The organism is Achromobacter sp. HZ01, from assembly GCF_003267925.1.
Lineage (GTDB): Bacteria > Pseudomonadota > Gammaproteobacteria > Burkholderiales > Burkholderiaceae_B > Achromobacter > Achromobacter pulmonis_A.
Genome location: NZ_LWKV01000002.1, coordinates 668,204 through 895,895, shown reverse-complemented (window position 1 = coordinate 895,895; position 227,692 = coordinate 668,204). Strand labels below are relative to the sequence as shown.

At 66.6% G+C, this 227,692-nt stretch carries 201 protein-coding genes, 2 tRNA genes and 1 pseudogene (2 of these 204 cut by a window edge); 100 read left to right on the top strand and 104 right to left on the bottom strand.

Features of this window, described 5'->3' with window-relative positions; genetic code table 11:
- Positions 1–17 carry the beginning of a cupin domain-containing protein gene (locus tag A6B37_RS13155; RefSeq protein ID WP_102773377.1) on the bottom strand. The gene continues 364 nt to the left of window position 1, outside the view, so 17 of the gene's 381 nt are visible here — the first part of the coding sequence; the start codon lies at positions 15–17; its stop codon lies beyond the left edge, outside the window.
- Positions 18–91: 74 nt separating this feature from the next.
- On the opposite strand from A6B37_RS13155, the gene A6B37_RS13150 reads away from it, so the two are divergent.
- The 4 genes from A6B37_RS13150 (at position 92) to A6B37_RS13135 (ending at position 3,354) form a co-directional block, all read left to right on the top strand.
- A complete protein-coding gene (locus tag A6B37_RS13150; RefSeq protein ID WP_102773378.1) occupies positions 92–346 on the top strand; it encodes a DUF3596 domain-containing protein in 255 nt (84 codons plus the stop codon).
- A complete protein-coding gene (locus A6B37_RS13145; RefSeq protein ID WP_111826006.1) occupies positions 343–891 on the top strand; it encodes an ureidoglycolate lyase in 549 nt (182 codons plus the stop codon). Before A6B37_RS13150 ends, A6B37_RS13145 begins: the two co-directional genes overlap by 4 nt.
- 62 nt (positions 892–953) lie before the next feature.
- Entirely contained in the window at positions 954–2,420 is a 1,467-nt protein-coding gene (locus A6B37_RS13140; RefSeq protein WP_111826005.1) for a DUF1254 domain-containing protein, read from the top strand.
- 4 nt (positions 2,421–2,424) lie between these two features.
- On the top strand, positions 2,425–3,354 hold the full coding sequence (locus tag A6B37_RS13135; protein WP_111826004.1) for a LysR family transcriptional regulator: 930 nt from the start codon (positions 2,425–2,427) through the stop codon (positions 3,352–3,354).
- A gap of 10 nt (positions 3,355–3,364) precedes the next feature.
- On the opposite strand, the gene A6B37_RS13130 is transcribed toward A6B37_RS13135, so the two are convergent.
- The 7 genes and pseudogenes from A6B37_RS13130 to A6B37_RS13100 all read right to left on the bottom strand — a co-directional run bounded on the left by A6B37_RS13130 (position 3,365) and on the right by A6B37_RS13100 (position 9,385).
- Entirely contained in the window at positions 3,365–4,180 is an 816-nt protein-coding gene (locus A6B37_RS13130; RefSeq protein WP_111826003.1) for an SDR family oxidoreductase, read from the bottom strand.
- Positions 4,181–4,200: 20 nt separating this feature from the next.
- Positions 4,201–5,400, bottom strand: coding sequence for an ABC transporter substrate-binding protein (locus A6B37_RS13125; protein WP_111826002.1), 1,200 nt, complete (start codon positions 5,398–5,400; stop codon positions 4,201–4,203).
- A gap of 25 nt (positions 5,401–5,425) precedes the next feature.
- Positions 5,426–6,361, bottom strand: coding sequence for a 3-keto-5-aminohexanoate cleavage protein (locus tag A6B37_RS13120; protein WP_102773384.1), 936 nt, complete (start codon positions 6,359–6,361; stop codon positions 5,426–5,428).
- Positions 6,362–6,568: 207 nt separating this feature from the next.
- The gene (locus A6B37_RS13115; RefSeq protein WP_111826001.1) at positions 6,569–7,735 is read right to left on the bottom strand and encodes a PDDEXK nuclease domain-containing protein; all 1,167 of its coding nucleotides are present in this window, start codon (positions 7,733–7,735) and stop codon (positions 6,569–6,571) included.
- Positions 7,732–7,869, bottom strand: a pseudogene (locus tag A6B37_RS13110) (integrase); the annotation flags it as partial. The gene A6B37_RS13115 and the pseudogene A6B37_RS13110, both read right to left, overlap by 4 nt.
- An 83-nt stretch (positions 7,870–7,952) precedes the next feature.
- On the bottom strand, positions 7,953–8,234 hold the full coding sequence (locus tag A6B37_RS13105) for a peptidylprolyl isomerase (protein ID WP_102773385.1): 282 nt from the start codon (positions 8,232–8,234) through the stop codon (positions 7,953–7,955).
- Between the two features lie 134 nt (positions 8,235–8,368).
- Positions 8,369–9,385 (bottom strand): amino acid ABC transporter substrate-binding protein, encoded by a 1,017-nt coding sequence (locus A6B37_RS13100; protein ID WP_102773386.1) that lies wholly within the window; start codon positions 9,383–9,385, stop codon positions 8,369–8,371.
- 184 nt (positions 9,386–9,569) lie between these two features.
- On the opposite strand from A6B37_RS13100, the gene A6B37_RS13095 reads away from it, so the two are divergent.
- Both A6B37_RS13095 and A6B37_RS13090 read left to right on the top strand, forming a co-directional pair.
- Positions 9,570–10,358 (top strand): AraC family transcriptional regulator, encoded by a 789-nt coding sequence (locus tag A6B37_RS13095; RefSeq protein ID WP_246842492.1) that lies wholly within the window; start codon positions 9,570–9,572, stop codon positions 10,356–10,358.
- Between the two features lie 75 nt (positions 10,359–10,433).
- On the top strand, positions 10,434–10,820 hold the full coding sequence (locus tag A6B37_RS13090) for a cupin domain-containing protein (protein WP_111825999.1): 387 nt from the start codon (positions 10,434–10,436) through the stop codon (positions 10,818–10,820).
- A 28-nt stretch (positions 10,821–10,848) separates the two neighbouring features.
- Here A6B37_RS13090 and A6B37_RS13085 read toward each other — a convergent pair whose 3' ends face one another.
- Positions 10,849–11,466: an ATP-binding cassette domain-containing protein gene (locus A6B37_RS13085; protein ID WP_111825998.1), complete on the bottom strand. Its 618-nt coding sequence runs from the start codon at positions 11,464–11,466 to the stop codon at positions 10,849–10,851.
- Between the two features lie 69 nt (positions 11,467–11,535).
- On the opposite strand from A6B37_RS13085, the gene A6B37_RS13080 reads away from it, so the two are divergent.
- The 11 genes from A6B37_RS13080 (at position 11,536) to A6B37_RS13030 (ending at position 23,396) form a co-directional block, all read left to right on the top strand.
- Positions 11,536–12,309, top strand: a complete 774-nt coding sequence (locus A6B37_RS13080) for an aminoglycoside adenylyltransferase family protein (RefSeq protein WP_111825997.1) — start codon at positions 11,536–11,538, stop codon at positions 12,307–12,309.
- A 116-nt stretch (positions 12,310–12,425) separates the two neighbouring features.
- Positions 12,426–13,361 carry a LysR substrate-binding domain-containing protein gene (locus A6B37_RS13075; RefSeq protein ID WP_111825996.1) on the top strand — a complete coding sequence of 312 codons (936 nt, stop codon included), beginning with the start codon at positions 12,426–12,428 and terminating at the stop codon, positions 13,359–13,361.
- 94 nt (positions 13,362–13,455) lie between these two features.
- The gene (locus tag A6B37_RS13070; RefSeq protein WP_102773394.1) at positions 13,456–14,622 is read left to right on the top strand and encodes an acyl-CoA dehydrogenase family protein; all 1,167 of its coding nucleotides are present in this window, start codon (positions 13,456–13,458) and stop codon (positions 14,620–14,622) included.
- 32 nt (positions 14,623–14,654) lie between these two features.
- Positions 14,655–16,088 (top strand): aldehyde dehydrogenase family protein, encoded by a 1,434-nt coding sequence (locus A6B37_RS13065; protein ID WP_111825995.1) that lies wholly within the window; start codon positions 14,655–14,657, stop codon positions 16,086–16,088.
- 15 nt (positions 16,089–16,103) lie between these two features.
- Positions 16,104–17,276, top strand: coding sequence for an ATP-grasp domain-containing protein (locus tag A6B37_RS13060; protein ID WP_111825994.1), 1,173 nt, complete (start codon positions 16,104–16,106; stop codon positions 17,274–17,276).
- On the top strand, positions 17,266–18,153 hold the full coding sequence (locus A6B37_RS13055) for a succinate--CoA ligase subunit alpha (protein WP_102773397.1): 888 nt from the start codon (positions 17,266–17,268) through the stop codon (positions 18,151–18,153). The genes A6B37_RS13060 and A6B37_RS13055 overlap by 11 nt, the downstream gene beginning before the upstream one ends.
- Positions 18,154–18,174: 21 nt before the next feature.
- Positions 18,175–19,962, top strand: a complete 1,788-nt coding sequence (locus A6B37_RS13050; protein WP_102773398.1) for a thiamine pyrophosphate-binding protein — start codon at positions 18,175–18,177, stop codon at positions 19,960–19,962.
- Between the two features lie 112 nt (positions 19,963–20,074).
- Positions 20,075–21,043: a tripartite tricarboxylate transporter substrate binding protein gene (locus A6B37_RS13045; RefSeq protein ID WP_168202191.1), complete on the top strand. Its 969-nt coding sequence runs from the start codon at positions 20,075–20,077 to the stop codon at positions 21,041–21,043.
- Positions 21,044–21,047: 4 nt separating this feature from the next.
- Complete coding sequence (locus A6B37_RS13040) at positions 21,048–22,121, top strand: NAD-dependent epimerase/dehydratase family protein (protein ID WP_111825993.1); 1,074 nt, start codon at positions 21,048–21,050, stop codon at positions 22,119–22,121.
- On the top strand, positions 22,118–22,960 hold the full coding sequence (locus A6B37_RS13035; protein WP_168202190.1) for a sugar phosphate isomerase/epimerase family protein: 843 nt from the start codon (positions 22,118–22,120) through the stop codon (positions 22,958–22,960). Before A6B37_RS13040 ends, A6B37_RS13035 begins: the two co-directional genes overlap by 4 nt.
- Complete coding sequence (locus A6B37_RS13030) at positions 22,944–23,396, top strand: carboxymuconolactone decarboxylase family protein (protein WP_102773400.1); 453 nt, start codon at positions 22,944–22,946, stop codon at positions 23,394–23,396. The genes A6B37_RS13035 and A6B37_RS13030 overlap by 17 nt, the downstream gene beginning before the upstream one ends.
- A gap of 16 nt (positions 23,397–23,412) precedes the next feature.
- Here the strand turns inward: A6B37_RS13030 and A6B37_RS13025 are convergent, their stop codons facing one another.
- A complete protein-coding gene (locus A6B37_RS13025; RefSeq protein WP_111825991.1) occupies positions 23,413–24,312 on the bottom strand; it encodes a LysR family transcriptional regulator in 900 nt (299 codons plus the stop codon).
- 110 nt (positions 24,313–24,422) lie between these two features.
- Here A6B37_RS13025 and A6B37_RS13020 point away from each other — a divergent pair, with 110 nt between their 5' ends.
- The 7 genes from A6B37_RS13020 (at position 24,423) to A6B37_RS12990 (ending at position 30,254) form a co-directional block, all read left to right on the top strand.
- Positions 24,423–25,196 (top strand): SDR family oxidoreductase, encoded by a 774-nt coding sequence (locus A6B37_RS13020; RefSeq protein ID WP_102773402.1) that lies wholly within the window; start codon positions 24,423–24,425, stop codon positions 25,194–25,196.
- Between the two features lie 11 nt (positions 25,197–25,207).
- The gene (locus tag A6B37_RS13015) at positions 25,208–25,477 is read left to right on the top strand and encodes a hypothetical protein (RefSeq protein WP_102773403.1); all 270 of its coding nucleotides are present in this window, start codon (positions 25,208–25,210) and stop codon (positions 25,475–25,477) included.
- 3 nt (positions 25,478–25,480) lie between these two features.
- Complete coding sequence (locus A6B37_RS13010; protein WP_111825990.1) at positions 25,481–26,035, top strand: DUF924 family protein; 555 nt, start codon at positions 25,481–25,483, stop codon at positions 26,033–26,035.
- Positions 26,036–26,078: 43 nt separating this feature from the next.
- On the top strand, positions 26,079–26,978 hold the full coding sequence (locus A6B37_RS13005; RefSeq protein WP_111825989.1) for a LysR substrate-binding domain-containing protein: 900 nt from the start codon (positions 26,079–26,081) through the stop codon (positions 26,976–26,978).
- Between the two features lie 114 nt (positions 26,979–27,092).
- Positions 27,093–28,286: a CoA transferase gene (locus A6B37_RS13000; RefSeq protein ID WP_168202189.1), complete on the top strand. Its 1,194-nt coding sequence runs from the start codon at positions 27,093–27,095 to the stop codon at positions 28,284–28,286.
- On the top strand, positions 28,283–29,230 hold the full coding sequence (locus tag A6B37_RS12995) for a hydroxymethylglutaryl-CoA lyase (protein ID WP_111825987.1): 948 nt from the start codon (positions 28,283–28,285) through the stop codon (positions 29,228–29,230). Before A6B37_RS13000 ends, A6B37_RS12995 begins: the two co-directional genes overlap by 4 nt.
- A 43-nt stretch (positions 29,231–29,273) precedes the next feature.
- Positions 29,274–30,254, top strand: a complete 981-nt coding sequence (locus tag A6B37_RS12990) for a tripartite tricarboxylate transporter substrate binding protein (RefSeq protein WP_111825986.1) — start codon at positions 29,274–29,276, stop codon at positions 30,252–30,254.
- Between the two features lie 555 nt (positions 30,255–30,809).
- Here A6B37_RS12990 and A6B37_RS12985 read toward each other — a convergent pair.
- The gene (locus A6B37_RS12985; RefSeq protein ID WP_246842467.1) at positions 30,810–31,406 is read right to left on the bottom strand and encodes a hypothetical protein; all 597 of its coding nucleotides are present in this window, start codon (positions 31,404–31,406) and stop codon (positions 30,810–30,812) included.
- 188 nt (positions 31,407–31,594) lie between these two features.
- On the bottom strand, positions 31,595–32,494 hold the full coding sequence (locus A6B37_RS12980) for an MBL fold metallo-hydrolase (protein WP_111825984.1): 900 nt from the start codon (positions 32,492–32,494) through the stop codon (positions 31,595–31,597).
- A 219-nt stretch (positions 32,495–32,713) separates the two neighbouring features.
- On the opposite strand from A6B37_RS12980, the gene A6B37_RS12975 reads away from it, so the two are divergent.
- The 3 genes from A6B37_RS12975 (at position 32,714) to A6B37_RS12965 (ending at position 35,293) form a co-directional block, all read left to right on the top strand.
- On the top strand, positions 32,714–33,592 hold the full coding sequence (locus A6B37_RS12975; RefSeq protein ID WP_111826337.1) for an RNA polymerase sigma-70 factor: 879 nt from the start codon (positions 32,714–32,716) through the stop codon (positions 33,590–33,592).
- Positions 33,593–33,712: 120 nt separating this feature from the next.
- Positions 33,713–34,147 carry a cupin domain-containing protein gene (locus A6B37_RS12970; RefSeq protein WP_111825983.1) on the top strand — a complete coding sequence of 145 codons (435 nt, stop codon included), beginning with the start codon at positions 33,713–33,715 and terminating at the stop codon, positions 34,145–34,147.
- Between the two features lie 141 nt (positions 34,148–34,288).
- Positions 34,289–35,293: a LysR family transcriptional regulator gene (locus A6B37_RS12965; protein WP_102773411.1), complete on the top strand. Its 1,005-nt coding sequence runs from the start codon at positions 34,289–34,291 to the stop codon at positions 35,291–35,293.
- A gap of 3 nt (positions 35,294–35,296) precedes the next feature.
- Here A6B37_RS12965 and A6B37_RS12960 read toward each other — a convergent pair whose 3' ends face one another.
- From A6B37_RS12960 to A6B37_RS12945, 4 genes are all read right to left on the bottom strand, one after another.
- Positions 35,297–35,791, bottom strand: coding sequence for an Ohr family peroxiredoxin (locus A6B37_RS12960; RefSeq protein ID WP_102773412.1), 495 nt, complete (start codon positions 35,789–35,791; stop codon positions 35,297–35,299).
- A gap of 20 nt (positions 35,792–35,811) precedes the next feature.
- Positions 35,812–36,567, bottom strand: coding sequence for an SDR family oxidoreductase (locus A6B37_RS12955; protein WP_111825982.1), 756 nt, complete (start codon positions 36,565–36,567; stop codon positions 35,812–35,814).
- A gap of 9 nt (positions 36,568–36,576) precedes the next feature.
- Positions 36,577–37,056 (bottom strand): carboxymuconolactone decarboxylase family protein, encoded by a 480-nt coding sequence (locus A6B37_RS12950; RefSeq protein ID WP_111825981.1) that lies wholly within the window; start codon positions 37,054–37,056, stop codon positions 36,577–36,579.
- Positions 37,057–37,253: 197 nt separating this feature from the next.
- Positions 37,254–37,700 (bottom strand): DoxX family protein, encoded by a 447-nt coding sequence (locus tag A6B37_RS12945; RefSeq protein WP_111825980.1) that lies wholly within the window; start codon positions 37,698–37,700, stop codon positions 37,254–37,256.
- 85 nt (positions 37,701–37,785) lie between these two features.
- Here A6B37_RS12945 and soxR point away from each other — a divergent pair, with 85 nt between their 5' ends.
- The gene (gene soxR, locus A6B37_RS12940) at positions 37,786–38,247 is read left to right on the top strand and encodes a redox-sensitive transcriptional activator SoxR (protein ID WP_111825979.1); all 462 of its coding nucleotides are present in this window, start codon (positions 37,786–37,788) and stop codon (positions 38,245–38,247) included.
- Between the two features lie 399 nt (positions 38,248–38,646).
- On the opposite strand, the gene A6B37_RS25975 is transcribed toward soxR, so the two are convergent.
- From A6B37_RS25975 to A6B37_RS12880, 13 genes are all read right to left on the bottom strand, one after another.
- The gene (locus A6B37_RS25975) at positions 38,647–39,183 is read right to left on the bottom strand and encodes a hypothetical protein (protein ID WP_146748009.1); all 537 of its coding nucleotides are present in this window, start codon (positions 39,181–39,183) and stop codon (positions 38,647–38,649) included.
- Positions 39,184–39,233: 50 nt separating this feature from the next.
- Positions 39,234–41,186 carry a UvrD-helicase domain-containing protein gene (locus A6B37_RS12935; RefSeq protein ID WP_111825978.1) on the bottom strand — a complete coding sequence of 651 codons (1,953 nt, stop codon included), beginning with the start codon at positions 41,184–41,186 and terminating at the stop codon, positions 39,234–39,236.
- Positions 41,183–43,468: an AAA family ATPase gene (locus A6B37_RS12930; RefSeq protein ID WP_111825977.1), complete on the bottom strand. Its 2,286-nt coding sequence runs from the start codon at positions 43,466–43,468 to the stop codon at positions 41,183–41,185. The genes A6B37_RS12935 and A6B37_RS12930 overlap by 4 nt, the downstream gene beginning before the upstream one ends.
- Positions 43,469–43,634: 166 nt before the next feature.
- The gene (locus tag A6B37_RS12925; RefSeq protein WP_111825976.1) at positions 43,635–43,868 is read right to left on the bottom strand and encodes an antitoxin VbhA family protein; all 234 of its coding nucleotides are present in this window, start codon (positions 43,866–43,868) and stop codon (positions 43,635–43,637) included.
- Between the two features lie 652 nt (positions 43,869–44,520).
- Entirely contained in the window at positions 44,521–45,597 is a 1,077-nt protein-coding gene (locus A6B37_RS12920; RefSeq protein WP_246842466.1) for a type IV secretion system protein, read from the bottom strand.
- Positions 45,597–45,857, bottom strand: coding sequence for an EexN family lipoprotein (locus A6B37_RS12915; RefSeq protein ID WP_111825974.1), 261 nt, complete (start codon positions 45,855–45,857; stop codon positions 45,597–45,599). Before A6B37_RS12915 ends, A6B37_RS12920 begins: the two co-directional genes overlap by 1 nt.
- Complete coding sequence (locus A6B37_RS12910; RefSeq protein WP_111825973.1) at positions 45,854–46,333, bottom strand: hypothetical protein; 480 nt, start codon at positions 46,331–46,333, stop codon at positions 45,854–45,856. The genes A6B37_RS12915 and A6B37_RS12910 overlap by 4 nt, the downstream gene beginning before the upstream one ends.
- 14 nt (positions 46,334–46,347) lie before the next feature.
- Positions 46,348–47,073 (bottom strand): P-type DNA transfer protein VirB5, encoded by a 726-nt coding sequence (virB5, locus tag A6B37_RS12905; RefSeq protein WP_111825972.1) that lies wholly within the window; start codon positions 47,071–47,073, stop codon positions 46,348–46,350.
- 257 nt (positions 47,074–47,330) lie between these two features.
- Entirely contained in the window at positions 47,331–47,588 is a 258-nt protein-coding gene (locus tag A6B37_RS12900; RefSeq protein ID WP_232067205.1) for a hypothetical protein, read from the bottom strand.
- A 25-nt stretch (positions 47,589–47,613) separates the two neighbouring features.
- Positions 47,614–48,609 carry a relaxase/mobilization nuclease domain-containing protein gene (locus A6B37_RS12895; protein WP_111825970.1) on the bottom strand — a complete coding sequence of 332 codons (996 nt, stop codon included), beginning with the start codon at positions 48,607–48,609 and terminating at the stop codon, positions 47,614–47,616.
- A gap of 8 nt (positions 48,610–48,617) precedes the next feature.
- Entirely contained in the window at positions 48,618–49,145 is a 528-nt protein-coding gene (mobC, locus tag A6B37_RS12890) for a plasmid mobilization relaxosome protein MobC (RefSeq protein ID WP_111825969.1), read from the bottom strand.
- On the bottom strand, positions 49,142–50,152 hold the full coding sequence (locus tag A6B37_RS12885; RefSeq protein WP_111825968.1) for a hypothetical protein: 1,011 nt from the start codon (positions 50,150–50,152) through the stop codon (positions 49,142–49,144). Before A6B37_RS12885 ends, mobC begins: the two co-directional genes overlap by 4 nt.
- The gene (locus tag A6B37_RS12880) at positions 50,149–50,376 is read right to left on the bottom strand and encodes a hypothetical protein (RefSeq protein WP_246842465.1); all 228 of its coding nucleotides are present in this window, start codon (positions 50,374–50,376) and stop codon (positions 50,149–50,151) included. The genes A6B37_RS12885 and A6B37_RS12880 overlap by 4 nt, the downstream gene beginning before the upstream one ends.
- A gap of 465 nt (positions 50,377–50,841) precedes the next feature.
- Here A6B37_RS12880 and A6B37_RS12875 point away from each other — a divergent pair, with 465 nt between their 5' ends.
- Complete coding sequence (locus A6B37_RS12875) at positions 50,842–51,531, top strand: metallophosphoesterase (protein WP_111825966.1); 690 nt, start codon at positions 50,842–50,844, stop codon at positions 51,529–51,531.
- Between the two features lie 222 nt (positions 51,532–51,753).
- Here A6B37_RS12875 and A6B37_RS12870 read toward each other — a convergent pair whose 3' ends face one another.
- The 5 genes from A6B37_RS12870 to A6B37_RS12850 all read right to left on the bottom strand — a co-directional run bounded on the left by A6B37_RS12870 (position 51,754) and on the right by A6B37_RS12850 (position 63,571).
- Positions 51,754–53,004, bottom strand: a complete 1,251-nt coding sequence (locus tag A6B37_RS12870) for an IS256 family transposase (RefSeq protein ID WP_111825965.1) — start codon at positions 53,002–53,004, stop codon at positions 51,754–51,756.
- 555 nt (positions 53,005–53,559) lie between these two features.
- Complete coding sequence (locus tag A6B37_RS12865) at positions 53,560–56,910, bottom strand: DEAD/DEAH box helicase family protein (protein WP_111825964.1); 3,351 nt, start codon at positions 56,908–56,910, stop codon at positions 53,560–53,562.
- The gene (locus A6B37_RS12860) at positions 56,910–60,029 is read right to left on the bottom strand and encodes a DNA methyltransferase (RefSeq protein WP_111825963.1); all 3,120 of its coding nucleotides are present in this window, start codon (positions 60,027–60,029) and stop codon (positions 56,910–56,912) included. The genes A6B37_RS12865 and A6B37_RS12860 overlap by 1 nt, the downstream gene beginning before the upstream one ends.
- 33 nt (positions 60,030–60,062) lie before the next feature.
- Positions 60,063–62,990 carry an SNF2-related protein gene (locus tag A6B37_RS12855; protein WP_111825962.1) on the bottom strand — a complete coding sequence of 976 codons (2,928 nt, stop codon included), beginning with the start codon at positions 62,988–62,990 and terminating at the stop codon, positions 60,063–60,065.
- Between the two features lie 2 nt (positions 62,991–62,992).
- Entirely contained in the window at positions 62,993–63,571 is a 579-nt protein-coding gene (locus A6B37_RS12850; protein ID WP_111825961.1) for a recombinase family protein, read from the bottom strand.
- Between the two features lie 679 nt (positions 63,572–64,250).
- Between A6B37_RS12850 and A6B37_RS12845 the strand changes: the two genes are divergently transcribed.
- Both A6B37_RS12845 and A6B37_RS12840 read left to right on the top strand, forming a co-directional pair.
- Positions 64,251–64,829: a hypothetical protein gene (locus A6B37_RS12845; protein WP_146748008.1), complete on the top strand. Its 579-nt coding sequence runs from the start codon at positions 64,251–64,253 to the stop codon at positions 64,827–64,829.
- Entirely contained in the window at positions 64,813–65,754 is a 942-nt protein-coding gene (locus tag A6B37_RS12840) for a hypothetical protein (RefSeq protein WP_146748007.1), read from the top strand. Before A6B37_RS12845 ends, A6B37_RS12840 begins: the two co-directional genes overlap by 17 nt.
- A gap of 408 nt (positions 65,755–66,162) precedes the next feature.
- Here the strand turns inward: A6B37_RS12840 and A6B37_RS26080 are convergent, their stop codons facing one another.
- The 4 genes from A6B37_RS26080 to A6B37_RS12820 form a co-directional block, all read right to left on the bottom strand.
- Entirely contained in the window at positions 66,163–66,789 is a 627-nt protein-coding gene (locus tag A6B37_RS26080; protein ID WP_020926180.1) for a hypothetical protein, read from the bottom strand.
- A 61-nt stretch (positions 66,790–66,850) separates the two neighbouring features.
- On the bottom strand, positions 66,851–67,978 hold the full coding sequence (locus A6B37_RS12830; RefSeq protein ID WP_111825959.1) for a site-specific integrase: 1,128 nt from the start codon (positions 67,976–67,978) through the stop codon (positions 66,851–66,853).
- Positions 67,979–68,112: 134 nt separating this feature from the next.
- Positions 68,113–68,197 (bottom strand) — tRNA-Leu (locus tag A6B37_RS12825).
- Between the two features lie 115 nt (positions 68,198–68,312).
- Positions 68,313–69,710, bottom strand: coding sequence for a uracil-xanthine permease family protein (locus A6B37_RS12820; protein ID WP_111825958.1), 1,398 nt, complete (start codon positions 69,708–69,710; stop codon positions 68,313–68,315).
- 206 nt (positions 69,711–69,916) lie between these two features.
- Here A6B37_RS12820 and htpG point away from each other — a divergent pair, with 206 nt between their 5' ends.
- Positions 69,917–71,815, top strand: coding sequence for a molecular chaperone HtpG (gene htpG / locus A6B37_RS12815; RefSeq protein ID WP_102773420.1), 1,899 nt, complete (start codon positions 69,917–69,919; stop codon positions 71,813–71,815).
- 64 nt (positions 71,816–71,879) lie between these two features.
- On the opposite strand, the gene A6B37_RS12810 is transcribed toward htpG, so the two are convergent.
- The gene (locus A6B37_RS12810; protein ID WP_168202188.1) at positions 71,880–72,872 is read right to left on the bottom strand and encodes a LacI family DNA-binding transcriptional regulator; all 993 of its coding nucleotides are present in this window, start codon (positions 72,870–72,872) and stop codon (positions 71,880–71,882) included.
- A 155-nt stretch (positions 72,873–73,027) separates the two neighbouring features.
- Between A6B37_RS12810 and A6B37_RS12805 the strand changes: the two genes are divergently transcribed.
- The 8 genes from A6B37_RS12805 to A6B37_RS12770 all read left to right on the top strand — a co-directional run bounded on the left by A6B37_RS12805 (position 73,028) and on the right by A6B37_RS12770 (position 80,929).
- Complete coding sequence (locus A6B37_RS12805) at positions 73,028–74,731, top strand: thiamine pyrophosphate-binding protein (RefSeq protein ID WP_111825956.1); 1,704 nt, start codon at positions 73,028–73,030, stop codon at positions 74,729–74,731.
- Positions 74,732–74,739: 8 nt separating this feature from the next.
- Positions 74,740–75,456: an SDR family NAD(P)-dependent oxidoreductase gene (locus A6B37_RS12800; RefSeq protein ID WP_111825955.1), complete on the top strand. Its 717-nt coding sequence runs from the start codon at positions 74,740–74,742 to the stop codon at positions 75,454–75,456.
- A 76-nt stretch (positions 75,457–75,532) separates the two neighbouring features.
- Positions 75,533–76,549, top strand: a complete 1,017-nt coding sequence (locus A6B37_RS12795; protein WP_111825954.1) for an ABC transporter substrate-binding protein — start codon at positions 75,533–75,535, stop codon at positions 76,547–76,549.
- Positions 76,550–76,558: 9 nt separating this feature from the next.
- Positions 76,559–77,488 carry an MBL fold metallo-hydrolase gene (locus A6B37_RS12790; RefSeq protein ID WP_111825953.1) on the top strand — a complete coding sequence of 310 codons (930 nt, stop codon included), beginning with the start codon at positions 76,559–76,561 and terminating at the stop codon, positions 77,486–77,488.
- Positions 77,485–78,261: an ABC transporter ATP-binding protein gene (locus A6B37_RS12785; RefSeq protein WP_111825952.1), complete on the top strand. Its 777-nt coding sequence runs from the start codon at positions 77,485–77,487 to the stop codon at positions 78,259–78,261. The genes A6B37_RS12790 and A6B37_RS12785 overlap by 4 nt, the downstream gene beginning before the upstream one ends.
- Positions 78,254–79,141, top strand: coding sequence for an ABC transporter permease (locus A6B37_RS12780; RefSeq protein WP_111825951.1), 888 nt, complete (start codon positions 78,254–78,256; stop codon positions 79,139–79,141). Before A6B37_RS12785 ends, A6B37_RS12780 begins: the two co-directional genes overlap by 8 nt.
- 37 nt (positions 79,142–79,178) lie before the next feature.
- Positions 79,179–80,156 (top strand): tripartite tricarboxylate transporter substrate binding protein, encoded by a 978-nt coding sequence (locus A6B37_RS12775; RefSeq protein WP_111825950.1) that lies wholly within the window; start codon positions 79,179–79,181, stop codon positions 80,154–80,156.
- On the top strand, positions 80,156–80,929 hold the full coding sequence (locus A6B37_RS12770) for an SDR family NAD(P)-dependent oxidoreductase (RefSeq protein ID WP_246842464.1): 774 nt from the start codon (positions 80,156–80,158) through the stop codon (positions 80,927–80,929). The genes A6B37_RS12775 and A6B37_RS12770 overlap by 1 nt, the downstream gene beginning before the upstream one ends.
- A 10-nt stretch (positions 80,930–80,939) precedes the next feature.
- Here A6B37_RS12770 and A6B37_RS12765 read toward each other — a convergent pair whose 3' ends face one another.
- The 5 genes from A6B37_RS12765 to A6B37_RS12745 form a co-directional block, all read right to left on the bottom strand.
- A complete protein-coding gene (locus tag A6B37_RS12765) occupies positions 80,940–83,045 on the bottom strand; it encodes an acetate--CoA ligase family protein (RefSeq protein ID WP_111825948.1) in 2,106 nt (701 codons plus the stop codon).
- 16 nt (positions 83,046–83,061) lie between these two features.
- The gene (locus A6B37_RS12760) at positions 83,062–84,057 is read right to left on the bottom strand and encodes an acryloyl-CoA reductase (RefSeq protein ID WP_111825947.1); all 996 of its coding nucleotides are present in this window, start codon (positions 84,055–84,057) and stop codon (positions 83,062–83,064) included.
- A gap of 21 nt (positions 84,058–84,078) precedes the next feature.
- Entirely contained in the window at positions 84,079–85,248 is a 1,170-nt protein-coding gene (locus A6B37_RS12755; RefSeq protein ID WP_111825946.1) for an acyl-CoA dehydrogenase family protein, read from the bottom strand.
- Positions 85,249–85,266: 18 nt separating this feature from the next.
- A complete protein-coding gene (locus tag A6B37_RS12750) occupies positions 85,267–86,250 on the bottom strand; it encodes a tripartite tricarboxylate transporter substrate binding protein (RefSeq protein ID WP_111825945.1) in 984 nt (327 codons plus the stop codon).
- 64 nt (positions 86,251–86,314) lie between these two features.
- A complete protein-coding gene (locus tag A6B37_RS12745) occupies positions 86,315–87,481 on the bottom strand; it encodes an acyl-CoA dehydrogenase family protein (protein WP_111825944.1) in 1,167 nt (388 codons plus the stop codon).
- Between the two features lie 169 nt (positions 87,482–87,650).
- Between A6B37_RS12745 and A6B37_RS12740 the strand changes: the two genes are divergently transcribed.
- The 3 genes from A6B37_RS12740 to A6B37_RS12730 all read left to right on the top strand — a co-directional run bounded on the left by A6B37_RS12740 (position 87,651) and on the right by A6B37_RS12730 (position 90,570).
- The gene (locus A6B37_RS12740) at positions 87,651–88,448 is read left to right on the top strand and encodes an IclR family transcriptional regulator (protein WP_111825943.1); all 798 of its coding nucleotides are present in this window, start codon (positions 87,651–87,653) and stop codon (positions 88,446–88,448) included.
- Positions 88,438–89,211, top strand: a complete 774-nt coding sequence (locus A6B37_RS12735; RefSeq protein WP_102773429.1) for an IclR family transcriptional regulator — start codon at positions 88,438–88,440, stop codon at positions 89,209–89,211. Before A6B37_RS12740 ends, A6B37_RS12735 begins: the two co-directional genes overlap by 11 nt.
- Positions 89,212–89,373: 162 nt before the next feature.
- Positions 89,374–90,570: an MFS transporter gene (locus A6B37_RS12730; protein ID WP_111825942.1), complete on the top strand. Its 1,197-nt coding sequence runs from the start codon at positions 89,374–89,376 to the stop codon at positions 90,568–90,570.
- A gap of 4 nt (positions 90,571–90,574) precedes the next feature.
- On the opposite strand, the gene A6B37_RS12725 is transcribed toward A6B37_RS12730, so the two are convergent.
- The 4 genes from A6B37_RS12725 to A6B37_RS12710 all read right to left on the bottom strand — a co-directional run bounded on the left by A6B37_RS12725 (position 90,575) and on the right by A6B37_RS12710 (position 94,716).
- Positions 90,575–91,819: an MFS transporter gene (locus A6B37_RS12725; RefSeq protein ID WP_246842490.1), complete on the bottom strand. Its 1,245-nt coding sequence runs from the start codon at positions 91,817–91,819 to the stop codon at positions 90,575–90,577.
- Positions 91,820–91,903: 84 nt separating this feature from the next.
- Positions 91,904–93,052 (bottom strand): galactonate dehydratase, encoded by a 1,149-nt coding sequence (gene dgoD, locus A6B37_RS12720; RefSeq protein WP_102773432.1) that lies wholly within the window; start codon positions 93,050–93,052, stop codon positions 91,904–91,906.
- Positions 93,049–93,702, bottom strand: coding sequence for a 2-dehydro-3-deoxy-6-phosphogalactonate aldolase (locus A6B37_RS12715; RefSeq protein WP_111825940.1), 654 nt, complete (start codon positions 93,700–93,702; stop codon positions 93,049–93,051). The genes dgoD and A6B37_RS12715 overlap by 4 nt, the downstream gene beginning before the upstream one ends.
- A gap of 9 nt (positions 93,703–93,711) precedes the next feature.
- Positions 93,712–94,716: a 2-dehydro-3-deoxygalactonokinase gene (locus A6B37_RS12710; protein ID WP_111825939.1), complete on the bottom strand. Its 1,005-nt coding sequence runs from the start codon at positions 94,714–94,716 to the stop codon at positions 93,712–93,714.
- Between the two features lie 257 nt (positions 94,717–94,973).
- Here A6B37_RS12710 and A6B37_RS12705 point away from each other — a divergent pair, with 257 nt between their 5' ends.
- Positions 94,974–95,792 (top strand): IclR family transcriptional regulator, encoded by an 819-nt coding sequence (locus tag A6B37_RS12705; RefSeq protein ID WP_102773435.1) that lies wholly within the window; start codon positions 94,974–94,976, stop codon positions 95,790–95,792.
- 12 nt (positions 95,793–95,804) lie between these two features.
- Here A6B37_RS12705 and A6B37_RS12700 read toward each other — a convergent pair whose 3' ends face one another.
- Positions 95,805–96,743: a LysR family transcriptional regulator gene (locus tag A6B37_RS12700; protein ID WP_102773436.1), complete on the bottom strand. Its 939-nt coding sequence runs from the start codon at positions 96,741–96,743 to the stop codon at positions 95,805–95,807.
- A 92-nt stretch (positions 96,744–96,835) separates the two neighbouring features.
- Here A6B37_RS12700 and A6B37_RS12695 point away from each other — a divergent pair, with 92 nt between their 5' ends.
- The 7 genes from A6B37_RS12695 (at position 96,836) to A6B37_RS12665 (ending at position 104,478) form a co-directional block, all read left to right on the top strand.
- On the top strand, positions 96,836–98,311 hold the full coding sequence (locus A6B37_RS12695) for an aldehyde dehydrogenase (protein ID WP_111825938.1): 1,476 nt from the start codon (positions 96,836–96,838) through the stop codon (positions 98,309–98,311).
- 5 nt (positions 98,312–98,316) lie between these two features.
- Complete coding sequence (locus A6B37_RS12690; RefSeq protein ID WP_111826336.1) at positions 98,317–99,357, top strand: NAD-dependent epimerase/dehydratase family protein; 1,041 nt, start codon at positions 98,317–98,319, stop codon at positions 99,355–99,357.
- An 83-nt stretch (positions 99,358–99,440) separates the two neighbouring features.
- The gene (locus A6B37_RS12685) at positions 99,441–100,415 is read left to right on the top strand and encodes a tripartite tricarboxylate transporter substrate binding protein (RefSeq protein WP_111825937.1); all 975 of its coding nucleotides are present in this window, start codon (positions 99,441–99,443) and stop codon (positions 100,413–100,415) included.
- Positions 100,416–100,443: 28 nt separating this feature from the next.
- Positions 100,444–101,121, top strand: a complete 678-nt coding sequence (locus A6B37_RS12680) for an RraA family protein (protein ID WP_111825936.1) — start codon at positions 100,444–100,446, stop codon at positions 101,119–101,121.
- Positions 101,118–102,083 (top strand): 2-hydroxyacid dehydrogenase, encoded by a 966-nt coding sequence (locus A6B37_RS12675; protein WP_102773441.1) that lies wholly within the window; start codon positions 101,118–101,120, stop codon positions 102,081–102,083. The genes A6B37_RS12680 and A6B37_RS12675 overlap by 4 nt, the downstream gene beginning before the upstream one ends.
- Positions 102,080–103,486, top strand: coding sequence for an FAD-binding oxidoreductase (locus tag A6B37_RS12670; protein WP_111825935.1), 1,407 nt, complete (start codon positions 102,080–102,082; stop codon positions 103,484–103,486). Before A6B37_RS12675 ends, A6B37_RS12670 begins: the two co-directional genes overlap by 4 nt.
- A 32-nt stretch (positions 103,487–103,518) precedes the next feature.
- The gene (locus A6B37_RS12665; protein ID WP_111825934.1) at positions 103,519–104,478 is read left to right on the top strand and encodes a tripartite tricarboxylate transporter substrate binding protein; all 960 of its coding nucleotides are present in this window, start codon (positions 103,519–103,521) and stop codon (positions 104,476–104,478) included.
- A 22-nt stretch (positions 104,479–104,500) separates the two neighbouring features.
- Here A6B37_RS12665 and A6B37_RS12660 read toward each other — a convergent pair whose 3' ends face one another.
- From A6B37_RS12660 to ccsA, 4 genes are read right to left on the bottom strand one after another with little or no spacing between them, the layout of a single operon-like run.
- Positions 104,501–105,121, bottom strand: a complete 621-nt coding sequence (locus A6B37_RS12660) for a glutathione S-transferase family protein (protein WP_111825933.1) — start codon at positions 105,119–105,121, stop codon at positions 104,501–104,503.
- Between the two features lie 17 nt (positions 105,122–105,138).
- Positions 105,139–105,717, bottom strand: a complete 579-nt coding sequence (ampD, locus tag A6B37_RS12655) for a 1,6-anhydro-N-acetylmuramyl-L-alanine amidase AmpD (RefSeq protein ID WP_111825932.1) — start codon at positions 105,715–105,717, stop codon at positions 105,139–105,141.
- 44 nt (positions 105,718–105,761) lie between these two features.
- Complete coding sequence (locus A6B37_RS12650) at positions 105,762–106,019, bottom strand: PP0621 family protein (RefSeq protein WP_111825931.1); 258 nt, start codon at positions 106,017–106,019, stop codon at positions 105,762–105,764.
- Between the two features lies 1 nt (position 106,020).
- On the bottom strand, positions 106,021–106,863 hold the full coding sequence (gene ccsA, locus A6B37_RS12645) for a cytochrome c biogenesis protein CcsA (RefSeq protein WP_102773445.1): 843 nt from the start codon (positions 106,861–106,863) through the stop codon (positions 106,021–106,023).
- A 131-nt stretch (positions 106,864–106,994) separates the two neighbouring features.
- Between ccsA and ffh the strand changes: the two genes are divergently transcribed.
- Positions 106,995–108,401 (top strand): signal recognition particle protein, encoded by a 1,407-nt coding sequence (gene ffh / locus A6B37_RS12640; RefSeq protein WP_102773446.1) that lies wholly within the window; start codon positions 106,995–106,997, stop codon positions 108,399–108,401.
- Positions 108,402–108,762: 361 nt separating this feature from the next.
- On the opposite strand, the gene lysM is transcribed toward ffh, so the two are convergent.
- The 4 genes from lysM to trmB form a co-directional block, all read right to left on the bottom strand.
- Complete coding sequence (lysM, locus tag A6B37_RS12635) at positions 108,763–109,209, bottom strand: peptidoglycan-binding protein LysM (protein WP_102773447.1); 447 nt, start codon at positions 109,207–109,209, stop codon at positions 108,763–108,765.
- A gap of 260 nt (positions 109,210–109,469) precedes the next feature.
- A complete protein-coding gene (gene thiS, locus A6B37_RS12630; RefSeq protein ID WP_102773448.1) occupies positions 109,470–109,670 on the bottom strand; it encodes a sulfur carrier protein ThiS in 201 nt (66 codons plus the stop codon).
- 19 nt (positions 109,671–109,689) lie between these two features.
- Entirely contained in the window at positions 109,690–110,628 is a 939-nt protein-coding gene (pip, locus tag A6B37_RS12625; RefSeq protein ID WP_111825930.1) for a prolyl aminopeptidase, read from the bottom strand.
- The gene (gene trmB / locus A6B37_RS12620) at positions 110,628–111,419 is read right to left on the bottom strand and encodes a tRNA (guanosine(46)-N7)-methyltransferase TrmB (RefSeq protein WP_111825929.1); all 792 of its coding nucleotides are present in this window, start codon (positions 111,417–111,419) and stop codon (positions 110,628–110,630) included. The genes pip and trmB overlap by 1 nt, the downstream gene beginning before the upstream one ends.
- A 172-nt stretch (positions 111,420–111,591) precedes the next feature.
- Between trmB and A6B37_RS12615 the strand changes: the two genes are divergently transcribed.
- Positions 111,592–111,662: transfer RNA gene (locus tag A6B37_RS12615), tRNA-Gly, on the top strand.
- Between the two features lie 219 nt (positions 111,663–111,881).
- Here the strand turns inward: A6B37_RS12615 and A6B37_RS12610 are convergent.
- Both A6B37_RS12610 and A6B37_RS12605 read right to left on the bottom strand, forming a co-directional pair.
- A complete protein-coding gene (locus A6B37_RS12610) occupies positions 111,882–112,349 on the bottom strand; it encodes a type II toxin-antitoxin system YhaV family toxin (protein WP_111825928.1) in 468 nt (155 codons plus the stop codon).
- Complete coding sequence (locus A6B37_RS12605) at positions 112,346–112,675, bottom strand: type II toxin-antitoxin system PrlF family antitoxin (protein WP_111825927.1); 330 nt, start codon at positions 112,673–112,675, stop codon at positions 112,346–112,348. The genes A6B37_RS12610 and A6B37_RS12605 overlap by 4 nt, the downstream gene beginning before the upstream one ends.
- Positions 112,676–113,277: 602 nt before the next feature.
- Here A6B37_RS12605 and A6B37_RS12600 point away from each other — a divergent pair.
- Together A6B37_RS12600 and A6B37_RS12595 are read left to right on the top strand one after the other, a co-directional pair.
- Positions 113,278–114,405, top strand: a complete 1,128-nt coding sequence (locus A6B37_RS12600) for a glycosyltransferase family 4 protein (RefSeq protein WP_111825926.1) — start codon at positions 113,278–113,280, stop codon at positions 114,403–114,405.
- Between the two features lie 30 nt (positions 114,406–114,435).
- Entirely contained in the window at positions 114,436–115,155 is a 720-nt protein-coding gene (locus A6B37_RS12595; RefSeq protein ID WP_246842463.1) for a YrbL family protein, read from the top strand.
- A gap of 34 nt (positions 115,156–115,189) precedes the next feature.
- Here the strand turns inward: A6B37_RS12595 and A6B37_RS12590 are convergent, their stop codons facing one another.
- Positions 115,190–116,386: an MFS transporter gene (locus A6B37_RS12590; RefSeq protein WP_111825924.1), complete on the bottom strand. Its 1,197-nt coding sequence runs from the start codon at positions 116,384–116,386 to the stop codon at positions 115,190–115,192.
- Between the two features lie 106 nt (positions 116,387–116,492).
- Here A6B37_RS12590 and A6B37_RS12585 point away from each other — a divergent pair, with 106 nt between their 5' ends.
- Positions 116,493–117,269, top strand: a complete 777-nt coding sequence (locus A6B37_RS12585; protein WP_246842462.1) for a helix-turn-helix transcriptional regulator — start codon at positions 116,493–116,495, stop codon at positions 117,267–117,269.
- Between the two features lie 13 nt (positions 117,270–117,282).
- Here the strand turns inward: A6B37_RS12585 and A6B37_RS12580 are convergent, their stop codons facing one another.
- From A6B37_RS12580 to A6B37_RS12555, 6 genes are all read right to left on the bottom strand, one after another.
- The gene (locus A6B37_RS12580) at positions 117,283–117,930 is read right to left on the bottom strand and encodes a nucleotidyltransferase family protein (protein WP_111825922.1); all 648 of its coding nucleotides are present in this window, start codon (positions 117,928–117,930) and stop codon (positions 117,283–117,285) included.
- A 46-nt stretch (positions 117,931–117,976) separates the two neighbouring features.
- Positions 117,977–120,370: a TonB-dependent receptor gene (locus A6B37_RS12575; protein WP_111825921.1), complete on the bottom strand. Its 2,394-nt coding sequence runs from the start codon at positions 120,368–120,370 to the stop codon at positions 117,977–117,979.
- A gap of 157 nt (positions 120,371–120,527) precedes the next feature.
- Entirely contained in the window at positions 120,528–121,511 is a 984-nt protein-coding gene (locus tag A6B37_RS12570) for a FecR domain-containing protein (protein WP_111825920.1), read from the bottom strand.
- A complete protein-coding gene (locus A6B37_RS12565) occupies positions 121,498–122,001 on the bottom strand; it encodes a sigma-70 family RNA polymerase sigma factor (RefSeq protein ID WP_102773485.1) in 504 nt (167 codons plus the stop codon). The genes A6B37_RS12570 and A6B37_RS12565 overlap by 14 nt, the downstream gene beginning before the upstream one ends.
- 84 nt (positions 122,002–122,085) lie before the next feature.
- Entirely contained in the window at positions 122,086–123,039 is a 954-nt protein-coding gene (locus A6B37_RS12560; RefSeq protein ID WP_111825919.1) for a tripartite tricarboxylate transporter substrate binding protein, read from the bottom strand.
- 110 nt (positions 123,040–123,149) lie between these two features.
- Positions 123,150–124,052 carry a dihydrodipicolinate synthase family protein gene (locus A6B37_RS12555; RefSeq protein WP_111825918.1) on the bottom strand — a complete coding sequence of 301 codons (903 nt, stop codon included), beginning with the start codon at positions 124,050–124,052 and terminating at the stop codon, positions 123,150–123,152.
- Positions 124,053–124,290: 238 nt separating this feature from the next.
- Between A6B37_RS12555 and A6B37_RS12550 the strand changes: the two genes are divergently transcribed.
- From A6B37_RS12550 to ptsJ, 6 genes are all read left to right on the top strand, one after another.
- Entirely contained in the window at positions 124,291–124,974 is a 684-nt protein-coding gene (locus A6B37_RS12550) for a GntR family transcriptional regulator (RefSeq protein ID WP_111825917.1), read from the top strand.
- Positions 124,975–125,173: 199 nt separating this feature from the next.
- Positions 125,174–126,856, top strand: a complete 1,683-nt coding sequence (gene hutU, locus A6B37_RS12545; protein WP_102773489.1) for a urocanate hydratase — start codon at positions 125,174–125,176, stop codon at positions 126,854–126,856.
- A gap of 29 nt (positions 126,857–126,885) precedes the next feature.
- Positions 126,886–127,866 (top strand): tripartite tricarboxylate transporter substrate binding protein, encoded by a 981-nt coding sequence (locus A6B37_RS12540; protein WP_246842461.1) that lies wholly within the window; start codon positions 126,886–126,888, stop codon positions 127,864–127,866.
- Between the two features lie 13 nt (positions 127,867–127,879).
- Positions 127,880–128,884 (top strand): ornithine cyclodeaminase family protein, encoded by a 1,005-nt coding sequence (locus tag A6B37_RS12535; protein ID WP_102773490.1) that lies wholly within the window; start codon positions 127,880–127,882, stop codon positions 128,882–128,884.
- A 10-nt stretch (positions 128,885–128,894) separates the two neighbouring features.
- Positions 128,895–129,716, top strand: a complete 822-nt coding sequence (locus A6B37_RS12530; protein WP_111825916.1) for a PhnD/SsuA/transferrin family substrate-binding protein — start codon at positions 128,895–128,897, stop codon at positions 129,714–129,716.
- Between the two features lie 121 nt (positions 129,717–129,837).
- On the top strand, positions 129,838–131,139 hold the full coding sequence (gene ptsJ / locus A6B37_RS12525; RefSeq protein WP_111825915.1) for a transcriptional regulator PtsJ: 1,302 nt from the start codon (positions 129,838–129,840) through the stop codon (positions 131,137–131,139).
- A gap of 3 nt (positions 131,140–131,142) precedes the next feature.
- Here the strand turns inward: ptsJ and A6B37_RS12520 are convergent, their stop codons facing one another.
- Positions 131,143–131,688 carry a carboxymuconolactone decarboxylase family protein gene (locus A6B37_RS12520; protein WP_111825914.1) on the bottom strand — a complete coding sequence of 182 codons (546 nt, stop codon included), beginning with the start codon at positions 131,686–131,688 and terminating at the stop codon, positions 131,143–131,145.
- Positions 131,689–131,807: 119 nt separating this feature from the next.
- On the opposite strand from A6B37_RS12520, the gene A6B37_RS12515 reads away from it, so the two are divergent.
- From A6B37_RS12515 to A6B37_RS12500, 4 genes are all read left to right on the top strand, one after another.
- Positions 131,808–132,695 (top strand): AraC family transcriptional regulator, encoded by an 888-nt coding sequence (locus A6B37_RS12515; protein WP_111825913.1) that lies wholly within the window; start codon positions 131,808–131,810, stop codon positions 132,693–132,695.
- Between the two features lie 86 nt (positions 132,696–132,781).
- Positions 132,782–133,609: a YggS family pyridoxal phosphate-dependent enzyme gene (locus tag A6B37_RS12510; protein ID WP_111826334.1), complete on the top strand. Its 828-nt coding sequence runs from the start codon at positions 132,782–132,784 to the stop codon at positions 133,607–133,609.
- Between the two features lie 24 nt (positions 133,610–133,633).
- Positions 133,634–134,329, top strand: a complete 696-nt coding sequence (locus A6B37_RS12505) for a glutamine amidotransferase (RefSeq protein ID WP_111825912.1) — start codon at positions 133,634–133,636, stop codon at positions 134,327–134,329.
- Positions 134,330–134,395: 66 nt separating this feature from the next.
- Positions 134,396–135,922: a PLP-dependent aminotransferase family protein gene (locus A6B37_RS12500; RefSeq protein ID WP_111825911.1), complete on the top strand. Its 1,527-nt coding sequence runs from the start codon at positions 134,396–134,398 to the stop codon at positions 135,920–135,922.
- Here A6B37_RS12500 and A6B37_RS12495 read toward each other — a convergent pair.
- The 7 genes from A6B37_RS12495 to A6B37_RS12465 all read right to left on the bottom strand — a co-directional run bounded on the left by A6B37_RS12495 (position 135,916) and on the right by A6B37_RS12465 (position 144,374).
- A complete protein-coding gene (locus A6B37_RS12495) occupies positions 135,916–137,214 on the bottom strand; it encodes a serine hydroxymethyltransferase (RefSeq protein ID WP_168202187.1) in 1,299 nt (432 codons plus the stop codon). The genes A6B37_RS12500 and A6B37_RS12495 overlap by 7 nt on opposite strands.
- A 22-nt stretch (positions 137,215–137,236) precedes the next feature.
- On the bottom strand, positions 137,237–138,445 hold the full coding sequence (locus A6B37_RS12490; protein WP_102774126.1) for a benzoate/H(+) symporter BenE family transporter: 1,209 nt from the start codon (positions 138,443–138,445) through the stop codon (positions 137,237–137,239).
- Between the two features lie 128 nt (positions 138,446–138,573).
- Entirely contained in the window at positions 138,574–139,455 is an 882-nt protein-coding gene (locus tag A6B37_RS12485; protein ID WP_111825910.1) for a patatin-like phospholipase family protein, read from the bottom strand.
- Positions 139,456–141,438, bottom strand: coding sequence for an NAD(P)/FAD-dependent oxidoreductase (locus tag A6B37_RS12480; RefSeq protein ID WP_111825909.1), 1,983 nt, complete (start codon positions 141,436–141,438; stop codon positions 139,456–139,458).
- 140 nt (positions 141,439–141,578) lie between these two features.
- A complete protein-coding gene (locus A6B37_RS12475) occupies positions 141,579–142,544 on the bottom strand; it encodes a tripartite tricarboxylate transporter substrate binding protein (RefSeq protein ID WP_102774123.1) in 966 nt (321 codons plus the stop codon).
- 32 nt (positions 142,545–142,576) lie between these two features.
- Positions 142,577–143,569, bottom strand: a complete 993-nt coding sequence (locus tag A6B37_RS12470) for a 2-dehydropantoate 2-reductase (protein ID WP_111825908.1) — start codon at positions 143,567–143,569, stop codon at positions 142,577–142,579.
- Positions 143,570–143,615: 46 nt separating this feature from the next.
- The gene (locus tag A6B37_RS12465) at positions 143,616–144,374 is read right to left on the bottom strand and encodes a class II aldolase/adducin family protein (protein WP_246842460.1); all 759 of its coding nucleotides are present in this window, start codon (positions 144,372–144,374) and stop codon (positions 143,616–143,618) included.
- Positions 144,375–144,678: 304 nt separating this feature from the next.
- Here A6B37_RS12465 and A6B37_RS12460 point away from each other — a divergent pair, with 304 nt between their 5' ends.
- The gene (locus tag A6B37_RS12460; protein ID WP_168202186.1) at positions 144,679–146,190 is read left to right on the top strand and encodes an AMP-binding protein; all 1,512 of its coding nucleotides are present in this window, start codon (positions 144,679–144,681) and stop codon (positions 146,188–146,190) included.
- Here A6B37_RS12460 and A6B37_RS12455 read toward each other — a convergent pair.
- The gene (locus A6B37_RS12455) at positions 146,165–147,115 is read right to left on the bottom strand and encodes a LysR family transcriptional regulator (protein WP_111825905.1); all 951 of its coding nucleotides are present in this window, start codon (positions 147,113–147,115) and stop codon (positions 146,165–146,167) included. The two genes, A6B37_RS12460 and A6B37_RS12455, sit on opposite strands and share 26 nt — an antisense overlap.
- A gap of 140 nt (positions 147,116–147,255) precedes the next feature.
- Here A6B37_RS12455 and A6B37_RS12450 point away from each other — a divergent pair, with 140 nt between their 5' ends.
- Positions 147,256–148,776: an argininosuccinate lyase gene (locus A6B37_RS12450; RefSeq protein ID WP_102774118.1), complete on the top strand. Its 1,521-nt coding sequence runs from the start codon at positions 147,256–147,258 to the stop codon at positions 148,774–148,776.
- Position 148,777: 1 nt separating this feature from the next.
- Here A6B37_RS12450 and A6B37_RS12445 read toward each other — a convergent pair whose 3' ends face one another.
- The 3 genes from A6B37_RS12445 to A6B37_RS12440 form a co-directional block, all read right to left on the bottom strand.
- The gene (locus A6B37_RS12445; protein WP_102774117.1) at positions 148,778–151,255 is read right to left on the bottom strand and encodes a heavy metal translocating P-type ATPase; all 2,478 of its coding nucleotides are present in this window, start codon (positions 151,253–151,255) and stop codon (positions 148,778–148,780) included.
- A gap of 114 nt (positions 151,256–151,369) precedes the next feature.
- A complete protein-coding gene (locus A6B37_RS26165; protein WP_209164568.1) occupies positions 151,370–151,492 on the bottom strand; it encodes a putative transporter small subunit in 123 nt (40 codons plus the stop codon).
- A gap of 26 nt (positions 151,493–151,518) precedes the next feature.
- On the bottom strand, positions 151,519–153,210 hold the full coding sequence (locus tag A6B37_RS12440) for a sodium:solute symporter family protein (protein ID WP_111825904.1): 1,692 nt from the start codon (positions 153,208–153,210) through the stop codon (positions 151,519–151,521).
- 573 nt (positions 153,211–153,783) lie between these two features.
- Between A6B37_RS12440 and A6B37_RS12435 the strand changes: the two genes are divergently transcribed.
- Positions 153,784–154,980, top strand: coding sequence for an amidohydrolase family protein (locus A6B37_RS12435; protein WP_111825903.1), 1,197 nt, complete (start codon positions 153,784–153,786; stop codon positions 154,978–154,980).
- Here A6B37_RS12435 and A6B37_RS12430 read toward each other — a convergent pair.
- The gene (locus A6B37_RS12430; protein WP_111825902.1) at positions 154,961–155,836 is read right to left on the bottom strand and encodes a LysR family transcriptional regulator; all 876 of its coding nucleotides are present in this window, start codon (positions 155,834–155,836) and stop codon (positions 154,961–154,963) included. The genes A6B37_RS12435 and A6B37_RS12430 overlap by 20 nt on opposite strands.
- A gap of 149 nt (positions 155,837–155,985) precedes the next feature.
- Here A6B37_RS12430 and A6B37_RS12425 point away from each other — a divergent pair, with 149 nt between their 5' ends.
- Positions 155,986–156,615, top strand: a complete 630-nt coding sequence (locus A6B37_RS12425; RefSeq protein WP_246842488.1) for an ankyrin repeat domain-containing protein — start codon at positions 155,986–155,988, stop codon at positions 156,613–156,615.
- Between the two features lie 6 nt (positions 156,616–156,621).
- Here the strand turns inward: A6B37_RS12425 and prpF are convergent, their stop codons facing one another.
- The 8 genes from prpF to A6B37_RS12385 all read right to left on the bottom strand — a co-directional run bounded on the left by prpF (position 156,622) and on the right by A6B37_RS12385 (position 167,719).
- A complete protein-coding gene (gene prpF / locus A6B37_RS12420; protein ID WP_111825900.1) occupies positions 156,622–157,806 on the bottom strand; it encodes a 2-methylaconitate cis-trans isomerase PrpF in 1,185 nt (394 codons plus the stop codon).
- Positions 157,807–157,874: 68 nt separating this feature from the next.
- Positions 157,875–160,493 (bottom strand): Fe/S-dependent 2-methylisocitrate dehydratase AcnD, encoded by a 2,619-nt coding sequence (acnD, locus tag A6B37_RS12415; protein ID WP_102774111.1) that lies wholly within the window; start codon positions 160,491–160,493, stop codon positions 157,875–157,877.
- Positions 160,490–161,200 (bottom strand): GntR family transcriptional regulator, encoded by a 711-nt coding sequence (locus A6B37_RS12410; protein WP_102774110.1) that lies wholly within the window; start codon positions 161,198–161,200, stop codon positions 160,490–160,492. The genes acnD and A6B37_RS12410 overlap by 4 nt, the downstream gene beginning before the upstream one ends.
- 115 nt (positions 161,201–161,315) lie before the next feature.
- Positions 161,316–163,118 carry an NAD(P)/FAD-dependent oxidoreductase gene (locus A6B37_RS12405; protein WP_111825899.1) on the bottom strand — a complete coding sequence of 601 codons (1,803 nt, stop codon included), beginning with the start codon at positions 163,116–163,118 and terminating at the stop codon, positions 161,316–161,318.
- A 219-nt stretch (positions 163,119–163,337) separates the two neighbouring features.
- The gene (locus A6B37_RS12400; protein WP_111825898.1) at positions 163,338–165,224 is read right to left on the bottom strand and encodes a sigma-54-dependent Fis family transcriptional regulator; all 1,887 of its coding nucleotides are present in this window, start codon (positions 165,222–165,224) and stop codon (positions 163,338–163,340) included.
- Positions 165,225–165,330: 106 nt separating this feature from the next.
- Positions 165,331–166,302 carry a tripartite tricarboxylate transporter substrate binding protein gene (locus A6B37_RS12395; RefSeq protein ID WP_111825897.1) on the bottom strand — a complete coding sequence of 324 codons (972 nt, stop codon included), beginning with the start codon at positions 166,300–166,302 and terminating at the stop codon, positions 165,331–165,333.
- A 38-nt stretch (positions 166,303–166,340) separates the two neighbouring features.
- Positions 166,341–167,129, bottom strand: coding sequence for an alpha/beta fold hydrolase (locus tag A6B37_RS12390; protein ID WP_111825896.1), 789 nt, complete (start codon positions 167,127–167,129; stop codon positions 166,341–166,343).
- The gene (locus A6B37_RS12385; protein WP_102774105.1) at positions 167,126–167,719 is read right to left on the bottom strand and encodes an amino acid synthesis family protein; all 594 of its coding nucleotides are present in this window, start codon (positions 167,717–167,719) and stop codon (positions 167,126–167,128) included. The genes A6B37_RS12390 and A6B37_RS12385 overlap by 4 nt, the downstream gene beginning before the upstream one ends.
- 118 nt (positions 167,720–167,837) lie before the next feature.
- Between A6B37_RS12385 and A6B37_RS12380 the strand changes: the two genes are divergently transcribed.
- From A6B37_RS12380 to A6B37_RS25965, 3 genes are all read left to right on the top strand, one after another.
- Positions 167,838–168,746: a LysR substrate-binding domain-containing protein gene (locus tag A6B37_RS12380; RefSeq protein ID WP_102774104.1), complete on the top strand. Its 909-nt coding sequence runs from the start codon at positions 167,838–167,840 to the stop codon at positions 168,744–168,746.
- 381 nt (positions 168,747–169,127) lie between these two features.
- Positions 169,128–169,805 carry a hypothetical protein gene (locus A6B37_RS25970; protein ID WP_146748006.1) on the top strand — a complete coding sequence of 226 codons (678 nt, stop codon included), beginning with the start codon at positions 169,128–169,130 and terminating at the stop codon, positions 169,803–169,805.
- 767 nt (positions 169,806–170,572) lie between these two features.
- Entirely contained in the window at positions 170,573–171,250 is a 678-nt protein-coding gene (locus tag A6B37_RS25965) for a hypothetical protein (protein WP_146748005.1), read from the top strand.
- Between the two features lie 283 nt (positions 171,251–171,533).
- Here the strand turns inward: A6B37_RS25965 and A6B37_RS12375 are convergent, their stop codons facing one another.
- The gene (locus A6B37_RS12375; protein WP_111825895.1) at positions 171,534–173,297 is read right to left on the bottom strand and encodes a GGDEF domain-containing protein; all 1,764 of its coding nucleotides are present in this window, start codon (positions 173,295–173,297) and stop codon (positions 171,534–171,536) included.
- A gap of 203 nt (positions 173,298–173,500) precedes the next feature.
- Between A6B37_RS12375 and A6B37_RS12370 the strand changes: the two genes are divergently transcribed.
- Positions 173,501–174,259: a 5'-methylthioadenosine/adenosylhomocysteine nucleosidase gene (locus tag A6B37_RS12370; RefSeq protein ID WP_111825894.1), complete on the top strand. Its 759-nt coding sequence runs from the start codon at positions 173,501–173,503 to the stop codon at positions 174,257–174,259.
- Between the two features lie 12 nt (positions 174,260–174,271).
- Here the strand turns inward: A6B37_RS12370 and A6B37_RS26075 are convergent, their stop codons facing one another.
- From A6B37_RS26075 to A6B37_RS12360, 3 genes are read right to left on the bottom strand one after another with little or no spacing between them, the layout of a single operon-like run.
- A complete protein-coding gene (locus A6B37_RS26075) occupies positions 174,272–174,436 on the bottom strand; it encodes a hypothetical protein (RefSeq protein ID WP_168202185.1) in 165 nt (54 codons plus the stop codon).
- Positions 174,437–174,487: 51 nt separating this feature from the next.
- Positions 174,488–174,757 (bottom strand): PAAR domain-containing protein, encoded by a 270-nt coding sequence (locus A6B37_RS12365; RefSeq protein WP_102774088.1) that lies wholly within the window; start codon positions 174,755–174,757, stop codon positions 174,488–174,490.
- 36 nt (positions 174,758–174,793) lie between these two features.
- Positions 174,794–175,045 (bottom strand): hypothetical protein, encoded by a 252-nt coding sequence (locus A6B37_RS12360; protein WP_102774087.1) that lies wholly within the window; start codon positions 175,043–175,045, stop codon positions 174,794–174,796.
- 137 nt (positions 175,046–175,182) lie between these two features.
- On the opposite strand from A6B37_RS12360, the gene tssA reads away from it, so the two are divergent.
- Complete coding sequence (tssA, locus tag A6B37_RS12355) at positions 175,183–176,289, top strand: type VI secretion system protein TssA (RefSeq protein ID WP_111825893.1); 1,107 nt, start codon at positions 175,183–175,185, stop codon at positions 176,287–176,289.
- Here tssA and A6B37_RS12350 read toward each other — a convergent pair.
- The 5 genes from A6B37_RS12350 to A6B37_RS12330 all read right to left on the bottom strand — a co-directional run bounded on the left by A6B37_RS12350 (position 176,286) and on the right by A6B37_RS12330 (position 184,168).
- Entirely contained in the window at positions 176,286–177,080 is a 795-nt protein-coding gene (locus tag A6B37_RS12350; protein ID WP_102774085.1) for an OmpA family protein, read from the bottom strand. The genes tssA and A6B37_RS12350 overlap by 4 nt on opposite strands.
- 2 nt (positions 177,081–177,082) lie before the next feature.
- On the bottom strand, positions 177,083–178,066 hold the full coding sequence (gene tagF, locus A6B37_RS12345) for a type VI secretion system-associated protein TagF (protein WP_102774084.1): 984 nt from the start codon (positions 178,064–178,066) through the stop codon (positions 177,083–177,085).
- Positions 178,063–181,821 carry a type VI secretion system membrane subunit TssM gene (gene tssM, locus A6B37_RS12340; RefSeq protein WP_246842459.1) on the bottom strand — a complete coding sequence of 1,253 codons (3,759 nt, stop codon included), beginning with the start codon at positions 181,819–181,821 and terminating at the stop codon, positions 178,063–178,065. The genes tagF and tssM overlap by 4 nt, the downstream gene beginning before the upstream one ends.
- A 66-nt stretch (positions 181,822–181,887) precedes the next feature.
- Positions 181,888–183,279: a hypothetical protein gene (locus A6B37_RS12335; RefSeq protein WP_111825892.1), complete on the bottom strand. Its 1,392-nt coding sequence runs from the start codon at positions 183,277–183,279 to the stop codon at positions 181,888–181,890.
- Positions 183,280–183,316: 37 nt separating this feature from the next.
- Positions 183,317–184,168 (bottom strand): M15 family metallopeptidase, encoded by an 852-nt coding sequence (locus A6B37_RS12330; RefSeq protein WP_102774082.1) that lies wholly within the window; start codon positions 184,166–184,168, stop codon positions 183,317–183,319.
- Between the two features lie 311 nt (positions 184,169–184,479).
- Here A6B37_RS12330 and A6B37_RS12325 point away from each other — a divergent pair, with 311 nt between their 5' ends.
- The 8 genes from A6B37_RS12325 to A6B37_RS12290 all read left to right on the top strand — a co-directional run bounded on the left by A6B37_RS12325 (position 184,480) and on the right by A6B37_RS12290 (position 194,033).
- A complete protein-coding gene (locus tag A6B37_RS12325; protein ID WP_111825891.1) occupies positions 184,480–185,205 on the top strand; it encodes a hypothetical protein in 726 nt (241 codons plus the stop codon).
- A gap of 27 nt (positions 185,206–185,232) precedes the next feature.
- Positions 185,233–188,109, top strand: coding sequence for a type VI secretion system Vgr family protein (locus A6B37_RS12320; protein WP_111825890.1), 2,877 nt, complete (start codon positions 185,233–185,235; stop codon positions 188,107–188,109).
- 13 nt (positions 188,110–188,122) lie between these two features.
- A complete protein-coding gene (locus A6B37_RS12315) occupies positions 188,123–189,088 on the top strand; it encodes a DUF4123 domain-containing protein (RefSeq protein WP_111825889.1) in 966 nt (321 codons plus the stop codon).
- On the top strand, positions 189,081–189,860 hold the full coding sequence (locus A6B37_RS12310) for a DUF3304 domain-containing protein (protein ID WP_111825888.1): 780 nt from the start codon (positions 189,081–189,083) through the stop codon (positions 189,858–189,860). Before A6B37_RS12315 ends, A6B37_RS12310 begins: the two co-directional genes overlap by 8 nt.
- Entirely contained in the window at positions 189,853–192,147 is a 2,295-nt protein-coding gene (locus tag A6B37_RS12305) for a DUF2235 domain-containing protein (RefSeq protein ID WP_111825887.1), read from the top strand. The genes A6B37_RS12310 and A6B37_RS12305 overlap by 8 nt, the downstream gene beginning before the upstream one ends.
- A gap of 107 nt (positions 192,148–192,254) precedes the next feature.
- Positions 192,255–192,743: a hypothetical protein gene (locus A6B37_RS12300; RefSeq protein WP_111825886.1), complete on the top strand. Its 489-nt coding sequence runs from the start codon at positions 192,255–192,257 to the stop codon at positions 192,741–192,743.
- A gap of 27 nt (positions 192,744–192,770) precedes the next feature.
- Positions 192,771–193,550, top strand: coding sequence for a DUF3304 domain-containing protein (locus A6B37_RS12295; protein ID WP_111826331.1), 780 nt, complete (start codon positions 192,771–192,773; stop codon positions 193,548–193,550).
- A gap of 111 nt (positions 193,551–193,661) precedes the next feature.
- A complete protein-coding gene (locus tag A6B37_RS12290; protein WP_111825885.1) occupies positions 193,662–194,033 on the top strand; it encodes a hypothetical protein in 372 nt (123 codons plus the stop codon).
- A 6-nt stretch (positions 194,034–194,039) separates the two neighbouring features.
- On the opposite strand, the gene A6B37_RS12285 is transcribed toward A6B37_RS12290, so the two are convergent.
- From A6B37_RS12285 to tssJ, 5 genes are all read right to left on the bottom strand, one after another.
- On the bottom strand, positions 194,040–194,537 hold the full coding sequence (locus tag A6B37_RS12285) for a hypothetical protein (RefSeq protein WP_102774185.1): 498 nt from the start codon (positions 194,535–194,537) through the stop codon (positions 194,040–194,042).
- 100 nt (positions 194,538–194,637) lie between these two features.
- Complete coding sequence (locus tag A6B37_RS12280) at positions 194,638–199,515, bottom strand: type VI secretion system Vgr family protein (RefSeq protein ID WP_111825884.1); 4,878 nt, start codon at positions 199,513–199,515, stop codon at positions 194,638–194,640.
- 9 nt (positions 199,516–199,524) lie between these two features.
- Positions 199,525–200,280, bottom strand: a complete 756-nt coding sequence (gene icmH, locus A6B37_RS12275; protein ID WP_246842487.1) for a type IVB secretion system protein IcmH/DotU — start codon at positions 200,278–200,280, stop codon at positions 199,525–199,527.
- A gap of 49 nt (positions 200,281–200,329) precedes the next feature.
- Positions 200,330–201,676, bottom strand: a complete 1,347-nt coding sequence (gene tssK / locus A6B37_RS12270) for a type VI secretion system baseplate subunit TssK (RefSeq protein WP_102774073.1) — start codon at positions 201,674–201,676, stop codon at positions 200,330–200,332.
- 51 nt (positions 201,677–201,727) lie between these two features.
- Positions 201,728–202,345, bottom strand: a complete 618-nt coding sequence (gene tssJ, locus A6B37_RS12265) for a type VI secretion system lipoprotein TssJ (RefSeq protein ID WP_246842458.1) — start codon at positions 202,343–202,345, stop codon at positions 201,728–201,730.
- Between the two features lie 189 nt (positions 202,346–202,534).
- On the opposite strand from tssJ, the gene A6B37_RS12260 reads away from it, so the two are divergent.
- The 17 genes from A6B37_RS12260 to A6B37_RS12180 all read left to right on the top strand — a co-directional run bounded on the left by A6B37_RS12260 (position 202,535) and on the right by A6B37_RS12180 (position 224,936).
- Positions 202,535–203,188, top strand: coding sequence for a hypothetical protein (locus A6B37_RS12260; protein WP_111825882.1), 654 nt, complete (start codon positions 202,535–202,537; stop codon positions 203,186–203,188).
- Positions 203,189–203,232: 44 nt separating this feature from the next.
- Positions 203,233–203,757 carry a type VI secretion system contractile sheath small subunit gene (gene tssB, locus A6B37_RS12255; RefSeq protein ID WP_006384072.1) on the top strand — a complete coding sequence of 175 codons (525 nt, stop codon included), beginning with the start codon at positions 203,233–203,235 and terminating at the stop codon, positions 203,755–203,757.
- Positions 203,750–205,243, top strand: a complete 1,494-nt coding sequence (tssC, locus tag A6B37_RS12250) for a type VI secretion system contractile sheath large subunit (RefSeq protein ID WP_102774071.1) — start codon at positions 203,750–203,752, stop codon at positions 205,241–205,243. The genes tssB and tssC overlap by 8 nt, the downstream gene beginning before the upstream one ends.
- A 44-nt stretch (positions 205,244–205,287) precedes the next feature.
- Positions 205,288–205,791: a type VI secretion system tube protein Hcp gene (locus A6B37_RS12245; RefSeq protein WP_006384074.1), complete on the top strand. Its 504-nt coding sequence runs from the start codon at positions 205,288–205,290 to the stop codon at positions 205,789–205,791.
- 69 nt (positions 205,792–205,860) lie between these two features.
- The gene (gene tssE, locus A6B37_RS12240) at positions 205,861–206,346 is read left to right on the top strand and encodes a type VI secretion system baseplate subunit TssE (RefSeq protein WP_102774070.1); all 486 of its coding nucleotides are present in this window, start codon (positions 205,861–205,863) and stop codon (positions 206,344–206,346) included.
- Between the two features lie 55 nt (positions 206,347–206,401).
- On the top strand, positions 206,402–208,240 hold the full coding sequence (gene tssF, locus A6B37_RS12235) for a type VI secretion system baseplate subunit TssF (protein ID WP_111825881.1): 1,839 nt from the start codon (positions 206,402–206,404) through the stop codon (positions 208,238–208,240).
- The gene (gene tssG / locus A6B37_RS12230; protein WP_210405795.1) at positions 208,204–209,301 is read left to right on the top strand and encodes a type VI secretion system baseplate subunit TssG; all 1,098 of its coding nucleotides are present in this window, start codon (positions 208,204–208,206) and stop codon (positions 209,299–209,301) included. The genes tssF and tssG overlap by 37 nt, the downstream gene beginning before the upstream one ends.
- 10 nt (positions 209,302–209,311) lie before the next feature.
- Positions 209,312–211,990 (top strand): type VI secretion system ATPase TssH, encoded by a 2,679-nt coding sequence (tssH, locus tag A6B37_RS12225; RefSeq protein WP_111825879.1) that lies wholly within the window; start codon positions 209,312–209,314, stop codon positions 211,988–211,990.
- 16 nt (positions 211,991–212,006) lie between these two features.
- Entirely contained in the window at positions 212,007–214,709 is a 2,703-nt protein-coding gene (locus tag A6B37_RS12220; RefSeq protein ID WP_102774066.1) for a type VI secretion system Vgr family protein, read from the top strand.
- 25 nt (positions 214,710–214,734) lie between these two features.
- Positions 214,735–215,580: a DUF4123 domain-containing protein gene (locus tag A6B37_RS12215; RefSeq protein ID WP_111825878.1), complete on the top strand. Its 846-nt coding sequence runs from the start codon at positions 214,735–214,737 to the stop codon at positions 215,578–215,580.
- The gene (locus A6B37_RS12210) at positions 215,570–218,209 is read left to right on the top strand and encodes a T6SS effector BTH_I2691 family protein (protein ID WP_111825877.1); all 2,640 of its coding nucleotides are present in this window, start codon (positions 215,570–215,572) and stop codon (positions 218,207–218,209) included. Before A6B37_RS12215 ends, A6B37_RS12210 begins: the two co-directional genes overlap by 11 nt.
- Positions 218,209–219,138, top strand: coding sequence for a DUF6708 domain-containing protein (locus A6B37_RS12205; protein ID WP_111825876.1), 930 nt, complete (start codon positions 218,209–218,211; stop codon positions 219,136–219,138). Before A6B37_RS12210 ends, A6B37_RS12205 begins: the two co-directional genes overlap by 1 nt.
- A gap of 401 nt (positions 219,139–219,539) precedes the next feature.
- Positions 219,540–220,238, top strand: a complete 699-nt coding sequence (locus A6B37_RS12200) for a glutathione binding-like protein (protein WP_111825875.1) — start codon at positions 219,540–219,542, stop codon at positions 220,236–220,238.
- Between the two features lie 7 nt (positions 220,239–220,245).
- Positions 220,246–221,172: a LysR family transcriptional regulator gene (locus tag A6B37_RS12195; protein WP_102774061.1), complete on the top strand. Its 927-nt coding sequence runs from the start codon at positions 220,246–220,248 to the stop codon at positions 221,170–221,172.
- A gap of 77 nt (positions 221,173–221,249) precedes the next feature.
- Entirely contained in the window at positions 221,250–222,659 is a 1,410-nt protein-coding gene (gene tcuA / locus A6B37_RS12190; protein ID WP_111825874.1) for an FAD-dependent tricarballylate dehydrogenase TcuA, read from the top strand.
- Positions 222,656–223,870, top strand: coding sequence for a tricarballylate utilization 4Fe-4S protein TcuB (gene tcuB / locus A6B37_RS12185; protein WP_111825873.1), 1,215 nt, complete (start codon positions 222,656–222,658; stop codon positions 223,868–223,870). The genes tcuA and tcuB overlap by 4 nt, the downstream gene beginning before the upstream one ends.
- A gap of 43 nt (positions 223,871–223,913) precedes the next feature.
- Complete coding sequence (locus A6B37_RS12180) at positions 223,914–224,936, top strand: tripartite tricarboxylate transporter substrate binding protein (RefSeq protein ID WP_111825872.1); 1,023 nt, start codon at positions 223,914–223,916, stop codon at positions 224,934–224,936.
- A gap of 264 nt (positions 224,937–225,200) precedes the next feature.
- On the opposite strand, the gene A6B37_RS12175 is transcribed toward A6B37_RS12180, so the two are convergent.
- The 3 genes in view from A6B37_RS12175 to cydB are tightly spaced (at most 15 nt apart) and all read right to left on the bottom strand, a layout consistent with a single transcriptional unit that may run on beyond the window.
- Complete coding sequence (locus A6B37_RS12175; RefSeq protein WP_111825871.1) at positions 225,201–226,607, bottom strand: PLP-dependent aminotransferase family protein; 1,407 nt, start codon at positions 226,605–226,607, stop codon at positions 225,201–225,203.
- 15 nt (positions 226,608–226,622) lie between these two features.
- On the bottom strand, positions 226,623–226,766 hold the full coding sequence (locus tag A6B37_RS12170) for a DUF2474 family protein (protein WP_111825870.1): 144 nt from the start codon (positions 226,764–226,766) through the stop codon (positions 226,623–226,625).
- On the bottom strand, positions 226,766–227,692 hold the 3' portion of the coding sequence (cydB, locus tag A6B37_RS12165; protein ID WP_111825869.1) for a cytochrome d ubiquinol oxidase subunit II. The gene runs 81 nt beyond the window's last position; only the last 927 of its 1,008 coding nucleotides appear in the window; its start codon lies off the right edge, out of view; the stop codon is at positions 226,766–226,768. The genes A6B37_RS12170 and cydB overlap by 1 nt, the downstream gene beginning before the upstream one ends.

Below are 227,692 nucleotides of genomic sequence, written 5' to 3'. Positions count from 1 at the left end.
GACAGATCCGTGGTCATAATGCGCTTCCTGAGAGGGGCGTCGGAACAGTGTAAAGCGATATCATGTCGCTCATCGGCAATGGGAGAGGACGATGCGGGAGACGGCGGCGCGCCAGGGATTCGACGGGGTCAGGCCCGCCTCGGAGTCTTCCATCGAGATCGGTTTCTTCCACCAGGGCCGGCATTGCGTCGAGCGCATCCGCGCCAAGCCCACCGCCGCCAATCTCAAGCGCGCCGCCGAACGGCGCGCGGCCATACTCGAGGCCATCGCGCGCGGCGAATTCGACTACGATGCCGAATTCCCGAAGCGCGCCCGCGCGGCCAAGCCAACACAGGGTTCCGCATGACGAGCAACGAGCAACTGGAAATCAATGTTCTGACGCCCGAGGCCTTCCGCCCCTATGGCTGGATGCTGGGCAAGCCCATCCCGGACGGCAACGGCGTGCCGCTGTACTCCAACGCGGCCACCGATTTCTGGCAGGAGCACCTGTTCAACACCGGCGCGGGCGGCGACGCCGAACTGCTGTGGGTCAACTACCGCAGCCGCTCGCTTGAAATCGACAGCCTCGAAAAACACCTGCTGACCCAGCAGGCCATCGTCCCGCTGACCGGCGAGATCATCCAGGTCGTGGCGCCCAGCGCCGCCGACGGCGGCCCGGACCTGTCCCAGGTCGCGGCTTTCCGGGTGCCGCAGGGGCAGGGCGTGTGCATGCGGCCCGGCTGCTGGCACGCCACGCGCGTGGCCGAGGCCGAAGTCACCTGCCTGATGTTGACCCGCCGTTCCACCACGCTGGACCTGATCCAGCACCTGACCACGGACGCCAGCGCCAGCGAAAGCGCGATCCAGGCCATTCCGGTCTTGCGGCTGGAAAGCCAGGTCCAGGAGGCCTGAGCAGCCGCGCGCGGCGATACGCGGGCCGGCCCGGCCCATCCCTCGAAATGTTGGAGCACTGAATGCGCAACCGTCAGATATGCACCGGCTTTTTCCTGGCAACCCGCCGCGGCCTGCGCCTGGCGGCCGCGGCTCTCCTGGCGGGCGCGCTGGCCGGCTGCAGTTTCCATTCGCCCGACGCCGCCAGCGGTTCGCATTCGGTCGGGATAGACGGCGTCACGGCGCAGCAGGCGCGCAGCATCGCGCGCGAGGCCTATCTGTACGGCACGCCCATGGTCGCCAGCTACCAGACCATGTACGCCTTCAGCATCGACAGGAACGGCCCGCAGTACAAGGGCCCGTTCAACACCATCAGCAGCATGGCGCGCGTCTATGCGCCCGAGGACAAGGCCTATGCGCCCAGCTCCGACACCGGCTACTCGTACGCGGCGCTGGACCTGCGCGCCGAGCCCGTGGTCGTCACCGTGCCGCCGATTGGCGGCGGGCGCTATTACGCGCTGCAGCTGATGGACCTGTACACGCACAATTTCGGCTATATCGGCAGCCGCAGCACCGGCAACGGCGGCGGGCGCTTCCTGGTGGCCGGTCCCGGCTGGAACGGCAAGACGCCGGCCGGCATCACCAAGGTGTTCCGGTCGGAAACCGAACTGGCCAACCTGGTGGGACGCACGCGGATCTACAGCGCCGCCGACGTGCCCAACGTCAAGCGCATCCAGTCCCGCTACAAGGTGCAGACGTTGTCTGCGTACCGCCGCCAGCGCGCGCCCGCCCCGGCGCCGGCGGTGGACTGGATCGCCGCCGAATCGCCGGCACAGCTGCGCAGCTCGCTGGAGTTCTACAACCAGTTCGCCTTCCTGCTGCAGTTCGCGCCCGAGCATGCCTCGGAGCGCTCGCTGCGCGCGCGTTTCGCCAGCATCGGCCTCGCGGCCGGCGAGCCGTTCGACGTCGGCAGGCTCAACCCGGCGCTGCGCCGCGCCCTGCAGGAAGGCATGCACGACGGCCAGAACGACATCGACAAAAAGCGCGAGGCCCTGCAGGGCAGGACCGACGGGCTTTACGGCGACCGCAAGTCGCTGGGCAATGACTACCTGGCGCGCGCCACCGGCGCGCAGGTCGGCCTGGGCGGCAGCGGACGCGAGGAGGCCATGTCCCCGGCGCTGGAAAAAGACAGCTACGGCCAGCAGCTCGACGGCCGCAACAAATACACGCTGCGCTTTCCGCCTCGCGGCCTGCCGCCGGTGCGCGCCTTCTGGTCCATGACCCTGTACCGGCTGCCCGACCAGCAGCTGGTGGCCAACCCCATCGGCCGCTACCAGATCAACGCGTCCATGTTGAGCCGACTCAAGCGCGACGCCGACGGCGGCATCACCCTCTACATCCAGCCGGAATCGCCGGGCAAGTCCCGGGAATCCAACTGGCTGCCGGCGCCGCAGGGGCCGTTCATGCTGGCCTTCCGGTACTACTGGCCCAGGCCGGCGATGCTGGACGGCAAGTGGACCCAGCCGGAGATCCAGCGGGCGCCGGGATAGCGGCATGAAGCGCAACTTCAACATCCACGATCTGCGCATCTTCTATACGGTGGTCATGGCCGGCTCGACCCGGCAGGCCGCGCAGATCATGCACCTGACGCAGCCGGCCGTCAGCCACGCCATCTCGCGCCTGGAGAGCGCCACCGGCGTGCAGCTCTTCGACCGTTCGTACAAGACCTTGCGGCCCACGGAGGCCGGGCAATACCTGTACAGCGAAGCCAAGTTCGTGCTGGACGAGCTGGTGCGCATCGACGAGGCCCTGCACAGCATCGAGCAGTTCGGCGGGCGCGGGCTGCGGATCGCGGCGTCGCCGGCGCTGGCATTGGGCTACGCGCCCGATGCGGTGCGGCGCTATCTGGACGCCAACGGCACGCGGCCGTTTTCCATCGACATCGAATCCTCGGTGCAGGCGATCAGCGCGGTCGAGACCATGCGCGCCGATTTCGGCCTGGGCGCCGTCCACCGCGACAGCGCGCGGCTGCGCTTCACGCCGTTTCTGCGCGCTGACGTCGTCGCCATCGCGCACCGCGACCATGCGCTGGCGCAGCGCGAAACCATCGCGGTGGCGGACATTCCGGCCGAGACCTACGTCAAGCCGCTGTGGTCCGACTACGTGGTGGCGCAGGGCGATATCGCGGATTCGCTGATCCTGCGCTCGGGCATGCGCGCGCACATGTCGCTGCTGCCGGGCACGGTGCGGGCCATGAAGGGCATCAGCCTGGTGAACGCGCTGTCGGCCTGGGACATCGCGGCCGCCTATCCCGACCTGGTGGTGCGCCCGCTGGCGTCGCGGCAGTGGTTCGAGTTCCTGCTCATCACGCGCAAGGAAGCGCAGAACCAGGAACTGGCCGAGCGGCTGCTGGACGCCCTGCGCGCCGCCGCCCAGGAGCGCCGCGCCGGCGTCTACGCGCAGGCCATCGAACTGGCGAGCTGAGCCGCCGGCCTTATTGCGGCGGCTGCCACGGCAGCGATTGCAGGTCGCCGTCGATGCTGATGGCCTGGCCGCTGATCATCGCGCCATAGGGGCTGGCCAGAAACAGCGCCATGTTGGCGATGTCGGCGGCGCGCACGAACTGGCCCAGGCTGACGCCGGCCAGCTCGAGCCGGGTTTCCTCCTCGACCGTCAGGCCCATGTTCCTGGCGCGCGCCTCGATCACCCGCTCGATGCGCGGGCCGGCCACCAGGCCCGGCAGCAGCGCATTGACGCGGATGCCGTAGCCGCCCAGTTCCATGGCGAGCGAACGGGTCAGCCCCACCACGCCCCATTTGGTCGCCGCGTAGGGCGTGCGCATCGGCACGCCCATGCGGCCGGCCACCGAGCTGACGTTGATGATGCTGCCGCCGCCGGCCGAACGCAGCGCCGGCAGCGCATGGCGCACGGTGTGGAACTGCGAGGCCAGGTTGATGCCCAGCGTCGCGTCCAGTTCCTGCGGCGCGATGTCGGCGATGCCGGCCGTGGGGCCGGCGATTCCGGCATTGTTGACCAGCACGTCCAGGCCGCCGAGCTGCGCCAGCGCGTCCTGCATGTAGCGGTCGATTTCCTCGCGCCGGCCGACGTCGGCGCGCGCGTTGGGGTGAGGGCAGGCGGCCAGCGCCTGCGCGTCCACGTCGCACACGTGCACGCGGGCGCCGCGTTCGGCGAACGCGGCGGCGATGGCCGCGCCGATGCCCGCGGCGCCCGCGGTCACGATGACGCGCCGGCCGGCAAGGTCGACCGGCAGCGCGGAAATATCGCCGGGAACGGAGTTCTTCATGCTCATGCCGCTTTCCTCGTACGGGTTCAGGGTTTCATCAGGCGGCAGGTGGATTCCTGCGGCGACGTGTAGACCTGGTCGCCCGGCACGCGCGCCACCAGCTTGTAATAGTCCCACGGCCCCTTGGATTCCGACGGCTTCTTCACCTGCATCAGGAACATGTCGTGCACCATCAGCCCGTCGGCGCGGATCTTGCCGTCCTTGGCGAAGAAATCGTTAACCGGATTGGCCCTGAGCCACTTCATGACGGTGTCGCCGTCGGTGCTGTCGGTGGCCGCGACCGCCTTCAGGTAGGTCGTGGCCGCGGAATAGTCGCCTGCCTGCAGCATCGTGGGCTTTTTCTTCATGCGCTCCTCGAAGCGCGCCGCCCACTGCCGCGAAGGTTCGTCCTGGTCCCAGTACCAGGCGGTGGTCAGGTACATGTCCTGGGCGGCCTGCAGGCCCAGCGCATGGACGTCGGAAATCAGCACCAGCAGCCCGGCCAGCTTCATCGCCGGCGTCAGGCCGAATTCGGCGGCGGCCTTGACCGCGTTGCTGGTGTCGCTGGCCGAATTCGCCAGCCCCAGCACCGTCGCGCCGGACGCCTGCGCCTGCAGGATGAAGGACGAGAAATCGGCCGCGTTCAGCGGATGGCGCACGCGGCCCTTGACCGAGCCGCCGTCGGCCTGCACCACCGCCGAGGCGTCGCGCTCCAGCGCATGGCCGAAAGCATGGTCCACCGTCAGGAAGTACCAGTCCTTGTTGCCTTCCTTCATCATGGCGCGGGCGGTGCCGCGCGCCAGCGACACCGTGTCGTAGGCGTAGTGCACGGTATAGGGCGTGCACTGCGCGTTGGTCAGCTCCGAGGCGCCCGCGCTCACCACGAAGAACGGCGTCTTCTTTTCCTCGGCCACTTTCGCCATGGCCAGCGCCGCCGCCGAATTGGCGCCGGCGACCAGCATGTTCACGCCCTTCTGGTCCAGCCATTCGCGGGCGCGCGACGACGCGATGTCGGCGCGGTTCTGGTGGTCGGCCACCAGCACTTCCACCTTCTTGCCGGCCACCGTGCCGCCCATGTCCGCCACCGCCATCTTGATGGCCTCGGCGCCGCCCGGACCGTCGGCGTCCGCCGACAGCCCCGACATGTCGGTGATGAATCCGATGCGGATCACGCCGTCGTCGGCCTGGGCCGCGCCGGCCGTCGCAAACAGCGCCGCCAGGGCGGCCGCGCACAGGTTTTTTTTCATGGTTGTCTCCTCGGGGTGTCGTTATTCAGAACGCGACGTTGTCGCGTCCTTTGAGCTGCAGCGTCTCACGCGCTTCGTCGGGCGTCGCCACTTGCAGCGACAGGTCCTCCAGAATCCGACGGATTCTTCGCACCTGGTCCGCGTTCGAACGCGCCAGCTCGCCCGGGCCGTCCCACAGGGAGTCCTCCAGCCCCACGCGCACGTTGCCGCCCATCGTTGCGGCCATGGTCGCCAGCGGCGTCTGCTTGCGGCCGGCGGCCAGCACCGACCAGATGTAGTCGCCGCCGAACAGGCGGTCGGCGGTGCGCTTCATCATCATCACGTCTTCGGGATGCGTGCCGATGCCGCCGCGTATGCCGAACACCGACTGGATCAGGAACGGCGGCTTGAGCAGCTTGCGGTCCACGAAATGCGCCGCCGTGTACAGATGGCCGATGTCGTAGCACTCGATCTCGAAGCGCGTGCCGTTGTCGCCGCAGGAGGTCAGGATGTGCTCGATGTCCTTGAACGTGTTCTTGAAGATCAGGTCGCTGCTGCCTTCGAGATAGGGGCGTTCCCAGGCGTGCTTGAATTCGCGGAACCGCTCCAGCAGCTCGTACATGCCGAAGTTCATGGAGCCCATGTTCAGCGACGCGACCTCGGGCTTGAACTGCAGCGCCGGTGCCATGCGGTCGGCCAGCGGCAGCACCGGCGAGCCGCCCGTGGTGATGTTGATCACCACGTCCGAGGCCTGCTTGATCCGCGGCAGGAACTGTGCGTAGAGCGCGGGGTCCTGGGTGGGCTGCCCGGTGTCGGGCCGGCGCGCATGCAGGTGCACGATGGCCGCGCCCGCGGCCGCGGCGTCCAGTGCGGAATGGGCGATCTCGTCGGGCGTGACGGGCAGGTGCGGCGACATCGACGGCGTATGGACCGAGCCGGTGATGGCGCAGGTGATGATGACCTTGTTCGGGGATTTTTTCATGGGTCCGGAGCGGTTCGGGGTTGTGGCTTTCCGGCGGTCTCCTTGCCGGGCTGATCCATTCTGTCGCGGGCCCGGGCCCCTGTCACCTGAACAGAAATAATCATTTGATAGGTTTTCCGGTGCTGCGCCGCGCCATCCCCCAGACGAAAAAGCCCCACGCCGCGCGATAGTCGTCGGTACCGCGAGCGCAAGTGACGTGACACCCGGTTATTTCGTGCGTCTTTTGGGGATCAGCGTTTCACGAGATTCGAGCAGACGCCGCGTGTTCTCCAGCTCTTTTTGCAGCAATTCAGCATCTGGCAGCACCGTCCGGTAGTTCGCCGCCATCACCTTGGTCGGCAAGCCATCCAACGCATATCGCGCCAGGGCATGGCCCTTGTCGGCGCACAGGATCAGGCCCACCGGCGGATTTTCATCCGGGTAGGCCCAATGCTCCTTGGCATAGTTGCAGTACATATGCATCTGCCCCACGTCGGCATGGGTCAGGCTGCCCAGCTTCAGGTCAATGATAATCAGGCAGCGCAGCTTGCGATGGAAGAACAGCAGATCTACGCGATACCAGGTCTGGTCGATACGCAGTCGGCGTTGCCGCCCAACGAAGGTGAAGCCTTCGCCCAGTTCCAGCAGAAAGTCTTCCAGCCGCTGGATCAAGGCTGCTTCCAGGTCAGATTCCGAATACTCGTCCTTGAGGTCGAGGAACTCCAGCACATAGGGGTCTTTGATCGCATCATTGGGCGTGATGGCATCCTCGGGCTTGGCCACTGCCCCCTTGACCAGCATCGCAGCCTTGTCTTTGGACAAGGCTGTCCGTTCGTAGAACTGGCTTCCAATCTGCCGGTCGAGTTGGCGCACGCTCCAGCCGCCGCGCAGTGCCTCTGCCTCGTAGAACTGGCGGGCATGGTCATCCTTGACCGACAACAGGCGGACATAGGCCGACCACGGCAGGGTGAAGACCTGGGCCAGTTCGGAGAGGTCGAATTTCAGAGACACTGTCTCGGAATTCTCTATGGGCAATCCGTCTCCAGATTTCCGAGACAGTGTCTCGGAAATTGTCTCAAGGGGGTAAGCGAAGAAGAAGCGCCGCATGTTCTCCAGGTTGTCCGGGCTGAAACCGCGCCCGAATCGGGCCGTCAGGTCGGCGGACAACCGCGCGATCAACTGCTCGCCGTAACCGGCCCGCCGCCTGCCTTTCTGCTCGGCCTCGACGATCCGACGGCCAATCTCCCAATAGCTGGCTGTCATCAGTGCGTTGACACTGCGCGCCGCCGCCTGGCGCGCCGCGTCCAGCAGCTTCACGATGCCACCTTGGATACCGGCATAGCCAGCCGGTAAGGCGGCGGGTTTCCGCGTTGCCGCAGGCGTCTTCCTTGTCATGCTCTTGCCTCCATAGAACGGGACGCCCCGGTACTCGCCAGCCGCCGACTCGCCGTCAGTTCGGCCGCATCCCGCACCGGCTTGTCCTCGGTATGAACATAGTGCATAAACATCGCCACGGTCTTGTGACCTGTGTGCTACTGGAGTCATCGTGAAAAAAAAACCGCCGCCGGAAACCCGGCGGCGGCTTGCGTATCTACTGCGGACCGGCTGCGGCTCAGTCGTTGCGGCTGGTCACTTCCACGAGGTGGTAGCCGAACTGGGTCTTGACCGGACCCTGGACCACGCCGACCGGGGCGCTGAACACCACGGTGTCGAATTCCTTGACCATCTGGCCCGGGCCGAAGGTGCCCAGGTTGCCGCCGTCGCGGCTGGACGGGCAGCTGGAGTTTTCCTTGGCCAGCTGGGCGAAGTCGGCGCCGTTCTCGATGGCGGTCTTGAGTTCGTTGGCCTTGGCCTCGGTGGAGACCAGGATGTGACGGGCGGAGGCTTGTGCCATGTTGAGCTCCTTGCTGACTCGTTTTTTGGGAGGGGGAGAGTAACGCATTCAGCGGACGGGCGCTGTAACCCTAGGGTAACTCGCCAGGGCCCGCGCGCCCGCCACGAATACGTATCCCTTCAATACAGCCCCCGTCAGCGCACCGGCCAGCCGTACATCAGCCCGCCGTCCCGGTACGAGGCGTTCAGGCCGCGCGGCAGCTTCAGCGGGCTGCTCGGTCCCAGGTTCTTCTCGAAGCTCTCGCCATAGTTGCCGATGGTCTTGATGACGTTGTAGGCCCACTTGTCGTCCACGCCCAGGTGCTTGCCCATGCCCGGCGTCACGCCCAGCAGGCGCTGCACGTTGGGATTGGTGCTCTTGAGCATGTCGTCCACGTTCTTGGAGGTGATGCCGTATTCTTCCGCTTCCAGCATGGCGTTCAGGGTCCAGCGCACCACGTTGAACCACTGCTCGTCGCCCTGGCGCACCATGGGGCCGAGCGGCTCCTTGGAGAAGTTCTCCGGCAGGATGTCGTACTTTTCCGGGTTCTCCAGATTGCTGCGCGCGGCCGCCAGCTGCGACTTGTCGCCGGTGAATGCGTCGCAGCGGCCCACTGCGAAGGCGCGGATGATCTCGTCCAGGCGTTCGACCACCACCGGCTTGAACACGATGTTCTGGGAGCGGAACCAGTCGGCCAGGTTCAGCTCCGTGGTGGTGCCGGGCTGCACGCAGACCGTGGCGCCGTCGAGCTCCTTGGCGCTTTTCACGTTCAGCGACTTGTTCACCATGATGCCCTGGCTGTCGTAGTAGTTCACGCCCACGCCGATCAGGCCCAGCGTGGTGTCGCGCGTCAGCGAGAGCGTGGTGTTGCGCGGCAGCACGTCGACTTCGCCCGACTGCAGCGCGGTGAATCGCTGCAGCGCGCTGACGGCCATGATCTTGGCCTTGGAGGCGTCGCCGAACATGGTGACGGCCAGCGCGCGGCACAGGTCCACGTCCAGGCCGATCCAGCCGCCCTTGCTGTCGTTCACCGAAAAGCCCGCCACGCCGGTGGACACGCCGCACTGGACGAAGCCCTTGCTCTTGACGCTGTCGAAGGTCGCGCCGGCATGGGCGGCCCACGACGAGAGGAACAGGGCGGAGCCCGCCGCGATCAGTTTCAGTGCTTTCATGATGTCTCCGCGCAAAGAAATACCGCCGGGCGGCGGCTTAGCGTGCGCGCAATGGTAGCCAGCGGCCCGGGGTGGGAATATCAGGGAATTCCCGTTAAATTCGCAGATCGGAATTTTCCCGTCGCCGAACATGAAAAAGCCAGAGGATCGCGCAGGCGGCCCGGCGGCGTCCGGGCGCGACTGGATGCAGCGCGCCCCGGGCGCGCGCAAGGTCGAGCGCATCGAAGCCTATTTCGGCGGGCATGGCTACGACATGCACCGCCATGACACCTATGCCATCGGCCGCACCCTGGCCGGGGTGCAGAGCTTTCACTACCGCAGCGGCATGGCGCACAGCCTGCCCGGCGGCACCATCGTCCTGCACCCCGACGAGCCGCACGACGGGCAGGCCGGCACCGAAGAGGGCTTTCGCTACCGCATGGCCTATATCGAGCCGGCGCTGATCCAGGAAGTTTTGGGCGGCAGGCCGCTGCCCTTCATCGCCGGCGGCCTGTCGTCCGACCCGCGCCTGTACGCGGCTTCCGACGCGCTGCTGCGCTCGCTGGACTGCCCCGACCCGTTGGAAGAGGACGACGCGATCTACGAACTGGCCAGCGCGCTGGACGCCGCGGCCGGCGCGCGGCGCGGACGGCGGGCGGTGGACTATCGCGCCGCCGAATTGGCGCGGACCTATCTGCTGGACCGGCTGGCGCATCCCGTCACGCTGGACGAACTGGAACAGGCCAGCGGGCGGGACCGCTGGAGCCTGTCGCGCGACTTCCGGGCGCTATACGGCACCAGCCCCTACCGCTACCTGACGATGCGGCGGCTGGAGCTGGCGCGCCGCCTGGCCGCCGCCGGCCAGCCGCTGGCCCAGGCCGCCGTCTGGGCCGGTTTCACCGACCAGAGCCACATGACCCGGCATTTCCGCCAGGCCTATGGTATGGCGCCGGGCCGCTGGTTGCGCGGGCTGCGCGGCCGGCGGCCCGCCTGAGCCTGCACGATCGTACAAGACCGCAGCCGCGCCGGCCGGCACACTGCCGTATCCCGCAAACACCAGGAGCCGATCATGCAAGCATCCCAGGCGCAGCGTCCCGCGCAATCCATCAACTTCGAGCAGAAACTCGCGCTCATCGCCGACCGCTGGCAGCCGCGCGTCGTCGCGGAGATGAACGACTACCAGTTCAAGCTGGTCAGGATCGAAGGCGAATTCATCATGCACGCGCATCCCGACACCGACGAAACCTTCATCGTGCTGCACGGCCAGCTGCGCATCGACTTCCGCGATGGCCACGTGCTGGTCAATCCGGGCGAAATGTACGTCGTGCCCAAGGGCGTGGAACACAAACCCTATGCGCGCGAAGAAGTGCGGATGCTGCTGATCGAGCCGCGCGGCGTGGCCAACACCGGCGACCAGGGCGGCGAACGGACCGCGCCGAACGACGTCTGGATCTGAGCGGCGCCGGCCGCCGAAACGCAACGAGCTACGCGCGCAGCGCCGCGATCTCCAGCGGGCGTGCCCCGCAGGCCTGCACCAGTTCCTCATCGTGGCTGGCGAACAGCACCACGCGGTCGCGCGACCAGATCCTGAACTGCTCGGCCAGCGCCGACCGGGCCTGGGCGTCCAGCCCGTTGCTGGGTCCGTCGGCGACGACCACGGCGGGATCGCCCAGCGCGGCCGCGGCCAGGTAGACCTTGCGGCGCGAGCCGGTCGACATCTGCTCGAAACGCTTGTCCAGATGCGGCTCCAGCCCCAGCCGGCAGGCCAGGTCCAGCGCCCCGGCATCGACCGCCACCCGCTTGCCGGCGGCGACCCGTTCGAGCAGCTCGCGCCCGGTCATCTCGGGAAACGCGAGGCAATTGTCGGGCGCGAAGGCCAGCCGGGCGCGGGCCGCTTCGGGCGAACCCGACAGCGAATGCCCGTCGATCCAGACCTCTCCGCCGTCGGGCGCGATGACGCCGGCGATGATGTTCAGCAAGCTGGACTTGCCGGTGTTGTCTTCTTCGCACAGCGCGTAGCAGCCAGGCCCGAACGTATAAGTCAGGCCCTGGAACACGGAATAGTCGCCGTAGCGTTTGCTGAGATTGTCGATGCGTAGCATGCCGCAAGTGTACGCACGAACGCGGCGCGCAGCCACAACCGGCCTGCGCGCCCGCGCTAACATCGGCCCATGAGCGCGACTCCCGACATTCCCCGCCAGGCCGGTCAGGCCCTGGCCGTCCTGCAACGCCGTCTCGGCCCCGCGCTGCTGGCCGTATACCTGCACGGCTCCGCGCGCGGCGGCGGCCTGCGGCCGCAAAGCGACGTAGACCTGCTGGCCGTGACCGACGGGCCGCTGGCCACCGACGCGCGCGGCCCGCTCACGCGCGACCTGATGGCGCTGTCGGCCTATCCGGCGCGCTCCGAATCGATGAGGCCGCTGGAAATCCTGGTATTCGACCGGCACGATCTCGACCCGCTGCCGTATCCGGCGCGCAGCGAATTCGTGTACGGCGAATGGCTGCGGCCCGGGTTCGAGGCCGGCGGCGTGCCGCTGCCGCTCGCGGACCCCGAACTCACCATCGTCCTGGCCCAGGCGCGCCAGACCGCGCTGCCGCTTTTCGGTCCCGCGCCGCGGCAGCTGCTTCCCGAGGTGCCGCAACACGACCTGCGGCGCGCCATGGCCGACGCGCTGCCGGCGCTCATGGCCGGGCTCGAAGGCGACGAGCGCAACGTGCTGCTGACCCTGGCCCGCATGTGGCGCACGGCGGTCAGCGGCGACATCGTCGCCAAGGACGCGGCCGCCGCCTGGGCCGCCGACCGCCTGCCGACGCAAACCGCGCAGGTGCTGGCGCTGGCGCGCGCCGCTTATCTGGATGGCGCGGAAACGGACTGGACCGCGCGCCGCCGGCAGGTCGGCGAAGCCGCGCGCGTGTTGCGCGCGCGGGTGGAATCAGCCTTGTGAGGCGGGGCGGCGGCGTCGGTACAGACCTTGATTGACAATCGCAGGGGGGCCATTGAAACTGTGCGCTTCCCGGGCCTCGCGGGCCTCAATGCTCTGGCTTGCAGCAGATCGACGCAATGGCGCGCAGCATTCCCCCCTTGAATCCCTTGCTTGCCTTCGAGGCCGCCGCCCGGCATGGCAGCTTCGCGCGCGCCGCGGCCGAACTCTCCGTCACGCCCACCGCCATCAGCCGCCAGGTGAAGATGCTGGAGAACTATTTCGGCACCGAATTCTTCGACCGCGAGCCGGGCGGCGTGCAGTTGACGCCGGAAGCGCGCGAGTATGCCGCGCACCTGTCGCGGGCGTTTCGCCAGATCGCGACGGCGACCGACGATTTCCGCGCCAATCACGCTTCCAGCATCCTGACGATCAGCGGCTACACCACGTTCCTGGTCAAGTGGCTCGTCCCCAAGCTGCCGGCCTTCCAGAAGCGCTTTCCGCACATCAAGGTGCGGCTGGTCACCAGTTCGGCCGCCGGCGCGGCGCGCACCGACGCCGATATCGCCATCCTGTATGGCGAGAACGACTGGCCGGGCCTGCAGGCGATGCTGTTGTTCAACGATGAGCTGGTGCCCGTGGGCAGCCCGGCCCTGCTGGCCGAGCAGCCTGCCGGCCGCGCGCAGGGCGGAGCATCGCCGGCCGACATCGCGCAGCGGGTCGCCGCCATGCCCTTGCTGCAGCTCGAAGCGCGCCGCAACGACTGGCTGGACTGGTTCGAACTGGCCAAAGTGGCGCCGCCCAAGAACGGTTTCCAGTCTTTCGAGGACCTGGGCGTGGTGCTGGAATCGGCGCGCAGCGGCCTGGGCGTGGCGCTGGTGCAGCGCGCATACGTGGAAGAGAACCTGGCGCACGGAGACCTGGCGATCGCGGCGCCCATCACGCTGCGGCGCAGCCGTGGCTACTATGCGCTGGCGGGCCAGGGCAGCGCCGCCAAATCCAAAGTGAAGTCTTTCTTCGACTGGCTCGCCGCGTACCAGGCAAGGCCGGCGGACGAACCGGACGGCGCGCCCTAACCAAAAGTCAGCCTGCGGCCGAGATATTGTCGTTTGAGGCGCCTGTGGCGCGCAGATAGACTTTCCTCACACTTTCACCGATGAGGAAGGCAGCGTGGATCTCCAATTGAACGAACAACGCAGGCTGATGCTCGCCTCGGTGCGCGAGCTGGCGCAGCAGGAATTCAAGCCTCGCGGGCTGGAGTACCTGGACGGGACTTTTCCCTGGGAGAACATCCGTCAGCTGGCCGATATCGGCGTATTGGGCATGGCGGTGCCCGAGGAATACGGCGGGCTGGGCCTGCCGGTGTTCGACACCGCGCTGATCCTGGAAGAGATTTCCAAGGTCTGCTATGTGACGGCGATGGCCGCGCTGGGCGAGGCCGGCGTTCAGACCCGCGTGATTTCCACCTATGCCCCGCGCGAGATCCGCGAGCGGATACTGCCCAAGGTCTGCAGCGGGGAATGCATCCTGGCCATCTGCATGACCGAGCCCCATGCCGGCACGGACGTGGCCAACTATCGGACCAACGTCGTCGTCAAGGATGACCGCCTGATCTTGAACGGAACCAAGACGCTCATCAGCCGGGCGCCGGAAGCCGGCATGTTCGTGGTGTTCACCCGCGTCAACGGCCAGCCAGGCCGCGAAGGCATAGGCTGTGTGCTGGTCGAGCCCAGCACCCCCGGCTTTGCGGTGACCGGCACCTATCACACCATGGGCGGCGAGAACCTGCACGAGGTCCAGTTCAACGATTGCGAGCTGCCGCTGGAAAACCTGGTGATCCGGGAAGACGGCTTTCGCAAGCTGCTGACGGCCTTCAACACGCAGCGCTGCCTGAACCCCAGCATTTCGCTGGGGCTGGCCGAAGGCGCGTTCGACGAGGCGGTGAAATACACGAAGGGCCGCACGATCTTCGGCAAGCCCATCGCCGATTCCCAAGGCGTGCGCTGGAAGCTGGCGGACATGTACCGCAATATCGAGGCGGCGCGCGGCATGCTGTACAAGGCCTGTCTTTCGGCCAATCCGTTTCCCGATCCCTTCCTCAGCGCCACGGCCAAGATCACCTGCAACGAGACCGCGATCAACGTCACCAGCGACGCGGTGCAGCTGCACGGCGGCTACGGCTTTACCGACGAATACCTGGTTTCGCGGCTGTTTCGCGGCGCCAGATACGGCACGCTGGGCGGCGGCGCGAGCGAGACCCTCAAGGACCTCATCGCCAAGCGCATTCTCAAGGACGGGGATTCGCCCGATGGCATCCTGTCCTTGATAGGCGTGTAGCCCCATCCGAAACCAAGCAGCCCAGGCGTCCCATGCTCAATCCGACTCTGCCGCAGGTGGCTTCTCTCTTCATCGACAATCAATGGATTTCATCCGATGTGTCGAAGCCGGCGTTCAATCCGTTCAACGGCGAATCGATCGGCCGCGTGTTCGAGTGCTCGCCCGAGCTGCTCGACCTGGCCCTGGCCGCGGCCAGGCGGGGCGCGGAACTGGCGGCCGCCATGCCGGCGCGCGAAAGAGCCGGCAAACTGCACCGGGCGGCGGACAACGTGCGCGCCCATGCGCAGGAGCTGGCGCTGGTGATGGCCGTGGAGACCGGCAAGCCGGTGCGCGACGGCCGCACCGAGGTGCTGCGCAGCGCCGACACCCTGGACCTGGCCGCGCAGGAAGGCCTGCGCATCGAAGGCCGGCACATACCGATGGACAGCAGCGCGATCGGGGCCGGCAAGCTGGGCGTGAGCCTGCGGTTTCCGGTGGGCGTGGTGGCCGCCATCACGCCGTTCAACGCGCCGGTGAACCTGACCGCCCACAAGCTGGGCCCGGCCTGGGCGGCGGGCAATTCGGTCATCCTCAAGCCTTCGGCGCAGGCCGCGCTGACGCTGCAGAAGTACGTCGAAATCCTGCTCGAAGGCGGCATTCCGCCCGAATGGCTGCAACTGGTGCAGGGCGACCAGGCCGCGGCGGCGTTGGTGCGCGCGCCGCAGGTCGACTTCATCTCCTTTACCGGATCGAGCGGCGTGGGCGAGCTCATCAAGGCAGGCAGCGGCCTGAAGCGGGTCGCGCTGGAGCTCGGCGGCGTCGGCCATACCATCGTCGCGCAGGACGCCGTGCTGGAAGAGTGCGCGCCGGTGTGCGCGATCAACGGCATGCGCCTGGCCGGGCAAAGCTGCATATCGGTACAGAACGTATGCGTGCACCGCTCCCTCTATGACGGCTTCCTGGAACGGATCGCCGCCTCGGTCGGCGCGCTGAAGACGGGTAATCCGCTGGACGAAGCCACCGATGTCGGTCCCGTGATTTCCGAGCATTCCGCCGCGCGCATCCTGACGCTGGTGGACGAAGCCCGCCGCGACGGCGCGCAGCGGGTTTGCGGCGGCGCGCGGGCCGGAGCGCTGGTGCAGCCCACGCTGCTGGCCGGCGTGCCGGCCGATGCGCGCGTCGTGCGGCAGGAAGTGTTCGGGCCGGTGGTCAACGTGATGCCTTACGACGATATCGAGGCGGTGTTCCGCCAGATAAACGCCGGTCCGTTCGGCCTGCAGGCCGGTATTTTCACGCAGTCCATCGGGCTTGCGATGACGGCGGTGCGCAGGCTGCGCATGGGCGGGGTCATCGTCAACGGCTCGTCGACCTGGCGTTCGGACCAGGCGCCCTATGGCGGCGTCAAGGACAGCGGCATGGGCCGCGAAGGCCCGAAGTTCGCCATCCGCGAGATGACCGAAGAGCGGTTCGTCGTATTCAACGCATGAAAACCGGAGACACCTATGTTGTTGCTTGAGGTCGATGGCAAGGCGCTGCTGGCGCGGGCAGGCATTGCCGTGCCGGCCGGCGTGCTGGACGAAGGCGGCCTCGCGCCGGACCTGCCCGGCGCGGGGCCGTGGATCGCCAAGGCCCAGGTCCCTGTGGGCGGGCGCGGCAAGGCCGGCGGCGTCTTGCCGGTGGCGTCGGCCGGCGATCTGCCGCCGGTGCGCGCCGCCTTGCTCGGCAAGCGGATCAAGGGCTTCGAGACTCCCGAGATCCTGATCGAGCAGGCGTGCGCGGGCGAGGAACATTATCTTGCGCTCATGCTGGACGCGGCGGCCGGCGGCGCCCGCTTGATCTATTCGCCGTTCGGCGGAATCGACATCGAATCGCGGCAGGCCGGCGCCGACGGCTACAACGCCGTGACGCCGCTGGAGGCGCCGGCCTTGGCGCGCGCCGTGCACGAGATGGCCGCGACGGCTCCGGCCAGCCACCGCGCCGCGATTCTGGCGGCCGGCCTGGCGCTGGCCGAGCTGTTCCTGGCCAGGCAGCTGCTGCTCGCCGAGATCAACCCGCTGTTCGCGCTGCCCGACGGCAGCGTGCTGGCCGGCGACGCCAAGGTCGTCATCGACATGAACACCCTGGCGCAGCAGCCCGAGATCGTGGCGCTGCTGCGCGCCCGGCAACACCGTTATCCGGACGGCTGGCGCAAGCACTCGGAGGACTTCGATTTCGTCGAGATCGATCCCGCCGGGCAGATCGGCCTGGTGACCACCGGGGCCGGGCTTTCCATGATGTTGATAGATGAAATGGTGCGGCGCGGACTGGCGCCCTACAACTTCTGCGACGTCCGCACGGGGCAGATGCGCGGCAGCCCCGAACGCCTGCTGCGCATTTTCGACTGGCTGCGGGCGGCGGGCAGCGTGCGCGTGCTGCTGGTCAACGTATTCGCGGGCATCACCGACCTGGCCGAGTTCACGCAATTGCTCGTGACTGCGCTGAGGGCGCGCCCGGACTGGCGCGTGCCGATAGTCGCCCGGCTGGTGGGCAACGGCGAAGCGGCCGCGCGGCGCATCATCGACGCCAACCCGGATCTCGCGCTGTGCTTCGAGCCCGACCTCGAACGCGCGCTGGACCAGGTGCAGGTCCTGTTGGCCCGGCAGGCCGCCGCCAAGGAGAGCGCTCATGCTGTTTGACATGGATCGCAGGACGCCGGTCATCGTGCAGGGCATCACGGGCCGCATGGGCCGGATGCATGCCGACCTGATGCGCCGATACGGCACGAACATCGTTGGCGGCACGGGTTCCGTCGAGAAGGGCGAGGAAGACGCCCTGCCGGTCTCGCAGCGCTGCGCCGAGATCGTCGAAAGAACCGGGGCCCAGGCAAGCATCGCCATCGTGCCGCCCGCCGCGGTGCCGGCCGCGGTGCAGGAGGCGGTGGCGGCCGGCATCAAACTGATCGTGACGGTCGCCGAAGGCATCCCCGTGCACGAAGCCGTCAGGCTGAGGGCGCTGACGCGCGATGCCGGCGTGACGTGGATCGGCCCTTCGACGCCGGGCCTGTGCGTGCCGGGCGAGATAAAGCTGGGATTCCTGCCGGACGCCGCGCTGGCGCCGGGATGCTTCGGCGTCATGTCCAAGAGCGGCACGCTGTCGTACGAGGTGGGACGGCGCATGCGGGAAAAGGGGCTGGGCCAGAGCCTGTGGATAGGCGTCGGCGGCGATCCCGTGAAGGGCACGCGTTTCGGCGATCTGGCCCAGGGGCTGCTGCATCACGGCAAGACGCAAGCCATCGTGCTCATCGGCGAAATCGGCGGCAACGAGGAAGAGGAGTTCGCCGGCGTCTGGCAGGCGCTGGGCGGCGGCAAGCCGGTGTACGCGCTGATTGCCGGCGCCCAGGCCAAGGAAGGCATTCCCATGGGACACGCCGGCGCCCTGGTGATGGGCCAGAGCGGGTCCCTGGAGTCCAAGCGGGCCAGCCTGCAGCAGGCCGGCGCCCAGGTGTTCGACACCATACAGGCGATGCTGGACGCGATGGCGCGGGATTTCGCGCCGGCCGCCAGCCGCCTCTAGAAAACCAGAGGGGAGGATGGAATGAGTCAGTTGAAAGGGTCGGAGATCATCGTCGAGCACCTGATCGCCGAGCGGGTTCCTTATCTGTTCGGCCTGTGCGGCCACGGCATCATCGGGCTGATGGACGCCGCGTACGATCGCCGCGACCGCATCGGGACCGTTTCGGTCCACAACGAGCAGATCGCCGGCTTCGCGGCCGACGCGTTCTATCGGGTCAGCGGCCAGCCCGCCGCGACGTTCACTTCCTGCGGACCGGGCTCCATCAACATCCAGATGGCGATCGCCAATGCGATGTTCGATTCCTCGGCCGTGTACGCCATCACCGGCAATATTCCCACGCAGCAGTTCAACAAGGCGCCGTTCCAGGAACTGGGCCATCACTACCAGGCCGACTTCGTCACGGCCATGCGCCCATACGTCAAGCGCAGCTACCAGGCGACGCGCGCCGACATGCTGCCCGCCCTGATGCAGCAGTCCTACACCGAGATGATGTCGGGCCGCCGCGGGCCGGTGCATCTGGACGTTCCGTTCAACGTCTTCGACGAAACCGCGATCGCCCAGCCGGGCCGCGCCTCCTGGCGCGCGGGCGTGGACTGCCGCAGCGCGGCGCCGGCCGATGGCGTGGCGCGCGCGCTGAGCCTGCTGCGCGGCGCGCGCCGCCCGCTGATACTCGCGGGCCACGGCGCGCTGATTGGCGGCGCGGCTGCCGTGCTGGCCGAAGTGGCCCGGACCCTGCAGATCCCGGTGGCCACGACGCCGCAGGGCAAGGGAATCCTGGACGAGAACGAACCCTTGTACCTGGGGCCCACGGGCCGCGATGGCGGCTACCCCGGAAACCGCGCGGCGCGCGGCTGCGACGTGCTGCTGGCGCTGGGGACCCGCTTCGGCGACCGCGGCACGAGCAGCTGGATAGAAGGCGTGACCCACAGCGCGTCGACCCGCATCATCCACGTGGATCTCGACCCCGCCGCGCTGGCGCGCAATTTCGATACGGAGCTGGGGCTGGTCGCCGACGCCGCGACGTTCCTTGCGCAACTGCTGGAAGCGGCGCGCGCCGATGCGCAGGGCGGCAAAGCGCGCTACGGCGAATGGATAGCCGCCACCGGCCAATGGAAGGCCTCGTGGCGCGAGGCGCTGGAAGAAGGGCGCAGCAGCGGCCAGGTGCCGATCCATCCCGGCCGGGTGGTGCGCGAGCTGGCGCGCGCCGTGCCCGAAGACGCGATCGTGCTTTCGGACATAGGCCAGCATCACAGCTGGATGGTGCAGCAGTGGCCGGTGCACGGGCAGGGCCGGTTCCTGCAGTCGGGCGGCTCGGCCACCATGGGGTTCGGCGTGGGCGGGGCCATCGGCGCGCAGTTCGCCGCGCCGCAGCGGCCGGTCGTCGCGGTGGTCGGCGACGGCGGCATGCTGATGCACGCCAGCGCGGTGGCGACCGCGGTGGAGTATCGCCTGCCCATCGTATGGCTGGTGTGGAACAACTGCGGCTATGTCTCCATCCGCGACTTGCAGCGGGGCTTCTACAACGGGCGCGAGTTCGGCACGCGGTTTCGCGATGCCGGCATGGAAGGCGAACTCAAGAGCACCGACTTCGCCATGCTGGCGCGCAGCATGGGCGCGCAGGGGTTCCTGGTCGAACGGCCCGGCGACCTGGCGGCGCAGCTGCAGGCGGCCCTGGCCTGCGGAGGGCCGGCGGTGCTGGACGTGCGCGTCGACGCGGATTCCAGGCGCCATACGGCCGGCGCGTGGCACATGCCGCCGCTGGGCGGCGTCGCGCCCAGCTTCGACCCCGATCCCATGAATCCCGGCTGAGGCGGCGTATCCCGTATCCACCCACATCCGGGCGCAGACCCGGCGGGCAGTTCACCAACGATGCCGTCGCCACCGGCGCGCGCGTCGTTCGCACACCAGAAAGGAGACAGCCGTGGGTATCACCAGAAGACAATTCGTGCAGGGACTGGCGCTGACCGCCTGCGCATCCAGAGTGTCCTTTGCCGCGTTTCCGGAGCGGCCCGTCACCATCGTGGTGCCGCTGGCCGCCGGAGGCGTGACCGACATCGTCGCCCGCTACGTGGCGAACCAGCTGGGGCAGGTCTGGAAAGCGCCCATCGTCGTGGAGAACCGTCCCGGCGCGGGCGGCAGCGTGGGCGCGGAATACGTGGCCAAGGCCAGGCCCGATGGCTACACCCTGGTCATGGGCACGGTCAGTTCGCACGCCATCAACGCATCGCTCTATCAGGGCTTGCGCTACGACAACATCCGCGACTTCGACCCGGTTTCGCTGGTCGCGTCCGGGCCCAACCTGCTGGTGGTCCATCCCAGCGTGCCGGTCTCCACGCTGGCCGAATTGATCGCCTACCTGAAGGCGAATCCCGGCCGGCTCAGCTATGGCTCGGCGGGCGTGGGGACCTCCACGCACGTGCTGGCCGAGCTGTTCAAGATGAAGACCGGAACCGAAATGACCCACGTGCCCTACAAGGGCAGCAGCGCCATGATGACCGACCTGGTCGCCGGCCGCGTGCAACTGGCCTTCGACAACATGCCTACCGCGCTGGCGCAGGTGCGTTCCGGCACCCTGAAGCCCATCGCCGTCAGTTCGGCCGACCGCTGGGCCGAAGAGCCCGGCATACCCACCATGTCCGAAACCGTGCCGGGCCTGGTGGCGACGTCGTGGCAAGGCCTGTTCGCGCCCGCCGGAACGCCGCCGCAGACGCTCGACGCCTACGCCGCCGCGCTCCAGAAGATACTCAGCGCGCAGGCCACGACCGCGCGGTTTCGCGACCTGGGCACCAACGCGGCCAGCCTGTCCCGCGGCGAGTTCGCCAAGTACGTGCAAAGCGAGACGCTGCGATGGGCCGAGGTGGTGAAGGCTTCCGGCGCCAGGGCGGGCTGACGCCATGAAGACGGCTTTGATCGTGGGCGGTTCGGGGCTGGTGGGCGGGCATCTGCGGCAACGCCTGTTGCGCGACGGGGACTGGCGCGTGATCTCGACCCAGCGCCGCCTGCCGGCATCGCCGCAGCCCGGCGTCACGCCGCTGGCGCTGGACGTCTGCGACGCGGCTTCGGTCGCGGCGCTGGCGGACCTGCGCGAGGTGACCCACGTGTTCTTCCTGGCCAGGGTGTGGCAGGACGGCTATGTGATCGGGCGCGAGCAGAACGTGGCGGCGCTGGCGCGCGTGCTGGACGCCATCCAGGACTGGCCTTCGCTGCGGCACGTGCAGCTGGTGCACGGCCTGAAGTGGTACGGCTCGGTGGACGGGCCTTTTCCGACCCCGGCCCGCGAGAGCGATCCGCGGCCGGACAAGCCGCATTTCTATTACGAACAGCGCGATCTGCTGGCGCAGCGCCAGCGCGGGCGGGCCTGGGGTTGGGCGACCCTGCGGCCGCATTGCGTGACGGGCCTGGCGGTGGGCAGCCCCAGCAACCTCATGCTGGGCATCGGCGTCTACGCCGCCGCGATGCAGGCTTCGGGGCGGCGCGCGCTGCCCTTTCCGGCCAGCCGCGAGGCCAGCATGGCGCGCATCGATTGCACCGATGCCGGCCTGCTGAGCGACGCGATGGTCTGGGCCGCGACCACGCCGGCGGCCCAGGGCTGCGACTTCAACGTCGCCAACGGCGATACGTTTTCCTGGGAGAGCGTCTGGCCCGCCATCGCCGCATGCTTCGGCATGACGGCCGGGCCGCCCGAACCGCTCAGGCTGGCGCAGCGGATGCCGGAATTCCAGCCGGCCTGGGCCCGGCTCGCGCAATCGCAGCAGCTTGCGCAGCCGGACATCGTCAAGCTGGTGGACTGGAACTTCATGGACGCCACCCTGGCGCTGCAGTGGGACCAGACCATGTCCCTGGAAAAACTGCGCGGCCACGGTTTCGTCGAGCGGGTCGATACCCGTGCGAAGATGCTGGAAATACTGCGGGACTACCGCCGGCTGCGCGTGCTGCCGGCCGGACCCGGGGAGGGCGCAACGGCATGAACCGGCTCGCATTCACCACGGCCACGCTGGCGGGCAGTTTTGCTGACAAGGCCGTGGCCATCCGGCAGGCGGGCTTCGAGGCCACCGAGCTGTGGGCCAGGGATTTGTTCGACCACCTGGAAGGTCCGGAGGTGGCCTTGCGCGTGCTGCGCGACCAGGGCCTGGCCGTGTCGGCCTTTCAAGCCATCCGCAATCTCGAAGGCTACCGCGGGCCGGTCCGCCAGCTGAAGTTCGACATCGCCTGCCGCATGATGGACCTCGCTTGCCTGGCGGGCAGCCCCATCGTGACGCTGGCCGCCAATGTCGACGCGCAAGCCTCCGGCGATCGCGGCAGGCTGGCGGACGACCTGGGGCAGGCGGCGGAATTGGCGGCGCAGCGCGGGCTGCGCCTGGCCTACGAGCCCATCTGCTGGGCGCCGCACGTGTCGTCCTGGCGGCAGGCGCTGGCGCTGATCGCGGCCGTGGACCACGGCGCGCTGGGATTGCAGCTGGACGTTTTCCATCCGCTTATCCAGGGCGAGATCCCCGACGTGTTCGAGATTCCGTTGGACAAGCTGTTTCTGGTCGAGATCAGCGACTTCGTCGCCGGCGGCATGACGCCGCGCGAAGTCAGCCGGGGCCATCGCCTGTTTCCGGGCGAAGGAAGCGCGCCGTTGGAACCGGTGCTGCGGGGACTGGCGGCGCGCGGATATGCCGGCGACATCGCCGTCGAAGTTTTCAATGCCGAATACGGCGCGCAGCCGCCGGCGGCAGTCGCCGCGCGCGGCTGGCGCTGCGTGAACCAACTATTGGACAGGACGGCGCAACGCCGGAGGAACCGCAATGAAATCCGATTTTGACCCGACCGGCTGCGCGGCGCGCCGCGCCGTCCTGGGCGACGAGCACGTGGAAACGCTGGCCACCCGGATGAGCGAACTCGACCGCGCGTGGAATATGTACGTGACCAACGCCAGCTGGGCGGGGACCTGGTCGCGCGGCGTTATCGACCGCCCCACGCTCAGCCTGATCAGCCTGGGCATGCTTGCGGGCGCCGGCCAGATGGAGGAATTCGAGCGCCACGTGCGCAACGCGCTGCTGCGCACCGGCGTACCGCTGGCGCAACTGCGCGAAGTGCTGCTGCATATCGGCCATTACTGCGGCATTCCCACGGGCGCGGCGTGCTTCGCCATCGTGCGCCGGGTGCTGCGGGAAGAGGGTATTTCCGTCGACGAGGCGGATCTTTGCGACGTGACGGAGGTCTACCGCACGGCCGGCGCCAGCGCCGAGCGCTTCTGAAACGCGGCGCGCCCGGCTACGCCAGGCAAGGCGCCAGCACCTGCGCCAGCCATCCGTTGAACGCGCGCACGCGGCGCGACAGATGGCGCCGGTGCGGGTAGACGATCTGCACCGGCATGGCCGGCGCCGCCCAGCCGGGCAGGACTTCCACCAGCTCGCCGGCTTCGAGATGCTCGCGCACGTCGAAGGCGGGGATCTGGATCAGGCCCAGGCCGGCCAGGCAGCAGGCGATATAGGTTTCGGCGTTGTTGGCCGAGACCTGGGCGCGCATGGTCAGCGTCTGCAGCCTGCCATGCTCCTCCCATTCCCAGGCGGCGGCGCGGCCGTAGTTCGGCGTGGCGTAATTGACCGCCAGGTGCCGCGGCAGGTCGGCGGGGGTGCGCGGCACGCCGTGGCGCGCCAGGTAGGCGGGGCTGGCGCAATTGATCAGCCGGAACGTGCCCAGCGGCTGCGCCACCAGGCTGCTGGAGGGCAGCTCGCCCACGCGCAGCGCGCAGTCTATGCCTTCATGCACCAGATCGATGGCCCGGTCGCTGGAACCCAGGTCCAGCTCGATGCCCGGGTGCTGCTCGAAAAACGTCGGCAGCGCCGGCGCCACCTGGCGGCGCGCGATGCGGCTGGGCAGGTCCACCCGCAGGCGGCCGCTCAGGGCCTGGGCCTGCGGCCGGAAGCGCTGTTCCAGTTCCTCGGTGTCGGCCACCAGCGCGACGGCGCGCTCCAGCAGGGCCTCGCCGTCCTGCGTCAGGCCGACTCGGCGCGTGGTGCGGTTGAACAGCCGCGTGCCCAGCCTGGCCTCCAGCTGCTGGATCGCCAGCGATACCGTGGGCCGGGGCAGGCCGAGCTGGTCGGCGGCCAGGGTGAACCCGCCGCTGTCGGCGACCCGGATGAAGATGCGGAGCTGGTCGATGCGGTCCATGGGCGTGATTGGTAATGAATCCTGGATAGTGTAGACATAACTACCGTATTTATTGGGATAAATCCAGCGAATAAAGTGGCTGCACTCCCTCACCACGACAAGGAAATCCCATGTCCAAGCACAGCATCCAAGGCAAAGTGGTCCTGATCGCCGGCGGCGCCAAGAACCTGGGCGGCCTGATCGCCCGCGACCTGGCCGCGCAGGGCGCCAAGGCCATCGCCATCCACTACAACAGCGCCGCGAGCAAGGCCGAGGCCGACGCCACCGTGGCGGCGGTGGAACAGGCCGGCGCCAAGGCCGTGGCGCTGCAGGGCGACCTGACCTCGGCCGGCGCGATGGAAAAGCTGTTCGCCGACGCCGTGGCCGCGGTGGGCCGTCCGGACATCGCCATCAACACGGTCGGCAAGGTGCTCAAGAAGCCGTTCTCGGAGATCTCCGAGGCCGAGTACGACGAGATGGCGGCGGTCAACGGCAAGTCGGCCTTTTTCTTCCTGAAAGAGGCGGGCAAGCACGTCAACGACGGCGGCAAGATCTGCACGCTGGTGACTTCGCTGCTGGGCGCGTTCACGCCGTTCTATTCGGCCTACGCGGGCACCAAGGCCCCGGTCGAACACTTCACGCGCGCGGCGGCCAAGGAATTCGGCGCGCGCGGCATTTCGGTCACCGCGGTCGGCCCCGGCCCGATGGACACGCCGTTCTTCTACGGCCAGGAAGGCGCCGACGCGGTGGCCTATCACCAGTCGGCCGCGGCGCTGTCGCCCTTCAGCAAGACCGGCCTGACCGACATCGAGGACGTGGTGCCCTTCATCCGCCACCTGGTCAGCGACGGCTGGTGGATCACCGGCCAGACCATCCTGATCAACGGCGGCTACACGACCAAGTAAGGAGAGCGTCCATGCACATGGCAGCGGTCATCCTGGGCGGCGTAGCGCTGCTTGCCGTCTTCGTGCTGTTCGGCTGGCTCTGGGGCGCCAGCGCCGCCGGGATGGCGCTGGCCGCCAAGGCCTTCGTGCCGGCCTGGCTGGCGGTGGCGCTGGTCAACATGTGGGTGGGCGTGGCGCACGCCGGCTATAGCGTGCGCCAGGAGCTGCCCATCCTGCTGATCGTGTTCGCGGTGCCCGCCGCGCTGGCCGTCGCCGCGGCGTGGCAGTTGTCGCGGGGCTGAACCATGACAGACGCCGACAGCCGGCGAATCCGCGATGTGGTGGATTTCTGGCGCGAAGCAGGGCGCGCGGGCCACTGGTTCGACAAGAATCCCGAATTCGACCGGACCTTCCGCGCGCGTTTCCTGGACCTGCACCTGGCCGCCGCGCGCGGCCAATGCGAACACTGGAGCCGCGACGCCCACGGCTCGCTGGCGCTGCTGATCCTGCTGGACCAGTTCCCGCGCAATGCGTTTCGCGGCACCGCCCACATGTACGCCACCGACGGCCTGGCGCTGCGCGTCGCGCGCCAGGCCATCGCCCGCGGGCACATGGAACAGGCCGAGCCGGCCCTGCAGCTGTTCTTCTGCCTGCCGTTCGCGCATTCGGAAAACCTGGCCGACCAGGAACTGTCGGTCGATCTCAACGCCCGGCTGGGCGCGGCCGCCCGGTCCCATGCGGAAGGACACCGCGAGATCATCCGGCGCTTCGGCAAGTTTCCCCACCGCAACCCGCTGCTGCTGCGCGAAACCACCGCGCCCGAGCGCGCCTTTCTGGCCGCCGGAGGCTTTGCCGGCTAGTTTTCTATAAAATCGGGCCGCCTGACTCTCAACGGCCCACACCATGAATCCAGCCCGCTTCGACCTGGTCACGCTGGCCCTGTTCGTCGCCGTGGCGCGCCAGGGCAGCATCTCGGCCGGCGCGCGCCAGTCGCACCTGGCGGTGGGCGCGGCCAGCAAGCGCATTTCCGACCTGGAAAACGCCCTTGGCACGCCGCTGCTGTACCGCACCGCGGCCGGCGTCGAACTGACCGACGCCGGCCAGACCTGCCTGGCGCACGCGCAGCGCGTGCTGCAGGAAGTCGAGCAGATGGCCGGCGTGCTGTCCGACTTCGCCCAGGGCGTGCGCGGCCAGGTACGAATCGCCGCCAACACCTCCTCGCTGACCCAGTTCCTGCCCGAAGACCTGGCCGCCTTCATGCAGCGCCATCCGGCCGTGCGCATCCAGCTCGAAGAGCAGAACAGCAGCGACATCGTCACCGCCGTGGCCGAGAACCGCGCCGACGTCGGCATCTTCGCCGACCGCACGCCCGCCGCCGGCCTGACCACCGTGCCGTACCGGCTGGACGAACTCGTCCTCATCACGCCGCCGCGCCACCCGCTGGCCGCGCACGCCCAGGTGGCGTTCGCCGACACCCTGGACTACGACTACGTCGGGCTGCCGCCGGCCACCTCGCTGGCCACCCGCCTGGCCGACGAAAGCGCGCGCCTCGAAAAAACCATCCGCCTGCGCATCCAGGTGCGCAGCTTCGACGCCATCTGCCGCATGGTGGCGGCCACTGGCGGCATCGGTATCCTGCCGCGCATCGCCGCCGAACCGCATGCGCGCTCCATGCAGCTGCAACTCATCGCGCTGACCGACGAATGGTCGCGCCGCCGCCTGCTGCTGGGCGTGCGCGACCCGGACAGCCTGCCCGTGGCCGCGCGCCTGCTGGTCGCCAGCCTGGCCCGGCAGACGGGCTGAGGCCGCGGCCCTTTCTCCATCCGCGAAAACCCCCTTGCCCATTCGCCCATACCCGCCTGGCGGCGATTGCCCGCAAACTGCCTCTCCACATCAAGCCACAGACACGGAGACGACATGGCGGGGCAGATACTGGCCGGCATACGGGTGCTGGAACTCGGGCAACTGATCGCGGGGCCTTTCGCCGCCAAGACCCTGGCCGACTTCGGCGCGCAGGTCATCAAGATCGAGCCGCCGGGGCAGGGCGATCCGCTGCGCAAATGGCGCCTGCTGCATGAGGGCACCTCGGTCTGGTGGGAAGCGCAGTCGCGCAACAAGCAATCGGTCTGCGTCGACCTGCGTCAGCCCGAAGGCCAGGACCTGGTGCGCCAGCTGGCCGCCCAGGCCGACGTGCTGATCGAGAACTTCCGCCCCGGCACCATGGAGAAATGGGGCCTGTCGTGGGAGACGCTGCACGCGCTCAATCCGCGCCTCATCATGCTGCGCATCTCCGGCTACGGCCAGACCGGCCCCAAGGCCCAGGAGCCGGGCTTCGCCGCCATCGGCGAGGCCATGGCCGGACTGCGCTACCTCAACGGCGAGCCGGGCCGCGCCCCGGTGCGCGCCGGCCTCTCGCTGGGCGACACCATCGCCGGCCTGCACGGCGCCATGGGCGTGCTGCTGGCGCTGTACCAGCGCGACGCGCGCGGCGGCCAGGGCCAGGTCATCGACGCGGCCCTCTACGAGAGCATCTTCAACCTCAGCGAAAGCCTGCTGCCGGAGTACTCCGTCTTCGGCGCGGTGCGCGAACCCGCCGGCGCCGCGCTGCCCGGCATCGCGCCGTCCAACGCCTATCCCTGCCGCGACGGCTACGTGCTCATCGCCGGCAACGGCGACGCCATCTTCCAGCGCCTCATGCAGCGCATCGGGCGCGCCGACCTCGGCGCCGACCCGGACCTCGCCCACAACGACGGACGCGCGCGCCGCGCCCACGAACTGGACGCCGCCATCGGCGCCTGGACCGCCCAGCGCGACATCGACGGCGTGCTCGACGCCATGCGCGAGGCCGGCGTGCCGGCGGGGCGCATCTACAGCGTCGCCGACATCGCGCAAGACCCGCACTACCGCGCCCGCGGCGCCATCGCCAGCCTGCGCGCCGCCAGCGGCATCGACGTCGAAATGCCCGCCGTCTTCCCGTGCCTGTCGGACAACCCCGGCGCCATCCGCGAACGCGCCCCGCAACTGGGCGAACACACCGACGCCGTGCTGCAGGCCGCCGGCCTCGACGACCAGCAGCGCGCCGGCCTGCGCGCCCGGGGAGTGATTGCATGAACGGCCCGCAACGCATCGAAATCAACGAAGTCGGCCCGCGCGACGGCCTGCAGATCGAACGCGCCCTGGTCGCCACCGACGACAAGGTCGCCTTCGTCGACGCCCTGTCCGCCTGCGGCTTCGCCCGCATCGAAGTCACCAGCTTCACCTCGCCCAAGGCCATCCCGGCTCTGGCCGACGCCCAGGACGTCATGCGCCGCATCGCGCGCCGGCCCGGCGTCGTCTACACCGCGCTCATCCCCAACATCCGCGGCCTGGAACGCGCGCTGGAATGCGGCACCGACGAAATGAACCTCGTCATGTCCTGCAGCGAAACCCACAACCGCGCCAACCTGCGCATGACGCGCGCCCAGTCCTTCGACGAACTGGCCGCCATTCTGCGCCGCGCCGGCGACGCCGGCGTGCCCTGCAACGTATCGCTGTCCACCGCCTTCGGCTGCCCCTTCGACGGCGACGTGCCCGCCGCCGACGTCATGCGGCTTGCGCGGCAATTGGCCGACGCCGGCGCCCAGGGCCTCACCCTGTGCGACACCACCGGCATGGCCTACCCGACCCAGGTCGCGCAGCTGTGCGAGACCTTCCAGCGCGAACTGCCGCGCACCGCGCTCACCGTCCACCTGCACAACACCCGCGGCATGGCCCTGGCCAACGCCATCGCCGCCTGGCAGACCGGCGTCACCCGCTACGACGCCGCCGCCGGCGGCCTGGGCGGCTGTCCCTACGCGCCCGGCGCCAGCGGCAACGTCAACACCGAAGAGCTCGTGCACATGTTCGACTGCATGGGCGTGGCCACCGGCGTCGAGCTGGCCCCGCTGCTCGACATCGTGCGCGGCCTGCCCGGCCTGGTGCAGCGCGCCCTGACCAACCCCTTGCTCACGGCCGGCCCGCGCCTGGCCACCCATCAGCCGCCGGCCTGGCTGGCCGAACGCTTCCCCGCCGCCTGAGCCTGCGGCCATCCACACATCCATAACAAACAGGAGACTCACCATGCACCTTGCCAAGCACCGTCTGCTAAGCGCAGCGCTAGCCACCGCCGCCGTCCTCGGCGCTTCCGCCGCTTACGCCGCCGGCTATCCCGAGCGCCCCATCTCGCTCATCGTCTCCGCCGCGCCCGGCGGCACCACCGACATCGCCGCCCGCCTCATCGCCCAGCCGCTGGGCCAGGCCCTGGGCCAGACCGTCGTCGTCGACAACAAGCCCGGCGCCTCCGGCGGCATCGCCGGCCAGATGGTCGCCCGCGCCCAGCCCGACGGCTACACCCTGCTGCTGCAATACTCGGGCTTCCAGGCCATCACCCCGCACGTCTCGCCCAACGTGGGCTGGGACCCCATCAAGGACTTCGCGCCTGTCGCCAACGTGCTCTCGGCCCCGCAGGTCATCGTCGTGCGCCCCGACCTGCCCATCAAGACCCTGAAGGACCTGGTCGACTACGCCAAGGCCAACCCCGGCAAACTCAACTACGCCTCCTCGGGCAACGGCTCGCTGCAGCAGGTCGCGACCGAACTGCTCAACCAGATGGCCGGCATCCAGATCACCCACATCCCCTACAAGGGAACCGGCCCGGCCCTGAACGACCTGCTCGGCGGCGCCGTCGACCTCACCATCACCACGCCGCCGCCGCTGCTGGGCCACATCGCCGCCGGCAAGCTGCGCGCCCTGGCCGTCACCGGCGACAAGCGCCTGCCCAGCCTGCCCGACGTGCCCACCGCCGCCGAAGCCGGCTACCCCGACCTCATCGTCTCCTCCTGGTTCGCCATGTACGCGCCGGCCGGCACCCCGCCCGCCGTCGTCGACAAACTGTCCGGCGAAATCAAGAAAATCATGGCCACCGAGGCCTTCCGCCAAAAGGCAGCCGAGCAGGGCGCCGAAGCCCGCTACATGGACCCGAAGGAACTGGGCGCCTACACCAAGGAAGAACTGGACCGCTGGGGCAAGGTGGTGAAGGCGGCGAATATCAGCGCTAATTAATCTCTGCGCAGAAACGATAGAGCCACCTGGAGGTGGCTCTGTTCGAGGGCAAGCGCGTCGTCAGTGCGATGGCGTGCAGCGCCGGCCTAGATGCCGAAGGCCTCTCCGACTCCGTCCGGGGCATCCATGGCGATCGCCTATCCTCGGCGGCGCACATAAGCGCAGCCGCTTATGTCTGACTCTCCGGCAATACTCGCGACGCTTTCTTCTGCACACAAACCGGCAACCGCCGCAGGCTGGGCGGCGCCCGGGCGAACGAATATCGGACACTTGAACTGCTCCTGTCGCTGACCGCCATAGCGGTTCAGGCCGCACCCGATATGAGTGTTCGCGCCTGCCATTCGCGGTACGTGGGGTTAGATTGGTCAACCGCCACCTGATGGCCGGCAACTCTGCAAAGTTCGTTGCCGGCCAGGTGGGCGTGGCGCCAATGTATGTCCCCCGCGAACGGGCAATGGGCCTGGCCGGTTTTTTTCAGACCGGTTCCAGGCCGGAGACGGCGTGCAAAAGGATGGGCCTCATCGAAAGAGATGCGGCGCACGCCGATTCAACGCTTCAACCCTTGAACAACCGCTCGTGCATCCAACCGTCATTGGTCAGGACGAGAGCGGCCTTGCCCTCGATATCGCCTTGCGTTTGATCCGCAATATTCTTGTAGGCCGCGCGCACGCTTTCCGTCTTGGTCCAGTCGGCCGCGTCCTTCACCTTGTAGCGGAAATTCACGCGCGACACCTTCATGCCCATCATGTCGCTCGGCTCGGTGAAGTTCTGGATCTCCACGTCCGAGTACTTGCCGGTGCAGAACGCATCGTGCCGCCCCATGGTGTTGGCGCCTTCGGTCACCAGGTACTTCTTGCCCATGTCGGTGATCTGATATTCCGTGGCCGGCTCCATCTTGTTGCCGAACATCGCCTTGACCTCGGTGTCGCGCTTGGTCAGCAACCCGGCATCGACCAGCGCGTCGGCGCGCACCAGGTTCTGCTGGCCGAACAGTTCCTGCTTGCTCACGGTGAACGGCATGCCCTTGCCGGGGATGGCGGCGCACAGGCCCTTCTGCGTATCCAGATAGGCCTGAACGGCCTTGCCAAAGTTGCTCTTGTTGGCGTCCTTGGCGCTACCGCACGCCGCGAGGGCAAGTGCAAGACCGCTCATGGCAACGATTTTCATGGCGCTAGGCAAAGTGAGGTTCCTCCGTAAATGAGTGAATAAGCGTTTGCAGCCCCGCCTCGGTAATGTGGCGGGGTGCGTATTATCCCCTCATCGCGGAGTATGGGCGGCGAACCCTGGTCCCTCGGGCCTGCACGATGCCGGCCGCGTCGCGCGCGCCTGAATAAACGCGGTCAGAAATCCCAGATGACCGGCACCCAGCGAAACGCATCGCCGTCGACCGCGACCCGGCCCACGGAGGGGAACGGCAGATGCGCGGCGACCAGCAGCCCGCGGTTCTGCGCCAGCTCCTGGAACAGGCCGATGCGCACGCGCGCCGATTCCTCGGGGTCGTGTTCGAAGCCGTTGTGCCATTCGGGATGGTCGAACCCGACGGGGAAGATGGCGTCGCCGGCAAAGGTCAGCCGTTCGCCGCCGGAGATCAGGTCGACCACGCTGTGCCCCGGCGTGTGTCCGCCGGTGAGGCGGACGATGACGCCCGGCGCGACCTCATGCCGGTCTTCGAAAAGGCGCAGTCGATCGCGGTATTCGTTGTAGAAGCTGGTGGCGGTGGACTTGAGCACCGCGGGCACTGGCTTGGGCATGACGGTGTGTGAGAAGTCCGGCGAGGTCCAGAATGCCACTTCGGTGGCGGACACGTGGATGCGCACGTCCGGACGCAGCCGTTCCTTGACGCCGGGCACCAGCAGTCCGCCCACGTGGTCCATATGCATGTGCGTGACGATCACGTCGGTCACGGATTCCAGCGCGATGCCGGCGGATTCCAGCCGCTGCGGAAACTGCCCGGCGCGCGGAAAGCCTGCAAATTGTCCGCCCAGCCCCGCATCGATAAGAATGGTTTGATCGCCGCTGCGGGCCACCATCACGTTCAGCGGCCAGTCGAAGGCATCGGGAGGCATGAACATATGCTCCAGCCAGGCCGCCAGGTCGGAAGGGGCGGCATTGGTGGCCATCGTCGCGGTCGGCAGCGGCAGCACGCCGTCGCTGACGACCAGCGCGTCGATGTCGCCGATCTGCAGCGCGTAGCGCGAAGGAACCAGGTCGATGGATTCGGTGTTTTCTATGGCGAACATGGCGATATCTCCAGGAAGATGTGTTGCGTGAGGAAGCGGTGAGGGCATGGTAGGTGCGGGGTTTCCCGCGCGGTAGGCACGCAGCCGGAAGCACGCTGTTGTGCGACGCGCACCAATGCGCGTCAAAGCGCCAACTGGGAAATGATCTTGTCGCGCCCGGACCGCTGCGGCAAAATAGCCTGCCTCCTGCTCCCTAGCCTGCTGGCGTTGGCCTATTCCATGACCGGCTCCGTGACCCTGTTCGACCGCCATCGTCCTCGCCTGTATGCGATCGCCTATCGCATGCTGGGCTCGGTGGCCGAAGCCGAAGACGTGGTGCAGGACGCATGGCTGCGCTGGCATGGCGCCGACCACGCCGCGTTGGACAACCCCGAGGCCTGGCTCGTCACCGTCACGACGCGCTTGTCCATCGACCGCCTGCGCGCCGCCAAGGCCGAACGCGAGAACTACGTCGGCGTCTGGCTGCCGGAGCCGATGCTGATGGCGGCTCCGTCCACGCCCGAACAGATCCACGAACTTGCCGACGACGTGTCCGTGGCCTTTCTGTTCATGCTGGAGCGCCTGACGCCCGACGCCCGCGCGGCTTTCCTGATGCGCGAGGTGTTCGACGCGGAATACGAGGACATCGCCGAAACCCTGGGCAAATCCCAGGCCGCGGTCCGCCAGCTGGTGAGGCGGGCCAGGCTGCAATTGCGCCAGGGCGCCCCGCGCGAGGCCGTGCCGCGCGCCACGCTGCAACGGCTGCTGCTGGCCTTCGCCGATGCGATGCAGCGCAGCGATTTCCACGGCCTGCACGCGCTATTGAGCGACGACGCCGAACTCATCGGCGACGGCGGCGGCAAGGCCACGAGTTTCGCCAGCCTGGTGGGCGGCAAGCGGCTGGCCCAGCTGTTCTACGCCGGCAAACGCCGCTACCGCGACGCGCTCAGCACCGAGGTGATCCAGGTCAACGGGCAATGGACGCTGCTGCGTTTCATCGACGGCGAACTCGAATCCGTGCAGTCCTACGAAACAGACGGCAGGCGCCTGACCCGGGTACTGGTGCAGCGCAATCCGGACAAGCTCGCGCGCATCGCGGCGGCCCTGGCGCAGCGCTGACGCGTTCCCCGTATCGGTTTTGGTGCGCGGCAGGCAACATGGTGATCCCTCGCGCGCGCCTACCGCGCCGCCGCGGCCGCTCCTAACATGGACCAGTCTCCATTCCGACCAGGACAGGCCATGTCGACACTCACCAAACTCGCTTTGCCCTTGATCGCCGCCGGCGCGCTGCTGGGCCGGCCCGCTTATGCGGCTTCGCACCATGCCACGCCCGCCGGCAAGCCGGCCGATCCCGTCGTCACCGAACTGATGAGCAAGGACCTGCCGGACATTCCCGGCAAGAATGCCCTGATGCTCCTCGTCGACTACCCGCCCGGCGCGGCCGACCCCTTGCATCGCCACGACGTCTCGGCCTTCGTATACGTGCTCGAAGGCAGCGTCGTCATGCAGGTCAAGGGCGGCAAGGAAGTGACCCTGACCCCGGGGCAGACCTTCTACGAAGGACCTGACGACATCCACACCGTGGGCCGCAACGCCAGCCAGACCGAGCCCGCCAGGTTCGTGGTCGTGCTGATCAAGAACAAGGGCGCGCCCGCCCTGATCCCCATCGAATAAGGGACGGCGATAACACCCATCCCGGCCAGTCCCCGGCGTCATGTGCCGGGAGCTGGCCGGTTTTTTTTCGGGCCCGCGTCACAAAATCCGGGAGTCCAACGTCTTAGGAGCTAGGAACAACCCACTCGCGGCGCCGCCACCATGCCCACTCCCATTCCCGCTCCCCCGGTTTCCCCTCGCGCAAACGGTCCCGACTCCCTGGCCGATAGTTTCGCGACCAGTTACGCAGGCGTCGTGGCCTTCATGGCCGTCGCCGCCGAAGGCAATTTCGCCAAGGCCGGCGACAGGCTCGGCATCGGCCGCTCGGCGGTCAGCCGCAGCGTGCAGAAGCTCGAAGACCAGCTCGGCACCCGGCTCTTCGTGCGCACCACGCGCAGCACCTCGCTGACCGTGGAAGGCAAGCGCTTCTATGACCAGTGCCATCCTGGCGTCGCACGCATCATCCAGGCCCTGGACGACATGCGCGACCTGCGTGTAGGCCCGCCCACCGGCCAGTTGCGTGTCTGCTCCACCGTGGGCTTCGGCCGCAAGGTCGTCGCCCCGCTGCTGAGAGACTTCCGCCAGGCCAACCCCAACATATCCGTGGAGCTGCTGCTGGATGACGGCCCGACCGACTTCACCACGGACCGTGTCGATGTGTCGTTCCGCAACGGCCGCATGGAAGACAGCCAGGTGATCGCCAAGAAAGTGATTCCGATGCAGATGATGCTGTGCGCCTCGCCCGCCTATGCCGCCAGATACGGGCTGCCGGACAGCGTGGAAGCGCTCCCGGACCACGGCTGCGTCAATTTCCTGCTGGCGTCGGGCCGCGTATACGAATGGGAATTCAAGGTCGGCGGCCAGCTGCGCAAGTTCGCGCCGCCCGCCATGCTCACCTTCAACGATGCCGATCTCGTCCTGCAGGCAGTGCTCGACGGCCACGGCCTGGCCCAGATGGCCGGCTACCAGGTATGCGAACATCTGCGCGCCGGCACCCTGGTCCAGTGCCTGCCGCAATACGCGCCCGACGACCGGGGGCACTACCTGTGCTTTCTCAGCCGCCAGCATCTGCCGGCGCGCATGCGGGTGTTCATCGACTTCATGACCGAACGCATACGCGCGCTCGACCTGCAAACCATCGACAGCCTGCTGTTGAAACAGGCCTGACCGCTATTGGCTCAGCGCCACGACGCTGGCGATTCCGCCCTGCGCCATCTTGGCATAAGGACACAGGCGCTCCGTATTGCGCACCAACTCCTGCGCCACCGGCGTAGGCACGCCCGGCAGGTGGATGTTGATATCCGCGGACAGCGCGAACAAGCCGTCCACCGGGTCGCGGCCGAACGAGACCGTGGCCGTCACCGACGCGTCCGGGATGGCCACGCCGGCGCGCTCCGCCAGCATGCTGAGCGCGCCGTGGAAGCACGCGGCATAGCCGGCGGCGAACAACTGCTCCGGATTCGTGCCCCCGCCCGTGCCGCCCAGCTCCACCGGCAGGCGCAGCTCCACGATCAGCTCGCCGTCGTCCGAAATCGCCATGCCCGAGGCCCGGCCGTGCGCCGCCTCCCCGCCGCGCACCGTCACGCTGGTCGTGTACAGAGGCTGGAAATCCGCGCCCCGGTACTTCACGAGGAGACTTGGGGGAGGCGGCCGCAGCTTGCCCATAAAGGTCCTTGCGCCCGCCGCTACCTGCCTGCGCCCGCACGGCTGAACCAGGTTTCGAAATCGATCCTGCCCAGCCGCGGTCCGGGTCCCGGCACCAGCGTATCGTCATCCAGCAGCGCGCCAAAATACCGCGCGTCGGCGTCCGCCCGCACGCTGCGCGTGTCGCCCGTTCTGGCCATGTAGCGCTGCGCCAGCTCGGCCAGGCGCACCCGCTCCGGTCCGGCGATCTCCACGATGCCGTTCACCGGCGGCGCCAGCGTGGCGTCGGCCATGGCCAGCGCCACGTCATCGGACGCGATGGGTTGCACGAAGGCCGGCGACAGCCGCACCGTCGAGCCCTCCGTGCCCGACTGCACAATGCCGCCCAGGAACTCGAAGAACTGGGTGCTGTGCACGATGGTGTAGGGAATACCGGCCGCCGCGATCAGCGCTTCCTGCGCGATCTTGCCGCGGAAGTAACCGCTTTCCGCCAGGCGCTGCGTGCCCACCACCGACAGCGCGACGTGATGCCGCACGCCGGCGCGGGCCTCCGCCGCCATCAGGTTGCGCCCCGAGGCCTGGAAGAACTCCAGCACGGCGCGGTCTTCGAACGACGGCGAATTCGCAACGTCGACCACCGTATCCACGCCCGCCAGCGCCGCGTCCAGGCCTTCGCCCGTAACCGTGTTGACGCCGGTCGCGGGCGACGCGGCAATCGCCTCGTGCCCGCGCTCGTCGAGCAGTTTCACGAGCTTGGAACCGATCAGGCCCGTCCCGCCAATAACCAGGATCTTCATGATGGCTCCTCAGTTGAACTTGGCCTTGTCCAGGCCGTATGCCTTGTCCGCCGAACCGGGCACCGTCCGGAAACCCACATTCAGGCGGTTCCAGCCATTGATCGCCATGACCGCGAAGCTCAGGTCGGAGATCTCCTTTTCAGACAACTGCGTGCGCACACGCTCGTAAACCTCGTCGGGCACTCCATGGGCGCCCAGCGTCGTCAGCGCCTCGGTCCAGGCCAGGCAGGCACGCTCGCGCGGCGAAAACTCGGTGGATTCCCGCCAGATCGCCACATGGTGCAGCCGCAACTCGCGCTCGCCGCGAATCTTGGCCTCTTTCACGTGCATATCCAGGCAGAACGCGCAGCCGTTGATCTGCGAGGCGCGGATCTCCACCAGGGACAGGATCGACTGCTCGATCGCACCGGATTTCAAGAGCAGGCCGAACTCGACGAACTTCTTGAACAACTCGGGCGATTGCGCATAGGCATTCAGACGTTGACTCATGGTGATTCCCTCGATTGGTTGACTACGGACGCATCGTAGGGCGGGGAGGGAAGTGGCAGAAGGCCTGGGTGGGGGATCATCGTGTTGCCTTGATGGCAACAATCCTGGTGGGGGCGGACATGACCCGCGCCCAGCCGACCGTGGCGGTCAATGCTGTAGTTGCAATCAGAATTGCCCGCCTTCTGGCTGCCTCTGCTTCAACGCGACCTCGCGCCGTAATAGAGTTCCAGCGCCGTATGCAGGCGCCTGCGGGAGCGGCTGGCAATCGCAGCCGCCAGCAACCCTCCGGCAAGCGATATGTGCTCAAAGGCCCAGTACATGGCTTGCGTCGCCGCGGGCTCATCGAGGGCCCAAAAGCGATGCACGACCAAAATGGTGAGCAGGAGAAACACGATCAGCGCCCCGGCTCCCAGCCATAGCGCACGGTCGATCAACAGTAGTACCGAGCCGCCCAGCAATACCGAGATGGTTGCTATGTTGAACAGCCAATCCGGCTGCAACCCGGCCGCGCGCATCTCAGCTTGCCCCCCTTGGAAATCAAGCAACTTGCTTAACCCGGATGAAATGAATACTGCCGCCAGCAGAATGCGCGCGAAGATCCACAGCCAACGGCTGTCCAATATTTTGAAAATAAAGAGTTGCATGCGTGTTCACTGCAGAAGAATCGGATGAGCTTGCCAGGATGGGCGACGCGGACTATAAAACCTCAAGCAAACTTGAGGTCAAGCCGTGAACGTAAAGAAACCGATCGATTTTTCTCGCTTACTCACGGTCGGGGAGGTGGCTCATCGTGCCGGCGTGCCGGTTTCCACGATTCATTTCTATGAGACGAAAGGGCTGATCACAAGCACGCGCAACGCCGGCAACCAGCGTCGCTTCGCTTCAGTCGTATTGCGCCATATCGCAGTGATCAAGGTGGCTCAACGCACGGGCATTCCACTGGAGGAAATCAAGGAGGCCCTTGGTCGCTTCCCGGCGGGAAGCAAGCTCACGGCTGACCAATGGCGGGAGTTGTCCTCGCACTGGCACGCGAGTCTGGACGAACGCATCAAGAAGCTGACGCGGCTTCGTGACGAACTGGATAGCTGTATCGGCTGCGGTTGCCTGTCGCTGGAAGAATGTCCCTTGCGTAATCCTCAGGATGCACTGGGGGCGGAAGGTCCGGGACCTCGCATTCTGGAACGGCCGTGACCGTCTTGCCTCTCATTGGTCGTCGATGAATCGGCGAGGCATGTTGTCAGGGCTTTCACCGTTTGGCATTGCGCCAGGGACGAAAAAAAACCGCAGAGTGTTGACTTCTGCGGGGATTGGAGTCTACTTCAGACTGTATTTTGGTGGTGGGGCCGGAATGGAGCCGGCACGCCTTGCGGCGGGGGATTTTGAGTCGGTGATTTACAGTGTTTCTACAGGGAAATGGGGCGAATTCTAGCGTAGGTTGAAATAGGTAAAACCAGTTTCAAATCAGTAGGTTAGCGTATTTTAACTGAATTGGTGAAAGCTGGTCACTGTACCTGTACTGTACCGAAATTTCGGTACAGTTGCTGAAGTGCTGTTGAGTGCTCTATTAGTACCTTTTACTCCCTAAAGGCATCAGTGAGCACGTACCCATCTAGATGGAAGTGACTCAAGAATGGCAGCTAAACATTTGGCGGCCATGTTTAGGTTATCAACTTGTTCATTCAGCATATCAATAGACTTCAAGCCATGGAACAGATTGTTTCGAAGTCGATATACGATGATCATAAGAGCTAGCAGTTGCTCGGTTGGCGCATCTAGCTGACCGTTCAGAACTCTCTCAACATGCTGACGTCGATCAGATGCACGGAAATGTAGTCCGTCGAACCTTTCTCCAAAACCATGCGGAGTCATGTATCTGGTCCGCCAGAAATATAAGCACTCATTGATTGAATTTTTAACTTCATCCGCTGCTTCATATACATCGAAATTCCCTAGTGCTCGATCAAAGGCTGCCAGAGAAGCTCTATTCTCGCAAAGCGTACTTTCGAAGAAATTCCACATCATTGTGAATGCGGATACGGCCTCTTGAGCTTCACGGGATAGGCGGGTGCCTCTGAATGTGTTCCGGGCTATCCAGTCGGCAGTATCAAAAGTTTGAATGGCGGTCATTTTTGGAGGCCCCGACGATACAAAATTGCTTCTTGATAACGTGCTGGTTGTTATGAGATTAGTTCAATCTCATTTTCAGAAAACCATTTGCTTCCCTTGATGCTTGCAATCGCTCCTATTGGATCAACAGCCCATAGTACTAATGCGAGAGATTCTTGCGCACGGCTACATGTCACGTAGAGCAAACGTAGGCTGCGATCTACAGTCGTTTCTTTGCCAGACTCCACGTTTGACTTGTCTGCTGGGCTAAGCTCTTTTGCACCAAAAAGCTTATCGTAGGAGATTAAAAAACCACCTGCATCACTATCATCCATCACGACCATTACATGCTTAAATTCTGAACCCTTCACCACCTGATGGGTAGCCAATTCCGACTCACCATTGAGGTAGCGTTTATAACGTTTTAACTCACCCCAAGGTGAAGAAAACAATCTGCACCAACCACGGCGCATTCTCGCCTCGATCGTCTCTTTCTCCTTTCTCGGAACTGGCGGTGGGGGTGGGGGAGATTTGTCATCGAAAGCGTCTGATAGCCTACTATCGACTTCAAATAAATTAAGTTCAAGGATTGGAGCCAATACTTCAGCGACGGTAGCATCTCTGTTTTTGGTGGCCGCTATACACTTACTTATAGCATCCAGAGTCTCGGCTGAACGCACCCTTCTCATTTCGATATTATCGGGGAGCCTTTCTATTGCCCCTGTTTGTCTCAGAACTTCTGTCGCTAGAAATTCATTAATCTTCCCGTCGCTGTCTGCACATTCCGTCAAAAGCAGTAGCCCCTCCAATAAGAACCTCACTGCTGCCGGTCCTTTGTTTTCTCCGCTACCAACAGGAGCAGCAGCATTGGGATCAATTAAATCCATTGCTGTATAAACACTCAAGAATGAGCCTCGTGTGGCGACAAGCTTGTGTTCTAGTGCCAACAATTGGTAGCCATTGGTACTCCAGGCGCTATCACTAGTATGACTCACCATTTGCCCCGCACACCACTGCTCTTTGATAACCTTATCCTCTGAGCTAAGTGATGCATTTCCTACGAAAATGCGAACGGTGCCGCCTGTTTTCTCCGATCTGTGGTGCTGTTTAACCCCAGTTGGCTTTTGCGTGCGACCTTGGAGTTTTGCTTCCCATATCTTATTGATGAGGGTGACGATACGCTGTTGGCTGCGATGATTCATTTGCAGCTCTGGTTTAGCCCAGTCTTCTGGCACTTGGCTTGGCAAATCCGCATGCCCGTCCATGTAAATACGTTGCCTATGATCACCTAATAGACCTAAAGTTAAGCCACGTTCGCTCGGCTTTGACAGCTCGATGAGCGAATCTAAGATCCCTTTCATAGTATCTTGAGATTCGTCAATCAGGATGATGGGGTGGCGATCACGTAAGATTTTTTGGAGAGCTGGACGAGATAGGAGAAGCCAAGCCGTAACGTCGAGCACCTGCGTATGCTGAAGCGCTCCAGATCCGTACGTATTACGATCAGGGTGATATCGAAATATCGTTGTTGAGCGATATGATTCGATGTCCGTCATCATTTCCTCGTGACGAGCCAAGTCAGTCTTGCTCGTGCCTTTAGCTTTTGCTGCACTCTCTAATTTGTCCTCTTCGAGCTTCTTGCTTTTTAAGCTGATGAGAGCGTCGCGGATATCGTCGTTGTATCCAGCTATTAATTCCCAGCAAAAGGCGTGAATGGTAGAGACATTCACCAGGTCATTGTTTCCTAAACGTCCATTGATAACCGCGACAGCATTCTTGGTGTAAGTTATAACGCGGATTGAGCGACCGAACAGTCGGAGGGCGCGTGCTAATTCTTGGCCGGACTCATGTTCAACTATTCCGGTCAAAATGCGTAGCACTTCAACTAGTGTGCGAGTTTTTCCAGATCCTGCTCCTGCAAATAGGAAGAAACTTTGCGGCGAGGGTTTGGTAAGAAGTTGGCAAATCTCTTCAACGACACCTGCGTCGCGATCGTTGGCATCCCTTGTCGCTTGAACATTCATAATGTTTCGCCAGCTTTAGGTTCAAGTTCGTTTTGGAGCCAATCCAGAGCGTTGGCAATGTATTCTGGACAGCCGATGGGTTCGCCCGCTGCGAGATACTCGAAAATGGTGGCTGCAAAATCTCCTTTGCTGAACGATCCATGCATCAAAGTGTGAAGCTGTTGCCCAAGCTCTTCGTCTGATTGTGAGGCTACGACCTTTCTAACGACTGAGCCCAATGCTCCGGTAGGATGTTTGAGCTTTTTACCGGTTTGGTCTTCACGGTTCGGGAGACTCTTGAACCATGGGATATTGCTCAATATAAGCGAGTCTTCAAAAGAGCTAGGCCAAAAATTTGCGGCTGATACAGGCAACTGCCATGCAAAACGAACTTTGCAGCCCGAACCGGTCCAAATCAGATTTTCAATACTCGGGCTCTTGAAATCAGCAAGGTCGTTTTTGAGTGGATGCCATTTTGTAAGTGTCGCATTGCCTGTTTTTAGCCCAGGCTGGCCGCAGTTGGCAACGGCAACTGAGCTGCTTTCGCCATTCTCGTTCGTTTTAACCTCAACCGGATCTATGTCGGTGATGATAATTGTGGGCAAGCGGAGTCGTTCTATTAGCGGCTTTAATCTGTGTGCATGGCTTCCCCCAATGTCTAAAAATGAGACGTATCTCGTGGCAAGGGTCTTGTACATACGCTCTATGAAAAGAGGTACGAGCATGCGCTCAGCTGTGCCTTCTACGAAGATTGCCGCATCCGCAAAAAGGAGGTCTGTGTGTTGCACGCGAAAATAACGTTCGGCGAATAGTCGAGTTTCATTGTCCGAGCCAAAAGCATCCCCAAGATTGACTATCTCTGTGGATGCCATGTTGAGATCGGACGACTTGGGAACACGCCGAACGTAGCGCAATCGCGCGAAGCTTTCAGCATGTGCCAAATGACTGGAGTGCGTACTAATGAGCAACTGGCTTTTCAGGGACGGCGCTTCTGTCTCTGAGGGATTAATAAGCTTGTAGGCTTTATCAGGAAAAATTCGTTGAACCTGAACATGGAGGTGTGCCTCAGGCTCTTCTATCATCACAATGTGAACGGGGACTGGAGAGCCCTGACTTGGGTTTAAGCGACTAGCTTTAAAGGATACCAATTGATAGCTTAATGACTGAAGATTTTGGTAGCCGAGGCCTATTGAATGTTCTGGGAGTAAGTCATCTACGGTATCTGCCGACATCTTATATTGGACGGCAGTAGCATGGTCTAGAAGGTCAGCAGTTTGGATGCGAGTACGAAAAAGGATCTCCTGGGGATCATGCAGCCCCGGATAACCTAACACCTTCACGTCGGCAACTGACGGAGCTAGAGCGTCATGAATTTTCTTGTCAAGATCCGATTGAGCACTTGCGACGGCTTCAATGAGATCAGCTCGGTGACCATGTCCGGTAGATGCGATATTCAGGTGCTGCCGTGCATACTTTAAGAGTTGATTCGAGAATAGCCCCACACGTTGGATAGAACTGCTTGCTCGAATTTCTGATTCCTCTCCTCCTAGCCCCCGTTGCGCAGGAACAAAATCTACGCGAATCAATTGAGTAAGATGAGTCCGCTCAACGGGTAGTGTGTCTGTGTCTAGGACCGGAGCTTTATATGTTTTCGTGGTGGTAACGGGATTGTTGTCTGAGTCCAGCTTGTATACTTGAACGCGCCCTAAATCTGCAGGAAAGCGGTGCCAATAATCGAGCAAGTCAATCGGCCAAGCTTGTGAGGAGCTGCCAAGGTCTTTTACTGGGAATCGCGCCTCACGATATCGCCACGCCAGTTTTTGAATGTCTTCGATAGATGAGGCTGGCTCGAGCCGGAGGCGTACACCTACCAAGCCACCGGTCCAGCTAAACTTGGTGAGAAAAGGGGCCACGCGGTGATACATGCCTTCTTCAGCGTAAAACCAAAGATCTAACACTGGCATCGCATTTCGAAGTATCTTAAGTTGCTCCTGCCAAGTCTCCAGCGTTGGTGCTGCGGTAGCCGGATCTTCAGCGAGAGCCTCCCATTGCTTTCCTAAATCACGAAGACACCGCCATTGGGACAAACTGATGTCGTACGCGTTAAATGAAGGCGAATCAGACAAGAACTGACGCAATGCGCTTAAGACTGATGTCTTTCCGCTGTTATTTGCCCCTACAAGAATGGTTGTCTTCTCATCCACATCCAAGCCGACGCAAGCAATGCGTCTGAACTGGCTTAGCTCGACATAACGAAGTGTTACGCTGCCTGCCGAGGATGTCAGTTGCGCTTGTCCATCCATCTTTGTTCCGCCTTTAATGTCAACCGCATTGTGTGTCCGGCAACTGTAATTTTTCAGCTACCAATTGTCTGAATCGGGGAATCTAAGTTGTAAATACGAAGCAATAGTGCGACATTTACCGGCGACAGCCTATCCTGCACTAGTCCCCAAACCCTAAATTCCTTCGTCATGACGAAGACTTTGGGAGCGTTAACGCGTCAGCGCGCGGCTGCACAAACTCTTGCAGGCTGATCTGACCATCGATGAAACGCTGGGCGTGGGCCTCATCTGCTTCACTGAGCGAGAAACCTTCTAGACCGACGGAGGCCCGCGCATAGTTAACTGCCGATTGTCGGCGGCTGCGTTCGGTATCCGATATGGTTTTGTGGGGCTGTTGCCTGCATTTACCCTTGCCAGCCATGGTGTCTCCTTGCCGTAGGTAACTCGATCTTACAAGAAGTATGGGTAATTTGGTTTAGATACGCGCAGCCATAGAGGTGGTGCGCTGAAATTGTCTTGTTTTACTTGCTATGGATTGCCGGTATTGGTCGCGTACTAGCCGTAGTTTCCAAAGAGGCGTTGCCTCTCTGGACTCTCCACCCTCGCCGGCGGGAGCCTCGGGGGCAGGGGTTACGGGCCGTTGGCCCGGAACTCCTGTCCCCGGGGCATAGCGTGGCGCGCTCCTGCCGCGTCAAGGGGCCGTGTCCTCGCCCTGCGGGGCTGCGGGCCGCACCAACCCCTTGACCCGCCATCCGCTTGAGAGCACCGCTCCTGACGTTGTTTGGCTGGAAGAGGGGGCAAGGGCGGGACCGGAAGCCGCAGCCCGAAGCGGAGCGTAGGGAACGGGTGAGGATACCGGGCGTAGCCTTTACCCTTGACCCGTCTGGAGGCCGTGCAGCCTGTGGCAAGGGGTAGGAACAAGGCGAAGCCGCCGGGCCTGCCCCCGCAGCCAGTCCGGCAAGATCGGACGCGGGATGCAACCGAAGAGGTTGCCCAAGCGAAGCGCGGAGTTTTGCCGCTAGAAATGAAAGGGCCTCGCCGAAAGCGAGGCCAATGCAGGGGCAGATGGCAGGCTATTCGCCTTTGACTGAGCCGCCTGTAGCCGGCCCCCAGTTTTTGCCCATGTTCTGCATTACGTGTTGCCGGTACGCTGGGTTCCACATTGTGTTGCCTGCTGCGAGATGATTGAGCCGGCCCCCGGTGACCATCATGCCGCTTTGCATGTCGCGGCGAGTTGTTTGACGGTTGAGAACTTGAGTAACGGGGGATGCGGCGGCCTGGCTGACTTGCCTAAGCGTGATACCCGCTGAGGACACGCCTCCGGCCAGGTGCGATGCTGCCTCATATGCACGTTGCAGCAAGAACAGGGTGACGCCCGTGACGATCAGGATTTCAAACATTGTGGCAATAGGATGGTCAGTGGTGACGGCCAAAACTTTGGCCGTAAGTGCACTGAAAAACTTCATGCCCATGCCGAGAACCGTTGTCACCAAGGCGATTTGCATGATGTAGGTCATCACTTGGCCAAACCAGCTATCAAACCATTTCGCGGTGACGGGGAACATCAGCATGGCGATGAAGAACGGCCCGATGCCAAGCATGAGGGTGAGCATAATTTTGGCAACGATCACCATTGCCCCCGCCGGAATGGCAATGATGAGCGTGGCGGCGTAGATGATTAGGGCGTTAAGCAGGTCCCAAAACACCATGCCAATTTCATACCAACGCCGTTTTCCCATCTTGTCGAGCATATCGCCGCCGATCTGGAAGCCATCGGACACCGCCTTATCGAGCACCTGATAAACCGAGGTTGCGGACGTACTGCTGCCGGATGCCGAAAAGGCGTCAGCGACGCCCGTTTCCAGCCCACGCAATGCCTCGACAACCCATGATAGGTATGTCGGGGCGCTCATTGCCAAGCCGCCTATGACAATGAACTTCCCGCAAGTCTTCATGAAGTTTGAGGCCGGCGCTTCTACGTATCCGAAGATGATGGCGAAGCCCATCATCACGAACGTCAGCGTGCCACCGTAGATGAAAATGTCGGTGAACATGGAAATGACATTGCCCGATGTCACCTGAACAAACGCGTTCAGCGTCATGTCGATGCTTTCGCCCATCCATTCAAAGATATTAGATTCAATAGCCACTATTTGCCCCCTTCGAGCACATTGATTGGCTCATGCTTTGTGTATCCGCGCTTCTCAACCGTCAGATGGTTCTGGGCGGTGATGGCATTTATGCAGTTCGGTGATGAGTCCGACTCGCCAGGGTTATTCCGGCACTTGAAAACCATTGCAGTGCGCTCGGCATCGTGCGCTTTGTACCAATCCACGGTTTGGACCGTCGTGGCCTGATCGCAGCCGGCGAGCGCTGTCGCGACAAAAAGAGAGAGAACGGTCCTTTTCATTTCCGCATCTCCTGTGCGTTGACTTCGATGGTTCGGCCGCCGGTGTCTCGGCCCTCATGCTGTTGCAATACGCCTAGCGCGTGGGCGAGCTCGGCCGCGTCGATGATGCGTAGCGCCGCAACTGTCCGCAGCGCGCTTTCACGCGTGCCCGTCCAGTTACCTGCGAATCGCCCGTCCGAGTTGCGCAGAACGAACACGCAGCCACCGAGGCAGGACAGTGAGAGTACGACGGCCATCCATGACGGCGTCGGCACTGATTGGCCGGGCAGGACAACTGCCGACCAGTCCACCGCCGCGATCAGGAAGGGGAGGATGGCGAACGTTGCTGCCAGAATGTCACCTTGAACAAGCGAAGGTGCGCGACGGCCGACTTCATGCGTGAGCCCAAGGCGGTCAATGCATTGCCACCACCGTCGCATGAACAGGAGCGTGAAAAAGCAAATTGCCAAAACAGGGATCTGAATATAGGAAATCATGGGCTTGTCTCCTCTTATTTATCCAGCAGATTGAAAGGCTGATGCTTCGTGTATTCACGATTCGCCAGCACCTTCGCGTTGATTTCACGCTGGCGCTGTTCCTGCAACCGGTCTTCCGCTGCCGCAACCATCTGGTACATCTGTAGCTTGGTCTGCTCGTTCTGAATCATGGCCTGCTCGGCCGCGATGCGGCCTTGCAGCTCAGCAATGGCTTTCGGGTCCTGGGTCTGATTGATCTGCCTCATCAACTGGTCGATTTGGCTGAGGCGGTTTTTCGCCGCGTCGTAGGCGTCGAGCGCAAAGGCTTTGTCTTGCGCGCCCTTGACGGCCTGCGCTTCGCAGTTGGTGCGCTGCTCGTTCGAGGCAAAGCCGGTGCAGGCGTCATACACCTTGGTGTTGTCGTAGATAGATTCAGCGCGCCCGCTCAGTCCGGCATAGCCGCCTGATTTCACGCTGTCATAGACGCCTTGCCAGTCTTGCGGCAGGTAGTCCCGCAGTTGCGGGTTGTTGAACAGTTCGCCCATGCCACGCGCGCCAGTGACCGCAGCGTATTGCTGCTTCATCTGGTCGATCTGGCTGATCATCTGGTCGTATTGCATCTTCCACTTCGCCATCGTTTCTATCTGGTTTTCCACGCTCTTGGCGATGGAGGCGCCATCTGTCACGGGGATTTGTGCGAAGGCGGCCGACGACGCGGCAATGCCGACGGCCAGAATGCAAGAGGCTGATAGTTTCTTCATGTTCGCCACTCCTGAGAGGTTGAGGGCGAACGTAGGACCGTGCTGTCCGGTCTGTCGGTCTGTTCAGGGACCGCGCCCAGTACGACAAAGCGTTCTTGGGGCGACTAAGCGGCCGATCTGCTCTCGGCGGTCGGAACCCTTCTTTTCGGGTCGGCACCCGGTACGCTAGGCGTCCTTGGGGCGGTGCAACGTTCGTTGTGGTTAAAGGTACAACCGAAGTTGATTGTACTTACGGTTAATGCAAAGTAGTTTCCCGATTACGGCCACCACATGCGACGGTCAATGATGATGCGGTCCGACAGGTACGAGATGTTCGCCAGTTCTGCCAAGGCCATTTCTACGGTTCGGAACCGGTACGGTCGGCCCTTGTCGTCCGTGACCGGGTGTTCTGTAGTGCCGTCCTGCACGGCCAAGGCAAAGCCCTTCCAGTAGTGCGCATACAGAATGACCTGCACGTCACCAGTGCGCGCTGGATCATCGCAGTAGTCTTGCAGGGCGTCGTAGCGTAAAGCCATCTTATGGTCCTTCTTGCGCAATCAATCAACGGCCCAGGTCGCCAGTGTCTGGATGGTTTGTCCCATCCAGTCGATGGGCGTCCTTGGTCACTTCTTTGCTGCGCTGACTACGCTGTGGGACCTGTAGCGTTCTATCCTGCGAGGGATCAAGGAACCGGACAATTTCCAGGGCGAGCGATTTGTCCTCTATGTCACCAGCGGCCAAGGCTTTCGCAATGTGCCCGTAGCCATTCCTGATGGCACGTGAAACGCCGGAAAGCCCGCGTTGTTCCCGCTCGGCCGCTTTGGTGCTCTTGCCACGCTTGGCGGCATGTCGCGTCGCCTGCTTGACCGTAGTCTGTGTGTTAGACCGTGCCCTACGCGGTGTGGCATTGGCCTCGATGCCTTGTTCACGCAGTGCCTCGGCGAAGCGCTCCCTCCAGCGTTGCAGGTCCGCTTTTCGTGGATTGAGCCGGCTGCCGTCGAGACCCAGCGCCTTAACGCAAAGGTGGCCGTGGGGATGGGCTTCATCGTCATGGACAGCGAAGACATACGCGTGGTTGGCGCCAAACTCCGTTTTCGCGAATGCACGGATAGCGTCATTCACTGCGCGTCGGTCGGTGCCGGGTGGCATGGACAGCACGATGTTGAATGTTTCGCGGCGCGAGCCGTTATAGGGCAACCCGTACTGGCCGCTTTTCCATTCGTCGCGCACGTCCTGCACTGCCGCACGGCCAAGGATGATTTCACCGTCTTCGTTCTCCAACGCTACCAGGCCGTTGCGCGATATGTAGTCGAGGTGTGCTTTCACCTGCGCGATGCCTTTGCCGCCGCCGGAGATCTTCACCATGACTTCGGGCGCTTTGCGAGTGGTCAGCATCAACTTGTCACGGACCCGAGCGCTGCCGGTCAGCAGCAGAGGCTTGGAGGGTGGTGAAGTGCGTGATCGCGTCACCGTGCGCTTTACGCCTTGGCTGGTGACGGGCTTGGTATAGATGCGTTCGCCCCAGTCCTTCAAAATTCCATCAATGACCAGACTCATTCCAGCCTTCAGCGGTCAATGTTGGCGCGTATGATGTCTGCCACCCGCGCGGTGTGGATTTTGATATGACGGGTCAGTGTGTCGATACGCTCGGCGGTCACCACCGTCTCCAGCGCGCGTCCCGCGTTCATCTGCCGGGCGATCTGGTTCAAGTTGCGGCCGATGGCAAGCAGCCTCGAATTCGATTCGCCCAGCGTTCGTAGCTCCGTCATACCGAACTGCGGTTCGCCGCTGAGATTGGCCCGTATCAGGTGGATGACCCAGCGATTGGCTGACATGCCCTGCTGCAGGGCCAGTGCTTCGATACGGGCATATTCCGTCTCAGTCAGGCGGAGTTCCAAGCGGCGACGCGAAGTATCGGGCTGCTCATGTGTTGACGGAGTGGGCGACGTGTCCGCTGCCGAACTGTTGAGAAGGCGGACAATGACCTGCCGCAGGCCGTCGCTGGGCGTGCTGCCTTGTCGACGACAAAGTGCCTGCCAGCGCCGCTTCAGATCACCATCCAGGCGGATGCTGAGTATGGTCTTGCGCGTCATTTCGGCATCCTCGTATGCCGCTCCAGTTGGGCTTTGATTTCTTGAAGCCGGGCTTGAGATTCAGCTTTGCTGAGTGGTGCTGATTCCGAAGCACGCGACATATCTTGAGTCGCTGCCAGGCGTTCCCTTCTGGTTGCTATTGGGATGCCAGCAGACGGCACGAATCCCCCTGCGCGGTGGCGTTCAAGGATTCCTTTGAAATAGGCGACCTTCGTCTTTCTGATGGTTCCAGGTGTTTTGATGGCCCCGTCCAGTTCGTCAAGCAATGCTTGCGCATCAACTGATTGGACGTCGGTAAGCAAGTTTTGGATCGACAGTTTCTCAGCGGGGACCAGCGCGGTAGGGTACTGAAGACCGTCGTCGGTTCTCGTTGTAGTAGTAGGGTTATAGATAGGGTTAGTGTTAGTAGTAGTGTTACCCGGCCCCCTGCCCATACCCTCCAGATAGGCTGTAGCTGGGGTATGCTCGTTGCTAATTGATTGATTTATATGGATGTCTTTTGGTTCGGCCGGAATGGACGTCCGGCCGTCGTCGGGTCCCGCATAGGGTGTCGATAGCCTATATGGACCGTATCCAAGGGCTTTGGCTACCGTATTGCGCAGCGGATCCTCGGTAGGGAGTCGATCGATAAAGTCATTCACGTAAGCGTCACGCCAGCCTCGGGGCAGTGCCGCTATTTGCTCGAGTGTCTTTTTCCTAAGGGTCGTTGCCACTGCCATCTTGGCGGAGTTGTGGTCCCACCAATCTTTGATCCAGATGTAATTCGCCTGCGGGTCAAAATCCAAGATGCCAGCATCGATGAGACGACGCATCACTGGCAGCAGTTGTGAATCGGGGTCCCAGCCCATTTCAGAGGCCGCAACGCGAACGACGATTTCATAGGCGCCGATGACATTGCTGAATGGCGAGGTCAGGAAGTAGAACAGCGCATAGCGGTCTTCGACCGTGCAGCCTGACAGGCGATTTGAGCGCCATATCTGGTCGTTGATGGTTCTTTGTCGACTCATGCGCGAGGCCCTCGCGTAGCGGCCTCTGCGGGCGTGATTTCATCGTCTGCCGGCTGTTCCAGATTCAGGGCTTCCGTGACCTGCAACGTCCGAAAATAAACGCGGCGGCCGACCCGCAGCATGGCTGGTTTCAGCTTGCGCGAAAAGTCGGTATCGGTATAAAGCGCAACGCGGACACCATCGGGAGACCGGCCTAGCAAGGTGGCGACGTCAATGATGCTCATCAACGGTCCAAACCGTCCCAACAAGTATTCTCCAGTAGTCATTCATACGCCTCACAAGTTCACCGTAGGTAATGCCAGTCTTTACCGTGAAGGCATAGTTGTCAAACTTAAGTCATTGATTTTAAAGACCAAAATAGGGTGTTCATGAAAACCAAGATTAGGCATCGCCAAATGCCAAGATATGGCACATTGGTTTTCTTGCGATGAAGCGATCAAGCAAAATGAATCTGGAAATCAAGGGCTTGGGCGCGTTCAGAGAGGTGCCCTGATTTCGGCGTTTGACACGGCGGTAGATAAGGAAAAATTTTGTGGGGAATTACCAACGATGTGAGCATGCTCACGCTGTTGGCTCGCGTTCGAAGTGATGGCACTAGGATCAGCGGATTACGTGTCACGCTGTAGGGAGGAGCCAAGTATCATGGGGCATGCATGACAAGTCGTTAGGGAGCTATATGGAATCTTGGAATGACGCCCGGTAATGTCCGAGTCCGGCGCTTTCAATTGAATGCCAACGGCCGTGATTTTGCGGTGGGTGACATCCATGGTCATTTTGGTCGGCTTGAGATCGCGCTGGCCGCCGTAAAGTTCTCGCCAGAAAAGGACCGATTGTTTTCCGTAGGGGACCTTGTAGACCGAGGCCCTGAATCGGCCGATGTTCTGAAATGGTTGGAGCGCCCGTGGTTTCACGCGATCTGTGGGAATCACGACCTGATGGCATGGCGACGGGCGATGGGCGATCCGATTCCGAACGTCGATCATCGCGTCCACGGCGGTGGATGGTTGGATGCCTGCGTTGGTGGTGTTCGTGAACGCGTTGCGGCGTGCTTGAGCGCCTTGCCGCTGGCCATCGAGGTGGAAACGCTGAGTGGCGTGGTCGGTATGGTTCACGCCGACTTCCCCTATGACGATTGGCAGGCTATTCACGGTGCTACCTTCAGTCCAGAGGACGAAGATGCCTGCCTATGGTCCATAGATCGTTATCGAATGCAGTATTCCCAGCCTGTCCGCAATGTACGTGCGGTGGTCCATGGACATATGACGCTACGCACGGCTGCGCAGCTTGGCAACGTTTACTACATCGATACAGGTGGATGGCAGGATGCGGGGATGTTCACGTTGCTGGACTTGCATACGCTTAAGTCGTGGCCACGCTAACTCCATTCTGCCACCTCTGAAATACATGGTGCAGCCTTCAACGGCCCGACAACCGGGCAGATCACTGAAGTGATCTGACAGGGCAAAAGAAAAGGTTCATCTCCGATTGCCGGGGAAGGCTTCTCGCCTGACGTTTTCGAGATTGCGCGGGAGTGTCAGTATTTTTGTGTTTGAGGCAGTAAAAGCCTGATCGTTGTTTCAATCAGGTCTCTTGATGCTATCTCAGCGATACGGGTCAGTGAAGCGTTCGGCGTAAATGATGGCGAACTGGTTCATGGCAGCCTTCCAGTCATGGGTGGCGCTGCCCCAAGCCTCTGTGATGTTTCTGAGCACCAGCCATAGCAACTTGGTGGTAGCCTCGTCGCTCGGGAAGTGCCCCCGAGTTTTCACCGCCCGACGCAGCTGCGCGTTGATGCTCTCGATGGCATTGGTGGCGTAAATCACCTTGCGGATCGCCGGCGGGAACGTAAAGAACGGGATCACGCGATCCCAGACACGGCGCCACGCCTCTGCGATCGGCGCGTAGCGCTGGCCCCAAGGGCCTTGTTCGAACGTCGCGAGCGCAGCCAGCGCAGCTTCGACCGTCGCCGCCGTATAGATCGGCTTCAAGGCCGCAGCCACCGTCCGGCGTTCCTTCCAGCTGGCGTAGTCCAGGCTGGAGCGGATCAGGTGCACGATGCAGGTCTGCAGCGTCGCGGCCGGGAACACCGCGTTCAGCGACTGCTCCATGCCCTTCAGGCCATCGGTAACGGCGATCAGGATGTCCTGCGTGCCGCGGGTCTTAGGCTCGTTGAACACCTTCATCCAGAACTTGGCGCCTTCGGTCTGCTCGATCCACAGGCCCAGGATGTCGCGCGTGCCGTCGGGCAGCACCGCTAGCGCCACGTACACCGCCTTGTTGCGCACCACACCGTCTTCGCGGATCTTGACGCGCAGCGCGTCGAAGAACACCACCGGATACATCGTCTCCGAGGGACGGGTCTGCCAGGCCGTGACCTCGTCCATGACCGCGTCGGTCACCGAGCTGATGAGCTCCGGCGAGACTTCTGTCCCGTACTGCTCGGACAGGAACCCTTGGATCTCACGCACCGTCATCCCACGGGCGTACATCGCGATGATCTTGTCATCGAACCCAGTAAAGCGGCGCTCGTGCTTGGGGATCAGGATCGGCGCGAAGCTGCCGTCGCGGTCGCGCGGGATCTCCACTAGTAGCGGTCCGTCGTCGGTCAGTACCGTCTTGCGACTCCTGCCGTTGCGCTGGTTGGTGGCGTTTTCGGGGCGCTCACCGCCTGCAGGATAGCCCAGATGGTGGCCCAGCTCCGCGCCCAGCGCTCGTTCGATCAACGCCGTCTTGAACGCCATCGACAGGTCCTGCACCGCCTCGGCGGTCATCGGACCCTTAACGAATTGATCCACCAGATCGGCCGGTATCGCCGGCAGTTCTCGTAAGGGTGTCTTTTTCTTGGTAGCCATACATGCTCCTTGAGCGACATGTTATGCCCCAAACACAAAATTTATGACACTCCCGATTGCGCAGTAGCGGCCAGCGCGAGGACCTAATGATCTTGCGCGCCACTCGGTCGCCGCGTAGGTGGGGATGATTCGCTCAGGAAGACATACGGCCGAGTTCGGCCAAATGGAGACAGGTTTCCTGCTCGTCACTGGGCCGGCCAAATGACCGCTATTATCAGACAGCGGCCGTTTCCGCGCGGTAGACGGGGATCCTGCCTTGCCCTAGTCGGCGAGATAGGTTAGGAAACGTGTGAACCGGTCCGAGGCAGTCCAAAATAGCCGCGAGCGGCCACAGACGCAAAGCGCGCCGTAGTGCGGCGCGCTTTGTCAAGTTGGTGGGAGGCCGCGTGCCACGGGTGCCCCCAACGTCCGAAAATGGTCCGGTGATCGCGCAGGGATCGGACTTGCGCCAACGAACTGCATCATCCCCGCTCTATTATCAATAGAAATTATTTTATAAATAAAAACATGATCTTGAAGATGGATGAATGAAAAACTCCATGAAGAATGCCATTCTCAAATTAAAGTTGAGAAGAGCTTTTTCAGATAGGTGCAGGCACCATCCTCCATGAACAACACGTTGCGACTTTCGAGATCGGCTTTCTTTGCCGGGTCGCCCACGTTAAGCAGGTCAGAGAATTTCGTCGGCGACAACACGAAGGCATTCAAGACCAGCGGCGCTTCGCCAGCCTTAGCTTGCGCTGCCAACGTTGCTTCCAGCGTCTTCACTTCTTTGTAGAGGCCCAGCTTGGGGTGAGACAAATCGAGATTGCGCAAACCCTTCGGATCGACGAAGGTCAGCCATTGTTTGCCGCTGGTATCGTCCACCAGCCAAAGCAGGAAGTCCGGGTAGAAGTTGCCCGCCAACGCGAAGCCCAGACCTTTATCTTCCCGGTCTGCATTGCGCAATAGGTAGAGGCTGCGCTGGCCAACCGCTTCCTTGCCTTCTGCCGAGTTATAGAACGTTTCCAAGTCACGAACAAACTCCCACTCGCTGGGCGCGTCAAAGGCCAGTGGACGTAGTTTCAGCGGCACGGCATCTTTGTCTTCCAATGCCAGCAACGGGTAGTACAGGTGGCGGTCGAAGCTGATAGCCACCATGTGCGGCGCGTTCCATTTGCTGGCCTCGCCGATCTTGCCGTCCGCCACCAGCTTCTTCAGTACCTCCAGCTTCTCCTGATACTCCAGTCCGTCGTCGCTGTTGTCGATCTCGAATTGGTACAGCTTGAGCATCGACCCATGTTCTTCATCGATGTGGGTAATGTCGTAGAACTGGCCTTCATAGCCTTTTTTCAAGGCGTTATAAAAGCGGTCGGTGTAGTCGGTCAGTAGGCGTAGCAGGATATCTTCCTGCTTGCGGATATCGACGAAAGTCGTGACGGCCAATTCCGCTGCCGGTATGAACAACGTGTACCAATCCTGCGCGCCTGAGCAGAAGTCGATCAGCCGCTGTCGTTCCAGCCGCAGATTGCTCCAGCTTCGTTGAATTTTGTACTCCTGCAACGCCAGATAGATGTGATCCCAGTTGAAAGTGGCAAACAGCGCCTGATTTAGCTTGGCTTTGTTGCGAGCTTCCGTTGTAGAGACGGCGACCCCGCCCTTACTGGATAGCGCTTCCACACGTGGGTACAGGTCAAGCGCCACGTGGGGTGGCTTGATCTTCCCTTGAAACTCGGCGGGAATCTCGTACAGCCAAGGGAAGTGCGTGCGCTTAAAGCCTTGCTTCTGGTTGTCTTTGTAGCCGTCCTTTAGCGACAAGGTCTTGAGCTTGCCCTTGGGCAGGTTGGCCCGTGTCGGGAAGTCCAGCTCCAGCACTTCGTCACTGGGCGTAATGCCTTCCTCGCGCAGGTAATCCTTGAACGCCGCCATGTAGCTGGCACGCACGCCGAAGATGTTCAACGCTTCCAGTTTGTCTAGGTGTACGCCTTTAGGCCTGTCCTGCGGCAAAGTGCGCTGGAGCGAAAAACCCTTGCCCTTGAGGCGTACTCCGCGCCCAAACAACTGGATAATCTGCGAGCCTTCGCCCTGGCCCATGTTCAGTAAGCCCATGGTAGACACGCGCCAACTGCTCCAGCCTTCGGTGAATTTGCGTGAGCCGATGAGCACGTTGAGGCGGCTGTCCTTGTTGTTCAACGTGCCGAAGAGCGCGCCGCCGAAGTCATCGCGTTCACTGTCAAAAGTATCGGCGCTCTCCGCCATGCTGAAGAAGCCCGCGTCATCGCCAATGTTGATCAGGCCGAAGGGCTCCGCATCGCCCACGCGCAGGGCAAGCTCACCCTTACTGCTGCGGATGTTGACCAGTTTCAAACGTTGGCGGGCCGAAGCATTAAACACACGCTGCAGAATGTCGGCGTACAGTGCGTCCACGCGACCATTGAATCCCATCAAGGGCGTGAAGCGCCCGGCGAAGATGTTGTTGCCCTTGGCGTCCAATATTTGAGCCTTGTCGGCAATCAGGTCGGCCAGCCAGGTTTTGATCTGAGCATCGCTGTTCAGGAAGTCGGCAAGAAAATTCACCACTTCCAGAATGTCCGACTCCTCCCCGGACACTGTGTTGCCCACGAACACCCATAGTGGCTTCTCGATGTTGAAATCGGCCAACTTGTCGCGGTGCGTGCTCCACAACCAAAGCTGCTGGTAGTAGGCCAGCAGGCAGGCGGTGAAATACTTGCGCGCATTGTCCGCCTGCTCATAGGCTTCGCCATTCATGTTGAGGATCAGCGACTCTTTGCCGTAGCCGTCCTCATAGAAGAACTTGTACGAGTAGTCGAAGAGAATGCACTTGGCGTAAATCTCGCGGGTGGCGATGATCCGCGCGCGACGCTTGTCCTCTGCGCTCAAGGCAAGGGCTGTGTCCGCTTTTGCTGACGCAAGGCTGAAGCGCTGCCCAGGGTAAGCCAGCTTCCATTTGGACTTGAGCTGTTCCTCTTCCGCTTTTTCAACTATCAGCCCCTTGGCTACCGCCTGCCCGAACGTGGCCGAGTACTCAAAGGCAAAACCGCCGCGCACCAGCGCATCGCGCCGCGCCATCCACGCGCCCGCTGCCGTTCCCGTACCACGATGGCCTTCGTCCACTAGCACCAGGTTGTTGCCCTCGAAGGCCCCCACGGCGACGGTTTTCTCGCCCATTTCATCGCCCAGCTTGTTGATGTCGATGATTTCAATAGTGCCGCGCGGCGGCGTCTGAGCCTTGTTGAAGAACTGCGAGAAGCCGAAGCCCGATAGCTCCAGCTCCTCCAGGTGCTGACGGCTCAAGCCTTCATTGGGTGTCAGCAGGATGATCTTGTCGGGATAGCTGCCGCTGCGCCCTGCCTGGAAATAGTGCAGATACTGGTGAATATTGACGTGCAACAGTAGGGTCTTGCCGCTGCCAGTGGCATTCCAGAAGGCGATCTTATTCAGGTCATCCGCCTCAAAATCGCGGAACGGTTCCGCGCCCGTCTCAGCGCGGTAGAGAGCCATTTCTTCGTTCAGACCATCGAGCAAGTCCTGGCGATGGTTGAAATACCAATCCAAATACAGCTCGGTGAACAGCAGCGAGAGGTACTGGAAGTACTTCATCTGTAGTTCATGCCCTTCCAGCTTGTTGCGCCGCTCGGTGATGGCTTGCCAGTGGGCGACAATATTCAAGTCATATCGCCGCAGGTCGGCCTCGGGCACCTTGTTGGGGTCGAACAAACCCCGGACAAGTTCGTGAAAGAACTTGGTCTGGCCGTCCTCGTCGATGCCCTCGAAGCGGTCATCGCCCAGGCGCATTTTGAGCGCCGCCAGCGTGCCGCCCTGAAAGAAGCCCAGCACCCATCTATTGAGCACCAGTTCCTGATGGAAACTGCGCTTTTTAGGTTTCGGTTTTACTACCCGCGCCATTAGATGTCCTCCACCGAGAACATGCGCTCCAGAAACTCCGGCTCGATCTGACGAATCTTACGTGTCCAAGCCTGACCGTCCTCTCCCTCAGTTGGGGAATAGATGGCTGGCATGTTGTGATCACCGTTGATGTAAATAACATCAAACGGATTATTCTCACCTTCAAGGTCAAATCGATTGCCGTAGCGCTTCAGTGTTTCGTAATCTATCCTCTCGCAGTCGCGCCAAATCACCAAGGTCGATTCACCAGATGGAAGGGCACCTTCAACACGAGCGTAACCTTCTTCCATGTTGTAATCGATGTGCTTCACACGCAGGCCAATCAGGTAGTTGAAGGTTTCAACCAGATCTATCTTGCGAGGCTCAAAGGCACCTGCCGAATCAACGGCTACGTTGAGGGTGTAGTCGAAGGGCTTCTTGAAGTCTCCCACCGACAACAGCGAGCCACGGCTTTCCACGTCCAGCAGGTAGTTGAGCAGGTAGTCATCCTTGGCCTGCTGCGGCAGCGTGTTCAGCAGATCGCCCTGCGCGGACGTACGGCGCAGTTGCAGGTTGTTCAGGGTGTCTTCGTAGCTTTCGAGTTTGATTGCTTTGAAGCAGTGTGAGATGCCTGTTTCTGACGAAGTCGGTTTGCCGCCAACCCAATCAGCTGAAAAGACGACCTTCTGAATTCTTGGCTTGAGGACGGTCTCGAAATACTCACCTTGCTCGACTAGAATGTACTTGCGCGATGCATTGTCCTGGCGATTTAGGGAAATTGTTGCATGTGCAGTTGTTCCTGAGCCTGCGAAGTAATCGAGAACAGTAAAATTAGCCTTTCCGAATGACTGCATCCAAAAGGATTGCTCAAGGGTTTTGACTGACTTCGGGTAATCAAAAATTCCACCGAGCCCGAGATTATCCAAGACGTTAGTGCCATTAGTGCCCGCATTGAAGTCTGCACCGATCCAATTGCTGAATAGTGTCTCCCGCTTGTCCTGATGATCGATGAGCTGTTTCACAGCGCCACGGTCAGTAACGATCAACTCGCCGTTTGCTGCACGTACTTTGCCGGTTTCGTAGGATGACCGCCAAACGCGCTCCTCACCCGTGGTATTGATTGGATAGATCCTTTGTAATCCTTCCGCCGTTGGCCCAGTTGGATAATCGGTTCCAAGTGGCGGCGGGGGCTCTGCTCCTACAACCTTCTTAGTAGCTGGGTCAACGAGGAGAGCGTAAAAGCTACGCCAACGACCAACTCCCCCGCCACGCGGCGCGCGGTAGTTGTTGTCAGCCGTTCCACTCCGCATGAACTGCCTATCCTCGATCTCGTCCTCTTTCGGAAACCCAAGGTATTGCGGAGCATCTTTTGGAGAGGCGACGATGTAGTATTCGTGCGTCCGTGATAGCCTTCCACCCGATCCTTGTGGATGGTGATTGATCACGATGGTCGACACATCGGATTCAGTGAAATGCCCCTTCAAACAATGAAAGGCATTGTTATATTCGTAATCGTCAATGGCGAATCCAAACGAATAAACTTCTCCGAAAAGATCGCGCGTGAATGGCAGTGTATTGGAAATCAAAGCCAACCAGCTTGAGTGCTCGAACTGGTTCTTGTACGCGATCTTCGAATGAACAGTGTTGTAAGGTGGATCAATATAGGTGAAATCTATGCTCGCCCGGTAACGATACTTCGTTAAATTGAGCGCCTGGAAGTTATCCCCATTTATGACGACGCCGCCGAGGCCTGTTTCGAGATCGTCTATATTTGCCAAAAGGCGATGCTTAAAGTCGTCATTGAATAGTGCCGTATCCACCATCCTATACTGCGCAGTCTTCAAGTCCTCCAATGTCCCCGGCGCATCTCCATCCCACACGCCCAGCTGCTTCCACCGCGCCCACTGCTGCCCGTTCGCTACCACTTCCGGCCACAGCGCTTCCGGTACCCGATCCAGCGTGATGCAGTAGTGGCTGGAAACAACGAACTTCTTTTTCAGCCACAGCTTCTTCTGGAAATCTTCCAGCTGGGCCAAGAAAGCGATTAGCTCCAACGCAATGTTGCGTAGGCACTGGATCATGCGCAGGTTGTTCTCGATGTCGGCGAACGCGCCAGCGTTCTGCACGTCGTCGAGATGCATGACTTCGTTCTTGACGTAGAAGTCCAGCTCGCGCCGGAGGAAACCACCCAGATCCTTGTGGATAAAGTAGTCCGCCGTGTTTTTGGTGGTGTAGTCGCTCAGGTGCTTTTCAAGGAGGGTGCGCTGCGGGCTCTTCTCGGTGGGCGCGCGGTTGCCCAGGTCCAGCCAGCGGGCCTTGACGGTTGCGTCCGCCAGCACGGCCTCGACGGCCTTGGTGACCAGCGCCTCCTGCTTGGTGCCTTTGGGCTGGGCGGCATACTCGAAGCGGATGATCAGCTCCTGGTTGCCGTCACTACCCGGAACTTCCTCCACTGGCACCAGCTCTTCTTCGTATTCGTCGCCGTTTTCATCCACACGGGTAACGATTTTCGCCGCCACCAGAGAAAAGCGGCGTTCCTTGTCGTTGTCCTTACGGTTGTCCTTGGCGGTGTCGGCGGCGGTGAGGCGGAAATGCACCGTGCGGCCGTCTTCCAGCTTGAAGCTGTAGTTGCTGAAATTCTCGCCGCTCTTTGTGTAGTACTGGTCTTTGTTCGCCCAATGCAGCATCACTTCTTCGCCCGCGTAGGGGATGGCGTAGGTGTCACCCTTATAGCGGCGCTGGCTGATGAAGTCGCCTTGCTCGTAGTAGCGCGAGAAAAAGGCCAGCAGGTGGGAGAACACGGCGTTTTCGTGTTCGCTGCTGCCTCCGGTGGCTTCCTTCAGCCGGGCGCGCAAATCCTTGACCTTCGGCAGGTCATCGGGATTCGCGCCCAGCGCCTGTGCCTGCTTGATCGCTTCGTCCAGATCGGTCTGCAATTGCTGGGCGCTGGTGGCGCTGCCTGCGGACAGGGCGGCCTGCACCTTTTCGGCCAACCGGTTCTCCAGATAGTCGTTGATCTCGCCCGCGCGGGCGTTGAGGATGCGGTAGATGCCGAAGTCGAGTTCCGGGCGGTCGATTTGGAAGATCTCGCGCAGCTTGGCGACGAGCTCCTGGAACTTGGGGTTCTGTTTATTGGTCATGGCTTGCCCTGGTTTCGGGATACTTGAATCGGGTTAGAGCACCTGCCAGCGCACGCTGAACAGGCTCTCGTTGCTTGTTTTTTCTTGCAGGCGCTGCTGGAGCGAGGCAATCAATTCGTCGCGTTTGGCAATGATCTCGTCCTCGACGGCGAAAATTTCCTGCCGCAGACGTCGTTGCTTGCGCTCCAGCTCAGACAGTTCGCGCTGGATGCCGTCTTGCTCCTGCAAGGTGACAGCCTTGCGGGCCTCGCGCTTCAACTGCGCGATGCGTGCCTTGGTGTTCTTCAGGGCTTCCTCTGCGGCCAGCAGCTTGTCGTCAGCCCAGCGTTCCAGCTTGTCGCGTTCTTCATTGAACAGGCGTTGGTTGGCTTCCAGCACCTGGGCAATGGTGGCGGCGACTGCACGCTGGCTGTTAGCCAGCAGGCTCTCGGGCACGGTGGCGCTCAAAGGCGTGGGTTTGCCTGCGGCTGGAATGGCCATCAGCTTTTCGCAGGTCTCCTGATCCAGTACCTGGCCATCGTCAATAAGGCCGGAGAACAACAGCGCCTCTGTGGTCTCGAAGGCAGTCACTTCCAGTCGAGCCAGCGTCAGCCAGCCTGACTTGCCGCGCAGTTTCTCGATCACGGAGACGCGCGCGCCGTGTTTGTCGTAGTCGAGCTTCAATGTGGCGACGGGCGTAGCCGCATTAAGGCTGGCTTCAATACTCCATTCCCCAAGCGGGTGGCTGAGGCGGTAGGCGTGCGCCAGCATGTCCGGCTGCGCCGCCCCACGGATGAGCTGATAGCGACCTGTAGCAATTCCAGTTGGCGGCGTGCTCAGAGAGAAGGCGTAGGACTGCTCGTCGAAACGTGCCCGCTCGCTCAATGCATAGCGGGTAACACCCCAAAACCAGCGGCCCAGCTTGTCGAGTCGGGCTTCGGCTTCGTCCAATCGCAGCTTGAGGCGGTCGTGAACATCTTCGTCGAAGTGCTCCAGCAGCTCGGACTGGGTGTCTTTGATGCGGTTGGCGATAACTTCTTCCAGTTCGGCTTGCAGGGAGTTGAAGGCGGCCTCGATTTCTTCAGGCTGGCGACAGGTATCGTAGATCTGGAGGATGCGCTTCTCGAAGTCGAGGCCGCCTTCAATGCGGCCTAGCACTTCATCGCTCGCACCAAACACGCCGGAGAACAAGTTGAACTTTTCGGTGAGCAGTTCCAGCACGCGCTGGTCGGCCTGGTTTCGGGTGTTGAGGAAGTTGATGACGACTACGTCGAAACGCTGGCCGTAGCGGTGGCAGCGGCCAATGCGCTGCTCGACGCGCTGCGGGTTCCACGGCAGGTCATAGTTGATGATAAGCGCGCAGAACTGCAGGTTGACACCTTCGGCAGCCGCTTCGGTAGCGATCATGATTTCCGCGCCGGTGCCATCGTCCTTGCGGAAATGGTCGATCAGCGCGGTGCGGCGATCTACTTGCGGCGAGCCGGTGACACTATCCGTGCCTTTGTGCTCTTCCAGCCAGCGCTGGTAGATGGCCGTGGAATCTTCATGGTTGTTGGTGCCGCTGAACAGCACCAGCTTGCCTGCGTGACCGTTGGCACAAAGAAAGCGGTGCAGGTACTCCTGCGTGCGTCTGGACTCCGTGAAGATGATGGCTTTGCGTGGCGCACCCAGCTCGGCCATTTTGTTGAAGCCCAGAGTGAGCGCTTTCAGCAGTGCCTGCGCCTTGGTGTCAATTTGCAGCGCTTGTGCAGCATCGATGAGCGCGGTCAGTTCCGCGATCTCGGCGGTGATGACGGCGCGGACGGCATGGGCATCTTTTGCAGTGCCCGGCGTGCCGTCTTCGGATGGCTCAGCCGTGGGTGTTTCGGTGTCTTCGTCGGCCTCGATGGCTTCCTCTTCCAGATAGTCCGGCTCCAAGTCGTCCTCGGCGATAAGCCGTTCGACCAGTTGGCTGCCGTCGTCTTCCGTTTTGTCTGCCGTGAGCAAGCCGTGCAGGCGCTCGCGGATGGCGACTAACGTGGCAGCGACGGCGGGCGCACTGGACGCCAGCAGCTTGCGCAAGATCAGCCCCGTGAGGTGGCGCTGCTGTCTGGGTAGAGCGTAGGAGTTTTCCTTTTGCAGAAAGGCCGAGATGCGCTCGTACAGCGCCTGCTCATCGTCAGTGGGATTGAACGGCTGGGTTAGGGCCTTGCGCTCGGTGTATTTGATGTACTCCAGTACGTCACGGCGCAGCGTGCGCTTGGCGAAGCTGGCAAGTCGCTCACGCAGTTCATCCAGGCCCGTTCCGCTGTTCATGAATTGCTTACGGAAGGCGGTTTCGTCGCCGAACAGGTGCTCGTCAATCAGCGTGGATAGGCCGTACAGTTCTATCAATGAATTCTGCAGCGGCGTGGCGGTGAGCAGCAGTTTCTTGCGACCTTGCAGTGCACGCTTGAGCGCCTGCCCGGTACGGTTGCTGGCGCGGTGCGCATTGCGCAGCTTGTGCGCTTCATCGATGACCACCACATCCCAAGGCACGGCGCGCAGCTCAGCTTCCAGCTTGGCGGCAAACTGGTAGGACATGATCACGACCGCTTTCCCAACCTGCCGTTGCAAGGTGGCGAGCATGTCACCAACGGACTGCTTGCGCAGCGAAACGGCATCGACCACGGTGGTGGGCACGGCGAACTTGTCGTGCAGCTCTTGCCCCCATTGTTTGCGCAGGCTGGCAGGGCAGATGACCAGAAGCCGGCGACGGCGTTCAGCCCAGTATTGGCAAATTACCAGCGCAGCTTCGATGGTCTTGCCCAGCCCCACCTCGTCAGCCAGCAGTACACCTTCCTGCAATGGGTTCCGAAGGGCGAACAGCGCCGCCTCGATCTGATGCGGGTTCAAATCGACGCTGGCATCGAACAGCGATTGGGAAAGGCGATCTATGCCATCGGCGGCGTGTCGCCGTGTCAGCTCGTGGGCGTAGTACTTGGCGTGGTAGGCTGAATACATCGTCAGCTGTCTCGCTTATTCGGCGTGACTACACCTACGTACTTATAGAGCGTTGTCCGAGAAACGCCATAACGGCGCGCCACATCAGCCACTTTGATGTCAGGTGAATTCAGGAGTGCTTTGATTTCTCGCACATCCTTTTCCCCCAGCTTTGGCTTGCGTCCACCCGACCGGCCACGGGCACGAGCAGCAGCCAAACCGGCTTGTGTCCGCTCACGGATCAAGCCACGCTCAAATTCGGCCAGCGCTGCGAACACATGAAAAATCAGCTTGCCTGCCGCGCTGCCGGTTTCGATCTTTTCTGTCAAACTCTCAAACCCGACGCCACGCTGCTCAAGATCGGTCACGATCTGCACTAGGTCGGGCAAGCTCCGGCCAAGGCGATCCAGCCGCCAGACGACTAGGGTGTCCCCAGCCCGGAGCGCCTTTCGGCATTGCCCGAGCTCGGGGCGAGCCGCATTCTTTCCGCTGGCCGCTTCCTCGTAGATCGCGCCGCACCCCGCCTGTTGGAGCGCATCACGCTGCAGGTCAAGGTGCTGATCATCGGTCGATACGCGGGCGTAGCCTATGCGTTGATTCATGGACGCATCCAGGACATTGAAAACTTGACGCCGATATTAACACTCATAGGCGGCTTTCACGGACACAAGTGCGCCACTTTGATCTGTTCAGAAAACCACCGTTTGATGGACACATTCCGAGCTGCACGGAAGCCTGCAAGCGAATAACAAGAAGTTGACCATGAGTGGAAAGAAAGCCGAGCACTCGTTTTTAAACAGCGCGCCTGCCGTGCCTCCGCACCGCTCGGTTCCCCTGATGGGTAGTGGGCCTTGAACTTGGGGCATAACCACGTGTGGTCGTGGCCTCCGTATGCCTACTTCCGACTCCTGAGCGGTCATAGCAAACCGTTTCACCCCATTGACCGCAATGGGTCGTTATCGGCCGGTCGCTCAGTTTTGGTAGGTGGTTATCAGCATTGACCGAAAGCCAATTTCTATGCGGCTACATCTCCCGAGCTACTCAAGGTAACATACTGTTTCTTGTCGTAGGCTGGCATGGTTTTGAAAGCGGCTTTTGGAAGGACAACAGTCAGGCGCCAGGAGTCGAGACCTGTGGAAGTGGGCATTGCAAGCTTTGCATACATAGGATCCTATAAGGGATGGTTCTCATTGGAATCCAGATATGGGCCGAGAATCGACCAGCCTGGCAACATATACGGTTGTTGTGCTCCACGCATACATGGTTTAAGGGGAGACATTCGTGCTGCCAGAATTCAATGCTTCCGGCGTGCTGCCACCATTTGTTGGTGAAAACCCGGGCATGGAGCGAAATCTCGCGTCGCCATACGAGACGACGATGCGTGGTTTCGTCAACCAATTCGGTCAGTCGCCGCCAAGGCGAAACATCCTGCGACGGCTGCTGGCATATCGCCAGGCCCTGCGGAACATTGGCATCACTACGGGATTCCAAATGTTCGATGGCAGTTTCGTGGAAGACTGCGAGCGCCTGCGCGCCCGCCCGCCATCTGACCTTGACGTCGTCACCTTTTCGCACCTGCCTGTGCTCCCGCACCAAGTCATGGAGTTTGTCCAGCAGAATGCAGCGCTGTTTGATCGGGACACCGTGAAGGAAGAGTATTGCTGTGACTCCTTCTTCATTGACCTTACCAAGGACGCAAGATACGTGGTTGCAGACACCATGTATTGGTATGGTCTCTTCTCGCACCAGCGTGACACTTTCATGTGGAAAGGGCTTGTCACCGTACCCCTGATGAGCGACGACGCTGACGCGCTTGTCTTGCTTGACACAGTCGAGGCGGGCCATGCTCAAGAAACTTGAACTTCAGTCACTGCGAGCGGACATCAGTTCCTTGGATCGACTCTTGCAAGGCCGCACTGCGGAGAACGACCCCATCGGCTTTCTGCAGTTAAACAAGAGACGAGCCGCCCTGGCGGCAAAGTTGGCTGAGGTCGAAATGGCAGCCCAACACAAAGCGGCGGTGGCACTGTTCTTTGCCGGTGGGCCTGTAGTTGGCTCTAGGGGTATCGACGCGACGTTCGCAGGCAAGACGGTTGCCCTCTTCCAGGACTTAGTGTCCAAGCAGTTCGCGATGGAGGAGGTTGGGGAGGTTGGCCGTCGGGGGCCGGTGGCGCTGCAGGCGAACTCCGACTTGCTCGTTACCAATGTTGTTCGTGGCTCTGTAGGCCTGTTGCTCGAGGAAGCGGATCAGAACGCCGCCTTCGCAGACACGCAATTGAAAGTCGTCGTTGATCATGTCATTGATACCTTGGCCGCCGCCACTGCGCCAGCAATGGATGCTTTCGAGCAGGCGCTCGATGGCATGGCGCCGCGCTTTCTCACTGCGCTGGGAGACTTCTTTGAAGTCATGGACGAGAGGCGTGCATTGCTCAGGGTAGTTGAAAGTGACCGTGAGATTGAATTCAATAGCGAAGCTATCCAGCGAGGTCGAGAACGCGCTCGCGCCGCTGATATTGACGAGCAAGAGCACGAGGAATTCGTCGGTAAGGTCTTTATCCTGCCGGATTCGCGACGATTCGAGTTGCGCATCATCGACGGTGAGCCGCCGATAACCGGCATGGTTGCGCGGGAGTTTGCTCGCCGTGACTTGGAGGCTCTGCTTGCTGCCGGCAATGCCATCGGTGAACGTTGGCGCGTGCGGATCAGGACCCGCACCCTCACCCGCCCTGCGAGACCAATGAAGATTACCTATACCCTTCTCGGGATGATCGAGCGCGTGGATTGAGCTAAAAAGGCCGCCGTTGATTGAATTTTGAGCTTGGGCAGTCACTTTGCAATCTTCATTGTCTCTAATCTGACAGCGACGACGGGCAGGGATAGCTCCAACAGATGGTTTGGATTGCTCATAGTCTCAACCACCCAGTCATTGATGTCATTGACGACACGTTGGCAATACGGCCCGTACCGACCGCTCTTTGTTGCAAACTTGTTGACCGCTATGACACCGGGGGGTGTTCATTGGGTACTCGGGGTGAGTGGCCAGAATCCGCAGCAAAGCAATCGGGCATTTAGTTGTCGAACTTCCGATTCGGGTCGTTCTGCGACCCTTCAACCCTCAAGATGGCGTAGAACCAAAGAAAAGGCCCTTCACTCAAGGAGAAAGGCCTTTCGTTTTACAGCTGCCTCAGGGTCGTTATCCGCGCTTGAACAGGCGCTCGTGCATCCATCCATCATTGGTCAGGATGACTGCCGCTTTACCCTGTATATCTCCCTGAGTCTGTTCCGCAAAATTCTTGTAATTGGCACGCATGCCTTCCGATTTGGCCCAGTCATCTGCACCTTCTACCTTGTAGCGGTAGTTCACCTGCGACAGCTTTACGCCCATCATGTCGCTGGGTTCAGTAAAGTTGCTCACTTCCACAACGGTGTACTTGCCGGTGCAGAAGGCATCTTGTCCAGCCATCGTATTGGCACCATTGGCGACGAGGAATTTCTTGCCGGTGTCAGTGACTTGGTACTCGGTGGCCGGCTCCATCTTGTTGCCAAACATGGCTTTGACTTCGGTGTCTCGCTTCGTCAGCAGCCCGGCATCGACCAGCGCGTCGGCGCGCTTCTTGCTCTGGCCGCCCAGCATGTCTTGATTCGCCAGGGTGAACGGCAAGCCCTTTGCAGGAATCGCAGCGCACAGACCCTTCTGAGTGTCCAGGTATGCCTGTATGGCCTTGCTGAAGTTGCTCTTGTTAGCGTCCTTGGCGCTGCCGCATGCGGCAAGGGTAAGGGCAAGGCTGCTGATGGCGACGATCTTGATAGCGGTATGCAAAACTAGCTTCTTCCGTAGGTTAAGACAATCGGTTATTCATTATGGCAACGCGATGGAGCGATTATGCGTTGTTCTCTGTTTGGGAGTCGGCCTCACTCCGTTGTTTAGAAGTGGGCGGCGCGCGACGCGCGAGGCGGTCCAGCTTCTGCACCAGGTCTTCGGCCCGCAGGTGCGTATAGCGCTTGAGCATCTGCATCGACTTGTGGCCGCTGATGGCCGACACCTCCTGATCGCTCAAGCCGGCTTCCACGAACCGGCTGACAGCCTCGTGTCGCAGGTCGTGAAAGCGGAAGTCTTCAAGGCCCGCTGCTCGCTTGGCATCGGTCCATGCTTTGTCGAACAGGTAGGGGCGTCGTATGCCATCCCGGCCGGGTTCACCGAAGAACACCAGTTCGGTTTCGGCCGGGCGCAAGGGGTTGGCAAGTGCCTCGGTGAACACGCGCGTTGCCTCGGCAGTCAGCGGGACGGTGCGGGGCGAAGAGTTCTTGGTGTGCTCTAGCCGCACGACGCGCCGCTCGATGTCCACTTGCCGCATACGCAGCGTCGCAATCTCGGACAGCCGCATACCGGTCTGGACGGCAATGCGGACGATCCAGCCGAACATCGGGTTCGAATGCCTATCGACGGCTCGCAGCAGACGGTTCTGCTCTTCGGGAGTCAATCGCCGGTTGCGGCCCGAGCCGGGGGCAGGGCGGCGAATGTTGGACACGGGATTGAAGGGCAGGCCGATGCCCCATTCTTTGATCGCGACGGTGAACAGGTGGCCCAGCAGTGCCAGTTCCAAGCGTACCGTGTTGTTACTGCGAGGCCGTGGCTTGCCATTTTTGTCCGGGTCACCAGCCAGTCGCATGTCACGGAACTGCGCCACGATCTCGGCGTTCAGGGCGGCCAGTGAATACTTGCCAAGATGCCGGATGATGACCTGCGCCTTCTTCTGTTCGCCGGCTTGGGTCGAGGCCCGCTTGGTGGGCGTGACTTCCTTGAGATAGCGGGTCAGCGCCGCTTCGACGGTCATGCGCTCGGCGGGTGCGCGCTGGATATATACGCCGCGCACCATTTCGTCTTCGGTACGGCGCGCCCAGTCTTCGGCATCCCGCTTGGTGCGGAACGTCTTGGCCGTGGCCGGCCAGCCTGTCTTGCGGATGAGGGCTTTCCAAGTGCCCGACGAAGTCTTAACGATCGTAGCCATGAGTACTCCGTATGGGGCTAGCGCCGCATCACTGTACCGAAACTGTACCTGACCACAATTTTAGGAAAATCCCCCGGTGCGGGGCTTGTACTGCGAAATCTTCTAATGGCTTGAATTAGCAGAAGATTTGGGGATGGTGCCCGGGGCCGGAATCGAACCGGCACGCCTTGCGGCGGGGGATTTTGAGTCCCCTGCGTCTACCAATTTCACCACCCGGGCTAGGAGGTCGCGCACGCGTACTGATGACGGTCGCGGGAGATGCGAAGACGGCGATTATATGCGGTCTGGGGGAAATTGTCAGGCAAGGGGCCGCGCCCCTTGCCTGGCGGGGCGCTTACGCCGGCTTCTTTTCGGGCAGGAACCAGTTCATCACCAGGGCGCAGATGCCGCCGGTGGCGACGCCGGATTCGAGGATGTTTTTCACGGCGTGGGGCAGGTGCGAGAGGATCTCGGGCACTTGCGAGACGCCCAGGCCCAGCGCCAGGGAGACGGCGATGATGAGCAGAGCGCGGCGGTCGAGCTGGATGCCGGCCAGGATGTTGATGCCGGAGGCGGCGACCGCGCCGAACATGACCATGGCGGCGCCGCCGAGCACGGGTTCGGGCACGGCTTGCAGGATGCCGGCGACGGCGGGGAAGAGGCCCAGCAGGATCAGCATGCCGGCGATCCAGACGCCGACGTGGCGGCTGGCGATGCCGGTGAGCTGGATGACGCCGTTGTTCTGCGCGAAGACGGAGCTGGGGAAGGTGTTGAATATGCCGGCCAGCAGGGAGTTGGCGCCGTTGACCAGCACGCCGCCCTTGATGCGCTGCATCCACAGCGGGCCTTCGACGGGCTGCTTGGAGACCTTGCTGGTGGCGGTGACGTCGCCGATGGCTTCCAGCGAGGTGACCAGGTAGATGATGAGCATGGGCACGAACAGCGGCCACGAGAAGCCCAGGCCGAAGTGCAGCGGGGTGGGTATCTGGAACAGGGCGGCTTCGCGCGCGCCGGTGAAGTCCAGGCGGCCCATGTAGGCGGCGGCGAGGTAGCCGACGGCCAGGGCCAGCACCAGGGCGGTGCTGCGGACCCAGACGACGGGCACGCGGTTGAGCAGGACGATGGTGCCCAGGACCAGGCCGGACAGGGTGAGGTTTTCGGCGCTGGCGAAGGTGCCGTTGGACATGGCGCTGTAGCCGCCGCCCATGCTGATGAGGCCGACCTTGATGAGGGTCAGGCCGATGAGCAGCACGACGATGCCGGTGACCAGCGGGGTGATGAGGCGCTTGACGAAGGGCAGGATGCGGCTGATGCCCATTTCGACGAAGGAGCCGGCGATGACGACGCCGAAGATGGCGGCCATGACGGCTTCGACCGGGGTGCCTTGCTTGACCATGACCGAGCCGCCGGCGATCAGCGGGCCGACGAAGTTGAAGCTGGTGCCCTGCACGATGAGCAGGCCGGCGCCCAGCGGGCCGAACCGGCGGCACTGGACGTAGGTGGCGATGCCGGAGATCACCAGCGACATGGACACGATCAGGGTGGTGTCGCGGCTGGGGACGTCCAGGGCCTGGCAGATCAGCAGGCCGGGGGTGACGATGGGGACCAGGATGGCGAGCAGGTGCTGCAGGGCCGCGAGAAAGGCGATGGGCGGCGCGGGGCGGTCGTCGGGGCCGTAGACCAGGTCGTGGCTGGGTTCGTCGGCGTCGGAGGCGCCGTGGGATGCGGGCTGGGCAAGGGAGGCGGATTGCATGGCGGAGGGCCGGCCGGGGCGGGATGCGGGAAGAAAGTGCGGGATTTTAGCGGGTAAGGGCCTGCGATGCCCCTGGGGCGGGGTCCCGGGGTCTTGAAAAAGCGACATAGACCTTCATATAGGCAGGGTTTCCCGGCGACCGCGCGGGCGCGAGCCCCGGTGACGGGATTATTTGTCCCTAATATTTTTGACCTTTACGTAAAACCATGAGCCAAACCGCCACGTCTTCCGCGTCCGAAACCCTGGGGTTCCAGGCCGAGGTGAAGCAGCTGCTGCACCTGATGATTCATTCGCTGTACAGCAACAAGGAAATTTTCCTGCGCGAGCTGGTGTCGAACGCATCGGACGCCTGCGACAAGCTGCGCTTCGAGGCCATCGACCGTCCCGAGCTGCTCGAAGGAGACGGCGAGCTGGCGATCACGGTGGCCTACGATAAGGCGGCCCGCACGATCACGATTTCGGACAACGGCATCGGCCTGTCGCGTGAAGAGGCGGTGGCCAATCTGGGCACGATCGCGCGCTCTGGCACGCGCGAGTTCTTCTCGCAGCTGACGGGCGACAAGCAGAAGGATGCGCAGCTGATCGGCCAGTTCGGCGTGGGCTTTTATTCTTCGTTCATCGTGGCCGACAAGGTGACGGTGCTGAGCCGCCGCGCCGGCGGCACGGAAGCGATCCAGTGGGAATCGGACGGCCAGGGCGAGTTCACGATCGCCGCGGCCGAGAAGGCCACGCGCGGCACCGACGTGACGCTGCACCTGCGCGCCGACGAGGACGAGCTGCTCAACGGCTGGAAGCTGCGCGAGATCCTGCGCCGCTATTCCGATCACATCTCGCTGCCCATCCGCATGGCCAAGGAAGAGTGGGATCAGGAGAAGGGCGAGCAGGTCAAGACGGAAGCGCTGGAGACGGTGAACCAGGCCAATGCGCTGTGGGCCCGCAGCAAGTCCGAGGTGACGGACGAGCAGTACCGCGAGTTCTACAAGACGGTGTCGCACGACTACGACGATCCGCTGGCCTGGACGCACAACCGCGTGGAAGGCCGCAGCGAATACACGCAGTTGCTGTACGTGCCCAAGCACGCGCCGATGGACCTGTGGGACCGCGACGGCCGCCGCGGCGTGAAGCTGTACGTCAAGCGCGTGTTCATCATGGACGACGCCGACCAGCTGCTGCCGTCCTATCTGCGCTTCGTGCGCGGGGTGATCGATTCGGCGGACTTGCCGCTGAACGTGTCGCGCGAGATCCTGCAGGAAAGCCGCGACGTGCGCGCGATCCGCGAGGGCTCGGCCAAGCGCGTGCTGTCTCTGCTGGAGGATATGGCCGAGAACAAGAAGGAAGACTACGCGACGTTCTGGTCGGAGTTCGGCCAGGTGCTGAAGGAAGGCGCGGGCGAGGACCACGCCAACCTGGAGCGCATCGCCAAGCTGATGCGCTTCGCGTCCACGCACACCGGCGACCAGGCGCAGACCGTGTCCTTCGCCGACTACGTGTCGCGCATGAAGGAAGGCCAGGACAAGATCTACTACGTGACGGCCGATACGTTCGCCGCCGCCAGCAACAGCCCGCACCTGGAGATCTTCCGCAAGAAGGGCATCGAGGTGCTGCTGCTGTCCGACCGCGTGGACGAGTGGATGCTGTCCTACCTGCGCGAGTTCGACGGCAAGTCGCTGGTGTCGGTGGCCAAGGGCGGCCTGGACCTGGCCGAGCTGGCCGACGAGGAAGAAAAGAAGCACCAGGCCGAAGTGGCCGAGGACTTCAAGCCGCTGGTCGAACGCCTGCAGAAGACGCTGGAAGACCAGGTCAAGGAAGTGCGCGTGACGCTGCGCCTGGTGGATTCGCCGGCTTGCGTGGTGGTGGGCCAGAACGAACTGAGCCCGCACCTGCTGCGCATGCTGAAGGCGGCCGGCCAGGAAGCGCCCAACGTCAAGCCGGTGCTGGAGATCAACCCCGAGCATCCGCTGCTGGCGCGCATCCGCGCGGCCGAAGATGGCGAGTTCGACCAGTGGGCCCGGCTGCTGCTGGACCAGGCCCTGCTGGCCGAAGGCGCGCAGATCGCCGACCCGGCGGCTTTCGTGAAGCGTTTGAACGCGCTGCTGCTGAAGTAAGCGGCTGGCGGGTTTGATGGAAGAGGGCGTCCTTGGGACGCCCTTTTTTTGCATCCAGCCCCGGCTACGGCATCTTGGCGGGGCCGGTCGAGCTTCGCTTTATCAGCGCGGTGGGCAGCATTTGCGGCGGCGGCATGGCATTGTCCGAATCTATCGCGGCCAGCAGCGTTTCCGCTGCGGTGGCCCCGATCTCTACCGACGGGAAATGGACGGTGGTGAGTGGGGGATCCACGAACGCCGCGAATTCGCTGTTGTTGAAACCAATGACCGAGACATCGCGCGGAATATCCAGGCCGGCCTCGCGCAAGCCGGCCATGGCGCCGAGGGCCAGGTAGTCGTTGCCGCATATCAGGGCGGAAAAGGGCTGTTTTTCGTCCAACAGCCGGCGCGCGGCCCGATAGCCGTCGGCAAACTCATAGTCGGCTTCGGTGATCAAGTTGCGCGACAGGCGGCCGCCTCCCGCCGCAATGGTTTCAAGCACGCCCTGGTAGCGCTGCCGGGCCCGCTGATTGGACGCGAGATGGCCGCTGATGAACGCGAACTCGCGGTGGCCCAGGCCGAGCAAGTGCTCGGCGGCTTGCCGGCCGGCGACATAGTTGTCGAAGCCGATGGCGCCGGGCGGGGCGTTGCTTGCATCGGCCCAGATCGTGGCGACGGGCAAGCCGTTCTTGGTAATCAGGTCCAGCCACTGCGGCGGGTAGTCGTTGCCCAGCAGGACGATGGCGTCCACCCCGCGTTCGATCAGCGTGCGCAAGGGGCGCAGGTCGGCCTGTTCCTCGACCGGCGGTTGCGCCAGCAGCAAGGTGTAGTTGTGCTTGCCCAGCCCATGCCGCAGCGCCTCTATGGTCTGCGCGAAAGCCGATGCGCCGATGCGCGGCACGACCGCGCCGATGCTGTGCGTGCGCCGGGATACCAGTGCGCGGCCCACGCCCTGCGGCACATATCCCAGCGCGGTCACCGCGGCGTTGATGCGATGCCGGGTTTCCGCGTCGACCATTTCCGGGCGGTGCAGCGCGCGCGATACGGTGCTGATGGAGACCCCGACCATGCGGGCCACGTCCTGCAAGCTGGCTGCCATGCTGTTCCAATCTGTTCGTGCAAACGTTGGTCAAAAATATACCACCACTAAGGGAATTCACCCATGTGAAGTGCCATTGACATGAAAATGCAAACGTTTGTATTGTGAAAAAAAGGCCTTTTCAAGGAAATGACATGGATGGACTTGCCAGCGCAGCCCCCGTGACGACCAAGCAGGCGATCGTCAGGACGCTTGTGGAACTGAAAGTGGACTACGCCTTCACTTTGCCGGGCCTGGGGGTGACGTGGATGCTGGACGAGTTCCACCAGGCCAGAGACGCATTGCGCGTGATCCTGACCAGGGGCGAGCAGGTCGCCTCCATCATGGCGCAGGTCGTGGGTCGGTTGACCGGCAAGCCCGGGCTGTACATGGGCCAGGGACCCTTCGCGAGCACGACGGGCGCGTTCGGGATACTGGAGGCCTATTTCGCTGGCTCGCCCATGCTGGTGCTGACCGATACCTCCTGCTATGACGGCTTCGGCATGTACGGCGTCTACCAGACCATGACGGGCGACTATGGCGCGGCCGACGTCCGCGCCGTCATGAAAACCATGACCAAGTCCACCTTCTACGCCACCGAGCCGCACGAGGCGGTGTACGCCATCCAGCAAGCCTACAAGCAGGCAAGCCTGCCTCGCCAGGGGCCGACCGCCGTGGTGCTGAAGTCGCCCATCATTCGCCGGGAGATGCCGCAGCAGTCGCGCGTGCAGCTCTATCCGTCGCACGGTTACCAGGAAGTCGCGATGCCCCTGCCCGATCCGCAGGCCATCGAGGCGGCGGCGGACATGGCGGCGGCCGCCCAGCGTCCCGTGCTGATCGTGGGCAACGGCATGCAGAATCCCCGGGGCCGGAAGTTGGTCGCCGATCTGGCGGACAGGTTCGGCCTGGCGGTGGCGACCAGCTACAACGCCAAGGGCCTGGTGGACGAAACCTCCGCGATTTCGGTGGGCATGCTCGGCACCTGGGGCATGAAGTCGGCGAACGCCGCCGTGGAGGGCGCCGACATGCTGATCGTCGTGGGGGCCAGCCTGGGGGCCGACTACATCAAATTCCGCAACCCTGGCTTCATCAAGCCCGGGGTCCAGCGCATCGTTCAAATCGACGTCGATCCGCGCAATGCCGGCTGGGTCTATCCGGTAGACCTCGCCATATGCGCAGACGGCGGCGATGCAATCGAAGCCTTGCTCGGGCACGATCTGGGCGCGCACCGCAGGGGCGATCGCCTGAACTGGATCGCGGGGTTGCAGGCGGCCCATGCCGTGCGCGATACGCCTGCCCGCGCGGCGCCGAACATGCTGCATAACGCGGATGTCATCGAGGCGCTGGATGCCTTTCTCACCCCCGACGATATGTTGACGCTGGATGCCGGCACCAATCGAATCTGGGCGACGACGACGCTAAAGATACGCACGCCGGGGCAACTGGTGGTGCCGGGCGGCATCGGCGGGATGGGGTGGGGGGCGCCGGCGGCGGCGGCGGTCAAGCTGGTTTATCCGGAGAAGAACGTCGTCTGCCTGACGGGCGACGGCGGATTCGCCATGACCATGAACGTCATGGCTACCTGCGTGCAGGAGAAGCTGCCGATCACGGTCGTGGTGGCGAACAACAGCGGCCTGGGCATGGTGCGCGACAACCTGAAAGACCGCCGCATCGCGGTGGATTTTTCGCCGACCGACTTTGCCCAGATCGCGCGCGGCATGGGTTGCCGCGGCGTGAGCGTGACGACGCCGGCGCAGCTGGCGGCGGCGCTGGCGCAAGCGCGCGGGTCGGATGTCCCCACGGTCATAGACGTGGCGGTCGATCCGGCATCCAGCCACGTGGACGTATCGGACTATTGAGGCCGCCCATGAAACCCGTAGCCATTGTTACCGGCGGCGCGCGCAACATCGGCTGGGCCATTGCGCAGCGCCTGGCAGTCGACTATCGCGTCCTGATCGCCGACTTGTCCGAGCCGCAGCAGCCGTTGCCCGAGGGCTGCGACTACATCCGCGCGGACGTGTGCGATCCGCAGCAGGTAGGCGCGCTGTTCGTCCGCGCCGAAAAGAGCGGCCCTTTGCAGGCGCTGGTGCATTCCGCGGCGATTACGGCGCCCGCCCGGCCCATCGCCGACATTCCGCTGGAGGAGTGGCGGCGGCTCATGGACGTAAACCTGACCGGAACTTTTGTGGTGGCCCAGGCCGCCATCGGCCCGTTGTCGCGCGCCAAGGGAAGCATGACGCTGTTGACGTCCCGCGCTGGGAAAACGGGGTTCGCCGCGCTGAACGCCGGTAAAAGCGGCACCAAGGCCCACTACTGCGCGTCGAAGGCGGGGGTGATCTCCTTGATGAAGTCGCTGGCGACCGAGCTGGCGCCCGACGTACGCGTCAACGCCGTCGCGCCGGGGCCGATCGAGGGGGAAATGATTCCGCGCGACCGCTGGCCCGACATCGCCGCGAAAGTTCCGCTGGGCCGGCTTGGCACGGCCGCCGAGATCGCCGAGGCCGTGTATTTCCTGGCCAGCCCCGCGGCGAGTTTCATCACCGGTCATGTGCTGGACGTCAACGGGGGAACGTTGATGGATTAGCGGTATGGAACGCGCGGCGTGCAAGCGGGCATCAAGAGCCGTATGGCGCAGCGCTCAATTCGTGAAGGGGACAAAAATGAAGGTTCAAAACTTCAAAAGTATCCTGGGCCTGGCGTGTCTGGCGCTGTGCCTGGGCGCGGCGCCCGCTCGCGCGGAGGTCCAGGAAGTGCGTCTCGCCAGGCAGTACGGCATCGCCTACCTGCCCCTGATGGTGATGCAGGAACAGAAGCTGATAGAGAAGCACGCGCGCGAGCTTGGGCTGGCGGACGTCAAGGTGAGCTGGAATCAGTTCACCGGCGGATCGGTCATGAACGATGCGCTCATCGCGGGGGCCCTGGATTTCGCGGTGGCCGGGCCGCCGCCCTTTCTCACGATGTGGGCGCGTACCCGCAACACGCCGGCCAGCGTAATGGGGCTGGCTTCCCTCAACGCGATGCCCATGTACCTGGTAAGCCGGAATCCGGCGGTGAAGTCGGTCAAGGACTTCACGGACAAGGACAGGATCGTGGTGTCCGGAATCAAGGTTTCCACCCAGGCCGTCGTCTTGCAGATGGCCGCCGCCCAGGCTTTCGGGAAAGAAAAATACGATGTTCTGGACCGCTTGACGATCGCCATGCCTTTATCGGACAGCATGGCGATCATGTTGTCCGGAAAGGGGCAGGTGACCGCCGACTTCACGGTGCCTCCGTTTTCGTATCGGGAACTGAAGCAGCCGGGGTTCCATTCGGTCATCGATACCTATCAGGTGGTTGGAGGACCGAGCTCGACCAACGTGCTCTATACGACGACGCGGTTCCAGAAGGCCAATCCGAAGCTGACGCAGGCGGTGCTGAACGCGCTGGATGAAGCGCAGAAGTACATCACCGAAAACAAGCAGAAGGCGGCGCAGACTTATCTGGCCATCACCAAGGACACCGATCCTGTCGCGGATGTGGTCCAGATGCTGTCCGATCCCAAGGTCGAATACAACCTTACGCCGCAAGGGTTGATGGCCTTCGCGGAATTCATGCACCAGATAGGAACCATCAAGGCCAAGCCGGCAACCTGGAAGGAGCTGTTCGTAGACCAGGTTCATGGCCTGCCCGGGAACTAGGGCGCGAGCATGAAAATACGGATAGGCGACATCGTGGTGGAGCGCATCGAGGAAAGGCTGGGCTTGGGATTTCAGCCCCGCGAACTCTTTCCCGCGTTCGATGCGCACATGCTGGCGCCGTTGCGGCACTGGATGGAACCGACGTTCTATGACGCCGGGGAGAACCGTTTCCGGACCAGCAGCCACAGCTGGCTTGTGCGTACGCCGAATCATTGGGTGCTGGTGGACACCTGCGTCGGCAACCACAAGAACCGGCCGCAGGTGCCGCGCTTCCATATGTGCGAAACCCCGTGGCTGTCGCGCCTGGCGCGGGCGGGGGTGCGACCGGAAGACATCGGGTATGTCATGTGCACGCATCTGCATTGCGATCATGTGGGCTGGAATACCCGGCTGGTCGACGGCCGATGGGTGCCCACCTTTCCCAATGCCCGCTATCTGTTCTCGCGCAAGGAGTTTGCGCGCTGGGATGCGCGCCGGCCGGATTATGCGCATCGGCATATCAACGACCACGTATTTGAAGACAGCATCCTGCCCGTGGTCGCGTCAGGGCAGATGACACTGGTGGACGACGGCGACGAACTGGACGGCGTGCTGACCGTCGAGCCGGCGCCGGGCCATACCGCGGGCCACGTGCGCATACGTCTTTCGTCGCGGGGCGAGCGAGCCTATTGCAGCGGCGACATCTTCCACCATCCCTTGCAGATCTATCACCCGGAGCTCTATACGGGCTTCGACGACGACCAGGCGCTCGGAATCGAAACCCGCCGCCGCCTGTTGGGCCTCTGCGCAGACGAGGATGCCCTGTTGCTGCCGGCGCATTTCGCCGAGCCGCATGCCTGCTTTGTTCAGGCGCGCGGCGACGGCTATGCGGCGGACTTTGAAAGCGTCAGATTCCGGCTGGATCGAACGCCGCCTGCCGGACGAGGGGAGGCCTTATGACGACGCCGTTGCTGGAAGTCAGGGGAGTGACCCTGCAATACAAGACGCGAGAGCATCTGGTGACCGCGACGTACCGGGTGGATTTCACGGTGCGGCAGGGGGACCGCTACATACTGCTGGGGCCGTCCGGCTGCGGCAAATCGACGATCCTGAAGGCCGTGGGGGGCTACCTTCGGCCAACCGAAGGGGAGATATTGCTTCAAGGGAAACCCGTGTTACGGCCGGGCGCCGACCGCATGATGGTGTTCCAGGAATTCGACCAGCTATTGCCCTGGAAGACGGTCAAGCAGAACGTCATGTTCGCGCTGCAGGCATCGGGACGGCTGCGAGGAAAAGAGGCCGAAGACCGGGCTGTGCACTATATCCAAAAGGTCAATCTCGGGAAGTTCGTCGACAGCTATCCGCACATGCTGTCGGGCGGCATGAAGCAGCGCGTCGCAATCGCGCGCGGCATGGCCATGGAGCCCGACATCATCCTCATGGACGAACCGTTTGCGGCGCTGGACGACCTGACGCGCCGCAAGATGCAGGAGGAACTGATGCAGCTCTGGGAGGACACGCGCTTCACCGTGCTGTTCGTCACGCACTCCATACCCGAGGCGGTCCGATTGGGAAACCGCATCCTGCTCCTGTCGCCGCATCCGGGCCAGGTCAGGGCCGAACTGGGCGGCCTGGATGACGGCCCGGCGCTGGCCGGCGCGCAGTCCGCGCTTGAAGACGAGATCAAGCATCTTCTCTTTGCGCAGCATATCGAGGGGAACAGCCATGCTTGACGAGGCGATGCGCAAGCCGGGCCCCGGCGTGCGGGCGAACATCTACAAGACGCCTACGGCGGTGGAAAACCTGGGCGTGGTCGAAAATCCCCTGCCATTCATGGCGCGCCTGTGGGACCAGGGCTGGCTGCGCAAGCTGCTGGTGCTGGTTGTCCTGGCATGCCTGTGGGAAGCCTATGCGCGATACCTGGACAACGATCTTCTGCTTCCCACCTTCATCGATACGTGCCGCGCCCTGATCGACGGCGTAGCCACCGGCCAGTTGCCGCGGCGCGTCGCCACCTCGCTCGACGTGCTGATGACCGGCTATGCCGCGGGCATCGCTCTGGCGGCGCTGCTTACCCTGCTGGCCATCACGACCAGGCTGGGCACCGATTTCCTGGAGGTCATGACGGCCATGTTCAACCCGCTTCCGGCCATTGCCCTGCTGCCGCTGGCGTTGATCTGGTTCGGCCTGGGCAAGATGACCCTGGTCTTCGTGCTGGTTCATTCCGTGCTGTGGGCGGTCACCTTGAATACCTACTCCGGATTCCAGGCCGTCTCTTCGACACTGAAGATGGTGGGGCGCAACTACGGCCTGTCCCATGTCGCCTTCATCGCGCAAATCCTGATTCCGGCGGCGTTTCCCAGCATTCTGTCCGGCCTGAAAATCGGCTGGGCGTTTGCCTGGCGCACGCTCATCGCGGCGGAGCTGGTATTTGGCGTGAGCGCCAGCAGCGGCGGCCTGGGATGGTTCATCTACGAAAGCAAGAACCAGTTGAATATCGCGGCCGTGTTCGCGGGGCTGTTGACGATCATCATCATCGGCCTCGTGGTCGAGAACCTGATCTTCCGAGTGATAGAGCGAAGAACCATCCAGCGCTGGGGCATGCAGGTTTGAGGCGCTGGTTCATCAGCATGAGCCAGGAGACTTATCGATGAAACTCCTTAGATCCATTCCGCTCGCGCTTTGCCTGCTGGCCATGGCGGGCGCGTCCCAGGCGCAGGGCGCCGCTTCTTATCCGGATCGTCCCGTCAAGGTGGTCGTACCGTTTCCGCCGGGCGGGGCCACCGATATCGTGGGACGGGAGATTTCCGAAAGGCTGGCGCGCGCCATGGGACAACCGTTCGTCGTGGAAAACCGCAGCGGGGCCAGCGGCAACATCGGCATGGAAGCGGTAGCCCGTTCGGCGCCTGACGGATACACGCTGGTCGTGGGCGCCCCGCAGACCCTGACGATCAATCCTCAACTATTCAAATCCAACCCGTTCAATCCGCAGAAGGAACTTGACCCCATCGTGGTCGTCGCGACCGTGCCCAATGTGCTGATCATCAATCCGAAGCTGCCGGTATCCTCGGTGCAGGAACTGATCGCCTACGCCAAGGCGCGTCCCGGCAAGGTCAATTACGGGTCATCGAGCATAGGCGGCACACCGCATCTTTCGTCGGAACTGTTCAAGTCGATGACCAAGACGCAGATCACGCATATCCCGTACCGCGGAAGTTCTCCCGCCCTGACCGACCTGATGGGCGGGCAGATCGACATGATGTTCGACAACCTGCCCGCCGCGCTGCCGAACATCAAGTCCGGACGCGTCAAGGCATTGGCCGTCACCACCAGACAGCGCAGCGATGCGGCGCCGGAGCTCCCCACCATGGAACAGGCCGGGGTGCCCGGATTCGAGTCGCAAGGGTGGTTCTCGTTGTTGGCGCCGGCAGGCACGCCGCCGGCCATACTTGAGAAAATCAACGCCGAGGTGAACAAGATCCTCGCCACCGACAGTTTCAAGGAGCGCCTGGCGAACGTGGGGGCGCAACCCAAAGGCGGATCGATCTCGGACTTCCGTGAACTGCTGAACACGGAAACGCAGCGTTGGTCCGAGGTGATCCGGTTTGCGAACATCAAGGTGGAGTGATGATGCGAGGCCTGAAGGGAAAAACGGCATTTCTGACCGGGGCCGGCGCGGGCATAGGGCAGGCCGCGGCCTTGCGCCTGGCGCAGGAAGGGATGCGAGTGTGGATATCCGATAGAGATCCGGACGCCCTGGACGCGACGTGTCGCGAAGCGGAGCATATGCAGCTGCGGGTGGAAGCGGTGCAGGCCGATTCCTGCAGCGAGGCGGCCATGGCGCAGGCCATTCAAAGCGCATTCGACGCGAGCGGGCGGCTGGACGTATTGGTCAATAACGCCGGAGGCTCTTTGCACACGCCCTATGGGTTCGCGCAGCAAAGCGATGACGACTGGTTCCGGGTAGTGAACCTGAACCTGATGGGGGCGGTGTGGGCCTGCCGCGCCGCGTTGCCGTTGATGCAGCGCAGCGGCGGCGGGCGCGTCATCAACTATGGCTCCAAGGCCGGACGCTACGGCAGTTTGATAGCGGGGCCGAACTACGCGGCCGCCAAGGGCGCCATCGCGTCGCTCACGCGTCAGCTGGCGATGGAATATGGCCCCGACGGCATTACCGTGAACAGCATTTGTCCCGGCGTCGTGCTGACGCCGCGCACCAGTGGTTTATGGGCCGAGCGACGCAGCGCCGAGGAACGCGAGCGCATCGTCTCCGAGATCCCGTTGCGCCGGCACGCCACGGTCGACGACATTGCCGGCGTGGTTGCGTTCCTGGCGTCCGACGATGCGGCGTTCATCACGGGGGTATCGCTGGACGTGAACGGCGGGCAGGCAATGGCGTGACGCAGGGCGCTCAGGCGCCTGCCCGCATCACCACGGCATCCAGCGCCAGCGCGCCCTGGCCCGCCGGCAGCGCAAGCAGCGGATTGATCTCCACCGAACTGAAGTCGTCCCGCCGCGCGTGGGCGAAGCGCGACAGGGCCGCCAGTGCGTCGGCCAGCGCGTCGACGTCGCAGGGCGGGGTGCCGCGCGCGCCTTGCAGCAGGGCGTAGCCCTTGATTTCGCGGATCATGGCCAGGGCTTCGTCGCGGCCGAAGGGGGCCAGGCGGAAGCTGACGTCCTTGAGGACTTCGACGAAGACGCCGCCCAGGCCGAACATGACCACCGGGCCGAACACCGGATCGCAGTGCACGCCGGCGATGCATTCCACGCCCTTGGGCGCCATGGGCGCGACCAGCACGCCGTCGATGCGCGCCTCGGGCGCGTGGCGGCGCACCGCGTCCAGGATGTCGGCGTGGGCGCGGCGCAGGGCGTCTTCGCCGGCGACGTTGAGCTTTACGCCGCCCACGTCGCTTTTGTGCACGATGTCGGGCGATACGATTTTCAGGGCCACGGGGCCGTCCAGTTCGGCCGCGGCGCGCACGGCCGCGTCGGCGTCGGCGGCCAGCACGCAGGGCGTGGCGGGCAGGCCGGCCCGGCGCAGCAGGTCCATGGCCTGGACTTCGTTGTAGGCGTCGAGCAGCGGGAGCGGGTCGTCCGAGGATGCGGCGGGTTCGGCGGCCGCGTCGGCGTGATCGGCCAGTTGGGCCATCGTGCCCAGAGTGCGGATGGCGGCGCTGGGGTCGGGGAACACCAGGCAGCCCAGGCGTTCGAGCTGGCGGCGGCGCTCGGGCGTGAAGAGCGCGCTGATGGCCAGCGGCACGCCGGGATGGCGGGCCTGCATTTCGCGGGCGAAATTTTCGAAAGTGGGCCAGAGGGCTTCGGAGGAGCCGGCGGCGGCCAGGAATACGGCCAGCGCGTCGTAGCGGCCGTCGGCCAGAATGTCGTCGGCGGTGGCCAGCAGCAGGCCCGGTTCGGAGATCGCCTGGCCGGTGACGTCGACGGGGTTGCGGGCGCTGGCGAAGGGCACTTGCGCGAGCAGCCGGGCCTGGGCCGCGGCGGCGGGCTCGGGCAGCGCGAGGCCGGCGTCCTGGGCTTCGTCGGCCATCAGCGCGCCCACGCCGCCGGAGATGGTGAAGATGCCCAGGCGCCTGCCGGCGGGCGGGCGCGGCCAGGTGTCGAGGGCGTAGCCCAGGTTGAAGAATTCTTCGATGGTGCGCGCGCGCAGGGCGCCGTATTGGCGGAACAGCGCGTCGTAGACGGCGTCGTCGCCGGCCAGCGCGGCGGTGTGCGAGGCGGCGGCCTGCGCGCCGGCCTGGGTGCGGCCGATCTTGGTGACCACCACGGGCTTGCCGGCCGCGCGCGCCGCGGCCAGGGCGCGGCGCAGCTTGGCGCCGTCGCGGCAGCCTTCCATGTAGGCCATGATGACGCGGGTGTCGGCGTCGTGGGCCAGCCATTCGATGCAGTCGGCGACGTCGATGTCGGCTTCGTTGCCGGTGCTTATCCAGTGCGACAGGCCCAGGCCGCGTTCGCGCGCCATGCTGTAGGCATAGGCGCCGAAGGCGCCGCTCTGCGACACCATGGCGATGCCGCCGGCGGGCACCGCGCCGTTGGCGGGCGCGGGCGAGAAGGTGGCGTAGACCTTGCGCCGCACGTTCATGAAGCCCAGGCAGTTGGGGCCCAGCAGCCGGATGCCGCGTTCGCGCGCGATGCCGCAAAGGCGTTGCTGCTGTTCGGCGCCGGCCGCGCCGGTTTCGGAGTAGCCGGAGGTGAAGATCACGGCGGCGCCGAGCTGGCCGGGGCGGGCGCTTTGCAGCGCCTGCGCCGCGTGGGCCGCGGGCACGGCCAGGATGGCCAGGTCGACGTCCTGGTCCAGCGCGTCCAGCGAGGGCGCCGCGGCCAGGCCCTGGATGGTGTCGGCGCGCGGGTTGACGGGGATGATGCGGCCTTCGTAGCCGTGCTGGCGCAGCAGCGTGACCGGCATGGCGCCGATCTTGCCCGGCGTGGCCGAGGCGCCCACGATGGCGATGCTGCGCGGGTCGAAGAGGCGGGACAGGGTGGGGTCGGGAAGCTGGATCATGATGCGGGCAGTGGGTTCAGGAAAAGCGCGCCACGCTGCGGCCGATGCTGCCGCGTTCGAGCATGGCGGCCAGCGCCTGCGGCAGTTCGCGCGGTTCGATGACGCGGGCGATCAGGTCCAGGCGCGCCGGGCGGTACTCGGCGGCGAGCTTGTTCCAGACCTGGCTGCGCAGCGGCATGGGGCTGTTGGCGTTGATGCCCAGCAGCTTGACGCCGCGCAGAATGAAGGGGATGACGGAGGTCGGCAGCTCCGCGCCGCCGGCGTTGCCGAAGGCGGCGGCCACGCCGTCCGGCCGGGTGCTGGCCAGCGCGTGGGCCAGCACGCTGCCGCCGACGGAATCGACGACGCCGGCCCAGCGCGCGCTCATCAGGGGCTTGATGGCGGCCGCCGGGTCGGGCGGCGCGATCACTTCCTGCGCGCCGAGCGAGCGCAGGTAGGCGGAGGCGTCGGGCTTGCCGGACATGGCGCACACGCGGTAGCCGCGCTGGCTGAGGATGTCGATGGCCACGCCGGCGACGCCGCCGGTGGCGCCGGTCACCAGCACTTCGCCCTGGTCGGGCGTCAGCCCGCAATGTTCCATCCAGTGCAGCGAGAGCGCGGCGGTATAGCCGGCCGCGCCCAGCACCGCCGCGTCGCGCAGGCTGATGCCGGCGGGCAGGGGCAGCACCCACTCGCGGGGCACGCGCGCGTATTCGGCGTAGCCGCCGTCGCAGTCCACGCCGATGCCGAAGCCGTGCACCACGACTTCCTGGCCGGGCGCCAGCGCCGGGTCGGCCGAATGCACCACGGTGCCCGAGAGGTCGATGCCGCCGATGCGCGGATACTGGCGGATGATGTTGCCGCGCCCGGCCTGGGCCAGCGCGTCCTTGTAGTTCAGGCCCGCGTAGGCCACTTTGATGAGCGTGTCGCCGGCGGAAAGCGCGTCCGCCGACAGCGTCTCGAAGCGGCCCTCGGGCGGCGCGCCGTCCGTGCCGGCATGCAGTCGGTAGGCCTGGAAACTCGGGTTATCCATCGTGCTCTCCTTGGTTCGGGTTCAGGCGCGCGCCAGCAGCCGGCGCGCCAGGGTGGCGCGGTGCAGCTCGTTGGCGCCGTCGTAGATGCGGAAAGGGCGCATTTCCTGCCAGACCATGGCCACCGGCGTGTCCTCGGACAGCCCCGAGGCCCCCATCATCTGCACGGCGCGGTCGGCCACGCGGTTGACGGCCTCGGATACGAAGACCTTGGTCATGGCGCTATGCTGCTTGACCGACAGGCCGGCGTCCATGCGGGCGGCGCAATCCCCGGTCATGAGGCGGCTAGCGTGCAGGTCGATGTGCGAATCGGCGACCATGGCCTGGATCTGGTGCAGGTCGGCCAGGCGCGAGCCGAAGGAGTCGCGCCGCGCCACGTACGCCTGCGCGGTTTCCAGCGCGCGCCGGGCGCGGCCGATGTAGCGCATGCAGTGCGACAGCCGGGCGGGTTCGAGGCGCAGCTGCGCGTATTCCAGGCCGCGGCCGGGCTCGCCCAGCACCGCGTCGTCGCCGACTTCGCAGCCGGTCAGCGCGATCTCGGCGTGGCCGCCGATCTGGTAGCCGGTGACCATGCCGATGTCGCGCACGACGCGGTAGCCCGGCGTGTCCGCCGGCACCAGGAACAGGGTCGCGCCTTCTTCGGCGCGCGCCAGCACCAGCGCGAAGTCCGCGCCCACGCCGCCGCTGATGAATTGCTTGTGGCCGTTCAGTACCCAGCGGCCGGCGCGCCGCTCGGCGCGCGTCTGCAGCATGGAAGGGTCGGAGCCGGCGCCGGGCGCGGGCTCGGTCATGGCGAAGCAGGCGCGCTGTTCGCCGCGCACCAGCGGCGCCAGGAAGCGTTCCTGCTGGGTCGGGTCGCCCAGGCGCAGCAGCGTCAGCATGTTGGGCTGGTCGGGCGCGGCGCAGTTGAGCGCGGCCGGTCCCAGGAAGCTGCGTCCGGCCTCCTCCAGCAGGCGGGCCAGGGCGCGCCAGCCCAGGCCCAGCCCGCCCCATTCGGCGGGCAGCTGCGGCGCATAGAGGCCGGCCTCGCGGGCGCGCACGCGCAGTTCCGCGACGCGGCGGTCCAGCGCCGTCACGTCGCGCGCGATGGCGGGCGATTCGGCGGGTATCGCGATGTCGTCCACGAAGCGGCGCATGCGGTCGCAGAGGTCCTGCACGGCCTGTTCGTCATGGTTCTCCTGCTGGGCATGCATGGCGGTCTTCCTTGCGGCTTACTGGATGCGGGTGCCGGTGGACTGCACCAGCTTGCCCCACCAGGCGGTTTCATCGGCGATCTGCTTGGCGAACTCGGCAGGGGTGCTGCCCAGCGGTTCGGCGCCCAGTTCCTGGAAGCGCGCGCGCAGCGTGGGGTCCTGCAGCGCCTTGACGACGGCGGCGTGCAGGTGTTCGATCACGGCCGGGTCGGTGCCGGCCGGCGCCATCAGGCCCTTCCAGGCCATCACCACGAAACCCTTCTGGCCGGCTTCGTCGAAGGTGGGGATGTCGGGCGCGGCGGTGGCGCGCTGGTCGCTGGGCACGGCCAGCGCGCGCAGGCTGCCGGCCTTGACCTGTGGCAGCAGCGCCGGCATGTTGTCGATCATGAAGTCGATGTGTCCGGCCACCAGGTCGGTGATGGCGGGGCCGGTGCCCTTGTAGGGCACGTGCACCGCCTGCAGGCCGGCCTGCTGCTTGAGCAGTTCGCCGGCAAGCTGCGCCGGCGAGCCGTTGCCGGGCGAGCCGAAGGACAGCTTGCCGGGGTTGCTGCGCGCGTACTGCAGGAACTCCTGCAGGTTCTTGGCCGGCAGCGATTTGTTCACCACCATCAGGTTGTGTTCGCGCTCCAGGCAGCTGATGGGCGCCAGGTCCTTGGCCGGGTTGAACGGCATGTTGGCGTACAGGCTGGGGTTGATGACAGTGGGGCCGGCGGCGGCCAGCAGCAGCGTGTAGCCGTCGGGGGCGGCCCGGGCGACGTAGTCGCCGCCGATGTTGCCGCCGGCGCCCGGCTTGTTCTCGACGATGACGGGCTGGCCCAGGATGGGGTGCAGCGTCTCGGCCAGCAGGCGGCCGAGGATGTCGGTCGAGCCGCCGGGGGCGAACGGGACGATCAGCCTGACGGGCTTGTCGGGATAGGCGGCGGCCGCCTGGGGCGGCAGCGCCGCGCAGGCGAACGTGGCGGCCGCGGCCGCGATCCACTTGGGCAGGTGCTTGTGCAGCATGGAAGTCTCCTTCGGTTGGGGCGGGCCGGCGGCTTCTTGCGGCCGCGGTCCCTTGGGGGCTGCGTTAGCGGCCCGGCGTGTAACCCGCCTGGGTCAGGGTGTGGCGGGCGATGGTCAACTGGTGGATCTGGCTGGTGCCTTCGTACAGGCGGAACAGGCGCACGTCGCGGTAGAAGCGTTCGATGCCGTGGTCGGCGATATAGCCGTAGCCGCCGTGCATCTGCACGCAGCGGTCGGCCACGCGGCCGCACATTTCCGATGAGAAGTATTTGCAGATCGAGGCGTTCAGCGTGACGTCGCGGCCTTCGTCGCGTTCGCGCGCGGTCTGCAGCACCAGCGCGCGGGCCGCCTGGATCTCGGTCTGGCAGTCGGCGATCATGGCCTGGATCAGCTGGAAGTCCATCAGCGGCTTGCCGAACTGCTGGCGCTCGGCCACGAAGCGCAGCGTGTCGTCCAGCATGCGGATGGCCGGGCCGATGCACAGCGCGGCCAGGTGGATGCGCTGCTTGTTCAGCACCTTCATGGCGGTCTTGAAGCCCATGCCGAGCTGGCCGCCGATGAGGTTGGCGGCCGGCACGCGGCAATCCTGGAAGTGCACGCCGGAGACGGGCGAACCGGCCTGGCCCATCTTGTCGTAGGGCTGCCCGGTGGACAGGCCCGGCGCGCCGCGCTCGACGATGAAGGCGCTGATTCCCCTGGCGCCCGGTTCGTCGGGGTCGGTGCGCGCCATGACGGTGAACAGGCCCGCCAGCGGCGCGTTGGTGATGAAGCACTTTTCGCCGTTGAGCACGTAGTGGTCGCCGTCGCGCACGGCGGTGGTGGTCAGCGCGGTGGCGTCGGAGCCGGCCTGCGGCTCGGTCAGCGCAAAGCAGCCGGTCAGTTCGCCCGAGGCCAGGCGCGGCAGGTAGCGGGCCTTCTGTTCATCGGTGCCGTCGGCCACCAGCGCCTCGGAGCCGATGCCGGTATTGGTGCCCACCCGGGCGCGGAACGCCACCGAGCACTGCGACAGTTCCATGGCGGCCAGGACCAGTTCTTCGGTGGTCATGCCCGCGCCGCCGTACTGCGTGGGAATCGAGTAGCCGAACAGGCCCTGGGCGGCCATGTCGGCGACCAGGTCGGGCGGGACTTCGTCCAGGCGGGCGACTTCGGCCTCGCGCGGCGCCAGCCGTTCGCGCACGTAGCGGCGCAGCGATTCGAGGAACTGGGGGAAGCCGTCGCGGTCCCGGATCATGGTGAGTCTCCGTCTGGTCTGGTGGTTCGATTCAGGCTAGCAAAAGGCCGCCGGATTTGAGACAAGTGTTTCGATATCTTGAACGCAACTTGCGTGGGCGCCGGCCCGCCTGCTCTATCATCGGCGGGACGGGCCGCGCCTGCCGCCCGCGTTTTCAGGAATCCCGACCATGTCCAGCAGCCCCGGCCAGCGCCACGCCGATCCGGCCTTCGCCACCACGCTGGCGCACGGGCTGTCGGTGCTGCAGGCCTTCCGCCACGGGGAGCCGGCGCTGAGCAACCGGGAGCTGGCCGACCGCACCGGCCTGTCCAAGGCCACTATTTCGCGGCTGACCACCACGCTGATGCAGCGCGGCCTGCTGCGCTACGACGGCGGCCTGCGGCGCTACCGCCTGGGGCCGGCGGTGCTGTCGCTGAGCTATCCGCTGCTGGCCAGCATCAAGGTCCGCCAGCTGGCGCGGCCGCTGATGAAGCGCCTGGCCGACACGGCCGGCGGCTCGGCTTCGCTGGGCATGCACCACGGCCTGAACATGGTGTATCTGGAGACCTGCCGCGGCCACGACGCGGTGTCGTTCAGGCCCGATATCGGCGCCTTGCTGCCGCTGTTGCCGTCGGCCATGGGCCGCGCCTGGCTGGCCCAGGGCGCCGGCGGCGAGGCCCAGGCCGTGCTGGAGGCGCTGCGGCGCCAGGACCCGGCGGCCTGGCGCCGCTACGCGCCGGACTGGGAGCAGGCGCAGCGCGATTACGCCGAGCATGGATACTGCGTGGGGCAGGGCGACTGGCATTCGGACGTGCATGCCGTGGCGGTGCCGATGCGCACGCGGGTCGACGGCCAGGCGCTGGTGTTCAACTGCGGCGTGCCGGTGGCGCGGCTGCGTCCCGGCGACCTGCGCGCACGCATCGCGCCGCGCCTGCTGGCGCTGGCCGAACGCGTGGAGAAAATCCTGGAGCGTGAACATGGCGCATGAGCCGGACCGCGAATTCACCACCACGCTGGCGCGCGGCATCGACATCCTGGCGTGTTTCCGCGCCGACCGCCCGGTGCTGGCCAACAAGGATTTCGCGGCGCAGACGGGCCTGTCGCGCAGCGCCGTCGCGCGCCTGACGCATACGCTGGTCGAACTGGGCTTTCTGCAGCGCGAGGGCGAGCCGCCGCGCTACCGCCTGGGCGCCTCGGTGCTGGCGCTGAGTTATCCGCTGCTGGCCAGCATGCAGATCCGCCAGCTGGCGCGCCCGCTCATGAAGCAGCTCGCCGACCATGCGCGCGGGGCGGTGTCGCTGGTGGTGCGCGACCGCCTGCAGATGGTGTATGTGGAGACGGCCCGCTCCAACGAAGCGCTGCAGACCCGCCCCGACATCGGCGCATCGCTGCCGCTGCTGTCCAGCGCCGCCGGCCGCGCCTGGCTGGCGCGCGTGTCCGACGAGGAGCGCGCGGCGGTGCTGAACCAGCTGCGCGTGGCCGACCCGGCGCACTACGAGGCGCATTTCCCCACGCTGGCCGCGGCCCGCCGCGACCTGGAGCGCAAGGGCTATTGCGGCAACAACCTGCAGTGGCGTCCCGACGCCTATGGTTTCGCCGCGCCGCTGAGCCGGCCGCACCAGTCGCTGCTGTACGTGTTCAATTGCGGCGTGCCGGCGGGCGACGGTCCTTACCGCGAACGCGCGGCCGACATCGGCCCGCGCCTGGTCGCGCTGGCGCGCGAGACGGAGCGCCTGCTCGGCTATTCGTGACTTCCAGTCAAAAGTGTTTCGCCTGTCCCCCACTGTTTCCGCCAGGATGCAGCCGGCATACTGGGCGCCTGTCTTTCGACCGGGCCCAGGCGACGCGCCAGCCGGCCTGTCCGCCAGGCGGCTCCCTGCCCCGGTCGACGCTATCGAACCGAGGAAATCCGCATGAACTCAACAGACACCCGGCCGGTCAAGCCCGGCCTGCCGCTGCTCGCGCTTGCCGTGGGCGCTTTCGGGATCGGCGTGACCGAGTTTTCGCCCATGGGCCTGCTGCCCGTCATCGCCGAAGGCGTGGACGTATCCATCCCCAGCGCGGGGATGCTGATCAGCGCCTACGCCATCGGCGTGATGGTCGGCGCGCCCCTGATGACCCTGGCTTTTTCGCGCTGGTCCCGGCGCCGCGCGCTGATCCTGCTGATGGCGATCTTCACCATCGGCAATCTGTTGTCGGCGCTGTCGCCCAATTACACGACGCTGCTGCTGGCGCGCCTGGTCACCAGCCTGAACCACGGCGCCTTCTTCGGGCTGGGATCGCTGGTGGCGGCCAGCGTGGTGCCGCGCCACAGGCAGGCCAGCGCCGTGGCCACCATGTTCATGGGGCTGACCATCGCCAACGTGGGCGGGGTGCCGGCGGCCACCTGGCTGGGCCAGGCCATCGGCTGGCGCATGTCGTTCGCGGCCACCGCCGTGCTGGGCCTGCTCGCCATGCTGGCGCTGTGGCGCGCGCTGCCGGCGGGCGCGTCCGGCAGCCGCCCCGACGTGCGGCACGAACTGTCGGTGCTCAAGCGCCCGGTGGTGCTGATGGCCCTGCTGACCACGGTGATGGGCGCGGGCGCGATGTTCACGCTGTACACCTACATCGCGCCGACCCTGGCCGAGATCACGGGCGCGTCGCCGGCCTTCATCACCGGCATGCTGGTGCTGGTGGGCCTGGGCTTCACGCTGGGCAACGGCCTGGGCGGGCGCATGGCCGACCGTTCGCTGGACGGCACGCTGATCACTTTCCTGGTGCTGGTCATCGTGGACCTGCTGGCCTTTCCGTGGGTCGCGTCCACGCCGGTGGGCGCGGCGGTGTCGCTGCTGATCTTCGGCGTGGCGACGTTCGCGGTGGTGCCGCCTTTGCAGATGGGCGTGATGCGCGCCGCCACCGAAGCGCCGGGGCTGGCCTCGTCGGTGAACGTGGGGGCTTTCAACCTGGGCAACGCGGTGGGCGCGGCCGCGGGCGGCGCGGTGATTTCGGCCGGCCTGGGCTATGCCGCCGTGCCGGTGGCCGGCGCCGTCATCGCGGCGGCCGGCCTGGCCCTGGTGCTGCTGCAGCGCGCCGGCAATGCGCGCCGCAGACTGGCGATGCAGGGCTGCTGAAGGCTCAGGCCTCGATCCGCTCGACCTTGCCCACCAGCAGGATGTAGGACAGCGCGCCCAGCAGCGCCAGCGACGACACGTAGACGATGGCGGGCGCGAAGCTGTCCTTGGACACCAGCAGGCCGATCACGATGGGCGTGCAGATGGACGACAGGTTGCCGACGAAGTTGAACACGCCGCTGGTCAGGCCCAGCAGCCGCACCGGCGCCAGGGTCGAGACCAGCGACCAGGTGATCGAGGCCAGCCCGTTGCCGAAGAAGGCCACGGCCAGGAAGAAGATCACCCAGGGCGTGGAGTCGGTGAAGTTGGCGCCGATCATGGCGGTGGAGATCAGCAGGCCCAGGATGATGGGCAGCTTGCGCGCCAGTCCCACGCTGGCGCCGCGGCGCACCAGGAAATCGGACAGCACGCCCGAACACAGGACGCCGACGAAGGCCGCCAGAAACGGCACCGAGGCCAGAAAGCCCGACTTGATGAAGTCCATGCCGCGGTACTTCACCAGATAGGTGGGGAACCAGGTCAGGAAGAACCACAGCGTGGAGGTCAGGCAGAACTGGCCCAGGTAGACGCCCCACAGCTTGCGCTTGCTCATCACCAGGCCCAGGTCGTTCCAGCGGAACGGGGCCTTTTTTTCCGTGACGCGCTTTTCCAGGTCGACCACGCCGCCGCCTTGCTGGATGAGTTCGATCTCGGCCGCGTTGGCGCCCTTGAACTGGCGCGGTTCGCGGTAGACCAGGAACCACAGTACGCCCCAGACGATGCCCACCAGGCCGGTGCTGACGAACACCATGTGCCAGCCGAAGTGATGCTGCAGCCAGGCCAGCACCGGCGTCAGGAACGCCAGGCCGACGAACTGGCCGGAGGTGTAGAAGGCGATGGCGGTGGCGCGTTCCTTTTCCGGAAACCAGGTGGTGACGACGCGGTTGTTGATGGGATAGGCGGGCGCTTCCAGCGCGCCCACGGCCAGGCGCAGCACGAACAGAATCACGAAGCTGCCGGCGAAGCCCATGAAGAAGGTGGCGGCCGACCACAGGATCAGCGCGGCCGCGTACAGCACCCGCGGCGACACGCGGTCGACCAGCCAGCCGCCGGGGATCTGCATGGCGGCGTAGGTCCAGCCGAAGGCCGACAGGATCAGGCCTTCGTGCACGGTGTCCAGGCCGAACTCGTCCTTGAGGGCGGGCGCGGCGATGGACAGGTTGCTGCGGTCCAGGTAGTTGATGACGACGGTGATGAACAGCATCACCATGATGAGGTAGCGGCTGCGCGTGGTGCGCAGGCCCGCTTGGATGGCGGCGGCGGACAAGGGCGTCTCCTCGTTTTCGTTATCGGCTTACCATTCGGCGAAGCTGCCGTCGGCGTGGCGCCAGATGGGGTTGCGCCAGCGGTGGCCGACGGCGGCGCGTTCTTTGACGTATTCCTCGTTGACCTCGATGCCCAGGCCCGGACCCTGCGGAATCGAGACCATGCCGTCCTGGTAGGCGAACGCTTCGCGGTTGCTGACGTAGTCCAGCAGGTCGTTGGCGGCGTTGTAGTGGATGCCCAGGCTTTGTTCCTGGATGAAGGCGTTGTAGCAGCCGGCGTCGATCTGCAGGCAGGTCGCCAGCGCGATGGGCCCGAGCGGGCAGTGCAGCGCCAGCGCCACGTCGTAGGCCTCGGCCATGGCGGCGATCTTGCGCGTTTCGGTGATGCCGCCGGCATGGGAGGGATCGGGCTGGATGATGTCCACGTAGCCCTCGGCCAGAATCCGCTTGAAGTCCCAGCGCGAGAACAGCCGCTCGCCCAGCGCGATCGGGGTGGAGCTGAGCGGAGCCAGTTCCTTGAGCGCTTCGTAGTGTTCGCTCAGCACCGGCTCTTCGATGAACATGAGCTTGAACGGTTCGAGTTCCTTCATCAGCACCTTGGCCATGGGCTTGTGCACGCGGCCGTGGAAGTCCACGCCGATGCCGACGTTGGGGCCGACCGCGTCGCGCACGGCGGCCACGTTCTCCAGGCACTTCTCGACCTTGTCGAAGGAATCGATGTACTGCAGTTCTTCGGTGCCGTTCATCTTGACGGCGGTGAAGCCGCGCTCGACCGCGCCCTTGGCGGCGGCCGCGGTGTCGGCCGGGCGGTCGCCGCCGATCCACGAATACACGCGGATGCGGTCGCGCACGTTGCCGCCCAGCAGCTGCGACACCGGCACGCCCAGATGCTTGCCCTTGATGTCCCACAGCGCCTGGTCGATGCCGGCCAGCGCGCTCATGTGGATGGCGCCGCCGCGGTAGAAGCCGCCGCGGTACAGCACGGTCCAGTGGTCTTCGATGTTGCAGGGGTCCTTGCCGATCAGGTAGTCGGACAGTTCCTCGACGGCCGCGGCCACCGACTGCGCGCGGCCCTCGACCACGGGTTCGCCCCAGCCGACGATGCCGGCGTCGGTTTCGATTTTCAGGAAGCACCACCGCGGCGGCACGATGTAGGTGGTGAGCTTGGTGATCTTCATGCTTGAGTCTCCTTGGCGGATTGGGCGCGCTGCCAGGCGGCGATGAAAGCGCGCGCGTTGTGTTCGACTGCGGCGGCCGACAGGCCGGGTTTGTACAGGGCCGAGCCCAGGCCGAAACCGCTGGCGCCGGCCTGGACGTAGGGGTCGAGGTTGTCCGGCGTGATGCCGCCCACCGGCACCAGGGCCAGGGGCTGGCGCAGCACGGCGCGCCAGGCCCTGAGCACGGCCGGGCCGAGCTGTTCGGCGGGGAACAGTTTCAACACGTCGGCGCCGGCGGCCAGCGCGGCGTAGGCCTCGGTGGGCGTGGCCACGCCGGGGCAGGCCGCCATGCCCAGTTGTCTGGCGGCGCGGATCACGGCGCCGTCGCTGTGCGGCATGACGATGAGTTCGCCGCCGGCCTGCTGCACGCGGGCGCAGTCCTCGGGAGCGATCACCGTGCCGGCGCCGATCAGGCAGTCGGTGGGCAGCGCCGCGCGCATGGCGCGGATGCTGTCCAGCGGGTCGGGGGAGTTCAGCGGCACTTCGATCAGGCGAAAGCCGGCGGCGTAGAGCGCCTGTCCGACGGGTTCGGCCTCGGCGGGCGTGATGCCGCGCAGGATGGCGATCAGGCCGCATTCGGCCATGGCGGTTTGCAGTCCGGGATGGTGCATGTTCGTTTCCTAGGAATGGGCCGTTGCACAGGAGTCGATCAGGCCGGCGCTGACGGCCAGGTGCCACAGGCCGCGTTCGGTGGCGTCCTGCGCCACCTCGGGCGTGCCCAGACCGTAGTGCTGCAGGGCCTGTATGTAGCGGCCGCAAAGCGCCGGCTCGCCGCAAAGCACGATGCGGGGCAGTTCGCCCTGCTGGCGCAGCAGCTGCGCCAGCGCGGCGACTTCGTGGCCGATGAGCAGGCCCGACAGGTAATCGGCCTGCGAGGTAGGCGCCAGCTGGCCGGTCAGGCCCAGCGCGCGGGTACTGAACACGGTGGACAGCACGCCGGCGCGGCCGGCGGGCGAGCCGGCGACCTGCAGGCCGCGTTCGAACGCGGCCATGTCGGCGCCGGCGGAGTCGGCCATGGTGCGGCCCAGGATGGTGTGGCCGCGCAGCGCGGCGTAGATCTCGCCGGTCATGAAGGTGTGGAAGTGCGTGACGCGGCCGCGCTGCGCGCCGACCCACTTGGAATGGGTGCCGGGCAGGCCGATCAGCATGTTGTCGTGGGCGCGCGCCGGCTCGAACAGCACGCCGAACACCTGGGTCTCTTCGCCGCGCATCACGTTGGGCAGGCCCTGGCGCTGGATCAGGCCCGGCACGATGTGCACGGGCGTGGCGCCGCCGCGTTCGACCACGGTGAGCTGTGTGCCGATGCGCGCGAGGTCGAGCGGCACGTCCAGGTAGGCGGCTTCGCGCCAGCCCTGGGCGCTGCCGACCATGCCGCAGGCGATCACCGGCAGCGCGGGCTCGGCCCGCAGCCAGTCGCCGCAGGCCTGTTCGAAGGCCAGCTCGAAACCGGAAAGCGTGGCGGTGGCCGCGCCGTCCTGCAGCGGCTGCGGCAGGCGCATGATGCCCCAGGGCAGGTGGCGGGTATCGAGCGTGCGGCCGGCGGCGTCCAGCCGGTAGGCGCGCAGCGAGGAGGTGCCCCAGTCCAGCGCGATGAGCGCCGCGCGGGCGGGCAATCCGGTAGTCATCAGAAATCGGTCTCGGCTCTGGCCGCGGCCCTGGCCGTCGTGGCGGCAGGCGTGCGCGGACCTGGTTGTGCGGGCCCGCCGCAGGCGCGCGGGCGATGGGAAAAATTCTAGATCAGTGCTTGAAAAATCTCAAAATATAGAATGAAATCCCATATATAGGGAATTTGAGGCTATTCCCCGCTTCCCGGCATGGATGCGCCGGGTATGCTTGTCACCGTGTTTTCCGGCTGTTTCCGGCCGCCCTGTTCCGAGTTGTCATGACCGCCACGTTCTCGCCCGACCCCGCTCCCGCCCTGGACCCCGATGCCGTCGCGCCCGCCGGCACGCAGACACTGATGCGCGGCCTGGCCGTGGTGCAGGCGGTGGCGGCCGGCGCGCGCGATTTGAAAGACATCTGCGCCCGCATCGGGGTGGCGCGCAGCACCACGCACCGGCTGGCCAGCTGCCTGGTGCAGGAACGCTATCTGCGGTCCCTGCCCGGCGTGGGCTACGTGCTGGGCCCCAAGCTGATCGAGCTGGGCTTCCAGGCGCGCGAGGCCTTTCCGATGGCGACGCTGGCGCGGCCCTACCTGGACGAGTTGGCGGCCCTGACGGGCGACACCATCCACCTGGCCGTGCGCGACAACGACGAGGTGCTGTACCTGGAGAAGATCCCCGGCAAGAAGGGGCTGGAAATGCGTTCGCGCGTGGGGCATCGCATGCCGCTGGCGGCCACCGGCGTGGGCAAGGCGCTGCTGCTGGACGCGGAGGAGCCGCAATGGAAGGCGCTGTACCGGGTGGGCGCGCCGGTGTCCTCGCGCGCGCCCGGCGGGCGCCAGACCTGGGAGGCTTTCCGCGACCGCATGCGCGAGTACGCGGCCCACGGCTACGCGTTCGACCTCGAGGACAACGAGCCGTCGATCCGCTGCGTGGCCGCGCCGGTGCGTGACGCGTCCAGCGGCATCGTGGCCGCCATCAGCGTGTCCAGCACGGTGCCGTACATGTCGCTGGAACGCATGCGGGAAATGGTCGCCGTGGTGCAGGGCGCGGCGGCGGAGATTTCCGCCGAACTGGGATGGAAGGTGGAGCGCGCCTGATCCCCGGCGCCTTCAGGCGGCGGGCACGGAAAGCAGCCGCGGCTGGATCTCGGCCATGGCTTTCTTCAGCTGGGCGGCCAGGGCCTGCGCGGCTGGCGACAGCGTGCGATCGCGCCGGTGCAGCAGCCCGATGTCGCGCCGCGCCGACGCGTCGCCCAGCGGCGTGCAGCCCAGGCCGGCCAGGTTCAGTTCCGGCAGCGCCAGGCGCGGCAGCACGCTCACGCCCAGGCCCTGGCGCACCATGCCGGCGGCGGTGCCCATATGGGTGACGTCGTAGCGCAGCGCGGTGGCGGGCGCGCCGGTTTCGTCGCGCACCGCGCGGTCGAACTGCTGGCGCGCATGCGAACCCTGCGACAGCAGGATCAGGTCATAGCGCAGCACGTCGCGCCAGTGCAGCACTTTCCTGTCCGCGCCCAGCGGATGCCCGGCGGGATAGACCGCGCAGAAGCAATCCTGCCCCAGCGGCGTGAAGGCCAGGTCCGGCGCCGATTCGGTCTGCGCGGCCACCGCGAATTCGATCTGGTTGGTGCGCAGCATGGCGAGCAGCTCGTCGTTGTGCGCCTCCACCACCCGCACCTTCAGCGCGGGATGCGCGCGCCGCAGCTCGCCCACGGCCGCCGGCAGCAGGCTCAGCGCCGCCGACGGCAGGGCGCCCAGGGCCACGTTGCCGCGGCGCACCGCGGCCAGGTCGGCAAGACTGCGGTAGGCCTCTTCCAGGTCGGCGATGGGGCGCTGCACCCGCGAATGGAAATCCCGCCCGGCCGAGGTCAGGCTGATGGCGCGCGTGGTGCGCTCGAACAGCCGCAGCCCCAGCACGTCTTCCAGGTCCTGGATCAGGGCCGTGAACGACGGCTGGGTGACGCCCAGCTGGTTGGCCGCATGGGTGAACGAACCGCTGTCGACGGCCAGCAGAAAGGCCTTTAGCGGCCGGTACTTGATATTGATAGCCATGAGCTAAGAATATTAGATAAATATCTATTTGTGTCTAATAATCTTGCGGCCGATCATGACGTCTACCGCAGTCATCCCGACCCAGAGACGTTATGGACGCATCGAGCCACAAGCCATTCCGGCTGGGCGCCAACTGGCGCCACAGCCAAGACGGCGACGCCGTCATCACCTCCATCAACCCGGCCGACGGCAGCATCGCCGGCACGGTCGCCCGCGCCTTGCCGCAGGACGTGGACGTCGCCGTGGCGATCGCGTGGGAGGCCTTTCACCGCCAGCCGTGGCGCAAGCTGCGCCCGGACCAGCGCGCCGCCACGCTGTACGAGATCGGACGCCGTCTCGCGGCCGAGCGCGAGCCGCTGGCGCGGCTGCAGATGCAGGACAGCGGCAAGCCGTGGAAGGAATGCCTGAACATGGTCGACAGCGCGGCCGGGCATTTCCGCTATTACGCGGCGGTGTGCGAGACCTGGCAGAACGAAATGACCTCGCCGCGCGGCGAATACTTTTCGATGGCGCTGGCCGAGCCGTTCGGCGTGATCGCGGCCATCACGCCGTGGAACTCGCCCATCATGAACGAGGCCCAGAAGGCCGCGCCGGCGCTGGCCGCCGGCAACGCCGTCTTGCTCAAGCCCTCCGAGGAAACGCCGCAGCTGGCGCTGGAACTGGCCCGGATCTGCGGCGAGGCCGGCCTGCCCGAAGGCCTGCTGACGGTGCTGCCCGGCCATGGCGAGGACGTGGGCGCGGCGCTGGTCAGGCACCCGGGCGTGCGCATGGTGTCCTTCACCGGCGGCACCGAGACCGGACGCGCCATCGGCGGCATCGCCGGGCAGCGCCTGATTCCGGTGGGGCTGGAGCTGGGCGGCAAGTCCCCGCATATCGTGTTCGAGGACGCCGACCTGGACCGCGCCGTGGCCGGCGTGATCTCCGGCATCTTCGGCTCGGCCGGCCAGAGCTGCGTGGCGGGTTCGCGCCTGTTCGTGCAGAAGTCCATCTACAAGCGCTTCATGGACGCGCTGGTGGAGCGCGCCGCGCAGGTGCGCGTGGGCCTGCCTGACGATCCCGCCACGCAGATGGGACCGCTGGTGTCGCGCGCCCATCGCGACAAGGTCGCCTCGTATGTGGACATCGGCCGCGCCGAGGGCGGCCGAGTGCTGGTCGGCGGCGCCGCGCCCACGCAGCCCGAGCTGGCCAAGGGCTGGTTCTACCTGCCCACCGTGATCGATGGCCTGGGCAACCAGGCCCGCGTGTGCCAGGAAGAGATCTTCGGCCCGGTGCTGGTGGCGCTTGCCTTCGACGACGAGGAAGACGTGATCCGCCAGGCCAACGACACCGCCTTCGGCCTGGCCGCCGGCATGTGGACCGGCGACTACGCCCGCGCATGGCGCGTGGCGCGCGAGATCGAGGCCGGCTCCATCTGGATCAACACCTACAAGCAATCGCATATCGCCACGCCGTTCGGCGGCTTCAAGGCCAGCGGCATCGGACGCGAGAAAGGCCTGCACGGCCTGCGGCTCTACAGCCAGGTCAAGAGCCTGTATTGGGGCATGCACGAAAAACCCTTGGGACTGTGAACAATATGACGACTGAAAAGAAAAGCGCGGCGCTGTCGCTGGCCGACTCCCGCATCCTGATCGCCGGCGCCGCCAGCCTGGTGGGCTCGCACACCGCCGATGCGCTGCTGGCCGCCGGCGTGCGCGAAGTGATCCTGCTGGACAACTTCGCCTTCGGCACGCCCGAGGCCATCGCCCATCTGCGGGACGACCCGCGCGTGAAAGTGGTGCGCGGCGACCTGATGCGACTGCCCGACCTGCTGGCGGCGACCGAGGGCGTGGACGGCGTGCTGCACCTGGCGGCCTACATGACGCTGGGCTTCGCGCAGACGCCGTGGCAGGCGGTGGACGTGAACGTGCGCGGCGCGCAGAACATGCTGGAAGCCTGCCGGGTCAACAAGGTGAAGAAGATCGTGTTCGCCTCGTCCAACGCCGTCTACGGCTACGGCAGCGGCATCGCCGGCGCGCTGGCGGAGAACGGGCCGTTCCATTCGGTGGGCGCGCCGCCGGCGGCGATCCTGTACGGCGCCTCCAAGATCATGGGCGAGCAGCTGTGCCGCCAGTACTACCAGAAGTCCGGCCTGGACTATGTGGTGCTGCGCTACTCCACCGTGTACGGCGAGCGCCAGCACTATCGCGCGGCCAATTCGCTGTACATCATGGAAACCTATGACCGGGTGCGCAAGGGCGAGCGCCCGGTGCTGCCGGGCGACGGCACCGAGACCAAGCACTTCGTGCACGTGTCGGACGTGGCGCGCGCCAACGTCGCGGCGTTTTGCAGCGAGGCGACCGACGTGGCGGTGAACGTGTCCGGCCCCGCGCCCATCACGACCGGGGAACTGGTGCGGCTGGTGCTCGACTACTGCAAGAGCGACCTGCAGCCCGAGATCAAGCCGGACCCGCCGGGCACCGTGCGCCTGACATCGGGCGGCGCGTTCCACATTCCCCACGATCTCGCGGGCCGGCACATCGGCTGGCAGCCGGAGGTCGGCATGGCCGAAGGCGTGGCGCGGCTGCTGGCCTGGCGCGAAGCGCAGGAGGCAGGCCAGGCGCGCAGCACAGACTGAAGCAGGCCGCCGACGGCGCCGCAGAGCGCCGGGGCGGCTGGTTGCAGAGCAGGCAGTAAGACCCGACCCACAGGAGACAAGACATGAGCAAGCGCAACTGCATCGCCAGGGCATTTCTTGCCCTCGGCATGGTTCTGGCCGCGAGCGCGGCGCAGGCGGCCGGCTATCCCGACAAGCCGGTGACACTGGTCGTGCCGTATCCGCCGGGGGGCGCGACCGACGTCATCGCGCGCCTGATCGCGGAAAAACTGCCTGCCGCCTGGGGCCAGCAGGTCATCGTCAACAACCGTCCCGGCGCGGGCACGACCGTGGCGGCCGAGGCCGTGGCGCGTTCGCCCGGCGACGGCTACACCCTGTACATGACCACGGCCGCGCACACCATCAGCGCCAGCCTGTACAAGAAGCTCAACTACGACCCGCTGAAGGACTTCGCGCCGCTGACGCTCACCTCCACCATACCGCTGGTGCTGGTGACCGCGCCGTCCTTGCTCGTCAATAGCCTGGCCGAACTTATCGCCTACGCCAAAGCCTCGCCGCAGGGCCTGAGCATGGCCTCCACCGGCAACGGCACGCCGCAGCACCTGACCGGCGAACTGTTCAAGGCCAAGGCCGGCCTGAAGCTGGTCCACGTGCCGTACCGCGGCGACGCGCCCATGCTGACCGACCTGATCGGCGGCCAGGTGCAGATGGCGTTCGTCACCCTGTCGGCCGCCTTGCCGCACATCCAGTCGGGCAAGCTCAAGGCGATCGCGCTGGCCCATCCGCGCCGGGTCGAGGCCATCGGACAGGTGCCCACCATGGCCGAGGCCGGCATGAAGAACTTCGAGGCCGCGACGTGGTTCGGGCTGTTCGCGCCGTCCAGCATGCCCGCCGACCTGCGCGAGAAAATCTACCGGGACGTCTCCAGGATCGTGGCCACGCCCGAAATGACCCGCAAGCTGCAGGACATGGGCGGCGACGTCAACAACAGTTCTCCGCAGCAGTTCCAGGCCTTCATCAACGACGAGGCGCAGCGCTGGGCCGAAGGCGTGAAGCTCTCGGGCGCGCGCATCGACTGACCGGCCACACCGACGGAGAACGCAAGACATGAGCAATCAAGAGCAAGCATTGCTGGCGCGCTGCGCCGCCATCGCAACCAGCACCTGGTCCGACGCCATGGACACGCTGGGCATCGCCGGCGTGGTGCAGGGCATCCCGCGCCGCGGCGGACAGGGCCGCATGGCCGGCTTTGCCGTCACCGCGCGCCACGTCTGGGGCGGGCTGGGCGATTTCGACCGCGCCGACTTCGCGGTGGGGCGCCTGGTCGCCGCCACCGGCCCGGGACGGGTATTGATGGTGGATGCGGGCGGAACCTGCATTTCCACCTTCGGCGGCATCGCCTCGATGGCGGCGTCGCGGCGCGCGGCCACTGCCGTCGTCATCGACGGGGCCTGCCGCAATGTCGATGAAATCGCCGCCACCGGCCTGTGGCTGGCCAGCCGCCACGTCACGCCGCTGACCGGCAAGACGCGGCTGAAGCTGCAGGCCATGGGCGAGCCGGTGACCATAGGCGGCGTGCCCGTGGCCGAGGGCGATCTGGTGGTCGGCGACGACACCGGCCTGGTGGTGGTGCCGCGCGCGCGCCTGCAGGAGGTGCTGGCCGCGGCCGAAGAGGCGCTGGCCGTCGACGGGCGCGTGGAGCAGGGCATACGCGACGGCCTGTCGTTCGCCGAGGCCGCCGCGGCCGCCAACTACATTCCGGCCAGCGCGGGAGGCCCGGCGTGACTGCCCGCTACGACGTGGTGCAGGTGGCCTCGCTGGGCGAGGATTTCGACCGGCGGCTGGCGGCCCGCCACCGGGTCCTGCCGGCCTGGCGCGAGCCGCGGGGCCTGGCCGCGTTCGGCGCCGAACTGCAGGACCTGCCGGTGGCGGTGACCTCGGTGCGCCACGGTTTCACCCAGGCCATGTTCGACGCCTTGCCCGCGCTGCGGGCCGTGTGCAGCTGGGGCGTGGGCCACGACACGCTGGACCTGCGCGCCGCCGCCGCGCGCGGCATCGGCGTGAGCGTCACGCCCGACGTGCTGGACGACTGCGTGGCGGACCTGGCGTGGGCGCTGCTGCTGTCGGCGGCGCGCCGCACGGCCGCGGGCGATCGCTACGTCAAGAGCGGCCAGTGGCGGGCGCTGGGCCGGTTTCCGGAAACCACCAGGGTCTCGGGCAAGCGCCTGGGCATCCTGGGGCTGGGCCGCATCGGCTTGGCCGTCGCCCGGCGCGCGGCGGGATTCGACATGGAGGTGCGCTACCACAACCGCAGCCCGCGGCCGCAGGCGCCGTACGGCTATGAGCCGTCGCTGGCGGAACTGGCGGCGTGGGCCGATTTCCTGGTGGTGGCTTGCGTGGGCGGGGCGCACACGCGGCACCTGGTCGACGCCAAGGTCATCCGCGCGCTGGGGCCGCAGGGCATCCTGGTCAACATCGCGCGCGGCAGCGTCGTGGACCAGGCCGCGCTGCTGGCCGCGCTGCGCGCGGGCGAACTGGGCGGGGCCGGCCTGGACGTGCTGGAACAGGAGCCCACCCCGGCGGCCGAGTTCGCCGGCATGGACCAGGTTGCGCTGATGCCGCACGTCGGCAGCGCGACGCGCGAGACCCGCGCCGCCATGGCCCAGCTGGTCCTGGACAACGTCACGGCCTTTATCGAGACCGGCAAGCTGCTCACGCCGGTGGCCGCCGCGGAGTTGCGGGCATGACGCCGTCCGCGCTGCTGGCGGCGCTGGCCGCCTGCCTGGGCGAGGCCCACGTGCTGACGGGCGCCGATGCCGGGCCCTATCTGACCGACTGGCGCAGGAACGTCACCGGCCGCGCCCTGGCCGTGCTGCGCCCGGCCAGCCGGGATGAAGTGGCGCAGTGCGTGCGCCTGTGCGCCGCCGCCGGCGTGGCGCTGGTGCCGCAAGGCGGCAACACCGGGCAGGTGGCGGCCGCCACGCCGGATGCGAGCGGAACGGCCGTGGTCCTGTCGCTGCTGCGCATGAACCGCGTGCGCGCGCTGGACCTGGACAACGACACCATCACCGTCGAAGCGGGCTGCGTGCTGCAGGCGGTGCAGGAGGCGGCCCGCCGCGCCGGCCGGCTGTTTCCGCTGTCGCTGGGGGCGCAAGGCAGCTGTACCATCGGCGGCAACCTCGCCACCAACGCCGGCGGCACGCAGGTGCTGCGCTACGGCAACGCGCGCGAGCTCGCGCTGGGCCTGGAGGTCGTGACGCCGCAAGGCGAGATCTGGGACGGCCTGCGCGGCCTGCGCAAGGACAACACCGGCTACGACCTGCGCGATCTCTACATCGGCAGCGAAGGCACGCTGGGCGTCATCACCGCCGCGGTGCTCAAGCTCTATCCGCTGCCGCGCGCGCAGGGCACGGCGCTGGTCGCGCTGGACGGCCTGCCCCAGGCGCTGCAGCTGCTGCAGCGTGCGCGCGCCAGCCTGGGCGCGGGGCTGACCGCCTTCGAGGTGATGTCGGCCGCCTGCCTGCGCGACGTGACGCGCGCCTTTCCGCAACAGCGCATGCCGTTCGCGGACCTGGCCGACGGCCGCTGGTGCGCGCTGCTGGAGCTTTCCGACAACCTGGAGCCGGCGCAGGCGCAGGAGCGGCTGGAAGCCGTGCTGTCGGCCGCGCTGGAGGCCGGCGAGGCCGTGGACGCGGCGGTCGCGGTGTCCGGCGCGCAAAGCGCCGCCTTCTGGCATCTGCGCGAAAGCATCACGCTGGCGCTGGCCCGGGCCGACGCCTGCGTAAAGCACGATATTTCGCTGCCGGCCTCGCGCATTCGGGCCTTCGTGCAGTCCACCGACCGGGCCCTGGCCCAGGCGTTTCCCGGCGTGGCCATGCGCGTATTCGGCCATCTGGGCGACGGCAATCTTCACTACAACCTGCTGCCGCCCGCGGGCGCGCGGCACGCGGACATCCAGGCGCTGGTGCATGACCGGGTGCATGCTGCGGGCGGCTCCATCAGCGCCGAACAGGGCATAGGCCAGCTGCGCGTGCACGACCTGCAACGCTACAAGAGCGAGGTCGAGCTGGCCCTGATGCGCCGGATCAAGTCCGCGCTGGACCCGCAGGGGCTGATGAACCCGGGAAAGATCCTGGCCGCCCGGCCCTGACCACCGACTACCGATAACAACCAGGAGACAGCATGTTCTTTTCACGCAAGATCGTCGCGCGCGCAGCGCTTTCCATCGCCGGCCTGTGCGCCGCCGTGCCCGCCTGGGCCTGGCCCGACCGGCCGATCGAACTCGTCGTCGGGTTCGCGCCCGGCGGCGGCACGGATCTGACGGCCCGCGCGCTGGCCGTCTTCCTCGAAAAGGAGCTGGGCGCCACCGTGGTGGTGCAGAACAAGCCGGGTGCCTCCAGCGCCATCGCGCTGGCCTACGTGGCGCGGGCCAAGCCCGACGGGTACACGCTGGCCATGACCAACATGCCCGGGCTGGTGTCGCTGCCGATCGAGCGCAAGCCGGGCTTTGGCGGCGGCGACTTCACCTATCTGGCCAATCTGGTGCGCGACCCCAGCGCCTTCAGCGTGGCCAGCGACAGCCCGTACCAGACGCTGGACGCGCTGATCGCGGCGGCCCGGGAAAAGCCGGGCTCCATCAGCTATGGCTCCACCGGCGTGGGCACGGACGACCATCTGGCCCTGGTGCTGTTCCAGGCGGCCACGGGAACCCGGCTGAACCACGTGCCCTACAACGGCGCCGGACCGCTGCGCAGCGCCGTGCTGGGCGGCCATACCGTCATCGGCGGACTGAACCTGGGCGAAGTCATGCCCTACCACGGCAAGAACATGCGGGTGCTGGCGCAGGCCAGCGAAAAGCGCTCGGCGCTGGGGCCGGACGTGCCCACCTTCAAGGAGCAGGGCGTGGATCTGGTGTTCGCCTCGGAGCGCGGCATCGTCGCGCCCAAGGGGCTGCCGGCAGAGGTGTCCGACAAACTGCGCAAGGCGCTGGGCAAGGTCGCCGCCGATCCGGCGTTCCAGGCCCAGATGAAGCAGCAGTTCACCGAAATGGACTACCTGGACGGGCCGCAATGGCAGGAGCGGCTCAAGGGCGACGACGCGCGCCTGCGGCAGATCTGGGCGCAGACGCCCTGGGTCGAATAGCGGGCGCCTGGCCTGTTGCGGCCTATTCCAGCGGCAGCGTCAGCACGCCCTGGGGGGCCGGGCGCATCATGACGCGGCGGTACCAGGCCGACAGCGCCGGCGTGTCCGGGCGCTCGGCCGGCAGCGCCAGCCAGCGGTGCGCGGAGCACACCAGCGCGACGTCGCCCATCGTCAGGTGGCGGCCGACGATGAATTCGCGGCCGCGCAGCGCGCGGTCCAGGATCAGCGCGCGCTCGTTCGAGCACTGCATCGATTTGTCGATGGCGGCGCGGTCGCGCTGCGCCTCGGGCGTGCGGATCAGGCCCAGGAAGGCCGGGCCGATCGCGGCCTGCCATTCGGTGGTCTGCCAGTCCATCCAGCGGTCGGCGTCGGCGCGCAGGCACGCGTCTTCCGGCCACAGCGAGCCCACGCCGTAGCGCGAAGCCAGATAGCGCACGATGGCGTTGGACTCCCACAGCACGAAGCCGCCGTCGTCGATCACCGGCACGGTGCGGTTGGGATTGAGCTCGGCGAATTCCGGCGTGCCGACCACGCCGAACTTGCCGCCGGCCTGCGTGAACGTATGCGGCAGCGCCAGCTCGCGCACCGCCAGCATGACTTTCTGAACGTTGACGGAACTCAGGCGTCCCCAGATCTTCAACATAACCAGTCCTTTGGGTGTCAGACGGGCGGCAACTGCCGCCGCGCAAAACCGCTGTCGCGCCCGAAGCGCGTCCAGTTGAAAGCAGGCCCCGGGTCCGTCTTGCGCCCGGGGGCGATGTGTTCGTGGCCCCGCACCGCGGCCAGCGGATGGCGCGCGCGCAGCGCGGGCATGAGCTTGCGCAGGGCCAGGTACTGCTCGTCGGCATAGGGCAGGGTGTCGGTGCCTTCCAGCTCGATGCCGATGGAAAAATCGTTGCAGCGCTCGCGTCCGGCGTGGCGCGACACGCCGGCGTGCCAGGCGCGTTCGTCGGTGGAGACGAACTGCACGATGCGGCCGTCGCGGCGGATGAAGAAGTGCGCCGACACGCGCAGCCCGCGCAGGCGTTCCAGCCAGGGATGCGAACCGTAGTCCAGCGTATTCAGGAACAGCCCCGCGACTTCAGGTCCGCCGAAGCGCCCGGGAGGCAGGCTGATGTTGTGCAGCACCAGCAGCGAAACCTGGACGCCCGCCGGCCGCGCGTCGCGGTTGGGCGAGGGCGAAAGCGAAACACCGGGGGCCGGCGCCAGCCAGCCATGACGATCCAGAAGCAAGGCCATGGGAACAAAGCATGTCGATGGAATCAACATGCATTATGCCTTCCTCAATGCCGGCGCGCGCCCAGCCTCGCATGTTCGGCGTTGCACCAGGTCTGCCCGTTCTGCAGCAGGGCCTCGGAACGCGGCAGATGGATGCCGCAATGGGCGCAGCGCACCATGGACTCCACAGACTTGGGTTGCGGCCTTGCGCCGGCCGCGCGGCCCTGCGCGCCTGACTGCCTGGCCGCCGCCATGCGGCCGGCGATGCGGGCGACGAACAGCACCACGATGACCAGAAAAATCCAGAACAGCAGCTTGCCCACGTCAACCTCGGTGCAAAATCATTTCCAGCACGAACCGGCTGCCGGTGTAGGCCAGAATCAGGAAACCAAAACCCGTCAGCGTCCAGCGCAGCGCGACGCGGCCGCGCCAGCCCCAGACGTGGCGGCCCGCCAGCAGCACGCCGAAGGTCACCCACGACAGCAGCGTGAAGACGGTCTTGTGGTCGAACGGCAGGATCTGTCCGGTCAGCTTCATGGAGGCCACCGAACCCGTGCCCACGGCCAGGGTCAGCACCACGAAACCGATCCAGATGATGCGGAAAAGAAGCTGCTCCTGCACCAGCAGCGGCGGCTGGGAGTCCAGCACCCGGCCCACGATGCTGCGCTCGGCCGGCGCGTCCAGCGGACGGTGCAGGTGGCGGTCCAGCAGCGCCATCATCATGGCGTGCAGGGCGGCGATGGTGATCAGGCCGTAGGCCGCCAGCGCAATCAGCAGATGCACGCGTAGCCAGGCGTCGTCGGCATGGGGCACGAACTGCCCCTGGGGGAAGGCGGCGGCCAGGCCGCTGGCCAGCGTCGCGGCCGGCAGCAGCAGCAATTGCAGCCCGTCTATGCGCACCAGCAGGCTTTCCAGCCAGAACACCACCATGCCCAGCCAGATGGCGGCCGACAGCGCCAGCGCCCAGCCGATGAACAGGTGCTGGGCGCCCAGCATCGATTGTTGCAGCCCGATTCCGTGGAGGACCAGGGCTCCCAGCAGGCACAGACGGGCGACCTTGCCCGTCTGCTCGACGCCGCCGGCGCCGGCCAGGCGGGCCCAGAGCGACACCCCGAGCACCGCGTACGCCAGGGCAGCCGCCGTGTGAAATACAATGCCTAGTGACATAGAAACCGTTGTCTGGATGGGGCTACGGAATTCGGGAGCCTAAGCATGCTACCTTGCATGCCGCCCGAAGGCGCGCAATTGGCGCCCGCAAGCCACCGTTCAATCGACTAGTTTAAGCGGAAACGCCTCTCATGCTCGATAACCTAACTCAACGCCTGTCGCGCGTCGTCAAGACGCTGCGCGGCGAAGCCCGCCTGACAGAGGCCAACACCCAGGAAATGCTGCGCGAAGTGCGCATGGCGCTGCTGGAGGCCGACGTGGCGCTGCCCGTCGTGCGCGAGTTCGTCGCGCGGGTCAAGGAAAAGGCGCTGGGCGAAGAAGTCGCCGGCAGCCTCAGCCCCGGCCAGGCCCTGGTGGGCGTGGTCCACAAGGAGCTGACCGCCCTGATGGGCGGCGACCTGGGCGCGGACTCCGGCGAGCTGTCCCTGGCGGTCCAGCCGCCCGCGGTCATCCTGATGGCCGGCCTGCAGGGCGCGGGCAAGACCACCACCACCGGCAAGCTGGCGCGCTGGCTCACCGAAGGCCAGCACACCCAGCATGGCCGCAAGACCGGCAAGAAGAAAGTGCTGGTGGTGTCCGCCGACGTCTACCGTCCGGCGGCTATCGACCAGTTGAAGAGCGTGGCGGCGCAGGTGGGCGTGGACTTCCTGCCGTCCGATCCCAGCCAGAAGCCCGAGGACATCGCCCGCAACGCGGTCGACCACGCGCGCCGTCATCACTACGACGTGCTGATCCTGGACACGGCCGGCCGCCTGGGCATCGACGAGGCCATGATGCGCGAAATCCGCGCGCTGCATGACCTGGTCAAGCCGGTGGAAACACTGTTCGTGGTGGACGCCATGCAGGGCCAGGACGCGGTCAACACCGCGCGCGCCTTCGCCGAGGCGCTGCCGCTGACCGGCGTGGTGCTGACCAAGCTCGACGGCGACGCCCGCGGCGGCGCCGCCCTGTCGGTGCGCCACGTTACCGGCAAGCCGCTGAAGTTCGTCGGCGTCTCGGAAAAGCTGGACGGCCTGGAGCCGTTCCACCCCGAGCGCATGGCGCAGCGCGTGCTGGGCATGGGCGACATCGTGTCGCTAGTCGAGCAGGCCCAGAAGAACATCGACATCGCCGAAGCGCAGAAGCTGGCCGCCAAGATCAAGTCGGGCAACAAGTTCGACCTGAACGACTTCCGCGATCAGCTCGGCCAGGTCAAGAAACTGGGCGACATGGGTTCGCTTCTGGAAAAACTACCGGCGCAGTTCCAGCAGGCCGCCGGCCAGCTGCAGGGCGGCCAGGCTGAAAAGCAGCTGCGCCGCACCGAAGGCATCCTCAATGCCATGACCCCGGCCGAACGCGCCAAGCCCGAGCTCATCAAGGCCTCGCGCAAGCGCCGCATCGCCGCCGGCTCCGGCGTGCCGGTGCAGGAAGTCAACCGCCTGCTGGCGCAGTTCGACCAGATGCAGGGCATGATGAAGCAGATGAAGAAGGGCGGCATGGCCAAGATGATGCGCGCCATGGGCGGCATGAAGGGGCTGGGCCGCTTCGGCATGAAGTAGGATGGGTGCAGCGCGAGAAATTCTTGGCAAAAAGAACGTTGGCGAACGCGCGTAACCCATCAGGCGGCGCCAGCCGCCGCTTTTCGTCGCATGCTGTTGTTGGCCTCTTGCCAAGAAACCCGGCGGCTGGCGCCGCCTGATGGGTTACGCGCGCTGGATACTTGAGTTCTTGCTCAAGAACGCTCGCGCTGCACCCATCCTACGATCCCCGACTGTTCCAGTAATCCCCGCCAGGCCGCCCAACCAAAAAAATGGCCAGACATTGCATCTGGCCAAGTAATCGCGGCCAGCAGGGGGCGCTGCCGCGATGCAAGCCGGAAAGCGCATGGGTGCCTTCCGGCTTGTTCCTTTTCCGTTTACCTCAAGCCAGCGGCGGGATGCGCAGCACCTGGCCCGGATAGATCTTGTCGGGGCTGGTCAGCATCGGCTTGTTGGCCTCGAAGATCAGCGTGTTCTTGGCGCCCTGGCCCTTGCCGTATTGCGCTTCCGCGATCTTCCACAGGTTGTCGCCCTTCTGCACCGTGTACATCTTGGCTTCGGGCGTGGCCTGCTGCACCTTCAACTGGTTGTCCACCTGCGCGACGCCTACGGTGTTGCCCAGGGCCAGCGCGATTTTCTCGGCCTCTTCCGTGCTCAGGGCCTCGCCCGCCACGGTGACCTTGTCGCCGTCGACCGAGATCTGCAGGCCATCGGCGTTCAGCCCGTGTTTATCGAGCTCTTTCTTCAATTCGTCCGCCGTTGCGGCCTTGGCCTCGCTGGCGCCGAAAAGCTTTTCCCCGACGTCCTTGATGAAATTGAGCAGACCCATAGTGTTTCCTTTATGTGTGTTGCGTTGAGAAAACAAAATGCCAGGGACGATTATCACTCGCAGATCCGGGATGGGAGAGGGGTTAACGTGTAACAGGTTGCTAGCCTCTTGCCAGACTACGCAAGAATGCCCGCCACTTTGCACGGAATGCGTCGGCGCGGACCTAAACCGGGTCCGGCGGCAGGCGTAGACATGACAAGGGCCGCAGTTGCGCGGCCCTTGTCATTGCCTTGTCACAGGCGGGAGGGGACGGCGGCGCTTCAGCCGCCGCCCACGGCCACCACGATCTCGATCTGGTCGCCGTCGGACAGCGCGGTCTGCGCGTGCTGGCTCTTGGGCACGATCTCGCCGTTGCGCTCCACCGCCACGCGCTTGCCGGCGTAGCCCAGGGTCTCGAGCAATTCGATCACGGTGGTGTCCAGCGGGAACTCGCGGGCGTCTCCGTTCAGGGTGATGTGCATGCAGGTCTCCTTCAGTTGGCTATCGCGCGTAGGCGTCGGTGGCGGCGAGTAGGCGCGCCAGCGTGCCGGGTTCATCGAAGGCGTGGCCCGCGTCCGGGACCAGGTGGAATTCCGCCTCGGGCCAGGCGCGGTGCAGGTCCCAGGCGGTGCGGGCGGGCGTGCAGACGTCGTAGCGGCCCTGGACGATGGTGCCGGGAATGCCGCGCAGCTTGTGGGCGTCGCGGATCAGCTGGCCTTCTTCCATGAAGCCGCCGTTCACGAAATAGTGGTTCTCGATGCGCGCGAAGGCCAGCGCCGCGCGGTCGGCGGCATGGCTTTGCTGGTGGCGCGGGCTGGGCAGCAGCGTGATGGTGCTGTCCTCCCACTTGCTCCAGGCCTTCGCGGCGCGCAGCTGCTCGGCCGGATCTTCGCCCGTCAGGCGCTTGTGATAGGCCGCCACCAGGTCGCCGCGCTCGCTCTCCGGAATCGGCGCCAGGTATTCCTCCCAGCGGTCGGGAAACAGCCACGACGCGCCTTCCTGGTAGAACCATTGGATCTCGGCGCGGCGCAGCCCGAAGATCCCGCGCAGCACCAGCTCGCTGACGTGCGGTACGTGCGTCTCGGCATAGGCCAGCGCCAGCGTCGAACCCCAGGACCCGCCGAACACCAGCCACTTGTCCGCGCCCATCACCTCGGTGCGCAGGCGCTCGATGTCCGAGACCAGATGCCAGGTCGTGTTGTTCTCCAGGCTGGCGTGCGGCTGCGAACGGCCGCAGCCGCGCTGGTCGAACAGCAGCACGTTGTAGCGCTGCGGGTCGAACAGCTGGCGGTGCACGGGCGAGCAGCCGCTGCCGGGGCCGCCGTGCAGGAACACGGCGGGCTTGCCCTGCGGATTGCCGCAAAGCTCCCAATAGATCTGGTGGCCGTCGCCGGTGTCCAGCGTGCCTTGGCGGTAGGGTTCGATCGGCGGATAAAGCATCAGGCGACTCGCTTGAAGATCAGGTCCCAGACGCCATGGCCCAGCCGCAGGCCGCGCGTCTCGAATTTGGTCAGGGGGCGGTAATCGGGGCGCGGCGCGTAGCCGTCCACGGTATTGGCAAGCAGCGGCTCGTTGCTCAGCACTTCCAGCATCTGCACCGCGTAGTCTTCCCAGTCCGTCGCGCAGTGAATGTAGCCGCCCGGCGCGATGCGGCTGGCCAGCAGCGACACGAACGGCGGCTGCAGCAGCCGGCGCTTGTGGTGCCGCTTCTTCGGCCACGGATCGGGGAAGTACACGTGCACGCCAGCCAGCGAATCGGGCGCGATCATGTCGCGCACCACTTCCACCGCGTCGTGCTGGATGATGCGCAGGTTCTGGATGTTGGAGTCTTCGATACGGCGCAGCAGCGAGCCGACGCCGGCGTTGAAAACCTCCACGCCCAGGAAATTGTCGTCCGGGCGGGCCAGAGCGATCTTCTCGGTGGTCTCGCCCATCCCGAAGCCGATCTCCAGCACCGTCGGCGCCTCGCGGCCGAACGCGGCCGCCGGGTCCAGCCGGCGCGGCGCATAGGGGATGGACCACTGGCCCATCAGGCGCTCCAGCGCCGCCTGCTGGCCCTGCGTGATATGGCCGCGGCGATGCACGAAACTGCGGATGTGGGTGGCGCCCGGGCTGTTGGGCGCGCGCGCGGCGCTGGCCAGCGCGGCCTGTGTTTCGGGCGACATGGAAGAGGACGCCTCCGGCGGCGCGGGAGGGTTTTCGGGGGTGTTCGCGGGGGTGTTCATGTTCATAGCCCGAATTGTAGTGGCAGGCCCGCCGCCCCGGCGTCGTCCGGATGCACTAAATTAGGGACATGCTTTAAGCGGGATTCCCGGCCCCGGCCAGACGGCCCGCCGAAAGGGCATCAACCCGCGCTATAATCGCGCCTCTGCCCAGGTGTTGCGCCGGGGCACGACACCCAAGGCGGGTGTAGTTCAATGGTAGAACGGCGGCTTCCCAAGCCTCAAGCGTGGGTTCGATTCCCATCACCCGCTCATTCCACTGACGTCCATGGAGTTCCAGGGGCGTCCAGTCAGAGATCAAGTTCTTGATCTGCCTATGCGTTCAATTAAATGAGAAATGGGAGTCTGCTGCCAGACGCTTGCCACCCCTTCCCAAACAAGTCCGTAATCGAGTCCATCTCTGCATCACCAGTCAGGAATCAGATTCTTGATATTTCAAGGAGGGATTACAGCTTTTCTGTTTGGCGATCATCAGCTATGTTTTGCTGCAAGCACAAGCGCATCCCAGTCGTCCGGCGGATTCCCTGTATCCAGCATCTTTCTGAATACACGGTAAGCATCATCGTCGCTTTCATAAGCGCGCTTCGTGTCCTCATCATTGACCCATGCGAACACGATGATCTTGCTGGCGGCATGGTATCGAAAGAACAGACGGTACTGCTGGAAGAACTTGGCCCGGAACCAATGTTTGTGCTGATCTCCCAGCGTTCCGCCTTGCCGATATTCCGCTCGCGTTGGATCTTGAGGGATAACCTCGAACGCCAATTTCGCGATAGCAGCCAAGCGCTTCGTGGCATTGCGTCGGTGGTATCCGTCCGGATCCTTGCGTTTCTGTGCTTCAACCTGCTGCTGAAGGCGCTTCAGTTGCGCATGAAAAAGCGGATGCAGATAAATGGTCCAGCCGTTGACCGTGACGGGGCCATTCGATTCAGCCGTCATTCGTCATCCGCGGACAACGGTGCATCGAAGTCGATATCTCCAGCCTCGTGAATGGCCTTTTTCATGGAGGCAAGCAAGTCGTCCGACAAGGCGGCAAGGCGTTCCGGATGCGACGCGATGTCGTGGGCGAGGAAGGCCAGGAATGCCCCGAGCGCGGGGTCTTCCTCATCATCTTCGGCACGCGAGAGCACCACTTCGCCATTGGCGCGAATGCTGTAGTGGATCTTGTCGCGTTTTTTCAGGCCGAGGGCACGCCTTACCGTTTCGGGAACGGTGGTCTGGTAGCGTTCGGTGAGGGTGGATTCGACGTCCAGGGTCGTGGGCATGGAGATCTCCCGGGGGTAGGTAAAGCATGGTAATGCAATTGCATTACCATGTCCAGGCGGAGATCGCGACCGAGGCCTGCGTTATATGGCGTCGCCGGCGCGCCAGGGAGAGGTCGTTGCCTTTCGGCGTGCCAAATCCTGCCGCTTGCGCCCGATCCGATCATCTGCAGCCAGGGGATGGAGATCGCCTTCCTAGCCCTGCACGGCCAGCACCCGAACATAGGCGCCCAACGCCTGGTCCGCGTCGGGCCGCCAAACTGTTGTCTTTGCGCCGCTTGCACCACCGTTTATCCCCCAGTTGGCGGGAAACTGAGTTCCAAATTTGATAATGATCTCTCGCCCGGCGGCCGTCCGGCGCGACCCCTGACCGGCCGTTCGCAGCGACTCCGGCAGACTGTTTTTCAGAGGGAAAAACGGCTCGCGGTAGCGGTTTCGCGCCGGCCTGAATGCCGCGATTTGGCATCTATTTCCCCGGCAACGGCATCCATTTCGGCGCGGTTTTGCGATTTGCGCCACATCCGGCTTGCACATAGACTGCATTACAAGAACAAGTCACCACGATGACGCCTGCGTCGATTCTTGACGGGCGTCGCGCATTTTTCATGCCTTCCACGACAGACCGTCCCCTACGCATCATCCATTCCGAGGCGGCCCTCGGCTTTGCCGGCCAGGAGCGCCGCATCCTCAAGGAGATGCGGGCCATGCGCGAGCGGGGCCACCGGGTGGAACTGATATGCCGGCCGGAAGCGAAGCTGGCCGCCGCGGCGAGCGAAGCGGGCATCAAGGTGCACAAGCTGCCCATGGGCGGCTTCATGAACCTGGTGCGCGGCGCGCCCAAGGTGCGCCGCATCCTGCGCGAAGGCCGCTTCGACATACTCAACACCCATAGCCGCATCGACACGCTGCTGGCCGGGCTGGGCGCGCGCCTGGCGGGCACGCCGCTGATCGTGCGCACCCGCCACCTGACCAACCGGGTCAATTCCATGCTGGCGTACACATGGGTGCCCCATCGCGTCAGCGCGGTGAGCAATTACGTGCGCGATTACCTGATCGAGCGCGGCGTGCCGGCCGGCAAGGTCGAGACGATTTATTCGCCCATCACGCTGCCGCCGGCCGGCATCCGTTCGACGCTGCGCGAAGAGCTGAACCTGCCGCCGGAGGCGATCGTGGTCTGTTGCGTGGCGATATTGCGCGCGACCAAGGGGCATCGCGAGCTGATCGAGGCGCTGCGCCCCTTGATGCAGGACAGGCCGCAGGTGCATCTGGTGCTGGTGGGCAACGGCTCGCCGCTGTTCGAGCAGTTGCAGGCGCTGATCGCGGAGATCGGGCTGGCGGACCGCATCCACATGCTGGGGTTCCGCCACGACGTACCCAATATCCTGGCCGGCAGCGACATCTTCGCGCTGGCGACGCAGAAGGAAGCTTCGGGCACCGTGTACGTCGAAGCCGCGGCGGCGGGGCTGCCCGTCATCGGGGTGGACGTGGGCGGCGTCAGCGAGATGGTGCGCGACGGCGAGACCGGCATACTGGTGCCTTCCGGGAACATCCCTGAATTGCGGGCGGCGCTGGAAACGCTGATCGACGACAGCCATCTGCGCGCCTGTATGGGCGCGGCCGGCACCCGCATGGCGCGGGTCGAAGGCAAGTTCTCGCTGGCCGGGCTGGCCGAGCGCACCGAGCAGGTGTACCGGACCTGGCTGGCCCAGGTGGACGTCGGAGCCACGGGGTGATCCATGCTGCCGGAACCTGGTCCATCCGCCATGCTTGAAACCCCGGCCACGCCGCGCGTGGATCTGCAGGCGGCGCTCATGCCGGCGCCGGCCGCGCTGCCGGCCGTGCCCGCGCCCGCATGGTCCTGTCCGGCGTTCGAGGTGCTGGACCTGACGCAGGTGACGCTGGTGGCGTCCGGCAGCGAGCGCGACGTCTATCTGCACCCTGGCGACAAGTCGCTGCTCATCAAGATCGTCAACCGCGCGCGCATCAACGAGCCCGGCCGCAAGCGCCCCTGGCACAAACGGCTGCACCGCGAAGACGCGCATCGCGTGTTCATCACCGAACTGGTCGAGTACATCGCCACCACCGTGCAGCAGCGGCTCAGGCAGGGCAATACGCTGATGGCGCGCATCGCCGGGCTGGTGCTGACGTCGCACGGGCTGGGCCTGGCGGTGGAGCGCATCGTCGATGCGCGCGGCGAGTCCGCGCCCACGCTCAAGCAGTTGGTGGCGGCGCAGGGGTTCGGCCCCGAACTGCAGGCCAGCCTGCGGATATTCTTCATGGACCTGATCGACGCGCACGTGATCTTCAACGACGTCAGCGCGCGCAATATCGTCGTGGGTTTCAACGCCAACGGGCGCGAGGGGCTGTACCTGGTCGACGGGTTCGGGCCCAAGCAGCTGCTGCCGCTGTATGCGTGGAGCAAGACGCTCAACAAGCGGCGCCTGCTGCGCAAGTATGCCGAGCTGAAAGCCAAGCTTTCGTGACGCCGGCCCGGCGCGGCGACGCCGGAAAGTTGCTCTAGATCTCTTGTGCGTCCGCGCCGATGCGCCGCGCGCGTCCGGCGCGGGCGCCGATCAGCGCGGCCAGCAGCGCCAGCGCCGTGCACAAGGCCAGCGGCACGCGCCAGCCGCCGAGCGCGTCGTGCAGCGCGCCCATGGCCATGGGGCCGGCGGCGGCCAGCAGATAGCCGATGCATTGCGCCATGCCGGACAGCGCGGCGGCCTGGTGCGCGTTCGCCGTGCGCAGGCCGATGAAGGCCAGGCCCAGTATCATCCCCGCGCCAGTCCCCACGCCGAACAGGATCGACCACAGCAGCGCCAGCTGCGGCGCCCACGCCAGCCCGGCCAGGGCGATGGCCGAGCACAGCGCCACCGTCGCCGCGGCTGCGCGCTGGTCCTGCATGCGGCGCACGATGGGACCGAGCAGCAGGCCCGGCACGGCGGTCGCCAGTTGCAGCACCCCATGCAGAAAGCCGGCCCGGGTCGCGGACATGCCGCTGTCGGTGAGCATCGTCGGCAGCCAGCCGATCGCCACGTAATAGATGGTCGAGTTCAGACCCAGGAAACCGGTGACCTGCCAGGCGAGCGCGCTGCGCCAGACCGGCTCGCCCTTGGGGGCCGCCGCGGCGCCGGCCGCCGGCCGCGTCTGGCTGCCCAGCTGCGGCGCCCATGCGGCCAGTGCGGCCGCTGGCAGCACCAGAAAGCCCAGCAGGGCGGCATGCCAGCCCCAGGCCTGCGCCAGCGGCGCCATGGCGGCCGAGCCCAGCGTCGCCGCCACGCCCATCGCCAGGGCGTAGGCGCCGGTGACGGCGGTGACGTTGTGGGGGAAGTCGCGTTTCACCAGGCTGGGCAGCAGCACATTGCCCACGGCGATGCCCATGCCGATGATCCAGGTGCCCAGATACAGGCACCAGTACGACCCCGTGGAACGGATCGCGATGCCGGCGGCGATTGCCGCCATGGCGCCGAACAGCGCGCGCTCCAGGCCCCAGGCGCGCGCGAACCAGGCGCTGAATGGCGACAGCAGAGCGAAGGCCAGCAAGGGCAGCGTGGTGAGCGCGCCGGCGGCCGTGGTGCCCAGCGCCAGGTCGCTGCGGATCGCGCCCAGCAGCGGCGGCAGGCCGGTGATGGGCGCGCGGAGATTGGCGGCGATCAGAAGAATGCCGACGAGCAGCAGGGTGCAGGTGCCTGCCCGCCGTTGCGTCAAAGTGGTCATGGGTCTCTCGGTAATCCTAGGGGATTCCCTAATCTACGCGCGCTTCGTGTGCTGTAATACAGAAGCAATGACAATGAATCTCTAAATCATGACAAGCTGCGCGCCCTTGAACCAGACGTTGTTCCAGTACGACCCGGACGCCAGCGACCGGCCGGCCACCGCGCTGCGCGTCGAGGTCGAGCAGAGCGATGCCGAGCAGCCCGTGCACACGCACCGCAAGGGGCAGCTCGTGATGGCGCTGCACGGCGGGGTGACCTGCGAAGTGCCGCGCGCCTTGTGGATGGTGCCGCCACACCACGCGGTGTGGATCCCTGGCGGCATGCCGCACAGCAATCGCGCTACCGGCAACGCGCGCATCTATTTCCTCTTCATCGAACCGCAGGCCGCGCCGATGCCGGACCAGTGCTGCACCGTGGAGATTTCTCCGCTGGTCCGGGAGATGATCAAGTATCTGTCCGAACAGGGCCCGGGCTATTCCAAGGACGGGTCCACCGCGCGGCTGGTCTCTGTGCTGCTCGAACAACTGTGCGCCGCGCCCCTGGCGCAGCTGCACCTGCCTATCTCGCCGCATCCGAAGATCCGGCGCATCGCGGACGCGCTGGCCGCCGACCCGTCGGACCGCAGCACGCTGGCCGCATGGGGCGACCGGCTGGCCATGAGCGACCGCACGCTGGCGCGCCTGGTGCGGCGCGAGACCGGGCTGACCTTCGGGCGCTGGCGCCAGCAGCTGCACCTGATCGTCGCGCTGCGGCAGCTGGCCGCCGGCGCGAGCGTACAGCGCGTGGCCGGCAACCTGGGCTATGACTCGGTGACGGCGTTCATCACGATGTTCAAGAAGGCGCTGGGCCAGCCTCCGGCGCAGTACTTCTCGGCGCTGCGCTGAATGCGAGGGCGGCTCACGCCGCGTTCAGGTCCTGCGGCACGTCCACGTCGCGCAGCGCGCCGGGGTCTTCGAGCGGCACGGCGTGCACCCCATGCCGGCGCAGTATCTCGCGTCCGCCCACGTCGGCGCGCAGCGCGGCCAGCTCGGGCCATAGCGCGCGCGCAAACCGCACCGGGTGCCCGCGCCTCCCCTGCACCAGCGGCGCCGCCACGGCATGCGCTGACGGCTGCGCGGCAACGGCGCGCAGCGTCTCGGGCGCCACCCACGGCATATCGCCCAGCGCCACCAATGCATGCGTATGGCCGTCGCCATGCGCCAGCAGCCACTGCATGGCCGCGGCCAGCGTGGAACCCATGCCGCCGTCCGGGCCGCCCGCGGCCGGCGCCGGCAGGACCACGCAGCCCAGGTCGGCGAGGCGCCGCGTCAGGAACGCATCGTCCGGCGCGACCAGAGCGACGACACGCGCAACCGCGGCGCACAGCCTGGCGGCGGCGTGCGCCGCTATCGGCATGCCGTCGGCCAGCGTGGCGTGCAGCTTGTTTCCGGCGCCGCCGGCCTGGCGGTAGCGCGAGCCCGCGCCGGCGGCCAGCAGCACGCCGATGCAGGAGGGCGGATCGCGGTCCGGCGTCACGGCCGGGCGGGGCAGGGGTGTGGAAGGCATGGCGCTATTGTGGCCAATAGGCGTGCGGCCTGTCCACGGCGGGGGCTTACCACCTGTGCTGGTAAGTCAGCGTCAGTACGGTCCCGGCGGCGGGAAGCCGGCTGGTGTTCGTGTTGCTGCGCATGAGCTGGCTGTAGAGCGGGTAGTAGTCGCGATTGAACAGGTTCTCGATGCCGAGAATGAATGTGTCGTTCTGGTTCGGCTGATACCGGCTCATGAGATCCACCGTGAAATAGCTGCTCACGTCCCGCCGGCCGAAGCTCTCCACGCCATTCAGGCGGTAGTCCTTGCCGCCGAAGTAATTGGCCTGGATGCGGTTGCTCCAGCGTTCGTTGGGGCGGTACTGCAGATACGCGGTGAGCTTGAGCGGCGGGATCCGGTAGCCCGTCATGTCCTGCCAGCTGCGGCCGGCGGGACGCTCGCGGCCTTTCATCCACGTGAAGGTGCCGCCGGTGGCCCATGTTTCGTCGTCGGTGGCGTAGTCGACCGTGCCCTCGATGCCGTGGATGCGTTCTTCCGTGCGCGTCAGGATCAGCCCGTTGTTGAAGCTCTGCACGTCGCCCAGTTTGGACGTGGTGTAGAACAGCGCCAGCGAGGCCGAGGTGTTGCCGACTCCGCCGCGCCAGCCCAGCTCGTAGTTGTTGGTCTTGACCGGCTGCAGGTCGGACGAGCCGATGTCGAAGCCCGGGCGCGCGTTGCGCATCTGGACGCCGATGTCGGGCAGCTGGAAGCCCTGGCTGAAGTTCGCGTACAGCTCCTGTCCGAGCACCGGCGCGTAGGCCACGCCGAAATTGAACAGGAAGGCGTCGTAGTTGACCGTGCCGCCCTGCACCGTGGCGGGCGCGGGCACGCGCAGCTGGGACAGGGGCACGAAGTCGCCGAAGCGGGCCGACGCGTACTCATAGCGCGCGCCGCCCTGCACGGACCACTGCTCATTGAAGCGATGTTCGAGCTGGGCGAAGAGGCCGGTGCTGCGCGTGGTGAGTTCGGGCATGTAGGTGAGCCCGCCCATCCTGTTGAACACGCGCCCGCCGCTGCGGTCATAGGCGGCTGGATCGAAGATGTCGAGCGGCATGTCGCTGCGTTCGTGGTTGAAGTCCGCGCCCCACATCAGCCTGGACTGTTCGCCCAGCGGCGTGTCCACCGTGAGGCGGCTGCCGAAGACCTTGGTGTTCTGGGTGATCTGGTCGATGTTGTTCCCGCGGGTCACGACGGCGCGCGCATCGAAGGGCGTGAAGCGCGTGAAATAGTCGCGGTAGTACATCTGCGCCGTCATCTTGCTGCCCAGCAGGTCCAGGTGCTGGTACTCCAGGTTCACCAGCGTGTTGCGGATCTGGTTCTGGTCCGCCAGCTGCAGGCCGCTCATGGGCAGGGCGCGCGCCGACCCGGCAGGCAGCCGGCCGACCGAAGGGTCGGAGGTGTAGTCGGAATCCTGGTCGGCGTTGTAGTAGTTGGCAGAGAGCTGCAGGCGCTGCTTGTCGTCGATGCGCAGGCCCAGCTTGCCGCCCAGGCTGTAGATATTGGAGTCGAACAGGTCGCCCTGGCTGGGCTCGGGCGCGATGCGCCGGCCATGCGCGTCATAGGACGCGCCGTTGTGGCGCGCGCCCAGGTCCAGCGCATAGTCCACCATGCCCTTGCTGCCCGCGAAATGCTGCTGGAGCTGCCCGCCCAGGCCGTCGGCCCGCAGCCGCGTCAGCGGACTGACGGCGGTGATGGTGGTCTCGGCCACCGGCTCGCCGCCGGCCGGCCGCGTGGTGATCGAGACGATGCCGCCCGTGGCGCCTGCGCCGTAGATCGAGCTGCTGCCGCGCAGCACTTCGACCCGCTCGATGGTGGCCGGGTCGATGTTGGCCAGGTTGCGCGACGAATCGCGGTTGGTGTTGAGCGGAATGCCGTCCACCAGCACCAGCACGCCGCGCCCGCGCAGCGTCTGGCCGTAGTCGGTGATGGTGCGGCTGGAATCGGCCATGCCCGGCACCGTCTTGGAAAGAATCGTGGCGAGGGTGCCCGAGCCCGTGCGCAATTCCTGCAGGGCGTCGCGCTCCAGCACGATGGTCTGCTGCACCGGGTTCACCAGATTGCTGGCGGTGCGCGAGCCGGCCACTTCGATCGGGGCCATGACCTGGGTCTGGCCGGCGCCTTGCGGCTCGATGATGGTCACGGCACCTTCCTGGCGGACCTGCAGCGCCTTGCCGTCCAGCAAGGCCAGGAGCGCCTGCTGCGGCGTCATGGCGCCCGCGACGGCCGGCGCCTGCATGCCGGCCACGGTTTGCGGCGCGTAGAAGATCTGCAGGCCATGGGCCTGGGCCAGGTTGCGCAGCGCCTGGTCCAGCGGCTGCGCCGGCATGTCTATCGCGACCGGCGCCGATTGCGCCCGTGCGCCCGGCGATCCCGCCACGAATGCCGCGGCGACCAGCGCCGCGCCCAGGCACGCGCGCATTCCCGCGTGCTTTCCCCATTTCTTGCGATCCACTTCCTGTGCTCCCGAATCATGCCCGCGGGCACCATGCCCGCCCGCCAATCAGGAAGAAGACGCAATACGCAAAAAATACCTGAATGCTCCGCCCGCTTTTTTTGTAACAGCGCCGGCCGGCGGGTCAGCGCGCGACGATCTCGGCCCGCCCATCAGGCAGGCGCCGCACCGCGACCGGCAGGATGTGCGGCAGCGCGGTCAGGAAGGCGTCGGTGTCGGCGGTCTGGAACACGCTGGTCAGGCGCAGGTCTTCCAGGCCCTGCCCGGTCGCCAGCACGACGGGCTGCTCCCGGTAGCGCGACACCTCGCGCACGGCGCTGCGCAGGTCGGCATCGGCGAACACGATCTGGCCGTTGCGCCAGGCCAGCTCGGCCGCCACGGCGACAGGCCGCGCGCGGCCGGCGTGGCCGCTGGCGTCCACCAGCACCGAATTTCCGGCCGCGACCGCCACGGCGGCAGCGTCCTGCGCGCCGGCCACTTCCACCGAACCCGATTCGACCACCACCTGCATCCGGTCCGTATCGCGGCGCACGTCGAAGCGCGTGCCGGTCACCCGGGCGCTGCCGAATCCGGCGTCGACGATGAAAGGGCGGGCCATGTCTTCCCGCACCGTGAACAGGGCCTGGCCCGCTTGCAGCACGACGCGGCGGCGGGCGTCGTCGAAACCGACCTGAAGGCGGCTGCGGCTGTTGAGTTCGACGATGGACCCGTCGGGCAGCGTGACGCTGCGGCGCTCGCCGGCCGCAGTGCGGTATTCGGCCATGCCGTCGCCGGGGCGCCAGATCGCCACCGCGACGCCGGCCGCCAGCGCGCACAGCCCCAAGCCCAGCGCCTGCCTGCGCACACGGCTGGCAGGGCGCGGCGGCGGTTCCGCCAGTTCGCGCAGGCGGTCCGCGGGAATGCTGCCGGCCGCCAGCCAGATCTCCTCCAGCATCCGGTACTCCGAGGCATGGCGCGGGTCCCGCGCGAGCCAGGCGTCGAGCTCGGCCTGCGCGGCGTCGGTCCATGTGCCGGAGCGGGCGCGCGCGAACCAGCGCGCCGCCTGGGCGCGGACCGGATCGGCGGGGGCCTCGGAGGCCGCAAGAGGCGAACAGTCAGTTCGGGGCATAGGCTCCAAGCCGTTCCCGCAGATGCAGTGCGGTGCGGATCATGTATTTTTCGACCATATTCTTGCTCAGCCCCATGCGCTGCGCGATCTCGGCCTGGGTCATGCCTTCGAGGCGCTGCCAGACGAAGACCTGGCGGCATTTGAGCGGCAGTTCGGCCAGCGCGGCTTCCAGCGCCTGGCTCAACTGCTCGGTGCGGACCTGGGCCAGGGGATCGCCCAGGGAGCTGGGATGGGCGGCTATGGTATCAAGCGCCACCCACTCCTGCCCGTCGGTCTTGCGGAACTGATCGACGGCCGCGTTGCGGGCCGCCTGATGCAGATAGGCGCGAGGCTGGGCCACGCGCGCGGCGTCGGTTTCCAGGCATTTCACCAGCGCTTCGTGCGCAAGATCCCGCGCGGCGTCACGGCAACCCAGCTTCCGGGTCCAGACCGCAAGCAGTTCTTCGTAATAGGCCAGAAAGCCTTGCGAGCGGGGAGGACGTGGTGGCATGGCGGCAAATAAGCAAGCCACGCATGATAATGGTTTTTATTTGCATTGCAAAGCTGGGTTGCCGGTCCGCCCGCAAGACCCCGCCTACGGCTTGAGATTGAGCTTTTTCATCAGCGTCTTGAACGCCTCGTTCTGCCGGGCGATATCCGCGGTGAACTCGGGCGTGTCCGCCCAGGCCAGCGTCAGGTTCTGCGAGACCAGCGATTTCTGGAATGCCGGCGTTTCGTAGACCTTGCGCGCGACTTCCCGCCACGCCGCCAGCGCTTCTTCGGGTGCGCCCTTGGGCAGGCCGATGCCGCGCCAGACGCTGAATTGCAGATCGTGTCCGCGCTCCTTGAATGTCGGAACCTGCGGGATCGCGGGCAGGCGTTGCGCGGACATGACGGCAAGCGTTTTCAGCTTGCCGGTTTCCACGTGCTGCCTGAGTTCGGCGTAGGCCACTGTCGTCGCCTTCACGTCGCCGGCCATCAATCCCATGATGGCGGGCGATGAGCCTTGATAGGGGACGTGGGTGAACGTGGCGCCGGTGCTGTCGGCCAGCGCCGCCGCGGCCAGGTGGGGAATCGTTCCGTTGCCGGCATTGCTGATCGTGACGGCTTCGGGATTCGCCTTGGCATAGGCGATGAACTCTTCGATCGTGTTCCATGGCGCGTCCGCGCGCACGGTGATGGAGGAGGGATCGTCCGTGAAGCGGGCCACGGGCTGGAAGTCGTCGATGGTGGCCTTGCCGATGCCCATCAATGGCACGAACAGCATCTCGGGATTCATCAGCAGGACCTTATAGCCATCCGGCTTGCCCGACAGTACGTAGGACCAGCCTATGGACCCGCTGGCGCCCGGCTTGTTCATCACGAAGACGGTCTGCGGGAAATGATTGCGGGCTTCGTCGGCCACGGCGCGGGCGGTGTTGTCGCTGCCTCCGCCCGGCTGGTAGGCGACCACGAGCTCGATCTGCTTGCTGGGGTAGGAAGCGGCGGCGGCCACGCTTGCGGTGAGACATGCCAGGGCGCCCAATACGATTCTAGGTAAGAAGTTCATGGTGGAAAGTTCATCCGCACAAGGCACCAAAAGTGTCGACCGTACCGGGGTGCCGTTCCGAGTGCGATAGCGCGGCCCGCCGTCGGGCCGCAGGTTGTATTGCGGCAGGCTTAGCGGCGCAGCGTTTCCAGGTCGGCCAGGGTCTTGCGGACGATGGCGATGGTGCGCTCGCGCTCCTCGCCCACCAGGCCCAGGCGCGGCGGCTTCACGGTTTCGGCCGAGCCCGTGATGATGTTCTCGGCCAGCTTGATGTGCTGCACGAGCTTCACCACCGTGTCCAGATGGAATAGCGGAGTCAGGACGCGATACAGGGCGCGGGCCTGCGGCAGCTTGCCCGCGATGGCCAAGTCCAGCAGATCGACCGATTCCCGGGGCAGGGCGTTGGCCATGCCGGACACCCAGGCGGTGACGCCCAGCGCGGCGCTTTCCAGGATCAGGTCGTCCACGCCGCACACCACGTTCAGGCGGTCGCCGAAGCGCGCGATCAGATCCGTGACGCGGGTGGTGTCGTAGGACTCCTCTTTGATCGCGACGATGGTGGGTTCGGCCAGCAGCTGCTCCACCGTGTCCGGCGTGAGATCCACGCCGTAGCCGCGCGGGTTGTTGTAGAGCAGGATCTCGAGCCTGGAGGCGCGCGCCACGGCCTTGTTGAATTCGATGGTTTCGCGGACGTCGGATTTATAGGTCAGGCCGGGAAACAGCATCAGGCCGTCCACGCCCAGCCGTTCCGCCTGTTGCGCGAAGGCGACCGCCTTTTGCGTACTCGTTTCGGCCACCCCGGAAACGATGGGCACGCGTCCGTTCACGGTCTCCTTGGCGATGCGCAATACCGTCAGCTTTTCTTCGGGAGACAGCTGGGCGTTCTCGCCGACCATGCCCATCATCACCACGCCGCTGACGCCATTGGCGATCAGACGCTCCAGGCCCGCGCGCAGCGCATCTTCGTCCAGCGTGTAGTCGGGCTTGAACTTGGTAGTGACGGCGGGGAAAACGCCTTTCCATTGAATCGTCATGATCTTCCTTGTGGCAGTCGCGGGCCTGCGGGTAAATATTCGGATAAAGAGTACTTTATATTGGATCCAATTTAGCCGGAGAAAAAAATGGCGCGGATAGCCGTGCCTTTGTTTCATGCTCGCTTGACGCGCGATCGCCGCGGTCAGCGGATCATGGATCCAATATAATCACGTTACGCGAAGCCGGTGCTTCGTGTCTCCCCGGGGTTTCCCTAGCGTATCGCGGACCTTCTCATCTATGCAGCCCAGCCCTCCCACCCGAATCGTCAGGAAGACCACCACCGAACTGGTGCTGGACGCGATGCGCGGCCGCATCCTGTCCGGCGAGTTTGCGCCGGGCTCGGCATTGCGGCAGGAATTGCTGGCCGAAGAGCTGGGCGTGAGCCGCATTCCCGTGCGCGAGGCGCTGCGCCTGCTGAGCGCCGAAGGCCTGGTCGACACGATCGCGCACAAGGGCGCTTTCGTGTCGATGCTTTCCAAGGCGGAAGTCCAGGAATTCTTCGACATACGCAAGCGCCTGGAGCCCTGGATCATCCGCGAGGCCATCCCGAACATTTCCGAGGCCGATCTGCAGCGCGCCGAGCAATTGGTGCGCGAGATGGATTCGACCGATCCCGGGCGCTGGGGCGCGCTGAACTGGGAGCTGCACGAAAGCCTGTACCGGGCCGCGCAGCGGCCGGCGGCGCTGGGCATGGTGCGGGCGCTGCACGAGAAGTCCGAGCGCTATTTCCGTTTCCAGGTCGTGAACGTCCCGATCCGGCAGCAGGCGCATCGCGAACACATGGAACTCATCGCCCTGTGCCGCGCCGGCCAGGCCGACAAGGCCGAGGCCATGCTGGAGCAGCACATCGGCGACGCCGCCGAGCAGATCCTGGCGATCGTGGACCGGCTGCTGGGCGGCGCCGCCGTGGCGGCGGACTGACTCCGCATTTCCGCAATTCCCCGCGGGCCGTATCGCGCTGCGCGCCCGCGCGGTCTTCTCCCCCAACTTTTGGCATAAGGGTCTTCCCCGGGTATATCGTTCCGACCAGAATGTAGTTGAATATACTTGTATATACGAGTTAAATCGACTGCCGGGAGCGGGCTGTCAGCCGCTCCCGAACGAACGACGGAGGCCCGCCATGAGTACCGAAACGTCCGCCCGCCACGACGCCTCGCGCAAGATCCGCGCGCCGCGCGGCGCCACGCTGAGCTGCAAGAACTGGCTGATCGAAGCCGCCTACCGCATGATCCAGAACAACCTGGACGCGGAAGTCGCCGAGCATCCGCAGGACCTGGTGGTGTACGGCGGCATCGGCCGCGCCGCGCGCGACTGGGCGTCTTTCGACAAGATCCTGGAGGTCTTGCGCCGGCTGGAGGCCGACGAAACCCTGTTGATCCAGTCGGGCAAGCCGGTGGGCGTGTTCAAGACCCATGCCGACGCGCCGCGGGTGCTGCTGGCGAATTCCAACCTGGTGCCGCACTGGGCCACCTGGGACCACTTCCATGAGCTCGACCGCAAGGGGCTCATGATGTACGGCCAGATGACGGCCGGCAGCTGGATCTACATCGGTTCGCAAGGCATCGTGCAGGGCACGTACGAGACCTTCTACGCGGTGGCCAACCAGCATTTCGACGGCCGGCCGCAGGGGCGCTGGATACTGACGGCGGGGCTGGGCGGCATGGGCGGCGCGCAGCCGCTGGCCGCGACCATGGCGGGATTCAGCATGATCGCGGTGGAGTGCGACGAATCGCGCATCGACTTCCGCCTGCGCACCCGCTATATCGACGTGAAGGCGACCTCGCTGGACCAGGCGCTGGAGCTGCTGCGCCAGGCCAGGGCCGAAGGCCGCGCCGTATCGGTGGGTCTGCTGGGCAACGCGGCCGACGTGGTCCAGGAAATGGTGCGCCGTGGCATCACGCCCGATTGCCTGACCGACCAGACCTCGGCCCACGATCCCTTGAACGGCTATCTGCCGCAGGGCTGGACCATGCAGCAGTGGCGCGACGGGCGCGCCAACGATCCGGCGGCGGTGGTGGCCGCCGCGCGCAAGTCCATGGCCGCGCACGTGCGCGCCATGCTGGAGCTGAAGCAGCGCGGCGCGGCCACGCTGGACTACGGCAACAACATCCGCCAGGTCGCACTGGAAGAGGGCGTGGAGAACGCCTTCGACTTCCCCGGTTTCGTGCCCGCGTACATCCGGCCGCTGTTCTGCGAAGGCATCGGGCCGTTCCGCTGGGCCGCGCTGTCGGGCGATCCGGAAGACATCTACAAGACCGACGCCAAGGTCAAGGAGCTGATCCCCGACGACCCGCATCTGCACAACTGGCTGGACATGGCGCGCGAGCGCATCGCGTTCCAGGGGCTGCCGGCGCGCATCTGCTGGGTGGGCGTGCGCGACCGCGCGCGGCTGGCGCTGGCTTTCAACGAGATGGTGCGCACGGGCGAGCTGAGCGCGCCCATCGTGATCGGCCGCGACCACCTGGATTCAGGCTCGGTGGCCAGTCCCAACCGCGAGACCGAGGCGATGCGCGACGGCTCGGACGCGGTGTCCGACTGGCCGCTGCTCAATGCGCTGCTCAATACGGCCGGGGGCGCGACCTGGGTGTCGCTGCACCACGGCGGCGGCGTGGGCATGGGGTTCTCGCAGCATGCGGGCGTGGTGATCGTGTGCGACGGCACGGCCGAAGCCGACCGGCGCCTGGCGCGCGTGCTGCGCAACGATCCGGGCACCGGCGTCATGCGTCACGCCGACGCGGGCTACGAGGCCGCCATCGAATGCGCCCGCTCGGTGGGCCTGGACCTGCCGATGCTCAAGGACTAATTCGACTTCATCCGTACAGGGGAATTCCCGTGAACACGTATCTTGCGATGTGCCTGGGCGGCGCGCTCGCGGCCGGCATGCTGGCCGCGCCGGCGGCGGCACAGGAGAAGTACCCCGCCCGGCCGGTCACCATCGTCGTGCCTTTCGGGGCGGGCGGCGTGGCCGATGCGCTGCCGCGCATCGTGGGCCAGGAACTCAACGCCAAATGGGGCGTGCCGGTCATCATCGAGAACAAGGTGGGCGCCTCGGGCAACATCGGCATGGATTACGTCGCGCGCGCCAATCCGGACGGCTACACCCTGGGGCTGGCGCCCACCGGCAACCTGACCGTGAACCCGCTGCTCTACACCCGGCTGCCCTTCGACACCGCGCGCGACTTCGCGCCGGTGACGATGCTGGCCACCTCGCCCAACGTGCTGGTGGTCAACGAGCGCGTGCCCGCCAGAACCTTCAAGGAGCTGGTGGAATACGCGCGGCGCAACCCCGACAAGCTGAACTACTCCTCGCCCGGCGCGGGCAGCGGCGCGCACCTGGCCGGCGAATTGCTCAACCAGTCGGCCGGCATCGTCACGCGGCACATTCCGTACAACGCCATGGCCGCGGCGGTCAACGACGTGGTGGCGGGCAACGTGGACATGATGTTCGCCGGCATCTCCACCGTGCTGCCGCAGATCCAGGCCGGCAAGCTGCGCGCGCTGGCCGTGGCCGGACCCGAACGACTGCCGCAGCTCAAGGACGTGCCCACGGTGGCCGAGAGCGGCTACCCGGGCTTCGACGTGACCTCGTGGTACGGCATCGTGGCCCCGGCTAAGGTGCCCGCGGCCATCCTGGACCAGTTGCAGGCCGACATCGCCGCCGTCCTGCAACAGGAAAGCGTGAAGCAGAAATTCGCCGGCCTGGGCGTGGCGCCGGCCGGCTCCAGCCGCGCCGACTTCGCGCGCACGATCCGCCAGGAAACCGATAAGTGGGCGGCCATCGTCAAGCGGGCCGGCATCCAACCGATTCAATGACCGGGGAGACACCATGCAGTCCATAGACATCACTTACCTGAACGGTCCCGACGTGCGCGCGCTGGCGCTCACCGACGCCGAGATCCTGGCCGCCGTCGAAAGCGCGCTGGACGCGCAGGGCCGCGGCAAGACCGTCATCGAGCCGCGCGTGCACCTGGTGCCGGAATCCTCGGACAAGGGGCATTTCAACGTGCTGCGCGGCTATATCGAGCCGCTGCACGTCGCGGGCGTGAAGGTGGTGAGCGATTTCGTCGACAACTACAAGGTCGGCCTGCCGTCCGAAATGGCCTTGCTGAACCTGTTCGACCCGGTCAACGGCAAGCCGCTAGCGGTGGTCGACGCCACCGCCATCACCGACATGCGGACCGGCGCCGTGACCGCGCTGGGCGCCAAGCACCTGGCGCGTAGGCAGAGCAAGGTGCTGGGCCACATCGGCGCGCGCGGCACGTCCTACTGGAACGTACGCCTGCTCGACAGCCTCTACGATTTCGACGAGATCCGCGTGCATTCGCGGCGTCCCGAGAGCCGGCAGGCCTTCGGCGAGCGCCTGTCGCGCGACCTGGGCAAGCCGGTGCGGGTGGTCGACGATTGGGAATCCTGCGTGCGCGGCGCCGACATCGTGGTGGAGGCCTCGCGCCTGCCGCAGCCCACGCCGCTGCTGAAGACGGAATGGATCAAGCCGGGCGCCCTGGTCATGCCCTACGGGACCATGAGCGCGGTGGAGCTGAGCCTGACCGACATCATGAGCAAAGTCGTGGTCGACGACTGGGGCCAGTGCCGCAAGGGCCTGCCTTATGGCGCGCTGCGCGCGCACGTGGACAGCGACCGCGTGACCGAAGAGAACCTGCACGCCGAACTCGGCCAGATCGTGGCGGGGCTCAGGCCCGGCCGCGAAAGCGACGACGAAACCATATTGTTCTGGCATCGCGGCCTGTCCACCACCGATATCGCGCTGGGCCACGCCATGCTTGAGAAGGCGCGCAGGATGGGCCTGGGCCAGACGCTGAAGTTCGCCTAGGACGCGCCGCATGGAACTCATCGCCTCGACGCGCATGTACGACGTGGCGCCGGCCATGAAAGCGGCCTGGCGCGCCTTGCTGGCGGCCGCGCACGCGCGCGCCGGCCTGGACGTCCGCTGCATCGAACACGCCTGGCCCGATCCTATCGGCGAGCTGTGGGAACGTCCCGGCCTGTGCGGCGCGTTCATGTGCGGATGGCCTTATGCGGCGGCGCTGGAGGCGGGGCGCGCCTTCAAGGCGGTGGCCTCGGTGGTGCCGGACTGGCCCGCCTATGCCGGCCAGCCGCGCTACCGCAGCGAGTTCCTGGTGCGGGCGGACAGCCCCTGGCAGTCGCTGGCCGACGCCGCCGGCAGCCGCTACGGCTGGATGGTGCGCGATTCGCAATCGGGCTGGAACGCCCCGCGCGCGGCCCTGGCCGAGCTTGCCGCCGCGGCCGGCGGCGCGCTGTTCGCCGAGTCCAAGGGGCCTTATGGCAATCCGCGCGGCCTGCTGCGCGCGCTGGCGGAGCGCGAAATCGACCTGACGGCGGTGGACGGCTGGTATCTGGACCTGCTGCGCGAACATGACCCGGATGCCCTGGCCGGACTGCGCACGCTGGCTTTCACCGCCTGGACGCCGAACCCGCTGCTGGTGGCCGGCCCCGACGTGGACGCGGCCATCGCCGGCCGGCTGTCGGACGCGCTGCTGGCCCTGCACCATGATCCGGCATGCGCGCCCCTGCTGCGCAACGCGCGCGTGGCGCGCTTCGTGCGGGCCGAACCCGGGCGCTATGCGGCGCTGGCCGACATGGCGCGCGCGGCCGCGGCGCGGGGCTATCCGGAGATCCGCTGACGCTCCGGCCGGCCCCTCGCGGGCCGGCTTTCTTCGCCAGGGCAATCGTGTCAAACTTGCGTATTGACTCGATGTGGACTCAAGGCTGTCGCCATCAGGGGCCGCATTGTCCTGGGGCAATATGAAAATCCAAGGAAAGACCGCCGCGGAAATCTTCGACTGCGTGCGGGCCCTGCTTCAGTCGGGGCAGTTGCGGCCGGGCCAGGCCCTGCCGCCGGTGCGCGATCTGGCGGCCGAACTGGACATCAACCGCAATACCGTGGCCGCGGCCTACAAGCGGCTCGCGGGCGCCGGCATCGCCGTCACGCAGGGCCGCCTGGGCACCGTCATCCGCGATGCTTCCGGTCCGGGCGAACAGGAAGGCGCCCAGCCCGACACGCCGCTGGTGGATCTCGCCAGCGGCAATCCCGATCCGGCCTGGCTGCCGGACCTTACCGCCGCGCTCGCCATCCGGCCGTACAAGCACCGTCTTTACGGCGAACCCACCGTCAACGCAGGGCTGCAAGCCTATGCGCGGGCCTGGTTCGAGCCGGACTGTCCCGCGCCGTTCGAGATCGACCTGACCCACGGCGCGGTGGACGCCGTCGAACGGCTGCTGGCTTCGCACCTGGTCGCCGGCGACAAGGTCGCGGTCGAGCACCCCTGTTTTCTCAGCAGCATCAACATGCTGCGCATCGCCGGGCTGCGCGCGATCGGCGTGCCGGTCGATGCGCAAGGCATGCAGGTCCAGGCCCTGGAAGCGGCGCTGGAGCGCGGCGCGCGCGCCGTGATCCTGACCCCGCGCGCACACAATCCCACCGGCTGCAGCCTGAGCGAACGGCGCGCGCGGGCGCTGGCGCGCGTGCTGGCGAGATATCCGCAGGTCATGGTGATCGTGGACGACCACTACGCGCTGCTGTCCGACAAGGAATACCACTCGGTGCTGCCGGCCGGCGCGCAGCGCTGGGCGCTGGTGCGGTCGCTGACCAAGGCGCTGGGCCCGGACGTGCGCGTGGCCATGGTGGCGAGCGATCCAGCGACCTCGCGCCGGCTGCGCATGCGGCTGGCCTCCGGCACCAGCTGGGTCAGCCACTTGCTGCAGGACATGATCGAAGTCACGCTGGGCCGGCCTGAAGTCGCCGCGCAGATGGCGCAGGCCCGCGAGGACTACGCCCGGCGCAGGCGCATGCTGGAAGACGCGCTGCGCGCGGAGGGCGTGCCCTGTGCGGAGCAGGGCGACGGCCTCAACCTCTGGATTCCGCTGGAGGTCGACGACAAGGCCGTCGCCCTGGCCCTGGCGCATCGCGGCTGGCTGGTGCGCCATGGCGATGCGTTCGGCGTCCTGGGAGCGGTCAGCGGCCTGCGGGTCACCGTCAGCGGCATGGAATCCGGCCAGTGCCGGGACCTGGCCCGCGATATCCGCGCAAGCCTGGGGCTGGGCTAGGCCCTACGCGGCCCGACGCAGCTTCACCGCCGGGAAATCCACCGGCACGGCGAACGCCACGTTGACGTAGTTGGTGAACAGGTTCAGCGCCACGTGGGCCAGGATCTCGACGATCTCCTGGTCGTTGAAGCCGGCCGCGCGCACGGCCTGCACGTCGGCCTCGCCCACCTGGCCGCGCGCCTCCACCAGTTGCAGCGCAAAGCGCAGCGCCGCCGCGGTCTTGGGATCGGCGGAGCGGCCGTCCTGGGCGGCGGACATTTCCTCGGCGCTGGCGCCGGCCTTGCGGCCCAGGGCGGTGTGGGCCGCAAGGCAATACTCGCAAGCATTGCGGTCGGCCACGGCCACGGCGATCTGCTCGCCCAGCCTGGCCGGGATGACGCCCGCGCCGAGGGCGCCGAACGCGCCCCACATGCTTTGCAGCGCCGCCGGCGAATTGGCCACCGCGCGGAACATATTGGGCGTGGCGCCGAAAGCGCCGTGGATCTGGGCCAGCAGCGCCTGGCGGTCGGCGGTGGTGGCGTTGGCGTCGATCAGGGGAACTCTGGACATGATGTGACTCCTGGTGTGGAAGAAATGCCATCCCGATGGGGCGGACAGGCAAATCGTACGTAGAATTTCTGGACGTATGGTGCTGTAATGTCCATAAAAAATGTCCGAACGTCCAAACTATGCGTAATCCCGCCATTTCCCAGGTAGACCGGCTCTCGGCCCTGCTGGACCGTTTCCGCGTGCGCGCCACGCTGTTCCACACCGGCGCGCTGTGCGGCGCCCAGACGTTCGAGGCGGTGCCGGGCCGCGGATTCCTGCACGTCCTGCGCCGCGGCGAGATGGAGCTGCGGCACCGGCCCGGCGGCGGCCTCGCGCCGCGGCTGCGGCTGGACGAACCCACGCTGCTGTTCTATCCGCGCGCGCTGCGCCACGAATTCGTGAATCCGCCGGTGGACGGGTCGGACTTCACCTGCGCCGCGCTCGATTTCGACGGCGGCGAACGCCATCCGCTGGTGCAGTCGCTGCCGCCGCTGATCCGGGTGCCGCTGGACGAGGTCGAGGGCCTGCGTCCGGCGCTGGACCTGTTGTTCGCCGAAGCCGACCACGTCCGCTGCGGTTCGCGGCTGCTGGCCGACCGCCTGTTCGAGGTGGTGCTGATCCAGCTGCTCAGGTGGATACTGGACCATCCGGCCCGGGCCGGCGTGAACAGCGGGCTGATGATGGGCCTGGCCGATCCGCGCCTGGCCCGGGCGCTGGTGGCGGTGCATCGTTCTCCCTGCGACGAATGGCCGCTGGCGAAGATGGCGGAGATCGCCGGCATGTCGCGCAGCGCCTTCGCGGCGGCCTTCAAGGCGGCCACCGGCGCCACGCCGGCCGCCTATCTGGCCGACTGGCGCCTGAGCCTCGCGGCTTCGATGATGCGAGGCGGCAGGCCGGTGAAGCAGGTCGCGGCCGAGCTGGGCTACGCCAGCGCCTCGTCGCTGTCCAAGGCGTTCCGGCAGCGCATGGGCGCGTCCCCGCGCGAGTGGCTGGCGGCCCCTGCGCGGGGCGTGCGCCGAAGCAGTTAGGCCATGCTAGTATTTGACCTATGACATATTTTCTGGCGCGCGCAGTTCCGCGCGCGCCGCGCGCCACATCCCTGCACGAGGCAGTCATGAACCAGGATACCCAGGATCTGGGCAGCGATACCCAGACGCAGCACGACCAGCACGGCCGCTGGCCGCAAGCCGAAACGGTCGAGGATTTCCGCCGCAACCTGGCGGCGGTGCATGCGCGCATCGACGCCGCATGCGAACGCGCCGGGCGCGATCCCGCCGGCGTGCGCCTGCTGCCCGTAAGCAAGACCGTGGACGAGGCCCGCATCCGGCTGGCCTATGCCGCGGGTTGTCGATGTCTCGGCGAAAACAAGCTGCAGGAAGTCTCGCGCAAGTGGGAAGCCATGGCCGATCTGACCGACCTGAAATGGTCTGTCATCGGCCATTTGCAAACCAACAAGGCCAAGCTGGTGGCGCGCTACGCCGCGGAATTCCAGGCGCTCGACAGCCTCAGGGTGGCCGAGGCGCTGGACCGTCGGCTGCAGGGCGAAGGCCGCTCGCTGGACGTGTTTGTCCAGGTCAACACCTCGGGCGAAGCCAGCAAATACGGCCTGCAGCCCGACGAGACGGCGGCCTTTCTGCGCCAGATGCCGTCGTTTCCGTCGCTGCGCGTGCGCGGGCTGATGACGCTGGCGCTGTTCTCGGCCGAGGCGGCGCGGGTGCGGCAATGCTTCGTGCTGCTTCGCACGCTGCGCGACCGGCTGCGCCAGGAATGCCCGCAGGGCGTGGGCCTGGACGAGCTGTCCATGGGCATGTCGGGCGACTACGAAATCGCCATCGAGGAAGGAGCCACCGTGGTCCGCGTCGGGCAAGCCATCTTCGGCGCCCGCAACACGCCCGATTCCTACTACTGGCCGGCCGAATCCGGCCCGGACGCCGCGGCCTGAGCGCCGTCTTTTCGGAGAGCCGCCATGAACCGCAACGCGCTGGTCGTCCGCCACGTTCCGTTCGAAGACCTGGGCATCCTCGCCCCGCTCCTGCAAGACCGCGGCTATGCGGTGCAATACCTGGAGGCGGGCGTGGACGCGATAGACCCCGACGCGCTGGCCGCGGCCGACCTGGCCGTGATCCTGGGCGGTCCCATCGGCGTCTACGAGACCGGCCGCTATCCCTTCCTGCAGGACGAATTGCGCGCCATCGGCCAGCGCCTGCGGCAGGACAGGCCGACCCTGGGCATCTGCCTGGGCGCGCAGCTCATGGCGGCAGCGCTGGGCGCCGAGGTCGCGCCCACCGGCCGCGCGGAAATCGGCTATGCGCCGCTGACGCTCACCGCCGACGGCCTGGATACGCCGCTGCGCGAGATCCAGTCCGTGCCGGTGCTGCACTGGCACGGCGACCAGTTCGCCATTCCGTCCGGCGCCCGCCGGCTCGCCGAGACGCCGGGGTTTCCCAATCAGGCTTTCGCGCTCGGGCCGCACATACTCGGCCTGCAATTCCATCTCGAAGCCGACGCCGGCCGCATCGAGCAATGGCTGATCGGCCATGCCTGCGAACTGAGCATGCGCGGCGTCGATCCGGCGGCCATCCGGGCCGACGCCGCCACGCACGGCGCGGCGCTGGCGCATTGCGCCGGCCTGGCGTTCGGCTTGTGGCTGGACGGATTCTGAAGCGCCCGCCTTGCGGGCGCCAAGGATAGAATGGCCGGCCCGGTTCCATAGCCCCGAGCAGACCGCATGGCCAAGACGTTCGAACTCGACACGCTGAAAATACGCCTGAACGACGCGGACCTGCTGCGCCTGGACCTGAACCAGCGCATCCAGCGCGCGCTGCGCGCGCTGATCCTGGACACCGCGCTGGCGCCGGGCGTGAAGCTGCCGGCGACCCGCGTGCTGGCCAGGTCGCTGGGCGTGTCCCGCGACACCGTCGAAAACGCCTACGTGCAATTGCACCGCGACGGCTACATCGTGCGGCGCGAGGGATCGGGCAGCTATGTGTCGGACTCGGTGGCGATCCCGCTGCGCGGGGCGGCGCCCCGGCGCGCCAGGCCGGACGCCGCGGGCCGAGCGGCCGAGCCCGGCGCGGGCTTGAGCCGGCGCGGCCGCGCGATACTGGACAGCGGCGGCGTGGCCGACCAGCAATCGATCAAGGCCTTCGCCACCGGCCTGCCCGAAACCCGCAATTTCCCGCTCGAAATCTGGGAGCGCCTGCAGCGGCAGGCGTCCAGGGATTACCGCGCCAGCATGCTGCTGCATGGCGACCCGCAGGGCGCCGAGCCGCTGCGCAAGGCCATCGCCGCCTACCTGAACCTGGAGCGCGGGGCCAAGGTCTCCGCCGGGCAGATCCTGGTGCTCAGCAGCACGCGGCAGGCCCTGTACCTGTGCGCGCAGCTGCTGGCCGACGCCGGCAAGCCCATCCTGATGGAGAACCCCGGCTACTTTGGGGCCAGAAAGGCGTTCGAGGCGGCGCAGGCCTGGATCGCGCCCATAGCCGTGGACGCGCACGGCATCCGCACGGACCTCCTGCGCGCCGACCGCAGCGGCGCGAACTGCGTATACGTGACCCCGTCGCACCAGTACCCCACGGGCGCCACGCTGTCGTTGGCGCGCAGGCTGGAACTGATCGACTGGGCGGCGGCCGGCGGCAAGTGGATCATCGAGGACGACTACGACAGCGAATTCCACTACGACGGCCCGCCGACCGCCTGCGTGCAGGGCCTGGACCGCCATCAGCGCACGCTCTATCTGGGCACCTTCGCCAAGACGCTGTATCCCGGGCTGAGGCTGGGATACATGGCGCTGCCGCCGGAACTGGTGGACGCCTTCACCCACGCGCGCAGCATCATGGACGGCCATACGCCGCAGATCCTGCAGCTGACGCTGGCGCGCTTCATGGAAGACGGGCACTACAACTCGCACGTGCGCGCGATGCGCAAGCTCTATGCCGGACGCCGCCAGGCCTTGCTCGACGCCATCGGCCGGCACCTGGACGGCATCGCCACGCCCGCGCGTCCGGCGGGCGGGCTGCAGCTGCCCTGTCTGCTCGCGCGCGGCTGGTCCGAAGAGGAAACCATCCGCCAGGCCGCCGCCGTCGGCCTGCGGCTGCCCGGGTTGAGCCGGCTGTACGCCGGACCCGAACGCAGGCAGGGCTGGCTGCTGGGCTACGCCTCGCTGACCACCTACGAGATCGAGGCCGCGATGCTGCGCCTGGCCAACGCGCTGGGCAGCCGGCCCCGGCGCGCGCGCCAGCCGCGGCCTCAATAGGGCAGCGGATAGCGCTCGACCAGCGCGGCCACGCCTTCGCGGATCGCGTCTTCGCCGCGGCGGTCCACGGCGCCGGCGCGCAGCGCGCCCAACAGGGCCAGCATCATGTCGCCGATCTCCTGGAACGCGTCCGGCCCCATGCCGCGCGAGGTGCAGGCCGCGCTGCCCACGCGTATGCCGGAGGTCACGGCCGGCCGCGCCGTATCGTGCGGCACGGCGTTCTTGTTCAGCGTGATGCCGACCCGCTCCAGCGCCTGTTCCGCGACGTTGCCCGCCAGCCCCCACGGACGCAGGTCCACCACGCCGAGGTGGCAGTCGGTGCCGCCGGACACGATGGAAAGGCCGCCCTGCGACAGCCGCGCGCACAGCGCCTGCGCGTTCTCGACCACGGCGCGCACGTAGGCGCGAAACGACGGTTGCAGCGCCTCGCCCAACGCCACCGCCTTGGCCGCCACGACGTGCATGAGCGGGCCGCCCTGCAGGCCGGGGAAGACGGCCGAGTCGATCTTTCTGGCGATCTCGTCGTCGTTGCTCAGGATCATGCCGCCGCGCGGGCCGCGCAGCGTCTTGTGCGTGGTGGTCGTGGTGACGTGCGCATGGGGCACGGGCGTGGGGTAGACGCCGCCGGCGACCAGGCCGGCGAAATGCGCCATGTCGGCCATGAAGAACGCGCCCACTTCGTCGGCGATGGCGCGGAACCGGGCGAAGTCATAGGTGCGCGCGTAGGCCGACCCGCCGGCGACGATCAGCCGCGGCCGTTCGCGGCGCGCGATGCGCGCGACCTCGTCCATGTCCACCCGCTGGCTGTGCGGGTCCACGCCATAGCTCACGGCCTGGAACCAGCGTCCGGAAAGATTGACCTGGGCGCCGTGCGTCAGGTGTCCACCGGCCTTGAGGTCCAGGCCCAGAATCTTGTCGCCGGGCGCGAGCAGCGCCAGATAGACCGCCTGATTGGCCTGGCTGCCGGAATGTGGCTGAACGTTGGCGTGGCGGGCGCCGAATAGGCGCTGCGCCCGCTCGATCGCCAGGCGTTCGGCCACGTCCACGTTGACGCAGCCGCCGTAGTAGCGGCGGCCCGGATAGCCCTCGGCGTATTTGTTGGTCAGCACCGAGCCCTGGATCTCCAGCACCGCGCGGCTGACGAAGTTCTCGGAGGCGATCAGCTCGATGGAGCGCCGCTGGCGCAGCCGTTCGGCGTCGACGGCGCGCCACAGTTCGGGATCGGCCTGTTGCAGGGGCAGGGCGCTGACGCCGGCCGGCGCCATCCCTTCGGAAATGGAAAGATCGGTCATGTCGGTTCGCGTGTCGATGGTTTCAGGGTTTGGCGGGGCTGCCGGCCAGCCGGGGCTGGCCGCCGTGGATCAGCAGGTGGGCGGTCAGGCCGGCCACCAGGCCCCAGAACGCGCCGCCCACGCCCAGCAGCGTGACGTTGGCGGCGGTGGCCAGAAAGGTGATGAGCGCGGTTTCGCGGGTGCGGGCGTCGGCCATGGCGTTGGCCAGGCTGCCGCCGATCGCGCCCAGCAGCGCCAGGCCGGCCAGCGTCGTGATGAAGGCCTTGGGCAGCACCATGAACAGCGTGGCCAGGGTGACGCCGAAAGTGCCGACCAGGATGTAGAACAGCCCGCAGGCCAGGCCGGCCACGTAGCGCTTGGCCGGATCGGGATGCGCGTCGCGGCCGGTGCAGATCGCGGCGGTAATGGCCGCCACGTTGAAGGCGTGCGCGCCGAACGGCGCCATCAGCAGCGAGCCCAGGCCGGTCACCGTCACGATGGGATTGGCGCTGGTCTGGTAGCCGTCGTGGCGCAGCACCAGCATGCCCGGCATGTATTGCCCGGTCAGCGTGATGATGAACAAGGGCAGCGCCACGCCGAGCAGGGCCTGCAGCGAAAACCGCGGCATTTCGAAGACCGGCGCGGCCAGGCTGAGATGGATCGCCGAAAAATCGATGCGGCCCTGGGCGATCAGCAGGCCCACGCCGATCAGCAGTATGCCCACCACCGCGAAGCGCGAGGTGAAGCGCTTGAGCAGCGCATAGGAAATCACCAGCACGATCACCAGCAGCGGGTCGGCGCTGGCGCCGCCGAAGGCGTTGACGCCGAACTGCAGCAGTATGCCGGCCAGCAGCCCGGCGGCGATGCCGCCCGGAATCATGCGGACCAGCCGGTCGAACGCGCCGGACAGGCCCAGCGCGATGAAGCCCAGCGCCGAGATCACATACGCGCCGATGACTTCGCCGTAGGGCGTGAACGGCATCACGGTGGCCAGGAACGCCACGCCGGGCGTGGACCACGCGGTGATGATGGGCGCCTTGTAGCGCCAGCTCAGGAGCGCGCCGGTGACGCCCACGCCGACCGACACCGCCCACACCCAGGACGCGGTCTGGGCCGGCGTGAGCCGGGCCAGTTCGGCGGCCTGGAACACCAGCACGAAAGTGCCGCCGTAGTTGACCAGCACCGAGATCAGCGCCGCGACGGTGGGGGAAAAGAGATCGGCGGCTCGAAGGCGCGCCGGCGATGCGTTCATGTAGCACTCCGCGTTCGTCTGGAAACCCGGCTGGACGGCCAGCCGGGCGCGAACCCGAAGTCTAGGATTGGTGTGGCAGGTCTGTTCATGCCACATTCGCAGGGATGGGCAGACCGCTTTTGCGCCGCTCAGCCGTCTGAGGGCGGATTCCAGACGGCCCGCACGGCGCGGGCCAGGACCGCGGCCTGGCGCACGCCGGCCGCGGCGGCGTCGACGATGCGGGCGGGATCGAGCACGTTGTCGCCGATGGCCTGCGCGCTCGCCTCGTCGGGCAGCAGCGCCAGCGCCGCGCTGCCGCCGGCCTGCAGCTCGCGCAGTTCGCGGCGCAGATGGCCGCTGACCGGATTGCCGTCGCGGTATCCCAGCGGCGCCAGCACCGCCACTTGCCGGAACCCCGCCGCCATGTCGGCGTTGGTCATGGAACGGATGCCCCCGTCTATGTAGGCCGACTCGCCGATGGCCACGGCGGGCCAGGCTCCCGGCACCGCGCAGCTGGCGGCGACGGCGTCGATGAAGTCCACGCCATCGCCGGCGCCGAAGCCGCGCGCCTCGCCGGTGTGCGCGTCGACGGCCACCACGCGCAGGGGCTTGGCGGGCCAGCCGGCGCTGCCCAGGCGCGCGGCGATGATGGCGCGCCGCACGGCCGGCGCCGGCGTGGCGCTGCGCAGCGCGTAGGCGCCGATGCGCTGGCGCGCCCGGCGCAGGTCGCCGCCGACTTTCTCGTACAGCGCGCGGTTCTTTTCATCGGCCGCTTCCTGCGAATAGGGCCGCGCGCGTTCGGCGGCGGCCGCGTCGCCGTTCAGTTGCGCCGCCAGCAACTGCGTCAGCGGCACGCCGCGCGCCAGCTGGGCGCCGACGACGGAGCCCGCGGAGCAGCCGATGAACAGGTCGGCCGCGGCCAGGTCCACGCCCTGGCGCTCCAGCCCCGCCAGCAAGCCGATTTCCCATGCCAGCCCGGTCACGCCGCCGCAGCCCAGGACCAGGCATCGTCCATGTGCGGGCCGCGCCATTCAGGCCGCCTCCTCGCGGGCGCGCCGGGGCTGCGCCGACGCGCTGCGGTAGTGGTAGTCGCCCATGTCGGTCTTGCGCAGCATGTGCCAGTAGTCGTCGTTGCGAAACGGCGTGGGCGCCACCACCTTGCCGTGCGCGTTCCTGTACCAGTTGCTCATGCCCTTGTGGGTCCAGATCATGCGGTCATGGGCGGCCTGCACGCGCGCGTTGTAGGCGTCGTGGCGGTCCTTGCGGACCTCCAGCTCGAAGCGGCCGCCGGCGCGCGCCATGCCCTGCTGCAGCAGGCCCATGACGTAGCGGACCTGGGTTTCCAGCAGCGCGACCACGCTGCCGCCGTGGCCCAGCGCCGTGTTCGGTCCGGCCAGGATGAAGAGGTTGGGAAAGCCCGGCGCGGCCACGCCCATGAAGGCCTCCGCGCCTTTTTCGTCCCAGGCCTCGCGGATGGAGCGGCCGCCGCGGCCGTACAGCTTGAACGAGGACAGCAGGTTGATCGCGTCGAAGCCCGTGGCCACCACCAGCACGTCCAGCTCATGGGCCGTGCCGTCGTCGCTGACCACCGCCCTGGGCGTGATGCGCTCGATGCCGCCCGTGACCAGCCTGACGTGATCGCGCGCCACGGTGCGGAACCAGCCGTTGTCCATCAGCATGCGCTTGCCGAACGGCGGGTAGTCGGGCAGCACGTCGGGCAGCAGGTCCTGGCGCGCGCCGAGTTCGGCCTTGATGTAGTCGGTGAAATGCTCGCGGTGCCGGTCGTTGATCTTGTTGATGGAGCGCTCTGGATGCGGCCAGTCCGGGTCGATCTGCAAGGTGGCGTGGACCCTGTCGTTGAAGATCCAGGCCAGCCGCTGCCGATACCACTCCTGGTAGTAAGGCACTTCGCGCAACAGGAAGCGCACGTCCTGCGGCACCGGTTTTTGGAACTTCTCGAAGGGCGCGGCCCATTGCTTGGAACGTTGGAAAATGGTCAGCGATTCGACCTGGTCGGCGATGGCGGGAACGACCTGCATCGAACTTGCGCCATTGCCGATGATGCCCACCTTCTTGCCGCGCAGATCGATGTCCGCCGGCCAGTGCGCGGTATGAAAGCAAGGGCCGGCGAAGCTGTCCAGCCCGGCGATGGCGGGCAGCTTGGGCACGTTCAGCAGTCCCACCGCGCTGATCAGGATGTCGGCCACATAGTCCTGCTCGCGGCCGTCCCCGTCCACGGTGCGCACGCGCCAGCGCATGTCGGTCTCGTCGTAGCGGGCGGACGCCACCTTGGTGTTGAAGCGGATGTTCCGGCGCACGCCGTACTGGTCGGCCACGCCTTCGAAGTAGCCCTGGATCTCGCCTTGCAGCGCGAAGTAGCGCGACCAGTCGTGCTTGGCGAAGGAGTACGAATAGATGTGGTTGGGCGTGTCGACGCCCGCGCCCGGATAGCGGTTCTCGTACCAGGTGCCGCCGACCTCGGCGTTCTTCTCGATCACGACATAGGGAATGCCGGCGCCTTGCAGGCGGATCGCGGCGCACAGCCCGGCCACGCCGGCGCCGATGACCAGCACCCGATAGCCCTCGGGGACCGGGAACGCGTCGCGCTGTTCGAGCGCGAAGTCGGGGTCCAGGCCCAGCCAGGCGGCGATCATCGGGCCGTACGAATCGGGGATCTCTTCGCCCACGCTGGTGCGCAGCATGGCCACCAGCTGCGCGTGCGTGGGGGCGGGCAGCCCGGGCGCCAGGCCTTGCCGGGCGCGCACGATGGCCGCATGGGCCGCCGCGCGTATCTCGTCCTGCACCGCGTCGGGCAGGCCGCCGGGATCGTTGTCCTCCAGCCCCTTGATGCGCGAACACTGGAAGCGTTCGGACAGCCAGCCGGTGTCGCCGGTCAGGTGCACCAGCACCATCAGCAGGGTGGGGATGTTGGCGCTGGCCAGCGCGCGCTTCAGCCGGGCCTCCCATGCGTCTGCGCTGGGCGGGATATCGGAGGCCGGGGTGTCGCGTTGCATATCGCGTTGCATAGGGGTCCTTCGGAGTAGACGGAAAAGCCGGGGCCGCGCGGCGGCGCATCGTTGCGGGCCACGGATCGTCGGCATGGTTGGGGGGAAGCGGGCGGCGCGGTGTGTCCGCGTCCGGCCGCGAGGGAGCGCTATTCGGCGCTGGCGCCGGACTTCCTGATCAGCTCGGCCCATTTGGCGCTGTCGCTGACGATGAAGGCGCCGAACGCATCGGGCCGGGTGAACTGTCCGTCCAGGCCCATCTTCCTGAACTGTTGCTGGATGTCGGGCGCCGCCTTCATTTTCTGCAGCGAGGCCTGCAGGCGCTCGACCACCGCGGGCGGCGTGCCGGCGGGCGCCACGATGCCCAGCCAGGGCATGGCGTCGTAGCCGGGCAGCCCGGACTCTTCCACCGTGGGCAGTTCGGGCAGCACGGCGGAGCGGGTCTTGGTGGTGACGGCCAGCGGGCGCACCTTGCCGCTGTCGAGGAAGGGCTGGGCGGCCGCGATGTCCACGAACAGCATGTCGACTTCGCCGCCGGCCACCGAGGTCAGCGCGGGCACGCTGCCCTTGTACGGGATGTGCGTCATCTTCAACCCGGTGAGCGCAGCGAAGAGCTCGCCCTCCAGATGGTTGGAGGTGCCGTTGCCCGAGGACGCGAACGTCGCGGCGCGGCCGTCCTTCTTGAGCGTGGCGATGAGGTCCTTCACGCTGCTCGCCTGGACCTGCTTGCCGGTCACCAGGATGTGCGGCACGCTGGCAATCAGCGACACGGGCTGGAAGTCCTTGACCGGGTCGTAGTTCGCGGTGTTCTTGTACAGGCTGGGCGCGATCCCCAGCGACGAGGCCGCCATCAGCAGGGTGTAGCCGTCGGCGGGCGCCTTGGCCACGTAGGCCGATGCGATCATGGTGCCGGCGCCGGGCTTGTTGACCACCACCACGGGCTGGCCCAGGTCGTCCTGCAGCTTGGCGGCGATCTGGCGGGTCATGACGTCCGTCACGCCGCCGGGCGTGAACGGCACCACGATGTTGACCGGCCTGGCCGGATAGTCCTGCGCCTGGGCGGCCGCGCCCGCGCACAGCAGGGCGGCGGCGAGGCAGTGCGATAGCCATTTCATGTCTTGTCTCCTGTTGTTGTCCCGGTTGGGTATCAGAGCGAACCGGCGCTGCGGTTCCGATGCCGGATCAGGCCCCACACCATGTTGGCGCAGGGCATGTCCAGGTCTAGTTTTTCGGCGATCTCGACCATGGCGCCGATAAGCGCGTCGGTCTCCAGCGGCTTGCCCTTGAGCGCGTCCTGCAGCATCGAGGTCTGCGCCGCGCCCGAGCCGGCGGCCGCCTGCATGCGCTGCTCCACGGTCACGTCGAGCGCGAGGCCCAGCGCCTTGCCCAGCGACAGGTACTCATGCAGCAGGGCGCGGGCCAGCCTGCTCAGGTAAGGGTCCGACACCAGCGCGTCCATGCGCGCGTGGGCCAGCACGCTCAGCGGGTTGAAGGTGGCGTTGCCTGCCGCCTTGATCCAGACGGCCTCGTGGATGCGCGGGCTGGCCTCGCATTGCACGCCGGCCTGCGTCAGCAGGCGCGCCAGCCGCAGCGCGCGCGGCGACAGCGCGCCGTCCGGCTCGCCGATGGCGAGGTTGTTGCGCGCGTCCTGCGACGCGACGCCGGGCTGTGCGCTGTGCGCGGCGATATAGACCACGGCGCCCAGCACCCGCTCCAGCGGCACCGCGCGCGCCAGCACGCCCTGGGGGTCGACCGAGACCAGCGGCGCGGGGCCCAGCGGCGAGTCCAGCGTGGGCAGATACCACCACGGGATGCCGTTGACCGCGGGCACGATGGCGCCGCCGGCGGCCAGCATGGGCATGAGGCCGGGAGCGATCGCGGGCAGGGCCTGCTGCTTGACGGTCAGGAACAGATAGTCGACCTCGCGTATCTGCGCGGGATCGTCCGTGGCGTGCACGGGATGGCGGTGAACGGCGCCGTCCACGGCCAGGCCCGCGCCGTGCCGGCGCAGGGCGTCCAGGGTCTCGCCCCGCGCCACCACGGACACGTGGCATCCCGCCTGGGCCAGGCGCGCGGCCAGCAGACAGCCGATCGCACCCGCACCGTATACCGCGATGCGGCACTGATGAGAATTTTCCATTGCTACGCTGCGAAAGTGGGCCGCCCGGGAGGCGGCGCGGTTGCCGCTACTGTTTGTAGGCGGGCCGGATGCCTTCCAGCATCCGGAGCAGGGGAGGCCAGTGCTTGTGGCGCGAAGGGCGGTCGAGCTTGTCGAACTGGCGCCCGACTTTTTCCGCGACGGCTTCGGGCGGAACCACCAGGGGCAGGCCGCCGGCCAGCGCCGCAACCTGCGCCTGGCAGGCGCGCTCCAGGTAGAACATGGCGTCGAAGGCGTCGGGCACGCTGGCGCCGCAGGCCAGCAGGCCGTGGTTGCGCAGAATCATCGCGTTGTGCGGCCCCAGGTCCGCCACCAGGCGCTGCTGCTCGTCCATGTCCAGCGCCACGCCTTCGTAGTCGTGATAGGCCAGGCGCTTGTGAAAGCGCATCGCGTGTTGCGAGATCATCAGCAGGCCCGTCTGCTGCGCCGAGACCGCGATGCCGGCGGCCGTGTGGGTGTGCATCACGCAGGCGGCGTCGTGCCGCGCGCGGTGGATGGCGCTGTGGATGACGAAACCGGCCGGGTTGATGCCCAGCCCGGTCCGGTCCAGCAGGATCTCGCCGTCGATGTTCACCTTGACCAGGTTCGACGCGGTGATTTCGTCGAAGGTCAGGCCGTAGGCGTTGATCAGGAAATGCGGCTCGTCGCCCGGAACCCGTGCCGATATGTGGGTATAGATGTGGTCGGTCATGCGCATGGCCACCGCCAGGTTGTAGGCCGCGGCCAGGTCGACGCGCACCGCCCATTCCTCGGCCGATACCTGATCCTTGATCGATGCTGCTGTCACGACTGCCCCTCCGGTTTCCATGGTTGCTGCCTGGACGGCGCATTGGCGGCGCCTTTGATGCGCAGTATAGGTTTTCCGGCCTGCCGCGACTAAGCAAACGTTTTGATGGAAACGCATAAATCGCATCAATGCGTCGGCGGCAAAGCAATGCATGAAAAACCTTGATCGAAACGCATAAAAACGTTTAGCTGGTGCGCGCATGGGCCGGTTCCTATACTGGTTTTCTTCCCACGCGGCGCGGGTGCGCCATTGAAAATCAGAACATGCCGGAGGCTGGATGGACGCTGTAGGAAATCGCACGATCATGGATTTGCTCGATGAACAGGCGCAGTGCCACGGGCATCGGATAGCGGTCGTGCATGAGTACCAGAATGGCGACGTCAGCCAGCTCAGCTACATCCAATTGCGCGAGGCCGCCATGCGTTTCGCGGCGGGGCTGCAGGCACGCGGCGTCAGGCCTGGCGACCGCGTGTTCGTGTTCATGGGCAATACGGCGGAGTACGTGCCGCTGTGGATGGGGTTGATGCTGGCCGGCGCGGTCATCGTGGCCGGCAACATCTACCTGACGGCTCCCGAGGTGGCCTATCAGCTGGAGCATTGCCAGCCCGCGCTGGCGGTGGTGGAGCCGGCGCACGAAGCGCTGGTGCGCGAGGTCTGCGCGGCGATGGCGCAGGCGCCGTCCATCGCCTGCGTGCCGCGCGGCAGCCTGAAACCCGAGGGCCTGTCGTGCGAGCTGGCCGCGCCGTCGGAGTCGTTCCGCGCGCCGCCGCAGGGCAGCGACGACCTGGCGCAGATCCTCTATACCTCAGGCACGTCGGCGCGGCCGAAGGGGGTGATGCTGACGCAGGCCAACCTGCTGTGGTGCGGCCAGGCGGGCGCGGCCAACAGCGGGCTGTCGCGCGCCGACCGCGTGTTCAACAACAAGCCGCTGTTCCATGCCAATTGCCAGGAAACGGTGCTGTCCTGCCTGACCGCGGGCGCCACCGCCGTGATCGGCGAACGCTACAGCGCATCGCGCTACCTGCGCCAGTTGATCGAGCACCGCATCACCATATGCAGCCTGTCAGGCATGCTGTGCCGCACCTTGCTGAACCAGGCGCCCTCGCCGTTCGATACCGCGCACCAGGTGCGCTATGCGGGCTACGCCATCAATATTTCGGAGGCCGAGATCGAGGCCTTCGTGGCGCGTTTTCGCATTCCGCTGCGCAACGGCTACGGGCAGTCCGAGTCCATGCTCTACATCACCTTGCAGTCGCACGCCGCGCCGTCCACCTACCCGTCCATCGGACGTCCGACGCCGGACCGCGAAGTGTTCCTGGTCGATGACGACAACCGGCCGGTCGCGCCGGGCCAGATCGGCGAGATCGTGGTGCGCGGCCATCCCGGGCGCACGCTGACGCTGGGCTATTTCCGCGACCCGGCCGCGACGCAGGCCGCGTTCGACGGCGGCTGGCTGCATACCGGCGACCTCGGCTACCAGGACGCGAAGGGCAATTTCTATTTCTTCGGCAGGAAGAAGGAAGTGATCAAGCGGGCCGGCGAGAACATCTCGGCGGCCGAGGTGGAAGAGGCCTTGATGGGCCACCCCGACGTGCGCGACGTGGCGGTGGTCGGCGTGCCCGACCCGGTGCGCGACCAGTCCGTCAAGGCGTTCATCGTGCTGCACGACGGCCGCGGCGAAGACGCCGCGGCGCTCAAGGCGCATTGCGCCGAGCGGCTGGCCTACTTCAAGGTGCCCGAGCACGTGGAATTCATGGCCGAGCTGCCGCGCAACGCGAGCGGCAAGGTGCTCAAGCGGGCGCTGTCGGGCGCGTGAGCGGCCGCCGCGCCGCCCGCCGCCTGCCGGTGGCGGCCTTGCCCAGCCGCGCCAGGGCCTGAACCACCTGCCGCACCACGGCCTGGCCCTGGTTGCGGTGCGTGGCGAGCGTGAATTCCAGCGTCAGCGGCTCCAGGTCCGGGTCCACCGGCACCAGCGTGCCGGCCTTGACCTGCTCGGTCACCATCATCTCCGGAAGCTGGGCGATGCCGCCGCCCGCTTCGACCACCTCGATCAGGCTGTTGAGCCGGTTGCAGCTGCAGACGTTGTCCAGGTTGGCGCCCATGGCGCGCAGTTCGTCCTGGGCGGGGCCGAAGAAGCCGGACGGACGGGACACGCACCACAGCGGTTCCGTGCGCAGCAGCGACTGCATCGAGCGGGGCTGGCCCTGGGCGTCGGTCAGCAGGCGCGAGGACACCATCCAGGACATGCGCGTGGTGCCCAGCGGCGTGCAGATGAACTGATCGTCGCGCAGCCGGTTGGCCACGATGGCGATATCGAGCGCGCCGGAGGCCAGGTGTTCCTGCAGCTTGACCGCCAGGTCCAGCTCGATTTCGTACGAGACGCGCGGCAGCGCGCGGCGCAGCTCGGGCACCACGCGCGAAAACCAGGTCATGGAGATCTCGCCCATGCCGATGCGCACCGTGCCGGCGGCGTTGGTAACCGCTTCCGCATCGGTGAAGGCGTCTTCCACGGCCAGCAGCAGCGGCTCGACGCGTTCGACGAAGCGGCGCGCCGGCACCGTCAGCTCCAGGCGGCGGCCGCGCTTCTCGAACAGGGCGAAGCCCAGCGACTGCTCCAGCTCGCGCATGCGCGCCGATACGGCGGGCTGCGAGGTGTACAGGCGCTCGGCGGCGGCGCGGAAGCTGCCCAGCTTCGCAATCATGCACAGGGTTTCGGCGTTGACCAGGTTTGGACGGGGCATAGGCGTCAGGCAGGGATTTTCGCTCGTATGTTAATGGCAAACCGGCGCGCCATCATCGCCCGCCGCTCGGTGAAATCCGGGATATGCCGCGGCCGGGCGCGCCGATACACTGGGTTTCCCCTTCCCTCGACGAGCACGCCATGAGACTTCCGCTATCCACCCTGGGCGCCGCCCTGTCGCTGTCGCTGGCCGCGCAGGCCGCGCCGGCCCAGCAGCCGCCGCGCGATCCGTTCTTCTGGCTGGGCGAGATCAACAAGGCCACGGCCGTCATCAATACGGACGAAGGCCTGCTGGACAAAAGCATGGCGCCGCGCCTGGCCGCGGGCGTGGCCCAGGTGATCCGCGATGGCAACCAGCCCGGGGCCAAGCGCCCGGCCAGCGTCATCACTTTCGAGCCGCTCCTGATCAAGGCCGCCGGCGAGGACGTGACGCTGCTGCACGCCGGCCGATCCAGCCAGGACATGCACGCCACCTACCGCAGCGCGATCCTGCGCGACAAGCTGCTGGAGCTGGCCGGCCAGCTCAACGTCACCGCCTCGTCGCTGGTGGACCTGGCCGCGCGCCAGGCCGGCACCGTGGTGCCGAACTACACCAACGGCGTGGCCGCCCAGCCCAACAGCTACGGGCACTACCTGCTGGGCCACGCGGCCGGGCTGGCGCGCGACGCGCAGCGCATCCGCGAAGCCTACGCGCGCATCGACCGCTCGCCGATGGGCACCACGGTGCTCAACGGCACCAGCTGGCCGCTGGACCGCGAACGCATGGCGCGCTATCTGGGCTTCACGGCCCTGGTCGACAACGCCTACGACGCCTCGCAGATTTCCTCCATGGACCAGCCGGTGGAAGTGGGCGCCATCGTCGCCAGCATCGCGCTGCGCACCGGCAACTTCGTCGAAGACGTGATGACGCAGTACGCCCAGCCGCGCCCCTGGATACTGCTGCAGGAGGGCGGCGGCAACACCTACGTGTCCAGCGCCATGCCGCAAAAGCGCAATCCCGGCCTGCTCAACGACACCCGCAGCGACGCCTCGACCGCCGTGACGCTGGCCCTGGGGCCGGTCATCCAGACCCACAACATCACCCCCGGCATGAGCGATCCCAAGGACGTGAAGCAGAATTCCGCGATGGTCGACGCCGGCATCTCGGCGCTCAAGCGCTGGGACCGGGTGCTCAAGGCCATGGTGATCAATCCCGAACGCGCGCTCGAAGAGCTGAACAGCGACTGGACCGCCTCGCAGGAACTGGCCGACGTGCTGATGCGCAAGTACAAGCTGCCGTTTCGCGACGGCCACCATTTCGCCTCCGAAGTGGTGAGCTACGCCAAGGCCAACAACATCAAGCCGCTGGATTTCCCGTACGAGCAGGCGCGCCGCATCTACGCCGACGCGATGAAGGACTCGAAGTACGGCACGGAGCTGCCGATGAGCGAGGCGGAGTTCCGTTCCACGCTGGACCCGGTGGCCATAGTGAAGAACCGCGCCACGCTGGGCGGGCCGCAGCCGGCCGAGATGGAGCGCATGCTCAGGCAGGCGCGCGATCAGCTCGCGTCGCAGGACGCCTGGATCAAGGCGCGCCGCGCGCATATCGACGACGCGCTGGCCGAGCTGGACAAACGCTTCGACGCGCTGGTGGCCAGCGCGTCGAAGGAGCAGGCCCGCTGATTCAGGCCGGGGCGAAGGGCGGCGCGTAGCGGCGCAGCCGCAGCGCGTTGCTCAGCACGAACACGCTGGACAGGGCCATCGCGCCGGCCGCGAACACCGGCGACAGCAGGCTGCCGTTGACCGGATACAGCAGGCCGGCGGCCACCGGGATCAGCGCGACGTTGTAGGCGAAGGCCCAGAACAGGTTCTGCTTGATGTTGCGCAGCGTGGCCTGGGACAGCCCGATGGCGTTGGGCACGCCGCCCAGGTCGCCGGACATCAGCACCACGTCGGCGGCCTCGATGGCGATATCGGTGCCGGTGCCGATGGCCAGGCCCACGTCGGCTTCGGCCAGCGCCGGCGCGTCGTTGATGCCGTCGCCCACGTAGGCGATCGGGCCGTACTGGCGCTTCAGGCGCTGCACCGCCTCGACCTTGCCGTCCGGCAGCACTTCGGCGACGACTTCGTCGATGCCGAGCTGGCGGGCGATGGCCTCGCCGGTGCGGCGGTTGTCGCCCGTGATCATGGCGACCTTCAGGCCCAGTTCGTGCAGCGCGCGGATGGCCGCGGCCGTGGTTTCCTTGATCGGGTCGGCCACCGCGATCATGGCGGCGAGCCGGCCGTTGACGGCGGCGTAGAGCGGGGTCTTGCCTTCGTCGCCCAGCCGCGCGGCTTGCGCGCCGAAGGTCTCGACGCCCAGGCCCAGTTCGCGCATGTAGCGGTCGGCGCCGATCTGGACCAGGTCGCCGTCGACGCGGGCGCTCACGCCGAAGCCGGTGATGGACTCGAACTGCGAGACCGCGCCCAGCGCGATGTTCTGCGCCTTGGCCGCATCGACGATGGCCTGGGCGATGGGGTGTTCGGACTTGGCTTCGACGGCCGCGACCTTGCCCAGCACGGCGTCGCGCTCGAAGCCCTGCGCCACGACCAGGTCGGTCAGTTCGGGGCGGCCCTTGGTCAGCGTGCCGGTCTTGTCCACGGCCACGACCTTGGCGTCCTTCAGCGATTGCAGCGCTTCGCCCTTGCGGAACAGCACGCCCATCTGCGCGGCGCGGCCGGTACCCACCATGATGGAGGTCGGCGTGGCCAGGCCCATGGCGCAGGGGCAGGCGATGATCAGCACCGCCACGGCGTTGACCAGGGCGAAGGTCAGCGCGGGTTCGGGACCGAACGCGAGCCAGACGATGAAGGTCAGCACGGCGGCCGCCATGACCGCGGGCACGAACCACATGGTGATGCGGTCGACCAGCGCCTGGATCGGCAGCTTGGAGCCCTGCGCCTGCTCCACCATGCGGATGATCTGCGCCAGCACCGTGTCGTTGCCGACCTTGGTGGCGCGCAGCGTCAGCGCGCCGTTCTGGTTGACCGTGCCGCCCACCACTTCGGAGCCGGGCTGCTTCTCGACCGGCACGGGCTCGCCGCTGATCATGGATTCGTCGATGAAGCTGTTGCCCTCCACGACCTCGCCGTCCACCGGCACGCGTTCGCCCGGGCGGACTTCGACCAGGTCGCCGGCGACCACTTCCTCGATGGCCAGTTCCAGGACCGCGCCGTCGCGCACCACGCGCGCCGTCTTGGCCTGCAGGCCGAGCAGGCGCTTGATGGCTTCGGAGGTATTGCCCTTGGCGCGCGCCTCCAGGTAGCGGCCCAGCAGGATCAGCGCCACGATGACCGCGGCGGCCTCGTAATAGACGTTGACCGTGCCGGCGGGCAGCAGGCCGGGCGCGAAGGTGGCGACGACCGAATAGGCATAGGCGGCCGAGGTGCCCACCGCCACCAGCGAGTTCATGTCGGGCGCGCCGCGCAGCAGCGCCGGAACGCCTTTCTGGAAAAAGCGCAGCCCGGGGCCGAATAGCACGATGCTGGCGAGCGCGAACTGGAGGTACCAGCTGTTTTGCGTGCCCAGGGTGCCGGCGATCAGATGGTGGAACGCCGGCACCATGTGGCCGCCCATCTCCAGGATGAACACGGGCAGCGCGAAGATGGCGGCGATGGTCAGCGAGCGCTTGAGCGCCTGGCGCTCGGCGGCCTGGCGTTCGGCCACGGCGTCGGTGTCGCTGGCGGCTTCGGCGATGGGCCGGGCTTCGTAGCCGGCCTTGGCCACGGCCTGGATCAGCGCGCTGGCGGCGACGCCGCCAGCCGCGGTGACGCTGGCGCGCTCGGTCGCCAGGTTGACGGTGGCGCCGCTGACGCCGGGCACCGCCTTCAAGGCCTTCTCGACCCGGCCCACGCAGGAGGCGCAGGTCATGCCGGTCACAGACAGTTCCACGGTGGTTTCGGCCACCGTGTAGCCGGCCTTCTGCACCGCCTGCACGGCCGCCGCCACGTCCGGCGCGCCCGCGAAGGAGATGTCGGCGCGTTCGGTCGCCAGGTTGACGCTGGCCTTGCTTACGCCCGGCACGGCCTTCAGGGCCTTTTCGACCCGGCCCACGCACGAGGCGCAGGTCATGCCCTCGATGGGCAGGCTGACCGCGATGCTGTCTGCAGGGATGGAACTCATTGCCGCTCCTTGAAAACTAGGAATTTCCTGTGGATGCGACCACTATAAAGATTCCAATGATGTCAAGGTCAAGCGTTCCGGACGAAAGTTCCTCCCTGCGGGGTTGAAACGGGGTCAGACCATCGACTTTCCGCTGCGCCGGGCCGCGCGGATGTCGCGCCACAGCGTGACGCACAGAATGGCCAGGATCGCGGCCGAGATGGCCGGCCACACCAGGAAATACAACGTCAACCACATATCGGTCTCCTTGTTCGTTGTGGGGTTCAGCCCTTGGCGGGCTGGACGACGGGGCGCTGCGCCGGCGCCTGGGTCAGCGCTTCCTGTTCGCGGTGGAACGAGGTCACGCGGTCGGCCAGCAGGCCGAAATCGAAGCGCTGCGTGTTGCGCAGGCTGAGCGCGGTGCAGACCGCCGCGCTGACGCCGTAGGCGGTGAGCGAACCCATCAGCACGATGTATTCGCGCAGCGTGCCGACGAAGACGGGCAGCATGATGGCGATGCCCGCCGCGCCCACGGCCAGCGCGGCCTTGCGGCCGAAGAAGCCGAACGTCATCAGTCCCAGCACCACGCCGCCGCCGACGGCCGAGCAGATTTCGAAGAACACCGCCACCGCGCCCTGGATCGGGATCAGTTCGAAGCGCACGATGGTGAACAGCACCACGGCGCTGAGCACCGACCAGACGAAGGCGCGGTTGTCCACGCGGTCCCAGTAGAAGCTGGCGATCACCGGGAACACGATGGCGCCCCACAGCGCGCCGACGAAGACCAGCATGACCAGGATGTCCAGGCGCAGGCTGGCGAAGATGACGCCGATCATGGTGGCCACGATCATGGTGGCGCGGCCCCACCACAGCATGCGCTGCGGGTCCGGACGGCCGCGCGCGACGTTCTTGCCGTAGATGTCGGTCATGACGATGGCCGACAGGGCGGCCAGGTCGGAGTCGGCGGTCGAGGACAGCGAGCCCACCACCAGCAGGAAGAACAGCGCGATGCCGAACGGCGGCAGATAGGTCGAGGCCATCTGCGGGATGATGTTGTTCATGTCGCCGTTGGCGGGCTCCAGGCCCACGAACAGCGCCAGCAGGCCCAGCATGCCCAGGCCGATCACGACCGTGCCGTAGCCGACCGTGGCGGTCAGGAAGGTGGGCTTGATCAGGTCTTCGCGCACGGCGAAAAGACGTTGCGCGATGGTCTGGTTGCCGATGGCGTAGGCCAGCACCGCCACGAAGTAGGGCGCGCCCTGTTCAAGAATCGCCTTGGTCGAATAGAAGTCGGCCTGCTCGGCGTTCAGGCGCCACATATTGGCCTGCAGCACGTCGGGGCCGCCGGCGTTGAAGAAGATCAGCGGAATGATGATGACCGCCGCCACGATCATGGCCGCGAGCTGCGCGAAGTCGGTCATCACCGAAGTGCGAAAGCCCGACCACAGCGTATAGGACAGCACGCCCAGGCCGGCGATGAGCACGCCCTGGATGAAGGTCAGCGGGCTGAGGATGGAGACCAGCGCGCCGGCCGCGGTGAAGTTGACCATCAGGCTGATACAGCTGCCCACGATGTTCGACACCGCCATGATCATCTGGCTGGAGGTGCCGTGGCGCGCGTGGATGACTTCCGCCAGCGTGTGCGCCTTGGGCGCGAGCTGGCGGAAACGCTTGCCGAAGGGATAGATGAACAGAATCATCAGCGCGCCCCAGAAACCGTAGTGCAGGGGGCCGGACAGACCGTACTTGTAGCCCGAGGTGGCGCTGGCGTAGAACGATGCGGCCCAGATCCAGGTGGCGATCATGCTGGCCGTGGAAAGGCCGAAGCCCACCGCGTTGTTCGACACCATGTAGCCGTCGACGTTTTCGTTCTTTTCGCCGATGAACAGCGACATCAGGAATGTCGCGCCGTAAAAGCCCGCGAGCAGCAGGATGGCGGTGGTCGCCGATAGCTGAAAGAATTCTGTCTCTTGCATCGTTTTCGTCCTTTCTCCTTGGCAGCTCGGTCATGACGGACAGTCATGGCTGCGTGAGGCCGTTTCCGCGGGATGCGATGGGCGGCAAACCCCTGTGACGTTGCCGAAACACCGGGCGATCGGCCGCAGGCGCGATCGCGTGCCTGCCCGGGGCGGGCGCGACGAGCGAGCCCATGCCGGACAGCGACAAGGCACACCGTGTAGGTGTCTTGCTGCCGCGTGGGGACGAACGCTGGTTTGATTTAGACGTTGCCCAACGCGGTAAGCGATGGTCCTGCCTGGTGGGCAGGGATTTGTTCCGCAGCCTGGCGGCTGGGTAAAGGTGTTTCGGCGGGCGTTCTACGCTGCACGCCGGACCGCTGTGCGCGGCCTTGGTGTCGGTTGCCGTGGGCGACGTGCGTCGCTTTCGGGCAAACGTGATGAACTACAGCAGACGGCAAGTATAGGACCATACCCGTTTCGAGTCCAGCCCGCGCGCCGCGCGCGCCATCGCGAATCCGATTGGAGCGCATCGCAACACTTAATTGGAAGGCAAAGCCGCGCTCCGATAAGGTAAAGGCTTTGGCGCGAATCATGACAGACCGCATATACCTCAACGCCGTCGATGCCGACGGCAACGCCCTGGCGCTGGCCGTGCGCGACGGACGCATCCTGGCCATCGGCGCCGAGCCGCCCGAACTGCCGCAGGCGCAGGTGACGGACCTGCGCGGCCACCTGGTGCTGCCGGGTTTCGTCGACGGCCACATTCACCTGGACAAGAGTTTCGTCGGCGACCGCTGGCATCCGCACCGGCCGGCGGCCACGCTGCGCGAGCGGCTGGCCATCGAGAAAAGCGAACTGGCGGCCGCGCCGCCCATCGAGGCGCGCGCCGATGCGCTCATCGCGCAGGCGGCCGCGTTCGGCACCGTGGCGATGCGCAGCCACGTCGACGTGGACGCCAGCACCGGGCTGGAGAACCTGCACGCGGTGATGGCCGCGCGCGAGAAGTGGCGCGGCATCGTGGATATCCAGCTGGCGGCGTTTCCGCAGGCCGGCGTGATGTCCTGTCCCGGCACCGCGCAGCTCCTGGAGGCCGCGGTGCGCGAGGGCGCGGAGGTGGTGGGCGGCATCGATCCGTCCACGCTGGACGGCGACGCCGAGGGCCAGCTCGATTGCATCTTCGGCATCGCCGATCGCCTGGGCGCCAGGCTCGACATCCATTTGCACGAGCCCGGCATGGCCGGCGTCGAGCAGATCGGCCGCATCGCCGCGCGCACCCGCGCGCTGGGCCTGGCCGGACGCGTCGCGATCAGCCACGCCTACGCGCTGGGCGACGTGGATGCGCGCGCGCAGGACGAGGCGGCGCGCAAGCTCGCGGACGCCGGCGTGGCCATCATGACCAACGCGCCCGGCGACCGCGCTTTTCCGCCGGTGCTGCGGCTGCGCGCCGCCGACGTGCGGGTGTTCGCCGGCAACGACAACATCCAGGACAGCTGGTGGCCTTACGGCAACGGCGACATGCTGCAGCGCGCGATGCTGATCGGCTACCGCTCGGGCTTTTACGGCGACGCCGAGCTGCTGGCGGCGCTGGACATGGCCTCGCACGCGGGCGCGGCCGTGCTGGGCCTGCAAGGCTACGGGCTGCTGGCGGGCAACGAGGCCACGTTCGTGGCGCTGCCCGCGCCCAATGCGGCGGCCGCCGTGGCCGCGGCGCCGGCGCAGCGTCTGCTGTTTCGCAAGGGCGAACCGGTGGGAGAGGCCGCGACCGCCTTCAGCCGGCCCGCGCGCTGACCTCGGCGGCGCGCTGCTCGCAATAGCCGGTCAGCGCGCGCAGCAGGGCGCGGCCGGCCTCGCTGAGCCGGGCGCGCGCATACAGCGCCAGGCGCAGGCCGGCGGGCGCGGCGTAGCCTTCGGCGGCCGTCAGCACGCGGTGTTCGGGGCCGACGCAGGCGGCCGGCAGCAGGCTCACGCCCAGGCCGGCCGCCACCGCAGCCGTCAGGCTGGGCAGGCTGGGGCTGCAAAAGCGCACCTGCCAGGGCCGGCCGCAGTTCTCCAGCATGGCGGTCATTTCCTGGCGGTAGAGCGCACCGGCCGGAAACGCGACCAGCGGCACGGCCGTGCCGGCGGCGGGCGCCGCGGCGTCGCGCGCCGCGATCCAGCACAGCGGCTCGGCCCACTGGGCGTGGCAGTCCGCGTCCACTTCCCATTGCTTGACCAGCAGCAGGTCCAGGTCGCCTTCGCGGTAGCGCCGCAGCAGCTCGTGGCTGAGGCCGCCTTCGACCTCCACGCGCAGCAGCGGATGGGCGGCCTGCACGGCCGCCAGCGTGGGCATCAGGGCCGCACCCATGAATTCTTCGGGAGCGCCCAGGCGCAGCACCGCGCTGGCCTGCGCGGCGGCCACGCTGGCGCAGGCTTCCTCGGCCAGGCGCAGGATGCTGCGCGCATACCCGAGCAGACGCTCGCCTTCCTCGGTGGGCAGGATATGGCGCTGGCCGCGGTCCAGCAGCTGGCAGCCGAGCCGGTCCTCCAGGCGCAGCACGTGCTGGCTGACGGTGGACTGGGTCAGGTGCAGGTATTCGGCCGCGCGGGTGAAGTTGCCTGTGTCCACGACGGTGATGAAACTGCGCAGCAGGACGGGATCGAGCATTGCGCTTTCCACTGAAAACCATTGGGTCAATTAATTTCATAATACCCGGACGCGACGCCATACTAGCGTCCTGGACCTTGAACCCGGGAGTATCGGATATGCGTGTTTTCGGAGCGTGCCGCATCTGGCTGGCGGCTTTTATGTTGAGCATGGGCGGCGGGGCCGCGGCGGCCGCGGCGGCCGCGCCGGACGCGGCGCTGCTGGCCGCCGCGGGCGACGGCGACGCGGCCCGCGTCAAGGCGCTGCTGCAGCAGGGCGCCGCGCTGGAGGCGCGCGACGGTTCCGGCAATACGCCGCTCTTGCGCGCCACCCAGGGCAACCACGTCGAGGCCGCGCGCGCGCTGATCGACGCGGGCGCCGACGTCAATGCCAAGAATGCGATCCACGACAGCGCCTACCTGCTGGCCGGGGCGCGCGGCTACCGCGAGATCCTGGCGCTGACGCTGGCGCACGGCGCGGACCTGAAAAGCACCAACCGCTACGGCGGAACGGCGCTGATCCCGGCCTGCGAGCGCGGCCACGTCGAAGTGGTGGACATGCTGCTGGTCGCCGGCGTGGACGCCGACCACGTGAACAACCTGGGATGGACCGGCCTGCTGGAGGCCGTGATCCTGGGCGATGGCGGCCCGCGCCATCAGGCCATCGTCAAGCGCCTGATCGAGGCCGGCGCCGACGTCAATCTTGCCGACGGCAAGGGCGTGACGCCGCTTGCGCATGCGCGCCAGCGCGGCCAGGCCGAGATCGCGCGCATGCTGGAGGCGGCGGGCGCCCGGGGCTGACGCCCCTCAGAAGCCCTCGCGCGGCACGTGCACGCGGCCTTCCATCAGGATGCGCGCGCTGCGGCTCATGATGGCCTTGGTGACCTTCCACTCGCCGTCGACCAGCTTGGCCTCGGCGCCCACGCGCAGCGTGCCCGACGGATGGCCGAAGCACACGTTGTCGCGCTCGCCGCCGCCGGCGGCCAGGTTGACCAGCGTGCCGGGCACGGCCGCGGCGGTGGCGATGGCCACCGACGCCGTGCCCATCATGGCGTGGTGCAGCTTGCCCATGGACAGCGCGCGCACCAGCACGTCGATGTCGCCGGCGCCGATCTGCTTGCCGCTGGACGACACGTAGGCGCGGGGCGGGGCGACGAAAGCGATCTTGGGCGTGTGCTGGCGGCTGGCGGCCTCTTCGAGCTTGCCGATCAGGCCCATGCGCAGCGCGCCGTGGGCGCGGATGGTCTCGAAGCGCGCAAGCGCGGCGGGGTCGCCATTGATGTCGTCCTGCAGTTCCGTGCCCTTGTAGCCCAGCGCCTCGGCGTCCAGGAAGATGGTGGGAATGCCGGAGTTGATCATGGTGGCCTTGAAGGTGCCGACGCCCGGCACTTCCAGGTCGTCCACCAGTTGCCCGGTGGGGAACATGGAGCCGCCGTCGCCTTCCTCGGCCGGGTCCATGAACTCCAGGCGCAGTTCGGCGGCCGGGAAGGTCACGCCGTCCAGTTCGAAGTCGCCGGTTTCCTGCACGGCGCCGTCGGTGATGGGCACGTGGGCGACGATGGTCTTGCCGATGTTGGCCTGCCAGATGCGCACCACGGCCACGCCGTTCTGCGGAATGCGGGCGGGATCGACCAGGCCGTTGGCGATGGCGAACGGGCCGACCGCGGCCGACAGGTTGCCGCAATTGCCGCTCCAGTCCACGAAGGGCTGGTCGATGGAGACCTGGCCGAACAGGTAGTCCACGTCATGGTCGGGACGGCTGCTCTTGCCGATGATGACGGTCTTGCTGGTGCTGGACGTGGCCGCGCCCATGCCGTCGATCTGCTTGCCGTACGGGTCGGGGCTGCCGATCACGCGCAGCAGCAGCGCGTCGCGCGCGGGGCCGGCCACGCGCGCCGATTCGGGCAGGTCGTCGAGTTTGAAGAACACGCCTTTGCTGGTGCCGCCGCGCATGTAGGTGGCGGCAATCTTGGTCTGGGGAGCATGGGCCATGGGGCAGTCCTGAGATCTGGGATGGGGCAGGGCGAACGCCATCGGCGTTCGCCCGTCTGGGTGGAGGATCAGCCGGCTTTCTTGTCGGCGCCGGCCGCGGATTCGGCTTCCAGGAAGTCCTGGGCGAAGCGCTGCAGCACGCCGCCGGCCTCGTAGATCGACACTTCCTCGGCGGTGTCCAGGCGGCAGGTCACGGTGGCCTGCTCGGTGGAGCCGTCGCGGCGGTGGATCACCAGCGTCAGGTCGGCGCGCGGCTTGCGCTCGCCGATGACGTCGTAGCTTTCGGTGCCGTCCAGGTTCAGCGTCTTGCGGTTGACGCCGGGCTTGAACTCCAGCGGCAGCACGCCCATGCCGATCAGGTTGGTGCGGTGGATGCGCTCGAAGCCTTCGGCCACGATGGCTTCCACGCCGGCCAGGCGCACGCCCTTGGCGGCCCAGTCGCGCGACGAACCCTGGCCGTAGTCGGCGCCGGCCACGATGATGAGCGGCTGCTTGCGTTCCATGTAGGTCTCGATCGCTTCCCACATGCGCATGACCTTGCCCTCGGGCTCCACGCGCGCCAGCGAGCCCTGCTTCACCGTGCCGTCCTCGTTCTTCACCATTTCGTTGAAGAGCTTGGGATTGGCGAAGGTGGCGCGCTGCGCCGTCAGGTGGTCGCCGCGGTGGGTGGCGTAGGAGTTGAAGTCCTCTTCGGGCAGGCCCATCTTGTGCAGGTAGGCGCCGGCGGCGCTGTCGAGCAGGATGGCGTTGGACGGCGACAGGTGGTCGGTGGTGATGTTGTCGCCCAGCACGGCCAGCGGCAGCATGCCGCGCAGCGTGCGCTCGCCGGCCAGCGCGCCTTCCCAGTACGGCGGGCGGCGGATGTAGGTGCTCATCGGGCGCCAGTCGTACAGCGGGCTGACGGCGGCGCGGCGCTCGTCCTGGATGCCGAACATGGGCGCGTAGACCTTGCGGAAGTGCTCGGGCTTGACCGCGGACTTGACCACGGCGTCGATCTCTTCGTCGCTGGGCCAGATGTCCTTGAGGCGGATGTCGCGGCCGCTGGCGTCCTGGCCCAGCACGTCGCGCTCGATGTCGAAGCGGATGGTGCCGGCGATGGCGTAGGCCACGACCAGCGGCGGCGAAGCCAGGAAGGCCTGCTTGGCGTAGGGGTGGATGCGGCCGTCGAAGTTGCGGTTGCCCGACAGCACGGCGGTGGCATAAAGGTCGCGGTCGATGATTTCCTGCTGAATCTTGGGGTCCAGCGCGCCGGACATGCCGTTGCACGTGGTACAGGCGAAGGCCACCACGCCGAAGCCCAGCTTTTCCAGTTCGCCGGTCAGGCCGGCTTCGTCCAGGTACAGCGAAACCGCCTTGGAGCCGGGCGCCAGCGAGCTTTTCACCCAGGGCTTGCGGGTCAGGCCTGCACGGTTGGCGTTGCGCGCCAGCAGGCCGGCGGCGATCACGTTGCGCGGGTTGCTGGTGTTGGTGCAGCTGGTGATGGCGGCGATGATGACGGCGCCGTCCGGCATCAGGCCGGGCTGGTTCTCCACGACGCCGGAAATGCCGCGCTCGGCCAGGTCGGCCACCGGCAGGCGGCGATGCGGGTTGGACGGGCCGGCCAGCGTGCGCACCACGCTGGACAGGTCGAAGCGCAGCACGCGCTCGTATTCGGCGGTCTTGAGGCTGTCGGACCACAGGCCGGCGGTCTTGGCGTAGGTTTCCACCAGCGCGATCTGCTCGTCCTCGCGGCCGGTCAGGCGCAGGTAGTCGATGGTCTGCTGGTCGATCGAGAACATCGCCGCCGTGGCGCCGTATTCGGGCGCCATGTTGGAGATGGTGGCGCGGTCGCCCAGCGTCAGGCTGGAGGCGCCTTCGCCGTAGAACTCGAGGTAGGCGCCCACCACTTTTTCCTTGCGCAGGAATTCGGTCAGCGTCAGTACGATGTCGGTGGCGGTGATGCCCGGCTGGGCGCGGCCGGTGAGTTCCACGCCGACGATGTCGGGCAGGCGCATCCAGGAGGCGCGGCCCAGCATCACGTTCTCGGCCTCCAGGCCGCCCACGCCGATGGCGATCACGCCCAGCGCGTCCACGTGCGGGGTATGGCTGTCGGTGCCCACCAGCGTGTCGGGGAAGGCCACGCCGTCCTGGGTGTAGATGACCGGCGACATGCGCTCCAGGTTGATCTGGTGCATGATGCCGTTGCCCGGCGGCACGACCTCGATGTTGCGGAAGGCCTGCTTGGTCCAGTCGATGAAATGGAAGCGGTCTTCGTTGCGGCGGTCCTCGACTGCGCGGTTCTTGGCGAAGGCGTCGGGATCGTCGCCGCCGTATTCCACGGCCAGCGAGTGGTCCACGATCAGCTGCACCGGCACCACCGGATTGACCTTGGCGGGGTCGCCGCCCTTTTCGGCGATGGCGTCGCGCAGGCCGGCCAGGTCCACCAGCGCGGTCTGGCCCAGGATGTCGTGGCAGACCACGCGCGCCGGGTACCACGGGAAGTCCAGGTCGCGGCGGCGTTCGATCAGCTGCTTGAGCGCGTCGGTCAGGAGCGCCGGGTCGCAGCGGCGCACCAGGTTCTCGGCCAGCACGCGCGACGTGTAGGGCAGGCGGTCATAGGCCCCAGGGGAAATCGCCTCGACGGCGGCGCGGGTGTCGAAGTAGTCCAGGCGGGTGCCGGCCAGGGGCTTGCGGTAGTTTTGGTTCATGCCTCGGTGCGCTGCAGGTTGCCCTGCGCGATCTGCTGTTCGATGTTGAGACGGGATGCGCGGATGTGGCGGCGCATCAGGATTTCAGCCAACTCGCCATCGCGGTCGGCGATGGCGTCAAGAATGCGGTGGTGTTCGGCATAGGCCTGCCGCGGGCGGTTGGGCGTGGTGGAGTACTGGATGCGGTACATGCGCGCGAGCTGATAGAGCTCGTCGCACAGCATCCGAAACAGCATCTGGTTGCCGCTGCCCTTGACGATGCGGTAGTGGAAATCGTAGTCGCCCTCCTGCTGGTAGTAGCCGAGGCCGGCCTGGAAGGCCTCGTCGCGCTCGTGCGCTTCGAGCACGCCGCGCAGCTCCGCGATCTCGGCCGGCGGCATGCGCTCGGCCGCCAGGCGGCAGGCCGTGCCTTCCAGCGATTCGCGGATTTCGTAGAGTTCGCAGAGTTCCTGCTGCGACAGCGACACCACGCGCGCGCCGGCGTGCGGCACGCGCACCAGCAGCCGCTGGCCTTCCAGCCGGTGCAGCGCCTCGCGCAGCGGCCCGCGGCTGACGCCGTGGATCCGCGCCAGCTCGGGCTCGGAGATCTTGCTGCCGGGGGCGATCTCGCCCTTGACGATGGCGGACTGGATCTGGCGGAAGATGTGTTCCGCCAGGGTCTCGCTATCGCCCGGGGCGGCGCCCGGCAGCGTCAGTACTTTGCTCATGTGTCGACAATTCTTCCGAATTTAATGAAAAAAATCGGATTGGCGCGCCGTAAGGCGCAGGATTGTCAACAATTTACCCCGGCGTCGGGCAGGGCGCAAGCCGCCGGGGCCCCGCCTACTGCTTGTGGTGCACCTCCTGCAGGCCGTAGACCTGCACGGGAATGCCCGCCTGGCGCGCCTTCAGCTGCAGGGACAGGTACTGGGAGTAGTGGCGCGACTGGTGCAGGTTGCCGCCGTGGAACCACAGCGCCTCCTGCTGGGTGGGCTTCCACATGTTGCGCTGCTCGCCTTCCCAGGGGCCAGGGTCCTTGGTCGTGTCCGAGCCCAGCCCCCAGCACTTGCCGACCTTGTCCGCGACCTCGCGGCTGATCAGGTCGGCGGCCCAGCCGTTCATCGAGCCGTAGCCGGTGGCGTAGACCACCAGGTCGGCCGGCAGGCTCACGCCGTTCTTCAGCACCACGGCGTCGCGCGTCAGGTGGCTGACGTCGGTGCGCGACTGCAGCTTGATGCTGCCGTCGATGATCAGGTCGCAGGCGCCCACGTCGATGTAGTAGCCGGAGCCGCGCCGCAGGTACTTCATGAACAGGCCCGAGCCGTCGTCGCCCCAGTCCAGCATGAAGCCGGCGGCCTCCAGCTTGTTGTAGAACTCGGCGTCGCGCTCGCGCATCCGCTCATACAGCGGGATCTGGAACTGCGCCATGATCTTGTAGGGCAGGGACGCGAACGTCAGGTCGGCCTTGCGCGTGGTCATGCCATTGGCCAGCGCCTGCTCCGAATAAAGCGCGCCCAGGCCGATGTCCATCAGCGTGTCCGAACGCACGATGTGCGTGGACGAACGCTGCACCATCGTCACATGGGCGCCGGCTTCCCACAACGCCGCGCAGATATCGTGCGCGGAGTTGTTGGCGCCGATGACGACCACGTTCTTGCCGCGGTAGGCGTCGGGGCCGGGGTGGCGCGAGGAATGGTGCTGTTCGCCCCGGAACTCATCCTGTCCGGGAAAGCGCGGGATATTGGGCTTGCCGGACATGCCGGTGGCCAGCACCAGCTGCTTGGGCCGCAGCACCACGGGCTCGCCGTCGCGCAGCACGGTGACTTCCCATTCCTGTTTGTCCTCGTCATAGCGCGCCGACTGGCAGGTGCTGGACGTCCAGTAGTTGATCTCCATGATCCTGGTGTACATCTCCAGCCAGTCGCCGATCTTGTCCTTGGGCGCGAAGATCGGCCAGTTCTCGGGGAAGGGGATGTAGGGCAGATGGTCGTACCAGACCGGGTCGTGCAGGCACAGCGACTTGTAGCGCTTTCTCCAGCTGTCGCCGGCGCGCTCGTTCTTCTCGATGATGAGGGTGGGCACGTCGAGCTGGCGCAGGCGCGCGCCCAGCGCGATGCCGCCCTGTCCGCCGCCGATGATGAGCACGTAGGGCTGGGTCCGGTAGCCGAGCTCGGCGGCCTCCTGCTCGCGCTTCTCCAGCCAGGTCTGGCGGGTCCGGCTGCTGCCGTGTTCGGCGCCCTTGGGCCGGCGCACGCCGCTGGGCTCTTCATGCCCCTTCAGCTCCGACATGGTGGTCAGCAGCGTCCAGATGCGGCCGTCGCGCACGCGGATGTGGCCATAGCCGCGGGCGCGGTTGGTCTCGATCTCGATCCAGCCCTGCAGCAGGCCGTCGTCGTCCGACACGGCCTCCTTCGGGTCCAGGTTGAACCGCACCGGCTCGACCTGTTCCAGCTGGTGCCGCAGCATGTCGCGGATCTGGTCGCGCCCCTCCAGGGTGCGCAGGTTCCAGGTGAACAGCACCAGGTCGCGCCAATAGCATTCGTCCTGGAACAGCGCGGCGACGGCATCGACGTCCTTGTTGCCCAGCGCGGTGTTCAGGCGTCCCAGCAGGGCCTCCAGGGCGGCGCCGGCTTGATCGGTCTGCATGTCTAGTCTCCTTGCCCGTGGCGGGCGATCGTTGTCTTGGCGGACCGGGGCGGTCCGTGGGCGGTTCCGGCCTGTGCCGGCCGGTGGCCGCCCACCGTAGACAAGCAATCGCCATGCCATATCGGCGCGCCGCGCGCGGCGCCCGGCGCGCGCGACAGGCGGGCGGGAAGGGGCGTGGCGGCGCGCCACAGCTGTGGCGCGCGGGTGTGGCGCCGCGCCTTAGTGGCGCGGGGACAGGCCGTAGCGCCGCATCTGGCGATGGACCGTGGAGCGGTCCACGCCCATGCGGCGGGCGGCCTCGGAGACGTTGCCGGCGCAGCGCGCCAGCATGGAACGCAGGGCAGCTTCGCCGGGGCTGGCGGCCGCCGCCACCGGCGCCAGCGCATCGGGCAGGTCGCCGGCCTCGATCACGCCGTTCTCGCACAGCGCGGCGGCCACCGCGATGGCGTTGGCCAGTTCGCGGATATTGCCGGGCCAGGCGTGCGACTTCAGCGCCATCAGCGCGGCCGGCGACAGCACGGGCGCGCCCGATTCGTCCTGGTGGCGCGCCAGCAGGCGTTCGATCAGCCACTCCAGGTCTTCGCGTTCGCGCAGCGGCGGGATGGTCAGCGTGGCCGCGTTGATGCGGTAATACAGGTCTTCGCGGAAACGGCCCTCGCGCACCAGCGCCGCCAGGTCGCGGTGCGAGGCCGACAGCAGGCTCAGGCGCACGGCGCGCGGCGCATTGGCGCCGATGGGCGTGACCTCGGATTCGGCCAGCACGCGCAGCAGGCGGCTTTGCAGGGCCAGCGGCATGTCGCCGATCTCGTCCAGGAACAGGGTGCCGCCGTCGGACTCCTCGATCAGGCCCTTGCGGCCCTTGGCCGCCGCGCCGGTGTAGGCGCCGGGCAGATAGCCGAACAGCTCGCTTTCGATCAGGGATTCGGGAATGGCCGCGCAGTTGACGGCGACGAAGCGGCCCGTGCGCCCGCTGCCGTCATGGATGGCGCGGGCCAGGTACTCCTTGCCCGCGCCGGTCTCGCCCTGCAGCAGAATGGGCAGGCGCTGCCTGGCCAGCTTGGCGGCGCGCGCCAGCATCGCGGCCATCCGGGCGTCGCCGCCGTCCAGCCCGCCGAGGGCGGCCGGCGCGCCGCGCACGGCGACGGCGGCGGCGCGCGCGCGCCGGTTGGGCTCGATGGCGTGCGCGAACAGCGCGTTGCCGTCGCGCGCGACGATCAGGCGGTCCTGCGGGGCGTGGGCGCGGGTGTAGCGGGGCAGGTCGTCGAGCTGCACGTCGAAGAAGCGGGTGACGGGCTGGCCGATGAGGCCGGCGGGGTTGCGCCAGTCCAGGCCGGCGGCGCGCGCCAGCAGCTTGGCGCCCGTGTGCGTCATGCCCAGGATGCGGCCGGACCCGTCCAGCGAGACGGCGGCCTCGGGGTCCACGTCCAGGAACTCGGGCGACCGCGCGAAGCGCAGCACCCACTCGCTGCTGGTGCGCGCCATCAGGTTGGCCATCTCGATGCGCCGCGCGGTGCCGGTGACCAGATGCAGCGCCAGGTTCTGGCTGGCCTTCAGCACGGGGGAACTGAGCAGCGAGATGTCCAGCACCGCGGCCAGCTCGCCGTCGGCGCTGTAGATCGGGGCGGCGGTGCAGGACAGCGGCGTGTGGGTGTTGTCGAAATGGTCGGTCTGATGGATGGTGAGCGCTTCGCCGCTTTCCAGGCAGGCGCCCACGGCGCAGGTGCCGGCGCGCCGCTCCGACCACTCCGACCCCAGATAGAGGCCGGCCTTGCGCAATTGCGCCGTCTGCTGGGCGTCGCCGAGGAACTCCACGGTGACGCCCTGCCGGTCGGCCAGCAGCAGCACATAGTTCTGTCCGGCGACCTGGCGGAACAGGTGGTCCAGGCCGGAGCGCGCGATGGCGATCAGCGCCTCGGATTGCTGGCGATGCTCGCGCAGCCGCCCGTCGGGCACGATATAGGCCTCGCAGGCGTGCGCGGGATCGAGCCGGTACTGGTCCAGGCAGCGCAGCCAGCTGCTGACCACGTGCGCGTCGCGCTGCGTGGGGCGGCCAAGGCCGACCTGTTCGATCTCGCGGATATGGGCGAAGTGCTGGGAACTAGGCATGTCGTCTCCATGGAGCGCCCGATCTGCGTCGAGTAGCCGGACAGCATGCACAGAGGACGACACGCCTGTAAATGCTGGTTATCCAGCATCGGGTGCGGCGCGGGCGCTACAGGTCGACCTTGACCTTGCCCGCCTGCACCAGCCTGGCCACGTCGCGGATTTCCGCCAGCAGCGCCTGCTGCAGCTGTGCCGGCGTGCCGCCGGTGGGCTGGAAGCCCTGTTCGGCCAGCTTGGCGCGCACCGTCTCCGTCTGCAGCGCGCGGTTGACGCCCTGGTTGAGCGCGGCGACGGCGGCCTCCGGCGTGCCCGCGGCGCAATACGTGCCGAACTGGATCTGCGCGGAGAAGCCGGGGTAGCCGCTTTCGGCCACCGTGGGGATGTCCGGATACTTGGGCAGGCGTTCCGGGCTGGTCACGGCCAGCACGCGCAGGCGTCCGCCCTGCAGGTACGGCTCGACCGCCGCCACCGTGGCCACCACCAGCTGTATCTGTCCGCCCAGCAGGTCCGTCATCATCGGCCCGGTGCCGCGATACGGCACGTGCAGCAGCTCGACGCCGCAGGCCGCCTGCAGCAGTTCGGTCGCCAGATGCTGGGGCGTGGCGTTGCCGGGCGTGCCGAACGTCAGGCCCTTGGGTTCGCGCTTGGCCTGGGCCACCAGTTCGGCCAGCGTCTTGGCCGGCACGTCGGCGTTGACCGCCACCATGTAGGGCGAACGCGCGATCGGGCAGACCGGCGTGAGCTGCTTGAGCACATCCTCGGGCGGCCGGGCGTAGTAGCGCACCGAAGGCACCAGGCCGGCGAACAGCAGCACGCTGCCGTCCTTGGCGCCGTTGGCGGTGTAGTCGGCGCCCAGCATGCCGCTGGCGCCGGGCTTGTTCTCGACCACCACGGGGCGGTCCATCGCGCCTTCCATCGCCGCGGCGACGACCCGGCCCAGCACGTCCGTGCCGCCGCCCGGCGGGAACGGCACGACCACGCGCAGCGGCGCCGCGCGCGCGCCGGCGGACCGGCCCGCCATGACGCCGGCCGGCGCCAGGGCCAGCGCCGCCAGGTTCTTCAAGAGGGATCTGCGATTCATGTCGTATGTCTCCGCGTATGTCTCTGTTCTTATGCCGTTCAGGCGCAGTGCCGGGTTTCGCCCTGGGCCAGGAAAAAGCGCTGCAGGGCCGCCGCCACCACCGCCGGTTCCTCCACCGGCAGCATATGCCGCTGGCCGGCCACCACCCGGGCCTGGCCGCAAGGCAGCGCGGCGGCCAGCTCGCGCGTCATGCGCGGCGTGGACCCGACGTCCTCCTCGCCGGTCATCGCCAGCGCGGGGCAGGCGATGCCGGGCGCGGCCTGCGCCAGAATCGGATCGCCCAGCGCAAACACGCGGTAGGCGGCCAGAAAGCTCGCGCGGTCGTTGCGCAGCAGGCGCTGCCCGATGCTGGCGACCCGTTCCGGCCGCCGCGCCTGGAAGTCCGGCGTGAACCAGCGCGCCAGCGATACCTGGGCCGCCGCCGCGGGGTCCTGCGTCGCGGCCGCTTCCAGCCGCGCCAGCACGGCGCGCGCTTCATCGGGGCTGCGCCGGAACACCGTGCTCAGCAGCGTCAGGCGCCGCACCCGCTGCGGCCGCGCGGCGGCATAAGCCCCCGCGATCAGGCCGCCCATGGAATAGCCCAGCACGTTGGCGTTCTGCCAGCCGGCGCGGTCCAGCTCGGCGTCGAGCTGGGCGATGTAGTCCTGCACCGTTATGGTCTCGTCCACGGCGGGGGCGTTGCCATGGCCCAGCAGGTCGTAGCGCAGCACCTCGAAATCCGGCTCCAGCAGCGGCGCCAGGTCGTCCCACAACGTGTGGTCCAGGCCCACGCCATGCAGCAGCACCAGCGGCTCGCCGCGGCCGCTGCGGCTATAGTGCGCGCTCATTTCGCCTGGGCCTCGCGCTCGAGTTCCTGCATGTCCGAATAACGGTTGCCGATGCGATGGTGCGGACGGCCCGAAGTGGCCGCGCCCAGCGCGACCACGATCTCGTCCGGCGCGGGCGCGTCGTTGATCGTGGTCTGCACCGTCAGGTAGTGCGAGCGCAGGCCCTCGTCCTGCTTGTGCATCAAGGGCACGGAAATCACGCAGCCCGGGCCGCCGCGCATATTGGTGAAGCTCAGGTAGCTGGTGCCGCCCACCGCGTTGCGGTAGGCGTTGCCGAAGCGCAGCGTGTGGATCAGCGCCGACGCGTGCTCGATTTCGCCGGCCGTGCCCACCACGGCGGCCTTGCCGTAGGCCTCGACCTGGTCGGCCGACCCGGCCTGCCGCAGGATTTCCCCGACCAGCAGCTCGCCCAGCGGCGGCGCGGCCGCCAGGATCTGCGGGCGCAGGTCTTCCTGGAACGGCAGGCCCGCCCACGGATTGCGGATCACGGCGGCGGCCACGATCATCACCAGCGGACGCTCGGCCGCGCGGCCTCCTTCGATCAGGGTTTTCTCGACATAACTGACTACTTTGCGCACTTGCAGGGACATACCGCGGCTCCACGACCTGTTGGATGAATGGCGGGCCATTGTTGGACGCCCGACGCGGTTTTGACAATCCAAATTAACGTAAGTTAATTTCGGAAAATCCGAATTTGCTTGGTGCCTCATGCCGCAGCCCCTCAAGATCCAGCACCTGCGCCAGTTCCTGCTCGCGGCCGACCACGGCAGCTTCCGCCTGGCGGCCGAAGGCACCTTCCGCTCGCAGGCCGCCGTCTCGGCGGCCATGCAGGACCTGGAACAGCAGCTGGGCGCGCCGCTCTTCGAACCCGGCAAGCGCGCGCAGCTCACCCCGCTGGGCGCGGCGGTCGCGCCGCTGTTTCGCGAACTGCTGTCCACCCACGACCGGGTGCTGGACGCCGCGCGCCAGCTCAGCCTGGGCAGCCAGGGGCCGGTTTCGCTGGCCGTCATGCCCTCGCTGGCCGACGAATGGCTGCCGCGGCTGCTGGAACGCTACGCGCGCGGCCACCCCGCGATCCGCATCCGCGCCATCGACGAGCCCTCGCAGGACGTGCACCGGCTGGTGCTGAACGGCGAAGTGCAGGTCGGCGTGGCGGGGCAGGTGCCGCGCACCGCCGAAGTCGCCTTCGCGCCGGTGGCGCGCGACGCCTTCGGCCTGGTCTGCCGCAAGAGCCACCCGCTGGCGCGCCGGCGCGGCCCGGTGCCCTGGTCCGCGCTGGCCGGCGAACGCCTGATCGGCAACGCCACCTTCGACACCTTGCGCAACCGGCAACTGGGCGGCGCCATCGAAGACCCGTTCATGGTGGTGTCCAACCGCGCCTCGCTGCTGGCCAGCGTGGTCAGCGGACTGGGCGTGACCGTGCTGCCGGTGCTGGCGCGCCCCGCGGCCAGCACCGGCCTGGCCTTCGTGCCGCTGGCCGAACCCACCGTGGAGCGCATCGTCGGCGTCCTGACCCGCAAGGAAGAGACGCTGCTGCCGTCGGTGGCGGCCCTGCATGAACTGGCGTTGCGGTCGCTGGCGCAGTTCACGCGGCGCAAGGGGGCTGGGTTGGTGTAGGGGAGGCGGCGGGGAAACCCGGTCGGCGACGGTCGAACCCATGTGCGCTCGTTACGACGCGGGGTGTTCAAACAGGCCCGTAATCGTCGACTCAAAGGCCTGCCGCGGCGATGTGGATAATCATCGATCTACAATTTTTTGGTATTAAAACAGATTTTTCGAGTTTGAGGGGGCGCTTAAATCAAGTTTTAATCGTAGGTTGGGGGGTAATCACTTGGTAAGGGTTTGTGGTGAACGTTTAGACTTCGGCTGGTGGTGTGGGCCGGTTTTAGATGTAATAGCCTGGGCTACAACTGGCTACGTTCATCGAGAAGTATTCGAGGTTCTCGAGTATCTTGGGGTTGATCGCATCACGGTTGGAGTTCGTAAGTCGGGGTTGAAATGAAAGTAAATGTGAATATTAGAAGAAGGGCGGCGGCAGACGAAGACGTGCGCAAGCTGAATTCGATAATAATTGCCAGGCTTTCAAAAATAGATGGAATTTTTAGAGGTGATGATGTCCAGCTTCAGGCGGTATTTGATCCGGGGAAAGGTGAAAGCGCAGGAACATATTTGTCACCGTTTTTGGTGGAAGGGATCCGCGGAGGGGTTTCCTATGCGTCTAGGACTCCTGGGGCCGTTAAAGATCGTGGAACCTCTGACGATTTCATTTATTTGGAATTGGACCTAGAATCACTAAACTATAATTGGTTTGTCACAGTTGTTTTTCCCGTCATCGTGGAGGCATTTGGAGCCTATCGTTCCACCGTTGTCACGGACTTGGATCAAAGGGATGATGATTTTAATAAGATTGTCGAACTATGCCGATTGGAGAAAAAGGACCTTAAGTCGAGAGACGGAGTCTTTCGTATTCAGTCAGTGAATTATTTTGACGATATTTTATGTAAGCGGGCCTTCGGGATTGGCAGCAAAGAAGTGGCAGCCCGACTTGAAGAGCACGTCTATGTTGTTAGAGAAATCGGCGACGGCGTTTTTTTTATCACTTCAGATAAACCAGTTGCAGGGCCCGAAACGCTCATTATTGATAAAAAAATAAAGCGTCTCCTGGCCGGAAGGTGATCTCGAAATTTGTACTGGTACAGTATTTACCTGATCCCAGTCTCACGCCCATGTTTGTTCAAGCTGCTTCGGCGAGCCAGTCTTCCGGGGCCGGGTTTCGGTCGCCCACGCTCGTGCCCAGATGCCGCCGTTCGCAATTGCAATGGTTTCGGCGGATCTCGAACTCTTCCTGCATTTGCTCTATCCGGAGTGCGCAACGGTTCCGGGTCCCTGTTACATAGTCCGGTTTGATGCCGGATGACCACGTCTCAACGTGGTCGACTGTCAGGTGAATACCGTATCAATACAGCTTTGCCGCTACGCGGGCGGGGAGCGTGCCACTGGCGCCCCACCCACACCTCAAGCCGCGCTTTCCAGCTCGATCCGGTTGCGGCCGTCAGCTTGGCCTCGTACAGGAACTCGTCGGCACGGCGCGACAGCTGCGCCAGGCCGGCGGCGTCTTGCAACACTTCCAGGTGGAGTGGTAGCAGGCCGTGAAACGAAATTCTCTTCAAGAATATTTTCAGACGGTACGACGGGATTGCATGGTTGTAGAGGCTTGATATTCGCTGATGGGATATTGGTGAGCCTAGAAAGCCTAAGAGGATATCGGGCAGAGACTTCGAGTCGGCTGCCACAGGAGGGTTTAGTAATGCTCTTACCGAAAATCGGCATGTTCCCGCATTGCTATACGATAATAATAATCCTGAAGGCATGCCCTATGTGAAATTTGATGGTTACAATGGTATCACTAACATAACGGTCAGGGTTCGTAAGTAGGGGTTGATATGAAAGTAGATGCGAATTTTAGAAGAAGGGCTGTTGCGGACGAGGACGTACGAAGGTTGAATTCGACAATAGTTTCCAGGCTTTCAAAAATAGATGGAATTTTTAGAGTTGATGATGTTGCGCGTCGAGTGGTGTTTGATCAAGGAACGGGCGAGAGCGCGGAAGCAAATTTGTCACCATGTTTGATACAGGGAATCCGCGGGGGAATCTCTTACGCGTCCAGACGTCTTGGGGCTATTAGAGATCACGGCACCTCTGATGATTTCATCCGATTAGAATTGGATCTGGATTTAATCGATTATCTTTGGTTTGTAGCTGACGTTTTTCCCGCCGTCGTGGAGGCTTTTGAGGCCTATCGTTCAACTACCGAAACGGACGAGGATCAAATGGTCGATGATTTCGAGAAAATCATCGAACTAAGTCGACTGGAGAAAAAGGATATTCTGTCGAGAGATGGGGTGTTTCGTATTCAGTCAGTAAATTATTTTGACGATATTCTATGTAGGCGAGCTTTCGGGATTGGTAGCAAAGAAGTGGTAGCCCGACTTGAAGGCCACGTCTATGTTGTCAGAGAAATCGGCGACGGCGTTTTTTTCATAACTTCCGATAAACCGGTTGCGGGGCCGGAAACACTCATTATTGATGAAAAAATAAAACGCATCCTCGCCGGGAAATGATCTCGAAATTCGTACTGGTACAGTATTTGCCTGATTCCAGTCTCGCGCCGGATGTCTGGCCAATCTGCTTCGGCGAGCCAGTCTTCTTGGTCCGGCAGCTGAGTGTTGCCGGCGTTGACTATTTTGTGCCGGGCTTCGGTCTTCCACGCTCGTCCCCGTTACATGGCCCGGTTTGAGGCCGGATGACCACGTCTCAACGTGGTCGACTGTCAGGTGAATACCGTATCAATACAGATTTGCCGCTACGCGGGCGGGGGCGTGCCACCGGCCCCCCACCCCCACCTCAAGCCGCGCTTTCCAGCTCCACCCGGTTGCGGCCGTTCAGCTTGGCTTCGTACAGCAATTCGTCGGCGCGGCGCGACAGCCGCGCCAGGGCGGCGGCGTCCGTGCCTCTGGCGTAGGTGACGCCGAAGCTGGCGGTCATGCTGAAGCGGCTGCCGTCGCTGACGGTGATCAGCGTCTCGGCGATGGCCTTGCGCATGCGCTGTGCGATGCCATGGGCGCGTCGCGGATCGCAGCCGTGGCACAGCACCGCGAATTCCTCGCCGCCGACGCGGGCGACGATGTCGGATTGGCGGAAGATGCGCCGGCACAGTTCGGCCACGGCCTTGAGCGCTTCGTCGCCGGTGGCATGGCCGTGGGTGTCGTTGATGGCCTTGAAGTGGTCGATGTCGAAGAGGATGAAGGCCAGCCCCTCGTCGCTGCCGCGCACGCGCGCCAGCGTGGCTTGCAGGCGCTTTTCGAAGGCGCGCCGGTTGAGCAGGCCGGTGAGGAAATCGGTTTCGGCCATGACGGCCAGGTCGCGGATGAGGCGGTCGCGCTCCAGTTCGAGCTTGCGCAGCGCCGTGGCGTTGTCGTTGAGCACGCTGAGCGCCTTGAACATGCCGTTGACTTCACCGCGGTATTTGTCCGTGGGGATGCGCGGGGCCTCGCCGCCCCGGGCGATCGCGCCGATGATGTCGGTGGCGCGCACGAAAGGGCGGATGACCCGCCGGCGGAACAGGGTCAGCCCGACGATGAGCGCGGCGGTGAGCATGGCGGCCGCCGCCAGCGTGGTCAGCAGCACGCGGATGGCGGCGGCCCGGCTTTCGCCGATGCACTGTTCGACCTCGTCGAGCATGACGTCGCGGAACCGCACGATGGAGGCCATGGTGGGCACGTAGTTCCGGCCCAGTTCGTACATGGTGACCGGGGCGCCGCTGATGCCGCGTTCGGCTTCTTCGCGCACGCTTTCCAGGTAGCTCAGGCCGGCGCCGAAGTACTGCTGCTGCAGGTCCAGATAGGCATGCGAGCGGGCATGGCGCGGCATGCCGGCGATGTTGGTGCGGATCAGCGCGCGCAGTTCGTGGATGCGGCCCAGCACGTGCTCGATTTCGAGCTGGTCGCCGGTGGTCAGCATGCGGCGCTTGCTCAGCGCCGGCGCGAAGGCGGAGCCCAGCAGGCCGGCCTGCTCGCGCAGTTCGCCGGCCAGCAGCGCCAGCATCAGCAGGTCGAAGTCCTCGCCCTGGTTGCGCGCGATCCGGCCGATGCCGTCGGACATCGCCGCGCGCAGCTGCGGCACCAGCGCGACCATGTCGCCGACCACGTTCCACAGGTTCAGGCCCGAAACGGTGGCGCGCGGCGCGGCGATCGCGAGATCGGCGCCGGCGCGGGCGTCGAGCAGGGCCTGCCGGATGCGCTGGATATTGGTGAATTCGGCGGCGCCGTCGGGATTGAGCGGGGCGCGGTACAGGGCCAGCAGGTCTGCGATGCGGGCGTTGGTGCGCTGGCGCGCTTCGTCCAGGGCGCGGAGCATTTCGTCGGGCACCGGCAGGTCGGCGCCCAGCGCCGCGTTCATGGGGCCGCGCTCGGCCGATACCGCTTCCATCGCTTCCAGGGTCCTGCGCACCACCACGAAGCCGCTCATGGCTTCGTCGGTGGAGGCCAGGGACCGCCAGTTCTGCTGCACCACGATCACGGTCAGCATGGACACGGGCAACGCCACGCCGGCCGCCAGTATCAGGAAATACCTTTCCAGCGATTTAAGGGCAAAGACATTGCGGAACATGCGGCAGACACGGACTCGGAACAATGACTGGCCGCAGATTACTTGAAATGCGGCGCCGGCTGCATTGGTTTAGGCCAACATTTCCGCAGGCTTGCTTTTATGTCGCATTAAGTCGAATTATCTCAATCCCGTGGCGGCCGGACGGCCCTTCGGGTATGTTGCGGGCTGGGCGGCCGGGGCCGCGCATGACCGTAAGAGTAGACATGGGACGTTTAGCCATTCTGGGCGCCCTGCACGAGGAAATCGCCGACCTGCTGGCCGCGATGGACCCGGGCGCCGCCACCTTCCGCATCGCCATGCGCGATTTTCATGTGGGCACGTTGTGGGGCACGCCCTGCGTGATCGCGCTGAGCCGCATCGGCAAGGTGGCCGCGGCCGCCACGGCTTGTATCGCGATCCAGGAGTTCAAGGCTTCGCGCGTGATCTTCACCGGCCTGGCCGGCGGCCTGCACGCGGACGTGGAGGTGGGCGATGTGGTCGTGGCCAGCGCCGTGATGCAGTACGACATGGACGCGCGCCCGCTGTTCGGGCGCCACGAGATTCCCTTGCTGGGACGCGAGCGCTTCGACGCGGACCCGGCGCTGGGCAGGCTGTTGCAGGACAGCGCCGCGCTGTTCGCGCGCAGCCCCGCGGCCATGCCCGCGGCCGGCGCTGCGCGCAGGCCGCCGAAGGTGCACCACGGCCTGATCGCCACCGGCGACGTGTTCGTCAACGACAACGAGTACGCGCAGCGGCTGCGCCAGACGCTGCCCGAGGCGTTATGCCTGGAGATGGAAGGCGGCGCCACGGCGCAGGTCTGCTATGAATTCGGCGTTCCGTTCGCGCTGCTGCGCGTGATCTCGGACCGCGCGGACCATGCCGCCAAGAGCGATTTCACCGACTTCCTGGTGAACCTGGCGCGGGTCTACAGCGCCGGCATCCTGGCGCCGCTGCTGCAATCGGGCGCCTTGCGGCAGGCCTGAGCGCCACGGCCTTCAGGGGCCGGTGTCGGGATAGTTGGGGCCGGCGTCATGGAAGCCGCCGCTGCTGTAGGGATTGACGGCGCCGGGGTGGGGCGGGCCGCCTGGCCCCGATGCACAGCCGGCAAGCAGCAGCGCCGCGGCCACGAGGCAGAGCTGGCGGATCAGAGCGGATTTCATGGAAGTCTCCTGCGCATGTTCCCGGGCCTGATTCATTCTACGCCGCGCGGCTTAGCCGTGTTCCAGGCGGTAGAACTGCTGGCTGGCGATCAGGGTGGCGCCGCAGGAGGTCTTCATGCCTTCGAGCGCGGTGCGCCGGTCGGAGCTGACGCTGGCCGCGCCTTCGACGATGGTGTGGGTGCCGCTGCATTTGGGGCAGGTGACGCGGTCGCCCAGCCGGGCCATGGGCTGGCCGAAGATCATCACCGTTTCGTCGCCCGTGACGACCACCCCGCCATGCGAGGTGCGGTCGCCCTTGCGTATCACCGATAGCTGCGCCATGGCTGCCTGTTGCGTTGTCAGAAATGTCGTGTTTGCTTACAGATACGTGCCGTCCGGCGCCAGGCGGGGCGTGCCGACGACGAAGCTGCCGTCGGGCGCCATGCGCACCGGACCGCCGCCGCCCAGGTAGCTGCCGTCGGGCGCGCGCTGGGGCTTGCCGGCCACGTAGGTGCCGTCCGGGGCGCGCGTGATGGGGCCGCCGTCGCCGACATAGGTGCCGTCGGGGCAGCGGCGCGGCTTGCCGTTGATGAAGCGGCCGTCGGGCAGCATGTGGAATGACTTGTTCATCTCGACTCCGGGGCGGGGGGAATGCGCATGATAGCGAGGCGGCGTGATGCGCTTTGTAATAGGACGTGTCATCTTCAAACGTCCCGCCGTTACAGATATGGGAAGATCCGTCCGACCCGTCTTCCCACAAAATCAAAATGAGCGATATCGACACACTGCTGCAGCCCATCCCGGGCGAGGCGCCCTGCGGCGTGGACATGGTGTTTTCGGCCGAGTTCGACGCCATCCGCGAAGCCCGCCGCCACGACGATCCGCACCTGGACCAGGGCGACTGGATCATCGACATCAAGGAAGCCGACTGGCCGCAGGTGATCGCCATCTGCACCGGCGTGCTGCGCGAGCGCAGCAAGGACGTGCGCGTGGCGGCCTGGCTGGCCGAGGCCTGGGCCAAGACGCGCGGCTTCGCCGGCCTGCGCGACGGGTTCCTGCTGGTCGACGGCCTGTGCCGCGGCTACTGGGACGGCCTGCATCCGGTGCCCGACGAGGGCGACGTGCAGCAGCGCGTGGGCAACCTGGCCTGGCTGCTGTCGCGCTCGCAGCAGCTGATCCGCGAGCTGCCGCTGACGCAGTCCGAAGGCGGACGCTACGGTGCGGCGCTGTGGGAAAGCGCCACGCAGCTGGCCAACGCGGTCAAGCGCGCGCCGCAGAACGCGGCCGAGCTCACCCGCGGCAAGCTGACGCTGGAGCAGTTCGACGCGGCGCGCCGCGATACGCCGCCGGCCTTTTATTCGGAGCTGGAGGGCAGCCTGCAGAGCTGTTTCGCCGCGCTCGACATGCTCGAGGCGACGCTGACGCAGCGCCTGGGCGACGAAGGCCCGGCTTTCTCGCCGGTGCGCGAAGCCTTGAAGAGCGTGGCCGAACTGGCGCACCGCTTCGCCCGCGACGCTGGCCTGCTGCCGCGCGCCGAGACGCCGGCGACGCCGGCCGCCGCCGCGCCCGCGCAACCCTCCGCCACCCGCCTGGAGCCGACCTTGAGCCCTGCCGAACCCCAGTCCGCGGCGCCCGCCGCCGCGCGCGGCCCGCTGCAAACCCGCGACCAGGCGCTGGCGCAGTTGCGCGAGGTGGCGGAATTCTTCCGCCGCACCGAGCCGCACAGCCCGGTGGCCTATCTGGCCGACAAGGCCGCCAACTGGGGCGAGATGTCGCTGCACCTGTGGCTGCGCACCGTGCTCAAGAACGACGACGCGCTGGCGGGGCTGGAAGAGCTGCTGGGCGTGCCCAAGCAGCCCGACGGCAACGGCTAGCGGCTGGCGCGGAACTCGATGCGGCGGTTCTTGGCGCGGCCTTCGGCGGTGGAGTTGGTGGCCAGCGGCTGGTCCGGCCCGGCGCCCAGCGTCTCGAAACGGGCCGCGGGCAGGCCCTTGTCCACCAGATAGTTGCGCACCGCGTCGGCGCGCGCCTGGCTCAGCGCCAGGTTGGTGCTGCGGCTGCCGGAGCTGTCGGTGTGGCCGATGATCTGCACTTTTTCGCTGCGCAGTTTGGGCACCACGTCGGCCACCTGGTCCAGCAGTTCGCGGCCGCGCGCGGTCAGCGTGGCGCTGCCGGTCTCGAATTCCACCACGCGGTTGGCCAGCAGGTTGTCGAGCAGGCCCTGCTCGTCCTTGCCGGCCGCCACCCGCAGCCCGTTGACGATCTTGTAGGTCGGGTTGAGCGAGGTCGCGAAGTTGCTGGCGATCTGCTGGCGCGAGGCTTCGTTCTGCACCTCGCCGCGCAGGCGGATCTGGGTGCCGTCGATCTCCAGCTGGCCGCGGTTGATCTGCTTGAGGGGCTGGCCGATCAGCTTGCCCACGTGTTCCGACCAGTTGGGCGGCGCGACCACGCCGCCCACGTCGATGCGGTCGATCACGTTGCCCACGCCGTAGACCTGCTGCAGTCTGGCCAGCACGTTGGCCTTGGTGGCCTCGTCGGGCACGGCGCCGCTGGCCACCACCTGGCCGGGCTGGGGAATGACGTTGGCGGGAACGACGGTGGCGGCGTCCTGCGCCGCCGCGGCGCAGGAATACAACGCCGCCAGGATCAGGAGAGAGACGCGCATGGTCAGGCTCCGGTGAATACTTCGCGGAAGGTGTCCAGCGCAATGCGCAGGGACAGCCGCGGTTGGTCCAGATAGCTGGAGAGCTTGGCCAGCCCGTGGCTGGCCGATACGTGGTTGCGCACCCAGGGCGCGTCCTCCAGCACGATGTGCTGCTCGGCGTAGGTCTGCGGCGTGGACAGCAGGCCGGCCAGGGTCTGCGGCGAGGCGCCGCGGAATCCCACCGCCAGGCGGTGCTTGCCGCCGATGCGGCCGACGAACAGCGTGATCTCGAAGTCGGCCCGCGCCAGGAACGGCGCGATCAGCGTCATCCAGTACGCGGCCACCAGATTGATGTAGAGCGGATCGTCCGGCAGGGGCAGCGACAGCCCCTTGTCCAGCTGCGACGAGCCGCTGGACATCACCGGCTCCAGCAGGATGCCCAGCGCCAGGATGATGTCGTGCACGCGCGCCTGGTGGCCGTTGCCGCGCAGCATCGCTTCCAGCCGCTCGACAGTCTGCAGGTCGACGAAGGCGTCGAAGCCGTCGTCGGCGGCGGTGCGGATTTCGCCTTCCAGCTCGTTCAGGGCCTGCAGGGCCGCGGCCGGATCGCTGTCGCTCATCAGCATGGCGGCCGCGCCGCCCATGCGGTTCCACAGCCGGCTGAAGGCCATGGGGCTGCGGGCGATGAATTCCAGCGGACGCTGCACCTCGACCGAAGTGGCCGACAGGAACGGAAAGCGCCGGCCCGACTGGTCCTGGCTGGGTTGCAGATGCCCCGCGATGGCGAGCTTGCCGCGCGAACCCAGGATGGCGAAGGGCATGGGCTCGGCCTCGTCGTAGAGCGCCTTCCAGTGCGGCTCCTGCGCCAGGATCTCCATGGTGTTGGCGACCCACGCGTCCAGCGTGGCCATCAGCTGCGGATGCGAGGTGTTCTTGACGAAGTCGCCGCGGGTGGGAATCTTGCCGAAGTAGGCCGTTCGGAACAAGGGGGACTGCACGTTGCTCATCGCGGCGCTCCGGGTTGCGTCTGGGCGGAGGAGGGTTCAGGGGAGGCGCCGACCACCGAAGTGGGCAGGCGCAGGTTGCGCAGGCCCTGGCTGCCGGGCTCGCTGCCGCCGGCGCCCGGCGCCTGGGCGTTGCTGATGATGCGCAGCTTCACCGGCACCGTGACGTTGGACTTGGCCCAGCTCATGTTGAAGCTGCCGTCGGGGTTGGAACTGCGCTGCGCCGTCGAAATCAGGCGCTCCAGGCCGAAGCGGCCCGGCTCGTTGACGACCTCGACCACGCTGCCGTCGAAGGTGGTGGCGGTGATGCGCGCGCCCGGCGCGCCCTGCGCGTTGGGCCACACGAAATTGACCCACTGCGGCGGCGTGTTGCGGTAGCGCAGCTGCTGGCCGTCGATCTCGATGGTGTATTCGGTCACGCCGCCGGCCGGCCGCGGCTGGATCTGGAACAGCGTCTGCGGCTGGCTGGCCGCGCCGCTGCCGGCCGCGCCGCCGGACAGCGGCGCCACCCACTGCGCGAAGTTGGCGGTGAAGGTCGGCTGCAGGCTGACGCCCATGTCGCCCCAGGTGCGCGCGGTCAGGATGTCGCCGCGGCGCACGGTCAGCGGGCCCAGGGTTTCGTTGACGTAGCGCGCGATGCTGCCCTGCGGGCCGAAGACCTGGCCGATCTCGGCGCTGCTGGCTTCCACGCTGGCGCTGCCGGCGAACGGATACTTCTCGGCTAGGTTCTGCGTGAACGGCTGGTACACCTGCGCGTTCCAGACCTTGTTCAGCTCCGACTCGGCCGGTTGCATGGTGACGGCGTAGGCCTGGATCAGCGGGCGCACCAGCAGCGGACGCAGCGTTTCGCGCTGGGTCGCGCTCATGCCGGCCAGCATCTGTTCGTCGACCAGCTTGAGCGCGTCGGCCAGTTCGGAATCCTTGCCTTCCAGCGTCTGGCGCATCAGCACCAGCGCGCCGGGGCCGGGGTCGCCCTGGTTGTTCAGCAGGTTGAAGCGCGTGCGGATCTTCGACAGCGCGCCCATGTAGTTGCCCAGCAGCGACTGGTTGTCGCGCGTGACCACCAGGCGCGCCACGTCGGAGAACTCGCGTCCCACCGGACCCATCGGAATCGTCTCGCCGTTGGCGGTCGCGGCGCCGGGGGCGGGCGGCGGCGTCTGACGCAGGATCACGCGCTTGAACCAGCCGACCACGCCGCTTTGCGCCTGCTGCAGCCCGGCGTTGATCAGCGAGGGGTTGTCCCAGGAGGTCTGCTCGTAGGTGGTGTTGATGAGCTTGGCGATGGGCGACGTCTGCGGATCGCCCAGGCGGTTCATCGCGCCGACCGATTGCTGGAAGCTGGTGAAGGGCTTGATGGTCACGCCCCGCAGGAACTTCTGCCATTCCTCCGCGTACTCGGTCTTGTACATGGTGGCCAGGCTTTTCTGGATCTGCTCGGGGCTGCCTTCCAGCGTCAGGTCGTCGCGCGCGTTCACGCCCAGCACCCAGTCGCTGGTCTGGACTTCCTGCTTGGCGGCTTCGCTGATGGCCGGCTGGATGTACTGCTCCCAGGCCTCGCGGGTGAAGGTGCCCGGGATGGCGTAGCTGCCCGCCACCACGCCGGCGTCGTTCTCGCCGACGATGCGCGCCACCGTCATGGCCTGGAAGCGCGTGGCGGCGCGCGCCTTGAGCGTGGCGTAGGCGCGTTCGCGCGCGGGCATGCCCTGCATCACCGCGCGCAGGCTGCCGCGGGTCTTCTCCACCAGCGCCAGGTTGGTTTCGATCTGCGGCCAGCCGGCGTCCTGCGCGCGGCCGACATAGAACGAGATCAGGCGCTCGGCGCTGCGGATCAGCTGGTCGCGCGGCATGGCGCCGCGGTTGGTCTCGAGCCAGCCGCGCCAGAAGCGCGTGATCTGGTCGGACAGGTGCGTGGGGTCGACGTGCTGGTGATTGGCCATCATCAGGTACGTCTTGAGCGCGTTGTAGGCGTCGTCGGCGTTGGTGGGCGAGGCGTCCTGGAACAGCGTGTCGGCGCCGGCGGCGTGCGCGGCGCGGACCTGTTGCGGCGCCGGCTGGGCGGCGTCGCCGGCGGCGGCGGCCGCCGACGTGTCGACCTTGGCCAGGAAGTCTTCCAGGCTGGTCTTGACCGGGGCCAGCATGAACTGGCGCACGCCGTTGTAGTACTCGGCCAGCAGGCGCTCCTTCAGCACGTCGCCCTGGTACAGGCCCAGGCCCAGCGACCACGGCCGGCTGGCGCTGTAGCGGTCCAGCTGCTCGATGCGGTCCTGCAGGATCTCCATGGCTTCCAGGCGGCTTTGCAGGTCGGTGCGCTCGCTTTGCAGGCGCACGATCTTGTCCATGTCGGCCTGCACGTTCTGCGCCAGCTGGCGGTTGCCCAGGTACGACCAGCTCCATCCGCCCAGCACCAGCCCCAGCGCCAGCACCAGCCCGAAGAAGGTCAGGTAGCGCATGCGGGTCTTGGCCGGGCTGGCATGCTGGCGCACCAGTTTCTTGTCGGCGAAGATCACGCTGGAGAACAGGTCGCGCAGGAAGAAGCCGTTGTGCGAGGACACGTTGCGCGACAGCGCGCGCTGCGCCGGGCGCAGGTCGAAACGCTCGGCCAGGCGCTCGGTGGACGAGCTTTGCGACACGCCTTCCTGCAAGGCGCTGGTGAAGTAGAAGCCGCGGAACATCGGCTTGTACTGGAACGGATTGGTTTCGAACAGCGTCGACAGGAAAGTGCGCAGGGCCGGCTTGATGCCGGCGAATTCCAGCGGGAAGGTCAAAAGGCCGGGCGGCAGTTCGCGGTTGGCGCGCAGCGAGATCTGCGCCGTGCCCATTTCCTTCAGGCCTTCGTACAGCTCGTCGAAGCGCTCATCGAACAGCGCCAGCACGTCGCGGTTCTCCTCCGCGCCGTAGGGCAGGGTGGCGCCCCACACCCGGTCGCGTTCGCGCTGGTCGCTGTCGGAGAAGAACTCGCTGAAGCCCGAGATCAGGTCGGCCTTGGTGAAGATGATGTAGACCGGCGCGAATACTTCCAGCCGGTCGGTCAGCTCTTGCACGCGCTGGCGCAGGTTCTTGGCCAGGTTGATGGCGAACTCCGGGCCCGCGCCGGTCAGCTCGTCGATGCTGGCGGCCACGATGATGCCGTTGATGGGCGCCTTGGGACGATGGCGCTTGAGCAGGTCCAGGAACCCCATCCACTCGTTGCGGTCCTCTTCGTGCACGGAATAGCGGCCCGCGGTGTCCAGCAGGATGCCTTCGGTGGTGAAGAACCAGTCGCAGTTGCGCGTGCCGCCCACGCCGCGCACCGCCGCGCCGTTCTTGTCGGCGAACGGAAACTGCAGGCCCGAGTTGATGACCGCGCTGCTCTTGCCCGCCGCCGGGTTGCCGATCACGATGTACCAGGGCAGCTCATACAGCGCTTCGTTGCCCGAGGCCTGCCCGATCTTGGAAGTCTTGATGGTGCGCACCGCCTGGGTCAGCCGCGAGCGCAGCGCTTCCACGTCGTTGCGGTTGGCGGCCGCGCCCGTCTGCACCTGCTGCTCCAGCATGTCGCCCAGGTTCTTGTTGGCGCGCCGCGTGCGCCGCCGGCGCCACAGGTAGGCGCACAGCCACAGCAGCACGCATGCGCCCAGGGCCAGCCCGGCCCAGGCCAGGCCGATCTCCGCGGTTTCGGCGAACAGGAACAGGAACACCATCAGGGCGATCAGGCCGATCACCATGAAGGTGCGCGGGTTGGCCAGCACGCGCGACGTCCAGTGCCGGCCTTCGCTCATGGCGCTGGATATGCTGGAAAAGAAACCTGAAGGGCTACGCATGATGTTGGACGGTTTTCTTGTGGGTCAGGCTAAAGGGCGGATAGGGCGGGACACCAGCGCCAGCGTGCGCAGCGCGGGGTCCTGGGTCATGACGGCGAGCACCGGCGCATCGGTCTGCGCGCAGGCTTCGCCGGCCACGGCCAGCGTGAGCAGGTGCGCGGCCGCGCCGGTATGGCCGCAGGCCGCGCCGACGGAAAGGCAGTCCTGGTTCGGGTCCAGCCTGGGAAACAGCGCGCCGGCCAGGCCCGCGGTTTCCAGCGGGCGGCTGCCGCGATGGTCGGCGTCGCTGACCAGCGCGGCGATCGCGTCCGCGGACTGTTCCTGCCGTTCCAGGAAGCGGGCGGCCAGTTCGGCCAGCGCCGGCTCGGCGGCGGCGCCGCGCGCATCGGCTTCGGTGGCGCGGCGCGCCGACGGCGACAGCGTCAACGTGAAAGCGTCGGCCGGCAGTTCGCGCGGCGGCGCGGCGTCAGGCGCGACGGGCGCAAGGTCCAGCAACAGGCCGGCGGCCGCTTCGCCCGGCACGCGGCCTTGCGGATTGGCGGTGTCGACCAGCCGGCCCGCGGCGTCCCAGGCCTGCACCACGGCGGCGTCTATATAAGAGTCCGCCGCGGCCACCAGGCGCAGCGCGGCGCGCGCCGGCTCGGGCGATTCCTGCGCGAGCCGGCGCAGCAGCGCGTCGCCGGCCAGCGCGTCCTGCGCCTCGTGCGTGCGCGCTTCGAGGCGTCCGGCCGGCCACACGGCCGCGTCGCGGGCGCGGTCCGCCGCATGCGCGCGCGCGGCCTGCGGCCAATCGGCGGGCAGGAGCAGCTCCAGCTGCAGCCGCGGCCAGTCTTCGTCGCGCTGCGGCGTGCCGTTGTCCAGCACCTGGGCGCGGGCTTCCTGCGACAGCGTTTCGACCACTTCGCACAGCAGCTCGGCGGCGCGCAGGCAGTCGTCGCCCGGCCTGCCCGCGGGGCCGGCCGCGGCGCTCGCGGCTTCGCGCAGCGCATCGATGTCGAGATGGGCGGCGCGGCCGCTGAATACCGGAAAGCCTTTCGCGTTCTTCAGCGCGGGGTCCAGTTCGGGACGCTGCTGCCTGGACAGCGCGGCGTGGATGGCGGTCGGATCGGCGCCGGGGGCCGCGCGCGCCGTGCCGGCCAGCGCGGTCAGGCGCACAAGCGCGGGAGGCGGCGGAGCCTGCGTTTCGTCGGCGGCCGCGGCGGGGGCGGGCGCGGCCCTGGCCTCGCGGCGCGCGCGGACCACGCGGGCGCCGGCCCAGCCGGCGGCGAGCAGCGCCAGCGGCAGCGCGAACAGGTACAGGCCGATGTCCACGCCCGTGGGCAGCGTGTGCGACTCCTGCCACCAGATGATGACGGCGAGCCAGACGAGGCCGAAGACGAGGGCGGCCAGCAGGCCGGTTTTGAGGATGCGGCTCATGGGAGTTCTATCGGATAGGCGTGGCGGACCGGCCGGATCATTGCGCGGCTCCGTTGCCGCGCCGCATGACGCCGGGGCGGCGCAGCTCGGTGTGGCCGAAGTCCATCATCTTCCAGCGTCCGCCCCAGGTCAGGCCGACGCGCTCGGCGGTCTCGCCGAACAACTCATAGCCGCGCATGGCCCAGGGATCTTTCTCCGACACCACCACCTTGCCGTCGCGCAGGAAAGCGCTGTCGGCGGCCAGGCCGAACTGGTGATAGCTCTGGTAGGCGCCGGCGTTGGTCACGTGCGCGCCCATGCCGGCCAGCTGCGTCTGGCGCTCGGGGCTGCGATAGCCTTCGATCAGCACCATCTCGTAGCCGTGCTCCTCGCGCATGACGCGATACGCGGCCAGCAGGCGCTGGCGGTAGTCGGCGTCCAGCAGGTTCCAGTCGCGGCTGGCGCCGCCCAGATTGGGACGCACCAGTTCCACTTCGCGCGTGGTGAAGGCTTCGGGCGGCAGCGGCGGCGGCGGCACCAGTCTTTCGCCGGTCAGCAGGGCCTGGATGCGAGGGTCCGGGCCGGCCATCCGATCCTCGTAAACAAATGTGTGATTGTGTCGCATGACGAAAGCAAAAAGCGACGGAAACAGCGCCACGGCCAGCCCGATGGCGATATGCCAGCGATAGGCCGAGAACGCGCCGCCGGCCTTGCCGAAGCCTGCGCGCACCGCCTGCGCCGAGCCGCCGACGACCACGCCCGCCTGGCCGGCGCCGCGCGCCATTTTGCGGCGTACGCCCTGGGCGAACGCGCGCGCACCGCGCGTCGCAGCCTCCCGCAGGGGCGGGAAGACGAGCAGCGCGGACACGCCGATGGCCAGCACGAAATATAGGGGCAGTAGGAGCAGCAAAGAGGCGCCTCAGTTACGAAGGCGTAATCTTTTGTTCTATTTGGGATTCAGGCAAGCGCCTGGGCGTTGCAAAACGCGTCTGTGGCTAAGAACTCGTAACAAGAATCGATGATCGAAAACATGTCATCGGGTATTCTCGAACGCCTTGGTTACGGGAGGGCGCTGGCTTCCCTGAAAACACGGGACTTCGCATGGCAGAAGACGAAAAAAGATCGCGATCACCGACCTCCGTTCCTAGTTTGCTTGCAGGGCGCGCATCGTCTGCGGATGATGGCGGGTCGTCGCGCATTCTTGCCGCGCTCGAAGGCCGCGTGCCGGACGCCGAGGTCAAGCATCTCGCGCCCAGGCGCCGTTCGCGCGCGCCGCTGCTGTTGCTGTTGCTGTTGCTGCTTGTGGCGGGCGCCGTGGGCGCAGGCCTGTATGCCGTGTTCGATGTGCCCGAGCCGCCCGTGGTGGCGCTGGCCGACGCGCCCAGCGCGCGGGTCGTGCCGGTCGCGCCGGATGTCCCCGCGGCGCCCGCCGCCAGTCCCGCCGAGGCCGAGGCGCCGCCGGCCGCGGCCGCCATCATCGACGATCATCCCCTGGCGCAGTTGACGCGCCCGGACGACGACGCCCGTGTTGCGCAAAACCCGCTTTCGGCGCTGGCGGTCACCGCCGCGCCGCCGCCGCCGCAGGCCGCGCTGTCTGCGCCCAAGGATGCCGGGCCCACGGTGCGGCGCGCGCAGCATGCCGCGAACGCCGCCGGCCCGCAGCCGGCGCCGCGCGCCAAGCAGCCGCAGAGCAAGGATTCCGACGCGGCGCTGCTGGCCACGCTGATGTCTTACGGGCTGCCTCCCGCTTCGCCGCCCGGCACCAAGGTCTACAAGAGCGACGGCATCTTCGTGCGCGAACTGCCCGGTTCGCCGCTGCCGGCGCGCCTGGAGCAATGCCGCAAGCTGGGGTTCCTGGAAAGCGAGCAATGCCGGCTGCGGGTCTGCGCGGGCCATTGGGGCACCGCGCCCGAGTGCCCCAATCCGCAAGCCAACATCGAGCCCTGAGCCCCTGGAAAAAGGTTTTTACCCGTAATGGATCCGATCGCGACCGCTGGCCTGTTCAGTTCCGACGCCCGCCTCTACAGCCTGGAAGGCGAGGGCGCGCTCGCGTCGCTGCAGGTGGAAGGCTGGATCGGTCGCGAAGCCCTGTCCGGCGTGGCGCAGATGCGCATCGTGACGTTGGCGGACGACGCCGGCCTGTCCCTGCAGGACATGATCGCGCGCCCGGTCACGTTGTGGACCACGCGCGCCGATGGCAGCCGCGCCGGCCGCAGCGGCGTGGTGCGCGAAGCCGAACTGCTGTCCGGCGACGCCGGCCTGGCGCGCTACCGCCTGACCGTGGTGCCGTGGCTATGGCTGGCCACGCAGCGGCGCACCAGCCGCATCTTCGAATCCACCGCCGTGCTGGACATCGTGCGCCACGTGCTGGCGGAATACGAAGGCTATGTCTACCGCGTCGCGCCCGACGTGGCGCCCGCGCTGGCGGACCTGGCGCCGCGCCCCTACGTGACGCAATACCGCGAGACCGACTACGCATTCCTCAGCCGCCTGCTGGCCGAGGCCGGCCTGGGCTGGACGGTGGTGGAAGACGCCGAGGCGCCCGCCAGGCATGCGCTGCTGATATTTGCCGACAGCCGCGGCCTGCAGGAAGACGCGGAGTCGGCCGGCGGCGGCGTGCGCTTCCATCGCGCCGCGGCCACCGAATCGCGCGACACCGTGCAGGCGCTGGCGCGCCGGCGCCGCCGCGTGCCTGACCGCATCACCGTCCTGGGCTGGCACGACAGCGCCAAGCGCGCCGTGGCGGCCGAGGCGCTGGTCAACCCGGCCGGCGGCGCGGACGAGGCGGCCGGCCTGGAATGGTATGAGCCCGTGGGCCACGGCGGCTTCGCCGACGAGGCCCAGGCCCGGCGCCAGGCCACCCTGGCCATGGAAGCCGTCCGCGCCAGCGCCGAGACCTTCGTCGGCCGCGGCGGCGTGCGCACCTTCCGCTCGGGCACGCGGTTCACGCTGCAGGCCATGTCGTCGCTGGGGCCGGCCGACGAGGAAGGGTTCGAGCCGGTGTTCGCGCTGGACCGCGTCGAACACGTGGGCATCAACAACCTGCCGCCCGAGACACGCGCCTCGCTGGCGCAGCGCCTGGGCGGGCTGGAGGCGCACCTGTCGCTGGACGAAGACGCGCCGCTGCCGCCGGGCGGCGCGACGCCGGCGGACGCCGCGTCGTCGGCCGGCGCCGAAGTCCTGGCCCAGGCGCGCGAGATCGGCTACGCCAACCGCTTCGAAGCCGTGCGCTGCGACCGTCCGTGGCGCCCCGAGCTGCCGCAGGCGCGCGGCGCGCGCCTGAGCGGCGCGCCCTCGGTGCATGGCGTGCATACCGCCGTGGTGACGGACGCCGACGGCGGCGCCCGGCCCAAGGCGCAGGACGAGATCCTGCGCAACAAGCGCGGCGACGTGCGCGTGCGCTTTCACTGGCAGGGCGAAGCGAAGGAGGGCGAGGCCCGCAGCCGCTGGGTCCGCGTGGCGCAGCGCCAGTCCGGCGCCGGCATGGGCATCAGCTTCGTGCCGCGCATCGGGCAGGAAGTGCTGGTGCGATTCCTGGACGACGACGTGGACCAGCCCATCGTGGTGGGCGCGCTCTACAACGGCCGCGGCGAAGGCGGCACGCCGGCCACGCCCGGCGGACGCCAGGGCGGCGAGGTCGACATGCAGGTCTATGCCGCCGCGCGCGACGGCATGCCCAGCGCCCAGGCCAACCTGGCCGGCGGCAACGCGCCCGCCTGGCACGGCGCCGGCTCCGGCGATGAAAACCATCGCAACGCCGCGGCGCTCTCGGGCTTCAAGAGCAAGGAATTCGGCGGCTCCGGCTACAACCAGATCGTCTTCGACGACACCGACGGCCAGCTGCGCATGCAGATCAAGAGCAGCCAGGCGGCCAGCGAACTCAACCTGGGCCACCTGATCCACCAGGCCGGCAATTACCGCGGCGGCCTGCGCGGCCTGGGCGCGGAACTGCGCAGCGACGCCTACGGCGCCGTGCGCGGCGGCGCCGGCGTGCTGCTCAGCACCTACGCCGCTTCGGGCGGCGGCGCCGGCCCGGTGGGCGACGCCGCCGGGCTGCAGGCGCTGGCCGGCCAGACCGACCAGATGGCGCGCTCGCTGGACAGCGTGGCCGGCGCCCACCAGGGCCTGCGCCTGGCGGCCGCGATCGGCACCAAGGGCCCGGAATCCAGCACGCTGGACGACGGCAAAGCGCCCCTGGCCGCCATGCACCGCAGCGTGTCGGGCACCGTCGCCGGCGACAGCCTGGACGGCGCGCGCGGCGACGCCGCGGCCAAGCACACCGAAGCCGCGGCCGGCAAAGTGCCGCACCCCACCGATCCCGTGGTGCTGATGGCGGCCCGCGCCGGGCTGGCGCAGGTCGCCGGCCAGCATCTGCAATACACCGCCGGCGAAGCCGTGCACTGGTCCTCCGGCAAGGACCAGAACCTGGCCGTGATGGGCGCGCTGCGCCTGCATACCGGCCAGGGCCTGGGCATCGTCGCCGGGCTGCAGCAGGGCGGGGCCGACTCCGGACTGGACCTGATCTCCGCCACCGGCGACGTGCAGGTGCAGGCCCAGCACGACACGCTCAGCGTAAAGGCGCAGCAGGACATCAGGATAGGCAGCGCCCAGACCTTCGTCGAGTGGGCCGCGCCCAAGCGCATCCGCATCGCGACCGCGGCCGGGGCCAGCATCGTGCTCGAAGGCGGCAACATCACGGTGACGGCGCCGGGGAAGATCGATGTGAAGACGGGGAACAAGCAGTTCGCCGGCCCGGACCGCATGCCTTACGCCTTCCCGCAATTCACCGTCTGCAAGCAATGCGTGCTGGATGCGCAGGATGGCGTGCAGTCCATCACGGACAAGGCATGAGGCGGGTCGAGGCATGACGGATTGGAAAGCCCTGCTTGGCGGCATGCTGCGCCAGGCCGAAACGCTCTCGGCCGAAACGGGCGTGATGGTCAACGCCTACCTGCTGGTCGATTTCCGTGGCCGCGCGGAGTTGGCCGAACCCGTGCGCGCCAGCGCCGACCTCAGCTACGGTTCGGTCTGGCTGGGCACCGAACTGGCCGTTTACGGCGAAATCCAGCCCCTGCTGATCGAAGTCGACGATCTGACGCGTTCCGAGCTGAGGCTCGATACGGAGGCTACGCACGGCTCCGAACTGCTGCGCCTGCTGCGCAGGCTGCACGAGACGGACGGCGGACAGTTCGCGGTGACGTACATCCTGTCGCCCCTGCCCCTGCCCGAACTGATGGCGCATTGCGCCTATTTCGGCGACTACAGCCTGCCGGACGGCCGCGAGTATTACCTGCACTTCTACGACAGCCGCATTCTGGACAGGGCGTTCCTGGTGTGGAGCGACGCAGAACGTGAGCGGTTCCTGGCGCCCTTGAGTCGCTTGCGTTACTTGCGGCGCGATGGCTCCGTCGCGCAATGGAGCGGCCCGGGCGCGGTCCGCGCAAGCGCGGCCGGGCTGCCGCGTCCGCATGCCTTCAGCCTGGCGCAGCATCAAGCCTTGCTCGATCTCGATTATCCGGACAAGCTGGCCCAGCAGATCCGACGAATCTACCTGGGCGTGCTGGGCAGCGATATGCGGCAGGATGAGCTGCATGCGCGCGTGCTCGCGCAGATGGCGCGGGCGCGCGCCTATGGCGTGGAGACCGAGCGCGACATGCTGGACTATGTGGCGTGGGGAATCACCATTTCCCCGCGTTTCGATGAACACGAGGCGATTCAGCCGGCGTTGCGCGCGTTCAAGGGCCGCGGCCCGGGCCTGTCGCAAGCATTGGCGGACGTGCCTGACGCGGTGTGGGACAGCCTGCCGCGGGCGGAGGAGAAAGATGCGTAAAAGCGTGATTGTCTTGTTGCTTTGGCTGGGAATGCTGGTGGGCTGCAACGGCGAGCCCAGCTATGGAGGGCTGTCCTTTATTACGTACAACTACACGCCTTGGGATTTGGACAGGATCCAGATCACGGACAATGAGGGAAACTCGGCTGTAACGGCCTCGATTGGCGTGGGTGGCGGAGAGGGTTCGGTGAGTTGCTGCTACCGCCTGAAAGGCACCGATTTCAAGGTGCGATGGAGAGGCGTGGATGGAGAGGAGGCCATAAGGCACTTGGACGATGGCACGTTGGACGAGGTGGTTTTCAATAAGGAAACGCCGGTGCACTTCCCCCCTTCGGCCATCCCGGCCGGAGACGGTCCGCTTTATCTCGAACTGCACATCTATCCGGATGAGCACATGGAAATCGCGCTCAGCCGCAAGCTGCTCGGACAGGTTCGCATTCCCCTCGTCGATACCACCCGCTGGCTGTATTCACAGCATCGCGATGTTCTGCAGAATTATCGGGACATTGACGAAGTCCTGCGTGTCCTGGCCAAGGTGGCGAAGACAGCCTGGATCAAGTACGGCATCGAGGACAAGCAGGACATGCGGCAATTCATGTACTTGTATTTCACGGTTGCATCGAATTTCGACGCCGATCCGGAGATCGCCGCGGTGTTGGCCAAGCCAGAACGCAAGCCGGGTGATTTCGCTAAGGCGGTGGCGTCCATGTCCGAAGAGAAAATCGCCAGGCTGAAGGCGACAGGTACGGCCCCAGGAGACAAGAATGGCTGACAAGGAGCCCGGTGGATTGCCGCAAGTGAATCGCACGCCGGCCTCCGTGCTTAAGAAGATGGCGGAGAACGAGGCGGCTTATCCCAAGCAGGACTGCAACGAATGTGGTGCAGTGCTGCGCATTGGCTTTTTCTTCGATGGGTTTGGCCGCCATCGGGATTTTGACAGTGAGCATCCTACGTTCTATTCGAATATCTGCCGGCTCTGGGAGGCGCACTATGCGCACAATGACACAGGCAAGCCGGTGAATCAATATTGGTTCCGTTTCTACTATTCGGGGTTGGGAACGGACCTGAACGAGGATGCGAAGAGCGACGATTTCATCTACGGCGCGACGGTAGCCGGCAGAAAGATGCTCAGCGAGGCGGCCAAGAACGCGAAAAACGCGGCCATGAACATTACGCGGCTCGACGAGATCCCTGAGCACGACGTAATGAAGCGGGCGAAAGGCGCCACGCAGAAAGCGATCAAGGACGGCTCGTTCCAGCCCATGGTAAAGGCCTACAAGGACGTCGTGAAAGACGTCAAGACGCTGCCCGACAAGGTCGTCCGGATCTGGAATGCGTGGGATCCGGAACGCATGGCCGACCGCGCAAAAGGCACCGTCCGGGGATTCTGGAACGGTTTCAAGAAGAATCCCCTGAAGGCCGCGTGGACGGCGGGCAAGGAAATCGTCAAGTCCACCGCGCTGGAAGGCGTTCCGGTCGTACGCGACAACGAGACCGTGGCTTACTACCTGGGCTCGGGCGTGGACAAACGGGTAGACGCGGCGCTGCGCCAGCTCAAGGCGGCCCACGAGGCTGTAAGCGCCGATATGAACAATGTGCGGCGGATAGAGATTTCGGTGTTCGGCGGCGACCGGGGCGGCGTCATCGCCCGTCAGTTCGTCAACGACGTCGTCAAGAAGTACCGTCGCCGCCATGACAGGGATCTGGTCTTTCCCGGGCAGAATGGCGCGCGCGCAGCGGAGATTCAGATACGCTTCCTGGGCCTGCTGGATTCGGTGGCGTCCATCATGGAAGAGAACGCCTTCCTCGAGTTCGTTCCATTTACGGATCTGCTCAAGCAAACGCACAAGGACCGTACGCTGACCGTGCCAGGCGCTGTCGGGAAATGCATTCATTTCGCCGCCGCGCACGAACTGCGTGCGAATCAGCGTCTGGACAGTCTGGAGAAGACCCGTGGGGAACAATTCCTCTATCCCGGATCCAGCGGCGACGTGATGGGCGTCAGCCCCGAGGGCTCGCTGGGCTCGCGCACGGAACTGTCGCGAGTGCCGCTGCGGGACATGCTGAATGCCGCATTGTCGAATGGCGTGGCTATCTACAGCATGGAGCAGCTGCGCGCCAAGCGCCCGCAGACTTACGACAAGTTTTCTTTAAACGTCCAGATCAAGGACGGCGGACAAAGCTACTACATCACCGATCTGGTCGAGGCCTATCGCGGAGTCGTGAAGTACGAGCCCGGCGTCGACTTCATGCCGCACATGGAAGTATTCCTGCGCTGGCTCGCGGTGCGGTACCAGGATCCGGTGTTCAAGGAGGAATTATCCGATCCGGCCGAAAAATGGATACAGGACCGGGACTTCTTTACACCTGAGACAGCCTACAACGAAGAGTTCCGTCGCGTCATGGACCTGCCTCCGGAGGAGCGGAAAAAGCCGGAGAACACGGCTCGCCTGAATGAACTGAAGGCGCTGAAGGAAGAGCGCTGGAACCGCGCGGTCGCCAGCCGCGGCGAACGGCCGCCGCAGCGCTTCAAGCCGCTATGGAAGCGCCTGGAAGACGAATATCGTGAACTCGATAAAGATGTGCGGGATGAGGCTCGGCGCAGGGAGGAATACTGGCGAGCCGATCCCGTCCGGGCAAACGCCTTGGAGAACTGGGGGCAGGACCAGCAGAACATGCGCAACGAAATAATAAGGCGAAACGGCGGTGAACCGACGGAAGCGGACACACCGAAAGATCTCCTCGCCGAAATGAAGGCCAAGCGCGCCATGCAGCGGCGCCTGCTCGAGGTCTGGCGCGAGGCGAGCGAGGGAAAGAATCCTCTGCCTCCCAAGGTCATGGCGCTGTTCGATTTCCTCGTGCATGACGCCATGCTGAGCAGCTGGCCCGATCACCTGCTGGCCAGCACCTCGATGTATTTCCGGGTGCGTGAAAAGGACATATTCGGCAAGACCGATTTCAAGGCCGAGGAAGCCGATCTGAAATTGCAGAAGGAGGTGGCGTCGCGGGTCGACGAAATGAACGCCAAACTGGCCGGTTCCGTCCCGGTTCGCCCCTAGGGCCTGTGCATGGCTCCTTTTAGTGTGAACAGGCCCTAGTCGCCTGTGGGACAGGACACGGGTTCCTCAGGAATCGCGGTCTGGTTATTCGATCGGTTGAGGATTGCATGACGCTGAAACGTGGCTGGGCCTGGATTGCCCTCATTTCGGTCGTGGCGGCCGCGTTTTTGGGCCCGCCGGCCTACCGCTGGGCCTACACGGCGCTGTTGCCGCCGTTGCTGTTGTGCGAGGCCCGCAATGACACCGATGCCGACATTGCCTACCGGCTGGAGGACGCATCGGGCGCATTTCCGGGCGATTGGACCGCAAGGGCTTCCGGGGCGCCGCTGGGCCCGCTCGATCCTGGCTGCCTTTATGGGCCGGACAGCCGCCGCAAGCCGGTCGAGTTGCGATGGGGGGCGGCGGACGGCCAGGGGAATGGCTTTCCGCATAGCGCGAAATTGAAAGTCCCGCGCCCGAATGACGCGGCGGTGCTGCTGCTGCGTTTCACGGCGCCGGACCAGGTGCAAGCCCGGTTCGCCACCGCCGCCGAAATACCCGAGCCCATGGCGGTGCCGGAGTCCGTGTGGAACAGCGGCGAGTGGGTGCGCCCGTAATCGACGAAATGAACCGGGAGCATGCCGATGCGCAAACGCCTGATAGCTGGGTTGATATGCCTGGGATTGCTGGTGGGCTGCAACGGCGAGCCCAGCTATGGAGGACTATCCTTCATTACGTACAACTACACGCCCTGGGATCTGGACTGGATCCGGATCACGGACCGCGAGGGGAATTTTGCTGCAACGAGTTCCATTGGAGCTGGCGGTGGGGAGGGGTCGGTATCCTGCTGCTACCGCCTAAAAGGCACCGATTTCAAGGTGCGATGGACAGGCGGTGACGGGGAGGAACTCAGAAAGCACATGTACGATGGCAAGTTCGACGAGGTGATGTTCAACAAAGAAACGCCAGTGCACTTTCCCCCTTCGGCTATCCCACCCGGAGACGGTCCGCTTTATCTCGAACTGCACATCTATCCGGATGAGCACATGGAAATCGCGCTCAGCCGCAAACTGCTCGGCCAGGTTCGCATTCCCATCGTCGACGCCACCCGCTGGCTGTATTCGCAGCATCGTGATGCCCTGCAGAATTATCGGGACAGTTCTGAAGTCAGGCGTGTCGTAGCCAAGGTAGCCAAGACGGCCTGGATCAAATACCGCATCGAGGACAAGCAGGACATGCGGCAATACATGTACCTGTATTTCACGGTTGCATCGAATTTCGACGACGATCCGGAGATCGCGGCGGTGTTGGCCAAGCCAGAACGCAAGCCAGGTGATTTCGCCAAGGCGGTGGGCTCCATGTCCGAAGAGAAGATCGCCAGGCTGAAGGCGACGGGCACGGCCCCCGGCGACAAGAATGGCTGAAGTTCCATGGCATCCATAGGAATGGCGGTGTGCGGGCTGGTGTTGCGTGCTCGTGTCCGGCGCGTCGTGTAGGTTGCGCTTGCTGCGGGCCGCAGCCGCTAAAATCCCCCCATGCTTCCTCCTCAAGTCGCCGTCGCTTTACTCGTCCTGTTGCTCGCCGTCGTGGTGCCGCTATGCGCGGTGGCGATCCAGCTTATCCGTTTCATCCATTGGTTCGCGTGGGCGGACAAGGGCGCGCGCGGCGAACGCCCGCATTTCACGGGGCCGGTCCTGGCCCTCTTCTTCAGCACGCTGGCCGCCAGCGATTTCATGGGCTTCGAGCCTTTCCTGACGCTGTCGGCGCTCAATCCCGTGCCGATGGAGTACCGCGCCTATCTCATGGTCGCGATGCTGGCCTTGTCGGTGTCGTGCTGGGCCTATGGGCGGTCGATCCGCGACCGCGTGCTGCGCCTGGGCCGGCCCGGCAAGGCCGGGCAGGGCTGAAGGCGCTTACTGCCTGGCGGCCTGGATCTCGATCGTGACGGCGTTCGAGCGCAGGCCGTTGGCTTCCACGTAGACCTCGTAGACGGCTTCGCGCTGCGGCAGCCCCGCGGCCGCGGCGACGTCGGTGCTGAACTGCGTGCCGACGCTGACGCCGGCATCGATGGGCGTGTCGCGCGGCGGGACCGAGCCCGGCGCGATGTCGACGTCCATGCCGCGCGGCTGGGGCCGCTTGCGCTGGTAGGCGATGCCGCGATAAATCTTGCCCGTGGCCTTGTCGGTCGCGACGACGGCGGGCGGCGGCATGTTGGTGGAGACGGGGATGATGCCGCGGGCGCAGACCGGCACGACGAGCTTGTCCGCCGCCCGGAGGCTGACCCGGCTGGGGCCGGCCAGGTGCAGCTGAGGCTCGCTGTCGTCGCGGTTGGCGGGCATGCAGGCATGTTCTCGGGTCGTGCCCACGGGGGCGGTCGCGAAGGCGGGGGGATCGATCCAGTCGGTAGTCATGGGCGGGGGCGGCGAGGCGGCGCCGGAAGGCGCGTACGCGAGCGCGAGGGCGGCGGCCGCGCACAGCGCGGCCAGCAGCGGGCGCCGGCGCGGCGCGCGGTTAGAAGGAATACCAGCCATCTGAGAAGTCTACTTTGCGCACGGCCTTGGCGCAGGCCGGGCAGAAACGTATCGGGGCGCCGCTGATGCCGAACATGACGCAGGAGCCCGACTCGTACGCGTAGTCCTCGACATTGGCCAGCTTGCGCAGGCCGTAGTGGCAATGGCGGCCGTGGGAGGAATAGAAGTAGGGACCGGGCTCGAGTTGCGAGTCGTCGTCGCCGTAGCCGTTGGCCTGCGCCCAGGCGGGTCCGCCGGGCACCATGTAGAGCAGGTGGCCGATCTCGTGCACCAGCGTCTGCTGGCGTCCGGCCGGGTCGGCGGGGTCCCACGGGGTGCGCGCAGCGACGCACAGCAGGTTGGTGCCGGGGAAGGCCACGCCGGTGGCCGCCGAGTCCATCAACTGCACGTTGAGGTGGATCTTGCCCAGCGTGCGTTGCGGCGTCAGGCCGTCGACGATCACGCCCACGCCGCGGCATTGCTCGGGCACGCCCTGTTTTTCAGGCACGGGGAAGACGCGATCCGGCGGGATGGGAATGCGGCGGCGCTGCCCCGACGCGTCGGTGTATTCGAAGGTGGCGTCCAGGAACCAGGGGTCGTTGTCGATGCCGTGCCAGAGGTAGTGCACGGCGCCGTCGCCGCCGACCAGCGGCACGTAGACCTTGAGTTCGCCGGGGCCGGCGTAGGCGTCGCGGTAGATGGTGTGCTGCGGGGCCTTGAAGGCCAGGCGTTCGACGTGGCAGACGACGATGGTGTAGGGCTCGTGGTTCGGTCCTTCGGACTGGTCGTAGACTGCCCGGGCGTGGCCTTTCAGAACGTCGGCGTCGGCCTGGTCGACGTCGTAGTTCGCCTGCCCGCGGCCCTGCCGCGGCGGCAGGTGGGCCACGTCGATGCCGTGGCGGCGGTATTCGGCCACGGCGGCGCTGTTGTCCTGCGCCCGCGCCATCGGGTCCGGACCCGGCAGGACCAGCTCCTGGATGTACAGGCGGCGGGCCGTTTCCACGGTTTCGGTGGCGATGCGCTGGTTGCGCGCGTCGCGCACCTCGAAGGTGTAGGTATTGAGGCCGGCGGCCGGCAGCGCGATGTCGTCCACGACCTTGGTGCCGTCCGGGTCCGTCTGGTACTGGAAGGTCTTGCCCTCGGGGCCGCGGTAGGCGGCGTGGCGGCCTTTTTCGGCCTGGGTGTAGGCGATGTTGTCCTTGCCGGCGATGACCTTGATGCTGAACTTGTGCACGTCCGCCTTGCTGAACTTGACCCGTATCCTGGGCCTGGCGGTCTGGCGGTCCTCGCTGATGAGCACGGCGCCGTCGTTCCAGAATTCGTCCTCTTCGGCGAAGTTGACGAACTGCAGGTGCGCGCCGGTGCGGCCGCGGTAGGTGGTGAGCGCGTTGGAGACGGCCGGTTCGCCGCCGGCGTCCTGGGCGGGCGCGCCGCTGGGGACGCCGGCCGGCGCGGCGCCCGGCGTGCCCGCGCCCTGGGCCGCGCCGTCCGGCAGCATGCCCGCCATCTGCAGCACTTTGGCCACGGGCGAGGGCAGCATGTCGGGGGAGAAGCCGGGCGTGCGCAGCACGGTGGCGGCCACCGCCGGCAGGCCCGAGCCGCTGACGGCCGGCGACTGCAGCACCGCGGCCGCCACGGCCGGCAACGCGGAGGTGTCCAGACTGGGCGCGCGCATGATGGCCCCGGCGACCGCAGGCAGACCGTATTGCCCGGCGCGGGTCGAGCCCAGCAGGCCGTTGACCGCGGCGCCTATCGCCGCATTGCGGTCGCCGCTGGCGGTCAGGGCCTGCGCCATGGCGGGGTTGACGAAATCGCCGATCCGGCCGGCCGCGTCGCCGGCGGCCGCCAGCATGCCGGCCGCGCCGGACAGCATGCCGCCGCCGGCGGCGGAAGCGCTATTGCCGGCCGTTGCGCCGGGCCCGGCCATCAAGGAGGGAGTGGCGGTGTCGACGGCCGAACGCGCCAGCGCGCCGGCCTGTTCCGCGGCGCGGGCCATCACCGTTGCGCCGGCCTGTTTCGCGCCGTCGATCGCCGAGGCCGCGGCGTTGGCGGCGTCCATGGCCGATTGCGCGGCGCCGGAAGCCAGTTCGCCGGCCTGCCCGGCAAGCGCGGACGCCCGGCCCGCCAACCCGGTGTCGGCGGCGGAAGCGGGAATCGCGCCGCCGCCCGGCGCGGCGGAGGCGGCCGCCGCGCCGACATCCGCGGCCGCCGAGCCGGCCTGCGCCGGTGTCTGCGCCTGCGCCAGCGCCTTGGCCTTGGGCCGGTGCACCAGTTCGGCGCTGACGATCATGGGGTCGCCGACCTGGGTCGAGGGCAGCGCCGGCAGCGCGGCCGCGTCGCTGGCCGGACCGATCAGGTTGTGCGAGGCGCCCTTGACCGAGAACATGCCCGGGCCCTTGAACACGATGTCGCCGCCGTCCATGACGATGCTGGCGCCCGCCGCCTGCAGGGTGATGCGCTGGTTGGCGAGGATCTCGATGCCTTCGGTGCTGGACGTGACGGTGATGTCCTGGCCGGCCAGCATTTCCAGCATGTCGGTGTGCGCGTGCAGCGATACGGGCGCGTTGGCCGCGACGGCGCGGATGCCGCCGTCCTGCACGAACAGGCTGGTCGACCGGCCCGAGGCGCTGGCGAAGGTCTGGCGGGCGGCGACGTGGCCGTCGGCCTGCGTGGTGACGTGCAGGTTTTCGCTTGCGTGCAGGATGGCGGAGGCGGGCGTGGACAGGTTGAGCGAGTTCGGCGCGTCGATCAGCATGCGCGCGCCGTCGATGCGTTCCACCGGTTCGGCGCCGGTCCGTTCGCCGCCACTGGCCTTGATCGCCTGCTGGCCGCCCACGCTGTCCGGATAGCGGCCGTCGGCCTTGGGGTCGATGGCCTGGATCTGCGCGTCGTATTGATCGGTGGCCGCCAGCGCGCGCGCCTGGCGCCGCGCGGCGGCATCGTTGATGCGTTGCGCGGCATGCTGCGCGCCGCGCATCAGGGTTAGCGCCTCGCGCGCGTCGGCCTGGGTGGAGCGGGCGTCCTCGCGCGCGGTGGCCGAGAGCAGCATGCCCTGGCCGGAGCGCAGCACGGTCCAGGCATCCGAGCGCAGTTCGAAGCCGGTGCCGCGCCATGCGCCGCGGCTGGACGCCTCGGGCGCCTGCTCGACCAGATGGCCCAGGCCCAGCTGCGATGCGGCGGCCGAGCTGGACAGGCGCGTGCGGCCTTGCCCCGCGGTGTCGTCGAACAGCCACTGGTTGTGGCCCTGGCCATCCAGGCCCCGGCTGTGCCAGCCGCTGATCGTGCCGGGGTGGTTGGCCTCGGCGTCCACGCCGGCGGACCAGGGCGGCAGGTCGGCATCGTTGTAGAGCTGCGCCGCGACCACGGGCTGGTCGATGTCGCCGTCCAGGAATTCCACCACCACTTCGGTGCCCTTGCGCGGCAGGTGATGCGCGCCCCAGTTGGGGCCGGCCTGCGCGCCGGCCACGCGCAGCCAGGCGCCGGAGCTGTGGTCGCCCGGCGCGTTGCCTGCTTCGTCGCCGTGGCTGCGGTGGGCCAGGCCGCCGGCCAGCGGACGCCGTCCGCGCTGCCACGGAAACTGCACCTTGATGCGCAGGTCGCGGCCGGACGAAATGGCTTCGTCCTGGGCCGTCACGACAATGGCGGTCACGCCTTCGGGGGCGGTGGGCTTGGCGATCCAGGGCGGCGCCAGCGCGGCGGCGGCGGGCTGGGCGCTGAAGCTGTTGCGATACGTGCCGCGCTCCAGGTCGGCCGCGCCCAGCGCCTGGGCGGCCTGGCTGCCCAGGTTGTTGGCGGCTTCGTGCAGCACGTGCAGCAGCGTGTAGCGGTTGCCGCCCAGTTCGTCCACGGCCTGGCCCGAGCCCTCGGCGTAGCGGTCGTGCTGCGTCAGCGTGAAGTCGTGGCCCGGCGCCATCTGGCGCGCGGTGCCGGCGCCGTCGAAGCGCACCATGCGCGCCTCGTGGGCCTGCAGGCTGAGGGCGGCCTGCTGTTCGGCGCCCGCGTCGTCGGCGTAGCGGCCGTGGCCGTCATAGTCGTAGTCTTCCAGCGGCGGCAGCGCGCCCGCGTCCAGGCCGGACTGGGCGTGTGCGCCGTGCGCGACCAGCTTGCGCTCGTTCCAGGCCACGCGCGTGACCGCGTTGGGCTGGATGGCGCGCGCCGCGCCGAAGCGCGTGACGCTGTCTTCGGTTTCGGTCGCGTCGCTGCGGTGAAAGCGCAGCGTGGGCGCGGGATTGGCCGGATGCGCGGCGCGCGCGTCGAACACCACCAGCCGGTGCTGCGCGCCGCCGCCGGCGCCGTCCTGTTTCTCTTCCTGCTGATGATCGAAGCGAAAGCTCAGGCCGGTCTCGGCCATCAGGCGCAGCACGAAGTCCAGGTCGGTTTCGCGGTACTGGGTGCGCACCGGGCGCGCGGGCGGCGGATCGGCGATCTCGAACGCGAACGAGGCCAGCGGATAGTCGGCGAAGATCTCGCTCAGGATGTCGGTGGCCGTCTTGTCCTGGTAGAGAAAGCTGTCGCGGCGCAGCCGCAGCGTGGCCAGCCAGGGCGCGGCGTGCAGCCGGTAGCGCGCCAGGCCGCCGTCGGCGCCCAGCGCATCCACGCCTTCGACCACCGCGTGCCACAGGCGCCGCGAGCCGTCGGCCAGCAGCAGGCCGACGCTGATCTCCTTGCCCAGCAGCGGCTCCATGTCCAGCTCGGCCGAAGGCGCCAGGCAGTCCAGGGTCAGGGCGTACAGTTCGGACACGCCCTCGCGCAGCTGCATGCGTTCGACGGTGAGCGCGTCGCCCAGCGGCGTGCGCACCTGCAGCATGCGGGCGTTCTGCGACAGCGAGGCGGCATCCAGGCGGCTGAAACCCGCCGGCGTGGAGGAGCGGTCGGTCATGGCGGACCTTCAGGGCAGCGAGATGGTCAGGTGGGCCGCGCGCGGTCCCAGCTTGACGATGTCGTGATACGGCGCCATGGCGGTTTGCATGTCGGCGTTCAGGAAGTGGCTCATGCCCAGGTAGGCCAGCAGGCCCAGCAGCGCGAACAGGGCGCCGATGCTCCACAGCGGCACGTCGCGCTTGAGGGTGTGGGCGATCTTGTCGGGCAGCGGCCAGTGCGGCGCGAAGCCGGCGCGCTTGCCGCGCAGCAGCGCGATCTCGTCGCCCAGGCGCGCGGTCAGGTAGCCGAGTTTCTCCTGGCCTTCGATCATGTACTTGCCCTGGAAACCCAGCAGCAGGCACATGTAGAACACTTCCAGCGATTGCAGGCGCGGCGCGCCCTGGGCGCGCAGGTCTTCCAGGCGCGCGAAGAAGTTCTCGCCCGCCAGCTGTTCGCCGAACAGGGTCAGCTGCAGCGGCTGCAGCATCCAGGCGTCGCGGATGCCGAAGCGCGAGTTCAGCACGGTCTCGTCGACCGCGGCGCAGAAGGCGTACTTGGTCGCGTAGACGTCCTCGGCCGGGATGTCCATTTTCTTGGCGCTGCGCTCGAAGTCGGCCAGGAACTGCTGCACCCGCGCCGAGAACGACGCGGCGCTGGCCGGCTCCTGCCCGCTCTTGAGCAGGAACAGCATCAGGAAGCCGTCGTACAGCAGGTCCAGCAGCGACTTGGCCGGGCGGGTTCCGTAGAACTCGGCGGCTCGGGCGGGCAGCGATGCTCCGGGCATCAGGGAAGGAGAGTCGGCGGTCATGGCGGGCTCTTGCGGTAGGCGTCGGTTAGCGGGTGACGGCGATCAGGTCCAGCTTCAGGTCGGGGATGCCGGACGGGGCGTAGATGGCGATGCTGCGCGCCTGCAGCATGCGGTCGTACAGCGAGCCGCGCGTCTGCAAGGTGAAATAGCAGGCGCCCGGCTTGACCGGCACGGCCGGCGGCACCTGCGGCGTGTAAACCAGCTGCACGCCCGGCATGGCCGAGAGCACCAGCTTTTCCACGTCGTCGGGCGCGCCGACCTTGAAGCGCAGCGGCACGGTTTCGGCCAGTTCGCTGGCCGGCGTGGCGGCCGAGACCGACAGATAGAGCGCGGTGGTCTCGTCGAGCTTGTCGGAATCGAGGCGGCCCACGTGGAACGACGGGCGCAGTTCTTCCAGCACGATGGAGAAGTAGCGGGTCGAGATGACGGTGTCGAGCAGGTCGCGCAGGATTTCGTCCAGCCGCGCGAAGGCCGCGCCGGGCTGGTCGTGGCGGTACGCGGGCAGGTCGGCCAGCGTGTGCACCTTGGAGAAGGTCATCAGCGCGCCGGCCAGGCGCAGCATTTCCTGGAACAGGCGCTCCGGATGCAGCTGCGGGTTGTGGAACAGGTGCGAGAGCGCCGCGTAGGCTTCGTTGGCCGTGTGCAGCAGCCAGAAAGAGGCCACGTCGCCGGAGCGGAACTCGATGATGTTCTTGTTGGGCTCGCGGTGAAAGCCGTAGAGCGCGTTGACCTTGGCCTGCAGCGCGTCGAGCAGGCGGCGCAGCTGCTCGAAGAGCGCGCCGCAGGCCTGGACCGTGAGGCTGGGGGCGATGAAGCCCGTGTCCAGTTCATAGCCGGCGCTGGCGGTGCGGCGCACGCGCGCCACCGGGATCGTCAGCAGCGCGTCGCGCGGCTCGTGCTCCGACAGCAGGCGCACATTCTTGCGCAGGAACGCCAGCTCGGCGGTGCTGGCGTTGGTGTAGAGGTCGGGCGCGGGGCTGTCCTGGTGCGCGTAGCGCGCGTCGAAGCCCTGGCCCTGCTGCGCATCGCGGTAGTTGCCGCCGATGTCCTTCATCGGATGCAGCGCCAGGTAGAACACGGCCGAACTGGCGCCGTCCAGGCCGTCCAGCGCGACGGCGGGCGGCAGGTCGTCGTTGTGCGGGGCGCTGTAGATCTCGCCGTCGGGAAAGATGGCCGAGAGCTCGGTGGCCCGGAGCATGCCGTTGGCCAGCGCCGCGGCGTCGAAGCGCGCGGCGCGCAGGCCCCAGGAATAGGGATGCAGCGCGCGGCTCATCTCCGCGAGGCGGGCTTCGTGGTAGGCGTCCTGTCTTTGAAAATGCTGGGGCCGCAGGAACAGCCCCTCACCCCATAGGATCTTCGCGGAATGGCTCACGTTTTCTGGCTCTTGTTCATATTATTGGAGACGGCGGACGGACCGGGGCGCTCAGCCCGGACATTGCACCGAGCCCAGCCGCGCCGGGTCGAAGTCGGGCACGCCCGGCGGCAGGGTCATCTTGCCGGTCACGACGGTCAGCGCGCAGGCATGTGCGCCCATGACGATGCCGGTGTCCTCGGCGGATTCCACTTCGAACACGTATTTCCAGCGTTGCGGCGCGGGCGCATAAAACAGGCCCGCGACCGCGATATAGGTGGCGTTTTTCGGCACCTTTTCGAGGTGTTCGTAACGCTGTCCCGGTGTCAGAGTGACCTCGCGCGAGGCGATGACGCTTTCTCCAAGCGCCGACTTTTCGGCGTCAGTATCAACCAATTGCGTGAGCGGTGCGCGCTGAAATGCCTCTGCGTTCTTCAAATAGTATATTTTCGTAACCACGGCCATCGACTGGCCGCTGCTCGAGTTCAAATTTTCTCCGGCGTGTATCGCCAATTTCACTTCGACGGGCGCGTTCGGGTCTTTTTTCAGGCCCGCCATATCCATTACGCCGCCGGTCATTCCCGCCACCGCTCCAATCGCTGAAACCGCTGCACAGCCGCTGATTACGGGGCTTGCGACGATCATGGCCAGCGCCGCCACGCGCCGTGAAAAATAGAGATGTTTTGACATGGCTCTTTATACCGGAAGCCTGCGACAACATACAGATCGCTGCACGTTAGCCGACGTTTCGTTGTGAGTTACATGAAGTAATCCTCTGTAGTGTGGCGCTAACAAAAGGTTGTTGAAATACGCGGCCTTGGTTACACCCACCTACAAGCCAGAAAAATGCACATATCCAGGGTTCTCCTTATCAGCGCCATGTTGGCTTTCGCGACCGGCTGCGCGACCTCGTCCAAACCGCCGACCGAGGCCGAATACAAACAGTCGATGACGCACGCCACCGAGACGCTGGCCAACAAGGGCAACGACCAGGCGGTCGCCGAATTCCAGGAGATCGCGCTGCGCAATCCGTCGCGCGGCGAGCCGTGGTCCTATATCGCGAAGATTCGTTTCGACGAGCAGCGCTACGGCGAGGCCATCGTCGCGGCCGACGAGGCGCTGAACCGGGAACCCGAGGATTTCACCGCCAAGACCGTGCGCGCCGTGGGCGGGCTGCGGGTGGCGATGCAGTCGCTGGCCGACCTGCGCGCCGATGCACTGCTGGCCGGCAACGCCAAGACCGACGCGGTGGCGCTGGCCGCCGCCATGCGCGAAACCCTGGGCCAGGACGTGTTGTTCCCCGAAGGCTACAAGCCGCCGCGCCGCCAATCGCGCCGCAATGACGCGCAGCGCGCCGCGCCGGCCGCCGCCGTCGCGCCCGCGGCCGCGCAGTCGGCGGCCGTGCCCGCCAAGCCGGTGGCCAGCCCCGCTACCAATACAGCAGCCAGCCCGGCGCCGACGCCGGCCCCGGCCCCGGCGCCCGCTCCTGCGGGCCGGGCGCCGGACCCGTTCGGCAATCTCCTCAAACCCTGATCGGGCATCCGGCCCCGTCACTATGCACTTCGCTTGGAGCCCCCATGGCTAAGAAAGAAAGCGTTCAGAAACGACTCCAGAAGGTCCGTCCGCCGCGCGTCCAGTTGACCTACGACGTGGAAAAGGGCGACGCGATCGAACAGAAAGAGCTTCCCTTCGTCGTGGGCGTGGTGGGCGATTTCAGCGCGCAGTCCGAAGCCGAGCTGCCGCGCCTGAAGGACCGCAAGTTCGTCAATATCGATGTGGACAACTTCGACGACGTGATGCGCGGGCTGGAGCCGCGCGCCGCCTACCGCGTGAAGAACCGCCTGACCGACGAGGGCGGCACCTTCGGCGTGGACCTGAAGTTCCGCTCCATCGAGGATTTCCGTCCCGAGGCCGTGGTGCAGCAGATCGAGCCGCTCAAGGAGCTGCTGGAGATCCGCACCAAGCTGGCCGACCTGCGCAACAAGCTGGCGGGCAACGACAAACTGGAAGACCTGCTGGGCGAAGTGCTCAGCAGCACCGAGAAACTGCAGCAACTGACCAGCGAAGCCGGCAAGGACGGCAAGGGAGGCAGCAATGAGTAATTCCGCCGCCGCGCAGAACGCGTCCGCGCCGGCCGCCGAGGCCGAATCGGGCCTGCTGGACCAGATCGTCGAGCAGAGCCGCGTCGCCAAGTCCAGCGCCGAACACGACCGCGCCAAGGACCTGATCGGCGAACTGGCGCGCGAAGTCATGAAGGGCACCGTGGTCGTCTCCGACAACCTGTCGGCGATGCTGGACGCCCGGGTGGCCGAGCTGGACCGCCTGATCTCGGCCCAGCTGAGCGAGGTGATGCACGGCGCCGAATTCCAGAAGCTGGAAAGCACCTGGCGCGGCCTGCACTACCTGTGCCAGGAGAGCAACACCGGCCCCATGCTCAAGATCAAGGTGCTCAACGTCACCAAGCGCGACCTGGTGCGCGACTTCCAGACCGCGATCGACTTCGACCAGAGCCTGATGTTCAAGAAGGTCTACGAAGAAGAGTTCGGCACCTTCGGCGGCTCGCCCTTCGGCGCGCTGCTGGGCAATTTCGAGATCACGCGCCAGCCCGAGGACATGTACTTCATCGAGCAGATGTCGCACGTGGCCGCGGCCTCGCACGCCCCGTTCATCGCCTCGGCCTCGCCCGAGCTGCTGGGCCTGGACAGCTTCGCCGACCTGGGCCGCCCGCGCGACCTGGCCAAGGTGTTCGACACGGTGGAATACACCAAGTGGCGCAGCTTCCGCGATTCGGAAGACTCGCGCTACGTGGGCCTGACCATGCCGCGCTTCCTGGGCCGGCTGCCCTATGACCCGAAGGAGGGCACCTCGGTCGAGGGCTTCAACTTCGTCGAGGAAGTCGACGGCACCGATCACGCCAAGTACCTGTGGTGCAACGCCGCCTGGGCCTTCGGCGCGCGCCTGACGGCGGCGTTCGCGGACTTCGGCTGGTGCGCGGCGATCCGCGGCGTCGAAGGCGGCGGCCTGGTGGAGAACCTGCCCACCCATACCTTCAAGACCGACGACGGCGAGATCGCGCTGAAGTGCCCCACGGAGATCGCCATCACCGATCGCCGCGAAAAGGAACTGAGCGACCTGGGCCTGATCCCGCTGGTGCACTGCAAGAACTCGGACTACGCGGCCTTTTTCGGCGCGCAGTCGGTGCAGAAGGCCAAGAAATACAACACCGACAGCGCCAACGCCAATGCGGTGCTGTCGGCGCAGCTGCAATACATATTCTCGGTATCGCGAGTGGCCCACTACCTGAAGGCCATGATGCGCGACAAGATCGGCAGTTTCGCCTCCGCGCAATCGGTCGAAAGCTTCCTGAACCGCTGGGTCTCGCAGTACGTGCTGCTGGACGACAACGCCAATCAGGAGCAGAAGGCGCAGTTCCCCCTGCGGGAGGCATCGGTGCAAGTCGCCGAAGTGCCGGGTCGCCCCGGCGTGTTCAGGGCCGTGGCGTTTTTGCGGCCTCATTTCCAGCTCGACGAGCTTTCGATTTCGCTGCGCCTGGTCGCGGAGCTGCCGGCCCAGGCCCAGAAGTCGTAAGCGCCTAGGCTGGATTCGATGATTTTTTACTGGAGAGGCTATTAATGAAGGACATCTACGTCAAATTCGGCAATCCTGCGCTCAAGGGCGAATCCCAGGACAAGGACCACCCTGACTGGATCGAAGTCGGATCGTGGCGCCACGAGATCATTCAGCCGCGTTCGGCTACCGCCTCGACCTCGGGCGGCCACACGGCCGAGCGCACCGAGCATGGCGAGATGGTCTTCACCAAGGACCTGGACGTGGTCAGCCCGCTGCTGTATCAGCACGCCTCGGGCGGCACCACCTTCGACGAAGTCACCATCGACTTCCTGCGCGCCGACGGCGAGGGCAACCGCGTCAAGTACCTGGAAATCAAGCTCAAGTACGTGATCATCTCGCGCGTGGCCCCCGAGGTCGTCAGCGAAGGCCTGCCGCATGAATCGTTCTCGCTGAAGTACGCCGCCGTGCAGTGGAAGTACACGCAGCAGAAGGTCGGCGGCAACCAGGGCGGCAACTCCCAGGGCGCCTGGAGCCTGACCAAGAACGACAAGACGTATTCGGTCTGAACCTGACCGCGTAAGACGGTAAAGGCAGCGGCCCGCCGCGGGCCGCTGCCTTTCCTGAATGAGGTCCGCATGAAAGGATTCGAACCGAGCCTGTTCGACAAGCTGTTCGACGGCGACGGGCAAGCGCCGCATGCGCTGCGGCGCCTGTCGGTGGAGGAAATCAAGGAAACCGTCGCGCGCGACATCGAGGCCCTGCTCAATACGCGCATGGTCTTCACCGAGGAATCGCTCAAGCGCTATCCGAACTGCCAGCGCTCCATCCTCACCTATGGACTGTCCGATTTTTCCGGCCTGAGCCTGGCCAGCCATTACGACCGCGAATTCATCTGCCGCTCGCTGGAACAGGCGATCGCCCGCCACGAGCCGCGGCTGACGCATGTGCGGGTCATGCTGCAGGTCGATGGCCGCGCCACGTCGGTGCTGTATTTCGCGATCACCGCGATGCTGGACGTGGGCCCGGCGCATGAACCGGTGACCTTCGATGCGACGCTGCAGCCGTCCACTTTGCAGTATTCGGTGAGCAAGGGCTGGGCCAAGGCCGCGGCCGCCGCCTGAACCAACAACAGAACACGCGGGCGCCGGCGCCACGCCGCCGGCGGAGAAGGGAAAGATGGAAGAACTGCTGCCATATTACGAACGCGAACTGGGTTTCCTGCGCAGTTCGTCGCGCGATTTCGCGCAGCGCTATCCCAAGATCGCCGGGCGGCTGGGGCTGTCGGGCGAGACCTGCGAAGATCCGCACGTGGAGCGGATGATCGAGTCGTTCGCCCTGCTGGGCGCGCGCATCAACAAGAAGCTCGACGACGACTATCCGGAGTTCACGGAAGCATTGTTCGAGGTGATGTACCCGCATTACCTGCGCCCGTTTCCTGCGTGCTCGGTGGCGCAGTTCGACATGGGCGGCGTGGCCGCCCAGTTGACCGCGCCGGTGCGCCTGCCGCGCGGCACCGAGCTGAAGTCCCATGCCGTGCGCGGCGTGGCCTGCCGTTTCCGCACGGCCTACGACGTGACGCTGGCGCCGGTGGCGATCCGCCAGGCGGGCTTCGCGTCCACCGCCAACGCGCCGTCGTCCACCTCGCTGCCGCCGGGCGTGACGGGCCGGCTGTCGCTGACCCTGGCCTGCCTGGCCGAGACGCAGAACTTCTCCACGCTGGCCGTGGACAGGCTGCGCGTCTATCTGCACGGCGAACCGTCCTTCGTCGCGGCGCTGCGCGACTGCCTGTTCCTGCGCACGGCGGCCGCCTACACGGAGACGCAGCCCGGCCGCTGGAACCGCCTGGCGCAGGCGCCGCTGGCGCAGGTGGGCCTGGCCGAAGAGGACGCGCTGATCGATTTTCCCGCCAGCTCGCATCCGGCCTACCGGCTGCTGGCCGAGTATTTCGTCTTCGCCGAGAAATTCAATTTCGTGGACATCGACCTGGCGGCCTTGCGGCCCGCCCTGGGCGCGGTCCGCGAATTCACGCTGCATCTGCCGGTCGCCGGCCTGCGCGCCGACTCCAATACGGCGCGGCTGCTGGAATCGGCGTCCGCCGACAATTTCCGGCTGGGCTGCACGCCGGTGGTCAACCTGTTCGCCCAGCGCGCCGACCCCATCCGCGTCACGCACGCCGCGGCCTCTTATCCGGTGGTGGCCGACGCGCGCCGCGCCTATGGCTACGAGGTCTATTCCATCGACCGCGTGCGCCAGGTGCGCCAGAACGCCAGGGGCGATTCGGTCGTCGAATTCCGGCCCTTCTATTCGCTGCACCACGGCGAGACGCCTGACGGCGCCAGCCACTACTGGACCGCGCGGCGCGACGCGATGGTGGCCGAGCGCAGCCCGGGCTACGAGATGGAGCTGTCCATCGTCGACATCGATTTCGATCCGTCCGTGCCGCAGACCGAAACCCTGAGCCTGGAGCTGACCTGCACCAACCGGGACCTGCCCTCGCACCTGGCGGTGGGCCAGCCCGGCGGCGACCTGTTCCTGGAGGGCGGCTCGGTCGCGCGCGAAATCCGCATGCTGCGCCGTCCCACCCATACGCATCGCTTCCAGCAGGGCCGCGCGGCGCACTGGCGCCTGATCTCGCACCTGGCGCTGAACCATCTGTCGCTGGTGCAAAGCGGCCTGCCGGCGCTAAAGGAAACGCTGCGCCTGTACGACCTGTCGCACGCCGCGGTGGCGGCCCGCCAGATCGAAGGGCTGGTGGGGCTGGACTACAAGCCCGCCACGCACTGGATGCCGGGCGAGCCGTTCGCCACCTTCGTGCGCGGCATCGAGATCCGGCTCACGATCAATGAAGACAATTTCGTCGGCACCAGCCTGCATGCCTTCGTCGCGGTGCTGAACCGCTTTTTCGGCCTGTATGTGCACGCCAACAGCTTCGTGCAGCTGGTGGTGCTGTCGCGCCGCGGCTCGGAAGAAATCCTACGGTGTCCCCCATGCAACGGCGACGCGATCCTAGCGTAATCGAGGCGCTGCTGGCCGAGCCGCAGCGCTTCAAGTTCTTCCAGGCCGTGCGCGTGCTGGAGCTGTGGTTCGCGCGCCAGGAGGGCACGCGCGCGCGCAACGCCGTGCCGGCCCACCTGCGCTTCCTGAATTCGTCTTCGCTGGGCTTTCCGGCCAGCGAGATCGCCGGCCTGACGGCCTACGACAAGGACGGCCAGGCGCTGGACGACGCGCAGGCGCGCCTGGCGGCGCTGGCCGAAGGCAAGCTGGGGCGGGTGGAGATCGAGCCGGCCTTCTTCGGCCTGCTGGGCGCGCAGGGCGCCTTGCCGCTGCATTATTCCGAGATCCTGAGCCACCGCGAAAGCGCCCGGCGCGACCGCGGGGCGCGCGCGTTCTTCGACATCTTCTCGAACCGCGCCGCGGCGCTTTTCTATGCGGCCTGGAAGAAGTACCGCATGCCGCTGCGCCACGAGACCGAGCAGGACCATCACTACCTGCCGCTGTTGCTGGCGCTGGGCGGCATCGGCCATCCGGCCCTGCGCGACCGCCTGCACGCGGGCCAGGGCCAGGTGTACGACGAATCGCTGGCCCATTACGCCGCCGCGGCGCGCCAGCGCCCGGTGTCGGCCGCCTACCTGCAGCGGGTGCTGGCCGATTACTTCCAGGTGGACATCCGGGTCGAGCAGTTCGTCGGCCGCTGGTACCACGTGCCGCCCGAGCATCGCACGCGCCTGGGCATGCCGGGCGCGGTGCTGGGCGTGTCCGCCATGGCGGGCGAGCGCATCTGGCAGCGCGACATGCGCATCCGGCTGTGGATCGGCCCGCTGTCCAAGGCCGCGTTCGGCGATTTCCTGCCGGGCGGGGCGCGCGCGCAGGCGCTGGAGAAGCTGCTGACCATGTTCGGCGGCATGAGCTTCGAATACGAGGTGCGGCTGGTGATGGCCAGGGCGGACGTGGCCGGCAGCATGCTCGGCGGCGACGGCGGCGCCGGCGCGCGCCTGGGCTGGAACTCTTTTCTCTGCACCGAACCCGCGGCGTCGGATCGCGACGACGCCAGCTACGAACTGCACACCATTCACTAGAACAAGCACCATGGCCACACCCCTGAAAACCCTGATCGGGAAACTGAACCAGACCTGCCGCCAGGCCGCCGAGCGCGCCGCCAGCCTGTGCATGGCGCAAGGCCATTACGAAGTGGACCTGGAGCACCTGTTTCTGGCGCTGCTGGAAAAGCCCGCCAGCGACTTCAGCATCGTGGCGCGCCGCAGCGGCATCGACGCCTCGGCGCTGGAGGCCGACCTGAACGCGGAAATCCGCGGATTCAAGAACGGCAACACCCGCACGCCGGTGTTCTCGCCGCACCTGCCGCGCTTGTTCGAACATGCCTGGCTGATCGCGTCGCTGGACACGCAGACCACGCGCATCCGCTCCGGCCATCTGCTGCTGGCGCTGCTGACCGAGCCCGACCTGGCCCAGCTCGCGCGGCGCGGCTCGCGCCTGTTCGAATCGTTCCGGCTGGAAGAACTGAAGCATGATTTCGCCGCGCTGACGGCCGGCTCGGAAGAGGCCGGGCAGTCGGTGGCGCTGGGCGAGGGCGCGCAGCAAGAGCCGGCGCCGGCCGCCGGCCTGTCCAAGACGCCGGCGCTGGACCAGTACACCGCCAACCTGACCGAGCGCGCGCGCGAAGGCAGGATCGACCCGGTCATCGGCCGCGACGCCGAGATCCGCCAGATGATGGACATCCTGACCCGCCGGCGCCAGAACAACCCCATCCTGACCGGCGAGGCCGGCGTGGGCAAGACCGCGGTGGTCGAAGGCCTGGCGCTGCGCATCGTGGCCGGCGACGTGCCGCCGGCGCTGGCCGGCGTGGCGCTGCGCACGCTGGACATGGGCCTGCTGCAGGCCGGCGCCAGCGTCAAGGGCGAATTCGAGAACCGTCTGAAGAACGTCATCGACGAGGTCAAGCAAAGCGCCACGCCCATCATCCTGTTCATCGACGAGGCCCACACCATGATAGGCGCGGGCGGGCAGGCGGGCCAGAACGACGCGGCCAACCTGCTCAAGCCGGCGCTGGCGCGCGGCGAACTGCGCACCATCGCCGCCACCACCTGGAGCGAATACAAGAAGTACTTCGAGAAAGACGCCGCGCTGGCGCGGCGCTTCCAGGTGGTCAAGGTGGAAGAACCCAGCGAGACGCTGGCCGCCAGCATGCTGCGCGGCATGGCGCCGCTGATGGAAGCGCACTTCGGCGTGCGGGTGCTGGACGAGGCCATCGTGGCGGCGGCGCGCCTGTCGCACCGCTACATCAGCGGCCGCCAGCTGCCGGACAAGGCGGTCAGCGTGCTCGACACCGCCTGCGCGCGCGTGGCCCTGGGCCGCAGCGCCACGCCGGCCCTGATCGACGAGGCGCGCCACCGCCTGGCGCGCCTGGAAACCGAGCGCGCCGCGCTGCGCCGGGAGGCCGCCGCCGGCGGCTCCCAGGGCGCGCGCCTGCGCGAGCTGGACGAGGAAATGGACGCCACGCGCAAGACGCTGGCCGAATCCGAGGCGAGGCTGGCCCAGGAAAGCGAGCTGGTGCGCCAGATCCACGCGCTGCGCGTAGAGCTGGAGACGGCGGGCGAGGAGGCCGCGCCGGAGCCGGCCGCCAAGCGCCGCGCCGCCAAGGCGCCCGACCCCACGCCGGCCCAGGCGCAGCTGGCCGCGCTGCAGCAGGAGCTGCGCGCGCTGCAGGGCGAAACGCCGCTGGTGCCGGCCTATGTGGACGCCCAGGTCATCGCCGAGATCGTCTCGGCCTGGACCGGCATACCGCTGGGCCGGATGGTCAACGACGAGATCCGCACCGTGCTGGAACTGCAGCCGCTGCTGGCCGAGCGCGTCATCGGCCAGGATCACGCCCTGCACGCCATCGCCCAGCGCGTGCGCACGGCGCGCGCCGGCCTGGAAGATCCCAACAAGCCCAAGGGCGTGTTCCTGTTCGTCGGCCCCTCGGGCGTGGGCAAGACCGAGACCGCATTGGCGGTCGCCGACGTACTCTACGGCGGCGAGCGCAAGCTCATCACCATCAACATGAGCGAGTACCAGGAGGCCCACAGCGTTTCCGGCCTGAAGGGTTCGCCGCCGGGCTACGTGGGCTACGGCGAGGGCGGGGTGCTGACCGAGGCGGTGCGCCGCCAGCCCTACAGCGTGGTGCTGCTCGACGAGATCGAGAAAGCCCATCCGGACGTGCTGGAGCTGTTCTTCCAGGTGTTCGACAAGGGCGTGATGGACGACGCCGAGGGCCGCGAGATCGACTTCCGCAACACGCTCATCATCCTGACCTCCAACGTCGGCTCGTCGGCCATCATGCAGGCCTGCCTGAACAAGAGCGCCGAGGAACGGCCCGGCCCCGAGGCGCTGCAGGAACTGCTGGCGCCGCAGCTGTACAAGGCCTTCAAGCCCGCCTTCCTGGGCCGCATGAAGACCATCGCCTACTACCCCGTGGACGACGACGCGCTGGCCCGCATCATCGGCCTGAAGCTCGGCCGCATCGCCGAGCGCGTGCAGGCCAATCACCGCGCCGTGTTCGAATGGGACGAGGCGCTGGTCGAGGCCGTGCTGGCCCGCTGCACCGAGGTGGACACGGGCGCGCGCAACGTCGACCACATCCTGAACGGCACGCTGCTGCCGCAGATCGCCGAGCAGGTGCTGAGCCGTATGGCGCAGGGCGAGGCCATCGCGCGCATCCGCGTCACCGCCGGCAAGAACGGCGACTTCCGCTACCGCCTGACCTGAACCCGGAGCCGCCGCCATGCCCCAGGATTCCTCCGGACTTTCCCGCCTGTCGACCGCCGGTATCGAGCAGGCCAACCGTCTCCTGAACCTGAGCACGCCGCTAGGCGAAAACCGCCTGGTGGCCGAGACGCTGTCGGCGCGCGAGCAATTGGGCGCGGGCGCCTGCCGGCTGGATCTCACGGCGCTCTCCGACGACGCCCATATCCCGCTGAAAGCGCTGCTGGGCCAGCCCGTGACGCTGCGCCTGCAGACCGCGCTGGACCGCGCGCAGCCGCGCATCTGGCACGGCCACGTGACCGCGGCGCAATTCCGCGGCGCCAACGGCGGCCTGGCGCGCTACGGCCTGACCGTGGAGCCCTGGCTGGCCTTTCTGCGCGCCCGCCGCGACAGCTTCGCCTATCAGGACAAGACGGTGTTCGACATCGTCGAGAGCATTTTCGGCGACTACAACGGGCAGGGCACGCTGGCGCCGCAATGGCGCTGGGACGTGAAGGACCGCGCCGCCTACGCCAGGCGCAGCCTGACCATCCAGTACCGTGAAACCGATTACGCCTTCGTGGAGCGCCTGCTGGCCGAAGAAGGCCTGTTCTACTGGGTCGAGCACCAGGCCGACGGCCACACCCTGGTCATCGCCGACCACAACGGCGCGTTCCAGCCCGGGCCGCAGGCCAGCGTGCGTTTCGCGCGCGCCGATGTCACCGAGACGCAGGACAGCATCCAGCAATGGAGCCAGCGCAAGCGCTGGCAGACCAATGCGGTGCGCCTGGCCAGCTGGGACTACCGCAGCGTCCAGGCGCGGCCGGTGGCGGCGCAGGCGCAGATGGAGGCGCATGCCGATGCGCAAGCGGGCGCCATCGAGCTGGCCTGCAACGACTACCCCGGGCAGTACGCGTACGAAGACGGCGCGCAGGGCGAACGGCTGGCGCACAACGCGCTGGCCGCCATCCGCGTGCGCGAGCAGAGCTACGAGGGCGCGGGCACCGTGCGCACGCTGGCGCCGGGGCAGCGCTTCGAGCTGACCGGCCATTACCAGCAGGGCGGGCCGTCGGCCTATGTGGTGATCGCCATCGACCACCAGGCCCGCAACAACTTCGACGCCGACCTGGGCCGGGCGCAGGGCGGCGGCGCGGACGCACACGATCGGGCGGACTTCTACCGCAACACGTTCACCTGCATCGGCATGGAGACGGAGTTCCGCCCGGCCACGCGGGACGGCCATGGCGAACGGCTGCATCCGCGCCCCACCGTCTTCGGCGCGCAGACCGCGCTGGTGGTGGGCGCGCAAGAGCCGGTGCATACCGACCGCGACCATCGCGTCAAGGTGCAATTCCATTGGCAGCGCGGCAAGGCCGCCAGCAGCCGGCTGGCGCATCCGTCCGGCGACGAGAACGCGCCGGCCGCGGACGAGCTGGGCGCCTGGGTGCGCGTGGCCGAACCGGTGGCCGGCGGCGACTGGGGCGGCCATTTCGTGCCGCGCGTGGGCCAGGAAGTGCTGGTGGAATTCCTGCATGGCGACATCGACCGGCCCGTGGTGGTGGGCGCGCTCTACAACGGCGAAGGCGCCGAGGACGCGCCGCACAACCAGGTGCAGGCGGGCGCGGCCAACGCCACCGGCAATGCGCCGGCCTGGTTCGCCGGCGGCAGCGACGGCCACGCGCACAACGCGGTGATGTCCGGCTTCAAGACCCAGGCCCTGCCGGCCAGCGGTGCGGGCACCGGCGGCTACAACCAGCTGGTGCAGGACGACACGCCCGGACAGGCGCGCCTGACCGCCTCCACCACGCAGGCCGATACGCGCCTGAACCTGGGGCACATCAAGCAGCAGCGCGACAACGAGCGGCTGGAAGACCTGGGCCACGGCGCCGAGCTGTCCACGCGCGAGTCCATGGCGCTGCGCGCCGGCGCCGGCCTGCTGATCAGCGCCGACCTGCGCGAGAACGCCGAGGGCGCGCTGCTCGACAGCGCCGAGGCCGCCAGGCAGATCGAACGCGCCATGGAGTCGGCCAGGGAGCTGGCCGACATGGCGGCCAGGCAGAAGGCCGTGCTGGAAGACGATCCGGAGACCGTGCCGGCGCAGGACGCGCTCGAACACGTGCTGGAGGTGGTGGAAGCGACGCAGGAAGGCGCGGGCGATTCGTCCGGCGAGCCGGTGGCGGCCTACAGCGAACCTCATGTCCAGGTCAGCGCGCCCAGCGGCATCGGCCAGTACACGCCGGCCGACGCCTTCCTGGCGGCGGGCGGCACCTTCGCGCAGGTGGCGCCGGACGTGAACTGGGTCAGCAGCGCCAACGTGGCGCTGGGCGTGGCCGCCGGCGCGGTGCTGTTCACGCTGGGCAACCCGCCTTCGGGCGCGCGCGCGGTCAAGGACCAGGGCCTGCGCCTGCACGCCGCCGGCGGCAGGCTGCGGCTGCACAGCCAGGACGCGAAGATGGCGCTGTCCGCGGAGAAGGCGGTGACCGTCTCGTCGTCCGCGGCCAGCGTCACGGTCGAGGCCAAACAGCGCCTGCTGGCCACCGCGGGCGGCGCCTATCTGCGCGTCGAGGGCGGCGGCATCCAGCTGCATGCGCCGGGCAAGGTGGAATTGAAGGCGGGGGTGCACAGCTGGGTGGGGCCGGAAAGCAGCCAGCCGAATCTGGCCTTCAGCGAAGCCGGCCCCTTGTGCGAGGCGCGCGTGCGCGGCGCGGCCCAGCGCGGCGGCGCCGTGGTGCCGCTGAGTTGAACGGGCGTTGCGAGAGGAGGGCGGCATGCTCGATTACCAGGCGTTCGACGCCTTCGGCTTCGGTCTGATCCAGGACGAGCGCGCGCGCGGCGTGCCGGCGTTCGTTCAGCCGGAGGTCCTGGTGCCGCCGGCGCTGCGGAAGATGCCCGGCCTGATGCCGAGGCTGGTGGACCTGTCCGCCATGCAGGCCGTGCACAAGGCGCAGGTCCTGGCGGGCCTGAACCAGGCGGTTGTCGATGACGAGGACTTCTGGCTGGGCCTGTTGCTGCAATCGGACCGGCAAGTCGACGCCGTGGCCGCGCATTGCCGCTCGCGCATGATCGTCGACATCGACGGCCAGGGGCCGTGCTTCTTCCGTTTCTTCGATCCGCGCGTGCTGGCGCAACTGCCGTGGATCCTCGACGCGGCGCAACTGGCCTGGCTTTGCGGGCCGGTGCAGCGCTGCATGTTCCGCCTGGACGGGGCGTGGCAGGCGGTGGACCGGCCGGATGCCGCGCCGTCGCCGCGCCTGCGCCTGAGCGCGGAACAGTCGTTCGCGCTGATTCATATGCAGGCGTTGAACGAAGTGCTGGCCGGCCTGGAAACGCTGGCGCCGGACGGGCGCGTGGCCCTGGGGCAGGCCGTGATGGGGCATTTCCGCGCCGCCCGGGACCTGGGGCTGAAATCGCTCGAGGAGCGCAAGGCGTTCGCGCGGCATGGGCTGGAGGTGCATCCGGCCTTCCATCGCCACGAACGGGTGCGCGCCTGCCTGGCGGCCATGCAGCCGGAAGATGATTATCCATACCTGGCCGCGGTCCAGGATCTGTCGGACGAAGACTGGGCCGCCGTGCGCGCGGATATGGAACGAACTGGAGAGCCCGATGGCCGATGAAGTAAAGAACTGCGAAAGAAGGCGTTCGTCGCTGGATTGCGGCGAGGATTGCCCGTTTCACCGTATCGGCCTGCCCATCATGCCGCTGCGCTACGCGGTGTTGAAGAACGACGCGATCTTCCCCGCGCTCGATGGCGACCTGGACATGCCCGAGCTGCGCGAACGGCCGCTGGGCGAGGGCGCGCGCTATGGCGTGCGTCTGCTGCGCACCGGCTATCTGTACGTCTATGACGAAGCGCGCTCCGAGCTGAAAGGCTATTACGTCAACGAGAACGCCACCCTGTACAACTTCGACCTCGACAAGCCGGTGGAAGATTGCGACCGGGCGTTCACGTGCGCCTCCCAGGACCATGAGGCCAAGGCGTCGTTGCTGACGATTCCCAACGCCAGAAACGCGACCTTCGTCTGGCTCGCGTTTTCGGATGTGCAATGGACCAAGGACGTCTGCAAGGCCCACAAGGGCAGAAAGGGCGCCGAGATGCGCCAGCGCCACATGTTCAAGTTCGACGTGCAGGCCTGGCTGAGCGGCAAGAAGCACCCGCAGGCCAAGAGCATCAAGACCTTGAAGGACACGGTGGCCGATTACGTGGTCCACCGCAAGCGCGAACTGGACCCTTACGGCAAGCAGCAGCTGCTGGGCTGGAGCACCGTCGGCTACTACAACGTCAAGGGTTGGATGGGCGAGCCGATCGAGGACGCGGCCGAGGCGTTCTCGCCGGGCAACGGGCTGATGCTGGCCTTGCCGGACGGCACGGGAATCCTGCAGGACATCGCGCGGCTGATGCGCATGCGTTTCGATGATTTCGTCTCGAACAAGGAGGACCTGCGGCCGCTGACCGTGTCGAAGTCCATCGAGTCGATCAGCGAGATCGTCATGCAGTCCGCGGAAAGCGACTTCCTGCGCCGGCGCGGCCAGGATGCGACCAACTATTCCGTCTACGGGACCAGCACCCCGCACATGGCGGTCGGCCCGGGCGGCGCCGGGGCCGAGGGCCTGGCGGTGGGCCAGTTGCTGCTGGACTGGCTGATGCCGGAGAACCGCGAGGGCCGCCTGGCCGAGGCCGACAATTACCGCCATCCGACCGAGGAAGAGCGTCGCAAGGTGCGCTGGGACGCCTGGAGCAAATACTTCGACAACTACGACGAGAACGCCCGCAGGGCGTGGCAAAGCGGTTTCGACGACCGCCTGGCGAAGTTCGACGCCGGGATCATCGTGCCCATGGCCAAGGCGCACGTGGCGTGGATGACCTGCGAAAACACGCTGGAGTCGTTCCAGTGCAATTACGACGCCAACAACGCCGACAGCGGCGAGGTCTACCAGACCGTTCTCGCCCTGTGCATCGACGGAACCCAGGACAAGCGCGTCTGCTTCCAGTTGTACGCCGACTGGCTGCAAGGGAACCCGGAGGACACTCGCAACATCGTGCTGCGGGCCATGTTCCACAACCAGGACTTCGTGGTCAAGAAGGTCGTCGAGGCGCACGAGGCGGCCGTCGACTGGAAGGGAATTCCCTGGAGCAATCTGCACGAGGCCTACAAGACCGGGCTCAAGGTGCTGAGCGAAGGCCAGATGGACAAGACCGCACGCCTGCTCGAACAGATCATGGGGCCGCTGGTGCACGTCCTGAGGCTGGGCGTGGATAGCGCCGTCGCGCGCAGGCTGGCGATGTATATGGGGCTGCTGTCGCGCCAGGACGTGGCGATCGTCGAGGTCGAGGGCGGCCGAAAATCATTCCGCGCCGCGCTGATCCGGGAAATCATGCGCCAGCATGGCGGCAGGGTGGACCTGCGCCAGATGGAGCGCGCGGTGGCCGAAGAGTTGCGCCGCCTGGAAGTGCGCGGCGAACAGATCGAAGGCAGCGACAAGAAGCGCTGGTTCATGCTCGTGGACAGACAGGCCGCCGCCAGCGTGCCGGCGGACATGCGGGCCGGCGACCGGGCCCGGGCGCTGGCGCAGACGACCATGACGATCGAGCAGTACGAGGCCAGGGAGTTGTCGCGCTGGCGCACGACGATCAATACCGACGTGCGGCTTGGCGTGGTCGGCTGCGTGTTCCAGACGGTGGCGGTGTACAAGCTCTGGAGCGACCTGGAATCGGCCATGCCGCACGAGCGCAGCGACGCGAGCTGGAAATTCGTGGTCGGCATCGCTTCGGCCGGCGGCTCGGTGGCCGACGTGCTGGGCGCGGCGCTCAAGGCCAGGGCCGCCGGCGGCATGCGCCTGGGCGTGGGCGTGTCTCTGGACGCCACCGGCTCATTGCTCGCCCGCTGGGGTAGCCGGGTCGGGGTCGTCACCGGCGTCATCATGGCGGTGTTCGATTTCAAGTCGGCCACCGACCAGTTCGTGATCGAGAAGAACGGCCTGATGGGCGGCCTGTACGTCGCCTCGGGTATCCTCAGCCTGATCGTCATCAGCGCCTTCGCCATGTCGGCCACGCTGGTGGGCCTGATCGCGGCGGTGTTCCTGATCATCGTGGCGGTGCTGATCGAGAAGTTCAAGGGAAACAAGATCGACGAGTGGCTCAAGCGCTGCCTGTGGGGCAAGCTGCAGGGGCAGCCCGGCGCCGACTATTACTACGGGGTGCAGCAAGAAATGAACAGCCTGCGCGTGGCGCTTGGAGGCTCGTGATGGATTTCACGGGCCTGATGTCCAGGTTTCCCGACAATCGTCCGCTTTCGGAATTCGACCGCGAACACCGCCTGTCGCAGAAAAAGCGCCTGGACGTGGCGCCGCATGCCGAGCTTTGCGTCGTCAGGATGAATTCCAACGCCCTGCTGTCGGTGGACCGCTGGTACGGCTGGCGCGGCTTCATCGCCTTGATCGGCGGCATAGGCGTGGCCTTCGGCGTGGGCGGCATCCTGATGCTGGCCTGGATCCTGCTGGCGCACGACCTGCCCAACGAAAACGGCCTGTGGGAGGGCATCTTCATCAGCATGGCGATGTGCGCGGCGCTGGCCGCGGCGGGGGCGTGGGTCGCGTGCAAGGAGATGTTCCGCTGGACCTGGTACCCCATTGCGCTGGACCGCAAGCGCCGGCTGGTGCACGTATTCCGGCTGGACGGCAGTATCCTGACCGCGCCCTGGGACAAGATCTATTTCACCCTGGGCCGGGGAAAGGGCGCGATGGGCTGGTTCAACTGGGATATCCGCGGCCTGATCCTGGCCCGGGACGGCGTCACGGTCGAGGAGACTTTCGCCTTCAGCATCGCCACGGGCCGCATCGAGAACGCCCATGCCCACTGGGAATTCCTGCGCCGCTACATGGAGGAAGGCCCGCAGGCGGTGCAGGACGCGGTCCTGTACTGCATGCCGGTGGACGGCAAGCGCGAGAGCTTCGCCTTCTCCAAGGAGCGCGTGTTCGCCAACGACGCGCGCGGCCCCGGCTTCATGTATCTGACCTTGATTCCGTTCAACTACCTGCACGCCATCATGCGCTGGATGGTGATGCAGACCAGCAAGATCCCGGCGTTTCCCCCCGAGATCGAGACCACGCTGCAGCCCGAGCCTGGCGACAAATACGTGCGGGACGCGTCGATGAATCCCGAGGACCTGCGTTAGGGATGAAGCGTCGGCTTCGACCGCAATACCCGGCAAGTGCGCTTTTTCGTGCATGACGGGCCGGGCGGCGCGGTCACGGTTCCCTGGGGCGATGCCTCCGTGTTCTTTCACATCGGGCGCGGCGCTCAGAACGGGAATCTTCCCGATCTGCGTTGCCCTGTGCTCAGGAACGATCGGGTGATGCAGACGTTTACCGTGGGCCATTACTGGCGCCATGAAAACCACGTGCGCGCGGTACGAGTTCGCGCGGGACCGGGCAATCTACCGGCGCGCGGCCGAACGGCATCGGCAGCGGCAACGCTGGAAGTAGCGGAGCCGGCGCTGGCCGGCCACCGGCAGGCGGGGTTTTGCGCTAGGATTAGCCGCAGTAATTTCCCGCCGTCCTCTCTGGAGCCCCCCGCATGGCCGACCTCAGCGCCTTTCCCATCACCAAGAAGTGGCCCGCCCGGCATCCCGACCGCATCCAGCTGTATTCGCTGCCCACGCCCAATGGGGTGAAGGTGTCGATCATGCTGGAGGAAACCGGGCTGCCCTATGAGGCCCACCGGGTCAGTTTCGATACCAAGGACCAGTTCTCGCCGGAATTCCTTTCGCTCAGCCCGAACAACAAGATTCCGGCGATTCTCGATCCCGATGGTCCCGAGGGCAAGCCGCTGGGCCTGTTCGAGTCGGGCGCCATCCTGATCTATCTGGCCGGCAAGACGGGCAAGTTCCTGCCGGCGGATACGGCGGGGCGCTACGAGACGCTGCAGTGGGTCATGTTCCAGATGGGCGGCATCGGGCCGATGTTCGGCCAGCTGGGCTTTTTCCACAAGTTCGCCGGCAAGGACTTCGAGGACAAGCGTCCGCGCGACCGCTACGTGGAAGAGTCCAAGCGCCTGCTGGGCGTGCTGGACAAGCGGCTGGAAGGGCGCGACTGGGTGATGGGCGACGAATACACCATCGCCGACATCGCCATCCTGCCCTGGGTGCGCAATCTGGTGGGCTTTTACGGCGCGGGCGAGCTGGTGGAGTTTTCCCGCTACAAGAACGTCGGCCGGGTGCTGGAAGCCTTCGTGGCCCGCCCGGCGGTGGCCAGGGGCCTGACGATACCGGCCTGAGCCGCTCATGGAACTGCGCCAGCTGCGTTATTTCGTACGAGTCGTGGAGGCCGGCAGCATCGGCCGCGCGGCCCAGTCCATCGGCATGGTCACGTCGGCGCTCAGCCAGCAGATCAGCCGGCTGGAGGGCGAGCTGGCCACGCGGCTGCTGCGGCGCAGCGCCAGCGGGGTGGAGCCGACCGACGCGGGGCTGGCGTTTTTCCGGCAGGCGCAGCTGGCGCTGCGCCATGCCGACGACGCCGTCCAGGCCGCGCAGCAGGCCCGGCTGGCCGGCCACGTCAGCGTGGGCCTGCCGTCCACCACGGCCGCCATCCTCGGCGCGGCCTTCGTGCAGGCCATGAACCAGCGCTATCCGGATATCCGCCTGCACCTGGTGGAGGCGCTGTCCGGCCATCTGAGCGACATGCTCAACGGCCGCATGCTGGACCTGGCCATTGTGTTCCAGGCCGAGTCGGCGCGCCGCTGGAGCGTGATGCCGCTGCTGGACGAGCCGCTGTTCCTGCTGGCCCGGCCCGGCATGCCGGGGCTGCCGCCGGGCGAAACCACGCGCATCGAGGCCATCGCGCACCTGCCGCTGGTGCTGCCCAGCGGGCGCCACGGGCTGCGGGCGCTGGTCAACCACGCCTACCAGCAGTCGGGCCACGCGCCGCTGGTGGCGGTGGAGGTCGATGGCCTGCCGGTGCTCATGGACGTGGTGCAGCTGGGCCACGTCGCCACCATCCAGCCCAGTTCGGCCATGGCGCGGATCGCGCCGGGCCAGCTGCACATGGCGCGCATCGACGATGCCCACCTGTTCCGCCCGAATCTGCTGGCCAGCCTGTCCGAGGACGAGCTGTCGCCCGCGGCGCTGGCCGCGCGGCTGGTGCTGGCGGACGTCTCGCGCGCGTTGGCGCGCGAGGGCAAATGGCCGGTGGTGACCCTTCACGATTCATGAAGACCCGTTGACGGCTGGCTGATATCGGCCGGCGGCCGCGCTGGCTACAGTGCGTTCCTTGAAAGAGGAACAACGGCATGGTCGACGTCTTGGTGATAGGAGGGGGCAACGCGGCGCTGTGCGCGGCCCTGATGGCGCGCGAGGCCGGCGCCAGCGTGCTGCTGCTGGAAGCGGCGCCGCGCGAGTGGCGCGGCGGCAATTCGCAGCACACGCGCAACCTGCGCTGCATGCACGACGCGCCGCAGGACGTGCTGGTCGACGCCTATCCCGAGGAAGAATACTGGCAGGACCTGCTCAAGGTGACGGGCGGGCTGACCAACGAACACCTGGCGCGGCTGGTCATCCGCGAGTCCTCGACCTGCAGGGACTGGATGCGCCGCCACGGCGTGAATTTCCAGCCGCCGCTGTCGGGCGCGCTGCACGTGGCGCGCACCAACGCGTTTTTCATGGGCGGCGGCAAGGCCCTGGTCAATGCCTATTACCGCAGCGCCGAGGCGCTGGGCGTGCAGATCCGCTACGAGGCGCCCGTGGATGCGCTGGAGCTGGACGGCGGCCGTTTCGTGGCCGCGCGCATCGGCGCCGAGCGTATCGAGGCGCGCGCCTGCGTGCTGGCGGCGGGCGGCTTCGAGTCCAACCGCGAATGGCTGCGCGAGGCCTGGGGCCAGAACGAGCGCGGCGAATGGCCGGCCGACAACTTCCTCATCCGCGGCACGCGCTTCAACATGGGCGTGCTGCTGAAGTTCATGCTGGACGCCGGCGCCGACGGCATCGGCGATCCGTCGCAGTCGCACTGCGTGGCCATCGACGCGCGCGCGCCGCTGTATGACGGCGGCATCTGCACCCGCATCGACTGCGTGTCGCTGGGCGTGGTGGTCAACCGCGAGGCGCGCCGCTTCTATGACGAGGGCGAGGATTTCTGGCCCAAGCGCTACGCCATCTGGGGCCGGCTGACGGCCATGCAGCCGGGCCAGATCGCGTATTCCATCATCGACGCCAAGGCCGTGGGCCGCTTCATGCCGCCGGTGTTTCCGGGCGTGAAGGCCGATACGCTGCCGGAGCTGGCGGCCAGGCTGGGCCTGGACCCGGTCGCTTTCGAGCAGACCATCCGCCAATACAACGAGGCCTGCCGCGTCGGCAAGTTCGACCACACGGCGCTGGACGACTGCCATACCGAAGGCCTGACGCCGGCCAAGACGCACTGGGCGCGGCCCATCGACACGGCGCCGTTCTACGGCTATGCGCTGCGGCCCGGCATCACTTTCACCTATCTGGGCCTGAAGGTGGACGACACCGCCGCGGTCCGTTTCAACGACGTGCCCAGCGACAACCTCTTCGTCGCGGGCGAAATGATGGCCGGCAACGTGCTGGGCAAGGGCTATACGGCCGGGGTGGGCATGTCCATCGGCACGGCCTTCGGCCGCATCGCCGGCACCCGGGCCGCCGCCGCGGCGGCGCGCACCCGGCACAACGCGGAAAGCACGACATGAAGCAACTTGAAGCCCTGGCCCGCGAGGCGCAGTCTTTCCCGGGATCGAAGCCGGCCATGACCGAGCAGACCATACACTGGCATGGCGGCGCCAAGCCGCAGGCCGGCGCGCTGACGGACGACGAAACCGAAGTGGCGCGCGTCATGCAGATCTGCAACGCCTGCCGCTATTGCGAAGGCTTTTGCGCGGTGTTTCCCGCCATGACGCGCCGCCTGGAGTTCGGCAAGGCAGACATCAATTACCTGGCCAATCTGTGCCACAACTGCGGCGCCTGTCTGCACGCGTGCCAGTACGCGCCGCCGCACGAGTTCGCGGTGAACGTGCCGCAGGCCATGGCGCGCGTGCGGGTGCAGACCTATACCGACTATGCCTGGCCGCCGGCGCTGGGCCGGCTGTACAAGCGCAACGGCCTGGCCCTGTCGCTGGCCACGGCCGCCGGCCTGGCGCTGTTCCTGGCCCTGGCGGCGCTGATGGGCGGCGGGCTGCTGCACGAGCCGCTGGCCGGCGATTTCTACGCCGTGTTCCCGCACAACACGCTGGCGCTGATGTTCGGCGTGGTCTTCAGCCTGGCCGTGCTGGCGCTGGGCGTGGGCGTGACGCGCTTCTGGCGCGACGTCAGCCCGGGGGCGGCGTCCGGCGCGGCGGTGGCCGAGGCCGCGCATGACGCGCTGCGCCTGCGCTACCTGGACGGCGGCCACGGCAAGGGCTGCAACAACGCGGACGACGCCTTCACGCTGTGGCGCCGGCGCTTCCACCACTGCACTTTCTACGGCTTCATGCTGTGCTTCGCGGCCACCAGCGTGGCCACGCTGTACCACTACCTGCTGGGGCAGCCGGCGCCGTATCCGTTCTGGAGCGCGCCGGTGCTGCTGGGCACGGCCGGCGGCATCGGCCTGCTGATCGGGCCGGCCGGCCTGCTGTGGCTGAACCTCAAGCGCCATCCGCAGCAGGGCGACGCCGCGCAAAAGCCCATGGACCGCGGCTTCATCGCGCTGCTGTTCCTGACCAGCGCCACCGGGCTGGCGCTGCTGGCCGGCCGCGACGGCGGGGCGATGGCACTGCTGCTGGCGATCCATCTGGGCGTGGTGATGGCGCTGTTCCTGACGCTGCCCTACGGCAAGTTCGCCCACGGCATCTACCGTTCGGCCGCGCTGCTGAAGTGGGCCATCGAGAAACGCCAGCCCAACAAGCTGCAGCTGGGCTCGGACTGAACGGCCGCGCCGCTTTCCACAATAACGAAACCAGGAGACTTCAATGTTCCGCACTTCCTTGCTGGCGCGCGCCGCGCTGGCCGCCTGTCTGCTGCCGGCCCTGCCGGCGGCGCAAGCCCAGTCCTTTCCCGAAAAGCCGATCACGCTGGTCGTGCCGCATTCCGCCGGCGGCACTTCGGACATTCTGGCGCGCACCGTGGCGGCCGAGGCCGCCAAGACCCTGGGGCAGACCATTGTCGTCGAGAACAAGGGTGGGGCCAACGGCACCATCGCGGCCAAGCAGGTGGCCACTTCCGCGCCGGACGGCTATACGCTGCTGCTGGCCACCGCCAGCACGCACGGCATCAACCCATCCTTGTACTCGCGCATTTCGTACGACGCGGTGAAGGACTTCACCCCCGTCACGCTGCTGGCCACCGTGCCCAATGTGCTGGTGATCGGCAAGCAGGTGCAGGCGTCCAACGTGCAGGAGCTGATCGCCTTCATCCGCTCGCAGGGCGACCGGATCAACATGGGTTCGGCCGGCGCGGGCACGCCCGGCCACCTGGCCGGCGAGATGTTCAAGAGCGCGGCCGGCCTGCAGTTCACGCACGTGCCTTACAAGGGCGGCAGCCCCGCCATCACGGATCTGATCGGCGGCCAGATCGACTTCATGTTCACCACCATTCCCGGCGTGCTGCCGCAGGTCAAGGCGGGCGCGCTGCGCGCGCTGGCGGTGACCTCGCCGCAGCGTTCGCCGGCCATGCCGGATACGCCCACCATGGCCGAGGCCGGTCTGACGGGCTTCAAGGCGGTCTCGTGGCACGGCATCGTCGCGCCCGCGGGTACGCCCGACGCGGTCGTGGCCAGGCTGAACCAGGCGCTGGGCGGCGCGCTGGCTTCCCCGGCCGTCAAGCAGCGTCTGATGGAAGAAGGCGCGCAGGCTTCCCCGGCCGTCAAGCAGCGTCTGATGGAAGAAGGCGCGCAGGCTTCCGGCCTGAGCACGGCCGAGTTCGGCGCCTTCATCCAGGCCGAGATCGCGGCCTGGGCCAAGGCGGTCAAGGATTCGGGCGCGACGGCGAACTAGGGCCTGTTCACACTAAAAGGAGCCACGCACAGGCCGGTAATCGGGCGCCAGGCTAGGCGCGCTCGCCGCCGCGTGGCTGTGCCACGCAAGGTGAGTGCAACGACGCCTGGCGCCCGATTACCGGCCTGCCCGAAGGGTGAGTACCCAAATGAGCGCCTCTCCGCGTTGCGAATGCTCGCCGGGGACCTGCCACGACTGCGCTTCGCGCCTTGATAGGCCCTCATTTGGGTACTCATGCGTGGCTCCTTTTAGTGTGAACAGGCCCTACGCCAGCAGCTTGCCGAGCGTGGCCATGCCTTGCTCCATCTCCGGGTTCCAGGGATGGCCGGCGTTCAGGCGCAGGAAGTTGCCGAAGGCCCCCGAGGCCGAGAACAGCGGGCCCGGCGCGATGCTGATGCCGTGCCCCAGCGCGGCGCGATGGACCTTGAGCGTGTCGATGCCCGCCGGCAGCTCCACCCACACGAAGTAGCCGCCCGCCGGCCGCGTGGCGCGCGTGCCTTTGGGGAAGTAGCGGGCGATGGCCTGCAGCAGTTCGCCCTGCTGCTGGGCCAGCGCCTGGCGGAACTGGCGCAGATGCCGGTCGAAGCCGCCTTTCTCCAGGTAGGCGGCGATGGCGGCCTGGGTGGGCGCGGCCGTCGCCAGGCTGGTGGTCAGCTTGTTGCGCATGATCCGGCGCGTGTAGCGGCCCGCGGCCACCCAGCCCACGCGGTAGCCCGGCGCAAGGGTCTTGGAGAACGACGAGCAGTGCATCACGATGCCTTCGCGGTCATAGGCCTTGGCGGGGCGCGGGCGCTGCTCGCCGAAGTACAGCTCGCCGTAGACGTCGTCTTCGATCAGCGCCACGCCGTGGCGGGTCAGCAGGGCGACCAGCGCTTCCTTTTTTTCGTCCGGCATCAGGCTGCCCAGCGGGTTCTGGAAGGTGGTCATGAGCCAGCAGGCGCGCGGATGGTGTTGCACGATGGCCGCTTCCAGCGCCTGCAGGTCTATGCCTTCGCGCGGGTGGGTGGCGACCTCGATGGCGTGCAAATGGTTGCGCTCCAGCGATTGCAGCGCCGCGTAGAAGGTGGGCGATTCGACGATGACGGCATCGCCCGGCTCGGTCACCGCGGCCAGGCTCAGGTTCAGCGCGTCCAGCGCGCCGTTGGTGATGATGATGTCGTCGACCGGCACCGACATGCCGTCGGCCAGGTAGCGCAGCGCGATGGCGCGGCGCAGCGCGGCGTCGCCGGGGCTGAGGTCGTCGATGGAACTCCAGGGGTCTAGGCGCTGCGCCGAGGCCGCCATGAACTTCGCCAGCCGTCCGTAGGGCAGCAGCGACGGGCTGGGAAAGGCCGAACCGAAGGGCAGCATGTCGCGGCGCAGGGTGGCGTTGAGCACCTGCAGCACGTTGTCGCTGACGTCCACCGGATGGCGGCCGGCGCTGGCGCTGGACAGGCCGTCGGGCTCGGGCAGCGCGGCGTGCGGCGCGCGCAGCACGTAGTAGCCGGAGCGGTCGCGCGCGCGGATCAGGCCGCGCGCCTCCAGCAGGTAATAGGCCTTGAATACGGTCGAGGGGCTCACGCCGCGGCTGGCGCTGGTCTGCCGCACCGAGGGCAGGCGGTCGCCGGCCTGCAGCAGTCCCGAGCGGATCGAGGCGGTTATTTCTTCTGTCAGCCGTTCATAGCGTTTCATGGCGGGTCCGTGGGTTCAGGTCGACATGCCGATGGATCTCATGACCAGGCGCAGCGCAAAGGCGGCCGCGCCCAGCGCCGCGACGCTGCATGTCCAGATTATCGCCAGCCACAGCAGGCGGCTGCGCCACGAGGGCAGGGTGGGGGGGGTACGGTTCATCAATGGAACTCCTCGCCGGTGCGCACCTTGCCGCGAAACACATAGTAGGACCAGGCGGTGTACATGAGAATCACGGGAATGATGGCCAGCGCGCCCACCAGCGCGAAACCCTGGCTTTGCGGCGGCGCGGAGGCCGTCCAGATGGACACGTCGGGCGGGATGATGGCGGGCCAGATGCTGATGCCCAGGCCGCTGTAGCCCAGGAACACCAGGGCCAGCGACAGCACGAAGGGGCCGGCGCCGGGCGCGCCGCGCACGCGGCGCAACAGCTCGAAGCCGGCGGCCGCGACCAGCACCGGCACGGGCAGGAACCAGAACATGCCGGGCAGGCTGAACCAGCGCTGCGCGATCTGCGGCTGCGCCAGCGGCGTCCAGGCGCTGAGCGCGGCGATCACCGCCAGCAGCGCCAGCGTCAGCGGCCGGGCGATGGCGCACATGTGGCGGTACAGGCGGCCCTCGGTCTTCATGATGAGCCAGGTGCAGCCCAGCAGCGCATAGGCCGCCACCAGCCCGGCGCCGGTGAACAGCGAAAACGGGCTGATCCAGTCCCAGGGGCCGCCGCTGTAGACGCGGTCCGTCACCGGGATGCCTTCGATGTAGGCGCCCAGCGTCACGCCCTGGAAGAAGGTGGCGCAGACCGAGCCGGCGACGAAGGCGCGGTCCCACAGCGGGCGGTGGTGTTCGTCGGCCTTGAAGCGGAACTCGAACGCCACGCCGCGGAAGATGAGGCCCAGCAGCATGAACACCAGCGGCAGGTGCAGCGCGTGCAGGATCACCGAGTAGGCCAGCGGGAACGCCGCCAGCAGGCCGGCGCCGCCCAGCACCAGCCAGGTTTCGTTGCCGTCCCACACGGGCGCCACGGTGTTGACCATCACGTCGCGTTCGTCGCGGTCGGAGATCAGCGGAAACAGGATGCCGATGCCCAG

Coding starts and splice junctions, on each gene's coding strand:
- tssB (WP_006384072.1), top strand. CDS start 203,233: ATGGCTAAGAAAGAAAGCGTTCAGAAACGACTCCAGAAGGTCCGTCCG.
- A6B37_RS12830 (WP_111825959.1), bottom strand. CDS start 67,978: ATGGCTACGATCGTTAAGACTTCGTCGGGCACTTGGAAAGCCCTCATC.
- A6B37_RS12605 (WP_111825927.1), bottom strand. CDS start 112,675: ATGCCCACGACCCTGGACGTCGAATCCACCCTCACCGAACGCTACCAG.
- A6B37_RS12480 (WP_111825909.1), bottom strand. CDS start 141,438: ATGCAACGCGACACCCCGGCCTCCGATATCCCGCCCAGCGCAGACGCA.
- A6B37_RS12385 (WP_102774105.1), bottom strand. CDS start 167,719: ATGTCCCTGCAAGTGCGCAAAGTAGTCAGTTATGTCGAGAAAACCCTG.
- A6B37_RS12175 (WP_111825871.1), bottom strand. CDS start 226,607: ATGAAACGCTATGAACGGCTGACAGAAGAAATAACCGCCTCGATCCGC.
- A6B37_RS12735 (WP_102773429.1), top strand. CDS start 88,438: ATGGCGCATGAGCCGGACCGCGAATTCACCACCACGCTGGCGCGCGGC.
- A6B37_RS12955 (WP_111825982.1), bottom strand. CDS start 36,567: ATGAAGATCCTGGTTATTGGCGGGACGGGCCTGATCGGTTCCAAGCTC.
- A6B37_RS12315 (WP_111825889.1), top strand. CDS start 188,123: ATGACGGATTGGAAAGCCCTGCTTGGCGGCATGCTGCGCCAGGCCGAA.
- A6B37_RS12740 (WP_111825943.1), top strand. CDS start 87,651: ATGTCCAGCAGCCCCGGCCAGCGCCACGCCGATCCGGCCTTCGCCACC.
- A6B37_RS12935 (WP_111825978.1), bottom strand. CDS start 41,186: ATGAATGTTCAAGCGACAAGGGATGCCAACGATCGCGACGCAGGTGTC.
- A6B37_RS12300 (WP_111825886.1), top strand. CDS start 192,255: ATGACGCTGAAACGTGGCTGGGCCTGGATTGCCCTCATTTCGGTCGTG.
- A6B37_RS12395 (WP_111825897.1), bottom strand. CDS start 166,302: ATGAATCGCAGATCCCTCTTGAAGAACCTGGCGGCGCTGGCCCTGGCG.
- A6B37_RS12995 (WP_111825987.1), top strand. CDS start 28,283: ATGAACGGCCCGCAACGCATCGAAATCAACGAAGTCGGCCCGCGCGAC.
- A6B37_RS12705 (WP_102773435.1), top strand. CDS start 94,974: ATGACCGCCACGTTCTCGCCCGACCCCGCTCCCGCCCTGGACCCCGAT.
- A6B37_RS12820 (WP_111825958.1), bottom strand. CDS start 69,710: ATGCAATCCGCCTCCCTTGCCCAGCCCGCATCCCACGGCGCCTCCGAC.
- A6B37_RS12925 (WP_111825976.1), bottom strand. CDS start 43,868: ATGGCTGGCAAGGGTAAATGCAGGCAACAGCCCCACAAAACCATATCG.
- A6B37_RS12390 (WP_111825896.1), bottom strand. CDS start 167,129: ATGAGCGCGCACTATAGCCGCAGCGGCCGCGGCGAGCCGCTGGTGCTG.
- A6B37_RS13145 (WP_111826006.1), top strand. CDS start 343: ATGACGAGCAACGAGCAACTGGAAATCAATGTTCTGACGCCCGAGGCC.
- ccsA (WP_102773445.1), bottom strand. CDS start 106,863: ATGTCACTAGGCATTGTATTTCACACGGCGGCTGCCCTGGCGTACGCG.
- tssF (WP_111825881.1), top strand. CDS start 206,402: ATGGAAGAACTGCTGCCATATTACGAACGCGAACTGGGTTTCCTGCGC.
- A6B37_RS12960 (WP_102773412.1), bottom strand. CDS start 35,791: ATGGGCAAGCTGCGGCCGCCTCCCCCAAGTCTCCTCGTGAAGTACCGG.
- A6B37_RS12380 (WP_102774104.1), top strand. CDS start 167,838: ATGCCGCAGCCCCTCAAGATCCAGCACCTGCGCCAGTTCCTGCTCGCG.
- A6B37_RS12700 (WP_102773436.1), bottom strand. CDS start 96,743: ATGGCTATCAATATCAAGTACCGGCCGCTAAAGGCCTTTCTGCTGGCC.
- A6B37_RS12515 (WP_111825913.1), top strand. CDS start 131,808: ATGCGTAATCCCGCCATTTCCCAGGTAGACCGGCTCTCGGCCCTGCTG.
- A6B37_RS12600 (WP_111825926.1), top strand. CDS start 113,278: ATGCCTTCCACGACAGACCGTCCCCTACGCATCATCCATTCCGAGGCG.
- A6B37_RS12520 (WP_111825914.1), bottom strand. CDS start 131,688: ATGTCCAGAGTTCCCCTGATCGACGCCAACGCCACCACCGCCGACCGC.
- A6B37_RS12295 (WP_111826331.1), top strand. CDS start 192,771: ATGCGCAAACGCCTGATAGCTGGGTTGATATGCCTGGGATTGCTGGTG.
- A6B37_RS12580 (WP_111825922.1), bottom strand. CDS start 117,930: ATGCCTTCCACACCCCTGCCCCGCCCGGCCGTGACGCCGGACCGCGAT.
- A6B37_RS13060 (WP_111825994.1), top strand. CDS start 16,104: ATGTTGTTGCTTGAGGTCGATGGCAAGGCGCTGCTGGCGCGGGCAGGC.
- A6B37_RS12885 (WP_111825968.1), bottom strand. CDS start 50,152: ATGAGTCGACAAAGAACCATCAACGACCAGATATGGCGCTCAAATCGC.
- A6B37_RS13080 (WP_111825997.1), top strand. CDS start 11,536: ATGAGCGCGACTCCCGACATTCCCCGCCAGGCCGGTCAGGCCCTGGCC.
- A6B37_RS12495 (WP_168202187.1), bottom strand. CDS start 137,214: ATGACCGATCTTTCCATTTCCGAAGGGATGGCGCCGGCCGGCGTCAGC.
- A6B37_RS12280 (WP_111825884.1), bottom strand. CDS start 199,515: ATGACCGACCGCTCCTCCACGCCGGCGGGTTTCAGCCGCCTGGATGCC.
- A6B37_RS12860 (WP_111825963.1), bottom strand. CDS start 60,029: ATGACCAATAAACAGAACCCCAAGTTCCAGGAGCTCGTCGCCAAGCTG.
- A6B37_RS13100 (WP_102773386.1), bottom strand. CDS start 9,385: ATGAAAGCACTGAAACTGATCGCGGCGGGCTCCGCCCTGTTCCTCTCG.
- A6B37_RS12930 (WP_111825977.1), bottom strand. CDS start 43,468: ATGGATGGACAAGCGCAACTGACATCCTCGGCAGGCAGCGTAACACTT.
- A6B37_RS12730 (WP_111825942.1), top strand. CDS start 89,374: ATGAACTCAACAGACACCCGGCCGGTCAAGCCCGGCCTGCCGCTGCTC.
- A6B37_RS12260 (WP_111825882.1), top strand. CDS start 202,535: ATGTTGGCTTTCGCGACCGGCTGCGCGACCTCGTCCAAACCGCCGACC.
- A6B37_RS12505 (WP_111825912.1), top strand. CDS start 133,634: ATGAACCGCAACGCGCTGGTCGTCCGCCACGTTCCGTTCGAAGACCTG.
- tagF (WP_102774084.1), bottom strand. CDS start 178,066: ATGAGCAACGTGCAGTCCCCCTTGTTCCGAACGGCCTACTTCGGCAAG.
- A6B37_RS25965 (WP_146748005.1), top strand. CDS start 170,573: ATGAAAGTAGATGCGAATTTTAGAAGAAGGGCTGTTGCGGACGAGGAC.
- tssC (WP_102774071.1), top strand. CDS start 203,750: ATGAGTAATTCCGCCGCCGCGCAGAACGCGTCCGCGCCGGCCGCCGAG.
- A6B37_RS12685 (WP_111825937.1), top strand. CDS start 99,441: ATGAGCAAGCGCAACTGCATCGCCAGGGCATTTCTTGCCCTCGGCATG.
- A6B37_RS13040 (WP_111825993.1), top strand. CDS start 21,048: ATGAAGACGGCTTTGATCGTGGGCGGTTCGGGGCTGGTGGGCGGGCAT.
- A6B37_RS12570 (WP_111825920.1), bottom strand. CDS start 121,511: ATGCCCCGAACTGACTGTTCGCCTCTTGCGGCCTCCGAGGCCCCCGCC.
- A6B37_RS12425 (WP_246842488.1), top strand. CDS start 155,986: ATGGGCGGCGGGGCCGCGGCGGCCGCGGCGGCCGCGCCGGACGCGGCG.
- A6B37_RS12435 (WP_111825903.1), top strand. CDS start 153,784: ATGACAGACCGCATATACCTCAACGCCGTCGATGCCGACGGCAACGCC.
- A6B37_RS12990 (WP_111825986.1), top strand. CDS start 29,274: ATGCACCTTGCCAAGCACCGTCTGCTAAGCGCAGCGCTAGCCACCGCC.
- A6B37_RS12215 (WP_111825878.1), top strand. CDS start 214,735: ATGCTCGATTACCAGGCGTTCGACGCCTTCGGCTTCGGTCTGATCCAG.
- A6B37_RS12915 (WP_111825974.1), bottom strand. CDS start 45,857: ATGAAAAGGACCGTTCTCTCTCTTTTTGTCGCGACAGCGCTCGCCGGC.
- acnD (WP_102774111.1), bottom strand. CDS start 160,493: ATGAACCAAAACTACCGCAAGCCCCTGGCCGGCACCCGCCTGGACTAC.
- A6B37_RS12710 (WP_111825939.1), bottom strand. CDS start 94,716: ATGACTACCGGATTGCCCGCCCGCGCGGCGCTCATCGCGCTGGACTGG.
- A6B37_RS12220 (WP_102774066.1), top strand. CDS start 212,007: ATGCCCCAGGATTCCTCCGGACTTTCCCGCCTGTCGACCGCCGGTATC.
- tcuB (WP_111825873.1), top strand. CDS start 222,656: ATGAAGCAACTTGAAGCCCTGGCCCGCGAGGCGCAGTCTTTCCCGGGA.
- A6B37_RS13065 (WP_111825995.1), top strand. CDS start 14,655: ATGCTCAATCCGACTCTGCCGCAGGTGGCTTCTCTCTTCATCGACAAT.
- A6B37_RS12350 (WP_102774085.1), bottom strand. CDS start 177,080: ATGCGCGTCTCTCTCCTGATCCTGGCGGCGTTGTATTCCTGCGCCGCG.
- A6B37_RS12785 (WP_111825952.1), top strand. CDS start 77,485: ATGACGACGCCGTTGCTGGAAGTCAGGGGAGTGACCCTGCAATACAAG.
- virB5 (WP_111825972.1), bottom strand. CDS start 47,073: ATGAAGAAACTATCAGCCTCTTGCATTCTGGCCGTCGGCATTGCCGCG.
- A6B37_RS12980 (WP_111825984.1), bottom strand. CDS start 32,494: ATGTTCGCCATAGAAAACACCGAATCCATCGACCTGGTTCCTTCGCGC.
- A6B37_RS12590 (WP_111825924.1), bottom strand. CDS start 116,386: ATGACCACTTTGACGCAACGGCGGGCAGGCACCTGCACCCTGCTGCTC.
- A6B37_RS12805 (WP_111825956.1), top strand. CDS start 73,028: ATGGATGGACTTGCCAGCGCAGCCCCCGTGACGACCAAGCAGGCGATC.
- A6B37_RS26075 (WP_168202185.1), bottom strand. CDS start 174,436: ATGAAATCCGCTCTGATCCGCCAGCTCTGCCTCGTGGCCGCGGCGCTG.
- A6B37_RS12680 (WP_111825936.1), top strand. CDS start 100,444: ATGAGCAATCAAGAGCAAGCATTGCTGGCGCGCTGCGCCGCCATCGCA.
- A6B37_RS12360 (WP_102774087.1), bottom strand. CDS start 175,045: ATGAACAAGTCATTCCACATGCTGCCCGACGGCCGCTTCATCAACGGC.
- icmH (WP_246842487.1), bottom strand. CDS start 200,280: ATGCCCGGAGCATCGCTGCCCGCCCGAGCCGCCGAGTTCTACGGAACC.
- mobC (WP_111825969.1), bottom strand. CDS start 49,145: ATGACGCGCAAGACCATACTCAGCATCCGCCTGGATGGTGATCTGAAG.
- A6B37_RS12800 (WP_111825955.1), top strand. CDS start 74,740: ATGAAACCCGTAGCCATTGTTACCGGCGGCGCGCGCAACATCGGCTGG.
- dgoD (WP_102773432.1), bottom strand. CDS start 93,052: ATGAAGATCACCAAGCTCACCACCTACATCGTGCCGCCGCGGTGGTGC.
- A6B37_RS13090 (WP_111825999.1), top strand. CDS start 10,434: ATGCAAGCATCCCAGGCGCAGCGTCCCGCGCAATCCATCAACTTCGAG.
- pip (WP_111825930.1), bottom strand. CDS start 110,628: ATGCTTTATCCGCCGATCGAACCCTACCGCCAAGGCACGCTGGACACC.
- A6B37_RS12755 (WP_111825946.1), bottom strand. CDS start 85,248: ATGCATGCCCAGCAGGAGAACCATGACGAACAGGCCGTGCAGGACCTC.
- A6B37_RS25975 (WP_146748009.1), bottom strand. CDS start 39,183: ATGACCGCCATTCAAACTTTTGATACTGCCGACTGGATAGCCCGGAAC.
- A6B37_RS12370 (WP_111825894.1), top strand. CDS start 173,501: ATGGGACGTTTAGCCATTCTGGGCGCCCTGCACGAGGAAATCGCCGAC.
- A6B37_RS12985 (WP_246842467.1), bottom strand. CDS start 31,406: ATGAGCGGTCTTGCACTTGCCCTCGCGGCGTGCGGTAGCGCCAAGGAC.
- A6B37_RS12725 (WP_246842490.1), bottom strand. CDS start 91,819: ATGGTGATGCTGTTCATCACCGTCGTCATCAACTACCTGGACCGCAGC.
- A6B37_RS12455 (WP_111825905.1), bottom strand. CDS start 147,115: ATGCCCCGTCCAAACCTGGTCAACGCCGAAACCCTGTGCATGATTGCG.
- ffh (WP_102773446.1), top strand. CDS start 106,995: ATGCTCGATAACCTAACTCAACGCCTGTCGCGCGTCGTCAAGACGCTG.
- A6B37_RS12430 (WP_111825902.1), bottom strand. CDS start 155,836: ATGCTCGATCCCGTCCTGCTGCGCAGTTTCATCACCGTCGTGGACACA.
- A6B37_RS12440 (WP_111825904.1), bottom strand. CDS start 153,210: ATGCAAGAGACAGAATTCTTTCAGCTATCGGCGACCACCGCCATCCTG.
- A6B37_RS12795 (WP_111825954.1), top strand. CDS start 75,533: ATGAAGGTTCAAAACTTCAAAAGTATCCTGGGCCTGGCGTGTCTGGCG.
- A6B37_RS13120 (WP_102773384.1), bottom strand. CDS start 6,361: ATGAAAAAATCCCCGAACAAGGTCATCATCACCTGCGCCATCACCGGC.
- A6B37_RS13050 (WP_102773398.1), top strand. CDS start 18,175: ATGAGTCAGTTGAAAGGGTCGGAGATCATCGTCGAGCACCTGATCGCC.
- A6B37_RS12530 (WP_111825916.1), top strand. CDS start 128,895: ATGGAACTCATCGCCTCGACGCGCATGTACGACGTGGCGCCGGCCATG.
- A6B37_RS13000 (WP_168202189.1), top strand. CDS start 27,093: ATGGCGGGGCAGATACTGGCCGGCATACGGGTGCTGGAACTCGGGCAA.
- A6B37_RS13020 (WP_102773402.1), top strand. CDS start 24,423: ATGTCCAAGCACAGCATCCAAGGCAAAGTGGTCCTGATCGCCGGCGGC.
- A6B37_RS12285 (WP_102774185.1), bottom strand. CDS start 194,537: ATGACTACCGACTGGATCGATCCCCCCGCCTTCGCGACCGCCCCCGTG.
- A6B37_RS13015 (WP_102773403.1), top strand. CDS start 25,208: ATGCACATGGCAGCGGTCATCCTGGGCGGCGTAGCGCTGCTTGCCGTC.
- A6B37_RS12550 (WP_111825917.1), top strand. CDS start 124,291: ATGCAGCCCAGCCCTCCCACCCGAATCGTCAGGAAGACCACCACCGAA.
- A6B37_RS12200 (WP_111825875.1), top strand. CDS start 219,540: ATGGCCGACCTCAGCGCCTTTCCCATCACCAAGAAGTGGCCCGCCCGG.
- A6B37_RS12205 (WP_111825876.1), top strand. CDS start 218,209: ATGGATTTCACGGGCCTGATGTCCAGGTTTCCCGACAATCGTCCGCTT.
- A6B37_RS12660 (WP_111825933.1), bottom strand. CDS start 105,121: ATGTTGAAGATCTGGGGACGCCTGAGTTCCGTCAACGTTCAGAAAGTC.
- A6B37_RS12900 (WP_232067205.1), bottom strand. CDS start 47,588: ATGGCTTTACGCTACGACGCCCTGCAAGACTACTGCGATGATCCAGCG.
- A6B37_RS13115 (WP_111826001.1), bottom strand. CDS start 7,735: ATGACAAGGAAGACGCCTGCGGCAACGCGGAAACCCGCCGCCTTACCG.
- A6B37_RS12765 (WP_111825948.1), bottom strand. CDS start 83,045: ATGATCCAGCTTCCCGACCCCACCCTGTCCCGCCTCTTCGACCCGCGC.
- A6B37_RS12760 (WP_111825947.1), bottom strand. CDS start 84,057: ATGGATAACCCGAGTTTCCAGGCCTACCGACTGCATGCCGGCACGGAC.
- A6B37_RS12400 (WP_111825898.1), bottom strand. CDS start 165,224: ATGCCTAGTTCCCAGCACTTCGCCCATATCCGCGAGATCGAACAGGTC.
- A6B37_RS12945 (WP_111825980.1), bottom strand. CDS start 37,700: ATGCAACTCTTTATTTTCAAAATATTGGACAGCCGTTGGCTGTGGATC.
- A6B37_RS13025 (WP_111825991.1), bottom strand. CDS start 24,312: ATGGACCGCATCGACCAGCTCCGCATCTTCATCCGGGTCGCCGACAGC.
- A6B37_RS12875 (WP_111825966.1), top strand. CDS start 50,842: ATGACGCCCGGTAATGTCCGAGTCCGGCGCTTTCAATTGAATGCCAAC.
- A6B37_RS12750 (WP_111825945.1), bottom strand. CDS start 86,250: ATGCTGCACAAGCACCTGCCCAAGTGGATCGCGGCCGCGGCCGCCACG.
- A6B37_RS12375 (WP_111825895.1), bottom strand. CDS start 173,297: ATGTTCCGCAATGTCTTTGCCCTTAAATCGCTGGAAAGGTATTTCCTG.
- A6B37_RS13150 (WP_102773378.1), top strand. CDS start 92: ATGCGGGAGACGGCGGCGCGCCAGGGATTCGACGGGGTCAGGCCCGCC.
- A6B37_RS12290 (WP_111825885.1), top strand. CDS start 193,662: ATGCTTCCTCCTCAAGTCGCCGTCGCTTTACTCGTCCTGTTGCTCGCC.
- tcuA (WP_111825874.1), top strand. CDS start 221,250: ATGGTCGACGTCTTGGTGATAGGAGGGGGCAACGCGGCGCTGTGCGCG.
- hutU (WP_102773489.1), top strand. CDS start 125,174: ATGAGTACCGAAACGTCCGCCCGCCACGACGCCTCGCGCAAGATCCGC.
- A6B37_RS12715 (WP_111825940.1), bottom strand. CDS start 93,702: ATGCACCATCCCGGACTGCAAACCGCCATGGCCGAATGCGGCCTGATC.
- A6B37_RS12850 (WP_111825961.1), bottom strand. CDS start 63,571: ATGAATCAACGCATAGGCTACGCCCGCGTATCGACCGATGATCAGCAC.
- A6B37_RS13135 (WP_111826004.1), top strand. CDS start 2,425: ATGAAGCGCAACTTCAACATCCACGATCTGCGCATCTTCTATACGGTG.
- A6B37_RS12405 (WP_111825899.1), bottom strand. CDS start 163,118: ATGCAGACCGATCAAGCCGGCGCCGCCCTGGAGGCCCTGCTGGGACGC.
- A6B37_RS13055 (WP_102773397.1), top strand. CDS start 17,266: ATGCTGTTTGACATGGATCGCAGGACGCCGGTCATCGTGCAGGGCATC.
- A6B37_RS12775 (WP_111825950.1), top strand. CDS start 79,179: ATGAAACTCCTTAGATCCATTCCGCTCGCGCTTTGCCTGCTGGCCATG.
- A6B37_RS12460 (WP_168202186.1), top strand. CDS start 144,679: ATGGATTTGCTCGATGAACAGGCGCAGTGCCACGGGCATCGGATAGCG.
- A6B37_RS12245 (WP_006384074.1), top strand. CDS start 205,288: ATGAAGGACATCTACGTCAAATTCGGCAATCCTGCGCTCAAGGGCGAA.
- A6B37_RS12555 (WP_111825918.1), bottom strand. CDS start 124,052: ATGACGATTCAATGGAAAGGCGTTTTCCCCGCCGTCACTACCAAGTTC.
- A6B37_RS12950 (WP_111825981.1), bottom strand. CDS start 37,056: ATGAGTCAACGTCTGAATGCCTATGCGCAATCGCCCGAGTTGTTCAAG.
- A6B37_RS12895 (WP_111825970.1), bottom strand. CDS start 48,609: ATGAGTCTGGTCATTGATGGAATTTTGAAGGACTGGGGCGAACGCATC.
- A6B37_RS25970 (WP_146748006.1), top strand. CDS start 169,128: ATGAAAGTAAATGTGAATATTAGAAGAAGGGCGGCGGCAGACGAAGAC.
- A6B37_RS12510 (WP_111826334.1), top strand. CDS start 132,782: ATGAACCAGGATACCCAGGATCTGGGCAGCGATACCCAGACGCAGCAC.
- lysM (WP_102773447.1), bottom strand. CDS start 109,209: ATGGGTCTGCTCAATTTCATCAAGGACGTCGGGGAAAAGCTTTTCGGC.
- A6B37_RS12965 (WP_102773411.1), top strand. CDS start 34,289: ATGCCCACTCCCATTCCCGCTCCCCCGGTTTCCCCTCGCGCAAACGGT.
- htpG (WP_102773420.1), top strand. CDS start 69,917: ATGAGCCAAACCGCCACGTCTTCCGCGTCCGAAACCCTGGGGTTCCAG.
- A6B37_RS12535 (WP_102773490.1), top strand. CDS start 127,880: ATGCAGTCCATAGACATCACTTACCTGAACGGTCCCGACGTGCGCGCG.
- A6B37_RS12500 (WP_111825911.1), top strand. CDS start 134,396: ATGGCCAAGACGTTCGAACTCGACACGCTGAAAATACGCCTGAACGAC.
- A6B37_RS13140 (WP_111826005.1), top strand. CDS start 954: ATGCGCAACCGTCAGATATGCACCGGCTTTTTCCTGGCAACCCGCCGC.
- A6B37_RS12475 (WP_102774123.1), bottom strand. CDS start 142,544: ATGAAATGGCTATCGCACTGCCTCGCCGCCGCCCTGCTGTGCGCGGGC.
- A6B37_RS12610 (WP_111825928.1), bottom strand. CDS start 112,349: ATGACGGCTGAATCGAATGGCCCCGTCACGGTCAACGGCTGGACCATT.
- thiS (WP_102773448.1), bottom strand. CDS start 109,670: ATGCACATCACCCTGAACGGAGACGCCCGCGAGTTCCCGCTGGACACC.
- tssE (WP_102774070.1), top strand. CDS start 205,861: ATGAAAGGATTCGAACCGAGCCTGTTCGACAAGCTGTTCGACGGCGAC.
- A6B37_RS12210 (WP_111825877.1), top strand. CDS start 215,570: ATGGCCGATGAAGTAAAGAACTGCGAAAGAAGGCGTTCGTCGCTGGAT.
- tssM (WP_246842459.1), bottom strand. CDS start 181,821: ATGAGCGAAGGCCGGCACTGGACGTCGCGCGTGCTGGCCAACCCGCGC.
- A6B37_RS12770 (WP_246842464.1), top strand. CDS start 80,156: ATGATGCGAGGCCTGAAGGGAAAAACGGCATTTCTGACCGGGGCCGGC.
- A6B37_RS12665 (WP_111825934.1), top strand. CDS start 103,519: ATGTTCTTTTCACGCAAGATCGTCGCGCGCGCAGCGCTTTCCATCGCC.
- A6B37_RS12670 (WP_111825935.1), top strand. CDS start 102,080: ATGACGCCGTCCGCGCTGCTGGCGGCGCTGGCCGCCTGCCTGGGCGAG.
- A6B37_RS12690 (WP_111826336.1), top strand. CDS start 98,317: ATGACGACTGAAAAGAAAAGCGCGGCGCTGTCGCTGGCCGACTCCCGC.
- A6B37_RS12490 (WP_102774126.1), bottom strand. CDS start 138,445: ATGAACGCATCGCCGGCGCGCCTTCGAGCCGCCGATCTCTTTTCCCCC.
- A6B37_RS26165 (WP_209164568.1), bottom strand. CDS start 151,492: ATGTGGTTGACGTTGTATTTCCTGGTGTGGCCGGCCATCTCGGCCGCG.
- A6B37_RS12840 (WP_146748007.1), top strand. CDS start 64,813: ATGCTCAAGAAACTTGAACTTCAGTCACTGCGAGCGGACATCAGTTCC.
- A6B37_RS12855 (WP_111825962.1), bottom strand. CDS start 62,990: ATGTATTCAGCCTACCACGCCAAGTACTACGCCCACGAGCTGACACGG.
- A6B37_RS12595 (WP_246842463.1), top strand. CDS start 114,436: ATGCTTGAAACCCCGGCCACGCCGCGCGTGGATCTGCAGGCGGCGCTC.
- ptsJ (WP_111825915.1), top strand. CDS start 129,838: ATGAAAATCCAAGGAAAGACCGCCGCGGAAATCTTCGACTGCGTGCGG.
- A6B37_RS13030 (WP_102773400.1), top strand. CDS start 22,944: ATGAAATCCGATTTTGACCCGACCGGCTGCGCGGCGCGCCGCGCCGTC.
- A6B37_RS12445 (WP_102774117.1), bottom strand. CDS start 151,255: ATGAGTTCCATCCCTGCAGACAGCATCGCGGTCAGCCTGCCCATCGAG.
- A6B37_RS12870 (WP_111825965.1), bottom strand. CDS start 53,004: ATGGCTACCAAGAAAAAGACACCCTTACGAGAACTGCCGGCGATACCG.
- A6B37_RS12410 (WP_102774110.1), bottom strand. CDS start 161,200: ATGAGCAAAGTACTGACGCTGCCGGGCGCCGCCCCGGGCGATAGCGAG.
- A6B37_RS12305 (WP_111825887.1), top strand. CDS start 189,853: ATGGCTGACAAGGAGCCCGGTGGATTGCCGCAAGTGAATCGCACGCCG.
- A6B37_RS12880 (WP_246842465.1), bottom strand. CDS start 50,376: ATGAGCATCATTGACGTCGCCACCTTGCTAGGCCGGTCTCCCGATGGT.
- A6B37_RS12310 (WP_111825888.1), top strand. CDS start 189,081: ATGCGTAAAAGCGTGATTGTCTTGTTGCTTTGGCTGGGAATGCTGGTG.
- A6B37_RS12365 (WP_102774088.1), bottom strand. CDS start 174,757: ATGGCGCAGCTATCGGTGATACGCAAGGGCGACCGCACCTCGCATGGC.
- A6B37_RS12450 (WP_102774118.1), top strand. CDS start 147,256: ATGAGACTTCCGCTATCCACCCTGGGCGCCGCCCTGTCGCTGTCGCTG.
- A6B37_RS12335 (WP_111825892.1), bottom strand. CDS start 183,279: ATGAGCCGCATCCTCAAAACCGGCCTGCTGGCCGCCCTCGTCTTCGGC.
- A6B37_RS12780 (WP_111825951.1), top strand. CDS start 78,254: ATGCTTGACGAGGCGATGCGCAAGCCGGGCCCCGGCGTGCGGGCGAAC.
- tssH (WP_111825879.1), top strand. CDS start 209,312: ATGGCCACACCCCTGAAAACCCTGATCGGGAAACTGAACCAGACCTGC.
- A6B37_RS12565 (WP_102773485.1), bottom strand. CDS start 122,001: ATGCCACCACGTCCTCCCCGCTCGCAAGGCTTTCTGGCCTATTACGAA.
- A6B37_RS13010 (WP_111825990.1), top strand. CDS start 25,481: ATGACAGACGCCGACAGCCGGCGAATCCGCGATGTGGTGGATTTCTGG.
- A6B37_RS12790 (WP_111825953.1), top strand. CDS start 76,559: ATGAAAATACGGATAGGCGACATCGTGGTGGAGCGCATCGAGGAAAGG.
- A6B37_RS12470 (WP_111825908.1), bottom strand. CDS start 143,569: ATGGAAAATTCTCATCAGTGCCGCATCGCGGTATACGGTGCGGGTGCG.
- A6B37_RS13130 (WP_111826003.1), bottom strand. CDS start 4,180: ATGAGCATGAAGAACTCCGTTCCCGGCGATATTTCCGCGCTGCCGGTC.
- ampD (WP_111825932.1), bottom strand. CDS start 105,717: ATGGCCTTGCTTCTGGATCGTCATGGCTGGCTGGCGCCGGCCCCCGGT.
- A6B37_RS12695 (WP_111825938.1), top strand. CDS start 96,836: ATGGACGCATCGAGCCACAAGCCATTCCGGCTGGGCGCCAACTGGCGC.
- trmB (WP_111825929.1), bottom strand. CDS start 111,419: ATGAACATGAACACCCCCGCGAACACCCCCGAAAACCCTCCCGCGCCG.
- prpF (WP_111825900.1), bottom strand. CDS start 157,806: ATGGCCCATGCTCCCCAGACCAAGATTGCCGCCACCTACATGCGCGGC.
- A6B37_RS12910 (WP_111825973.1), bottom strand. CDS start 46,333: ATGATTTCCTATATTCAGATCCCTGTTTTGGCAATTTGCTTTTTCACG.
- tssJ (WP_246842458.1), bottom strand. CDS start 202,345: ATGTCAAAACATCTCTATTTTTCACGGCGCGTGGCGGCGCTGGCCATG.
- A6B37_RS13035 (WP_168202190.1), top strand. CDS start 22,118: ATGAACCGGCTCGCATTCACCACGGCCACGCTGGCGGGCAGTTTTGCT.
- A6B37_RS13125 (WP_111826002.1), bottom strand. CDS start 5,400: ATGAAAAAAAACCTGTGCGCGGCCGCCCTGGCGGCGCTGTTTGCGACG.
- A6B37_RS13095 (WP_246842492.1), top strand. CDS start 9,570: ATGCAGCGCGCCCCGGGCGCGCGCAAGGTCGAGCGCATCGAAGCCTAT.
- A6B37_RS12865 (WP_111825964.1), bottom strand. CDS start 56,910: ATGGCGCGGGTAGTAAAACCGAAACCTAAAAAGCGCAGTTTCCATCAG.
- A6B37_RS12575 (WP_111825921.1), bottom strand. CDS start 120,370: ATGCGCGCGTGCCTGGGCGCGGCGCTGGTCGCCGCGGCATTCGTGGCG.
- A6B37_RS12485 (WP_111825910.1), bottom strand. CDS start 139,455: ATGGCGCGGCCCGCACATGGACGATGCCTGGTCCTGGGCTGCGGCGGC.
- tssA (WP_111825893.1), top strand. CDS start 175,183: ATGAGCGATATCGACACACTGCTGCAGCCCATCCCGGGCGAGGCGCCC.
- A6B37_RS13105 (WP_102773385.1), bottom strand. CDS start 8,234: ATGGCACAAGCCTCCGCCCGTCACATCCTGGTCTCCACCGAGGCCAAG.
- A6B37_RS12745 (WP_111825944.1), bottom strand. CDS start 87,481: ATGATCCGGGACCGCGACGGCTTCCCCCAGTTCCTCGAATCGCTGCGC.
- A6B37_RS13005 (WP_111825989.1), top strand. CDS start 26,079: ATGAATCCAGCCCGCTTCGACCTGGTCACGCTGGCCCTGTTCGTCGCC.
- A6B37_RS12195 (WP_102774061.1), top strand. CDS start 220,246: ATGGAACTGCGCCAGCTGCGTTATTTCGTACGAGTCGTGGAGGCCGGC.
- A6B37_RS13085 (WP_111825998.1), bottom strand. CDS start 11,466: ATGCTACGCATCGACAATCTCAGCAAACGCTACGGCGACTATTCCGTG.
- A6B37_RS12320 (WP_111825890.1), top strand. CDS start 185,233: ATGGATCCGATCGCGACCGCTGGCCTGTTCAGTTCCGACGCCCGCCTC.
- A6B37_RS13075 (WP_111825996.1), top strand. CDS start 12,426: ATGGCGCGCAGCATTCCCCCCTTGAATCCCTTGCTTGCCTTCGAGGCC.
- A6B37_RS12975 (WP_111826337.1), top strand. CDS start 32,714: ATGACCGGCTCCGTGACCCTGTTCGACCGCCATCGTCCTCGCCTGTAT.
- A6B37_RS12970 (WP_111825983.1), top strand. CDS start 33,713: ATGTCGACACTCACCAAACTCGCTTTGCCCTTGATCGCCGCCGGCGCG.
- A6B37_RS12560 (WP_111825919.1), bottom strand. CDS start 123,039: ATGAACTTCTTACCTAGAATCGTATTGGGCGCCCTGGCATGTCTCACC.
- A6B37_RS12170 (WP_111825870.1), bottom strand. CDS start 226,766: ATGAACCGTACCCCCCCCACCCTGCCCTCGTGGCGCAGCCGCCTGCTG.
- A6B37_RS12180 (WP_111825872.1), top strand. CDS start 223,914: ATGTTCCGCACTTCCTTGCTGGCGCGCGCCGCGCTGGCCGCCTGTCTG.